Annotated in this window: 195 protein-coding genes, 1 pseudogene and 2 riboswitches (1 of these 198 cut by a window edge); of the genes and pseudogenes, 29 read left to right on the forward strand and 167 right to left on the reverse strand. The window is 54.8% G+C overall.

Annotated features, from left to right (window positions below; genetic code table 11):
- Window positions 1–385 precede the first annotated feature (385 nt).
- From ACFFT4_RS06145 to rfbC, 8 genes are all read right to left on the reverse strand, one after another.
- Window positions 386–736, reverse strand: a complete 351-nt coding sequence (locus ACFFT4_RS06145; protein ID WP_378045958.1) for an MmcQ/YjbR family DNA-binding protein — start codon at window positions 734–736, stop codon at window positions 386–388.
- Complete coding sequence (locus ACFFT4_RS06150; protein ID WP_378045960.1) at window positions 733–5,139, reverse strand: Ig-like domain-containing protein; 4,407 nt, start codon at window positions 5,137–5,139, stop codon at window positions 733–735. Before ACFFT4_RS06150 ends, ACFFT4_RS06145 begins: the two co-directional genes overlap by 4 nt.
- Before the next feature lie 151 nt (window positions 5,140–5,290).
- On the reverse strand, window positions 5,291–5,872 hold the full coding sequence (locus ACFFT4_RS06155) for a hypothetical protein (RefSeq protein WP_378045962.1): 582 nt from the start codon (window positions 5,870–5,872) through the stop codon (window positions 5,291–5,293).
- A gap of 114 nt (window positions 5,873–5,986) precedes the next feature.
- Complete coding sequence (gene metK / locus ACFFT4_RS06160) at window positions 5,987–7,189, reverse strand: methionine adenosyltransferase (protein WP_378045963.1); 1,203 nt, start codon at window positions 7,187–7,189, stop codon at window positions 5,987–5,989.
- A gap of 143 nt (window positions 7,190–7,332) precedes the next feature.
- Window positions 7,333–7,599, reverse strand: coding sequence for an alpha/beta-type small acid-soluble spore protein (locus tag ACFFT4_RS06165; RefSeq protein WP_378045964.1), 267 nt, complete (start codon window positions 7,597–7,599; stop codon window positions 7,333–7,335).
- Window positions 7,600–7,667: 68 nt separating this feature from the next.
- Window positions 7,668–8,552: a dTDP-4-dehydrorhamnose reductase gene (gene rfbD / locus ACFFT4_RS06170; protein WP_378045966.1), complete on the reverse strand. Its 885-nt coding sequence runs from the start codon at window positions 8,550–8,552 to the stop codon at window positions 7,668–7,670.
- A complete protein-coding gene (gene rfbB / locus ACFFT4_RS06175) occupies window positions 8,549–9,529 on the reverse strand; it encodes a dTDP-glucose 4,6-dehydratase (protein ID WP_378045968.1) in 981 nt (326 codons plus the stop codon). Before rfbB ends, rfbD begins: the two co-directional genes overlap by 4 nt.
- Before the next feature lie 12 nt (window positions 9,530–9,541).
- Window positions 9,542–10,084, reverse strand: coding sequence for a dTDP-4-dehydrorhamnose 3,5-epimerase (gene rfbC, locus ACFFT4_RS06180; protein WP_378046430.1), 543 nt, complete (start codon window positions 10,082–10,084; stop codon window positions 9,542–9,544).
- Between the two features lie 280 nt (window positions 10,085–10,364).
- Between rfbC and ACFFT4_RS06185 the strand changes: the two genes are divergently transcribed.
- A complete protein-coding gene (locus tag ACFFT4_RS06185) occupies window positions 10,365–10,805 on the forward strand; it encodes a hypothetical protein (RefSeq protein ID WP_378045970.1) in 441 nt (146 codons plus the stop codon).
- A 64-nt stretch (window positions 10,806–10,869) separates the two neighbouring features.
- Here the strand turns inward: ACFFT4_RS06185 and ACFFT4_RS06190 are convergent, their stop codons facing one another.
- The 77 genes and pseudogenes from ACFFT4_RS06190 to ACFFT4_RS06570 all read right to left on the reverse strand — a co-directional run.
- A complete protein-coding gene (locus ACFFT4_RS06190) occupies window positions 10,870–11,364 on the reverse strand; it encodes a hypothetical protein (protein WP_378045971.1) in 495 nt (164 codons plus the stop codon).
- Window positions 11,365–11,438: 74 nt separating this feature from the next.
- The gene (locus tag ACFFT4_RS06195; RefSeq protein ID WP_378045973.1) at window positions 11,439–12,590 is read right to left on the reverse strand and encodes a DegT/DnrJ/EryC1/StrS family aminotransferase; all 1,152 of its coding nucleotides are present in this window, start codon (window positions 12,588–12,590) and stop codon (window positions 11,439–11,441) included.
- Window positions 12,591–12,613: 23 nt separating this feature from the next.
- Entirely contained in the window at window positions 12,614–13,246 is a 633-nt protein-coding gene (locus ACFFT4_RS06200) for an acetyltransferase (protein WP_378045975.1), read from the reverse strand.
- Window positions 13,237–14,037 carry an SDR family NAD(P)-dependent oxidoreductase gene (locus tag ACFFT4_RS06205; protein WP_378045977.1) on the reverse strand — a complete coding sequence of 267 codons (801 nt, stop codon included), beginning with the start codon at window positions 14,035–14,037 and terminating at the stop codon, window positions 13,237–13,239. The genes ACFFT4_RS06200 and ACFFT4_RS06205 overlap by 10 nt, the downstream gene beginning before the upstream one ends.
- Before the next feature lie 725 nt (window positions 14,038–14,762).
- Entirely contained in the window at window positions 14,763–14,999 is a 237-nt protein-coding gene (locus ACFFT4_RS06210; protein ID WP_378045979.1) for an acyl carrier protein, read from the reverse strand.
- A gap of 19 nt (window positions 15,000–15,018) precedes the next feature.
- Window positions 15,019–16,011, reverse strand: a complete 993-nt coding sequence (locus tag ACFFT4_RS06215; RefSeq protein WP_378045980.1) for a 3-oxoacyl-ACP synthase III family protein — start codon at window positions 16,009–16,011, stop codon at window positions 15,019–15,021.
- Between the two features lie 28 nt (window positions 16,012–16,039).
- Window positions 16,040–16,624 carry a sugar transferase gene (locus tag ACFFT4_RS06220; protein ID WP_378045982.1) on the reverse strand — a complete coding sequence of 195 codons (585 nt, stop codon included), beginning with the start codon at window positions 16,622–16,624 and terminating at the stop codon, window positions 16,040–16,042.
- A 20-nt stretch (window positions 16,625–16,644) separates the two neighbouring features.
- Window positions 16,645–17,355 carry a DapH/DapD/GlmU-related protein gene (locus ACFFT4_RS06225; protein ID WP_378045983.1) on the reverse strand — a complete coding sequence of 237 codons (711 nt, stop codon included), beginning with the start codon at window positions 17,353–17,355 and terminating at the stop codon, window positions 16,645–16,647.
- Window positions 17,356–17,360: 5 nt separating this feature from the next.
- Entirely contained in the window at window positions 17,361–18,266 is a 906-nt protein-coding gene (locus ACFFT4_RS06230; protein ID WP_378045985.1) for a hypothetical protein, read from the reverse strand.
- Window positions 18,256–19,047, reverse strand: a complete 792-nt coding sequence (locus ACFFT4_RS06235) for a polysaccharide deacetylase family protein (RefSeq protein ID WP_378045987.1) — start codon at window positions 19,045–19,047, stop codon at window positions 18,256–18,258. The genes ACFFT4_RS06230 and ACFFT4_RS06235 overlap by 11 nt, the downstream gene beginning before the upstream one ends.
- Before the next feature lie 22 nt (window positions 19,048–19,069).
- Window positions 19,070–20,179 (reverse strand): DegT/DnrJ/EryC1/StrS family aminotransferase, encoded by a 1,110-nt coding sequence (locus ACFFT4_RS06240; RefSeq protein ID WP_378045988.1) that lies wholly within the window; start codon window positions 20,177–20,179, stop codon window positions 19,070–19,072.
- A gap of 39 nt (window positions 20,180–20,218) precedes the next feature.
- Window positions 20,219–21,178 carry a Gfo/Idh/MocA family protein gene (locus tag ACFFT4_RS06245; protein ID WP_378045990.1) on the reverse strand — a complete coding sequence of 320 codons (960 nt, stop codon included), beginning with the start codon at window positions 21,176–21,178 and terminating at the stop codon, window positions 20,219–20,221.
- A gap of 27 nt (window positions 21,179–21,205) precedes the next feature.
- Window positions 21,206–22,522: a nucleotide sugar dehydrogenase gene (locus tag ACFFT4_RS06250; RefSeq protein WP_378045992.1), complete on the reverse strand. Its 1,317-nt coding sequence runs from the start codon at window positions 22,520–22,522 to the stop codon at window positions 21,206–21,208.
- Window positions 22,523–22,533: 11 nt separating this feature from the next.
- Window positions 22,534–23,775: a glycosyltransferase family 4 protein gene (locus ACFFT4_RS06255; protein WP_378045993.1), complete on the reverse strand. Its 1,242-nt coding sequence runs from the start codon at window positions 23,773–23,775 to the stop codon at window positions 22,534–22,536.
- Window positions 23,772–24,896 carry a glycosyltransferase family 4 protein gene (locus ACFFT4_RS06260; protein ID WP_378045995.1) on the reverse strand — a complete coding sequence of 375 codons (1,125 nt, stop codon included), beginning with the start codon at window positions 24,894–24,896 and terminating at the stop codon, window positions 23,772–23,774. Before ACFFT4_RS06260 ends, ACFFT4_RS06255 begins: the two co-directional genes overlap by 4 nt.
- The gene (asnB, locus tag ACFFT4_RS06265; protein WP_378045997.1) at window positions 24,886–26,685 is read right to left on the reverse strand and encodes an asparagine synthase (glutamine-hydrolyzing); all 1,800 of its coding nucleotides are present in this window, start codon (window positions 26,683–26,685) and stop codon (window positions 24,886–24,888) included. Before asnB ends, ACFFT4_RS06260 begins: the two co-directional genes overlap by 11 nt.
- A 3-nt stretch (window positions 26,686–26,688) precedes the next feature.
- Window positions 26,689–27,906, reverse strand: coding sequence for a glycosyltransferase (locus ACFFT4_RS06270; protein WP_378045999.1), 1,218 nt, complete (start codon window positions 27,904–27,906; stop codon window positions 26,689–26,691).
- Between the two features lie 19 nt (window positions 27,907–27,925).
- Window positions 27,926–29,101, reverse strand: coding sequence for an O-antigen ligase family protein (locus tag ACFFT4_RS06275; RefSeq protein ID WP_378046001.1), 1,176 nt, complete (start codon window positions 29,099–29,101; stop codon window positions 27,926–27,928).
- Window positions 29,102–29,232: 131 nt separating this feature from the next.
- Window positions 29,233–29,976 (reverse strand): class I SAM-dependent methyltransferase, encoded by a 744-nt coding sequence (locus tag ACFFT4_RS06280; RefSeq protein WP_378046002.1) that lies wholly within the window; start codon window positions 29,974–29,976, stop codon window positions 29,233–29,235.
- Entirely contained in the window at window positions 29,969–31,264 is a 1,296-nt protein-coding gene (locus ACFFT4_RS06285; RefSeq protein WP_378046004.1) for an oligosaccharide flippase family protein, read from the reverse strand. The genes ACFFT4_RS06280 and ACFFT4_RS06285 overlap by 8 nt, the downstream gene beginning before the upstream one ends.
- Window positions 31,265–31,292: 28 nt before the next feature.
- On the reverse strand, window positions 31,293–33,704 hold the full coding sequence (locus tag ACFFT4_RS06290) for an O-antigen ligase family protein (protein WP_378046006.1): 2,412 nt from the start codon (window positions 33,702–33,704) through the stop codon (window positions 31,293–31,295).
- Complete coding sequence (locus ACFFT4_RS06295; RefSeq protein ID WP_378046007.1) at window positions 33,701–35,629, reverse strand: polysaccharide biosynthesis protein; 1,929 nt, start codon at window positions 35,627–35,629, stop codon at window positions 33,701–33,703. Before ACFFT4_RS06295 ends, ACFFT4_RS06290 begins: the two co-directional genes overlap by 4 nt.
- A gap of 14 nt (window positions 35,630–35,643) precedes the next feature.
- Complete coding sequence (locus ACFFT4_RS06300; RefSeq protein WP_378046008.1) at window positions 35,644–36,651, reverse strand: Wzz/FepE/Etk N-terminal domain-containing protein; 1,008 nt, start codon at window positions 36,649–36,651, stop codon at window positions 35,644–35,646.
- Window positions 36,652–36,849: 198 nt separating this feature from the next.
- On the reverse strand, window positions 36,850–39,000 hold the full coding sequence (locus tag ACFFT4_RS06305; RefSeq protein WP_378046009.1) for a hypothetical protein: 2,151 nt from the start codon (window positions 38,998–39,000) through the stop codon (window positions 36,850–36,852).
- A gap of 560 nt (window positions 39,001–39,560) precedes the next feature.
- Window positions 39,561–42,581 carry an S-layer homology domain-containing protein gene (locus ACFFT4_RS06310; protein ID WP_378046011.1) on the reverse strand — a complete coding sequence of 1,007 codons (3,021 nt, stop codon included), beginning with the start codon at window positions 42,579–42,581 and terminating at the stop codon, window positions 39,561–39,563.
- Between the two features lie 472 nt (window positions 42,582–43,053).
- Complete coding sequence (locus ACFFT4_RS06315) at window positions 43,054–46,941, reverse strand: S-layer homology domain-containing protein (protein WP_378046012.1); 3,888 nt, start codon at window positions 46,939–46,941, stop codon at window positions 43,054–43,056.
- A gap of 293 nt (window positions 46,942–47,234) precedes the next feature.
- Complete coding sequence (locus tag ACFFT4_RS06320; RefSeq protein WP_378046432.1) at window positions 47,235–48,362, reverse strand: glycosyltransferase family 4 protein; 1,128 nt, start codon at window positions 48,360–48,362, stop codon at window positions 47,235–47,237.
- 137 nt (window positions 48,363–48,499) lie between these two features.
- Window positions 48,500–49,261, reverse strand: coding sequence for a WecB/TagA/CpsF family glycosyltransferase (locus tag ACFFT4_RS06325; protein WP_378046434.1), 762 nt, complete (start codon window positions 49,259–49,261; stop codon window positions 48,500–48,502).
- Window positions 49,262–49,346: 85 nt separating this feature from the next.
- Window positions 49,347–50,411 carry a polysaccharide pyruvyl transferase CsaB gene (csaB, locus tag ACFFT4_RS06330; protein WP_378046014.1) on the reverse strand — a complete coding sequence of 355 codons (1,065 nt, stop codon included), beginning with the start codon at window positions 50,409–50,411 and terminating at the stop codon, window positions 49,347–49,349.
- Window positions 50,412–50,773: 362 nt separating this feature from the next.
- Window positions 50,774–50,992, reverse strand: coding sequence for a hypothetical protein (locus tag ACFFT4_RS06335; protein WP_378046016.1), 219 nt, complete (start codon window positions 50,990–50,992; stop codon window positions 50,774–50,776).
- Window positions 50,993–51,006: 14 nt separating this feature from the next.
- The gene (locus ACFFT4_RS06340; RefSeq protein WP_378046018.1) at window positions 51,007–51,486 is read right to left on the reverse strand and encodes a hypothetical protein; all 480 of its coding nucleotides are present in this window, start codon (window positions 51,484–51,486) and stop codon (window positions 51,007–51,009) included.
- A 109-nt stretch (window positions 51,487–51,595) separates the two neighbouring features.
- Entirely contained in the window at window positions 51,596–53,665 is a 2,070-nt protein-coding gene (locus tag ACFFT4_RS06345) for a DUF5693 family protein (protein WP_378046020.1), read from the reverse strand.
- Window positions 53,666–53,678: 13 nt separating this feature from the next.
- Window positions 53,679–55,385, reverse strand: coding sequence for a phospho-sugar mutase (locus ACFFT4_RS06350; protein WP_378046022.1), 1,707 nt, complete (start codon window positions 55,383–55,385; stop codon window positions 53,679–53,681).
- A gap of 30 nt (window positions 55,386–55,415) precedes the next feature.
- A complete protein-coding gene (fabZ, locus tag ACFFT4_RS06355; RefSeq protein ID WP_116060684.1) occupies window positions 55,416–55,853 on the reverse strand; it encodes a 3-hydroxyacyl-ACP dehydratase FabZ in 438 nt (145 codons plus the stop codon).
- Window positions 55,854–56,021: 168 nt separating this feature from the next.
- Window positions 56,022–56,537, reverse strand: coding sequence for a CDP-alcohol phosphatidyltransferase family protein (locus tag ACFFT4_RS06360; RefSeq protein WP_378046024.1), 516 nt, complete (start codon window positions 56,535–56,537; stop codon window positions 56,022–56,024).
- Window positions 56,538–56,657: 120 nt separating this feature from the next.
- Window positions 56,658–56,891 (reverse strand): DNA-directed RNA polymerase subunit beta, encoded by a 234-nt coding sequence (locus ACFFT4_RS06365; protein WP_378046026.1) that lies wholly within the window; start codon window positions 56,889–56,891, stop codon window positions 56,658–56,660.
- Between the two features lie 64 nt (window positions 56,892–56,955).
- A complete protein-coding gene (locus ACFFT4_RS06370) occupies window positions 56,956–57,774 on the reverse strand; it encodes a flagellar hook-basal body protein (protein ID WP_378046028.1) in 819 nt (272 codons plus the stop codon).
- Between the two features lie 14 nt (window positions 57,775–57,788).
- Window positions 57,789–58,652, reverse strand: a complete 864-nt coding sequence (locus tag ACFFT4_RS06375; RefSeq protein ID WP_378046029.1) for a flagellar hook-basal body protein — start codon at window positions 58,650–58,652, stop codon at window positions 57,789–57,791.
- 45 nt (window positions 58,653–58,697) lie between these two features.
- On the reverse strand, window positions 58,698–59,696 hold the full coding sequence (gene mreB, locus ACFFT4_RS06380; RefSeq protein WP_378046031.1) for a rod shape-determining protein MreB: 999 nt from the start codon (window positions 59,694–59,696) through the stop codon (window positions 58,698–58,700).
- Window positions 59,697–59,895: 199 nt separating this feature from the next.
- The gene (gene spoIIID, locus ACFFT4_RS06385) at window positions 59,896–60,183 is read right to left on the reverse strand and encodes a sporulation transcriptional regulator SpoIIID (RefSeq protein ID WP_094047597.1); all 288 of its coding nucleotides are present in this window, start codon (window positions 60,181–60,183) and stop codon (window positions 59,896–59,898) included.
- 398 nt (window positions 60,184–60,581) lie between these two features.
- A complete protein-coding gene (locus ACFFT4_RS06390) occupies window positions 60,582–61,712 on the reverse strand; it encodes an HD-GYP domain-containing protein (RefSeq protein WP_378046032.1) in 1,131 nt (376 codons plus the stop codon).
- A 591-nt stretch (window positions 61,713–62,303) separates the two neighbouring features.
- Window positions 62,304–63,041 (reverse strand): peptidoglycan DD-metalloendopeptidase family protein, encoded by a 738-nt coding sequence (locus ACFFT4_RS06395; protein WP_378046033.1) that lies wholly within the window; start codon window positions 63,039–63,041, stop codon window positions 62,304–62,306.
- Window positions 63,042–63,135: 94 nt separating this feature from the next.
- Window positions 63,136–64,332: a stage II sporulation protein D gene (spoIID, locus tag ACFFT4_RS06400; protein ID WP_378046034.1), complete on the reverse strand. Its 1,197-nt coding sequence runs from the start codon at window positions 64,330–64,332 to the stop codon at window positions 63,136–63,138.
- Window positions 64,333–65,058: 726 nt separating this feature from the next.
- Window positions 65,059–66,444, reverse strand: a complete 1,386-nt coding sequence (gene murA / locus ACFFT4_RS06405; RefSeq protein ID WP_378046036.1) for a UDP-N-acetylglucosamine 1-carboxyvinyltransferase — start codon at window positions 66,442–66,444, stop codon at window positions 65,059–65,061.
- Between the two features lie 230 nt (window positions 66,445–66,674).
- The gene (locus ACFFT4_RS06410; RefSeq protein ID WP_378046038.1) at window positions 66,675–66,938 is read right to left on the reverse strand and encodes a DUF1146 domain-containing protein; all 264 of its coding nucleotides are present in this window, start codon (window positions 66,936–66,938) and stop codon (window positions 66,675–66,677) included.
- 54 nt (window positions 66,939–66,992) lie between these two features.
- Window positions 66,993–69,116 (reverse strand): S8 family serine peptidase, encoded by a 2,124-nt coding sequence (locus ACFFT4_RS06415; RefSeq protein ID WP_378046040.1) that lies wholly within the window; start codon window positions 69,114–69,116, stop codon window positions 66,993–66,995.
- A 280-nt stretch (window positions 69,117–69,396) separates the two neighbouring features.
- Window positions 69,397–70,926 (reverse strand): NADH-quinone oxidoreductase subunit N, encoded by a 1,530-nt coding sequence (locus ACFFT4_RS06420; protein WP_378046042.1) that lies wholly within the window; start codon window positions 70,924–70,926, stop codon window positions 69,397–69,399.
- A 1-nt stretch (window position 70,927) separates the two neighbouring features.
- On the reverse strand, window positions 70,928–72,529 hold the full coding sequence (locus ACFFT4_RS06425) for a complex I subunit 4 family protein (RefSeq protein WP_378046043.1): 1,602 nt from the start codon (window positions 72,527–72,529) through the stop codon (window positions 70,928–70,930).
- Window positions 72,529–74,397 carry an NADH-quinone oxidoreductase subunit L gene (gene nuoL / locus ACFFT4_RS06430; RefSeq protein WP_378046045.1) on the reverse strand — a complete coding sequence of 623 codons (1,869 nt, stop codon included), beginning with the start codon at window positions 74,395–74,397 and terminating at the stop codon, window positions 72,529–72,531. The genes ACFFT4_RS06425 and nuoL overlap by 1 nt, the downstream gene beginning before the upstream one ends.
- A 4-nt stretch (window positions 74,398–74,401) precedes the next feature.
- Window positions 74,402–74,710 (reverse strand): NADH-quinone oxidoreductase subunit NuoK, encoded by a 309-nt coding sequence (gene nuoK / locus ACFFT4_RS06435; protein ID WP_378046047.1) that lies wholly within the window; start codon window positions 74,708–74,710, stop codon window positions 74,402–74,404.
- Window positions 74,707–75,231, reverse strand: a complete 525-nt coding sequence (locus ACFFT4_RS06440; RefSeq protein WP_378046049.1) for an NADH-quinone oxidoreductase subunit J — start codon at window positions 75,229–75,231, stop codon at window positions 74,707–74,709. The genes nuoK and ACFFT4_RS06440 overlap by 4 nt, the downstream gene beginning before the upstream one ends.
- 3 nt (window positions 75,232–75,234) lie before the next feature.
- The gene (gene nuoI, locus ACFFT4_RS06445) at window positions 75,235–75,681 is read right to left on the reverse strand and encodes an NADH-quinone oxidoreductase subunit NuoI (RefSeq protein ID WP_378046051.1); all 447 of its coding nucleotides are present in this window, start codon (window positions 75,679–75,681) and stop codon (window positions 75,235–75,237) included.
- A 13-nt stretch (window positions 75,682–75,694) separates the two neighbouring features.
- Complete coding sequence (gene nuoH / locus ACFFT4_RS06450) at window positions 75,695–76,702, reverse strand: NADH-quinone oxidoreductase subunit NuoH (protein ID WP_378046053.1); 1,008 nt, start codon at window positions 76,700–76,702, stop codon at window positions 75,695–75,697.
- Window positions 76,702–77,802: an NADH-quinone oxidoreductase subunit D gene (locus ACFFT4_RS06455; RefSeq protein ID WP_378046054.1), complete on the reverse strand. Its 1,101-nt coding sequence runs from the start codon at window positions 77,800–77,802 to the stop codon at window positions 76,702–76,704. The genes nuoH and ACFFT4_RS06455 overlap by 1 nt, the downstream gene beginning before the upstream one ends.
- Before the next feature lie 6 nt (window positions 77,803–77,808).
- Window positions 77,809–79,176, reverse strand: a complete 1,368-nt coding sequence (locus tag ACFFT4_RS06460; RefSeq protein ID WP_378046055.1) for an NADH-quinone oxidoreductase subunit C — start codon at window positions 79,174–79,176, stop codon at window positions 77,809–77,811.
- Window positions 79,173–79,691, reverse strand: coding sequence for a NuoB/complex I 20 kDa subunit family protein (locus ACFFT4_RS06465; RefSeq protein ID WP_378046057.1), 519 nt, complete (start codon window positions 79,689–79,691; stop codon window positions 79,173–79,175). The genes ACFFT4_RS06460 and ACFFT4_RS06465 overlap by 4 nt, the downstream gene beginning before the upstream one ends.
- Window positions 79,676–80,047 carry an NADH-quinone oxidoreductase subunit A gene (locus tag ACFFT4_RS06470; protein ID WP_378046059.1) on the reverse strand — a complete coding sequence of 124 codons (372 nt, stop codon included), beginning with the start codon at window positions 80,045–80,047 and terminating at the stop codon, window positions 79,676–79,678. The genes ACFFT4_RS06465 and ACFFT4_RS06470 overlap by 16 nt, the downstream gene beginning before the upstream one ends.
- A 186-nt stretch (window positions 80,048–80,233) precedes the next feature.
- Entirely contained in the window at window positions 80,234–80,668 is a 435-nt protein-coding gene (locus ACFFT4_RS06475; RefSeq protein ID WP_378046060.1) for a Dps family protein, read from the reverse strand.
- A gap of 1,465 nt (window positions 80,669–82,133) precedes the next feature.
- Window positions 82,134–82,538 (reverse strand): F0F1 ATP synthase subunit epsilon, encoded by a 405-nt coding sequence (locus ACFFT4_RS06480; protein ID WP_378046062.1) that lies wholly within the window; start codon window positions 82,536–82,538, stop codon window positions 82,134–82,136.
- Window positions 82,539–82,565: 27 nt separating this feature from the next.
- Window positions 82,566–83,978, reverse strand: a complete 1,413-nt coding sequence (atpD, locus tag ACFFT4_RS06485; RefSeq protein WP_378046063.1) for a F0F1 ATP synthase subunit beta — start codon at window positions 83,976–83,978, stop codon at window positions 82,566–82,568.
- 117 nt (window positions 83,979–84,095) lie between these two features.
- Window positions 84,096–84,956: an ATP synthase F1 subunit gamma gene (gene atpG / locus ACFFT4_RS06490; protein ID WP_378046065.1), complete on the reverse strand. Its 861-nt coding sequence runs from the start codon at window positions 84,954–84,956 to the stop codon at window positions 84,096–84,098.
- Between the two features lie 90 nt (window positions 84,957–85,046).
- Window positions 85,047–86,561 (reverse strand): F0F1 ATP synthase subunit alpha, encoded by a 1,515-nt coding sequence (gene atpA / locus ACFFT4_RS06495; protein ID WP_378046066.1) that lies wholly within the window; start codon window positions 86,559–86,561, stop codon window positions 85,047–85,049.
- 54 nt (window positions 86,562–86,615) lie between these two features.
- Window positions 86,616–87,164 carry a F0F1 ATP synthase subunit delta gene (locus ACFFT4_RS06500; protein WP_378046067.1) on the reverse strand — a complete coding sequence of 183 codons (549 nt, stop codon included), beginning with the start codon at window positions 87,162–87,164 and terminating at the stop codon, window positions 86,616–86,618.
- On the reverse strand, window positions 87,161–87,646 hold the full coding sequence (gene atpF, locus ACFFT4_RS06505; protein ID WP_378046069.1) for a F0F1 ATP synthase subunit B: 486 nt from the start codon (window positions 87,644–87,646) through the stop codon (window positions 87,161–87,163). The genes ACFFT4_RS06500 and atpF overlap by 4 nt, the downstream gene beginning before the upstream one ends.
- A 96-nt stretch (window positions 87,647–87,742) precedes the next feature.
- On the reverse strand, window positions 87,743–87,961 hold the full coding sequence (gene atpE / locus ACFFT4_RS06510) for a F0F1 ATP synthase subunit C (RefSeq protein ID WP_144705559.1): 219 nt from the start codon (window positions 87,959–87,961) through the stop codon (window positions 87,743–87,745).
- 86 nt (window positions 87,962–88,047) lie between these two features.
- Window positions 88,048–88,815, reverse strand: a complete 768-nt coding sequence (gene atpB, locus ACFFT4_RS06515; protein ID WP_378046071.1) for a F0F1 ATP synthase subunit A — start codon at window positions 88,813–88,815, stop codon at window positions 88,048–88,050.
- A 24-nt stretch (window positions 88,816–88,839) separates the two neighbouring features.
- Window positions 88,840–89,214, reverse strand: coding sequence for an ATP synthase subunit I (locus tag ACFFT4_RS06520; protein ID WP_378046072.1), 375 nt, complete (start codon window positions 89,212–89,214; stop codon window positions 88,840–88,842).
- Window positions 89,207–89,434 carry a hypothetical protein gene (locus tag ACFFT4_RS06525; RefSeq protein WP_378046074.1) on the reverse strand — a complete coding sequence of 76 codons (228 nt, stop codon included), beginning with the start codon at window positions 89,432–89,434 and terminating at the stop codon, window positions 89,207–89,209. Before ACFFT4_RS06525 ends, ACFFT4_RS06520 begins: the two co-directional genes overlap by 8 nt.
- A gap of 176 nt (window positions 89,435–89,610) precedes the next feature.
- A complete protein-coding gene (gene wecB / locus ACFFT4_RS06530) occupies window positions 89,611–90,759 on the reverse strand; it encodes a non-hydrolyzing UDP-N-acetylglucosamine 2-epimerase (RefSeq protein ID WP_378046075.1) in 1,149 nt (382 codons plus the stop codon).
- Window positions 90,760–90,792: 33 nt separating this feature from the next.
- Window positions 90,793–91,422: a uracil phosphoribosyltransferase gene (gene upp, locus ACFFT4_RS06535; RefSeq protein WP_378046077.1), complete on the reverse strand. Its 630-nt coding sequence runs from the start codon at window positions 91,420–91,422 to the stop codon at window positions 90,793–90,795.
- A 232-nt stretch (window positions 91,423–91,654) separates the two neighbouring features.
- Window positions 91,655–92,905, reverse strand: a complete 1,251-nt coding sequence (glyA, locus tag ACFFT4_RS06540) for a serine hydroxymethyltransferase (RefSeq protein WP_378046078.1) — start codon at window positions 92,903–92,905, stop codon at window positions 91,655–91,657.
- A 40-nt stretch (window positions 92,906–92,945) separates the two neighbouring features.
- Complete coding sequence (locus ACFFT4_RS06545; protein ID WP_378046080.1) at window positions 92,946–93,557, reverse strand: TIGR01440 family protein; 612 nt, start codon at window positions 93,555–93,557, stop codon at window positions 92,946–92,948.
- A gap of 183 nt (window positions 93,558–93,740) precedes the next feature.
- A riboswitch (ZMP/ZTP riboswitch) is annotated at window positions 93,741–93,823 on the reverse strand.
- Window positions 93,824–93,863: 40 nt separating this feature from the next.
- Window positions 93,864–94,469: a low molecular weight protein arginine phosphatase gene (locus ACFFT4_RS06550; RefSeq protein WP_378046082.1), complete on the reverse strand. Its 606-nt coding sequence runs from the start codon at window positions 94,467–94,469 to the stop codon at window positions 93,864–93,866.
- Window positions 94,470–94,505: 36 nt separating this feature from the next.
- Window positions 94,506–95,066 carry a manganese efflux pump MntP gene (locus ACFFT4_RS06555; RefSeq protein WP_378046084.1) on the reverse strand — a complete coding sequence of 187 codons (561 nt, stop codon included), beginning with the start codon at window positions 95,064–95,066 and terminating at the stop codon, window positions 94,506–94,508.
- A 126-nt stretch (window positions 95,067–95,192) separates the two neighbouring features.
- Window positions 95,193–96,398: an L-threonylcarbamoyladenylate synthase gene (locus tag ACFFT4_RS06560; RefSeq protein ID WP_378046086.1), complete on the reverse strand. Its 1,206-nt coding sequence runs from the start codon at window positions 96,396–96,398 to the stop codon at window positions 95,193–95,195.
- A 62-nt stretch (window positions 96,399–96,460) separates the two neighbouring features.
- On the reverse strand, window positions 96,461–97,045 hold the full coding sequence (locus ACFFT4_RS06565) for a stage II sporulation protein R (protein WP_378046087.1): 585 nt from the start codon (window positions 97,043–97,045) through the stop codon (window positions 96,461–96,463).
- A gap of 278 nt (window positions 97,046–97,323) precedes the next feature.
- Window positions 97,324–97,515, reverse strand: a pseudogene (locus ACFFT4_RS06570) (threonine synthase); the annotation flags it as partial.
- Window positions 97,516–97,710: 195 nt separating this feature from the next.
- Between ACFFT4_RS06570 and ACFFT4_RS06575 the strand changes: the two are divergent.
- Together ACFFT4_RS06575 and ACFFT4_RS06580 are read left to right on the forward strand one after the other, a co-directional pair.
- Window positions 97,711–98,337, forward strand: coding sequence for a hypothetical protein (locus ACFFT4_RS06575; RefSeq protein WP_378046089.1), 627 nt, complete (start codon window positions 97,711–97,713; stop codon window positions 98,335–98,337).
- 86 nt (window positions 98,338–98,423) lie between these two features.
- Window positions 98,424–98,648 carry a hypothetical protein gene (locus tag ACFFT4_RS06580; protein ID WP_378046091.1) on the forward strand — a complete coding sequence of 75 codons (225 nt, stop codon included), beginning with the start codon at window positions 98,424–98,426 and terminating at the stop codon, window positions 98,646–98,648.
- A gap of 45 nt (window positions 98,649–98,693) precedes the next feature.
- On the opposite strand, the gene ACFFT4_RS06585 is transcribed toward ACFFT4_RS06580, so the two are convergent.
- Window positions 98,694–99,713, reverse strand: a complete 1,020-nt coding sequence (locus ACFFT4_RS06585) for a N5-glutamine methyltransferase family protein (RefSeq protein ID WP_378046093.1) — start codon at window positions 99,711–99,713, stop codon at window positions 98,694–98,696.
- Window positions 99,714–99,727: 14 nt separating this feature from the next.
- Window positions 99,728–100,804 carry a peptide chain release factor 1 gene (prfA, locus tag ACFFT4_RS06590; protein ID WP_378046436.1) on the reverse strand — a complete coding sequence of 359 codons (1,077 nt, stop codon included), beginning with the start codon at window positions 100,802–100,804 and terminating at the stop codon, window positions 99,728–99,730.
- A 214-nt stretch (window positions 100,805–101,018) separates the two neighbouring features.
- On the opposite strand from prfA, the gene ACFFT4_RS06595 reads away from it, so the two are divergent.
- The gene (locus ACFFT4_RS06595) at window positions 101,019–101,555 is read left to right on the forward strand and encodes an RNA polymerase sigma factor (RefSeq protein ID WP_378046094.1); all 537 of its coding nucleotides are present in this window, start codon (window positions 101,019–101,021) and stop codon (window positions 101,553–101,555) included.
- A complete protein-coding gene (locus tag ACFFT4_RS06600) occupies window positions 101,552–102,415 on the forward strand; it encodes a hypothetical protein (RefSeq protein ID WP_378046095.1) in 864 nt (287 codons plus the stop codon). The genes ACFFT4_RS06595 and ACFFT4_RS06600 overlap by 4 nt, the downstream gene beginning before the upstream one ends.
- Before the next feature lie 33 nt (window positions 102,416–102,448).
- Here ACFFT4_RS06600 and ACFFT4_RS06605 read toward each other — a convergent pair whose 3' ends face one another.
- The 10 genes from ACFFT4_RS06605 to ACFFT4_RS06650 form a co-directional block, all read right to left on the reverse strand.
- Window positions 102,449–103,255 carry a hypothetical protein gene (locus tag ACFFT4_RS06605; RefSeq protein ID WP_378046096.1) on the reverse strand — a complete coding sequence of 269 codons (807 nt, stop codon included), beginning with the start codon at window positions 103,253–103,255 and terminating at the stop codon, window positions 102,449–102,451.
- A 316-nt stretch (window positions 103,256–103,571) separates the two neighbouring features.
- Window positions 103,572–104,699 carry a stalk domain-containing protein gene (locus tag ACFFT4_RS06610; protein ID WP_378046097.1) on the reverse strand — a complete coding sequence of 376 codons (1,128 nt, stop codon included), beginning with the start codon at window positions 104,697–104,699 and terminating at the stop codon, window positions 103,572–103,574.
- A 570-nt stretch (window positions 104,700–105,269) separates the two neighbouring features.
- On the reverse strand, window positions 105,270–106,376 hold the full coding sequence (gene gutB, locus ACFFT4_RS06615) for a sorbitol/xylitol/iditol dehydrogenase GutB (RefSeq protein ID WP_378046098.1): 1,107 nt from the start codon (window positions 106,374–106,376) through the stop codon (window positions 105,270–105,272).
- 403 nt (window positions 106,377–106,779) lie between these two features.
- The gene (locus ACFFT4_RS06620; protein ID WP_378046100.1) at window positions 106,780–107,736 is read right to left on the reverse strand and encodes a D-2-hydroxyacid dehydrogenase; all 957 of its coding nucleotides are present in this window, start codon (window positions 107,734–107,736) and stop codon (window positions 106,780–106,782) included.
- Window positions 107,737–107,821: 85 nt separating this feature from the next.
- Complete coding sequence (locus tag ACFFT4_RS06625) at window positions 107,822–108,751, reverse strand: sugar phosphate isomerase/epimerase family protein (RefSeq protein ID WP_378046102.1); 930 nt, start codon at window positions 108,749–108,751, stop codon at window positions 107,822–107,824.
- A gap of 39 nt (window positions 108,752–108,790) precedes the next feature.
- On the reverse strand, window positions 108,791–109,648 hold the full coding sequence (locus tag ACFFT4_RS06630; RefSeq protein ID WP_378046103.1) for a carbohydrate ABC transporter permease: 858 nt from the start codon (window positions 109,646–109,648) through the stop codon (window positions 108,791–108,793).
- A complete protein-coding gene (locus ACFFT4_RS06635) occupies window positions 109,638–110,534 on the reverse strand; it encodes a carbohydrate ABC transporter permease (RefSeq protein WP_378046105.1) in 897 nt (298 codons plus the stop codon). The genes ACFFT4_RS06630 and ACFFT4_RS06635 overlap by 11 nt, the downstream gene beginning before the upstream one ends.
- A gap of 36 nt (window positions 110,535–110,570) precedes the next feature.
- On the reverse strand, window positions 110,571–111,911 hold the full coding sequence (locus ACFFT4_RS06640; protein ID WP_378046106.1) for an ABC transporter substrate-binding protein: 1,341 nt from the start codon (window positions 111,909–111,911) through the stop codon (window positions 110,571–110,573).
- 226 nt (window positions 111,912–112,137) lie between these two features.
- Window positions 112,138–113,673: a response regulator gene (locus tag ACFFT4_RS06645; protein WP_378046107.1), complete on the reverse strand. Its 1,536-nt coding sequence runs from the start codon at window positions 113,671–113,673 to the stop codon at window positions 112,138–112,140.
- 17 nt (window positions 113,674–113,690) lie between these two features.
- Window positions 113,691–115,475 (reverse strand): sensor histidine kinase, encoded by a 1,785-nt coding sequence (locus tag ACFFT4_RS06650; protein ID WP_378046109.1) that lies wholly within the window; start codon window positions 115,473–115,475, stop codon window positions 113,691–113,693.
- Between the two features lie 274 nt (window positions 115,476–115,749).
- On the opposite strand from ACFFT4_RS06650, the gene ACFFT4_RS06655 reads away from it, so the two are divergent.
- Both ACFFT4_RS06655 and ACFFT4_RS06660 read left to right on the forward strand, forming a co-directional pair.
- On the forward strand, window positions 115,750–117,864 hold the full coding sequence (locus ACFFT4_RS06655) for a beta-galactosidase (RefSeq protein WP_378046111.1): 2,115 nt from the start codon (window positions 115,750–115,752) through the stop codon (window positions 117,862–117,864).
- 994 nt (window positions 117,865–118,858) lie between these two features.
- The gene (locus ACFFT4_RS06660) at window positions 118,859–119,149 is read left to right on the forward strand and encodes a hypothetical protein (RefSeq protein WP_378046112.1); all 291 of its coding nucleotides are present in this window, start codon (window positions 118,859–118,861) and stop codon (window positions 119,147–119,149) included.
- A gap of 265 nt (window positions 119,150–119,414) precedes the next feature.
- Here ACFFT4_RS06660 and ACFFT4_RS06665 read toward each other — a convergent pair whose 3' ends face one another.
- The 14 genes from ACFFT4_RS06665 to ACFFT4_RS06730 form a co-directional block, all read right to left on the reverse strand.
- Window positions 119,415–119,741: a 4Fe-4S binding protein gene (locus ACFFT4_RS06665; RefSeq protein WP_378046113.1), complete on the reverse strand. Its 327-nt coding sequence runs from the start codon at window positions 119,739–119,741 to the stop codon at window positions 119,415–119,417.
- The gene (locus tag ACFFT4_RS06670; protein ID WP_378046115.1) at window positions 119,734–121,302 is read right to left on the reverse strand and encodes an FAD-dependent oxidoreductase; all 1,569 of its coding nucleotides are present in this window, start codon (window positions 121,300–121,302) and stop codon (window positions 119,734–119,736) included. The genes ACFFT4_RS06665 and ACFFT4_RS06670 overlap by 8 nt, the downstream gene beginning before the upstream one ends.
- Before the next feature lie 35 nt (window positions 121,303–121,337).
- Entirely contained in the window at window positions 121,338–122,162 is an 825-nt protein-coding gene (locus ACFFT4_RS06675) for an ABC transporter permease (protein WP_378046116.1), read from the reverse strand.
- Window positions 122,163–122,184: 22 nt separating this feature from the next.
- Window positions 122,185–122,958, reverse strand: a complete 774-nt coding sequence (locus ACFFT4_RS06680; RefSeq protein WP_378046118.1) for an ABC transporter ATP-binding protein — start codon at window positions 122,956–122,958, stop codon at window positions 122,185–122,187.
- Between the two features lie 29 nt (window positions 122,959–122,987).
- Window positions 122,988–124,037 carry an ABC transporter substrate-binding protein gene (locus ACFFT4_RS06685; RefSeq protein WP_378046119.1) on the reverse strand — a complete coding sequence of 350 codons (1,050 nt, stop codon included), beginning with the start codon at window positions 124,035–124,037 and terminating at the stop codon, window positions 122,988–122,990.
- 51 nt (window positions 124,038–124,088) lie between these two features.
- Complete coding sequence (locus tag ACFFT4_RS06690) at window positions 124,089–124,985, reverse strand: ABC transporter permease (protein ID WP_378046121.1); 897 nt, start codon at window positions 124,983–124,985, stop codon at window positions 124,089–124,091.
- A gap of 106 nt (window positions 124,986–125,091) precedes the next feature.
- Window positions 125,092–125,751 carry an S-layer homology domain-containing protein gene (locus ACFFT4_RS06695; protein ID WP_378046123.1) on the reverse strand — a complete coding sequence of 220 codons (660 nt, stop codon included), beginning with the start codon at window positions 125,749–125,751 and terminating at the stop codon, window positions 125,092–125,094.
- A gap of 312 nt (window positions 125,752–126,063) precedes the next feature.
- Complete coding sequence (locus ACFFT4_RS06700; RefSeq protein ID WP_378046124.1) at window positions 126,064–127,719, reverse strand: type 2 periplasmic-binding domain-containing protein; 1,656 nt, start codon at window positions 127,717–127,719, stop codon at window positions 126,064–126,066.
- A 51-nt stretch (window positions 127,720–127,770) separates the two neighbouring features.
- Complete coding sequence (locus tag ACFFT4_RS06705) at window positions 127,771–128,703, reverse strand: carbohydrate ABC transporter permease (RefSeq protein WP_378046126.1); 933 nt, start codon at window positions 128,701–128,703, stop codon at window positions 127,771–127,773.
- Entirely contained in the window at window positions 128,704–129,615 is a 912-nt protein-coding gene (locus ACFFT4_RS06710; RefSeq protein ID WP_378046127.1) for an ABC transporter permease, read from the reverse strand. It abuts the gene before it with no gap.
- 188 nt (window positions 129,616–129,803) lie between these two features.
- A complete protein-coding gene (locus ACFFT4_RS06715; protein WP_378046129.1) occupies window positions 129,804–131,219 on the reverse strand; it encodes a response regulator transcription factor in 1,416 nt (471 codons plus the stop codon).
- Window positions 131,194–133,002: a sensor histidine kinase gene (locus tag ACFFT4_RS06720; protein WP_378046131.1), complete on the reverse strand. Its 1,809-nt coding sequence runs from the start codon at window positions 133,000–133,002 to the stop codon at window positions 131,194–131,196. The genes ACFFT4_RS06715 and ACFFT4_RS06720 overlap by 26 nt, the downstream gene beginning before the upstream one ends.
- A 239-nt stretch (window positions 133,003–133,241) precedes the next feature.
- Entirely contained in the window at window positions 133,242–134,342 is a 1,101-nt protein-coding gene (ychF, locus tag ACFFT4_RS06725; RefSeq protein ID WP_378046134.1) for a redox-regulated ATPase YchF, read from the reverse strand.
- A gap of 132 nt (window positions 134,343–134,474) precedes the next feature.
- Window positions 134,475–135,371 (reverse strand): DUF6612 family protein, encoded by an 897-nt coding sequence (locus ACFFT4_RS06730; protein ID WP_378046135.1) that lies wholly within the window; start codon window positions 135,369–135,371, stop codon window positions 134,475–134,477.
- Window positions 135,372–135,448: 77 nt separating this feature from the next.
- Here ACFFT4_RS06730 and ACFFT4_RS06735 point away from each other — a divergent pair, with 77 nt between their 5' ends.
- Window positions 135,449–135,592, forward strand: a complete 144-nt coding sequence (locus ACFFT4_RS06735; RefSeq protein WP_378046137.1) for a hypothetical protein — start codon at window positions 135,449–135,451, stop codon at window positions 135,590–135,592.
- 144 nt (window positions 135,593–135,736) lie between these two features.
- On the opposite strand, the gene ACFFT4_RS06740 is transcribed toward ACFFT4_RS06735, so the two are convergent.
- Window positions 135,737–136,999, reverse strand: coding sequence for a molybdopterin-dependent oxidoreductase (locus ACFFT4_RS06740; RefSeq protein ID WP_378046138.1), 1,263 nt, complete (start codon window positions 136,997–136,999; stop codon window positions 135,737–135,739).
- Window positions 137,000–137,171: 172 nt separating this feature from the next.
- Between ACFFT4_RS06740 and ACFFT4_RS06745 the strand changes: the two genes are divergently transcribed.
- Window positions 137,172–137,885: a hypothetical protein gene (locus ACFFT4_RS06745; protein WP_378046140.1), complete on the forward strand. Its 714-nt coding sequence runs from the start codon at window positions 137,172–137,174 to the stop codon at window positions 137,883–137,885.
- 116 nt (window positions 137,886–138,001) lie between these two features.
- On the opposite strand, the gene ACFFT4_RS06750 is transcribed toward ACFFT4_RS06745, so the two are convergent.
- The 10 genes from ACFFT4_RS06750 to ACFFT4_RS06795 form a co-directional block, all read right to left on the reverse strand.
- On the reverse strand, window positions 138,002–139,456 hold the full coding sequence (locus tag ACFFT4_RS06750) for a hypothetical protein (RefSeq protein WP_378046141.1): 1,455 nt from the start codon (window positions 139,454–139,456) through the stop codon (window positions 138,002–138,004).
- A gap of 61 nt (window positions 139,457–139,517) precedes the next feature.
- Entirely contained in the window at window positions 139,518–141,905 is a 2,388-nt protein-coding gene (locus ACFFT4_RS06755; RefSeq protein WP_378046143.1) for a discoidin domain-containing protein, read from the reverse strand.
- Between the two features lie 45 nt (window positions 141,906–141,950).
- Window positions 141,951–142,793: a carbohydrate ABC transporter permease gene (locus ACFFT4_RS06760; protein ID WP_378046145.1), complete on the reverse strand. Its 843-nt coding sequence runs from the start codon at window positions 142,791–142,793 to the stop codon at window positions 141,951–141,953.
- Between the two features lie 4 nt (window positions 142,794–142,797).
- Window positions 142,798–143,679: a carbohydrate ABC transporter permease gene (locus ACFFT4_RS06765; protein ID WP_378046147.1), complete on the reverse strand. Its 882-nt coding sequence runs from the start codon at window positions 143,677–143,679 to the stop codon at window positions 142,798–142,800.
- Between the two features lie 110 nt (window positions 143,680–143,789).
- A complete protein-coding gene (locus tag ACFFT4_RS06770; protein WP_378046148.1) occupies window positions 143,790–145,124 on the reverse strand; it encodes an ABC transporter substrate-binding protein in 1,335 nt (444 codons plus the stop codon).
- 120 nt (window positions 145,125–145,244) lie between these two features.
- The gene (locus ACFFT4_RS06775; protein ID WP_378046150.1) at window positions 145,245–146,738 is read right to left on the reverse strand and encodes a response regulator; all 1,494 of its coding nucleotides are present in this window, start codon (window positions 146,736–146,738) and stop codon (window positions 145,245–145,247) included.
- Between the two features lie 12 nt (window positions 146,739–146,750).
- Window positions 146,751–148,559: a cache domain-containing sensor histidine kinase gene (locus ACFFT4_RS06780; RefSeq protein WP_378046152.1), complete on the reverse strand. Its 1,809-nt coding sequence runs from the start codon at window positions 148,557–148,559 to the stop codon at window positions 146,751–146,753.
- Window positions 148,560–148,774: 215 nt separating this feature from the next.
- The gene (gene trxA / locus ACFFT4_RS06785) at window positions 148,775–149,086 is read right to left on the reverse strand and encodes a thioredoxin (RefSeq protein WP_378046153.1); all 312 of its coding nucleotides are present in this window, start codon (window positions 149,084–149,086) and stop codon (window positions 148,775–148,777) included.
- A gap of 96 nt (window positions 149,087–149,182) precedes the next feature.
- Entirely contained in the window at window positions 149,183–149,608 is a 426-nt protein-coding gene (locus ACFFT4_RS06790; protein ID WP_378046154.1) for an RrF2 family transcriptional regulator, read from the reverse strand.
- Between the two features lie 127 nt (window positions 149,609–149,735).
- Entirely contained in the window at window positions 149,736–150,563 is an 828-nt protein-coding gene (locus tag ACFFT4_RS06795; protein ID WP_378046155.1) for an aldo/keto reductase, read from the reverse strand.
- 203 nt (window positions 150,564–150,766) lie between these two features.
- Here ACFFT4_RS06795 and ACFFT4_RS06800 point away from each other — a divergent pair, with 203 nt between their 5' ends.
- A complete protein-coding gene (locus ACFFT4_RS06800) occupies window positions 150,767–151,402 on the forward strand; it encodes a DsbA family oxidoreductase (protein ID WP_378046156.1) in 636 nt (211 codons plus the stop codon).
- A 55-nt stretch (window positions 151,403–151,457) separates the two neighbouring features.
- Here ACFFT4_RS06800 and ACFFT4_RS06805 read toward each other — a convergent pair whose 3' ends face one another.
- The gene (locus ACFFT4_RS06805) at window positions 151,458–152,369 is read right to left on the reverse strand and encodes a LysR family transcriptional regulator (protein ID WP_378046157.1); all 912 of its coding nucleotides are present in this window, start codon (window positions 152,367–152,369) and stop codon (window positions 151,458–151,460) included.
- Window positions 152,370–152,486: 117 nt separating this feature from the next.
- On the opposite strand from ACFFT4_RS06805, the gene ACFFT4_RS06810 reads away from it, so the two are divergent.
- On the forward strand, window positions 152,487–153,533 hold the full coding sequence (locus tag ACFFT4_RS06810; protein WP_378046158.1) for a YeiH family protein: 1,047 nt from the start codon (window positions 152,487–152,489) through the stop codon (window positions 153,531–153,533).
- A 301-nt stretch (window positions 153,534–153,834) separates the two neighbouring features.
- Here ACFFT4_RS06810 and ACFFT4_RS06815 read toward each other — a convergent pair whose 3' ends face one another.
- Window positions 153,835–155,268: an NAD(P)/FAD-dependent oxidoreductase gene (locus ACFFT4_RS06815; protein ID WP_378046160.1), complete on the reverse strand. Its 1,434-nt coding sequence runs from the start codon at window positions 155,266–155,268 to the stop codon at window positions 153,835–153,837.
- 75 nt (window positions 155,269–155,343) lie between these two features.
- Window positions 155,344–155,443: riboswitch (purine riboswitch) on the reverse strand.
- Window positions 155,444–156,167: 724 nt separating this feature from the next.
- Between ACFFT4_RS06815 and ACFFT4_RS06820 the strand changes: the two genes are divergently transcribed.
- A complete protein-coding gene (locus tag ACFFT4_RS06820) occupies window positions 156,168–156,836 on the forward strand; it encodes a DNA-binding response regulator (RefSeq protein ID WP_378046162.1) in 669 nt (222 codons plus the stop codon).
- Between the two features lie 504 nt (window positions 156,837–157,340).
- Here the strand turns inward: ACFFT4_RS06820 and ACFFT4_RS06825 are convergent.
- The 3 genes from ACFFT4_RS06825 to ACFFT4_RS06835 are packed head-to-tail and all read right to left on the reverse strand — an operon-like array spanning window position 157,341 to window position 160,636.
- Window positions 157,341–158,207, reverse strand: coding sequence for a transglutaminase family protein (locus ACFFT4_RS06825; RefSeq protein ID WP_378046163.1), 867 nt, complete (start codon window positions 158,205–158,207; stop codon window positions 157,341–157,343).
- Window positions 158,204–159,157: an alpha-E domain-containing protein gene (locus ACFFT4_RS06830; RefSeq protein ID WP_378046165.1), complete on the reverse strand. Its 954-nt coding sequence runs from the start codon at window positions 159,155–159,157 to the stop codon at window positions 158,204–158,206. Before ACFFT4_RS06830 ends, ACFFT4_RS06825 begins: the two co-directional genes overlap by 4 nt.
- A gap of 24 nt (window positions 159,158–159,181) precedes the next feature.
- On the reverse strand, window positions 159,182–160,636 hold the full coding sequence (locus ACFFT4_RS06835; protein ID WP_378046167.1) for a circularly permuted type 2 ATP-grasp protein: 1,455 nt from the start codon (window positions 160,634–160,636) through the stop codon (window positions 159,182–159,184).
- A gap of 363 nt (window positions 160,637–160,999) precedes the next feature.
- On the opposite strand from ACFFT4_RS06835, the gene ACFFT4_RS06840 reads away from it, so the two are divergent.
- A complete protein-coding gene (locus ACFFT4_RS06840; protein WP_378046169.1) occupies window positions 161,000–161,905 on the forward strand; it encodes a cation diffusion facilitator family transporter in 906 nt (301 codons plus the stop codon).
- Window positions 161,906–162,102: 197 nt separating this feature from the next.
- Window positions 162,103–162,582, forward strand: a complete 480-nt coding sequence (locus ACFFT4_RS06845; RefSeq protein WP_378046170.1) for a hypothetical protein — start codon at window positions 162,103–162,105, stop codon at window positions 162,580–162,582.
- 42 nt (window positions 162,583–162,624) lie between these two features.
- On the opposite strand, the gene ACFFT4_RS06850 is transcribed toward ACFFT4_RS06845, so the two are convergent.
- The 13 genes from ACFFT4_RS06850 to ACFFT4_RS06910 form a co-directional block, all read right to left on the reverse strand.
- Window positions 162,625–166,101, reverse strand: coding sequence for a hypothetical protein (locus ACFFT4_RS06850; protein WP_378046172.1), 3,477 nt, complete (start codon window positions 166,099–166,101; stop codon window positions 162,625–162,627).
- Between the two features lie 84 nt (window positions 166,102–166,185).
- Window positions 166,186–167,727 carry an extracellular solute-binding protein gene (locus ACFFT4_RS06855; RefSeq protein ID WP_378046174.1) on the reverse strand — a complete coding sequence of 514 codons (1,542 nt, stop codon included), beginning with the start codon at window positions 167,725–167,727 and terminating at the stop codon, window positions 166,186–166,188.
- Window positions 167,728–167,780: 53 nt separating this feature from the next.
- Window positions 167,781–168,659, reverse strand: coding sequence for a carbohydrate ABC transporter permease (locus ACFFT4_RS06860; protein ID WP_378046175.1), 879 nt, complete (start codon window positions 168,657–168,659; stop codon window positions 167,781–167,783).
- Window positions 168,660–168,672: 13 nt separating this feature from the next.
- A complete protein-coding gene (locus ACFFT4_RS06865; RefSeq protein ID WP_378046438.1) occupies window positions 168,673–169,530 on the reverse strand; it encodes an ABC transporter permease in 858 nt (285 codons plus the stop codon).
- A 405-nt stretch (window positions 169,531–169,935) separates the two neighbouring features.
- Window positions 169,936–172,224, reverse strand: coding sequence for a helix-turn-helix domain-containing protein (locus ACFFT4_RS06870; RefSeq protein WP_378046177.1), 2,289 nt, complete (start codon window positions 172,222–172,224; stop codon window positions 169,936–169,938).
- Between the two features lie 43 nt (window positions 172,225–172,267).
- Entirely contained in the window at window positions 172,268–173,146 is an 879-nt protein-coding gene (locus tag ACFFT4_RS06875) for a sugar phosphate isomerase/epimerase family protein (protein ID WP_378046179.1), read from the reverse strand.
- Window positions 173,139–174,164 carry a Gfo/Idh/MocA family protein gene (locus ACFFT4_RS06880; protein ID WP_378046181.1) on the reverse strand — a complete coding sequence of 342 codons (1,026 nt, stop codon included), beginning with the start codon at window positions 174,162–174,164 and terminating at the stop codon, window positions 173,139–173,141. Before ACFFT4_RS06880 ends, ACFFT4_RS06875 begins: the two co-directional genes overlap by 8 nt.
- A 283-nt stretch (window positions 174,165–174,447) precedes the next feature.
- Window positions 174,448–174,801 carry a cytochrome o ubiquinol oxidase subunit IV gene (cyoD, locus tag ACFFT4_RS06885; RefSeq protein WP_378046182.1) on the reverse strand — a complete coding sequence of 118 codons (354 nt, stop codon included), beginning with the start codon at window positions 174,799–174,801 and terminating at the stop codon, window positions 174,448–174,450.
- A 1-nt stretch (window position 174,802) separates the two neighbouring features.
- Window positions 174,803–175,432 (reverse strand): cytochrome o ubiquinol oxidase subunit III, encoded by a 630-nt coding sequence (cyoC, locus tag ACFFT4_RS06890; RefSeq protein ID WP_378046184.1) that lies wholly within the window; start codon window positions 175,430–175,432, stop codon window positions 174,803–174,805.
- The gene (locus ACFFT4_RS06895; protein WP_378046186.1) at window positions 175,432–177,402 is read right to left on the reverse strand and encodes a cbb3-type cytochrome c oxidase subunit I; all 1,971 of its coding nucleotides are present in this window, start codon (window positions 177,400–177,402) and stop codon (window positions 175,432–175,434) included. Before ACFFT4_RS06895 ends, cyoC begins: the two co-directional genes overlap by 1 nt.
- 69 nt (window positions 177,403–177,471) lie before the next feature.
- The gene (gene cyoA, locus ACFFT4_RS06900) at window positions 177,472–178,356 is read right to left on the reverse strand and encodes a ubiquinol oxidase subunit II (RefSeq protein WP_378046440.1); all 885 of its coding nucleotides are present in this window, start codon (window positions 178,354–178,356) and stop codon (window positions 177,472–177,474) included.
- Between the two features lie 817 nt (window positions 178,357–179,173).
- Window positions 179,174–179,419 carry a hypothetical protein gene (locus tag ACFFT4_RS06905; RefSeq protein WP_378046187.1) on the reverse strand — a complete coding sequence of 82 codons (246 nt, stop codon included), beginning with the start codon at window positions 179,417–179,419 and terminating at the stop codon, window positions 179,174–179,176.
- Window positions 179,420–179,623: 204 nt separating this feature from the next.
- The gene (locus tag ACFFT4_RS06910; RefSeq protein ID WP_378046189.1) at window positions 179,624–181,120 is read right to left on the reverse strand and encodes an ABC transporter substrate-binding protein; all 1,497 of its coding nucleotides are present in this window, start codon (window positions 181,118–181,120) and stop codon (window positions 179,624–179,626) included.
- 278 nt (window positions 181,121–181,398) lie between these two features.
- Between ACFFT4_RS06910 and ACFFT4_RS06915 the strand changes: the two genes are divergently transcribed.
- The 3 genes from ACFFT4_RS06915 to ACFFT4_RS06925 all read left to right on the forward strand — a co-directional run bounded on the left by ACFFT4_RS06915 (window position 181,399) and on the right by ACFFT4_RS06925 (window position 185,333).
- Window positions 181,399–182,013, forward strand: coding sequence for a DUF1700 domain-containing protein (locus tag ACFFT4_RS06915; RefSeq protein ID WP_378046191.1), 615 nt, complete (start codon window positions 181,399–181,401; stop codon window positions 182,011–182,013).
- Window positions 182,014–182,019: 6 nt separating this feature from the next.
- The gene (locus ACFFT4_RS06920) at window positions 182,020–182,889 is read left to right on the forward strand and encodes a DUF4097 family beta strand repeat-containing protein (protein WP_378046193.1); all 870 of its coding nucleotides are present in this window, start codon (window positions 182,020–182,022) and stop codon (window positions 182,887–182,889) included.
- 374 nt (window positions 182,890–183,263) lie between these two features.
- On the forward strand, window positions 183,264–185,333 hold the full coding sequence (locus ACFFT4_RS06925; RefSeq protein WP_378046195.1) for a multicopper oxidase family protein: 2,070 nt from the start codon (window positions 183,264–183,266) through the stop codon (window positions 185,331–185,333).
- A 5-nt stretch (window positions 185,334–185,338) separates the two neighbouring features.
- On the opposite strand, the gene ACFFT4_RS06930 is transcribed toward ACFFT4_RS06925, so the two are convergent.
- Window positions 185,339–186,208: an SDR family oxidoreductase gene (locus ACFFT4_RS06930; RefSeq protein WP_378046196.1), complete on the reverse strand. Its 870-nt coding sequence runs from the start codon at window positions 186,206–186,208 to the stop codon at window positions 185,339–185,341.
- 129 nt (window positions 186,209–186,337) lie between these two features.
- On the opposite strand from ACFFT4_RS06930, the gene ACFFT4_RS06935 reads away from it, so the two are divergent.
- Window positions 186,338–187,303, forward strand: a complete 966-nt coding sequence (locus ACFFT4_RS06935; RefSeq protein WP_378046198.1) for a helix-turn-helix transcriptional regulator — start codon at window positions 186,338–186,340, stop codon at window positions 187,301–187,303.
- Between the two features lie 25 nt (window positions 187,304–187,328).
- Here the strand turns inward: ACFFT4_RS06935 and ACFFT4_RS06940 are convergent, their stop codons facing one another.
- Both ACFFT4_RS06940 and ACFFT4_RS06945 read right to left on the reverse strand, forming a co-directional pair.
- Entirely contained in the window at window positions 187,329–190,370 is a 3,042-nt protein-coding gene (locus ACFFT4_RS06940) for an EAL domain-containing protein (protein ID WP_378046200.1), read from the reverse strand.
- 112 nt (window positions 190,371–190,482) lie between these two features.
- A complete protein-coding gene (locus tag ACFFT4_RS06945) occupies window positions 190,483–191,079 on the reverse strand; it encodes an ATP-binding protein (protein WP_378046441.1) in 597 nt (198 codons plus the stop codon).
- A 142-nt stretch (window positions 191,080–191,221) separates the two neighbouring features.
- Between ACFFT4_RS06945 and ACFFT4_RS06950 the strand changes: the two genes are divergently transcribed.
- Entirely contained in the window at window positions 191,222–192,322 is a 1,101-nt protein-coding gene (locus ACFFT4_RS06950) for a PRK06851 family protein (protein WP_378046202.1), read from the forward strand.
- A gap of 132 nt (window positions 192,323–192,454) precedes the next feature.
- On the opposite strand, the gene ACFFT4_RS06955 is transcribed toward ACFFT4_RS06950, so the two are convergent.
- The 10 genes from ACFFT4_RS06955 to ACFFT4_RS07000 all read right to left on the reverse strand — a co-directional run bounded on the left by ACFFT4_RS06955 (window position 192,455) and on the right by ACFFT4_RS07000 (window position 206,960).
- Window positions 192,455–192,634, reverse strand: a complete 180-nt coding sequence (locus tag ACFFT4_RS06955; protein WP_378046204.1) for a hypothetical protein — start codon at window positions 192,632–192,634, stop codon at window positions 192,455–192,457.
- Window positions 192,635–192,845: 211 nt separating this feature from the next.
- Complete coding sequence (locus ACFFT4_RS06960) at window positions 192,846–197,153, reverse strand: immunoglobulin-like domain-containing protein (protein WP_378046206.1); 4,308 nt, start codon at window positions 197,151–197,153, stop codon at window positions 192,846–192,848.
- Window positions 197,154–197,463: 310 nt separating this feature from the next.
- Window positions 197,464–198,288: a hypothetical protein gene (locus tag ACFFT4_RS06965; RefSeq protein WP_378046208.1), complete on the reverse strand. Its 825-nt coding sequence runs from the start codon at window positions 198,286–198,288 to the stop codon at window positions 197,464–197,466.
- 387 nt (window positions 198,289–198,675) lie between these two features.
- Entirely contained in the window at window positions 198,676–199,089 is a 414-nt protein-coding gene (locus ACFFT4_RS06970) for a type II toxin-antitoxin system PemK/MazF family toxin (RefSeq protein WP_378046209.1), read from the reverse strand.
- Window positions 199,090–199,111: 22 nt separating this feature from the next.
- Entirely contained in the window at window positions 199,112–199,378 is a 267-nt protein-coding gene (locus ACFFT4_RS06975) for an AbrB/MazE/SpoVT family DNA-binding domain-containing protein (protein WP_378046210.1), read from the reverse strand.
- Between the two features lie 189 nt (window positions 199,379–199,567).
- Complete coding sequence (locus ACFFT4_RS06980; protein ID WP_378046212.1) at window positions 199,568–201,229, reverse strand: glycerol-3-phosphate dehydrogenase/oxidase; 1,662 nt, start codon at window positions 201,227–201,229, stop codon at window positions 199,568–199,570.
- 134 nt (window positions 201,230–201,363) lie between these two features.
- Window positions 201,364–202,854, reverse strand: a complete 1,491-nt coding sequence (gene glpK / locus ACFFT4_RS06985; protein ID WP_378046214.1) for a glycerol kinase GlpK — start codon at window positions 202,852–202,854, stop codon at window positions 201,364–201,366.
- 32 nt (window positions 202,855–202,886) lie between these two features.
- Complete coding sequence (locus ACFFT4_RS06990) at window positions 202,887–203,435, reverse strand: glycerol-3-phosphate responsive antiterminator (protein ID WP_378046216.1); 549 nt, start codon at window positions 203,433–203,435, stop codon at window positions 202,887–202,889.
- A 309-nt stretch (window positions 203,436–203,744) separates the two neighbouring features.
- Complete coding sequence (locus ACFFT4_RS06995; protein WP_378046218.1) at window positions 203,745–204,509, reverse strand: DUF3800 domain-containing protein; 765 nt, start codon at window positions 204,507–204,509, stop codon at window positions 203,745–203,747.
- Between the two features lie 150 nt (window positions 204,510–204,659).
- Window positions 204,660–206,960, reverse strand: a complete 2,301-nt coding sequence (locus ACFFT4_RS07000) for an alpha/beta hydrolase (protein WP_378046220.1) — start codon at window positions 206,958–206,960, stop codon at window positions 204,660–204,662.
- A gap of 171 nt (window positions 206,961–207,131) precedes the next feature.
- On the opposite strand from ACFFT4_RS07000, the gene ACFFT4_RS07005 reads away from it, so the two are divergent.
- Entirely contained in the window at window positions 207,132–207,497 is a 366-nt protein-coding gene (locus tag ACFFT4_RS07005; protein ID WP_378046222.1) for a hypothetical protein, read from the forward strand.
- Window positions 207,498–207,554: 57 nt separating this feature from the next.
- Here the strand turns inward: ACFFT4_RS07005 and ACFFT4_RS07010 are convergent, their stop codons facing one another.
- Complete coding sequence (locus ACFFT4_RS07010; RefSeq protein WP_378046223.1) at window positions 207,555–208,721, reverse strand: DUF3900 domain-containing protein; 1,167 nt, start codon at window positions 208,719–208,721, stop codon at window positions 207,555–207,557.
- A gap of 600 nt (window positions 208,722–209,321) precedes the next feature.
- Here ACFFT4_RS07010 and ACFFT4_RS07015 point away from each other — a divergent pair.
- The 5 genes from ACFFT4_RS07015 to ACFFT4_RS07035 all read left to right on the forward strand — a co-directional run bounded on the left by ACFFT4_RS07015 (window position 209,322) and on the right by ACFFT4_RS07035 (window position 212,813).
- Window positions 209,322–211,295 carry a dihydroorotate dehydrogenase gene (locus tag ACFFT4_RS07015; protein ID WP_378046225.1) on the forward strand — a complete coding sequence of 658 codons (1,974 nt, stop codon included), beginning with the start codon at window positions 209,322–209,324 and terminating at the stop codon, window positions 211,293–211,295.
- Between the two features lie 138 nt (window positions 211,296–211,433).
- Window positions 211,434–212,090 (forward strand): hypothetical protein, encoded by a 657-nt coding sequence (locus ACFFT4_RS07020; protein ID WP_378046227.1) that lies wholly within the window; start codon window positions 211,434–211,436, stop codon window positions 212,088–212,090.
- A 99-nt stretch (window positions 212,091–212,189) separates the two neighbouring features.
- Window positions 212,190–212,333, forward strand: coding sequence for a DUF4023 family protein (locus tag ACFFT4_RS07025; RefSeq protein WP_378046229.1), 144 nt, complete (start codon window positions 212,190–212,192; stop codon window positions 212,331–212,333).
- Window positions 212,334–212,472: 139 nt separating this feature from the next.
- Entirely contained in the window at window positions 212,473–212,640 is a 168-nt protein-coding gene (locus ACFFT4_RS07030; RefSeq protein WP_378046231.1) for a hypothetical protein, read from the forward strand.
- Between the two features lie 17 nt (window positions 212,641–212,657).
- Window positions 212,658–212,813: a hypothetical protein gene (locus tag ACFFT4_RS07035; protein ID WP_378046233.1), complete on the forward strand. Its 156-nt coding sequence runs from the start codon at window positions 212,658–212,660 to the stop codon at window positions 212,811–212,813.
- Between the two features lie 58 nt (window positions 212,814–212,871).
- Here the strand turns inward: ACFFT4_RS07035 and ACFFT4_RS07040 are convergent, their stop codons facing one another.
- The 6 genes from ACFFT4_RS07040 to ACFFT4_RS07065 form a co-directional block, all read right to left on the reverse strand.
- Entirely contained in the window at window positions 212,872–213,705 is an 834-nt protein-coding gene (locus ACFFT4_RS07040) for a DUF4362 domain-containing protein (RefSeq protein ID WP_378046235.1), read from the reverse strand.
- Window positions 213,706–213,837: 132 nt separating this feature from the next.
- Complete coding sequence (locus tag ACFFT4_RS07045) at window positions 213,838–214,188, reverse strand: DUF3243 domain-containing protein (protein WP_378046237.1); 351 nt, start codon at window positions 214,186–214,188, stop codon at window positions 213,838–213,840.
- 24 nt (window positions 214,189–214,212) lie between these two features.
- Complete coding sequence (locus ACFFT4_RS07050) at window positions 214,213–215,418, reverse strand: MFS transporter (protein WP_378046239.1); 1,206 nt, start codon at window positions 215,416–215,418, stop codon at window positions 214,213–214,215.
- Between the two features lie 243 nt (window positions 215,419–215,661).
- Entirely contained in the window at window positions 215,662–216,180 is a 519-nt protein-coding gene (gene def / locus ACFFT4_RS07055) for a peptide deformylase (RefSeq protein WP_378046241.1), read from the reverse strand.
- A gap of 6 nt (window positions 216,181–216,186) precedes the next feature.
- Window positions 216,187–216,429 (reverse strand): helix-turn-helix domain-containing protein, encoded by a 243-nt coding sequence (locus ACFFT4_RS07060; RefSeq protein ID WP_378046242.1) that lies wholly within the window; start codon window positions 216,427–216,429, stop codon window positions 216,187–216,189.
- Between the two features lie 670 nt (window positions 216,430–217,099).
- The gene (locus ACFFT4_RS07065) at window positions 217,100–219,385 is read right to left on the reverse strand and encodes an ATP-dependent DNA helicase (RefSeq protein ID WP_378046244.1); all 2,286 of its coding nucleotides are present in this window, start codon (window positions 219,383–219,385) and stop codon (window positions 217,100–217,102) included.
- A gap of 183 nt (window positions 219,386–219,568) precedes the next feature.
- Here ACFFT4_RS07065 and ACFFT4_RS07070 point away from each other — a divergent pair, with 183 nt between their 5' ends.
- Window positions 219,569–220,732, forward strand: a complete 1,164-nt coding sequence (locus ACFFT4_RS07070; protein WP_378046246.1) for a hypothetical protein — start codon at window positions 219,569–219,571, stop codon at window positions 220,730–220,732.
- 136 nt (window positions 220,733–220,868) lie between these two features.
- On the opposite strand, the gene ACFFT4_RS07075 is transcribed toward ACFFT4_RS07070, so the two are convergent.
- The 3 genes from ACFFT4_RS07075 to ACFFT4_RS07085 form a co-directional block, all read right to left on the reverse strand.
- Complete coding sequence (locus ACFFT4_RS07075; protein WP_378046247.1) at window positions 220,869–222,176, reverse strand: 6-phospho-beta-glucosidase; 1,308 nt, start codon at window positions 222,174–222,176, stop codon at window positions 220,869–220,871.
- 601 nt (window positions 222,177–222,777) lie between these two features.
- Window positions 222,778–223,752, reverse strand: coding sequence for an N-acetylglucosamine kinase (locus ACFFT4_RS07080; protein WP_378046248.1), 975 nt, complete (start codon window positions 223,750–223,752; stop codon window positions 222,778–222,780).
- 24 nt (window positions 223,753–223,776) lie between these two features.
- Window positions 223,777–224,769, reverse strand: coding sequence for a LacI family DNA-binding transcriptional regulator (locus ACFFT4_RS07085; protein WP_378046249.1), 993 nt, complete (start codon window positions 224,767–224,769; stop codon window positions 223,777–223,779).
- 287 nt (window positions 224,770–225,056) lie between these two features.
- Here ACFFT4_RS07085 and ACFFT4_RS07090 point away from each other — a divergent pair, with 287 nt between their 5' ends.
- From ACFFT4_RS07090 to ACFFT4_RS07100, 3 genes are all read left to right on the forward strand, one after another.
- Window positions 225,057–225,836, forward strand: a complete 780-nt coding sequence (locus tag ACFFT4_RS07090; RefSeq protein WP_378046250.1) for a DeoR/GlpR family DNA-binding transcription regulator — start codon at window positions 225,057–225,059, stop codon at window positions 225,834–225,836.
- Between the two features lie 120 nt (window positions 225,837–225,956).
- Window positions 225,957–226,760, forward strand: coding sequence for an HAD-IIA family hydrolase (locus ACFFT4_RS07095; protein ID WP_378046252.1), 804 nt, complete (start codon window positions 225,957–225,959; stop codon window positions 226,758–226,760).
- Window positions 226,761–226,762: 2 nt separating this feature from the next.
- On the forward strand, window positions 226,763–227,863 hold the full coding sequence (locus ACFFT4_RS07100) for a sn-glycerol-1-phosphate dehydrogenase (protein ID WP_378046253.1): 1,101 nt from the start codon (window positions 226,763–226,765) through the stop codon (window positions 227,861–227,863).
- A gap of 64 nt (window positions 227,864–227,927) precedes the next feature.
- Here ACFFT4_RS07100 and htpX read toward each other — a convergent pair whose 3' ends face one another.
- The 4 genes from htpX to ACFFT4_RS07120 form a co-directional block, all read right to left on the reverse strand.
- Window positions 227,928–228,806: a protease HtpX gene (gene htpX, locus ACFFT4_RS07105; protein ID WP_378046255.1), complete on the reverse strand. Its 879-nt coding sequence runs from the start codon at window positions 228,804–228,806 to the stop codon at window positions 227,928–227,930.
- A 136-nt stretch (window positions 228,807–228,942) separates the two neighbouring features.
- A complete protein-coding gene (locus ACFFT4_RS07110; protein ID WP_378046256.1) occupies window positions 228,943–229,539 on the reverse strand; it encodes a Uma2 family endonuclease in 597 nt (198 codons plus the stop codon).
- A 57-nt stretch (window positions 229,540–229,596) separates the two neighbouring features.
- A complete protein-coding gene (locus ACFFT4_RS07115; protein ID WP_378046257.1) occupies window positions 229,597–230,193 on the reverse strand; it encodes a Uma2 family endonuclease in 597 nt (198 codons plus the stop codon).
- A 125-nt stretch (window positions 230,194–230,318) separates the two neighbouring features.
- A protein-coding gene (locus ACFFT4_RS07120; RefSeq protein ID WP_378046259.1) for a hypothetical protein crosses the window boundary here: on the reverse strand, window positions 230,319–230,686 show its 3' portion. It continues 130 nt past the right edge of the window; only the last 368 of its 498 coding nucleotides appear in the window; its start codon lies off the right edge, out of view; it ends in the stop codon at window positions 230,319–230,321.

Raw genomic sequence — 230,686 nt, forward strand, 5'->3', positions numbered from 1 at the left:
CCTCTGCTGACTTCTCATGGTAAATCTTGTTTCAACCGTGATTCGAAGCGCATCTCCTCACGTCCATGAGACCTCCCACGGTAAGACGATTCACTTTCCTCCCACGTACCCGCAACATTTACATGAATGCGTCCGTGTAGTTAATTGGATTTCGTTTTGTCTAGCAAACTCGTCCCGCATTTCATGCCTGATGATGTTCGTGTTCCTCGGGTCGGGATTTTGCCTCCAGCTTCCTTCAGATTCCACCTCGCGATGGGCACCCTTACTCTTGGCTAGTGGTTGGCAACTACAAGCCCCCACAGCGGACTTTCACCGCCTAGTTAATCGCCATGCGTGGCACACTAGAAAAAAAGAACGACGATCGCTCGCCGTTCTTTTCTCTCTACTACAGCTCGTCCCGCTCCCGCTTGGGCAGCTTGCTTCGGACCAGCAGATAAGACTGCTCCAGCATCGCCATCACCTCGTCGTCCGGCACCTTGCCGTCCAGGACGACCGTGTTCCAATGCTTCTTGTTCATATGGTACCCCGGCAGTACGGAGTCGGCATATTGCTGCCGCAACAGCCACGCCTCCTCGGGGTCCGCCTTCAGGTTGACGCTCTCCCGCTCTCCCGTATGCCCGAGAAGCGCGAACAGCTTGCTTCCGACGAACAGCACGGGCAGATCGGGATCGAAAGGATAGCGCAGGGCGGTTCCGGGCTTGGCCAGCCCTGCTTCTATCAATCGAGCATGGTTCACATGAACTCCACATACTCGAGGAACCGCTTGAGCATAATCGCGGCTTCCGCTCGAGTCGCATTGCTTTGCGGATTGATCATTTTGATGTTGGTTCCCTGAATCAATCCTGCGGTGACGCAAATTTCCATGCCCGTTTTCGCCCAGCCGCTTACCTTCGTCCGATCCTTAAAAGCGTTCAGAGCCGTGCTGGACGCCGGGGTCTGCACGCCCACATAGTTCATTGCCCGCACAAGCATCGTTGCCATCTCTTCCCGAGTAATGGCCGCGCTCGGACGGAATTTGCCATCCGTTCCGCCTTCCACGATGCCCGCTTTACTAACCGCACCGATAAATGCGGCCGAACTGTTCGTTACCGTAATATCGGAGAAACGCGTAGCCGCATTGCGATCGCCGTCCAAGCCGATTCCACGAGCGACGAACTCCGCAAAGTCCGCGCGCGTAATATTTTTCCCCGGAGCATACAGCTTGTTGGATTCCCCGGTTACGATGAATTTCGAAGCCAGTAGCGTAACATCATTTCGCGCCCAGTGGCTTGTCATGTCCGTGAAGGAAGCGGTTCTGCTTGCGACGGTATACACGCTATTCCCTTTGCGCTTGAAGCTCGCTCTGGTTGCGCCTCCGACATTATCGAACTGTGTAGGCACGTAAGTCGTTTGGTTCGCCTCCGGATCGAAACGAACCACCGCCGTGTTGCTTGCGGAACCGGTAAAGCCGGGCAGCAGGAATGACCTCGTGACGTATTGCTCATAATTATCTATCGCCCTGTAATTCGATCCGGTAAGAATTCCGGCGGAGAAATCCGCCGGGGTCGCTACCGACTGCGCTCCGAAAATATTCAGGGTGGAAATTACCGGCGCTCCCGGCACTTTCTCGATAATGAACTGCAGGTAGGAGGACGTCGTATTGCCCCCGGCCAAATAAATCTCCTTACTGTAGTTCACCGCCAGCAGCGGCAGCTCAAACTGATACTCTCCATACTCCACTCTGAACGAAGTGTTCGAAGCTCTTGCCGACGCGTCCATGATCGCGCCGATCGGAACCGCCACGATAGCTCCCAGCTCGGTTGAAGGGACCTTGAACGTCAATCGCGGCACCGTTACCCCGCTGTTCGTTCTGATCGAATCGTACGCGCCAAGGAACTTCGTTCCGTCAAGCGTATAACGAGGCATCGTTTTGCCGGAAGGCGTCGAGCCAAGAGAAGTCGATGAAGCTTTCTCCGTGAGGAACTGAACACCGCCGCTGCCGTCCCCTTCCATATAGTCCGGCAGATTGGCGATCGTTCCTCCGCCCCCTCCGGTAGATGAAGATTGATTCGTCACCGACGTGTCGGTAAAGCCCGCAACCGGCTGATTCGTCAAATCCTTCAGCGCATTTCCGGCGGTCATGTAGCTCAACGTGGCAGTCGATCCCAAACCCACCGGTACGGACAAAGTCAATCTGACCTGCGAGCCGCTCACATTCACATTAGTAATACTTGAAAAAACACCGTTCACCTTCAAATAGTACTGCGATGCATAAGGCACCGAGGCCGTGCTCAGCGGAGCGCTATAGGTTAACGTAAGCTCGCTCTGATACACCGTCGCGGACAAAAGCGTCGCTGTAGTCGCCGCCGTTCCCGTCACTTGATAGCTGTTAATGGCTGGAGCGAGATTGCCGGCCAAATCTTTAATGCCCTGGCTTGTCGGAATATAAGAGACGTACACGACAGCATTCGTTGCAATCGTCTGCGCCATCGTTAGCTCAACGATATTGTTCGTAATCGCTATCGACGAGAGGGTTGCCGCAGACCCTGCCACGATAACCGAGAAATTCGATTTTTGCGGAATTGACGACGGGCTTAGTCCCTCGTTATAGATTAGCGTAATCTTCGTTCCGCTTGCCGTTGCTCCGCTTAGCACAGGAGGCACTGTATCGTTAACATTCTGGATATAGAAATCGTTAAAGCCTACGACGGCATTCCCGCTTGTGTCCCGTAACGGGTACGAGCCTTGTACATAAGTCACAGATGCCGTTTGCGTATTGTTGACACTGCTGGATAGCGTCAACGTGACCGTCGATCCGCTGGAAGCAATAGAACTGATTCCGTAAGAAGATCCATTGATCTTGACTGTAAACTGCGATCTGGCATTACTATTGACTGCGGCAAGAGACTTGTTGAAATGGAGCGTCAAGGTCGATCCATTCAGCACTCCGCTTACCGGCCTGGGAAGCGTTGTATCCGTCGTATTCGTCACGTCTCGATTGGTGAACGCAGCCGCCTTGTTTCCCGAAAGATCTTGAAGCTGTTTAGCCGTATTGACGTCTCGGGTATACGATACTTTGACCGTTTGTCCGACCGCAACGCCGGATTGCAGCGTCAACCGTACCGTATTGCCGTTGATCGTGACCGCATTGACTTGTCTCGGATTCTCGTTAACGGTGACATAGTAATTGGCCGGATAAGGGACAACCGTCGAATCCAATTCCTCGTTATACGTCAGGACGATAACTCCTCCGTCCATTGCGGCGTTTTGAATGGCCGGAGCGGTTTTATCCGAGCCGAGGGTCTGGAAGGTCCAGCGGTAATCGTTCAGAATGCCGGGGAAGGTATTCCCTGCCAAATCCGCTATCGCATTATCCGGAATACTGACAATATAGGAAGATGTTCCTTGCAGCAATGTCGTCGGTGTCATCAGGATCTTCTTCGAATCCGTTCCATCCATAGCCAGCGCAGCCGAGATCGGATCCCGGGTCGTTCCGGAAACGACCCGATACAAGGTGGCAGTAGCTCCGGGAGTAACTTGTACCGGTTTATCGAAGATCATGGAAAATACGGCGTCCAATTTCACGCTATTGGACCCGACAACCGGCGATGTGCTAACCAACTCAGGCTTCACGGTATCCGTCGCCACACTGAATCTCCAGGTCGTGAAATCCGTCGTTCCGATTCCAGCGTAGGCGTTACCCGCCAGATCGGTGATAGCCAGACTTCCGATTTGCACGGCATAAGTCGTATTCTTCACAAACGAGCCGCAGGAAGAATAAGCAGAAGGCGTAATGGAAATCTTATTCGTCCCGCCCCCTGTGACTGCCCCGTGAGTAACCGGAATCGAGCAAACAACCGCTTGGTTCGCCACATTGCGAAGGACGATCGTACCGCTTCCGGGCTTGACCACTTCGTTGAACTCTAGGCTTATTGTACCGTTGACTGCCGTGATAGATCCTCCGGAAGCCGGAATAAACTTGTTTACGAGCGGCCTGACATTGTCTACGCCCGCTTGTGTCGTAAAGCTCCAGGTCACCGCATCGACAATACCTTCATAGATATTTCCGCCTGTGTCCCTCAGAACGCCAGGGTCTATCATAATATAATATTCGGTACTCGCAACCAATGGCTGCGCAAAGGCTATATTAATGGTCGCGGTACCGCTGCCGGTAACCCGATTGCGATCCGAAACATTTGCCATATTAATCGTGCTCACAGTTTCGTTCGTCTGTACCTTTTTTAGATAAATGAATCCGGATGTTCCAGTTACAATCGGCGTTGCAAACGTCATCTTCGCCGTAAAAGCGCCAATGGCCACATTTGTGGCATTATCCGTCGGCAACTTTTGGGTCGGCGCTAAGGACGAGGCTGTCGTATTAAACGTCCAATTCATCGTGTTCGAGGAATTTCCCACCACATCGACGAAAGCCCCTGCCGGGACAATAACCCGATAACTCTTGCCCGAGACCAGACGAATCGACGGTTGAATCGATATCGTTGTTTTGCCGCTGCCATCTGTAACGCCGCTTCCGGTTACTTCTGGCGAGAGTACCGATATAACCTGCGTATCGTTCGTATCCAGCCGAATAACTTGAATGTTGCCGACAGCTGCAAATACCTTCTCGTTAAAAACAAGCTGGATCACGCCTGTAGCCGCTATGGTACCGCCACTCGAGGGAATTGGAGTTGCAGAAGGCGCCGTCGTATCGCTGGCAATTACGCCAAAGTTCCAAGTGGTTGCGTTATTAATACCTGCAAACCCTGCTCCGGCCGCATTCGTGAATGCATTAGGACTGATTTCGACATAATAGCTCTGACCGGCAACGAGAGAACCGTTGGGCTCGATAAGGATCGTGTCCGCGCTGGCAGGATCCACTCTGACATAGCTATTATGAGCCGAATTGGCCATATCGTAACTTGCAACAGTTGCGTTAGTGTTCGAGTTTTTAATAGAAACAGTCCCGCCGCTGCCGCGGTAAACATTCTCGTCAAACTTAATCTTCAGTTTCGCATTGGCCGGCACGGTCGACTCGTAGCTCGCAGGATATGTAGCCACCATAATTGGACCGCTTGGTGCTGCAAAGGAAGCTCCCGCTATCCACAATTGAGCCACAAGTGTCATAATCAGCGTAAGGAATAGAGTTCGTTTAAGCCGCAAAAGATTACCTCCCGATGAACACACATAGTATCTTTTATTTCGGCATTTTGTCCCTGTAAAGTTAGGGTCGGAGGGCTTATTTTCCAATTGCAATTAAAAAGCCAGTCACTCCGACAGAGTCGGCTCTGGCTTTGCCGTAACTGTAGAAATCCTAATACTTGCTCCTAATTGAGACAATAACATCCGTTTCATTTTGAAGTTTGGATTGAATATTTTTCAGCCGTTCTTTCGTCGTTTCTGTGCTGGAAATAATTCCCGAAATTCGCGCCTCGGCAACTTGTTTCTGGTTTTTATCTACAGCTGCTCCCAATTCTCCAGTGGCAATTTTTAAATCGGAATCCAATCCCGTCAAGATCCGTTCTTGTTCTTTAATCTGTTCAGTTATTATTCTAATTTGATCTTCCGATTTCCTTAATTTCACCAGATCATCTGATGAAATCAGATTAATTGCCGACAAATTAACGCCAATGCTTCCTGGTTTTTTATTAAAAACAACTTCCTTGTTGGAAAATGCAATGTCATATCCAATCGCATCGGCTAATACCCGGTTTGGGGTATAGGTTTGATTATCAACTGCCAACGCTTTAGTGTTTAATACTTTGCCATCTACCTTAACATTATATTCCGCTTGTACCTTTTTCCCAATTTTTGAAACCGATTCAGCCACAGCTTGCCCGGAATACATCAAAACTGCTCCAACGATCAATCCAATTGCGTATTTTCTTACTTCCATTTTCTGCACCCTTTCCTTTTTTAGTAGATTGTACCACAGCAGTTCTTATGTAGAACAGTTAAAGAAAAGGACCTCCGAAATTAATCGGAAGTCCATGATATCAAGATACCTTTATTAAGCCAAAGCCCCCTGCTTCAGAGCCTCTGCACGATCCAGACGCTCCCAAGGCAGATCCACGTCCGTACGGCCGAAGTGACCGTATGCCGCCGTCTGGCGGTAGATTGGACGACGCAGATCGAGCATTTTGATGATGCCGGCAGGACGAAGATCGAAGTTGTTCTTGATCAACTCGACCAGCTTCTCTTCGGATACTTTGCCCGTACCGTAAGTATCGACGTTAATCGATACCGGGCTGGCTACGCCGATCGCATAGGCAAGCTGGATCTCGCACTTGTCGGCCAACCCGGCAGCAACGATGTTCTTGGCCACATAACGGGCCGCGTAAGCCGCCGAACGGTCGACCTTGGTAGGATCCTTGCCGGAGAACGCGCCGCCGCCATGGCGAGCGTAGCCGCCGTACGTATCGACAATAATTTTGCGGCCCGTCAAACCTGCATCCCCTTGAGGTCCTCCGATAACGAAACGGCCTGTCGGGTTGATGAAAAATTTCGTTTCGTCATCCAGCCACTCCGCCGGAACCTCCGGGTAGATCACGTGTTCACGAATATCTTTCTGGATCTGCTCCAGCGTAATGTCATCCGAGTGCTGCGTGGATACGACAATCGTGTCGACCCGCACCGGTTTGCCGTCGTCGTATTGCACCGTCACTTGCGTTTTACCGTCAGGGCGCAGATAAGGGAGCGTGCCGTTCTTGCGAACCTCCGACAAACGGCGGGACAAACGGTGAGCCAGAGCGATTGGCAGAGGCATCAACTCGGGCGTCTCGTTCGTTGCAAAACCGAACATCAAGCCTTGGTCGCCGGCGCCAATATCTTCGCTTTCCTGCTGCATATCTTTGCCGTCGCGGGATTCAAGCGCAGCATTTACCCCTTGCGCGATATCCGCGGATTGTTCGTTCAGGGAAGTAAGAACCGCACAAGTGCTGGCGTCGAAGCCGTATTTCGCGCGCGTATAGCCGATGTCTTTGATGGTGCGGCGCGCAATGGCGGAAATATCGATAAAATCGGCCCTGCTGCTGATTTCGCCGATAACGAGTACAAGTCCGGTAGCTACGGAAACTTCGCACGCTACGCGCGCATAAGGGTCCGCTTCCAGGAATGCGTCCAATACGGCATCGGAAATTTGATCGCAAATTTTGTCCGGATGGCCTTCCGTGACCGATTCGGACGTGAAGAGATGCCGGCCTTTAATCGACAAAGTCTTCAACCTCCATATATAAAAATCAACCTTTCCCAATTGGAAAAGGCTGTTAAAAATAAACCTTCGATAAATAATGATACCGGAATTGTCGAGGGGTGTCAATGGACAGCCGCCCGAGTTCCACCAGCTTTCCGCATGGCTTATAGAAGCGTTTGTTGAGCTTGCTGAACCAGACGCTTCGTAATTCCGCCGCCCAGGGAGCCCGCTTCTCTCGAGGTTAATTCGCCAAGATAAGCTTGCCCGAATCCCCCCGCTCCCATGCTTCCCAGCTCTCCGGCAAATTCCGTGTCGAATCCTTCCGCATACTGTCCGATGGATACTCCCAGTTCAGAAGCGATTTCGTACTTCATTTGGTTGATCGCATTTTGACACTCCGGTACGACAAGTCTGTTGCTTCTTCTCGCCATAAGCCATTCCTCCCTTGAAGGTGATGGATTTATTATGGCTCCCTGGCTCTCATTCAAGGCGTATTACATTATGGATTACCGGGGAAAATGTAGGAGTCGAAACGCTGCGACAAGTATTCGCGCAAGGCTTCTCTCCAAGGTCTTAACGGGGTAAAACCAGCTCCGACTAACGCGGATTGACCAAACACGGAATACGATGGGCGAGGCGCAGGGCGCGGATATTGTTCCGTCGAACAGGGCCGCACGGCAATGGACTTCATCCCCGCTTCCTCAAAAATGGCTTTGGCAAACTCATACCATGAGCAGCTTCCGCTGTTCGAAGCGTGGTACACACCATATTTATCCGTTCGAACAAGCTCGACAATCAACGAGGCCAAGTCGAACGTATAGGTCGGAGAACCAATCTGGTCGTTTACGACAGTTATTTCCTTCTTGCTCTGCGCCATTTGGAGCATCGTATTTACGAAATTGCCGCCATATTTTCCATACACCCAGGATGTCCGTATTATAAAACATTTCGAGGAAAACTCGCTCGCTTTCCGTTCACCTTCCAGCTTCGTGGCTCCATAGACGGATTGAGGGGAGGTTGGATGGTTTTCCGGGTACGGCGTCGTTCCCCTTCCATCGAATACATAATCCGTGCTGATATAGCAGAACTTAGCTCCAACGGCTTCTGCTGCTTTTGCCATATTGCGCGTTCCTTCCACATTAACCGTCCAGGCCGCTTCCGGTTCGGATTCCGCCTTGTCGACGGCCGTATACGCCGCTGCGTGAACGACGATATCCGGTTTTAGAGACACACATGCCCTTTCGCAGCTTCCAAAGTCCGTAATATCCAGCTCGGATCGATTTTTCCCGATGATTTTGAGACCGTCCACATTCATACGAACGAGCTCTTGCCCTAATTGACCGCCTGCACCGGTGACCAGGATAACTGTATTTTGTCCGCTCATTGTCGATAAGCTCCGGATGCGATTCTTTCCAGCCACTCTCCATGCTGCAAGTACCATTCGATCGTCTTTTGGATTCCGGATTCATAATCGAACTGTGGCTGCCATCCGAGTTCATGACGAATTCTGGAGGCATCTATCGCGTATCTCCTGTCGTGTCCAAGCCGGTCTTCGACGAATTGAATGAGCTCCTCCGGCTTCCCCAACTCCTTCAAGATCGTGGTCACAACCTGAAGATTCGTCCTCTCGTTATTACCGCCAATATTGTATACTTCACCCTTTTTCCCGTTGTGCAGAACCAGGTCGATTGCCCGGCAATGGTCCTCTACATATAACCAGTCCCTTACATTCAAACCGTCTCCGTATACGGGCAGCGGCTGATTCTGCAGGGCTTTGGTGATCATCAGCGGAATCAGCTTTTCCGGGAATTGATACGGCCCGTAATTGTTGGAGCAGCGTGTAATATTAACGTGCATCCCGTAGGTTTCGTGATAGGCCCGCACTAGCAGATCCGCTCCCGCCTTGCTCGCCGAATAAGGACTGTTGGGAGCAAGAGGCGTCCTTTCGGAAAATAATCCGACGTCTCCAAGCGTGCCGTAGACTTCATCCGTCGAAATTTGCACGAACCTCGGTACATTGTATTTTCTGGCAAGATCGAGCAGCACTTGGGTTCCCATTACATTCGTTCTCACAAACAAGCCCGGATCGGCAATGCTGCGATCCACATGCGATTCCGCCGCAAAGTTAACGATGGCGTCGAAGCCTTCGCCTACAATCGTCTCCATCTTCGCATGGTCCGATAGGTCCGCTCGAACAAAACGATAGTTCGGCCATTCCGTTATCCCTTGTAAATTATCGAGATTTCCTGCATAGGTGAGCAGGTCCACGTTTACCAACTGATAATTCTCATGTCGACTTCGCATATAGTGAACAAAGTTGCTGCCGATAAACCCGGCTCCGCCCGTAACAAGAACTCTCATGCTGACCACCCTCTAATACTTAAAGTTATGCTCCGCGAGCGCCAGAACCGGGTGCCTGGCATCCTTCTCCGACAGAATAGGCTGCGTTGTCGGCCATACGATCCCAATCGCAGGGTCGTTCCAGAGAATGCCTCTGTCATGCTCCTTGGAATACAGGCGATCCACCTTGTACTGCACCTCTGTATTTGAAACCAACGTGCAGAAGCCATGGGCGAACCCTGCCGGGACAAATAATTGCAGTTTATTCTCCGCCGACAGCTCGAAGCCTTCCCATTGACCCAAAGTCGGAGATCCTGTGCGAATATCCACTACAACGTCATAAATAGCCCCCGCTGTCACGCGAACCAGCTTACTCTGCGCCTGTGGATGAAGCTGATAATGCAGCCCGCGAATCACCCCAGCTTCCTTCGACAACGAATGGTTGTCTTGAACGAACGCCTTCGGAAGCCCGTTCTTCGCATAACGCTCCGCCTGATAGCTCTCCATAAAATATCCTCGCGCATCCTCGAACACGGTCGGTTCGATCAACTTAATACCGGCAAGCTTTCCCTCCATGACCTTCACTTGATCACCCGTATCGGATAGTTACCGTAATTCGGCATTCTATAGGGTATTCACTTCGACATTCGTGGTCATGGGCTGGAGAGATAAAAAAATCAACAGCGCTTATCATCATTTCGTCATGAATCTACAGTTAACAGCATGATATACCACATTTCAACATTTCAGAAATGGGAATTGGACCCAAAGGACCATTTACTATTTATGGAAGAATAGTTAGGATGAAGGTGACTGGCCAGTCAAAAAATTCAAGGAAGACAGGGAGGAATTTTTAATGAACAAGATCGGAAGGAAATTGCTGGCTTCGCTTAGCGCGTTCGCTCTCTTGGCAGTCCTGCTTATCCCGGCGAGCGCCAGTGCTGCCGTCTACGTTCCGCCGCATGAACCGGATAGCCCAAGCAACCCGATCGTGCTTAGCGCCGGCGACTGGTCTTATCCTACTCTGACGCCCGGCGATGTTGATTACTTCAGATTTGTTAATACGTTCTCCTACACGAGAACATACACCTTGATCGTGGAAAGTCCGGATGGAGCAAGCTATATCCCGTCGTCCATCAGCGGTTCCGGTATTGTGTTGGTAAATCCGGTACGTATGGAAGCCGGATATTTTCAGTTCGATATCGTCGTTAATCCGGGAGCGGTAGTTAACATTGAAGTTTCTGGTGCAGGAACGCCGTTTTACTCTCCCAATCCGTACTTTGTTCTTTTGCTGTAAATAGTCATAGAGAAGGGAATCTTCCTTATAGGGGAGATTCCCTTCTCTTCTTGTGCTGCTCCATTTATTGTTGTAGTGTATATTTGCCTCTGACAAGCACAATAAGCCCATTGGCTTGCTTCGGATCAGCCTCTATACCCCTGTCGCCTCTAGGGTTAAGAATGAGGTGATTGTTTCCGACTGGCTTACCCGGCTTAATATCTATACCGTCAGTCAAATCCGATAAACCGTCGGCCTCTGCACTGTAAGCGATCGCCTTCCCTGAGCGTACGATCATCTCACCGCCTTCTGCCACGATAAGCTTCGATCCCCAAGGCACGGTAACAACTTCAATCGCAGCAGATCCCCCACCGCCGACCGATCCGCCCTTCTCAAGCTCCTGCTTCACCAGTTTCTCAACTGCAGCATCCACATATGCCTTCGTGACCAGCGGATCATCCACAGAACCAGGAGTAGAGCCGCCGTCTGCTTCGACTTTCGACATAATACTAATCGTCCCAATTATTATCGCCAGTAACGCCGTTGCTCCCCAGATCGTCCATTTCTTTGACTTTGTCAAGTTTCATCTCTCCCCGTTCGACAAGTTCTACCAATTTGTACGCGTTCTAGTTCGGGAAAGTTGCGAGATACATTCTATTTACCTTGCAATAGCTCCTCGATAGAATCTATCACAAAATCCTGTTCCTCTTCGCTCATATTCGATCCGGAAGGCAAGCACAAACCGTATTTAAACAACTTATCGGAAATGCTTTCTTCTTCGGAATGCGAATAATAAGGAACTCCATCAAATAACGGCTGCAAGTGCAGGGGTTTCCAAACCGGCCGGGATTCGATATTTCTTTCGGCTAAATATTCGATGATCTGCAACGAAGTTACGCCTGATTTAGTTGGATCAACGGTCAACGCAGTCAACCACCGCGTTGATCTGCCGTAGGAAGCTTCCGGCATAAAATCTATGCCCTTATATTTGGATAGCCGATCATAATAACGTTCAAAGACCTTGCGTCTAGCCGCCACTCGTTCATTTAGAACACGCAATTGTCCTCTCCCTACTCCCGCCAGGATGTTGCTCAATCGGTAGTTATACCCTACTTCGCTATGCTGGTAATGAAGCGCAGGGTCCCGTGCCTGCGTAGCCCAATGGCGGGCTTTGGCGATGGACTCCGCCTCATTGGAAATAAGCATCCCACCACCAGAAGTGGTAATGATCTTATTGCCGTTAAAGGAATAGATTCCGAACCGGCCGAACGTTCCGCTCGCCTTGTTACGGTATGTAGCTCCTAATGACTCCGCTGCATCCTCGATTACCGGTATGCTGTAACGGTTGCAAATTTCAAGGACTAGATCCATATCTGCGCTTTGTCCGTACAGATTAACAACGATAGCCGCTTTGGGACGCTTGCCTTGCTTCTCTAGCTCTCTACAGGCCCGTTCCAGAGCCTCAGGCGACATATTCCATGTTTCTCTATTTGAATCAATAAAGACTGGCTGCGCCCCTTGATAGAGAATCGGATTGGCCGTGGCCACAAATGTAAGTGACGAACAAAGCACGTTGTCCCCCGTCCCCACATTTAACAAACGAAGAGCCAGATGAATGCCGGCTGTTCCCGATGACAACGCTGCAGCTTCCCGAATCCCGACCAAATCAGCAAGTTCGTTCTCGAAAGCATTAACATGGGGACCAAGGGGAGCAATCCAATTCGTTGAAAAAGCTTCTGAAACATAACCTTGTTCATACTCTCCCATGTGGGGAGATGAGAGATAGATTCTTTTATTATTGCTCATACAGGAACATCTCGCTTCCAGACCTAGTTAAGGTACCTTGCCGGTACACCAAATACCGTTTTATGAGCTTTAACGTGTTTTAACACTACACAACCTGCTCCAATTACAGAAAATTGCTCTGCACGCGCACTAGGCAACAATCTAGCTCCGCTCCCTAAAAAGACTCCTTTTTCTAGTTGAACAAAACCGGTTATATCACAATGGGCACTTAAGGTCACTCCGTCTTCTATTACGACATCATGACCTATTGAAGAATGTAGGTTAACAATGACATGATTCCCAATGGTTACATTAGTCGTAATTACAGAGTACGGGCACAGGATATTTCCTGTTCCTATTTGATTGTTTCCACCGATCACGCTTGTAGGATGGATAATATTAACAAATTCGGCCCCTTTATTCTCTAAGTCAGCCGTAATTTTTAGTCGGATATCAGGCTTAGCAATCGCACAAACAAATACTTCGTTGAGATCTGGTTGGTACCCAGTAATCCTAGACACAACAGGAACATCAATGTTATAAGCATTCAACGAGTTTAAATTATCGTCAATGAAGCCTTTTACTTTCCATTTATTTTGATGGATATCTCTTGCCCAACAAAGAACTTCTCGCCCAAAACTTCCGGCACCAACAATAATAAGCTCTTTTAGTGACATGTATATCCTCCATCTACCACCAATGCAGTTCCAGTTACCCATTTTGCCGCATCCGATAGTAAATAGATAACGGAATGCGCCACATCTTCAGGTTCCCCGAAGCCCAGAGGATGATACGATTGCATTTTCTCGAATTGATCCTCAGGCATATTCCTAACTAAGTCATCAAACATATTCGTATGTACCATGCCTGGCACGACCGCATTTACTCGTATTTTACTTTTAGCCAATTCTAACGCAGAAGACTTGACAGTAGCTATAACGGCGCCTTTACTTGCCGAATAGGTAACAACACCCGCCTGTCCCACTTGTCCCATTACGGATGAAGTAAGTACAATCGAGCCCCCGGACATAAATACGTTTTTGTTCGTACATGCTTTTAACAAAGCCAACGCAGAATATAGATTTACATTCATTACCGCATCCATACTTTTTCTTTGTATAACTCTAAGAGGGACAGTTTCATGGATTCCTGCAAAGTGTGCTAATCCATTGATTTGAATACCTAAATTCTTTGTGATGCTTTTTAACCAATCCGGGATAGCATCGATTTCATTCAGATCGAACTCTTCTATACCATGCCTCGAACGATTCTCCATCTCGTCCAAAGTCTGCAATAGGCTTTTTTTATGCCGGCCGACTAAGATCACATTTGCACCTTGTAAACTGGCAATCCTCGCCGTAGCCCGCCCGATCCCAGAAGATGCCCCAGTTATAAGAATCGTCTTATTCTCGAGAGTGTATGGGTCGCACACCGGAATCAACTCCCCTAGATAATCAGTATCGGACATTACCTAATTCTGTCGCCTCTCTTGCTCACAAGTATTCAACGATTTGTCACTCAACTTACTTTGCGGCGCATCACCAAACATAAGATGAATGGGTACGGAAGCTTATATTTCCGAATCGCTCAGTATTTACGGGCACATTTCCACTACCCTCATATGGAGAGAAGTAATCGATCATATACTTAATGGCTTAGATGTATGACAAAAGGATTAAAATCAGTGAATTCCCTTCCAGCCATGATTAGCAAGAGTATCTACTAGTAGTGTCTGAACTTTTTTTAGCGTGACATTAGATATTCTCGATCCACTCAATAAGATGGTCTTCTCTTGCTTCCTGCATCCCCGCAATAAAAGATCTTTGAAAAGCATTGGGAGATCACATCAATCGCGTTTGTCGATCCCTCATCCGAACAACAAAGCTACTAAACGATCCGCCGGAGATATCTACCTTGTTAACCTAATCTTGTCGCTAACAAATAGAAACATTTGCTTGCAAGTACTTGCTGACATAATTGAGAAGCTGTCATAAGCCCGTTGATATATCCCGACTACCTGGGGAAATATCGAGAGGGCTAGACAGCTTTCGGAGAGACAACTAATCTATGCTGAATAACAGCTGAAGTTATCGACAGATTATGATCTAGCGATTGCGTTACAAAAATGATCCACGATGGAACCAAGCAGGTTATCCCCTTGATCCCAATATTATCGACTCTTGGAGATGCCATCTATGTCTCCAAGTTGTCTCTGACTAATGCCACCAAATCTCCAACAGTGTTGCAGGTAGATAATTGCTCTGTATTTAACCGCAGGTTCAAATTCTCGTCGACTAAAGCCAGCACAGCAACAGTTGCCATAGAATCCCACTCATCAAGTTCATTCAATCGAGTATCAAGGGTAAGCGAGCCCTGTTGTACAAACACAACGTCCTCTTCAAACTTAGAAATAAATTCCGATATCGTCATAACGCATCCTCCAATTACTTTAGTTTTGCCATACCACATTACAAGTTGCCCATGAATAGCCCACACCAAATCCAACTAGCATTAGTAGATTTCCCTCGTTAATCTGTTTATTATCCAGCAAATTTTTTAGTACGATCGGTATCGTTGAAGAAACTGTGTTTCCGTAATTCTGCATATCTATCGGGAACTTGCTCCCCTCTATTTTAAGCTTTTTCTGCAAATGTTCCAACATGTATTTGTTCGCTTGATGAAAAATTAAGAAGTCGTAATCTTCCATAGCCCTACAGGATTTCTCCATTTGTGTTTGCACTGCAGATGGTATTTCCTTTAATGTGAAATTAAATATCTCCGGACCATTCATATATAAATTCATTCTAGATCTCACGTTTCCAAATCTATCGGCCGCCTCCAAAAATGACGCTTCAGAGATGGGTTCTTTTACTCCTCCTGCAGGAATTATCAAATTCTTTGCACCAGCCCCATCCGTACCAAACGTGAATGGTCCTATGAGATCCCTATTGGATTCTATAGCGGAAATCAGAGTTGCTGAACCGGCATCTCCAAATATTACTTTAACGCTTCTATCCTTCTTGTTGATATATTTACTATAAGTATCGCCTGTCAGAAGGAGTACATTTTGGGCGGAACCTGATTCAATTAACCCTTTAGCTAGTGATAATCCATATACATAACCGGAACATCCTAAATTGACATCCAGTGCACCGCATGTTGTTGACAAGCCCAATTTTGATTGAATAATGCATGCTGAAGTAGGCAGAATATAATCAGGCGATTGCGTACAATAGATTAGGAAGTCTACACTTTTATAATCAATTTCTTCCTTTTCGAATAATTTTGTAGCTGCAGCAATCGCTAAATCAGAGGCACTTTCGTTCAGTTTTGCTATATGTCTAGAATATATTCCGATCTTCTCCGTTGTCTTATCTTCGCGTGAATTGTATTCTTCAAATTCTGGGAGATAATACTCCAAGGAATGAATGTAGCCTTTCATATAGCACCTCTTTCTTCAGTTGCAAACGTTATCCACGAAATTCTTCCATTGAAACATGATTCTCTTGGGAAATCCCCTCGGATCGCACTACCTTTTTCAGTGTTAACCAAATTATCTTAAAATCTAACCAAATGCTGTGATTATCTACATACCATATGTCCAACTTAAACTTTTCTTCCCAAGATATCGCATTACGCCCATTCACTTGTGCCCAACCAGTTATTCCTGGCCTAACTTCATGCCGTCGAGCCTGCTCAGGAGTATAACGATCGAGATAGTCCATTAGAAGTGGTCTGGGGCCTACAAAACTCAGTTCGCCCTTTAAAACATTCCAAAGTTGCGGAATTTCGTCAATACTATATTTCCGTAAAATACGACCTAAAGAAGTCATTCTCTGTTCATCCGAAAGTAATAGACCCAATTCATCACGTTTGCCACTCATGGTGCGAAATTTGAAAATCGTAAACGGTCTGCCCTTTAATCCAGGCCGCTGCTGTTGAAAAAATATTGGTTTACCAATAGTGATAGTAATTAGAACCGATACAACCACAATTACTGGAAAAACTATGATAGAAAGAATGATAGCGCCCGCAAAATCGATAAGCCTCTTCATCCCCCTCTCCCTTTCCCCAATTATTGATTTCGAAGCAACTGATTAACTGGAACATCTTTTATCTTTCGTGCAGGGGATCCCAATACTAACTCTTCTCTACGAACATCCTTTGTTACCACACTTCCGGCCCCTACCGTTCCATCTTCTTCTATAATTCTACCCGGTAATATTGTTGAATTTGCTCCAATTCTTCCCCCGTTTTTCACTGTAATTCCTTTGAAGTGTTCAAACCTCTCCCTTGTTCTCGCAAGGTAGTTATCATTCGTCGTTACAACACAAGGTGCAATGAATACATAATCACCAAGAATTGAATATGCTGTGATGTAACAATTTGTTTCAAGTTTGCATTTTTTCCCTATCACGCACTCATTTTCTATTGCAACTCCCCTACCAACAATTGTTCCAGCCCCGACTCTTACTTTTTCTCGTATACTAACTAAATCAGCCACAAAAACTTCATCCTCCAACACCACACCAGCATAGATGATGGAAGAAGTACCTAGAATACAATCATTTCCGATAACGGTCGAGACTAGGTCTTCCGATCGTTGTAAAGCAGAATTTTTTGCTCTGGTTGGACGTTTATTAATTACTACATTATCCTGAATAATTACTCTTTCACCGATATGCGTCCCATTATAAATAATCACATTGTTTCCTATGATGACGCCATCACTAAAGGTTACATTATCTTCTATAATTACATTTTGGCCTACTTTAGCGGGTTTCATAATAATCATCCTTTGTCTGAGGTTACATCTCTATCTTTAATTTTTCTGGCTGGAAATCCGGCTACCACAACATCTGAATCAACGGATTTTATCACAACCGAACCAATTCCTATAAAAGAGTTGTCTCCAATATCGACTTTATTGATGATGGTTGATTGTGGAGCTATCCAAACATTCTTTCCTATTGTTACACTTCCACTTATCTCTGTACCTGCTATGATAACGGTATTTTCACCAACCTTAACATTATGGGCTATAAATACATGATCATCTGTCTTGACTTTATCTGAAAGTATTGTATCATCCAAAGTGCCACGTGCTATAACGTTCAATGCGCCAACTTCAACTTCATCCCCTATTCTAACGCTACCTAAATGGGGAATCCTTATAGGGGCCCCATTTTCATCAAATTCAAAGCCGAAGCCTTCTTCTCCGATTACTGTATTTGATTTAATGATACATTGATTACCGATCGCACAATTATCTTTAATTACGACGTGATCCCGTATTTCTGTACAATTCCCTATTACTACTCCATCTCCGATTATAGAATAATGACCTATATAGCTACCCATGCCAATACTTGCCGTTTTCGATACAATTGCCGTACTTTCTATTCCCACTTTTCTATCCTTCTCAAAAAAATTCTTCAGAATTCTAGCAAAATCAAGCCTAGGATTGAGTGAAATAATATGAGGATTGCGTAATAATCCATCATATTCTCTGCACACTATCGCTAGTAGATCATTCCGATTATTTAGTAAATGTACAATATCTTCAGATAACTGTTTGGCATAAACAACACTATTAGAATACATGGAATCTAGAGAACTTACTTTAATGAGAGAGATGTCTTTACCATGTAATTCAGCATTCAAGAAAGATGCTATGTGCGACGCCTTAATCCCCATATTTCTCCCTCCCAGAAGACTCAATTGCCTCGTAGAAAAATGATTTTAGTTCTTCCGGAAAATCCCTTATATTTCTTGAAAATTTATGAAACATATTTCTTTTATAGTCTCTGGTAAAATGGATAAAGGAATCATGAAAGGTGGTCTCTTCTTCCCCCCACCAAATCGGATGAATTAACAATTGAATTTTCGAATACTGATCTTCGTTAATCACTTCATCTATCGACTTCTCTATCCATGTCTTTCTAGAATCGGAAATATACTTAATTTCATTGAAAAACACATGATTATAAGCATTAACCATGGGATTTAAGTTTAAATTTTGTTCAAGTATTTCTCTAGAAGGACGATGAAAGGAGACTGCTGTAATATCGGTGTTCACTATACTTTCTAATAGAGCAGCTTCTCTAAAAATAAGGCTACGCATCTCATCCAGATCTTGATATTTATATGCTGTATTGTCAAAATGCAACCCGATCTCATGTCCCATTGCAACAATTTCTGTTAAAATATCTTTTGAGGAAGGACTTGAAACATTATAAAATTCCGATGAGACCATAATGAAATATATAGACTTAATATTGAGATACGCTTCTAGCTTAGCCATTCTATGGGCTTTTTCCAACGAAATATCAATATCATGTCTCAATATTATCTTCTTTTCATATATCTTCTGATTCTCTACCATTTCTCGAAAGCTTACGAACTTATATCTTTTCTGCAAAGCGTTCTGTAGTACATGTATATAATTGGTATAGGTAAAGGGATAAGCTTTAATCATTTAAGATTCACCTTTCAGTTGATTAAGAGTTCCGGTAGAAACCCAGAATACATGAAGCTACGTATTCTTGTTGACTCTCAGAGATTTCTGGATACATTGGTAATGAAAGAACTTCCCTGCAAGCAATCTCTGTATTTGGTAAATCGCCTTCCTGATATCCCAAATAATCGAAAACAGGTTGCAAATGTAATGGTTTTGGGTAATACACGACTGTCTCAATATTTTGACTTTTAAGATATTCTTGTAGTTCATCTCTCTGCTGAGCTTTAATAGTATACTGATGAAATACATGGTTGCATTCCGAATGAACTTGTGGGAGAATTACTTGTCTTAATTCGCCAAGTAAATGGTTATAAAAACTCGCTTTCTCTTGACGAAGGGCAATCCATCTTTCCATATATGGAAATTTTACATTTAATATAGCGGCTTGAAGTTCATCAAGTCTGCTGTTGTATCCTAAAACGTGATGGTAGTACTTCGGTTTGCTACCATGAACCCGAAGAACACCTATCTTATCTGCTAATTGGGGGTCATTGGTTACAATCATCCCCCCGTCTCCATAGGCGCCTAAGTTTTTTGTTGGGAAAAAGCTAAAACATGCTGTCGTCCCCAGTTCTCCGGCCCTTTTCCCCTTATAAGTTGCTCCAATGGCCTGAGCAGCATCCTCGATAACCACAAGATTATACTGACTTGCCAAATCCAATATCGGATCCATTTCAGTGCATTGGCCATACAAGTGTACTGGAATAATTGCCTTGGTACGCGACGTTATTTTATTTTCTATCTGTTGTACATCCATATTAAAAGTATCTGGATTAATATCGACAAACACGGGCTTCGCACCAACCCTAGCAATAGCCCCAGCTGTTGCAAAAAAAGTAAATGCAGTTGTAATAACTTCGTCTCCCGCTTTGACATCACATGCTAGTAAGGATAAGTGCAAAGCATCACTTCCATTTCCCACTCCGATCCCGAATTCTGAGCCACTAAAGCGAGAGATGTCTCTTTCGAGCCTCTTTACGTTTTCTCCTAGTATGAAGCGGGAATTGGACATCACCTCTGATAATGACCGATGAATGTCTCTTTCTAGAAATCGATACTGTTCGCTAAGATCCAGAATTGGAACTTTCAAGTCAATCCTCCTCAATTCCCACAAATAATTAATATGTCCTTAATTCGTATCCTTCAATAAAGCTGAAGCTTCCTCAAGAATACGGATAACCTCTACTCCATTTGATCCATCTGAAATAGGGACTGTTCTGTTGTTAATGCAATCAAGAAAATGTACGCATTCTAATCTTAATGGCTGCTCTTCCGCTTGATATAGAATTATTTGGCCTTCATCGTAGTTTGAAAGATCATCCATGATACTCTTTTTATGCAATACGAGCGATTGGTTTTCCTCGTTGTATGTTAGCATTCCTTTAGTGCCGATTACCGTAAGTTGTCGTCTTTGTTCCGGCCATAACCACGATGTATGCAAATGTGCCGTTACATTTTTATTGAATTGCATATGCATGTAAACATCATCTTCTATCTCCGTCTGCAAGATGCGATGACCACTTATTTGAAAATTTATTGGAGAGGACCCCACTAAAAACAAGATAACGGCTATATCATGAACTCCGAAGCTCCATAATACATTCTCAATAGAACGTACCCGTCCCAATTTTAAACGCTCTTGATGAATGGCGTGTAAATTCCCTATAACACCCTCTCTAATAAATTCTTTTAGTTTTTGAATTGCAGGTTGATAGAGCAATAGATGACCCACCATAAGTATATTTTTACCTTGCAACGCTAATTGCGATAATCGTTGTGCATCCGAAGTTGATAGAGTAAAGGGCTTTTCAACAAAGACGTCTTTATTCATCAGCAACGCTTGTTCTGCCAATTGGAAATGCGTTGATGCTGGTGTTGCTATGGCAACAGCTTGATGCTCGATTGTTTTACACTCGCAATAACTTTCATAAATTGGAATATCAGGAAAATCATTAGAAATAGCATCTCTCAGAACAGAACTCGCCTCAACAACAGCTATCAACGAATTTAATTCAAAAAAGGTTCTCACTAAATTCTTGCCCCAATTTCCTGCCCCAATGACAATGACTTTTCTGATCAATTCAGGCACCCACACTCATCTTTTTTATTTTTTAATTTATAATCTGTAGTACTTCCCTGTAACAGGACACCCCTTCATACTATTCCTTGTATCGAAGATTATCTGAGCCTTATTGCCAACAAGAGTATAATCAAATGCACTATGATCAGTAGTTATCAGAATCAAATCTGAGCCGATTATAGTTTTTTCTGTTAGTGAGACAGTCTCAACCACCTTTCCGTTCCAGTTAAACTGCTCTACATGAGGATCTGTCACCTGCCATATAGCACCACACTCTTCAAGTTGATTAATAATCGGAATTACAGGCGACTCTCTATAGTCGTCTATGTCTCTTTTATAAGCAATCCCCATAATAAGTACTCTCGATCCATTTAGAGGTTTTTTTTCAGAATTGAGTATCTGCATGCATCTATCGATTACAAAATCTGGCATGCTGTTGTTTATTTCGCCTGCAACCTCTATAAGTCTTGTATGATAATTAAACTCCCTAGCCTTCCAGGTAAGATAATACGGATCAATCGGAATGCAATGTCCTCCTAAACCAGGCCCCGGATAAAAGGGCATAAAGCCATATGGCTTTGATGCAGCAGCGTCAATTACTTCCCAAACGTCGATTCCCATTTTATTACACAGGATCGCCATCTCATTTGCTAGCGCTATATTAATATTCCGAAAAGTGTTTTCAAGAATTTTCTCCATTTCTGCTACTGCTGGGCTTGAAACTTCATGCACCTCTCCATCTAGTACATTTCTATACATTGTGGATGCTACCAAGGTACACGAAGGTGTAATTCCCCCTATAACCTTTGGGGTATTTTTAGTTTTAAAAAATTTATTTCCTGGATCTACTCTCTCTGGAGAATAGGCTAAGAAAAAATCAACACCACAGATTAATCCTGTTTCCTCTAGTATAGGCTTTACAACTTCCGCTGTCGTTCCTGGATAAGTTGTACTTTCAAGAACAACTAGCATTCCTTTATGAAGATACTTCGCTATTTCACGAGCAGAACTTTCAACATAGGATGTATCCGGTTGTTGGTACGTGTCCAAAGGGGTTGGCACACAGATTGTAACTGCATTTACTTCACTTATTCGCGAGTAATCAGTAGTAGCTACCAATCCTCCAGATGATACTATAATCTCCAACTCTTCACTGACTACATCGCCTATGTAGTTTACCCCCTTGTTAACCATGTTAGTTCTTTTCTCTTGTACATCAAACCCTATTACTTTATAGCCAGCTTTCACTTTTTCAACTGCAAGAGGAAGACCAACGTAGCCTAATCCCACAACGCCAATTACTGCATTTTTAGTGTTAAATAAATCAATTAATTGATCAGCATTTAATGTCATGTCGTTCCTCCTTAATCTTTAACATCTTCTTGCATGATTAAGCTAAGTTTTTGTGATAAATTCCTCCATGAATTATAGTTTTCTACATATTTTCTAGCTGAAGTCCCCATATTCTCTCTAAGTACTGTATTCCCCTTGAGTAGAGCTATTGCATCAGCCATCGAATTAATGGTTGAAGCATTGATTCCAATCGAATATCTTTCAATGGGAGTATTATCTAAATTGGATAGCAATGCTATCGGAAGACCCGCTGCCATATAGTCATACAATTTGTTAGGACTAAATCCCCATTGATATAACGGAAGATCCTGTAGTGACAATAATCCTACATGAGCTTGTTTGAGAATGGAGGGAATCATCTCTTTAGAAACAGAAGAATAGAATGTTACATTATTCAAATTTTCGTCTTGCTTTCTTTGAACTAGCCTTTTTTTCTCAACACCCTCTCCTATAAATAAAAATTTTATTTCATCTGTCTGGTCTTTTAGAATCGCAGCAACATCTAGTATTGGATCCAGATGGTTTGGCACACCATGTGCACCAATGTAGATAGCAATAAAGCCTTCTCTATTCTGATAAAAAAAATCGGAAATTTTTTCATCCGCTATCACTTGATGAATTGATTGATCAAAACGTTCCAAATCTACTCCATTAGGCAAGTATACCACTTTATCAGCTTCGATTCCCCTAGTTCGAATGTACCTCTCAGCATTCTCAAATAGAACAATTATTCTATCTGCTTTTTTATATAGAAATAGTTCGAGACTACTAAGCATACGCGTTATCGGATGTTTACTAGAGATTTTCCCAAGATCAATTAATGTCTGCGGCCATAAATCCCTCTCCTCGAAATAGAACTTAGCACCAAATCTTTTGGCAATCAAATATCCAATAACTGCTGCCATAGGATGCATTAAAGAACCTATCACAATGTCGGGTTTCTCATCCATCTTTTTAGACGCTCGATATGATCGCAATGTATATGTGACCATATTCATAACTCTTCTCAAATTATTCTTCTGATACGATGTCGTCCTGATCCATAAGAACTCTACCCCTTGGATTTCTTCAATTACTTGCGTTTTGCTCTTTCTCTTAAATACTTTTTCAGTTTTAGAATAATGATCAAATGAGGACGCAAATATTGTAACCTTATAATTATCTTTGATAAGTTGCTTTGCTAAATCGAAATGGCGTGTGCCTCCACCTGATCCAGAGGCAATTGCATAATGATTCAAAATCCAGATTCTCATTTTAAACTCTCTCTTTTATCAAATAGAATTTTTTTGTACAATTGATCTAACTTTTCACTTTCAATCAACCAATTATATTTGTTTTCTATTGCCTTCTTCCCATTTTTGCCCATAATTTCAGATTCATCTAGATTATTCATAATAAAATTAATTGCCTCTCGTATTTCTTCGGTATCCAATGGATTTACACAAATCCCACATTCATTTCCTTCCACAATTTCTTTCAGTATTGGAAAGTCGGAAGATATTACCGGAAGCCCACAGGCCATGTATTCAAACATTTTAGTAGGCAAAGCATCAATATAATTTAGAGTAGGATGTGAAACGATGATTCCAGCTCTCGTTTTAGAAAGGGTATAAGCAACCTGCTCCCTGGATAGGAACCCCAGTAGATCGACACTTTTTATTTCGTTCATTGATAAAATCTCTTCTTCTTCTTTTACAGATTGAAATTTCCCTCCCACTACTAATCTATAATTCGTTCTACCTATTGCTTCCACCATATGTTTAATCCCACGAATTTTCGTGATCATACCGATGTAGGCTACTGTATTCTCTTTTTCTTCAATGCTATGTGAATTAGTTAATTCATTAAGAATTGGATAATTATTTACGTTAACAGAATTGGCATTCAGTTTTTCAAATCTCCTGTTAATAAAATGAGTAGCGGTAACAATTGCTGAAAAACGCTTTGCCGAGAAGTTTTCTATTTTCTCGAAAAAGAATGAAATAATTAGACGTAACGATTTTGGTATCCAATGCTTTGACAATATCTGTCGGGGTACATCTTCGTGAACATCATAAATAACAATTTTCCCCTTAAGCCGGAGCATTAGACCAACTGTTATCAATTCAGGGTCATGAAAGTGATATAAATCAGCATTAATTTCTAACGCTTCCTTGTATACCTCCCGAACTGTAACTGTCATTCTTTTTAGCCGATTACCGCTATTAATTTTTATTTTATGAAGAAATACTCCATTTATTTTTTGATCAAAGTCTCCAGGAGCAATCAAATGAACTTCATACCCCATATCCGACAGAGATTTACACTCCTTCCGAAATATTCTCGGATCATCATAACGATGAACGGAAGTCATGTGACATATTTTAGCGGACATGATATTGATCCTCCCAAACAGCGATATTGTATAATCTCCAAGCGATATTCAATGGAAGTTTACTTAATGATGGTATTGCCACACATAATTTCTTAACTAAATCTGAGTGATTGACTTTATTCTGCATAACAATCATATGGTTATTGAGCCATAGTTTATCGGGGGCTTCAAATCCGAACTTGTTTTTTCTCCATGCTATCTCACTTGGAAGTATCTTATTCGCTAACTGTCTTAATACATATTTTGTGAATCCACTATTTATCTTGTAGTTTGGATTAAGAGAAATCGCAGCTTCAATTGTATTCTTTTCCACAAAAGGGACCCTTGCTTCGATTGAATGAGCCATGGAATTTTTGTCTTCATGCAACAGCAAGCGAGGAAGATTTGTCTTCTGTACCTCCATTAATTGCATTTCAAATAGATTTTTATTCCCTTTGTTCACTTGATTTAATACATTCAATCCCTTGCTGATATACTCTTTTTTCACAAATTCCATCCTTCTAGCCAATCTGCGTTTTCTAATAGGAAGCATTGAGAAATAAACAATATATGCAGCTAGTTGTTTCTGTGACAGTTTAGAATTTCTTGATGCCAGATAAATTTCTCGAAGCAATGTTTTAAATTTCCAGCTTTTGAAAAGTTCCTTAAAAAAAGTTGCATAATATCTCTCATACCCTAAAAACAGTTCATCCCCACCTTGACCATCCAACAAAACCTTTATACCAACTTCTTTTGCTTTTTTCATAACCCAATACTGCATAAAGATTGATGGTCCACCAACTGGTTCTTCGTGTATCCTTAAGCAATCTTCTATATATGCTGCAAAATCTTCGTAAGTTGGTTTTGTGATATGCCAGTTCAGATTGTATTGATTTACAACCATTTCTGCAAATCCACTTTCATCATTTTTCTTCATTTCTGATTGGGCCGTTATAGCGATAAAACGGTCACTTGATGATTCTGAATTAATTTCTGCTCCCATCGAGGCAATAATGGAGGAATCAAGACCACCTGAAAGACAAGTACCAACTAATACATCGCTTCTCATATGCAAACGTATGGAAGCTTTCAGAGCGTCTATACTGTGAGCTGCCGTTACATTCTTAATCTGCCGATTCCTCAAGCAGTAATAAGACGTAATCTCCAACTCATTCGTTTCCATGTAATATAACGCATTATATCCAGGAGACAGCTGAAAAACTCCATTATAAAATGTCTGATTATCATAGTTAGCATAACCAGAAATTAGATACGTGGAGATGACATCCATATTAGTTTGCGCAGCCATGCCTGTTTTTAAAAGTCCTTTTATTTCTGAGGCAAACATAAATCTATCTTTGCTATTAACATAGTAAAACGGCTTTATTCCGAACCGGTCACGAGAACAAAACATTACTCTCTTTTCCTCGTCATAAATACAAAAAGCCCACATTCCATTGAAGTGCTCTAGACATCCCGCTCCCCACTCTTCATAAGCATGTAGAATAACTTCAGTGTCTGTAGCAGTCATAAATATATGGCCTTTATCGATGAGTGTATCTCTTACTTCGAGATAGTTGTATATTTCACCATTGAAAACAATCATGTACTGCTTATATCTCATAGGCTGATGCCCTAATTCGCTAATATCAATTATAGAGAGTCTTCTATGCCCAAGACCAACATTGTTATTTATGAATATTCCTTCATCGTCAGGTCCTCTATGTTTCATAGTCTCCAATACATCATTCATTAACATCGGGTCAATCCTTTTGCCCGTTTTCTCAACAATTCCACTTATCCCACACATAACTTATAATTCCCCTATGACTTGTTTATATAATTCATCAAGTTGGTCGATAACTGCCCTTTTAGAGAACTTACTCATAAACTGATTTCTGATTATTGGTGAACTGTATTGATTGAAATTAAGAAACATATGGTTGAGAGCCTCTGAAATCCCCTTTACATCATCTATCTCAGTTAGCAAACCATTTTGTGGTGTTACTATTACTTCTGGCCCTCCGCATTTTGTAGCAATAATAGGTTTACCACAAGCAATGGCTTCAGCATACACAACCCCAAAGCTCTCATGCTTACTAGTTAATACGAAGCAATCACAATTTTGAAATTCTCCTTTGACTTCTTCTCTATTGATTAAGCCCATCCATCTTACAAATTCACTTAGCCCTAAAGTATTAGCAAGTATTTTATACTCAGAAAAGTATTTACCATCTCCTCCAATTAGGAATTCTACGTTTCTTTTATCCTCATCGCTTAGATTGATTAAAAACATTTTTATAGCATGCAATAAAGTTGGAATTCCTTTTTGCGGCATCATATTTCCAAGAGTAAAAAATGTGAACTTTTTCTTTTTCTCCATGAGGACTGGTTCGAAAAAATCTTCATCCACTAGATTTGGAATATAAACTGGATCAGACACTTCGTATCTCCTGATTTGTTGTACTAGAGCTGGGCTAACCGCAATTACTCTATTTGCTTTTTGCAATGGTTTTCTTACACTATTGTTTAGTGTTCCATCACGAGTCAGATATGAAGGAAATGGAAATGGGCTCATATGCTCCGTTATTACAAACGGAATGTTAAATTCCTCACTTAACTTCATTGCGACCCACCCTGCCGGAAAACTTATATGAGCATGTATGATATTAATTTTGCCCGACTGCATAATAGCATTCTGCAAATTTATTCTGCTGGCATGTAACATTTGTCTAACATTTCCCTGCAAAAATCTCCTACTCCAAGTTAAGGCAGGATAAACGTATTCCACTATATTGTCTGATAGTTTATTCTTTGATTTTTTTTCATTGGACAGTGTTGTTCTTAGAATTTTCAGCCAATTTGACGGCTGCTTTATTAAAAAAGTGGTTTCTCCCTGGTTCCAAAGGCTAATGGACACATTCCAGCTCGGCCTTAATTCAGCCAATGCTAGAGCCTGCTCCTTAAAAAACACTCCTGAAACAGGACTAATCGAACTCGGGTAATTCGAAGGAACCACAAAAACATGCATTGATTTTCCTCACTTTCTATTACGTTTCATTCTTTTTATAACTTTTATTTTCTAAGCGAATCGTAATTGAATATGAATTTATCGTATTTCTCAAATAATTTAAGAAGCCTATTGCAAAAGCGAATAACAACCACTGAAACGCCACTCCAATTAATGAACTAGGACTTATACTGGATATAGAAAAAGAAACTAAACCTCCAATCAAACCTTCACAGAATCTTTTATCAATTTTATTTAGTAACTTAGAATATATTTTTGTTAAATTGAATATAAGAGACAAATAGACTGTCAAATAACCAAAAAAAATCAACAACCCATAGTTCACTGCAATTTCAACCCACCAATTATGAACATTAACGATTCCATAAGTATTATATATAGAATGCTTAGCCATATAATATTCAGCATTACCTGCTCCGACACCAAATCCAAAAGATTCACGAATGAAATAAATGGAATTTTTTAATAAATTTAATCTGACACTAACGGAAGAATCATTTACCTGTTCAGATGAGATTACACTCGTTACTCCTAAAATATAGACATCCGCAAGTTCTTTTATTGTATCAAAAAATGAAATGATCAGTAACGCCCCACCAAATAATAACAAACTTATAATTTTAACTTTTTCTCTTAATTTAGCTAGCATAAAGAATAAATAACCGAATCCTAATACTAGTGCAAAGTAATTTGCTCTAGAGAAAGTAACAATCATTAAATAAATTGATAGAAGTAACAATACGCCCCCAAATATTCGATATACATTTTTGTTTGTTGTTTTTACAAAAGAGACAATAAAAAACATAAAACAACTAAGAAAAGTTGAAAATACATTTTCATCAGTAAATACAGCTCTTGGTCGGTAGTAATTTGTCAGATTCAACTCCCGGTCACCAGGAAGATGATTACCGGTAACATTTTCCCACAAACCTATTACTATCATTATGAATAAAATAAGCAGCAGCACTTTCGATACATGATTTAATATTTCTCTGTGTGAAAGAAAACGTATTGAAAATAGAATCAATGAAATCGCAGTAAATAAATATAAAATATCTTTTATACCATCCTCTAGTGATGCACTCCAAAGAAGTGAAATCACGGCGTAAATGAACCAAAGCATAAAAAAAACAATGTATATCTTAACCTTAATACGTTCGGTATTTAATTTCTTATTTTTTATTAACACCTGCATTAATAACAGCATCCATAATATAATAATGAAAATACGCATAGGAAACAGGGAGATAAACCCGATATTGATTTGAAATATTATTGGTCCAATAATCGAAAATATTACTAATAGATAAAACAATCTGCGTCCACTCACTTACTCCCACTACTTTCGTTTCTCATTTTCCTACAACTTGCAATAATACACCATCCATCTCGCTGACCTCTCATAATCAATCTCAATACTATTCCAACAGCATTTAATAACATATATTTAAAAGATCTTTGTACCCATATTAATGGTAGATATCCTCCTGGCTGAAAGAAGATATCTTCAAGATTCTCCTTTCGAAGAATCACTTCTAATTCCCACTTTGTAATCGGGGCGATATGTCCATAGCTTAAATCTTTATCGTGAAACTGATGAAATTGCCCACTAAGTAAAAAAATTAATCTCGAGAGCCAAGATGTAATATTGGGAGTTGTGACAATAATTGTCCCACCTGGTCTAACCATTTTTTTTAATAAACGAATATATTCCCAAGGATTTTCTACATGTTCTATTACTTCAATACCTAATACCACATCAAAATAATCAGTGTACTGCGTAGTAAATTGCAAAATTTCTTCAGTATTATTGAAGTCGATTTTATGAAAATATGCATTCTCACACTTATAATTACTTTCATCCATATCAGCTGCAATTACAGAATAACCTAAGTCATGAAGTCTTTGTGATAAGGCTCCTTCTCCCGCACCCAAATCAAGAATTTTAGGCTGATGAGTTGGTGGTTCTCTCCTTATGACTTCCCTTGCTATCTGTTCGTGCAAGCCTAGATCGGCCTTCATTAAAATTCCTTTATAGTATTGAGCTTTTTTTCCACCAATTTTAATCATTTAAACCTCCATATGGTCCTTTTATTTTCACTGTACTTATGCGCTTAATTTTAAGTAATACTACTAGATTATAAATAATAATTTGAATTACCTCGAAGATTACTAACAAATATAATCCCTCAATCAAGCTATTATTTATAAAGCCAATATACAACGTTAAGGGTCTCATTAAAAAAACAGCTAATCCAAAGAATAAGTTGATATGTTGAGCATTGAGCGCAATAAAAGTTGAACTTGTTGGAGAACTGATAAACATTGCGTACAACATAGGAGAGATAATGGAAGCAATTTTTCCTGCTTCTACCCACGAGTCTCCGAATAAAAACCCAAACAGATGACCTCCATAAAGCAAAACAACGAACATTGGCAATAATCCTATTAAAGCTAATCTGAACCAAGTACTAAACAATAGAGATCTGTAATCAGCATTCTCATTCAACCTTTTTACAAATTCGGGATAAAACACCTGACCTACCGCCATCCCCAGTAGACTTGATGGAATACTTAACATTCTGACAGCAAGTGAGTAAAAACCTGCTATTTGATATGAGAACAGAGAACTAAGAATAAACAAAGGCATATTATTCGAGAACATATCTAACACTGATGTGGGCATTGAGTATATAGGGAATTTTTTGTATTTCCTAAGGTTTTCAATAACGCTTCTTAAAGAAATCTTTTTTAGCTTCTCCCTGTCTTCTCTATAAACATAGAATAAATAGAGAATAAATGATATTAGTTGCCCCACAAATAATCCAATAATTAACCCATATGATAATGTAAAGATAAGGCCACAACTTATTTGAATACATGACATTACAATTGAGTTTATAACTTTGTTTACTGCTATTCGTTTATACTTATTTTTTCTATTTGACCAATACATTAATGTCTGAGTTAGACTCAGAAATAAAACACTCAGTGGAACCAAATAAATGAACTGAGAGACTGGATATTCTCCAATAACAGGCGAAATATAAATTGTTATCACAAAAGAGAGAATCATAGTTAAGAAAGATGAAATTGTGCAAAGCAAAACTAGACTAGTAGCATCACGCTCATCTTGGGGCAAAATTATTGACATTTCGTATCGCCCCGTAGCCAGTACTGTGATTATTGAACCAATCGATATATAAATTGCGAGAACTCCAAAATCATCTGGGCTATACATTCTAGTTAAAATAGGGGAACAAATCATCAAAATTAGCTGACTTATTGCTGTACCTGTTGTTAATTTAATAACATTTCGAAAAAAAATGTTATTCTTTATATTTCTAATTGCTAACAAAAGCCCTCCCCCTTGCCGATCTAAACAGTTACATTTTATTTTCCATTAATAATTTTATTTTGTTTTCTTCTTCAGGCTCAAATTCTACTAAGCGATTATATAATTCCGTGTAATTTAAGTTTACTTTACGTGATGCAGCTAGATACCATCTTGCAATTTCTCGATTTAACGGAATATCTAAATCAAACGAAACCCCTCGAGCCAGTATTCTCGTAGCATCACTATAGTTCTCCTTCCTATATTCAATTTTGCCTATATTCAGAATAATCCCCGGTGAAATTCGAAAATTATTTATACTTTCATTTTTCTGATTCAACTGAAGATTGGAGAATCCCTTTATTGTATCCTCCATTTCCATGTACAAGGAAGTTGCCTTATTCCATTGATCATCAATCAGTTCATTGTTGCCTTGCAATCTTTCTCTCTCCCCCAACTCATAATAGATCTCAATTGCTTTTTCATACAATCGAGTGTTCCAGGGCCTCTCTTTTAGCTTTGCTTCTGTATAACTTGCAGCCTCTTCATGCTTACCCTTTTTCATTAGTAAATTTATTTTTGTTTCAATAAACGCAAAATTATGTTCATTGTAGCTTTCTGACTTGCTCACCAATTTCCAAGCTTCATTTAAATACGCTTCATTTCCAGATTGTTGGAACAATTGCTGCAACATACTTACTTTCACATTAGTGTAATCCATGTGACTTGGAACCAAGTCAATAGCATTGTCCAGATGACTAATCAGTTCATTGTAGCTACCTGTTTTATTTGCGATTACAATTGATTTTTTGAAATTAGCATCTGCTTTAAGATAAATACTAGAGAATACAACTAAAACAATAGCAGTAGATATTGGAATAAATGAATATACCTTCATCCACTTCTGCAGATGTAATTTTTCAGTAACCCGCTGAAAAACCTTAATGCCTGTTTGTTTCGAGCCTGAGGCTATTCCTAGACACAGAAAGACAATTGCTGCAAGATAAACAAAGCTCATATCAAAATCTATAAAACTATGACATAGGATTATAAAAACAACTAGCGGAAAAATTAAATACTCTTCTTTCCACTTACCTTTTTTCTGCAAACCCTTCATTTTGTTATAAAAGGCGACGAACGAATAAACAAGAATTGCAACAAGAATTAGCAACCCCACAAATCCAGACTCCATAAGATACTGTAAGAAAAAATTATGAACCTGACTACTTGTATATGGATAACTCCTATAGGAGTCATATAGTACTGACCAAGCACCACCTCCCGCCCCGAAAACTGGATAATCTCCAACTATTCTAAAAGCATCATTGTAGAAAGTACTTCTAGAAAACACACTGCTATCGTAAAGGTTAAAACCTATGAGGCGTTCAATTAGTCCATTAGGAAATATTTTAATTAAGAAGGTTCCACTTAACACCAGAATGTATAATATAATGAATATTGTTACAGTTAATATTGGAATCAATAAATTAGAAAATGAATAATTTTTATTCTGTTCGAATTTATCATACTTCTTATACAAGTGTCTATCTATTAAATAGTTAATCATCATAACAATAAATGATGAAATTACAATCATTGCCCATCCCTTTAAAGAAACACTTATCAAAAATTCATTATTAAGGTTTTCACGAATATTATTAAGTGGTTTAAAAAGAAATAGAGATATTATTCCGGATATCAGCAGGTAAAACAATGTTATTAGTTGCTTAATTCTCGGAATAAATATCAAATAAAAGATCAATGCAATGGGAAGAACCAAAAGCGCTCCTCTAGAAAGGGTCAATAAGATTGAAGCAACCAGAGGAATCAAAAAGAAGCTTGCTGTATAATACATAAATTTATTTTTTGTAGTATTTAAAATTACTATAGTTATTATTAAAATCGCGAGCAGATAAGCTGCATATGCATTAGGATATTGAAAAACGTTTGATAGGCGTTTCCCCTGCAAAATAGCATCTTGATATGTAACATTTCCAAACCACTGTAATAAACCGTAAATTGCTATCAAATACCCTGAACCAGCCAGGGCATATTTCATAATCCTCTGAGCTTGATCTGACTGCACAAAGTATGCTCCAATGAGAAAAAAGACAACCCAGATCACACGAATGTAGAAGTCAATTAATGCCAAATGCAAAGATACTGCATTTAATAGTGTGAACGAATAACTCAAAGGGATCAGCCAGACTAAAATTGAAAGTAGATCACGGTGACTTTCAAGGCGAAATGAGCGGTATAAATGTAACCCAATTAGGAACAATACTAGTGAAGATACTAGAACTGTCAAGAGAATCGGTTTTTCAAAGCTATATATATATCCATTGAATAGAGCCTTATCATAAGGAGCTACAAGTAAAAATAAAACCACAAAAAGTAAGACTCCAAATCCCATTTTGGATCTTTTGGTAGTTGGCATCGCTTTTGTACGATTACTTTTTTTCATTTACCTTCTCCTTGATTCCTTTGGAGTTCTAGAGTTGCAACCATCTCTAACGAAGCATTCATTAACTCTCGTGCTTCTTTCTGGTCTTGTTGCGCGCCTTCCTTAACCCACCGATAATTAGGAACTAGTAAACTAAGATTGACTCGTACTTCGTGTCCAGTCTTTGCATGTCTTAACAACTCAATCGAAGCAGCCAGTTTATCTTCGTTAATTTCTATCGGAACTCCGATATAAATCCGATCATGTTTAGTCGCAGATGCCCCCTCTTCATGACTTAATATCTCTTCAAAAAGCTTCTCTCCAGGTCGAATTCCTGTATAGACAATTTTTATATCCTTTTCAGGCTCCAACCCAGACAAGCGAACTAAATCCTTGGCCAAATCAGCTATCTTTACTGGGTTCCCCATGTCCAAAATAAAAGTTTCTCCCCCTCTGGCAATAGCCCCCGCTTGTATGACCAATTGTACAGCTTCCGGTATTGTCATAAAGTAGCGCACCATTTCTGGATGTGTCACCGTGACTGGTCCTCCAGCCAGAATTTGTTTTTTGAAGAGAGGGATCACACTTCCTCTACTTCCTAAGACATTACCGAATCTAACTGCAGAAAATAATGTATCGCTTCTTTTGTCCAAATCCTGTACGATCATCTCAGCAATTCTCTTTGTGGCCCCCATGACACTGGTAGGGTTAACAGCTTTATCCGTTGAGATTAGAACAAATTTCTTGACTCCGTATTGATGAGCATTCTCCGCCAAATTTTTAGTTCCAATTACATTGTTCTGTACTGCCTCTAACGGATTGGCCTCCATTAATGGTACGTGCTTATGCGCGGCGGCGTGGAAAATGACCCGTGGGCGAGCTTGACGGATAACCTGTTCAATTCGATTCCGATTCTTAACATCAGCAATAACAGGCGTCAAGTTAAGATCCGGATATTTACTTCTGAGTTCTATTTCGATATCATAGATATTATTCTCGCTATGATCCAGGATGACAAGATTTCGAGGGTTCGTTGCAGCTACCTGTCTCGTAATTTCAGAGCCGATTGAACCACCTGCTCCAGAGATCAGTACTACTTGATCTGTCAAATAACCTGTAATCTCCTCCATATCTACTTGAATAGGATCCCTTCCCAGTAGATCCTCAACTTCCACTTCTCTTATCATATTGATTGTAATTTTACCGTTGATCAGATCATTGACTCTGGGCACGATTTTAATTTGACAGCCTGTATTTTTGCTAATATTCACAATTTCAGAAATGACTGATCTTGTTGCTGTTGGAAGAGCAACAATCACATCAACAATTTTATACTGTTTCACTACATTCACGATATCATTTCTTCCGCCAAAGACTGGTATTCCCATAATCTCTTTGTGCCATTTTGAGGGATCATCGTCGATAAAAGCGACAGGATACATTTCAGATTGCCTGTTATGCTTCAACTCTCTCACAACCATGATACCGGCTTCTCCAGCGCCGACAATCAGAGCTCTACGATGATAAGGTTGCATTTTAATATAGTTATCTCTAAATAATCTCCAGATAAATCTGGAACTACCCACCAACAGAAAGGAAATCATAATCGTTAACGGGTAAATGCTTCTTGGCACTACAACATGAGAGTAGTAATAATTATTTAACTGGTGAAATACGAAGAATATTGTCGTGCCCGTGACGACACCTTTAATAATAGCTATTATGTCTCCGACACTTGCGTATTGCCAGACTCTTTTATAGATTTTAAAATTATAAAAACTGGCCACCAGAAATATACTGCTCGATATCATTACATATGGCAGTGTATTAAGAAAATAGGGTCTGATGGAAAAGTCAAATCTCAGCAAATACGACAAATAAACTGAGATGCAAATAAGCAGTGCATCGCAAATAAGAAGTGAAACTAGCCGTGTTTTTTGAAACAACTACTCTCTCCCCCTTATTTGTCAAGCGATTTCAAAGCTTGCCTTATGTAATGTCTGAAAAATACAATCGTAGTACTTATAATTATAGAAATAATTGTCGCAATAATTACGTTCATTAGTTTGTTAGGGCCGACAGGTATTGTCGACATCAATGCTGGGGAAACAAAGATTGCTTGTTCTCCATCAAGCAACCGATCCGATGTTTTCCCGGCTAGCTTCTCTGGATCAATCTGATTGCCTTGTAAATTGATTCTATCTGTATTTTCCTGAATCCTAGCTTTAATACTAGCCTCTTCCGCTAACAACTTTGTAAGGGCTATCGAGAACGTTGCAATTTGTGTCTGTACTGCGGTATATGCAGGATTGACAACCTCACTCTGTAATTGAAGTCCGAGAACGTCTGAGGCTGAACCCGTAGCCTCCTGAGCTATAGCTGTTAACAGTGGGCTCTCCCCAACGACCTGTATTGTCGATTGTTTTTCCGGAATAGCCGCTAGCTGCTTATTAGCCTCATTCAGCTGACTCTTAGTACTTTCAATTTCATCGGACAAGTTCATCAGCTTACTTTGATCCTCAACAATGCTACGGGAGCGAGCTGTACTATCTATGCGGTTCCCAAGCTCATAAGCTAGAAAATTGGCGATATTCGTATTTACCCGTGAATCCGGGCCTGTTACTTTTATTTTCATGACATTAATCTCTTTAATGGCTTCCGTATGAATCTGACCTTTAACACTATTAATGGTATGAACGGTTGGATCTAAATCAAGCTTCTCAATTAATCTATTAATTGCTGTATCGCTTTTAATAGATTCCACGAAACTATTCATCTCAAGGGGTTTAGTTCCCTCTTGGCTTGAATCTGCAATCCTTACCATTGAATTCGATTCATATACTGGAGAGAGCACAAAGAAACTTATAATTCCCGTCAATAATACAGCAACTACCGTAACAATAATGATTATCCATTTCCCTTTTAAGATAATGTCGATTATTTCACGCAAACTAATTTCCTGATCCATTATTTCTACACCCCATAATAGCAATTTTCGTTCACGCTATGATTATGTATTTTCCCTACTTAAGTATACAGTTTAGGGATTTTTATAACAAGACAATATGGCTGGTAACATATTTATTTGGGCTAATGACTACACAAGTACTTGGGAGCAAACTCAAATGAATGAGGTTTGCCCCGGTCAAGGACAAACCTCATCATTTTACTCTTCAGCAATCGCCGTTTCTACAAACCAATGGATTTTCTGTGTAGCAATCAATTTTTTGTAGCCGGGCTGTATCTGATGATAGATATTAAGATCATATTCTCTAAGCTTTTGGATTATACTCGCAAACTTCTCATCCGTCCATGTGAATTCTAGAGAATGTTCTCCTACTGTCAATACTGTCCCATCATTACCTGTATTGTCATTTCCTATTGGCAGAGAAAGCTCTTTAGTAAATCCATTTTCATAAGAAGGATCCTTTATTTCAACAACAAATTTATCATTCTTTAAATCAGTTTTATATAACAGGTCCTGCAACAACTCATAATCAAACTTCAGTGTAACAATACCATTCTGATAATCCAACTTAGTATCAACTTTTTCGATTGAAAATGTGAAAGGCAATAGCTTTATGTCTCGAAGGCCAGGTTGCGTTGCAAACTCGATAGGCAAGTTAAATTTATAGGGTGATGTATACCCGACTAATACATCATTGGGTGTGTCATTTTGGTTAATAGTTGAAGATGACTTTTCAGTTACTGCCTTGCCAACAATTAGTTTAATATCCTCTATCTCTTCGCTTTTTGGTATAGACGACCACGCTGTCACAATTGCCGTACCTCCGGGAGATAGCTTCTCTGTTATATTTTTGAATTCCGCTGGATAGACAGTTCCATCTGGCTTCTCAAAATAGCCAGCAAGCTTTTGAATTTCTGATAGACGCTTCTCCTGATTTTCAACAGTAAGTTGTACAGCAAGAATATTGGCCGTGGCACCACTATATAACATTTTATTTAATACTTTCACTTCTGACCTGTATCCCACATCAGGGTTTTTGTATCCTACCGACCATAACACACTTGGAACCTCATCAAATACTCCTTTATTGGTAAACTCCACTAAGTCTATAACTTGACCTTCATCACTTCCGTTTGTTTCCTTTTGTTGCAAAGTGAGTTGAAGCTTTGATATGTCGAATGTATAAGGAACTTTACTCACCAATTGCATATTAACAACTGAATTACCTTTAATAGAAATAATTTTGTTATTATTGGCTACTGAAGCATTTTGCTTTATAGACTCGTTAAAAGTGAACTTTCCAGAGAATGTCGGTAGCGGTAGTGTTGACGAGCCTTTATTAGCTACAGTCACATTTGCAATAATTAGATCCTCATCTTCTATTGGCAATCTGTTTAATGAATCAAGTTTCACATAGTATGTACCTTGTGAATTATTAAAAGTATAATACTTTCCAAGTTCTTCTGCCATATCGATACTAGTTTTAGGTAGATCAAATACCCCTAATGGAAAAGAAACTTTGCCTTCTTCAATAGGATACATAACTACCAGTTGCCAACCTTCATTTTTGACGGCAATTGGGATTGAAGCATTAAGTGAAAATTCTTTCTCGGTGACCGGATTAAGAACAGTATCTTTTATACCACTAACTGTAACTGGATACATCAGATTATCTTTATTCATTATAAACAGTTGATAGTCGGGGAGATTTATCGCACGTTTACCATCATTCTTGATTATTAACTTAATTTCGGGCCGATAGAAGCTTTCACTCTGTCCCATAACCACTTGACTCACCCTGAAGGTCGCGCTGACTTCATTTGAGGTTAGCACTCTGCCATTGTTAGTTGGAGTAGCAGGGCTATAACGCTCAGGTACAGTTACCTGTCCCAATACCTTTGTATAGGAGGAAACTGAAAAGTCCCACTCAATAACCCGAATAATAAGATCGCTTGCTTTGACTTCATTTCCAGCATTAGAATAGAAGTCTATGTTGACAGTTGTTTTGGCTGGTATCTTTACTGCATCTTTATTTATAGTTTGTACATTTAGTTTCGTTCCCTTTTTTGTTGTAATAGTTAGCCAATAATCGAGAAAGTTGATTTGTGAATTACTATTATTTTCAATTGATAATGTCACGCCAATTATTTGTGCATTGCCTGATGGCAGCACCATTAAATTTTTAATATGTGCAATAACATTCTCCTTTAATTTTATCTTACCTAAAGATACAGCTTCCAAAGTTTTTGCTTCCGTTTTTGTATCTGCTGCATATGCAGGTGCTTTCATCCCAATAAAGACTAAACAAATTGAAAATAAAACTATCAGTACATTACCAAATTTTTTCATCATACTTTCCTCCTGCACATTGTTTATCTATGTATTTAAACGTTGTACAGCCTAAGGAAGTTGCGGTTATACAAAAGTTTAAGCACCCTTGTATTGACTAATAGAGATATTCCCGATGTTGGGGAGGCTTTGTAGGACACGAGCCGCGAGGCAAGTGAAAATAAATCCTTTTAGATCACGGGTATAACGGATATCGTGGCGGAATGGGGGGCAAGACGCGGTAAGAGATAACGTTGTGTACGACTTCAAGAGACACGGTGTCAGGCGTATGCCCGGAAACGGGAAAGAGCGGGAGATTTACAACGGAGATTTTAAAAAGTAACCGCAATACGATCAAAAAGCTATGTGCTCCACGAAGCTGATGAGGACCATGTGTGCTCATGCAACAAAATGCCCAGTAGCACAAACACTCACGGCCACTGTCAGGGGTCCTCGAATCGATACACCGATCGACCCGATCCCCCTAAGCCATCGACCAAAAAAACATCGCAGATAGCCCTAATAAAGAAGAAGAAGACAAGGTTAAACCTTGTCTTCTTCTTCTCAGTAGGTGTCAACTATTATGCAGTTGTAACAGCAATGCTTGCTACAACTTCACCATCAGCAGATACCACATTCAGAGTAAAGCCTGCAGTGTTGTTGTAGACAATTGTATTGGTAGCAAAGTCGATATATGCCCCTGCTGGATTAGTATCGTTCGACACAATATCCGTGATCGAGAAGCTGATACCAATAACCTTGGAGTAATTGCTAAGCAACTCTGTTCCACCAGTGTACTTGTTACCATATTGGTCTTTTACAAACAGACCAGCATCGTCAAGAAGGTCTGCAAGTGCATAGTTGTTAGTAATTGCAACTTCATCAGTCGTGTCAGGTACAATTTCCTTAACAACAATTGCATCATTCTTAACCGTACCGCTTACCAACAGAGTTCTTGTAACTCCATCTACACCGTATACGGATGCCGTAACGCTTGCGGTGCCAGTTTTTCCACCAAGGACGTCAATACCATCTACAGAAAGAACGCCCGGATTGGAAGAAGAAACGTACTTGATCAGGTTAGTAGGTACAGCAACCTTGTTACCGGCGCCATCTTTGACAGTCAGAGAAATAGTTCTCTTCAAGGCATCATTGATAGACGGCTTAATAGCGCTACCGACGAACAAGTCATATCCTGCCGGAGCATCTTGCGTTGCATACAATGTGTTCAGCGCATCAAGCGAATAAACCAATTGAGTTTTAGGATCAATCGTTTCGAGCGATGCATAGTTTGTAGCGATAGTGTTATCAGTGGTTGTAGCTGTCGTTGTAGCGATCAGTCGAGCTTCAAAGCGAGCAGTACCACGATCAGCTGCAAAAGTATTGAATGTGTAAGTCGTGTTGAATGCAGCAAGGTTATCAACCGTTCCAACCGGAGTCCAAGCACCTGCCGAAGAATGAGCATACGTAGCAGGGCCAGTTACAGTCGTGTTCAACGTGTTGCTTCCCAGCTTGCTGTTAGTCAGACGTACTTCGACTTTATACGTCTTACCATTAGCGTTTGCCGAATTCGGAGCAGTGATAGTATCTCCGTATTGGTCTTTAACAGTAAGTTTGAAGCTCGATGGAGCGCCAAGTACTGCCTTGGTTGCATCAACATCAGTCAATGCGATCGAATCTGGAACACGAGGAGCTTCGATCTTGAAAGATTTGCTATCGTAGCTGCTAGTGTTAATCGTTGCGATAGAAGCCGTTACGAATACATAACCGTTTGGCGTGTTAGGAACATCAGTAATTTTAATTTTACCTTTGTTCTTGCCTGTACGAACAATCTTACCGTCCGAAGTAGCACCGCCAATAGTGATGTTAATTCTAGCTGCATTATCAACGATCTCTTGGTTTGTCAAAGCATTGCCATCAGCGTCATAAACATTCAGAGATACATACTTGCTAACGCCCGTATCGCCTGCAGCGAGCAAATCAGCATCGCCTACTTTAACCGACATCGCCAGTTTAGAAGGACCGACTTTGATTGTCTTAGTTTGGGAAGAACCGCCAGCATGCACAGTCAGCGTGTAATCAGCAGCCTTCTCAATCTTTTTCGTTGCATCGTTTGTTGCGTTGATCGACACCTTAACTTTGTAAGAATCGTCGGCAGTATCAGTTTTGTCAATATTCAAAGCGTCCGTATAAGGAGTAACGAATGCATTGAGATTAACTTCAACTTGTTGTTCAGGAGTGATCGGGTTGCCATATTGGTCATAGATGTTCAGACCAACCGTAGCAACTTCACCTGGTTGAGACAACAACTCACCTTTGTTGGAGTATACCGGATCGGAAAGCTCCAATTTAGTTGCGAATGGTTGAGTACCCAGTTTGAACGTTTTATTTGCAGTCACACGGTTGTTGTCATAGGATACATAAACCGGAATCAAGCTAACGCCTGGAATCAAGCTGTTTGTGTTATCAACCTTTGTGTTCAGTGTAACAATCAGGTAACCCTCAGCATCTTTTCTGATAGTTGGCGAGAGGTTAATCGCGCTAACATTGTAAGAAGATGCATTGAAGGAAGCAAGTTTGCCATATTGGTTGTCAGCTCTCAGCTTCACTTTTGCTTTTTCAGAAGAGGCAATCTCTTCGCTAGCAGTTACGAAGGAGATCGACTTAACGGTCTCATTCTCACCAGTGAAATCTGCGCTAGCAACATCAACATCAGCAGCATCCAGACCACTCAAAGTAGCCGTGTAAGAACCGTCGCCGATTCTGCCGCTACCCGTAAGAGTCAAAGTAGCAGTCTTGCCATCTTCAGACCATTTCGTTTCAGTAGCTACAGCAGCAGCGCCCTTTTTCAAGGAAACTTTTGCTTTCTCAGTGTCAACCGCTTTGTTCAGAACAACTTCAACTTCGTTGTAGTTGCTTGCTTTAGCGGAAGATACGGATACTTTAGCCGGAACCGTAGGGTTCAGAGCCTCGTAAACCGAGTAGCCAACCAGGATCGTTTGACCGCGAGTAGCGTCGGCTTTGTAGTCAAGGCCTTCAGCGATCAAGCCAGCGTTCAGAGCAGCTTGGATGTAAGGAGCAGCCCATGCGGAAGCACCTTCAACTTCAGCAGCATCTTCGTCAATTTCTACGCCAGCAGCTTGAACAGCAACTTTGATCACTTGCTCGATTGTTACGTTGGAGCGAGGATCGAATTTGCCGCCGCCTACGCCATCAACCAAACCTGCTTTAGCAGCAGCTTCGATTGCGCCGTACCACCATTGCTTGGAGGTAACGTCAGAGAAAGTTGCCGTAGCAGGCTTCTCTTCGGCCAGACCAGCGATAGCAATAGCGATCGTAGCATACTCAGCGCGGTTCAGGTTGTTGTCCAGACGAGCATCGCCGTCAGGGTTACCTTTCAGAACGCCTTTATCAACAAGTGCTTGGTATTTCTGTGCAACCGTCAATTCGTTGTCGGCTGCGGATGCCAAGGATGCGAACAAGCCGAATACCAAGGCGAAGGAAAGCAGAATAGATAAACTTTTCTTCATAACCTTTTTTTCTCCTCCTCGAGAAAATATCTGTTGTGTTTGTGTGTGAAAATTATAGCTCGAATCTCTCATCGGCGTTTTCACCCCCTTCCTTGAGAAGAGCATTGTCTATAATTGATGTCTGACGGCATGTCTAGTAAGTAGATACATGTCGCAGAAACTTGAAAACTAGCGAATGAAATACCGAACAAGCAAAAATCTGGCAGGGTAAATTATGCCACTTTCCTCATTATACATGAGACGCTTGCCCAGCGTAAAGCATAAATTCGTAGAACACCACGCGAGTTTAGTTCCAGAGTCCCTCTTGTGCTGACCCACATCTTTAAACGCATGGAATCATGAAAAGTTGCGGCCGAACTCAAATTACTTGAAGATTTTTCGTCTTTGTCTGCGCGAATAAACCATTTCGTTATGTAAGCCTAATCGCTACTCTAGTATAGCTTGGACATTCCTTTAAATCATTGTCAAATCTTTTCCTATAAAACCAAGATAGAGAAAGACAGAAGGGAGAGCGCGAGGCTTTCCCTTCTGCTGGCTTATACGGTTAACTCAAGTTTTTAGGGAAGATGCTCGTGCTCTTCTGCAGGAGCGCCACCGCAATCTTGCCGGCCTCCGCGCGAGTCATATATCCCCGAGGGTTAAAGCTGTATACCGGCTTCTTTTCTCCAGGCAAGGTTGACGGAGAACCAGACATAATCTTGGCTTTGTTAACGGCGTCTATCGCCGGTCGAGCATAATATTGGATGAGCCCGGAGTCCACGAAAGACTTCGCAAGATTGGCTTCGAGCTTGGAATTGTTAACCGCCAGCTTCAGCTTCAAAGCCCTTGCGATCATGACCGCGGCCTCTTGACGGGATATCGGCATTCCCGGGCCGAAGAATCCTTCGTCCAGTCCCGTTACAATGCCGGCTCTGGCCGCCGTCTCGATATATTCGTAGCTCCACGTATCGGTTTTCGTTCCCGGTCCGACATCGAAGAAGGTTTGAGCTCCTTCGGCGTTGAGCGGCAGGCTCAGGCCTTTGACCAGCAAGGTTGCAAACTCGCCGCGATTGGTCGTATCGTTGGCGCCGAACTCGTCGGATCGGATATTATTCATGATGCCTTTCGCATACAGAGCATTCAGAATGTTGCGGGCCCAGGAATGGTTTGTAATATCCGTAAATCCTTTGCGCAGCTTCACGACGCGATAATAGCCAAAGTCGTCGAATGGGACCGTAATCGTATGCTGCTTCGCGTTGACTTCGCCGCCGATATTCTCCCAGTTGCCGCTATCCGTGTAACGGAATACGGATACGGTGTACGCCGCCTCGTCCACTACGTTTTCATCAAACTTCAACGTCAGGTTGCCCCGGTTGGACGGAACGACTTTGCGCTCCAGCGGATACTCCGTAAATCTCCCTTCGACAGAGTATGGCGCCAAGCCGCCTATAGCCGGTTTGTATCCGACTTCACCGCGATTGCCCAATTCGCCGACCCCGCCGCTGATCCAATAGGTCGGAGAAATCGGAGTGAAGTTGAACGTGTTGCTGTTGTTGCTGAACCGAACGACCAGATAGCTCGGAATAAAAATCGGACTCAAGCCTTGGAACGTTCTTTCATCGTTGTTGATGTTGATAATATTGCCGTAATCGTTTTTGCGCTCGACCACTCCGTCGGCTGGATCCGCAATGCCGAACAAAACATTCGTATCGTTGTATAGCTTCGTGATTCCCGTCGAATTTGGCTTGGCGGCTTTCAGTACTGTTCCTTTCGGGAACGAGAGCTGCAAACCCTTGTTGAAGACATCAAACTTCGTCGACATCTTCTGCATGTACTGCGTATCGACCTGAACCGTACTGGAGTAGTACACCTGAACCGTATAATTGAGCGTCGTATCCGCGCGTTTGATCTGAATTTTGATCGGAGTCACCTTGTCCGGCTTCAACCCGACAAAATCGTAAACAAAACGGTTGGTCAAATCCTCGCGTTTAACCGCATTTGCCTTCTCGATAATTACTTCGGTCGCGCCTTCCGCCTCGATATCGAAATGAACAAAGTTCTTGTTGACGATAATTTGTTCGCCCACGGTCGGTCTTGGAGAGAGAATCCGGAACGGCGACAATTCGCGTGTAACCTCTAGAACTTGGGTGGAACGCGCTCCCGTCTCGTTGATCAGCTCGAGCGTATACACATGAGAACCCGGCGCCTCGAAAACCATGTCCCTGAGCCGGAGAATGAAGTCCTTCTCCTCGCCCGCGAAGTCGAATTTGAAGGCCCCCGGATTACCTGTCTCCAGATCCGGATAGTCCGCGTCTACCGTGCTCGTTCCCGCGGCGGTTACAGGGATATTATGCGTGAAAATCAGCTTGGATCCCCGCTTGATATTCAGGATCGACGCGCCGCTGCCCCGTAATACCAGATCATATTTCGTCTCGCTGGTTACATATTTGCCGTCCTGCAGCGCAAACTCTGGGGGAACCGTGAAAATATTCGCCAGTTCTTGTTCCAGATAGTCCTCCACCTTAGGATATTGGAAGGCTTCGCGTGTATTCGTGCTAAGATTCGGCGTAAAATTCTTGATCGTGGAGATGTTCTCGTCGATCAGATAAATTCGCATTTCCTTAATGATCTCTTGCGAAATTCCGGCATTCTGATTAACGGCCTTGATCAGAATCTTGTTTTCTCCGAACACGAGCGGTCCAGCCCCGCCTACACTCAAAGTGAGCGTAAAGTCCGGCAGCGTTCCTGTCGGAGTCACTACTGTACCATTCACGAAAAACTGCTCGGCCACGATGGATTGGAATCCCATGAATTTTCCGTTAACCGTAATGGTGTTGGTGTTTTTCGAGTTGAACGTATAGGTCTGTCCGTCATACAGGTTAGCCACGTAGATATAGCTTTTGGACGCGTAGGATACGTCCGCGATATAAGTCGACGCGGAGCCTGGATATTTGAACTGAACTTTCTGCTGGCCGACCGCGAAGTTCGTTACTTGATAAACAATTTGTGTCGGGGACAAGCCCGTCGGCTGCGGCGCTGTAGTAATTGTAGGCCCGGCTGTATTGAGAGGCAAATAGGTTGCCTCCAACAATCCCGATGGCGCACTGCCCGTTTCGACCAGGATGTAGAAAGAAGTATCCTCTACTTGAGCCCCGTTCAGCGGTTCCTTGTCCGCATCGTCGATATCGGTAATCGCGGCAGGATCATAATTCGGCAAGTACTGAATATTCTTGATGACCGTATCGTTCGGAACAAATCTGAACCGGCCTTCGAACGAAGTGCTGAACGACTTATATGTCACATTTAATCTGACGTTCTGGATCTGATTGTACGATGTTACCGCCGTATCGGTTTCGAATGCGAACGGAGCCGATGCCGGTGTCCTGAACGTCACCAATCGATACTGCGGCGTAAACCCGTCGCTCCCCGGAATGATGATCTCGGTTCCGATGATGTCCCCGGTCGGGATCGTGGCCGACGTACTGTTATTCAACGTGAACGTAGCGTTTCCGCCGAAAGCATCGGCATGATACGGCACGAGCATCGTAACTTCCAGAGTTCCTTCTTCTCCGGGAACGGTTGCCGGATTGCCGGTTATGGCCGTCGATACTTGAGGCGTTTCATTTAAGATTGGATATTTCGCGCTGCCGTGAACCAATTGCACATCGGTAAACGGGCTATTGGCATCGAAGAAAAACAACTCTCTCGTGATGTTCACCGTATTGGCGCCGTTCGTGATCGACAGTTTAATTATATTTAATCCCGATTTGAGCGTAAGCGCCGGAGTGAACAATGTCCCTTCCTCGTACACGTAAGACACGATAGGGTTGCCGCCATTCAGGCTGATAGACGCTTGCGTAGCGTTGCGCACGACGCCCTGAATGGTAATCATCTGTACCGGCACTACCGCTCTGGCTCCTTCGTTAAGGTTAAACGAAGTGGAGCCGCTGTTCACCTTAAGGCTTTCCACGTATGGAATTTGGTCATATAACACATAAAAAGTGTCGGAACGTTGAATCGTCCCCTGAGTTCCCGAAAACGTAATTCGGTTCATCCCGGGAAACAGCGTCAGGTTCGACGCTCGGAACTTATTGACGCTATTCGGCTCTTCTTGCACGGAGCCTGTCGTGAACCGGGTGCTGTCCGGGGTCCATGTATTATTCGACTGCAAATTCAGTTGCTCGATTTTGACACTCATCGATGCCGCCGCGACATAGGAGAACGTTCCTGTAATCGTCAGCGTTCCGTTCGTCGTCGTATAGGCGTTATCTCTGGTCAACTGATTGGTATTTGACGGTTCGTTGATGACTCGCAAAGCGGTTCCCCGAATCACCGTATTATCCGGTATAAAATACGTCGCCGGATCCGCCGCGCTAGCCTGCTTGATCAGCCCCGCCGGTACCAAAGTCACGGCGAGTACGAGCGCCAGTAGTGCCGATAATATTTTCCTCACGTATGCTCCTCCTTATGTATCGCTAGAACCGAAACGGCTCCGAATTAAAAAATAACTGATCTCCTCCGGATCTCCTCTTGTACAAATTGAAAATTGCGCCCCTCCCCCTCTGGCGGCATTCGCCTAAAACGGCACGTTCTTCCATTAGACGCCAGGCTTCCGCAAAAGTTCCGTATCTTTGTTATCGGGCAGCCCGGCGGAATATTTTAGACATGACGGCAAAAAAGACCCGACTGTATTCCCCTTGTTTTCAAGGAACATACAGTCGGGTCTTTATCGTTCAGGGAAGGCGCCTATTTCCGAGAATCCGTCTGAGGCTTCATCCGAAGCCGGGCCAGAAAGTCCAGGACCGGGCGGCGCGTCTTGTCGACGATGCCGATAAGCTCGGCGCCGATCTGGAGCAGAAATACGAGCGCGCAGATGACGATGAACGTGATCCAGTTGCCCAGTCCCGTGTTCGTGACCGCCGACTGGACAACCGCGCAAGTGCCGAAGAATGCCGCAATCGCGTAGATGATCAGCACCGTTTTGCGGTGGCTGAAGCCGAGCTGCTGCAGACAGTGATGCAGATGGCCTTTGTCCGCTTCGAAGATCGGTTTGCCCTTCTTCCAGCGGCGGACGATGGCGAAGAACGTATCGGACAGCGGTACGCCGATAATGAGCAGCGGCGTCACGAACGACACGACCGTAATCTGCTTAAATCCGAGCATCGACAGCGTCGCCAGCGCGAAGCCGAGGAACAGCGCCCCGGAGTCGCCCATGAAAATTTTCGCCGGGTGGAAGTTAAAGAACAGGAAGCCCCCGATGCTGCCAAGCAGCAGAGCCGCCAGCAAAATAACCGCCTCGTTGCTCATGATAATGCCCATCACGAGAATGGTGGCGATGGCGATCCCCGACACGCCGGCGGCCAGGCCGTCCAGCCCGTCGATCAGGTTGATCGCGTTCGTCACGCCGACGATCCACACGATCGTGATCGCGACGCTGACCCATTCGCCAAGAGGCTGCATCGCCGAGCCGAACGGAATGTTCAGCAGGTCGATCTTGACTCCGAAACCGAAGACGACGATGCAGGCCGCGCCGATCTGCACGAGCAGCTTCAGCTTGGCGTTCAAATCGTATTTATCGTCAAGCGCGCCCAGCAGCACGATCACGGTGCCGCCGACAAGCAGCGCGCTAATGAGGTTGCGGTCGTAAGCGCTCAAGTAGCCTTCCGGTACGAAAGGCATGATGCACAGCAAGCCAATGGTGAACGCCGCATAAATTCCGACGCCCCCCAGACGAGGCATCGTCCTCGTGTGGACCTTGCGGTGATTCGGCACGTCGATCGCGCCGACGCGGTAAGCGAGCTTCTTGACGAGCGGCGTCAGAACAAGCGCTAAAACCAATGCCGCAATGAATGAAATAAGTGCAATTCCTAGCATCCAACCGGACAACATTCACAACTCCCCTTTTTTCTGTACCGGAATGAATTATACTCCCGCTACAAGAAATTCAACAAGGTGTTCAAATCGTCGTTTTCAGCCGTTTTTCATGAATTAAACGATTTTCACGAGCTCTTTCATGACGGATTGCCCGCTTTCAGGACTTTATCTCCGTCTTTAATCACTTTAAGCGCGAAACGGGGCAATACCAGCATCCTCACGAACCGCGACGGCTCCTGCAGCAGGCGATACAACCATTCCATCCCCGCTTTGCGGAAAAGGACCGGCGCCCGCTTGAGCTTGCCCGACACCACGTCGAAGCTGCCCCCTACTCCCATCACCACAGGTACTCCCAGCCGAGCCTGATACTTCTCGATCCACGGCTCCTGATTCATCGTGGACCGGGCGACGAACAGCATGTCCGGATTCGCCTCGCGAATCGCGGCCACGACCTCTTCATCCTCGCTATCCTTAAAATAACCGTCTCTGCAGCCGACAAAACGAACCTTGGGAAACTGAGCGCTCAATTTCTCCTTGGCCGCTTCGATGACCTCCGAAGTCGCGCCGAGCAGATAGACGCTCCAGCCCCGAACGTTCCCTTCCTTCAGCAGCTCGTGCATCAGGTCGAAGCCCGCCACCCGTTCCTTCACCGGCTGATTCAGTCGGCGCGCCGCCCAGACCACGCCGGAGCCGTCGGGAACGACGAGATCCGCGGTGGCGAGCGCGCGATGGAAGATCGGATTCTCCAGCCCGACCATCAGCATGATCGGATTGCCGGTAATGACCCGGTGCGGCGTTCTTTCCTCGATCGCCTTCGTCAAATAATCGACTGTTTCCTGCATATCCATCTTCGAAAACGGTACACCATACAAGGAAACCGTAGGAAACGGCTTCGTCATCGCATCCACTGAAAGGTCAACTCCAACTTATCGGACATTTCGTCTCATCTACCGGGATTCCCCTGAATCGACGTTAGCCTACATATTAAATACGTATGAACGACATAATTTGTTGCGAAGGTTTGGCAGCTTCTTCCTTAAGCCTGCGAATCGTGTCCTGCTTCTCGCCCAGCCATTGGCCGGGGTCGCGCAAAATTTCCGCCGCTCTCGCCGCCGCAGCCTCGGCGTCGAGCGCTTCGGTCGACCCGATCGCCTGCTCGCCGAGACGCTGCAGGAACTGGTCGATCTTCGGATCGTACGAGATGCCGAGCAGCGGCACCTCCCGATTCGCCGCATAGATCAGCGAATGCAGCCGCATCCCGATGAGCAGCGCGCATCGGCCCACCTCCCGCAACATCCGCTGCGGGTCGTCGTGCGCCGGGGCCAACTCGAGCTCCCGCTCGGAGAATGCCCCCGCGCGCGCCAGCCGTTCCATCACGTAGCGTGACGCATCCTCGTCCGCGCCGCGATGGAACGGCAGGAAGCGCAGCCGCGCCCGCACGCCCCGCGCGGCCAGCGCTTCAAGCGCCGCAGCCGCGCGGTCCAGGTCCGCGCGGTCGCTGCGCCAAAACCTCACGGACACGCCCACCACAGGCAGCGTGTCCCCTCCATCGGCGCCGCCCTCATCGTCGGCGCCATTCCCTCCCGGCGGCAAACCCATCACCGGGTCGGGCACAACCTCCACGCGGGACGCGGACACGCCATAGCCGCGCAGCAGCGCCGCCGACTCCTCGTCCCGCACCGACACGTACCGCGCGCGCTTGAACGCTCGCGCGATCAGCGGCTTGAACATCGCCCGATTCACGGGCCCGATGCCCTGCGCATACACAAACGTCGGCTTCCCGCACCAGCGGGCCAGCTCCATAATCCCTAAATAATACGGAATGGAGCCCAAGCCCGTTGCATCCTGCAGCAAACTGCCCCCGCCGCTGATCAGCCCGTCGCTCGCCTTCAGCGCCCTCCGGACCTCCGCCAGCTTCATGCGCGGCACCGCCTCGACGCCGTACTGCCGGGCCGTCCATTCCGGATCTCCCGACAGCACGATCGGCTCAACCTTCGCTCCCGCAGCGTCCGCCGCCTCTTCCAGCGCGGCCAGGATGCTTTTCAGCACCGCTTCGTCCCCGCTGTTCTTAAAACCGTAATACCCCGACAGCACGAGACGATAAGTCCGTTTCCCGGCATCTGCTCCGGTTTCCCGTCCTTTCTCTCCCTGAACTGCGCGCGTTTCTTCATTCGCTTGCCCTTTTCCTTCCCGCTGTCCGATTATCCTCCGCTCCCGTCGTTGCCTTATCTCTATAGATAGTTGTAGGATGCTCCAATCCGCCCTGTCCTACATCACATCGTTCCGTTTTAATCCGCCGCGCACAGCTGCCCAAACTTTCCCTACAACTAATAGTAACGTTACACCATACCGGCGGTCCATTTCCATAAAAATATTTTCATTTTCTCTTTCGCCTAAATAAAGGAGCCCGATTAGATCCGGACTCCTCTTTTCGTGCTTTCGATATGTTGTTGTGTCATCTGTACTGACTCGTTTATTGCTGAAGTTCCATAACGTTCAATCATGCGTTTACGACCTTCCCTCATGACCGAAGCAATCTGGTCTTGAGATAGGCTGGACGGCTGAACAATCAGCCCTTGAACGGCAGAAACATTGCGGATGATCCGGGCATACCCTCGAGGCTTACGCATATGATCATCTCCTTCTAATACAAGTATAACCTAATCAACCGGGATGTAACAGGGGTGTCAATCGCATAAATGCCAAGATTCAACGGGTATGCATAATATTTGCGTTCGTAATGTTCCCGTAACCCCGTCTTTGGAATCAACCCAATAAAACCGTCATTATAGCGGTCAATTCCCCAATAAGCGGCAAACGCAATCATAACGTCGCAAAGATTCACATAACGTCTTTGATGATTTGGCATTCGCCGACTATGCGGAGCAATTTCAAGCGAATCAATGAAGACGCCATCTCTGTAAGTAATAGAGATAATACCCAGTATATCGGCGTAACCAACTCGTTGCAGCTTGTAAACATGCATATGAGCCTTATCTTTGTGAGCCATATAGTTGGCCCACTTAAACCATCCTCTGCCAAGCTTTTTGGCTTCAGATTGCGTAAGCACGGAAAATTCGCCACGAAACTCATTCTTGAGAGAATCTATTAGTCTCCATGACAATACGCTCGCCTCCAAGAGATAAGCAAGCTATCCGAAAGCGGCCAATCAAAATAAGTAACTGATCAACCGCTTTTCGGAATCGTTCGGACTTACACTCCGCGAGTACGAATTACCCCGCATCCTCCAATACCCGCTTACCCCAGCGTACCCACAGACGCTCCAGCACCTGCCAGACGCCGATTGCGACCAGCCCGATGATCAAGCCGAGGCCCAGGCCGAGCAGCACGCGAATGAACGACAGCAGCAGCGGCGTATGAATATGCGCGAACGTATCCACCATCGACAGCTGCGCGATCGTGCCCAGCACCAGCAGCACCATGCCCCACCGATAGCGAAGCGCCACGAAAATGCCGGCGAAGAACAACGGATGCCCCAGCAAAAATTCCTTCGTCCGCGGACGGACTCCGAACGCATTCTCCATCAGCGAGCGGAACTTCAGCTCGATTCCCGTCACCTGGCCGCTGTTGCCCGTTCTGGACAGGTAATAGAGCCCCGCCGCGGCGATAATCCCGATGCCCACGATCCACAGAACCGTCAAAGGCATGGACAGAATCTTCCTGGCGTTGCCGACAACCGTATTGCCGGAGCCGTACAAGAAGACGTACAGCGCGACCAGCGCAATCGGCAGCAAGTGCAAAATGCTGACGCCGCGGAACTGCTGCAGCACCAAGCTGTACGAGATATGGTTGAGCAGCGCCACGACGAGCGGCACGGCGGCCAGAGACAGAATCGTCGTCCGGACGAACAGCAGCAGCGCGCCGCCCAGCCTGTGAAGCGGCGACATCGCCGGCTCGCCGGAGCTGTCCCGCAAAGTCCGGATTCGCTTGACGAGCAGCACGACGGCCGCCGTCGGAGCGGCGATCGCCGCGAACAACGCCAGCGCCTGCACCATCAGCGTCGGGCTCAGCACGTACAGCCCCGCTCCTCCGATCGCTCCCACGACCAGGGACAGCAGCCGCAGCGACGGCAGGAACAGACCGATCGTCAGCGCCACCAGCGCAATCGCGCCCAGCATCGCGATTCCCCGCAGCACTTTTTCCACCGGGGCGTGCTCGACCTGGAACGCCTTCGGAGAGCCGATCTCGAAGCCGAAGTCGCGCAGCTGCTGGACGACGCCAACGCTGACCGTGTTTCCGTCCTCGTCCTTTTCGCCCTTCAGCACATCTGCGATATTTTGCAGCGGATGCGTCACTTGCCCTTTTGTCGCATCGCGTACGGTAGTTGCGTTCAAATACAGGAAACGAATATTGCGGTCCTTCACGGCCAGCACGAGCCGATCCTCCAGCACCGGCTTCTTGACGGCCGACATCTCCGCCTCGCTGACGGAATGCGCCCGAATCGCGTTGTAGCGCAGCAGATTGGCCAGCTTGGACATGCCCTTCTGCGGGATGCGCAAGTTTTCGAAGATCGCCACTCCGATGCCGTGCTCCTTCAGCTCGCCGGCAAAACGCGTGATCCCCTTATTCTTCTTGTCGTCGTCCGCATAACCCGTCACCGCCTCGCCGTCGAATACGACGCGGTCGATTCCGAGCTGTTGGTACGAATCCAGCCATTTCGCCACTTCCGTCTGATCGAACGGATCGAACCGGTCCGAAAGCCGCGGAAACACGAGAAACCCCGCATCCCGGAGCGATTGGATCGCGATCGGGTTCGGCTGCATCGGACGCAGCAGCGCATCGTCGTAGCCCATGCCAAGGCGCAAGCCCCCATGGCCCCCGAACGACCAGCTCGCCACTTCCGCCCCATGATGCCGGAACGCCCACTCGATAATCGGACGCAGCGTCGCTTCGCTTTCCGGATGATTGAATATCACGTAAGTGCCGTTGTCCTCCGGAGGAGAGACGCGGCCTTCGAGCAGCGCGGCTTGCGTAGCGTTGTACACGTTCACTTCGCCCGCCCAGCCCAGCTCCTCCAGTGTGCTCTCGAACACGACCATGCCGTTCACTCCGGCATCCTTCAGCAGCTCAATCTGCTCCTGTACGAAACGCCGCGGATCGACCTGCGTATTCGACACCTGCAGCAAGTCCCGGTAATCCATTACGATCGCGACTTGGTCCGCCGACGTCTCCGTCTGCTCCCTCGCGTAGACGACCGGCAAAGCCGCCACGACGCCGAGCAGCACGACCCACCAGAGCCATTTCGCCATTTTTGCGTTCCACGTATTCAGCCACTGAGGCACAACAGTCACTCCTTTAATCCTGCGAATCCACGCGAGCCATCACGACCGCCACAAGCTTCTCCAGCGAAGCGGAAGCCTCGTCCAACCCTTGACCGCGCACGGCAAAATAAACCTTGATTTTCGGCTCCGTTCCCGAAGGACGCAAGCAGAACCACGAATTGTCGTCCAGCAGGAACTTCAGCACGTTTTCGGCCGGAAGCCCGTCCAGCCCTTTGGAGTAGTCCAGCACCTTCGACACGCGCACGCCCGCGATTTCCTGCGGCGGAGCCTCGCGCCAGTCGTTCATGATCGCGCCGATTTTCTCCACGCCGTCCTTGCCCTTGAGCGTACGGGATTCAAGCTTCTCCAGATACGTTCCGTACCGGGCGTACAGCTCGAGCAGCACGTCGTACAGCGTTTTGCCTTGAGACTTGTAATAAGCGGCCGCTTCGCAGATGAGCAGGGAAGCGACGACCGCGTCCTTGTCCCGCGCATACGTTCCCGTCAAATACCCATAGCTTTCCTCATAACCGAAAAGAAACTCATGAGAGCCGTCCTTCTCGAACTTCGTCATCAGCTCTCCGATATACTTGAAGCCCGTCAACGTGCTGAACACTTTACAGCCATAGGAAGCGGCGATGTCCGCCCCCATCTCGCTCGTTACGATCGTTTTGACGACCGCGCCGTTCTCGGGCAGCTTGCCCTGAGCTTGCAAATTGGACAATACATAATGGACCATCAGAGCGCCCGATTGGTTGCCCGTCAGCACGACGAATTCGCCTTTGTCGTTCTTCACGACCGCGCCCATCCGGTCGCAGTCCGGGTCCGTGCCGATAATCAGGTCGGCTCCGACCTCGCCTGCCAGCTTGATCGCCAGCGTGAACGCTTCCTGCTCCTCCGGGTTCGGAGACTTGACCGTCGGGAACATGCCGTCCGGCCGCTCCTGCTCGCTCACGACGCTCACCTTCGTGAAGCCCGCCTGTCCCAGCACGCGTTGGATCGGCACATTGCCGGCCCCGTGCAGCGGCGTAAACACGATGCCCAGCTCCGCTCCGGCTCCGCCGCGGATCAGCTCCGGCTGCACGACCTGCGCCGCCACCGCGTCCACGAAGCGCTGATCGGCGTCCTCGCCAAGCCAGACGATCAGCCCTTGCGCCTCCGCCTCTTCGCGCGACAATCTCTTGACCTGATCGAAGGAAGAGATCGCGCGAATTTCCTGGATGACCTGCTCGGCCTGGTCCGGAACAAGCTGGCCGCCATCCGCTCCGTATACTTTATAACCGTTATATTCCGGCGGGTTATGGCTCGCCGTTACGACCACGCCCCCCGTAGCGCCGAGATCGCGAACCGCGAACGACAGCTGCGGAGTCGGACGCAAGGACGGGAACAAATAAGTTCGAATGCCGTTGGCCGCCAGTACGCATGCCGCCTCCAACGAGAAGACGTCGGAGTTGCCGCGGGAATCGTGCGCGATGACGACCGAAGGAGACGAAGCCTGGCCGCGCAGGAAATTCGCGAAGCCCTGCGTCGCCTTGCCGATGACGTAGCGGTTCATCCGGTTCGTGCCGGCTCCCATGACGCCTCGCAGCCCCCCCGTTCCGAACTCCAGCTCCCGGTAGAAGCGGTCCTCGATCTCGGCGGTTTGTCCGGCGATGCCTCGGAGCTCCTCCTTCGTTCTCTCATCTATGTTGACGTCGCTTAACCATCCTTCGTATACTTCCTGCGGATTAACTGCTGACATCATTTCACTCCCTTTCTTTTCGGCGGTCGATTAACCTTTCGACGGGTCGGACAGCGCGAACATCAATTCGCCCTCGGCCACGACCTTGTCGCCCACGCGGGCGACGCCCCGGCCTTTGCCGATCGGCCCCTTGAGGCGCGTCACTTCCAGCTCGAGCGTCAGCGTGTCGCCGGGCTTGACCTGCTCGCGGAAGCGGAAGCCGTCGATACCGGCGAAGAAGCCGAGCTTGCCCCGGTTTTCCTCCAGCGCCAGCATCGCTACCGTGCCCACCTGGGCCAGCGCCTCGACGATCAGCACCCCCGGCATCACCGGATACCCCGGAAAATGCCCGACGAAATACGGCTCGTTCATCGTCACGTTTTTAAGCCCGACCGCCCGTTTGCCCGGTTCAAGCTCCAGAATGCGGTCCACGAGCAGAAACGGCGGACGATGCGGAATCAATTCCTGAATTTGTACAATATCGAGCATAAGTTATTCCTCCCGTGAAGTGAGTCGGCCGCGCATAAGCCGGAAGCGCGCGGCGAATAATACAGGTATTCCTCGGACGAGCTGCAGCAGCCGAGGTTGATATAAGGCACCTGCCGCCGCCCGGCCTGTCGGAGCGGCGGCAGGCTCTTATTGCTCCCTATTAACCCTTTACCCTCGAGAAACCTCGTTTAACTTTTTAAATTTCATGAAGTAGATGAACGAAGCCAGGAAGGACAGGACGATCCCGGCCCACAGCACGGGCACGCCTCCTGGCAACTCCAGGAACAGCAGCGTGATCGCCAGATAGTAGATGATCGTCGTCGCCTTGCCTACCCCGTTGGCCGGCACCGTCTTGAATCCGCGGAAATAAAAAATAGCCGAGCCGACGATCATCCCCAATTCCCGGAAAGCCATCGCGACGAAAGCGCCCAGAGGAAGCACGCTCTTGATCAGCAGGGCGAGAATAACGGACAGCATCGTCAGCTTATCGGCAAGGGGGTCCAGCATGCTGCCCGTGACGGTAACTTGTCCGCTCCGCCGGGCGATGTAGCCGTCTAGAAAATCGGTAAACCCGGCCAGCAGCAGCGTGAGCAGCGCGGCGATCGTATGGTCTTTGAAATACAGCACCAAAAACACGGGAATCAGCACGAAGCGGGACATCGTCAGCAGATTTGGCACGTTCATTCCCGCGTTCCCCCCGTTTTTCTCAAGTTCCCCATCATTATAACGCTCACCTCGACAAATGAAAACTCCCCGAGCAGGAGCCGGGGAGTCGCGGTCCCGGTTGCAAGGCGCCGTCGCGCGCTAAGCGCCCTCCGCGAACACGAGATCATACATATGCTTCCATGTCTTCATATCGAATACCTCCGCCATGGGCTTGTCCCCCAGCACGGAAAATCCGATCGCGAGTCCTACGATTAACGCTGCCACGCATAGAACGGGAATAATCAATAATTTAACGCTCATCCAAACGACCCGGGCGATCACCTTGCCGAAGGAAGGTTTGCTCTTGCCGTTCGGACGGGAAGATGCTTTCATGAAAATTTCGTCTCCTTCGACGAGCAACGGCGCGGATAGAGAACCTGTTCCGTTCCGCTTCGCGTTAACCGCGCAGGCTGTTGGCCATCCCCATCATCTGTTCGCTGGAGGACAGCGCCCTGGCGCTTAATTGATACGCGCGTTGCACCATCATCAAATCGCTCATTTCGTCCGCCATGTTCACGTTGGACTGCTCTACGAAGCCTTGGCGAACCGCTATGCCGGCCGCGCCCGCGTCGGCAAGCTCCCGAACGGCGCTGTTGGGATCTATGCCGGCCGGAACGCCGTACAGATTATCCGCAAGCGTCTGCAGCAGCTCGGCATTATTCACCTCGACCAGCTTAAGCCGTCCCAGGTCGATGGTCTCGATGCCGTCGCCGGCCACGCCTGTCAGCGTGCCGTCTTCCGCGATCCGCAGCTCGTAGCTGTTCGGGACGCGAACCGGCTCGTCGCCGACTCCGATGACCTGCTGGCCGGTATTCGTAACCAGCACCCGATTGTCGGCTCCGTCGGGAAGCAGCTGGAACGGGCCGTGCCGCGTGAACGCGCGCGCGCCGTCAACCGTGCGGACCTCGAACAAGCCGTTGCCTTCGATCGCCAGATCCGTCATAATGCCGGTCTCTTGAAGCTGGCCTTGGGTCATATCCGTATGGATCGAGATCAACCGGGTTCCCCAGCCGCCGACAAGCCCGAGCGGCGTCTTTCGTCCCGGCTGATCGAAGTCGTTCAACTGCTTGTTGACGCTCGTCAAAATATCCTCGAACTCGGCCGTCTTGCGCTTATAACCAACCGTATTCACGTTGGCGAAGTTATCGGCGAGCATGTCCAGCTTCTGCTGAAGCGCGCCCATGGAGACGGAAGCGGTAATCATGGAACCGTTCATTTAATATCCCCCTCTTACACTCTGCCTATATCGTTGACGGCCTTGTCCAGGCTGCGATCGTAAGTCTGGATAACCTTCTGATTCGCCTCGTACGCTCTGAGGGCGGCCATTAGATCGATAGCGGCCTGGGTCGTATCCACGTTGGAGCGCTCCAGGAAGCCTTGATGCACCTCGACCCTGTCCCCGGCCTCGATCTGCCGGATTCCACCGGCCTCGCCCGCGTAGCGGAAACGTCCGTCTCCTTCGCGAACGAGCAGGTTCGGGTTGTCCACGCGCATGATGCGAAGCTGCGGAGCTCCGGGCAGCGGTTCTCTCGTCTCGCTGACGACCAGTTGGCCGTTCGCCGTTACGGCAATCTCCTCCCACGGCCGATCGACGACGATCGGCAGTCCGTCCGCGCCCGCGACCGGGTATCCGTCGGCCGTCACAAGCGTGCCGTCCGGCGCGGTCTTGAAGCTGCCGTCCCGCGTATAGCGTTCCTGACCCGCCACGTCCACGGCAAAGAAGGCTTGCGGCTGGTACGTGACCTGGCCGTTCTCGTCCACGAACTTGCCGGAGGCGTCGAAGGCGATCCCGTCCACGAAAATATCCGATGAGAGCGCCAGATCCTGGCTGCGGTAGGTTTCCTTAAAATCGCCCTGCATCATGCTGAGCAGGTTCTCCTCCGAGAACACGCCGGTGCTGAGCTTGCCGATCTTGCCCTCCGACGGGTTCGGTCCGCCCATCGCATAGACGAGCGTCTCGGGAAACGTCCGGTTGACCGCGTTGCCGCTCTTAAAGCCCACCGTATTGATATTCGCGATATTGTTCGTGATCACGTCGTGCCGCCGCTGCTGGGCGATCATTCCGGATGCGGCGGTATACAGCCCTCTTAGCATGAAGCCTGTCCTCCTTGCATGAGCTTGGTCTCGAATGGTTCAAGCTTATCCCAGCTTGCGAGTCATCTTGTCCAGATGATCGAGCATAATTCCCGTGCCTTTAACGACGCAGTGCTTCGGATCCTCCGCGATCAGCACCGGAACCTTGATCTCGTCGGCGAGCAGCGCGTCGAGCCCGTCGAGCAGCGCTCCGCCTCCGGTCAGAATGACGCCCCGGTCGATAATGTCTGCGGACAGCTCCGGCGGCGTGCGCTCCAGGACGGACTTCGCGGAAGCGATGATCGACATGATCGGCTCCCACAGCGCTTCCCGCACTTCGTCCGAATGAATCGTGACCGTGAGCGGCAGGCCGGTCACCATGTCCCGGCCCCGAATATCGATCTCCTCCCGGCGTCCGCCCAAATAGACGGTGCCGATCTTGATCTTGATATCCTCGCTCGTCCGCTCGCCGATCAATAATTTATATTTGTTCTTTATGTATCTCATGATCGCGGCGTCGAACTTGTCCCCCGCGACTTTAAGAGAAGAGGCGGTTACGACGTCGCCCATGGATATAACGGCGACATCCGTCGTACCTCCGCCTATGTCGACTACCATATTGCCGCTGGGCTGGAAAATATCCATCCCGGCTCCGATCGCGGCCGCTTTCGCTTCGTCTTCAAGGAACACGTCCTTGGCGCCGCTTCTCTCCGCAGCCTCTCGAATCGCCTTCTGCTCCACCGACGTAATGTTCGTGGGGGCGCAGATAAGAATCCGGGGTCTGCTGTACCAGCTCTTGCCTCCGACGCGCTGGATAAAAGCCTTCAGCATCATATCCGTCACTTCGAAGTCGGCAATCACGCCGTCCCTGAGCGGACGGGTAACGATAATATTGCCCGGCGTACGTCCAACCATCCGATGGGCCTCTTCGCCCACCGCCAGCACTTTGCGAGAATCGCTTTCAATCGCAACTACGGAAGGCTCGTCGAGCACGACTCCCCTGCCTTTTACATGAATGGATACGTTCGCCGTACCCAGATCGATGCCGATATCTTTGCTAAACATGCGTCTATTATCCCTCGCCAAAATGGAGTGTCTGATCTTGTAATAGTATAATATTCGATGCATGCGCGGCAAATCCTTCTTTTCCAGCGATCTGGAGAGGAGAAAATTCGACAGCTTTCCCGAATCGTCTCCGCCAAGCGGCTTTAACGCCCATCCGAACGCCGCGAGCGCCTGGACCCGCTCGACATTCGTCGGCCGGTCAGGCTTTGCCGGCTGTCATAACCTCCCGTTTCTTGACCGTAGTCTTCTTGTACTTGATTTTCGTGGCCTCTCCTCCTCTAAGATGTCGGATCGACTTATGGTACTCAAGAATGTGTTTGACCTGGTCGGCCAGATCCGGATTGATCTCCGGCAGCCGTTCCGTCAGGTCTTTATGCACCGTGCTCTTGGAGACGCCGAATTCCTTGGCGATCGTACGAACCGTATTGCGCGTCTCCACGATGCAGCGGCCAATCTTGATCGTGCGTTCCTTGATATAATCGTGCACGCTCCCGCCTCCCTGCTGAAATAGATTGGTACAGTATATGAGGGGCGCGGTCACTTATTCTAGATTGCCAAGCCTGACAAGCTAGGAAAGTCCCTTTTTTGACGGAAAACTTGGGACTGACGCCTTTCGGGGTGCATCTTAAGCCCTATAAAAAAAGAGCTGCCCCATAAGTCATTAATGGACAACCACTGAAACAATCGACTTATAATTTTGGGGGATATATCTCCTTCCGCTGCTGATTCGGTCATGAAATTTGGATTTGATTAACCCGTGACAGGGTAATTTCATGACCGTATGAGGCAGGCGCTTCGCTCTACAGGAGATATATCCCCCAACTTGTTATCGATCATTTTGTTGCCCTGACTTATGGGACAGCCCTTAATTTCCAGCTTGCTAGGTCAGTCGGCCTTGCCGACGATCACAACGTTCATATGGGATTGCAATTCCATTGTGTACGGAACGATAACGTCGGTTCCGTCCGCTTCGCGGAATATCTGAACGAGCGGCCGTTGGATCGGGCGGTTCGCCGTCTCCATGACCGTCGCCAATTGCCCGCTGCTCAGCTTGATCCTCGTCGACACCGGATAGATCACGACGTGGTTCAGGAACGAGCGGGTCAGCTCCCAGTCGAAATCGTAGTTGCCCGCCGCCGACAAATATTCAATCGCCTCCGACGGCGCATAGGCATTCCGATGATGGCGGGGAGAGCCGAGAGCGTTATAGACGTCCGCGATCGCGACGATCTGGGCGTACTCCGGAATTTTGTCGTTGGTCATGCCGAGCGGATAACCCGAGCCCCGATAGCGCTCGTGGTGCAGCAGGGCGCACTGTGCGGCCAGCGGCGGCACCTCCTTCATCGCTTTCAGCACCCGGTAGCCTTCGCTCGTATGCTGGCGCAAAATCTCCAGCTCCGGTCCGTTCAATTTCCGGTTCACCTTCGTGAGATCAACGGGCAGCCTCGTCATGCCGACATCGCAGAACATCGCTCCGAGCGCCAGCTCGTACATCTGCGACTTGTCCAGTCCGCGCGACGCTCCCATAATGCTCGAGCACAGCGTGACGTTCAAGGCATGCTCGAACAGCATTCGATCCGTCTGCAGCATCACCCCGAGCTCCTCGGCGAGCGCCTGCTGGCGGGAGATGTCCATGACCAGGTCGCGGAACGTCTGGCGGAAATTCGCTTCCGGGAACGGGAGGACGAGCTGCTCCAGGAGCGCCTCCCGGCTCGCGAACTCGGCGATCAGCTTCCCCGCTTCCTTGCGGGGCTTGTCGTCGTTCTTCATCGCCGCGATGTCGGGCCGTTCCCAAGCCATCGCGGCCCCTCCGCGCCCTTTTCTTTCGAACTTGTCGTCGGAATGGCCGCTCCGGCTGGCCAGATGCACGTATTGGATTCTGAGAGTCTTTAATCTCTGAATATAGTGCTCCGTGAGAATGGTGCCCGCCTCCAGCATCACAATGCCTTTTTGGTTCAGCACCGCCTTCTCCAGCACGTCCCCGGGCTTCAGTTCCGCGGTTCCCACGATCCTCATCCCTGTCCTCCCTTTCGCACGATCGGATCTAGTCGTCTCGCTATTGCAAAATTATGACATATCCTCCCGTTTCCTGTCGAGAAACTTTCTCTTTTTTCCAACTTCCCTGTCCGAAAAACGCAAAAAAACACTATGACCGACCCATTCACATACATGAACTCGCAGAAGTCGCGCCCCCCTACCAACCTACCCTCTTTACGGCCCTGCCCGGCCAATTCGGGCAGCTGTCCACTTTTAGCGGTCTGACAGACCGTTACGCTAGCTCATTCAGGCAGCTGCCCGCTTTTAGCGGTCTGACAGGCCGTTACGCAAGCCCGTTCAGGCAGGTGCCCGCTTTTAGCGGTCTGACAGACCGTTACGCAAGCCCATTCAGGCAGCTGCCCGCTTTTAGCGGTCTGACAGACCGTTACGCTTGCCCATTCAGGCAGCTGCCCGCATTTAACGGTCTGGGCGACCGTTACGCTAGCCCATTCGGACAGTTGCCCGCTTTTAGCGGTCTGTACGTCAATGGGTCGACAGTAGAAAAAAAACAAAGGACCGAAGCAGGCCGACTGGCCGCTCCGATCCTTTGTTTTCCCTGCCGCTTCCCGCTTATTCTTCCGACTTGATCAGCTTGCTCGGGTTGACGGACTCGCCGTTCTCCCGCACCTCGAAGTGAACGTGAACACCCTCGTCCGGCTCAAGCTCGCTTTGGCCCGCCGACGCAATCGCGTCGCCTTGCTCTACTTCGTCGCCAACTTGCACCTTCACATCCGTGAGACTTTGATAGACCGTCACCATGCCGTTCGGGTGCTCGATTTGCACCTCGTAGCCGTTGGTCGGCGTCTGGCCGGCGACTTTGACCGTACCGCTCAGCGCGGCGAGAACCTCGAACGACTCTCCGTCCTTGCGAGCCAGATCGGTCGCCATATGCGGCGTGAACGTGTTCTCGAACACGACCATGGCGGCTTCGCGCTCTTCGGCGGACGCTGCGGCATCGTAGAAAGGCATCAGCGTCGTCATGTCCTCGAACTTCTCTACCGGCCAGCGAAGCGATTCTCCGTTCGCAATGACGGCCGACGCTTCCGGACTTTCCTGTCCGTTCGCGCTTGGGGCGGCTTCACTCTCGACCCCTGCTTGACCGGGGATAGCGGGATCCTGCGGATCCTTGCCCGTGTTCAGCCAGAGAATCGTTACGATAATTGCTGCCGCGGCCATGTACGCTGCAGGAAATACCCAGCGCTTGGAGAGAAACTTCTTCCATCCGGTAGGCCTGACAGCGGGAGACGTGCCTGCAATCGACTTTTGGGATTCATCGATTTTGCGTGGCGTTTTGTTTCCTTCATTCATGATTTTCATCACCTCAGTAAGCCATTGTTACCAGGTGATGAGGTTTTATACCTGAATTTGCTGGAAGATTACAATTTTTATAGCTCTACCTTGCCTATAGTCGATTTTCGGACGCATTCGCAAGCTTAGAAACTTGCTCCAGCCGCGCTCCCTTATAGTAGTGTGCCAGAATTCGCGACGCATTATTCCCTTCCCGCGCCATGCCTTCCGCCCCCCATTGGCTCATGCCTACGCCGTGTCCGTAGCCTCGCACGGTCAGCACCGCCTTGCCTCCGGCAATCTTCCAATCAAAGGCAGCCGAGCGCAGTCCCAGAAGCCGCCGGACCTCCGTCCCGTCGAGGCGCCGGTCCCCCGCCAGCATCGTTTTCACCCTGTGTCCCTCCGTCCGCTCCAGCACCCGCACGCGCTCCGCCGCAGCCGCGTTCCCTCCGGCCGCGACCGTCTCGATCCCCAACCGTTCGTAGAACTCCGACAGCTCCATCTCTATCGTTTCCTCGGCCCTGTCGGAGATCGCCCGGTCCCACGGACTCTCCACGGAACGCAAATAGGGGCGCTTGACCGAAAATACTTCCTCCGAATTTTCCGTATAACCGTTGCTGGTGGAAAAAAAGAGCGCCTCGATCGGCTCGTCCCCGTATACGAGAATTTGCCCCATCGTCGCGGCGGCCGCATCGCGGACTTTCTCCCAGCCGGCTCTATCGTCCGTCTTTAACCGCTTCATCTCCGCGACGGACAGATAGGCTTGGTGCTCCTGCGTATCCGTCACGTCCGCTCCTTGCGCCTCCGGTCCCGTCCGCTCGCCCAGCCGCAGCCTGCGAACCGCGTACGTTCGGGCCGCAACCGCCTGCGCCTCCAGCGCCGCGGGGCGGAACTCCAGCGGCATCTCCGCCGCCACCACGCCCTGAACGTACGTCTCGAGCGGTACCGTCTCTACCTTTCCCGTCTTTGACAAGTATACGGAGATGCGAGGCTGCTCATAGGCAGAAGGCTCGTTCCCTTCGTCCGCTCGCCCTTTGCCGCCTTCCCGGCCGCCCGTTATCTCCGTTTCGTCCGGGTCGCTTTTGCCGGCGGAGATTGAAGGTCGCGCCGTCGAACTCGCCCCTTTTTCCCGGATTGCATCCTCTCGCGGCAGAGCCTGTCCCGCCGCATCTCCCGCCGCTCCGCCGTGCAGCGCCGCCCACAGGCAGAGGGCAATCGCGGCCCCCGCTCCGTACCCTATCCCGATTACCGCCCAGGAGACTCCTCCCCTTTTTCGTCCCAGGACCGGCCAGTCGTATCTCCTTTTTCTCACCTTTCCACCCCGCTTGGTCTCGTCTCGCAACCGGCCGGCTCTACCGCCTCTGTCATAGCCGACCGATGCTTCCAAAATATGCGAGAGTGCGAAAAGGTAGAACAGCGGTTGCCCCGACGTTCTGCCATCTTAATCGAGGGACTGACTACTTTTAACGGTCCGACAGACCGTTACGCAGGCCAATCCGAACGGCCGACTGCTTTTAACGGTCCGATAGACCGTTACGCAGGCCAATTCGAGCGGCCGACTGCCTTTAACGGTCCGACAGACCGCTACGTAAGCCAATCCGAGCGGCCGACTGCCTTTAACGGTCCGACAGACCGTTACGCAGGCCAATTCGAGCGACCGACTGCTTTTAACGGTCCGACAGACCGTTACGCAGGCCAATTCGAGCGACCGACTGCTTTAACGGTCCGACAGACCCTTATGCAAGCCAATTCGAGCGGCCGACTGCTTTTAACGGTCCGACAGACCGCTACGCAAGCCAATCCAAGCGGCCGACTGCTTTTAACGGTCCGACAGACCGCTACGTAAGCCAGTCCGAACGGCCGGCTGCCTCTAACGGTCCGACAGACCGTTGCGCAAGCCAATTCGAGCGGAGCGCGAAAAATTAATCTACTCCGCACATAAAAAAAAGCCCGGACCGCGAGGCCCGGGGCGTTACCTTCTTGATGGCGACTAAGTATGAGAACGCGTTAATCCTTATGCTTGGTGAAGCTCGACGCGTTACGCCAGCGTCGGTTGTATGTTGCGGATCACGACTTCCGCCGAGGCCGCGGCGCGCTGCTCGAACTGCTTCATCAGCTTGTCGGGCTGCAGAGCCGCCTTCTCGGATTCCTCCAGCACTTCCTCCGGCGACGGCGCGCGGTAGATGTCCGCTCCCAAATCCGCCAGCTTGTTGACGATGCTCACATAGCCGCGTTCGATATGGTGGATGCCGCCGATTTCCGTGCTGCCGTCCGCCGCCAGAGCCGCGCAGATCAGCGCCGCGCCTGCGCGCAGGTCCGTTGCGGCCACGCTTGCTCCGGAGAGCTTAACGCCGCCCGTGACGATCGCCGTGCGTCCATCCACTTTAATCTCCGCGCCCATCTTGATCAGCTCGTCGACATGCATGAAGCGGTTCTCGAACACCGTTTCCGTAATAATGCTCGTTCCGTCCGCGACCAGCAGCAGCGTCATCATCTGCGCCTGCATGTCGGTCGGGAAGCCCGGGTAAGGCAATGTTTTCACATCGACGGCCCGAAGCGGCTTCAACGCGCATACGCGGATGCCGTTCTCGTCGCAGTCGACCTGCACGCCCATCTCTTCCAGCTTGGCGATGATCGGACCGAGATGGTCGCGAATCGCGCCTTCGACATAGACGTCTCCGCCCGTAATCGCGGCGGCCACCATATAGGTTCCGGCCTCGACCCGATCGGGAATGACCTGGTGCTCGGCCGCGCACAGCCGCTCCACGCCCTCGATGCGAATGACTCCGGTGCCCGCGCCGCGGACTCTGGCTCCCATCGCGTTCAGGTAGTTGGCCAGATCCACGATCTCCGGCTCCTTGGCCGCGTTCTCGATCACGGTCGTGCCGACCGCGGTCGTCGCCGCCATCATGATGTTCTCCGTGGCGCCTACGCTTGCGATATCCAGATAAATTCTGGCCCCGCGCAATTTTCCGTTCACTTTCGCTTCGATGGAGCCCTGCCCGAATCCGATCTCCGCGCCCATCGCCTCGAAGCCCTTCAGATGCTGGTCGATCGGACGAGTGCCGATGGCGCAGCCTCCGGGCAGCGAAATTCGCACCTTGCCCAGGCGCGCCAACAGCGGACCCATGACGAGGAACGAAGCACGCATTTTTCTGACCAGCTCGTAGGGCGCTTCATATGCGGTCAACGACTCTGCGTTCAGTCGTACGCTATCGTCTTGATGCTTCGCGTAAACCCCCAAAGCCGCGAGCACTTGAAGGATATTTTTAACATCGTCCAGGGCGGGAACGTCATGAATGACGCTTGATCCTTGCTCCGCCAGTAAAGAAGCGGCCAGGATCGGAAGGACGGAATTTTTAGCGCCGTGCACGCGGACTGTTCCCGTTAGGGTACGTCCGCCGCGGACGATGATTTTGCTCATGGGTGTTCCCTCCGCGCGTAATAGATTCATTCCGAAGCGCTGGCAAATATACCCGTCTCCGAAAAACCCAAATTTTATCATACCACTTCCAACAACATTGGCACAAGCGGCATTTTTTGGGACGACTGCCGTCGGTCGACTTCGTTCGGGTCCCGGCGAACGGAAGCCTGGGTTTGTAATATTATTACCCAATATCGCGAAATATCACGGGATACGGGGTGGAAAAGAAATTAACCGCCGCCGAACAGCCATTTCAGCGTGCCGACCCAATTCCAGTAGTCGAGCACGAACCGGGAGACGAGATGTCCCAATCCGATGGCGGTTAGCAATTGCAGCGCGCGAATCTTCGGCCCCCGCGGATCGCCGCGGACGAATTTCTCCCACTTGATCTCCTGCAGGGAGATCCAGGCGATAACGACGCAGCCTAATGTGACGAATATGGAAAATAACCCGTTCCATCCCGCCAGCTCGAACAATCCCGATTCGTTCCCCATTTACGACTCCTTCCGTCCGGTTGGCGGCGGCCGCGCCCGGACCGGTCTCGACGGCTAACCGCCGACGGCTTGCAGCTTTAATCCGTAATATCGATTGCGTTCGTACCCGTCCGCGGTCACCAGAACATAATATGTGCCGGGGGCCAGCATTATTTCTCCGCCCGCCGTCTTCTGGTCTTTCCCGTTGTTCCATTTCTCTAGCGTTTGCAGCTTTTTATCCCGCAATTCAACGTTAAGCTTCATCTGCGGCGGAATATTCGCGACATCGAGCTTTACTTTTGTTTTTTTCGTCAGCGTAAAACGATACCAGTCCCGGTCCCCGGACGTTTGGATCAGACCGTTGTAGGTCTTGCCGAACGCAAGGGGCGTGGACGCGAGCGCGCTGTCGTTGGGTTCGTATAAATCTTCCTTCTCGGTAATGTATTCCATCAGCACGGTATACGTCCCGACGACCTGCTCCGGATTGGACGACACCGCATTGGAGATGCGGAAATAATACTTGCCCGCCTTGGCCCCGGCAATCGTACCGTACTCGATTCCGCCGTCGCCGCGCTCATCGACGAGGATCATATTGCCTCCGGCCGGATAGATGCGCAGCTCCGGATCGATTCGCGTCGTATCCGGCGTCACCGTCAGCTTAAGGCTGCCGGGCTTGGGCAGCGTGACGGAAAACCAATCGACGTCTCCCCGCTTATGGAACGTTCCGGTCCATTTCTGAGTGCGGGCGGGCAGCGTGGCGGCCGCGGCGGACGTGTCGTTCGGCTCGCTGGCATCGGGATTCATCTCGAAGCCGGACACGAGGCGATAAGGCAGGGAAGCCGCCTTCGAGCTCTCGGGCATTTGCGTCAGCAGCCAATTGCGGCCTTTCTTCACCGGCCACTGCATCAGCATGCCTTGCGCAGTCGACTCGGCCGGCTTCGGCGGGATCAGCTTGCCGTTGCCGTCGTACAGCGCGAAGCGGCCCTGATCGCCCGACAAGCCGTATACTCCGTCGTACTTCGCCTCGAAGACGAACCAGTCCGCATCCGACTTTCCGTCCCAGATGCCCGCGGCTTCCTGGCCGACCGGCCATTCGGCGGCTCTCGCCCGCGAATTGTTGGGCTCCCGCCAATCCCGCGCATCGTCGGCCTGCAGCGCCTTCTTCGCCGACACGAGCCCGTAGCCGGAATTCGGCGTCCACGGCTTCAGCACGTTCAGCGGAGTCGCCGTCCGGCGAAGCGTCTCGCGAATGCGCAGCGGCTCCCAATCCGGATGGAGGGCCTGCAGCATCGCCGCGACCATCGCCGCTTGCGGCGCACCCATCGAGGTGCCCTCCATCTCGATGCCTCCGCCGCCGATCGCCAGCGTCTGCACCTGCCAGGACGCTCCGATATCGTTCTCCGGTCCTGCGGTCGACGACGCGACCGGCCGATTGTCCTCGATGCCGACGACGGAGAGGACGCTCGGATAGGCGGCCGGATACTGCACGGCGGCCGTCTCTCCGAATACCGCCGCGTCGTTGCCGCTGGCGGCGACGAGCAGCACGCCGCGGCTCTCCGCGTAATCGACCGCTTCGCGCAGGCTTTGCGCGTCGCGCCTCAGCCCCAGGGACATGACGATAATATCGGCGCCCTGGTTGACCGCTTGGCGGATGCCCTGCGTAAGCTTCTCCTCGTTGCCCGCCCCGAACTCGTCAAGCGCCTTGACCGGCAGCAGCTTGCCCTTCCATCGGCCTTGTCCCGGCGACGTCTCCCCGGCCATGGCCGCGGACAGAATCACTCCCGCGACCGCCGTCCCGTGACCGTTGTCGTCCTGAGCAGGTTTTCGAGCGTTAACAAGATTGATGCCCGGCAGCAGGTAGGGCTTTAGCTCCGGGTGATTGTAATCGATCCCCGTATCGATGACGGCAATCGTTGCCGTCACGTCCTTGTCCAGCAATGCCCAAGCTTCGTCGAATTCCAGCGTCTTGACGAATTCCGGCAGCGGCGGCGCCAGCCCCGGGGCATTGCGTATCATATCCGTTCCGATGGCTTGGGTGCGAACGATCGCCTCCGACTTGGGGGGAGCGGGCTCGGCCGGTCCCGGCACCGCGACCGCCACGGTGCCGATCAAGACGACGGACAGCGCGGCGAGCGCGCTCCGCTTCAGGGCGAACCCGGAGCGCTTTGGCTCGCGGAAACCGTTATCGTTCCTGCTCATCCCGCTTCCACCGCCTTTTTTCCCGCCATCGCAGGCAGCTCCTTCCTATTGTAACCGCGCGGTCTGATCAATTTCTGAATCGCCGCCGCAGAAAACTCTCTTTTCCTTGCATTTCCTTGCATTCCATAGCGCATTACAATAAATTTCGATTTTCGAGGGCCGATTCCCTGCTAGCTGCCGAAAAATAGGGACTAAGGTCGCAAATTGTCACGATAACGACAAAACCGCCGGAACGTTTTCGTTCCGGCGGAGTCATTCAGCCTCGAAATATTAGTTCGCCTCACCGTACCAGAAAATCCATTTGAATGGACAGGAAGCCGTCGATCCAATCCAGAATCGGCACCGGCAGGAAGCCGAGCGCCAGAGTCGCGAGCGCGCACAGCCAGATCGTGATCGCCGCCGGGCCGGTGAGCTTCAGCTTCGAATCCGTCGAACCGCTTCTCATGTACATTTGCCGGATGATCGTAAAATAAACCGCATAGGACACGACCGTCGTCACCAGCAAAATCGCCGCCAGCCAGTACGTCTTCGACTGGATCGTGCCGAACAGAATAAACAGCTTTCCGAAGAACCCGCCGGTCACCGGCAGTCCGGCCAGCGAGCAGAGCAGGATCGTCATCGCGACCGCCGTCCACGGCGCGCGATGGTACAGACCGGCAAAGCCGGATACCGTCTCGCTGCCGGAATCCTTGGCGAGAATCAGCAGCACCGAGAACGCGCCGATATTCATGAACGCGTAAGCGGCCAAGTAGTAAATGAACTCCGATAACATCGAAGTATGAAGTCCCCAGAATCCGAGGGCAAGCGGGATCAGCAGAATGCCCGCGTTGGCGACGCCGGACAGCGCGAGCAGCCGTTTGACGTTGCGCTGGCGAAGGGCTCCCGCCGTGCCGACGATCATCGCGGCCCCGGCCAGGACGCTCAGCCCCAGGAACACATCGTGCTGCAGGAAAGATTCATTGGCCGGGACGTAATGCGCCGAATTGACGAACAGGCGGTACAGCATCGCGAACGCCGCTCCTTTGGCCACCACCGCCAGGAACGACGTGACGGGCGTTGGCGCGCCCTGGTAGACGTCGGGCGACCAGGCGTGAAACGGCGCCAGCGCCAGCTTCGCCGCGAAGCCGGCGATCATCAGGAAAAAGCTGACGTAGAGCAGCCCTTCGGCATTCTCGATCGCCGAACCGAGTCCGCTGCGGATCGACGCGAGGTCCGTTGAACCCGTAATCCCGTACAGAAAGGACATCCCGTACAAAATAAAAGCCGAAGCCGTTCCGCCCGTGACGAAATACTTAAACGCCGCTTCGCCGGACAGCTTGTTGTTCTTCCGCACGGCTACCAGAATATAGGAAGAGATGCTGAGAAGCTCGAGCCCGACGAACAGCGTAATCAAGTCTCCCGAGGAGGACATGACCATCGCGCCCAATACGGCCGGAAGCACGAGCGAATACATCTCGCTCTTGATCGGAACGTCGTCGTCCCGGACCGCTCCAAGCGAAGAGAAGACGATAAACGCCGTCGCCCCGAGGAAAACAAGCTTTAACACGTTGCCGAAATCGTCTACGCGATAGCTTCCCGCCAACAGCTCGACCGCTCCCGCGTCGCCGCCCGTCAGATCGCTCATCAGCAGGACGACGAACGCCGCCGAGACGAGCAGACCGACAAGAGTCAGCCATCCGATCGCTCTCTCGCTTGCTTTGCGGGGGAGGATCAAGTCGAGCAAAGTCAGCACTACGGCGAACCCGGTAAGAATAAGTTCGGGGGTCACGTACCACAAATCGCTCCACGCTAAAGCGAGCTTCGTCTCCATGTTAACCCCCCACCCTCGTCTGTAATTGTTCCAGCAGTCCGCCGAAGCCGTTCTGCATCAGATCCGTCAACAGGGAAGGATATACGCCGAGCAGCACGATCAGCGCGGACAGCGCGATCATCGGCAGAGCCTCGATAAATCTGGCGTCCTTTACCTCCGCGTGCTTCTCCGGCAATTCCCCGTAGGTGATGGCAAGCACGCTGCGCAGCACGTAGACGGCGGCGAGAAGAACGCCCAGCACCCCGATCGCCGTCAGCACCTTCATCGAACCGAACAGCCCGAGGAACGAGAGGAACTCCCCGACGAAGCCCGACAGACCGGGCAGGCCGAGAGAGGCGAGTCCCCCGAGCAGCAGAATGCCCGCCGTGAACGGCATCGCCTTGGCCAGGCCGCCCAGCTCGCCCAGCTGCGTCGTGCCCGTACGCTCGTACAGGCTGCCAACGATCAGGAACAGCAGGGCGGAGATCAGGCCGTGGGATACCGATTGGAAGATCGCGCCCTGCAGGCCGACCTCTTCGAGGGAGGCGATGCCCAGCAGCACGATGCCCATATGGCTGATGCTGGAGTAGGCCAGCACAAGCTTGAAATCTCTCTGCACGCAGGCAAGCACCGCCCCGTACACGATATTGATCACCCCGAGCACGGCCAGCGCCGTCGCCCAAGAGCCCGCCTGCTCCGGGAACAAGCCTACCGCGAAGCGAATCAACCCGTAGACGCCCATTTTCAGCAAAATGCCCGAATGGATCATCACGACCGCCGGAGGCGCCTCGGTGTGAACCTTGAGCATCCACGTATGGAACGGGAAAATCGGCACCTTGATGCCGAAAGCGACGAGCAGCAGCACGAACGCCGCCCAACGCATATTGTCCGACAGGAACCACAGCGAATCCATGGTGTTATTGGCGTAAGCGCCGGGATCGCCCAGATTGCCGAGCAGGACGTCGTAGCTTCCGGAGAATACCCAGTTCGCGTTGTCCGAAGAGCCGAAGCCCAGCGTCGCGATCAGAATCAGGAAGGCGAACAGCATTGCCGCCGAACCCAATCCGTTGTAGACGAGGAAGCGAGTCGCCGCCTTCTCCCGCCCGTAATACCCCCAGATGCCGATCAGGAAAAACATCGGGATCAGCGTCACTTCGAAGAAAATGAAAAACAAGACCAGGTCCCGCGCCAGGAACACGCCGTATATTCCCGTCAGCAGCAGGAGAAACAAAGTATAGTACGTCTTATGGCGTTTGCGGATGTGCACCGAAGCGAGCGCCGCCATCGTTGAGACAACGCTTGTCAGCAGCAGCAGCGGCAGCGAGATGCCGTCGACCGCCAGATGATACTCGAAGCTGAGCTTCAGGGAATCGATCCCCTGCCCCAGCGCTTCGATGCTCAGCGGAATCGCCAGCCACTGCGCCTGCTCCGTATAGGCCGCCCCTCCCGCGGAAGGCTGATACGAGGCAAACAGCCATAAAGTCAGAACGAGCGGGATCAGCGTGAAGACGATCGCGGTTCCGCGAATCCAGTGGGCTTTGGCCCCGGGCATCAGGAGCGCGACGAGTGCGCCGAGCAGCGGCGCGAACGTAATCAGGGATAGAACCGGCAGGTCCTCCAGCATTACCAGAACCTCCTTCCGGCAATCGCGAGCATCAGAATCACGATGCCGACGACGGCGGTCAGCGCGTAAGCTTGAACCTGCCCGCTCTGCAGCCTGGAATTCAACCGGCCGACCGCGCCGACCGTCAGGCCGGACAGCCGGACGAGGCCGTCGACCACATAATCGTCGAACAGCTCGAGCAGCTTGCCCAAGCCTTGAAGCGGCTTGACGAAGACGACCTGGTAGAACTCGTCGATATAATATTTTCTCTCGAGCACCTTAACCAGCCCCGGAACGCGGGAAGAGACGACGTCCCTGCGGATCGTGCCCTTCGCGTACATCAACCAGCCGATATAGATGCCCAGCAGTCCGACGGCCGCCGACACAATCATCACCAGACCGCTGACGTGATGCTCCGCTTCCTCTCCAAGCAGCCAGCCGCCCAGCCAGCCGTTAAACGGCGTCTCCACGAAGCCGGAGACGACCGCCAGCACAGCGAGCACGATCAGCGGAATCGTCATGACGGACGATGACTCCTTGGCCTCCTGCCCTTCCCTCGGCTTGCCCGCGAAGACGAGGAAGAACAGCCGCGCCATATACAGAGCGGTGAAGAACGCCGCGACCAGACCGACGACGAACAGAATCGGCTGCTCCTTCAAGGCGACGGTCAGAATCGCGTCCTTGGACCAGAAGCCGGACAACGGCGGAATGCCCGACAGGGCTAGCGCCCCGATGCCGAACGTCCACGCCGTGATCTTCATCTTGCCGCCAAGGCCGCCCATCTCGCGAATATCCTGCGTATGTACGCTGTGGATGACGCTGCCCGCTCCGAGGAACAGCAGCGCTTTGAAGAACGCATGCGTGAACAGATGAAACATCGCTCCCGTAACGGAGCCGACGCCCAGCGCAAGCATCATGTAGCCGAGCTGGCTGACCGTCGAGAAAGCGAGAATCCGCTTGATATCGTTCTGCGCCAAGCCGATCGTCGCGGCGAAGATTGCCGTGAACGCGCCGACAATCGCTACCGTTGTCATGGCGACCTGGGACGCTTCGAAAATATCGAACGTGCGCGCCACGAGGAACACCCCGGCCGCGACCATCGTCGCCGCGTGAATCAAGGCGCTGATCGGCGTCGGCCCCTCCATCGCGTCCGGCAGCCAGACGTGCAGCGGGAATTGACCCGACTTGCCCACCGCTCCGAGGAAGATCAGCAGGGCGATCAACGTCGTGATGCCCGTGGAGATGATGCCTCCTTGCGTGTCGAACACGTTATGCAGCGCCGTGAAATCGAGCGCATTGCCCGGCATGTACCAGAACAGCAGCAGAATCGCGATCAGCAGCCCGAGATCCCCGATCCGCGTCACGATGAACGCTTTTTTGGCCGCCGCCTTCGCTTCCGGCTTGCGATACCAGAACCCGATGAGCAGGAACGAGCAGACGCCGACCAATTCCCAGAAAATATAGAAGGTCAACAGATTGTCGGCCAGCACCAGGCCCAGCATCGAGCTCGTAAACAAAGCCACGTAAGCGTAGAAAGTCGAGATTCTCTCGTCCTTCTTCATATATCCCTGCGAATACAGGTTGACCAGGAACGCGACCAGCGTAACGACGACCAGCATCAGCGCGGACAGATTCGTTACCTCGAACCCGGCCATCAGCTTCAGCTTGCCGATCGAGATCCACTCGAACTGCTTGCTGTACTCCGGCGCGTTGCTCGACGCTCTCTCCGCGGCTATGCCTACGGCCAGCGCCAGCGAGACGAACGAAGCGAGCGTGGCGATCCACGACCCCGCCCGCCTGAGCGACTTGCCGGTCGCCGTCAGCACGACGAACGCGACAAACGGGAACAGCGGAATCAGCCAGGCGTATTCGGTAAAGAAGGTGCTCATGAAGTTACCCCCTCAACTCGTCGAATTCGTCCACGTTCACCGTAACGCGGCTGCGATAGAAAACGATCAATATCGCGATGCCGACCGCGGCTTCCGCCGCCGCGACCGAGATGGTGAACAAGGAGAAGATTTGACCCGTCAACGACGGGAGCGCTCCGTATTTGGAGAAAGCGATCAGGTTGAGGTTCGCCGCGTTGAGCATCAGTTCGATCGACAGCAGCACGATGATCGCGTTGCGCTTCGTAAGCACCCCGTACAAGCCGATGCAGAACAAGACCGCCGCCAGCGTCAAGTAGGAGGACAGCATGCTCATTCCTCCCCCTCCTCTCTCTTCGCCAGCGCGATCGCCCCGATGAAGGCGACCGTCAACAGCACGGAAGTCAGCTCGAACGGAATCGCGTACCGGGTAAACATCAGCATGCCGATCTCCCGCGTATTATCTTCCGCCAAGGCGACCTCCGCGGCCGGGAAATCCGCATTGCGGATGGCGAAGAACAGAATGCCGAACAAACAGATGCAGCCGATTGCCGCCAACGTCTCCAGCAGCGATCTCGCCGGTTCGTTCCCTTCCCCGTCGTGCTTGGTCATCATAATGCCGAAAATCATCAGAATGGTAATGGCGCCCACGTAGAGCAGCACCTGCACGAAAGCGAGGAATTCCGCCTCCAGCACGACGTACAGCCCGGCCAGGGCGATAAAGGTGAACGCAATCGAGAGAGCCGTATGCACGACCTTCGTAAAATTGATCGCCAGCACCGCGCCGACGATCGCGCAGACCGACAGCAGGAAGAAAGCGACGAATTCTCCCGTGAATTCAATGTTAAAGTTGAACACCGCTTATTTGGCGCCCCCTTTCGGAGAGCCGATGTTGTTGTTGTCCAGGCGAATGTTCGTGTCGTTGTCGAACAGCCACTCCCTGTCCTTGAACAGCTCGTCGCGGCTGTAGGCCGCCAGCTCGAAGTTGTTCGTCATAACGATCGCCTCGGTCGGACAGACCTCCGTGCACAAGTCGCATAGAATGCAGATTTCGAAATTGACGTCGAACGTATCGATGACCTTGCCCTTCTTTTCCGGATCCGGATTCGGCTTGCCCGTCAACGTAATGCAATCGGTCGGGCAGATGCGCGCGCATTGATTGCACACGATGCATTTCTCCGGGTCGAAATACTGAATTCCCCGGAACCTCTCCGGCATCTGGATCGGGACGTCCGGATACTCGTACGTCACCTTCTTGGTTCCCATCGTTTTCAACGTTACGCCTAATCCTTTGAGCATGCCTTTCATATCGGCCGCCTCCCTATCCCATCAATTCTATGCCAATTGCCGTCAAGAAAATATTGAGAATCGCCAGCGGCAGCAATACCTTCCATGCCATTCCCATCAGTTGATCGACGCGCAGCCGCGGGAACGTCGCCCGCAGCCAGAACAGGAAGAAGACGATACAGGCAAACTTCAGGAAAAACCAGATCAGTCCCGGGATAAAATCCAGCTGCGGCAGCGGAGCGTTCCAGCCGCCGAGGAACAAAATCGTGGTCAGGCAGGCGATCGCGTAAACGTAGACGTACTCCGACAGCATGAAGAACGCGAAGCGGAAGCCGCTGTATTCGACGTGGTAGCCGGCGACCAGCTCGGATTCCGCCTCCGGCAAGTCGAACGGCGTGCGATTCAGCTCGGACACCGCCGCGATGAGGAAGATGCCGAAGCCGAGAATCTGCGGCAGGAAGTTCCAGTGCCAGAAGTAGCCGCTCTGGGCCAGTACGATCTCCCGCAAGTTGAGGCTTCCGGTCATCATGACGACGCCAACGACCGACATAACGAGCGGCACCTCGTAGCTGATCATCTGCGCCGCCGAGCGCATGCCTCCGAGCAAAGAATATTTGTTGTTGGCGGCCCAACCGGCGATGACGATCGCGATCGTCGTAATCCCGGAGAGCGCGATATAGTAGAGAAAGCCGACATTCAGGTCCGCGAACTGCAGATTCATCGAATACGGGATGAAGGCCAGCACCAGGAACGAAGGCACGAACGCCATCACCGGAGCCAAAATAAACAATCCCCGGTCCGCCTTGCGCGGGATCGTATCTTCCTTCAGCAGCAGCTTGGCGACGTCGGCCACCGTCTGCAGCAGGCCGAACGGTCCCGTGCGGTTCGGTCCTTTGCGGTACTGCATCCAGCCGATAACCTTGCGCTCGAAATAGATCGCGTAAGTAACGAACACGATCACGACCGCCAGCACCGCGATTCCCCCCGCGACGAAGATCGCCGCGTTGCCCCAGCTCAGGGGCTGATCCAAGAAGCGTTGCATCAGCAGTCAACCTCCCCCAGCACGATATCGATGCCGCCGAGAATCGTCACGAGGTTCGTCATGCTTTCGCCGACGAGCAGCTTCGGCAATATTTGCAGGTTCACGAACGACGGCCTGCGGAACTTGAGCCGATAGGGCTCTGCTTTGCCCTTGGACACGATGTGGCAGCCGATCTCGCCCCGCGGCGATTCGATGCGGACGTAGATTTCTCCGGCCGGCGGCCGAATGGCGCGCGGCACCTTCCCCATCGTATCCCCCTCGCCCGGGAACTGCTCCAGCGCCTGCTCCAGAATGCGCAGACTCTGCTCGAGCTCCGCGACGCGGACCAGATAACGGTCGTAGCAGTCCCCGTTCTTGCCGACCGGCACGTCGAACTCGAAGCGGTCGTACAAGCTGTAAGGCTCCGCCTTGCGCAGATCCCACTGCACGCCCGTGCATCTCAGGTTCGCCCCGGATAGCCCATAGTCGATCGCCGTCTCCGCGTCGTACTTGCCGACCCCCTTGACCCGGGACAGGAAAATCTCGTTGCCGCTGACGAGATTGTGATACTCGTCGAGCCGGAAATGCATGTCTTTGACGAACGTCTTCACCCGGTCGATCCAGCCCTCCGGCGCGTCCCATTTGACGCCGCCGACACGCATGTAATTGTACGTCAGCCTGGCGCCGCACAATTCATTGAACAGCCCCAGTACGCGTTCCCGGTCGCTGAAAGCGTACAAGAACGGACTAAGGGCTCCGATGTCCAGCAAATAGGTTCCCCACCAGACGAGGTGGCTGGCGATGCGCTGCAGCTCCATAACGATCAGACGCAGAAACTCGGCCCGTTCGGGAATTTCCAGTCCCATCATCTTCTCTACCGCATGGCAGAGCACGTAGTTGTTCGTCATCGCGGAGACGTAATCCATCCGGTCCGTATAAGGAATGATCTGCGTAAAATTCAAATTTTCCGCCAGCTTCTCCGTTCCCCGATGCAGATAACCCATCACGGGGGTTGCTTCCGTGATGATTTCCCCGTCCAGCTTGACGATGATCCGAAACACGCCGTGCGTGCTCGGGTGCTGCGGACCGACGTTGAGCAGCAGCTCTTCTGTACGAATCACGTGATCTTACACCTCCGGGTCCAGCGGAACGTAGTCTTTGCGTAGCGGATGGCCGACCCAATCGTCGGGCATCATGATGCGTCTCAAATCCGGATGCCCCGGAAAATCGACGCCCAGCAGATCGTAAATCTCTCTCTCGTTCCAGTTCGCCGTCTCCCAGACCGGAGTCGCGGAAGCGACGGACGGGCTCTCCCGGTCCGTGCGCACCTTTACACAGTAACCTTCGCGCGCGTTCATATTCCAGGGATAATAGACGACTTCCATATAAGTCTCGTAATCTACGCCGGACACGTTGCGCAAATACGCGCAGGCCAGCTCCGCATGGTCGCGGAACAGCCTCGACGCCTGCCCCCACCGCTCGTTCTTGACGACCAGCGTCGGCAGGTGATCGTTCGCTTCGTTGATATACGCCTCTTCCACCGCATCCTCCGCAACCAGCTCGCGCAGCATCGACGCGACGCGGTCCAGGCGCGGCTGGCTCGGCGACGGCGGCTTCGGCGGCGGCGCCTCGGCTCCGCCATCTCCGCTCGCGGCCTGCGCCGGGGCTCCTCCCTGCGCGGCCTGCGCCGCCGCTTGGGCTGCCGCCGCCTTTGCCGCCTCGCGCGCCTCCAGCGCCGCTTTCCGCCGCGCCGCCTTCTCCTCGTCCGTCTCCTTGCGACGTTCCGGTGCCGGTGCGGCCTCTCCTTCGCCCACCGTCGGGGCAGCCGCGGCGGCCGGAGCCGCTGCCGCTTCCTGCGCTCCATCTCCCGCAGACTGTGCTCCCGCCGCACTCGCCGCCCCTGCCGATGCGCCGCCCTTCGCGGCCTCAGCTGCCGCCTGTGCCGCCGCTGCCTTCGCCGCCTCGCGCGCCTCCAGCGTCGCTTTCCGCCGCGCCGCCTTCTCCTCGTCCGTCTCCTTGCGACGTTCAGGAGCCGGCGCCGCCTCTCCCTCGCCCGCCGTCGAAGCGGCCACGGCTGGAGCCTCCGCTGTCGCCGGCTCCGCTTGCCCTGCCTCTGCCGCCGGCTGCGCCGCTTCTTCCACAGCTTCCGCCTGCGCACTCTCCACCGCAGGCTCCGGCGTGGCTTGCCCTGCCTCTGCCGTCGGCTGCGCCGCTTCTTCCACAGCTTCCGCTTGCGAACCCTCCACCGCAGGCTCCGGCGCTACTTGCCCTGCCTCTGCCGCCGGTTGCGCTGCTTCTTCCACAACTTCCGCTTGCGCATTCTCCGTTTCAGGCTGCGCCACTGCTTGCTCCGGTTGTTTCTCCTCGCTCGATTGTTCCGTTACCGCTTCCGACGTTGGACGCTCAGCGGCTTCCGCAGTAGCTTCTGCTGGCGGCTCCGTTGTCGGAGATTTATTTTCATCAGGATTCTCGTCCCGTTTGCTCTCTTCGCTCATCGGCTAGTCACCTGCTTCCCGGTTTTCGCCTCGTAGCGGATTTTCGCCTGCAATTTATTAATTCCGTAGATCAAAGCCGCAGGATTCGGGGGGCAGCCCGGGATGTACACGTCCACGGGTACGATCTGGTCGACTCCCTTCACGACGGAATAGGACTTCACGTACGGCCCTCCCGCCGTTGCGCAGGACCCCATCGCGATCACCCATTTCGGCTCCGGCATCTGATCGTACAGTCTCCTCAGTAACGGTGCCATTTTTTTCGTCACCGTACCGGAGACGATCATCACGTCGGCTTGCCGGGGAGACGTCCGAAACATTACCCCAAAACGGTCCAAATCATAATGAGCGCCCCCCGCAGCCATCATTTCGATAGCGCAGCATGCCAAACCGAAGGTCAGCGGCCACAGCGAGTTGCTCCGCGCCCACCCCTTCAATTGTTCAATGGTGCCAAAGAAAACGTTGCGCTCCACTTCCTTCCGGTCCTCCGGGGATACGTTCGCTAAATCGAGTTCCATTTGAACACCTTCTTTCTCCATGCGTACACCAGGCCGACGAGCAGCAAGCCCGCGAAGATCAACATCTCAACCAACGCAAATAGACCCAGCTGATTGTAAGCTACGGCCCAAGGGTACAGAAATACGGTTTCCACATCGAAAACTACGAACATAAGCGCATACAAATAGTACCGGACGTTAAAGCGGATCTGGCTGCCTCCTACAGGCTCGTTCCCGCTCTCGTAAGTGGTCATCTTCTCTTCGGTAGGCTTTCGGGGCCGAAGGATAGAGCCGAGCCACAAGACGAAAATCGGAAAAGCGATTCCCAGCACCAGGAAGACGGTAACAATGACGTATGAGTTGACGTAGTTCTCCACTGCAACGCCTCCGCAAATAGGTAAATTTACCCCACAATTATAACAAATGCCCCCAATCAAGTCCATGAAAAAAGCGTTTTCATTGGAAATGATTCAGACCAATCCTTTATTCGGCCCCTCTTCGTCTTGGAACGCGCAAGAACCGCCGAGCATTCGCTGCAGCGGTTCTAGCTGTTCCCGTACCTTTTATGCCAACGTCGACTTCAGCATCCAGACCTGCTTTTGCAGCTCTTCCACTTGTCCGATCAGAATATCCGAAGTCGCCGTATCTCCAGCTTCCTCAGCCGAAGCAGCAGAATCCTTCAGCCCCTGGATCAGTTCCTTCAAGTCGGCTATCGTTGCCGTCAGCATATCGTTCTCGCTCTTGGCTTTATCCGCTTCCTTGATCGTGGCGTGCTCAAGAAACTCCTTCATCGTCGAAAACGGCTTTCCCTCAATCGCGAGAATCCGCTCCGCCAACTCGTCCAACTTCAACGCCGCCATCTCGTACAGCTCCTCGAACTTCGCATGCAGTACTGGAAAATGCGGCCCCTTCACATACCAGTGATAATGGTGAAGTTTAATGTACAACACCGTCCAGTTGGACAATTGAACGTTAAGAGCATCCGTTAGCTTATTCATCGCGACTCCTCCTCGTCTAACTTTACCTTGCTTACTATAATGTACCCCGTCCGGCGGAAAAGAATCAGTGACAACCATCACGCCCTCACTTTTTCGCCGCCCCTTATGCCAATCTCACCGTCTCACCGTCTTGTCTACCCGCCTCCCCTTGCCGCCCCTTTGTCACGTTATCTCTTCATCTAAATTACCTTATCCTCCTATCCCTTTGTCTCATCATACTCTCCGCCACTCCATCTCCTCTTGCCTATTCTCGGCCCTTTTGCCGTTATCCCTTTGACTCAGCCTCCGTCTCATTTTTCGATGCAACTCCATCTACCCACACTGTTTTCGACGCTTTTGCCACTATCCCCTTAACTCAGCCTCTGTTCTCATTTTCGCACCCCAACTCCACCTACCCGCGCCGTTCTCGACGCTTTGGCCACTATCCCCTTAACTCAGTCTGTTTCATTTTCTCTCCGCAACTCCATCTACCCACTCCATTCTCGGTGCTTTTGCCACTATCCCCTTAACTCAGCCCTCTCTACCTTGTTTTGGCACTCCCCCTCAACTTTAGGTATAGGCATTGTCCCGTTCACTCAGGCTCGTTCCCTCCTACTTCGTCCAGAATAGGAAGATTTCCCGTATTCTGATCGAAAAGGGATACCGGCAAATGGGATGAAAATCGTTACTTCACTGATCGACGGGGATACCGGCAAATGGAGCGAAAATCGCTACTTCCCTGATCGGCGGGGAAAGCGGCAAATAGAGCGAATATCGATACTTCACTGATCGGCGGGGATATCGGCAAATGGAGCGAATATCGCTACTTCACTGATCGAGGGGGATACCCACAAATGGAGCCAATATCGCTACTCACTGATCGAGGGGGATACCGGCAAATAGAGCGAATATCGATACTCACTGATCGACGGGGATAGCGGCAAATGTTTCGAATATCGCCACTTCACTGATCGACGGGGATACCGGCAAATAGAGCGAATATCGCTACTTCACTGATCAAGGGGGATACCGGCAAATGGAGCGAAATCGCTACTCACTAATCCACGGGGATAGCGGCAAATGGAGCGGAAATCGCTACTCACTGATCGACGGGGATACCGGCAAATGGAGCGGAAACCGCTACTCACTGATCGACGGGGATACCGGCAAATGGAGCGGAAATCGCTACTTCACTGATCAAAGGGGATATCGGCAAATGGAGCGAATATCGCTACTCACTGATCGACGGGGATACCCACAAATGGAGCGAAATCGATACTTCACTGATCGACGGGGATAGCGGCAAATGGAGAGAATATCGCGACGATACTTCGAGAAAAAACATAATGATCGAATTCGCCCGAACGCCAAACAAAACAAAAAAACCGCCAGCAAGAGAATCGATCCCGATCCTTCTGCCGGCGGTTAGCCGAATATCGCATTTATTTTGCTTATTGCACAAGCCAGCGTACCGGCCTCTGTTTGACTACTCTTGCTTCTCGACCGTTTCCAGACGAGCAATCGCGCGCTGCAGCGCCAGTTCGGCGCGTATCGCGCTGATCTCCGCTTGCCTCTGAGCCAGACGGCGTTCCGCGCGCTCCTTCGCGAGACGGGCGCGGGAAACGTCGATATCCGCGCCGAGCTCGGCGGCATCGGCCAGAATCACGACTTTGTCTTTACGCACTTCCATGAAGCCGCCATGAACGGCAATACTCTCGTGCGTATTGCCGATCTTGACTTTCACCGGAGCCACTTTCAGCGGCGTAACCAGAGGAATATGATCGGGCAGAATGCCGAGCTCGCCGGATATGCCTTTGACGACGACCATATTCACGTCTTTCTCGTAAACCTTATGCTCCGGAGTGACGATCTCCAACCGTAAGGTACTCATATCGATCCCTCCAAACCGGCCGCCGGATTAAACCTCAGCAGCGAGCTTCTTCGCTTTCTCGACCGCTTCCTCGATAACGCCGACATTGTGGAAAGCCGGTTCCGGAAGATCGTCGTGCTTGCCTTCGAGGATTTCCTTAAAGCTGCGGATCGTTTCTTTGATCGGAGCATAGACGCCCGGGATGCCGTTGAACGCCTCTGCGACGTGCAGCGGTTGGGACAGGAACAGTTGAATGCGACGAGCGCGTTGAACGACCTGTTTGTCTTCATCGGACAACTCGTCCATCCCGAGGATGGCAATGATGTCTTGAAGCTCTTTGTAACGCTGCAGCAATTTCTTAACGCCTTGCGCTACGTTGTAGTGCTCTTCGCCGACGATTTCCGGAGCGAGAATCCGGGAGGAGGAAGCCAGCGGGTCAACCGCCGGGAAAATCCCCATCGCAGCGATGTTACGCTCCAGGTTGGTCGTTGCGTCCAAGTGGGCGAACGCCGTAGCCGGAGCCGGGTCGGTATAGTCATCCGCAGGAACGTAGATCGCCTGGATCGACGTTACGGAACCTTTTTTCGTAGAGGTGATGCGCTCTTGAAGCTGACCCATCTCGGTAGCCAGCGTCGGCTGGTAACCAACCGCGGAAGGCATACGGCCGAGAAGAGCCGATACTTCGGAGCCCGCTTGGGTAAAGCGGAAAATATTGTCGACGAACAGAAGAACGTCGCGGCCCTCTTGATCGCGGAAATACTCCGCCATCGTCAGACCCGTCAGAGCAACGCGCATACGCGCGCCCGGAGGCTCGTTCATCTGGCCGAACACCATCGCCAGCTTCGCGATAACGCCGGAATCCGTCATCTCGTGGTAGAGGTCGTTACCTTCACGGGTACGCTCCCCTACGCCGGCAAATACCGAAATACCGCCGTGCTCGGATGCGATGTTGTGGATAAGCTCTTGCATCAGAACTGTTTTGCCTACGCCCGCGCCGCCGAACAGACCGATTTTGCCGCCCTTGGTGTAAGGAGCGAGCAGGTCGACGACTTTAATGCCCGTCTCGAGCATTTCCGTCTGGGTCGTCAGCTCTTCGAACGACGGAGCCTGACGGTGGATCGGGTTCGTGTGCGTGCGATCGACTTCGCCCTTGCCGTCGATGGAATCGCCCAGCACGTTGAATACCCGTCCGAGTGTAGCGGGACCGACCGGAATCGTAATTGGAACGCCCAGATCCACGCCTTCCATCCCTCTGACCAGACCGTCCGTCGAGGACATGGCGACCGCGCGGACAAGGTTGTCGCCGAGGTGCGTCGCGACTTCTACCGTCAGGTTGATGGCGACGCCGCTATCGGTTGTTGCTTCGATTTTAATCGCATTGAGAATGTCCGGCAGGTGACCGTGGTCGAACTCGATGTCGACAACCGGCCCCAGGACCTGGACAACGCGCCCTTTGCTCATGGATTTACCTCCTAAAATGGTGCGATCAATTCATTATGCGCCTTCGCGTCTACGGTTGATCGTCACGGTGCAATTGCATTCTTGCCCCGACGGGCACGAAGGCAATCGCCACGATTGTTATTGCTGTGCGTTGGCTCCGGCGACGATCTCGGAGATCTCCTGCGTAATGGCCGCTTGACGTGCACGGTTGTAGTGCAGCGTCAGCTCGGCGATCATCTTCGTCGCGTTCTTCGTCGCGTTGCCCATCGCCGTCATCCGCGCTCCGAATTCGCTGGCTTTGCCCTCCAGCACTGCGCTGAAGACAAGCGTTTCCGCGTATTTCGGCAGCAGGACGTTAAGCACTTCTTCCGCGGACGGCTCGTACTCGTAATCGCCCTTGCCCACGCCCGACTCCATGTCGCCAAGAGGCAGCAGTCGCTTCAAGGTCGGCACTTGCACGATCGCGTTGCGGAATTCGTTGTAGGCCAGGTACAGCTCGTCGTACGATCCGGCTTCGAAGCCTCCGACCGCTTTGGCCGCGATTTCTTTGATGTCGTGGAATTTCGGCGAATCGGCCACTCCCGTTACTTCGTCCACCAACGGTATGCCGCGGCGCGTGAAGAAATCGCGACCTTTGCGACCGATGGCGAAGACTGCATACTCCTCCGGAGACTTGTGGTTCTCCTTGATCGTCTGCAGCACTTTGCGCAAAATGTTGGAGTTATACCCGCCGGCCAGTCCGCGGTCGGACGTGATGACCAAATACGCGGTCCGCTTGATCGGACGGCTCTGGAGCATCGGGTGTTTGCTGCCGCCCGAACCGGAAGCGATGCCGGAGACGACTTCCTTCAATTTATCCGTGTACGGACGAGCGGAGACGGCCGCCTCTTGGGCTCTTCTAAGCTTGGAGGCCGCAACCATCTCCATCGCCTTCGTAATTTGTTTCATGTTCTGCTTGCTTCGAATCGAGCGCTTGATTTCGCGCATCCCTTTAGCCAATCGTTTCACCACCTTATTGCCGGGACCGACTCGGGTCGGTCCGGCTCAAGCTTAATGTTGCGTTCCTTACCGGGCTATCGGCTCGGCGGCTTAGGCCGATACGTTAAAGCCTTTTTTGAATGCCGCGATCGTGTCGATCAGAGCTTGATCGGTTTCCGCCGTCAAGTCGTTCGTTTCACGGATCGACTGGAAGATTTCCGGACGGTTCGCATCCACGTACGTCAGGAATTCCGCTTCGAAACGACGAACGTCCTGTACCGGAATCGAGTCCAGATGGCCTTTGGTTACGATATAGAGAGAAACGACTTGGCGCTCGACCGGAAGCGGTTGGTTAACGCCTTGCTTCAAAATTTCCAGCGTGCGGATACCGCGGTCCAGACGCGACTTCGTCACTTTGTCGAGGTCGGAGCCGAACTGCGCGAACGCCGCCAATTCGCGGTATTGGGCAAGGTCGGTCTTGAGCGTGCCCGCAACCTTCTTCATCGCTTTGATCTGCGCGGAGCTGCCTACCCGGGATACGGAAATACCGACGTTAACCGCCGGACGTTGACCGGAGTAGAACAGATCCGATTCCAGGAAGATCTGACCGTCCGTAATCGAGATTACGTTGGTCGGGATATAGGCGGAGACGTCTCCTGCTTGCGTCTCGATGAACGGCAATGCGGTAATCGAGCCGCCGCCCTTCTCGTCGCTCAGCTTGGCTGCGCGCTCAAGAAGACGGGAGTGCAGATAGAAGACGTCGCCCGGATAAGCTTCCCGGCCCGGAGGACGGCGAAGCAAGAGGGAAAGTTCGCGGTATGCCGCGGCTTGCTTGGTCAAGTCGTCATAGACGATCAGAACGTGCTTGCCGTTGTACATAAACTCCTCGGCCATCGATACGCCGGTATAAGGAGCAAGATAGAGCAGCGGTGCAGGCTCGGAAGCGTTCGCCGTAACGACGATCGTGTAGTCGAGCGCGCCGTGCTTGCGAAGCGTTTCGACCAAGCCGCGCACGGTCGATTGCTTCTGGCCGATCGCAACGTAGATACAGATAACTCCGTTGCCTTTTTGGTTCACGATCGTATCGACGGCGATCGTCGTTTTACCGGTTTGGCGGTCGCCGATGATCAGTTCCCGCTGGCCGCGGCCGATCGGGATCATCGCGTCGATTGCTTTGATACCGGTCTGCATCGGCTCGTGAACGGATTTACGGTCCATAACGCCCGGAGCCGGGGATTCGATCGGACGGGTTTTCGTCGTGTTCACGGGACCGTTGCCGTCAACCGGCTGGCCCAGCGAGTTAACGACGCGGCCGAGCAGCTGCTCGCCGACCGGCACTTGCATGATGCGGCCGGTTCTCTTCACTTGGTCGCCTTCGCGGATCGTCGTGTAAGGACCCATGATGACGACGCCGACATTGTCTTCCTCCAGGTTAAGAGCCATGCCGACAACGCCGCCCTCGAACTCGAGCAGTTCCCCTGCCATACACTTCTCCAATCCGTGTACGCGAGCGATTCCGTCACCGACTTGGATAACGGTGCCGACGTCGACGACTTGAATATCGGATTGGTACTGCTCGATTTGTTGCTTGATCAGACTGCTGATTTCCTCGGGCCTAATACTCAATTCGTTCACCCCTGTCTCCATTGCTTGCAAATGGTAAATGGTATGGTTTATTCGTTAGATCACTGCCGATTGCAGCGTTTTGTCCAGACGTTCGAGTTTGCCCTTGAGGCTTCCGTCGTACAGCGTGTCGCCGATGCGAACGGTCAGTCCTCCGAGCAGTTCGGGGTTCACGCTGTTCGTGACCCGTACCTTCTTGCCGAGCAGCGCTCCGAACTTGTCGGCGAGCTTGGCCTGCTCTTCGTCGCTGAGCGGAGCCGGCGACGCGACATGCGCGTCCGCGCGGCCGAGCGCTTCGCCGGCCACCTGCAAATAGGCAGCCAGAACGGAGGCGAGTTCGCCTTCGCGGCCGCGTTCGATCAGCAGGCTGATCGTATTGAGGACAAGCGGCGACGCTTCCGCGCCGAAGGCTTGGAAAAGCGTCTGCTTCTTCGTCTCAAGCGTAATGTTGGGAGCGACGAGGAATGCGCGAAACTCGGGGTTGATCTGCAGGACGTCGACGATCAGCTGCAGCTGCGTCTCCGTCTCGGCTACGAGCCCTTTTTGCTGGGCGGCGGAAAACAGCGCTTTCGCGTACCGCTTAGCCACTACCGTGCCGCGGCTCATGATTTATTCCCTACATTCTGCAAATATTGATCGACCAGTTCCTTCTGGGATTGCTCGTCGACTTGTTTCTCGATAATTTTGGATGCGATCAGGACGGACAAACCGCTGACTTGCGCCTTAAGCGCGGCAACCGCCTTGTTCTTCTCCGTTTCGATTTCTTGAAGCGCGTCTTCTTTGATTCGGGTAGACTCGTTGCGAGCCGTCTGAACGATATCGTCCGCTTGCTTGGAGCTCGTCACTCTAGCCTGTTCAATAATATCGTAGGCTTCTTTGCGAGCCTGCTGCAACGCTTGCTTCTGCTCTTCTATGAATTGATCGGCTTCCGCGCGGTTTTTCTCGGCGCTGTTCAACTGCTCCTGAATCATCTCGCGACGCTTCTCCATGATGCCGAACAACGGACCGAATGCGTACCTGTTGAGAAGCCAGTACAAAATGCCGAACGCGACGATCGCGAATACGAACGATTCCCATCTAAAATCCATGGTTGCACTCCTTTCCGTAATCTGTCCCTATCTGATTAAAAAACGATGGCGTGGAGGGCTTTGGCCTTCCCCGCCATATTCCGTTTTGCTATGCAATTAGCTGAAGAATGCCAAGAAGCCGATAACGACGCCGATGATCGGAACGACCTCGACGATACCGACGCCGATAAACATCGTCGTCTGCAGCTTGCTTGCGGCTTCCGGCTGACGAGCGATACCTTCAACCGTCTTGCTTACGATCAGACCGTTACCTACGCCTGCGCCGATAGCGCCCAAGCCTACTGCGATTGCTGCTGCCAATACGTTGTAATCCATACTGTGTAAATCCTCCTCGAAAATTGGGTTTTAATTTCATTATCCTGTCATCCGCGCGCGCCTTCTACCGAAGCCGGAGAGCGAAGTCAGTGAGCATGCTCGTGTTCGTCGTGAATTGCCGCTTGCGAGATATAAACCATCGTAAGGATCGTGAACAGGAACGCTTGGATCGCTCCGACGAAAATACTGAAGCCCTGCCAGACGATCATGAACGGCGTTCCGATGGCTCCCAGCATGAGAATCGTCGAGATGAGCACCTCGCCCGCGAAAATATTCGCGTAAAGCCGCAATGCCAGCGTAACCGGCTTCGCGATGGTCTCGATCAGATTCAGCGGGAAGAAGACCCCGTACGGCTGGAAATAGTGTTTGAGATAATGCTTGCGGTTCATCTTAAGCCCCAGGAAATGAACCAGTACGAATACGACTGCGGCCAGGCCGGCCGTCACGTTAAGATCCGCCGTCGGCGACTTCCACCAGGCCAGCTCGACATGGCCGCCATGCTCGTCCAGCATCTCTTTGGTTATGCCCAGCGTCTCGTTGACGTGATGAGTCTCGGTTACGATCCCGAAAGGCAGTCCAAGGAGATTGGAAATAAAGATGAACATGATTAAAGTCATGCCTAGCGCCACGAAAGGCTTGATCCGCCGAAGCGGCATCGTGCTGGCAATCGTGGACTGGACGAACTCGACGACCCACTCCAGAAAGTTCTGCAGCTTGGACGGGTTCTCTACGGACAGGTTGCGCACCGCCAGCTTCGCCAGCACGAAAGTAATAATAGCGGAGACGATAATCGCCAGAAAGGTCGAAATATCGATATGCAATCCTCCGACCTCTAGCACGGGAAATTCATGCATGCTGTTATGTCCCCCTCCTTTCCGTCAGGATGAACGTCTGTTGTTAAGAAAAGCAAAGAACAACGAAACGACAGGCATAAAGAAACAAGAGTACAAGACAGAAGGCAGATGAAAACGATCGGGGAAACGATACGCCAGCATAGTCGCCAGCAGCACCATAGCCAGACGGCTTGCCAGCCCCAAGCCGACCTTGCGCGGAGGGTTGGGGTTGTCCTTGTATAAGGTACCGATCCATGCGACTCTCTTCCGCAACAAAAAAGCGTTTACCAAGCTGGCCGACACGCCGAGGGCAACGCCTGCGGAATAGATCCGCCATTCCGGCAAGACCGCCCAACACATCAGGCAGATCGCAAGGAACCAACACGCCGTTCGAGTCGATCTCGTTAATATTTCATCCATCTTTGTTCTCCAGAGCCCGCTTGACGTGCAGAATCGCAATCAAGAGCCCGATGCCCAGACCCATGAAAACGCCCGCCATCTTCCATCCGGAAGAGGTCGGGCCGATCCAACCGCCAATCAAGTAACCCGCTACCGTGCACGCGCCCACCTCGAAGCCAAGGGCTCCGACCAAGCCTAACGCACGCCATGGATTGTCCTCATTGTCCTTCTTTATCATCATGTGTACCTCTGTCGACCTTCATACATTTTATCGAAGTCCAAGAAGGTTTGTCAATTCGAAGAAATTCAAAATTTGTGTGAACATCATTCAGGAAAACCTTATAACCATGCGGTTTTCTGCCAGACCTAACCATACAGTTGAACTGTACACTGTACAGAAGGGGGCCAAAAAATTTGTCATATCCCCGTTCGGAACGGCTCCGGACGTTCGCCATGGCCGAAATGATGGAGTATCGCTTCGACAATTCTCTTGGATGCTCGCCCGTCTCCGTAAGGATTGGAAGCTTCGCTCATCCGCTTGTACAGCTCCGCGTCGCTCAGCAGCGCCCTCGTCCGTTCAAATACCCGTTCCTCGTCCGTTCCGACAAGCTCCAGCGTGCCCGCTTCGATGCCTTCCGGCCGTTCCGTCGTATCCCGCAGCACCAACGTCGGCACTCCGAACGAAGGCGCCTCCTCCTGGATTCCGCCGGAATCGGTCAGGATCAGATGCGCATGCGGATAGAAATTGTTCATTTCGACGACGTCCAGCGGCTCGATCAGCCGAATCCGGGGATGATCCCCCAGAATTTCCCGGGCCGGCTCGATGACGGCCGGGTTCAGATGCACCGGATAGACGATCGCGACGTCTTCGAACTCGTCCGCGATCCGCTTCACCGCGCGGAAAATTTGCCGATGGGGTTCGCCCAGGGATTCGCGGCGATGCGCCGTCATCAGAATCATTCTCTTGCCTGCGGCCCAGTCCAGAACGGGATGGGTATAATCCGGTTTGACCGTATATTGGAAAACGTCTGTCACCGTATTGCCGGTGACGTAGATCGTATCCCGGTTCTTATTCTCCTTGATCAGATTGTCCGCCGACCAGGAGGTAGGGGAGAAATGCAAGTCGGCCAGCACGCCGGTGAGCTGCCGGTTCATCTCCTCCGGATACGGGGACAGCTTGTTCCATGTCCGCAACCCGGCCTCGACGTGACCCACCTTGATCTGCTGCAGGAAGGCCGCGTAGCTGGCCAGGAACGACGTCAGCGTGTCGCCGTGGACGAGCACGATATCCGGTTTCGCTTCCTTCAGCACGGGCTCCAAGCCTTGCAGGACGCGAATCGTGATCTCGTTCAGCGTCTGGCTCGCCTGCATGATGTCCAGATCGTAATCGGGCCGGATGCCGAACACCTCGAGCACCTGGTCAAGCATCTGGCGATGCTGCGCGGTGACGCATACGACGGACTCGATCCGCTCCGGGTATTTCTCCAGCTCCAGAATAAGCGGCGCCATCTTGATCGCTTCCGGCCGCACTCCGAATATGGTCATCACTTTAATCCTATTGCTCATGTCTCTCTTCTCTCCCTCTCCGCGCCGAGAGCTTTATTTCGTGCCGTACAAGCGGTCTCCCGCGTCGCCCAGCCCCGGAACGATATAGCCGTGCTCGTTCAGCTTCTCGTCCAGCGCGGCCAAATAAATATCGATGTCCGGATGCTTCTCCTGCACCGCCTTCACGCCTTCCGGCGCCGCGATCAGGCACATCAGCTTCGTCGGCCGGCAATCGCGGGCCTTCAGCATATCGATGGCCGCGTTCGCGGAGCCTCCCGTCGCCAGCATCGGATCGATGACGAGCAGTTCGCGCTCCTTCACGTCGGACGGCAGGCTGCAGTAATATTCCACCGGCTGCAGCGTCTCGTGGTCGCGATACAGGCCGATATGGCCGACCTTGGCGGACGGAATGATTTTCAGCACGCCGTCGACCATGCCGAGACCCGCGCGCAGAATCGGAATCAGCCCCATCATGCGCCCGGCGATCACTTTCCCTTCGGCGGACTGGACCGGCGTATCGACCCGCACGGTGGACAGCGGAAAGTCCCGCGTCAGCTCGTAAGCCATCAGCATGGCCACTTCGTCGACCAGTTCCCGGAATTGCTTCGTATTTGTCATTTTGTCACGAATAAACGTGATTTTGTGCTGGATCAGCGGATGATCGCAAATGACGAGTCGTCCCATTATGTTCTACCCTTTCTTAGACGGCCCCCGCAAGCGCGCTCGGCGCTCCCGGCCGTGCTCCTATGTAGCTTGCCCCGTACATTATATCATTGTCTCCGAACGGGTGCATAACATCCTTCGCGGGCAGCGCGGATTTCGTCGAAAAAACTTCGGCTCCGCATGAAAATCGCGCTTCCCGAATGCAAAAGAGCCTCTCCGGTCGGAGAGGTTCTTGCGTGCGCGTTGCCGCGAATCAATAGGCCAGATCAGGGTACAACGGATATTTCGCGGTCAGATCGGCGACCATCTTGCGGGCCTGATCCAGAGTCGCCTCGTCCTTCGTGTTTCTCAGCGTCAAGGCGATCACCTTGGCAATCGTCTTCATCGCTTCGACGTCCATGCCGCGCGTCGTGACGGCCGGCGTGCCGAGGCGAATGCCGCTCGTGATGAACGGGCTCGTCGGATCAAACGGAATCGCGTTCTTGTTGACCGTGATCGCGACGGAATCGAGCACGTGCTCGGCTTCTTTGCCCGTAATGTTCAGGTTGCGGGTGTCGATCAGCATCAAATGGTTGTCCGTGCCGCCGGAAACGATGTTCAGCCCTTCCGCGACGAGCGCTTCGGCCAGAGCCTTAGCGTTGACGACAACGTTGCGCGCGTATTCCTTGAACGAAGGCTGCAGCGCTTCGCCGAGCGCCACCGCTTTGGCCGCGATAATGTGCATCAGCGGACCGCCTTGCGTGCCCGGGAACACCGCTTTGTCGATCGCGGCCGCCCAAGCTTTGCGGCAGAGGATCAAGCCGCCGCGAGGACCGCGGAGCGTCTTGTGCGTCGTCGTCGTGACGAAGTGCGCGTACGGAACCGGATTCTGGTGCTCGTCGCCGGCCACGAGGCCCGCGATGTGCGCCATGTCGACCATGAACAGCGCGCCTACGTCATTGGCGATCTGGCCGATTTTCTCGAAATCGATCGCGCGCGGATAAGCGGAAGCGCCCGCCACGATCAGGCGAGGACGGTGCTTAAACGCCGCTTTGCGCAGCTCTTCGTAATCGATCGTGAACGTCTGGTCGTTAACGCCGTAAGCGACGAAGTTGTACAGCAATCCCGACGCGTTAGCCGGATTTCCGTGCGTCAAGTGGCCGCCGTGCGCCAGGTTCATGCCCAGCACCGTGTCGCCCGGCTTCAGAACGGCCAGATAGACGGCCAGGTTCGCCTGGGCGCCGGAGTGAGGCTGCACGTTCGCGTGCTCGGCTCCGAACAATTCCTTGGCGCGCTCGCGGGCGATCTGCTCCGGAATGTCGACGTATTCGCAGCCGCCGTAGTAACGCTTGCCCGGATAGCCTTCCGCGTATTTGTTCGTCAGCACCGTCCCCATCGTTTCGAGAACCGCTTGGCTGACGATATTTTCGGAAGCGATCAGTTCGATGTTGTCGCGTTGACGCTTCAGCTCCAAATTCAAAGCGTCGACGATTTCCGGATCTTGCTTGCGCAGGTTTTCCAACATAATAATTATTCCTCCCGTTGATTGTCTTGTTTGCCGCTCGTTAATCGCAAGCGTTCGAAGCGCCGCTGCCGCCGAGGCTGCCGTCAACGTTCGCTCGCCCTTCCCATTCGTACACGGCTCTTGCGCCCCCGATCAGCTTCGGCCGGGTCGCGGCCATGTTCACTCTCGCCTGCCCGACCTCGCGAATGGACGGCCTCAGCGGAACGGCGACCGGACGCAGATGCATCCCGATCAGCGTCTCGCCAATATCGATGCCCGCGTGAACCTGCACCGCCTCGACAAGGCAGGGCTCCTCCATCCGGCGGTAGGCCCAGGCGGCCATCGATCCGCCCGCTTTCGGGACGGGGACCGCCGCCACCTCGGTCCAGCCTTGGTCGTCGGCCAGCCGCCGCTCGGCGACGAGCGCCCGGTTCAGGTGCTCGCAGCATTGCCAGACGACGTGCACGCCGGCGCGCTCCCTCGCTCGCTCAACGCCCTCATAGATTTCGCTCGCGACCTCTTCCGCCCCGGACGTCCCGATGCGCTGCCCTCTCACTTCGCTCGTACTGACTCCCAGCACGACGATCTGGCCCGGACGGACGTTGCCCGTCTTCACCAATTCGTCCATCAACGCTTCCACCTGGCCGGCTATCGAACGAGTCTCCGCAGCCATCCCCCGCAACCTCCTCACCGCTCTGTCGTTTCCACAGAAGATAATAAAGGTATTATACCTGAATCCAACCGGCTCAACACGGGCGGGTGTCGAACCGTGCCGCGGAACGCCGTCTCATGGCGCCCCCCGGCCAGCTTCAAGCGGAAAAAAGACAAAAAAGAGCTAGCGCGCATTCCGCACGCTGCTCTTCGCCCAGGCGACCGGCCGTCATTCCGATGCTCCACCGTGGTATGCTCCACTTGTCGTCGCCAGTTACATCGGAACCTTGAAGTTATACGAACATCATACCGAAGCTCGGCGGAAAAATCAATCTCCGTTCTTGCGATCTCCGCTCCGATTTTCATCCCATTTGTCGATCAGTGTCAGCAAAACATCCTCGATCTCGTCGGCCGTCTGCTCGTAGAGCGCCAGCGGGCCGCCGAACGGATCGGCGATATCGAAGTCCGGAATCCTCCGCTGCAGCTCGAACAGACGCGACTTCTCCTCGTCCGACATCGGCTCTCCGAGCAGCTGCTTGACCTGCCATTCCGAATACAGCCGCTCCGCCTCCGCCACGTCGTCCATGACCGGGTCGCCGCGCAGGGCGTATTCTTTCAGCGTATAGGTTTTGGACAGCGCTTCGGGATATCGTTCCAGAATCGCCCTCTTATGCCCCGCCGTCATCGTAAGAATAAGGTTGGCCCACAGCACCTCTTCCGAGGTCAGCAAAGTCGAAGGTCCGGGCAGCTCCAGCTTGCGTTTCCTCAAGGCTTCGGCCGCGTTCGGCGAAATCGGCGAACCGCTCGGGGCGGATATTCCTGCGGAGCGGATCTCGAGCGGCTTGCCGCTGCGCGCCGCCAAATCCTTGAAGATCGCTTCGGCCATCGGACTGCGGCAAGTGTTGCCCGTGCATACGATCAAAACCCGATTCATGGTCTCCCCCTGCTTGCATAGTTGATGTAGAAGTTCTTATATAAGAAATAATAGACCAAATCCGAATAAAATAACACCGCCGAGCGCCTCGCCGTATCCTCCCAGGCTCCGGCTGACCCTTCTTCCCAGCATGAGGCCCATCACGCTCATCAAGCCTCCGAACAGGCCGAACAGCAGCACGGTCAGCCACACGTGAGCCGAGAACATGCCCAAGGATACGCCTACGGAAAAGGAATCGATGCTCACGCTGAACGCGAATACGAGCATCCCCCACAACGTGCGGTGATTGATCGAATCGATCGCTTCACCGCGCAGGGAGCTGTACACCATATGTCCGCCCAGCAAGAGCAGCAGCGCGCCGGCCGCGGTAGTCGCGACTCCGCCCAGAATCTCGCTTACGTATTGCCCCGTATACATGCCGCCGAGCGGCATCAGCACGTGAAATATGCCGATCAGCGTGCTCAGCTTCATAACGTCGTACAAGCGCACGCCCTTCAACCCGATTCCGATTCCGAGCGAGAACGCGTCCATGCCCAAAGCGACCGCCATTACCAGAACGGTCAGCGCCTGACCGGTGGCCGCAGACACGTCATACATGCTTGTCCCCCCTTGCATTCCGGCCGGCGCGACGAACGAACGTATCGCAGGCTTGCCGCCTTGTCCTTCTCCACAACATATGCGGACAGGGCGTCGATCATGCAAGGGTTGCGGCGGGGAAGCGCGTCAGGGGACGAAAATTTCCCGTCCGCCCGCGGCTTTGCGCAGACGATTCATCAGCGCGGCGCCGATTCCGTCCTCCGAATAGCCTTCGGCGACGATATAATCGACGCCCTTCTCGTCGCATTCGCGAAGCGCCGCATACAGCGTTTGCGCCGCCTTCTCCGGCTCTCCGCGGGGACCGCAGTCGAACACGGCGTCCGCCGTGTAGCCGGCGGCATGCTCGGAGCAGCTCAGCACGGCCACCCGCCGCCCCGCGTCCGCAGCTTGACTCGCCAGCTTCCGGACGGCCTCCCGGAGCGGATCGCCTTCGCCGTTAACGAGCAGCATCTCTCCTCGCGGCGCGTAATGCGTATACTTAACCCCCGGCGAGCGCGGCGCTTCGGTTCCCACTGGATAGGCTGCGTTCGCCTCGGTTCCCGCTGGGCGGACTGCATTCGCTTCGGTCCCCGTTAGGCGGGCCGCGTTTGCTCCGATGCTCAGGGAGCCGGGCGCCCCAGCTCCAATTCGCACTCCCGCATCCGCAGCTCCGGTCCGGCGGTCCCCCTCCTTCGTCTCTTCCGCCACGACCGCCAGCCCGCCAACCGCCTCGCGCAGCTTCTCCCGCGTCACGCCGCCCGGCCGCAAAATATAAATCGTGCCGTCCACGACCCGCACGACCGTCGATTCCAGCCCGACCCCAGTCGCTCCGCCGTCCAGCACGCCGTCGATTCTCCCGTCCAAATCCTCCAGCACGTGCCGCGCCCGCGTCGGGCTCGGACGGCCGGAGCGATTGGCGCTCGGCGCCGCAACGGGGCAGCCCGCCCGCTCGATCAATTCCCGGGCCAGTTCGTGCGCCGGAACCCGCACCGCGACCGTGTCCAACCCCGCGGTCACGAGCGGCGACACCGCCCCCTCCCGCACCGGCAGCACCAGCGTGAGCGGCCCCGGCCAGAACGCCTCCATCAGCGCCGCTTCGACGGCGCCCACCTCCTTGGCCAGGCCGGCCACACTTGCGCCGCGCGCCAGATGCACGATCAGCGGATTGTCGGACGGGCGGCCCTTGGCCGCGAATATCCTCCCTACCGCTTCCGTGCTCCTTGCGTCCCCGCCGAGCCCATACACGGTCTCGGTCGGGAACGCGACAACGCCGCCGGCGGCGATCGCCGCGGCGGCTTCCTCGATGCCGGCCCGCGACAGCTCCGCGGGCCAGTATTTCGTCTCTATGGTCATGATGCCGATCATCCTTGTCTCACCCATTTTCCCGCTATTATAGCACACCGCGCCGGGTAGGGTTAGCCGAACAAGGAACCGAGGAACGCGAACAGCTTCTCCAGCAGCTCCCACAGAAAAAACTTCGCTTTGGGCTCCCCGTCCCCGTCGTCCGACGCCGCGGACGAGCCTCCGGCGGACGATACCGTCCGGACTTCCGAGGCGGCGCCCGCATCGTCCTTCGCGGTAGCCGCGGTCAGGCAGAGCGGCGGAAACAGCACGCACCACCAATTCGCTCCGTCCCCCTTGCCCAGCGTAATCCGCAGCGCTTCGTATGTCCCCGCCTCGTAGGACTCCCCGCCGAACGTTTTCTCGGGAAACGGCACCTCCCCCAGCTCCGCGATGCCCTTATAGGAAACGCCGAGCTCGACCAGCTTGTCGTCCACGATCTCCTGAATACCGGCAAGATGGCTTTTAATGAGCGCATAAGCCTCGTCATGATTGTCGGGCATGCCGCCCCACGCTGCGATATATGTCGCGACCTCGTCACGCACTTTATTTTTGACGGATTGGTCCGTCTTCTTGTCGGAATTGGCGATAATGCGAATGCGGATGGCGTCCTCGGGGATCGATCCCTCCGCGTTCGCGACGGCAAAGCGTCCAACCAAGCCAAGCAACCCGAAACTTACAGCGACAAACAACAGAACGACTCTCATTACCGACCGAACAGAAAAAATATGATGGCTAATACGCATAGTTCCCGCTCCTTGTCGCACCCGTCGGTGCAGCGCTATGCGTTCCGGAACGTCTTAGCCATCAGTATGTCCGGAATTGAAATCTATAAACCTAGCAATCCGGCTTTTCATTGAAATCTATTTTATTGCACCGGCTTCGCCCACCGCTTCATAGATTCGAGCGTCAGCTCCCCCGCAATCGTCCGGTTCATCCCGTTTGCGACCAGCTTCCGTAAGCCCGCGACCGTCGCCGCCGACGCCGGCTCACAGCCGATGCCGCTCCGGTCGATCAGCCGCTTTGCCTCCAAAATCTCGCCGTCCGTCACCGAACAGGTCGTCCCTCTCCCGCCTGCGAGCAAATCGCGCGCCTTTTTCCAGCTTGGAGGAGGCCCGATATTCATCGCCTCAGGCTGGCCAACCCGATCAGCCTGTATACAAGAAAAGAACCTTTGTCCGCTCTCGCGGCAAGGTTCCTGGAATCGCTGTCTATCGAGCATCGCTAAGACTCATGTCCTCATCTTATATGGATGATCGCATTGACTTCTAATTGATGTTTTTGGGACAATTAGAAATATCTTCTGCAGGGAGGGACTAGTCATTTGGCGTCTTTCGAAATCCAGCTAATGGACGAAAAAATCCTCTTTGACGACATTATAGACCTAACGCCTAAACAAATCGCACTAATCTTAAAAGAATCTCCGAAAAAGACACAAAAGCAATGGTTTTCCGAAGATTCGAAAGGCATCAAAATCCCATTATCAGATAAGCAAAGAACGGACGTCTTGAATCATCGTAAAAAACTCGTTTCCGGACAAACCAAGGAGCAGTTGGTTGCAAACAAACGAGTTCGGCTAACGGAGCATTTTATCAGACGAGTAGCCCTCCGAATTGACGGCAGCAAAGCGTTTCCTTCGAAAGAATCATTGTATGGAATGATCGAGATTGCAATCAACTCGAAAAAGTTGGCCAAAAACGCTGAATGGAAGGGATATGGCGGTTTGAGCTATAACTTTAAGGGTGCACACAGGGGCGAAGAATGTACGGTGTCCGTGACTTTCGAGAATCAAATGATACTTATCACAGTCTTCACAAAGGAACCTACGCCTCAAACAACTCAACTAGGCAACCATATTTCAGCCGAGAAGCTTGCGCAAATTCGCGCAATTGCCACCCAACACCGCAAACTCCTCGGCAACGGAAAGAGCAAAAATAAGCCACAACCCTAAAGATATTAAAAGGATCAGGTGGCAATCTAAAAATTAGCAATGTATAATATCAAGACAAGATGCAATAAACTGGGGAGGTAGGGCTTATGAAGGCAATGATCGAAAGGGCGATAGCCGTGGAAACCGAAATGATTCGCGATGTTCAATTCGGTCCGTTTCATATTCTAGGCGTCCCTCACATTGAATTAACCAAACCGACTCCAACAGGCGAGTTCTACATCCGCGAAGCGCATGTCGATCTTAAACTAGCCGAAATTTGCGAATATCTCGAAGCAGCCAATAAACGCATCGCGCAATACGATGAATTTTAAGCCGCCAATTGGCGGCTTTTTATTTCCACTCGTATGTCTAAAAGCTCACCGAACCGCCACAACGTGCCGCTCGATGCCGGCGTAATCCGTGACGAAGCGGATCTCGGCCCAATCTGCCGCCGCGCTCAGCAGCTCGGCGACCTCCCGGGCTTGGCCTGCTCCGACTTCCCAGGCGACGATCCGCGGAAGCTTGGGCAGCTCCTTAAGCTGACGCGCCATCGTCCGGTACGGATTCAGCCCGTCTTCGCCGCCGTCCAGCGCCAAGCGCGGCTCGTGGTCGCGCACCTCGCGCTGCAGCCCGGGAATGTCCAACGACGGAATATACGGCGGATTGGACACGAGGATATCGACTTGAAGCCCGCCGTCGGCAGCGGACCGCACGAACGGCTGCAGCAAATCCCCCTGGACGAACGAGATCCTCCCGTCCGCTCCATGCTTGCGCGCGTTGCCGCGGGCCACCTGCAGCGCCGCCTCCGACAAGTCGGACGCCGTCACCCGCCAGAGCGGCCGCTCCGCCGCCAGCGTGACCGCCAGCGCCCCGCTTCCCGTGCCGACGTCCAGCACAACCGGGGCAAATGGAGAGGCTTCCCGTCCGCCAACTTGCCCCTCCGTGGCGGTACCTGCCTCATGCCCTTCCACTCCGGAGATTGCCGACTGCCCCTTCGCAGCCGATCCGGCCCCGCGGCCGCTCTCCGGCGGCCAGATCCGGTCCCCGGCCTGCAGCACGGCTTCGGCCAACAGCTCCGTCTCCGGGCGCGGAATAAGCACCGCCGACGTCACCTCGAATGCCCGCCCGTAAAAAAACTGCTCCCCGACCGCATACTGAACCGGAACCCCCGTCGCCCGTCGCTCCAGCAGCTCCAGCCAAGCTTTATTTTTCCCCTCCGGAAAAGGCTCCCGCAAATCCCGCAGAAGCTCCGCCTTCCCAATGCCCAGCGCATAAAGAAGAAGAAGCTCCGCGTCCGCGTTCGCTTCCTCGACCCCCGCTTGCTCCAGTCGATCCGCGCCCGCTCGCCAGGCTTCTCCCAACGTCGGCGGGCGGCCAGAATTCCGTTCCAAGCTCACGCCCAGCCCTCCATTTATTGCCTCATCTGCTCGCGCTCGAGAATTTCGGCCTGCTCGGCCAGCGTCAGCGCCTGGACAATCTCGTCCATGTCGCCGTTCAGCACGTACTCCAGACGGTGCATGGTCAAGCCGATGCGGTGATCCGTCACCCGGCTCTGCGGAAAATTGTACGTCCGAATCCGCTCGCTGCGGTCGCCCGTTCCGATCTTCTCCCGGCGTTCTCCGGAATATTTGGCCTCTTCTTCCTGGCGCCTGACGTCCATGATCCGCGTCCGCAGCACCTGCAGCGCCTTGTCCTTGTTGTCGTTCTGCGATTTGCCGTCCTGACAGGTCGCCACGATGCCCGTAGGCATATGGGTCACGCGCACGGCCGATTTCGTCGTGTTGACGGATTGGCCGCCCGCCCCGCTGGAACAGAACGTATCGACGCGAATGTCTTTGTCGTGAATGACGATATCCAGCTCTTCGGCCTCGGGCATGACGACGACCGTGGAAGTGGACGTATGAATGCGTCCGCCCGATTCCGTCTCCGGAACCCGCTGCACGCGGTGCGCTCCGCTCTCGTATTTCATCTTGCGGTAGGCCGCCGGTCCGCTGACCGAGAAAATAACTTCCTTGAAACCGCCAAGATCGCTTACGCTTGCTTCCAATACTTCCGTGCGCCAGCCTTGGCTGTCCGCGTATTTCGCGTACATGCGATACAGCTCCGCGGCGAACAGGTTCGCCTCTTCCCCTCCGGCGGCGCCGCGAATTTCCACGATGATGTCCTTGCCGTCGTTCGGGTCCTTCGGCAGCAGCAGGAAGCGGATGCTCTCTTCCAATTGGCTGCGGCGTTCGTCCAGCTCTTCGATCTCCAGCTTGACCATTTCGCGAAGCTCGTCGTCCAATTTATCTTCCAGCATCGCCTTCGCGTCCTGAAGCTGCGTCAGCACCTGCTTGTATTCTTCGTAAGCGCGATACGCTTCCTCGAGCCCGGCTTGCTCCTTGGCGTAAGTTCTTAGCCGCGCCGAGTCGTTAACCACATCCGGGTCGCTCAACAGTTCGTTCAGCTTCTCGTATCGGTCCGCCAAAACTTGCAGACGGTCTAGCACTATCCTCATCCTCCGCTCGCTTGCAGTGTTTACGTCACCCCTTATTATAGCACATGAACGCAATGGCGTGCGGGAATGGATCAACCGCTATTAATGACATAGCTTTAAAGAAACAAAACTCTTTGGAGCTATATTTAAATTTAATTTTTTTGTTTTACAATGGGAACTTTGAAGTGCATTTGTTGTCTGTTTGTATGAGGGGAGGGAAATGAAGTTGGATGATAGTTATCTCGTTAATGCAATTCAAATTGAATTACCCGATATGGACGATATTGTTCGTTCATATTGGAAAGATATATGGAATTATGCCTTTTTCTTAACAAAGAAATACGATGCGGCAGATGATATCGCTCAAGAAACTTTTATTTCGGCATTTCGTTCAATTGATCATTTTCGAGGACAGTGCACGCTCAAAACCTGGTTACTTAAAATCTGTCAAAATCGAGCGATGAATTATCGAAGATCTGCCTTCTTTCGGAAAATCGTGCCCGTCCCGTTGGTTCGGAAGACAGGGCAGCAGGTTTCGGCAGAAACGGATTATTTTGCAGGATTAAAATTAGAAAATGCCCTACAGTATCTTCTCTCCCTGCCTCTCAAGTACAGGGAAATATTGTTGCTGGAGATTCGTCACGAACTGTCGATGGAGGAAATATCCAACCTCCTCGGTATCCCTCAAGGAACCGTAAAATCACGTTTACACAGAGCCAGGCAGCTTATGCAAAAAAAGGTAGAGGAGGACGCTACGCTATGACACGAAATTGGGCGGGTTGGGAGTTAAGCCTAAAAAAATCCTTCGAGGAAATTGCCGCAGCCCCTACTCCAGATCAGTTGAATCACATTAAACAAAAGGTATCCCAATCCCGACAGCGCAGAAAAAAAACGAAAATACTTGCAGCTTCGACTGCAGCGCTTCTCATGGCCTTGTTAGTTATAGGCGTTCAATTGTTCAATCAGCAAAATGAACGAGGTCTCAACGTACCCGATGGACAACGACTTGCACTGCCACAAACACAGGAGACCCGTGGGCCATCCGATTGTACTTTTCTGGATAAGCCTTCTTCGGTGAATACCCCGCTGTCGGATCAACAACTGCTCGCCCAACTTCATACGCTGGGCATCGCCGAGTCTTCCTCTGACTGTGTTTTGTATCAGCAAAAATGGGGAGAAGACGGAATACTTGTGTTCTCCAGCACACTGAATGAAGACCACAAAGGGATGGTTTGGAAGGCGAATTTTCTCAGCAGAATAGAAGACGAATGGACGCGGATTAGCGGAGGTACTTTAGACATTGACTTTCCATCGAAAGACGAAGTAAAACGCGGGGTAGCCACTGCTATGATGTTCGTGCCGTCCCAAGAGAACTTTTCCCCTGCCCTTATTTATGGGAATACATTGAATCCATGGGTGTCTAGTATCGTGATTACCGATCAAAATGGTCTAGAACAATCCGCAACCTATTTTAGAGGAATATGGGGTGGCCATTCTTTATGGTTTGCCATTCCTTCCAATTTATCCAGCCCAGAATATATGATACAGGAATTGGACAGCAACGGACATACAATTGAAACTTATTCATTTTCGGAAAATAAAACGGCTCATGGCCAGAAATAGCCATGAGCCTATCTCGCCTTATTTTAATAGAACTTAATAGTAAACATAATATGTTCCTGTTAGCCACGAATAATTTTGATTCTCTACTTTTACCGAGTGATATCCATTACACGAAAAAGAAGTGTTATCTGGGTTAAAGGCATCTAGAAAATCATAATCTACAAATACTGAGTTTGAGGGATCTTCATCAAATAGTTGGACATAGAGATAGTTATTTTCATCATCATCTTCAGTATTCGATCCTGGGTAGGTATATACATCAAGCGATCCCGAAGAATAAATATCTGTTGATTGCTGATTAAAGCTATATGAGAGGCTCCCCAGTAAAGATACTTTATGACTCTTTTCAGTTTTTACAACATAATAACCTTCGTTTTCTCCAACAAGCTCTTGCTGATTAAAATAATTCAAGAGTTGGTGTTTCTCAAGTATTGTTTTCGCCCTTAAAACTTCTTTAGGATAAATAACTACAGAAGTATTATCAAATTTCCATTCCCCATCTTCTAGTACGACGTCATAGGGAATCCGAGGATACTCTATGCCGGAAACTATTTGATCGATAAGAACTTCATACTTTTTAGTATTTATTTTGTTGACTTCTATTACTTTATAGTCGATATCCATCTTTTTATTTTCTTGTTGAAAGAAATCTCTATTTTTTTTCTCGGATTCAATAATTGAATTCAAATAGAGATCGCTATTGTTATTTTTCAAACTTTGGAAAAAATCATGAGTAACTCTTTCAACTTGTGCAATCTCATTATTTATTTCTTTTGGGTACGAAAAACCGGAAAGTATTACGAATGCACACAAAGAAAAGATGATGGTTTTTATTTTCATAATAATATATCGCTCCTTTGTTGTCTATTAATGGATGGCCATCCACTTTCATCTTAATATTTAAAATAATACAAATAAATACTTAATAACCAAATTAATTATAAATATCCAAAAATAAGAGCAAATTATGTATGTAGCTTCTTAATCAGGCACCTTCTTTCACACACTTCTAAAACGGAAAACAATACAACAAAAAAACGCAAGTTCTGAGAGAAATCCCCCTCAAACTTGCGCTTTTCGTCAAAAAAACATACTTTTGTTGTCCGATTGTAGAAAAATTACTTTGGGACAGCTCGTACTGCTACAACTTCCCCAATTACTTCCGCGGAAGAACTCCAAGGAACATTTTCGACTCCGGATCGAAAATCATCGAGATCGGACCGATAAGAGCGTTCTGATCCGTGTCGTACACGACGGAGATCAGCTTGCCGTTTGCGGCCTGGATTTCTTCCAGCCGTTTCTTCTGCGCGTCCGTCGCCAGCATTACGCTGATGTTCCCGGAATCGACTTCCTCGACTAGGGCGTCTTCCTTCTTCGTCGTCAGGTGCGACTTTTGATCCTCCGGCATGTTTTTCCAGCTAAGCTCTTGATATTCCTTGATCGTCGCCGGAGCCAGCTGAGCGACGTCGGACATCACGACAAGATAGTGCAGCGGGCTTATCGGAGGCAGGCTCTTCGTCATGATCGGGCCGTAGTAGGCGCGAACCTTGTCTCCTGCTTTCAGATTGGCGAACGGAACGTCGATGCCTTCCGACGTAATGACGCCCGTTTCCTTGCCTGCGTTCAGAATAATCGAAGTCGTCGTTTGTCCGTCCTTCGTCTCGCCGAACTTCACCTGCCAGCCGTCATCCGTTTTCTCGACCGATTGGATGACGTCTTCCTTGACGAGCGATTCTCCGTTAACGACGATTTTATGCGCCTGAGACTGACCCAGATAACTCAACGCTATGACCGGACCGAACTCCGCCATGATTCGCGTTCCCGCCTTCAAGTCGGCAACGTTGATCGCTTTGCCGTTTTCGTCCGCCAGCTCGGTATCCTTGTCGATGTTGAGAATCATCCAGCGCTGGTCTCCATGTCCGAGCAGCTCGACCCGATACTGCCCTTCCCTGTCGGTCGGCGAAATATCGACGATCACGCCCAGCATTCTTAAGTATTCCACCGCTTGCTCTTCCTTCGAGTTGATTTGGATTTCCTTCGTCTTCGAATTCCAGTTCAGGACGTAGCCGAGCTCGGTCGCCGTTTCTCGCGCCGGTAGATACGCTTTGCCGTTGATGTAAACCGGATTCAGCGAAGTTTTGTCCCCGTTGACGGAAACGACGATATCTTTATGGAAGATCCCGGTGACTTTACCGACCAGTCCGCTCGCTCCTGCGGCCGCAGCGGCGCTTGTGCCCAGCAGTCCGACAGCGGTCAATACGACTAACAGTTTTTTCTTTTGCATCATGAATTCTCCTTTCGGAAATCGGTTGAAGCTTATTGACGGCACGCGGCCATCCTTGCTTCAAACTCACAGACGCGCTTGCATTCTCAAATGTTTCATTAGAAAAATTAACTTATTGACTTGGCCCGGGAACTTTAGCTTGTCTCTGTTGTCTGTTTGTATGATGGGAGGAGGAAAGCGGAAGTAGATAATGGTTATCTGGTTCATGCGGTGAGAATCAAATTTTCTTCTTCACCAGTCCCCCCCTGTCGCCATCCTGCGCGCCCAATCTTCTATTCTCTCCCGGTTTACCCGCCGTAGCTCCGTCCTACGTGCTTATTCCCGAATTTCCCACTTCTCCCACGCTCATAGAACCATCCCACGTGCTTATTTCCCATTTTTTCGCTCCTCCAACACTCATAAGACCGTCCGGCGTGCTTATCCGATGGCAGCCCTCCGACGTCAAACAGACCGGCCGGAGCTTCCGCTCCAAAACCGGTCTGTACGTGTCTAGGATTGAACTGGGGTCTCGTATCAACAGGTTACGTTGGATGATGCCTTCCCCGGGAGAGCCTATAGACAGACGCCCTCTCAGGCCTCGCCGTTCGGGTACACGATTACCTTCAGGCTTTCCGCCTTGTTCCGCATCGCCCTTTCCATCGCTTCCTGCGTTTGCTCCAGCGGATAGCGGTCCGTAATCAGGCTTTGCACGTCGACCGATCCCGAGGCGAGGAAAGCGATCCCCTGCGGGTACGTGTTCGCATAGCGGAAAATACCGTAGACGTCGATCTCGTTGTCGCAGAGGAACGGCACGTTAAAGCCGATTTCCGCCTGCTGCGGCAGGCCGACGATGGAGAGCTTGCCGCCTCTGCGCAGACTGGCGGTCGCCGTCTTCAGCGCGACCGGGTGACCGGCCGTCTCCAGCGCAACGTGAACGCCCTGCCCTTCCGTCAGCCTTCTGATCTCCCCCGCCGCGTCGCCGGCGCGTCCGTCGACGATGTCGGTCGCGCCAAGCTGCAGCGCCGCCCGCAGGCGGTTCTCCTCCAGATCGCTGGCGAAGATGCGCCGTGCCCCGAACGCCCGGGCGGCCGCGACCGCCATCAGACCGACCGGCCCCAAGCCGATCACAGCGACGTCCCATCCCGGCTTCATGCCGGCGCGATTCAGCGCGTGAATGCCTACGGAGAACGGCTCGTTCATCGCCGCCTCCTCGAAGGACAGATGATCCGGGATCGGGAACAGGAAGTCCTCCCGGTGTTTGATATACTGCACGAACGCGCCGTCGACCGGCGGTGTCGCCAGAAACTGGACCTCGGGGCACAGGTTGTAGCGTCCTTCCTTGCACGCCTCGCATCGTCCGCACGTAATGCCCGGCTCTATCGCGACCCGGTCTCCCGGAGAGAAGCGGTTCGCTTCGCTTCCGCAGGCGACGACGATCCCCGCGCATTCGTGGCCGAGAATAATCGGCTTCTTGACGACGTAAGGGCCGATGCGTCCGTGCTCGAAATAGTGAACGTCCGAGCCGCAGACGCCGACCGCCATCACCTTGACGAGCACCTCGTCCGGACCGACGTCCGGCACGGGAATCTCTTCGATCTCAATATGCAGAGGCGATTTCATAATCGCCGCCCGCATCGTCGCGGGCAGCTCCGGAAGCCGGCGCGCTCCGTGCGACGGCATTTCTTCGCTTTTCGTCATCCCTTATTCCTCCCCATTATCGCGGATAACCCCGGAAGAGGCTTTCCCATAAATCTTTGGAGGGGCACCCAGTAAAATGATCGATTTATTCCATGGGGGATATATCTCCTTCCGCTGCTGATACGACCATGAAATTAGGAATGGATTAACCCATAACAAGGTAATTTCATGGCCGTATGAGGCAGGCGCTTCGCTCTACAGGAGACATATCCCCATTCTTTTTGCAATCATTTTAGTTGCCCTGGTTTGCTTATGGGCCAGCCTAATTCCCACCTTCGTCATCCCTCACTCCTTCTATTTTTACGGCTAGCTGCAAGCCTGTCAATGAAGAAACGACGTTAGCTGGTTTCCCGTCCAAGAAAGCCGCAAGATTGCCGATTACGGCCCAAAGCCCATCTACCGCTCAAGAAACGACATTGGCCGGTTTCCCGTCCAAGAAAGCCGCAAGGTTGTCGGTTACGGTTTGCAGCAGCCGGGTTCTGGCCTCGTGCGTGGCCCAGGCCAGGTGGGGCGTAACGATGCAGTTCGCCGCGGTCAGCAGCGGGTTGTCCGACGCCGGGGGTTCGGAGGAGAGCACGTCCACCGCCGCTCCCGCGATGCCTCCCGCGTTCAGGCAGTCGGCCAGCGCCCGCTCGTCGACCAGCCCGCCCCTGGCCGTATTGATCAGGAAGGCGGATTTCTTCATCCGGGCGAGGCTCGACCGATTGACCAGGCCGGCCGTCTCCGAAGTCAGCGGACAGTGCAGGCTGACGACGTCCGACGTCTCCCACAGCTCGTCGAGCCCGACCCAGGAGAAGCGGTCGAACGGCGGCTCTCCGCCCGGAGAACGCCGGTAAGCCGCCACCTTCAGGCCGAACGCATGGGCGATCCGGCCCACCTGCTCTCCGATGCTTCCGTAGCCCACGATGCCGATCGTTTTGCCGTGCAGCTCCACGAGCGGCTTGTTCCAATAGCACCAATCGGCGCTCCGGCTCCAGTCCCCGTCCTTAACCGAACGGTCGTGCAGCCCCGCGTGCTGGCACAGCTCCAGCAGCAGCGCGAACACCAGTTGGGCGACCGATTGCGTCCCGTAGCCCGGAACGTTGGCGACGACGATGCCCCTCTCCCGCGCGGCCGCGATGTCTATGACATCGTACCCGGTTGCCAGCACCCCGATATATTTCAGCTTGGGAAGCTGCCGCAGCGCGTCGGCCGGCAGACGGGTCTTGTTCGTCAGCACGGCATCCGCATCCGCGGCGCGCTCCGCCACCCGCTCCGGCGGGGTCCGGTCGTACACCGTCACCTCGCCGAGGCGTTCCAATCCGGACCAGCTCAAATCTCCGGGATTTAACGCATGGCCGTCCAATACTACGATTTTCATCGGTCTTCAGCCTCCTTTAACGCTGCGATTTTCAAAGTCTCTCAGGCTCCCTCAACACTACGATTCCCATAGGTCTTCAGCCTCCTCAGCTGGCCGAAATGTTCGCCAACCGCCACGCTTCGAGCAGCGTCCTCTTGGACTGCGCCAGCACGACCTCCGGCTCCTCTCCCGGCAGCGGCTTCACCTCGAAAGCAACGATATTGGCGCCTCCCTCGTAAATGTAGCCGATCTCGAACAGCTCGCGCAAATATTCGGCCAGCTCCGGCGCGCCGTTCTCCCCGCCCGGATAAGCGAACCGGGGGTGCAGATCCCCGTATGCGATATCGCTCTCGTCCTTCATGTAGCAGTTGCCCATATGCGCGTGGGTGATCGCTTCCCGCGTCAAGCGCACCGCATCGCGAGTCGACTCGTGCTGCAGCGGAAAATGGCTCAAATCGACCATCAGCCCGAAGGAAGGATCGATTTCGCGCACGCGCCGGGCGACTTCAAGGCACAGGGCGTTCGGCCCCAGCAGGCGGCGTTTGTCCACGTCGAAGTCGAACGTCTCCAGCACGATTTGCAGATTTCCTCCGGCCCGCGCGTACGCGCACAGCTCGATCAGCGATTCGACCGCCTTGTCGACCGCCCGCGCTCTCAGCGCTTCCCCCGGGTCGGGGCCGCTGACGACGGCCAGCCGGATCGCGCCCAGCTCGTACGCCTCGTCGACCGCCTGCCGCAGCAGCTTCAAGGCGAACTCCCGGTCCTCTTCGTTCAGCGCGTTCAAATTCGCCTGCCGCCCCAATATTAACGGCTGCGCGGCATAGCAGACGACCAGCCCGCTGCTGTCCAGCAGCTGCTTGACCCGGCCTCTCTCCTCCCCGTCCGGAATGCCGGTAATTTCCACCGAGCCGAAGAACGCGTCTTTGGCTACCGTAAGCAGCGTATTGTAAATTTCCCCTTTCTCCCCGATCGCCCGGGGGAAAGCCATCGGATGCACGAGACCGACCGTCATGTAACGATGAAGCTCGGAATGCATACGGCGTTCCTCCTCTCGAAATCTTTCCCTTGGATTGCGTTATCCTTTCACCGCGCCGGCGGCAATGCCTTCGACGATATTTTTCTGCAGGAAGAAATAGGCCGCGACAAGAGGCAGCATCGACAGCAGATAGGACGCGAACGCCAGATTCCACTGCGTGCCGTAAGAGCCGTAGAAGACATATTGCGCCAGCGGGATCGTTCTCTTGTCGGGCAGATGCAGCGTAAGCAGCGGGAACAGAAAATCGTTCCAGATCCACAGCGCGTTCAGAATGATCGAAGTGGATGTAATGTGCTTGAGCATCGGAAAATAAATCGACCAGTACAGCCGGTTCGGCGAGCACCCGTCCATAACCGCCGATTCGGCGATCTCCCCGGGAATGTTGCGGATAAAGCCCACGTACAGAAATACGGTAAACGGAATGCCCCTGCCGACATAAGCCAGAGCCAGGCCGGTCAGGTTGTCCATCAGGTTCAAATCCTTCATCAGCTTGATCAGCGGACTAAGCGTCATGTAGAACGGAATAAGCAGACCGCAGACGATCGCGTAGTATAAAATGCCGTAGCCCCTCGTATTCCTTCGCGCGATCGCGAAGGAGCACATGCCCGACACGATGGCGATTCCGACTACGCTGAGGAAGGTCAAATAGAACGTATTCCAGAGCACTTTATCGAATTTCATCAAGTTCCAGACTTGAACGATGTTGTCCCAGTACAAGGTAGACGGCAGCCGGAGCGGATAGTGCAGCGTCTCGGGCGCCGTCTTGAACGCCTGGGTGATCATAATATAGAACGGGAACAGATAGACCAGAATCAGCAGGAACAGCCCGATCTCGAAGCCGGCCAGCCGGAATTTCCGGAAGCTGAACGAACGGGTCCGTATGCTCTTAGCGCGCATTGTCCTCCCCCTTCCTCAGCAATCTCAGCTGCACGAGCGTAATCGCCACGATGATCAGGAACAGGACGACGCCGAGCGTCGCGCCGTAGCCGGCCCGCAAATATTCGAACGTCTCGTGGTAGATCGTCAGGGACAGAATTTCGCTGGAATTGCCCGGTCCTCCGGTCGTCAGGGAAAACAGCAGATCGAACTCCTTGAAGCCCCGTTCCATCGTAATGACGATGTTCACGGTGAAGGCCGGAATAATCATCGGGCACGTCACGTACAGAAATTTTCTCCATCCCACCGCTCCGTCCATGTCGGCCGCCTCGTACAGCTCCCGCGAGACGCCCTGCAGAGCCGCGATATAAATGACCATCGTCCAGCCCACCATGCGCCACGCGTTGACGAAGATCGCCGCGTAGAGAGACGTTTTCGGATTGCCCAGAAAATTGTTGGCCATCGTCTCGAGATGGAGCCAGCGCCCCAGCTCGGCGATCGGATCGGTGAACAGATAGTTCCACAAGTATCCGACCATCAGCGGGCTGAGCAGGACGGGGATGAACAGCATCGTCCGCATCATATTCTTCGTGCGGAGCCGGCCGTGCAGAAGCACGGCCAGCAGCAGCGAAGCGACGTTCTGGACGATGGTGAGCAGGATGGCGAACACGAACGAGTTCCGCAGCGGAACAAGGACGGCAAAATCGTGCAAAAACGTCTTGTAGTTGTCCAGGCCGATAAAGTTATAGTGCGGCGACGAGCCGTTCCAGTCCGTCAAGCTGTAATAGACGCCGCCGAACACGGGATACACCATGAAGACGGCAAACAGCGCGACGGCCGGCACGGTCATGCCCAAATATTGAAACGACTCTTTTCTGTCTTTCTTCTTCATCCGCGTCTGGCTCATCTTTCACCTCGCCGTTTGTGACTTGTGCGCGCTTCGTTATTGCGAGTTGAACTGTTCCAGATAGTCCGTCTTGAAGTCCGGCGACGCCTTCAGCAGCCGCTGATGCTCCGCCTCCAGCGAGTCGAGCGTCGTGCGGATGTCCGTGCCGCCCATCCACTGCTGGGTCGCCTTCTTCATCAGCTCTTTAATGCCGGGAATCCACTCGCGCTCGGAGAAGCCGACGTATTTTCCGCTGTTCAGCAGCGGCATTTGATTTTCCAGAATCGGGTCGCCGCTCACTTGCGTGTCCTTGACCGCGGAAATCGTGCTCATATTTTGGGCGAACAGCTCTCCGCTCTCGACCGTGAACATCTCGTCCAGGAAAGCGAGCGCCGCTTCCGGGTATTTGGATTTGCTGGAGATCGAGATGCCGGTGTCGAAGTCGGCGATCGTCTTGTAGTCGCTCTCGTCCGACAGGAACGGATCGGGAATGATCATGAAGTTCAAGTCCGGGTTGAGCTGGCGCAGGGCGACGCTTTCCGCCGTTCCGCCCATATAGAAGACGGCCTCCTCTTTGACGAAACGCCTTCTCGCTCCGTCCGGGTCGAGTCCGAGCAAATCTTTGTTGGCGTAATTCAGCACCTGCGAATAGGCGTTGAACAAGCCTTCGAATTCCGGACCGTTCCAATGCCGCGTGCCTTCGACCGTCTCCCTGTAGAAATCGGGGTTTTGGCCGGCGACGATCAGGTGGAGATAACCGAAGTTAAAGGCGGTCGCGCCGCTTCCGTCCTTGCCCGGAATGACTACCGGAGCTTCCAGTCCGTTCTTCCTCAGCGTCTCGCATGCGGCGAGGAACTGCTCGAACGTCTTCGGATACTTGGTCACGCCGTACTTGGCGGCGACGTCGGTGTTGAAGTACATGCCGAAGATCGCCTGCGAGATCGGATACGCGTACGTCTTTCCTTTGTACACGTTGATATTTTTCGGAATCGGCTTGAACCGCTCCCCGAGTCCCGAATCCGACAGGTCGAGCAGGTTGCCTCCCTTGGCGTACAGTTGAATCTGCGTGCCCCATTGGTAGATCATCAGGTCAGGCGGGTCTCCGGCCGCCAGCTTGGCCGCCATCGCGGCGTTAAACTCGGCCACTCCCGGAATGACGGTCACGTCGACCGCGTAGCCGGGATTTTTCTGCGAGAAGCTTTCGGCATAGGCGTTCAAGGTATCCACGCTCTCCGCCTGCAGCGTCATCAGCTGCAGCCGCTTGACCGGACCGGACGAAGCCGCGCCCTCGCCTCCCGTCTCCGAACTGCCGCTCTCGTTGCCGCTCTTGGAGCAGGCCGTCGCCGCGGTCAAAACCAGGATCAGCGCGAGCGCCAGCAACATCATTTTTTTGCTCATCTGTTGTCCCTTCCCCTCAGTGTTGAAATTGATAACGGTTTCATTGTAAGGGCTTTCTCCGCTTGAAAACAGATAAGCGCTCTTGCGAAAAACGCTACCGAAACTTTGGGTTCCGTCCTCCGAATCGCCGATCCGCTTCCCAAAAGTTCAATCTTTTTGGCCCTTCCGCAACAAACAAAAATGTCCGGACGAATGAGCCGGACACGACGGAAGGAACGAGGGCGGATCAGGAATGGAACGCTTTGACGAATTCTTTGGGCGTGACTCCCTTGGCTTTCTTGAACACGGTGCTGAAATAGTGCGGATTTTTGAAGCCGGTCATCCGCGCGATATCCTTGACCTTGTGCTTGCCGGAGAGCAGCATGCTCTGGGCGTTGTCCATCCGTACCTTCAGCAGGTAGTCCTGAAAATTAATATTCATCACTTCCTTGAAAACGATGCTGAGATAGCTGGCGTTGTAGTGCTGGATTTCCGCGATATCCTCCAGCTTGACGTCCTCCGCGTAGTGGGTGTCGATATAAGCCTTCAGGCTCTGGATCACCTTTTCCTTGGAATGGCGGCTGCTGTTGGAGATGTTGATGATCGTCGTGAACAGCTCCTGCAGCCAGTCGAACATATCTCTCAGCGAGTGAAAATAGTAGACCTCCTGGCGAAACGGCTGAAAATGGACGCTCGGATCGATGTTGAAGTCCTCCAGCGCGGTCGTCAGAAAATGGTTGTACAGGTTTTGCGCGCAATGATAGGCGGGGAGCGCTTCGGAGACCTCGGTGCGCATCTCGTTCAGGACCGCGACAACGCTGCGCAAATCGTTGGATTCGGTGTAATGCTTAAGCGTCATGAACTTGTGCAGCGGAATTTTGTACAGCTGCTTGTATGGCTCGGCATCCATGGGAGCGATGCGATGATTGTCCTCGATAAACAGACGGTGCTTCATGCAGTGCACCGCTTCCCGGTAGCTGTCGGCCAGCCGCTCGTGCATCCCGCTGGTGCCGATCGTGAACTGAAAATGATTGCGCCGCAGCAGCTCGTCCTGCAGGCGGGCCAGCGCCCGGTCCACCGCCTCGGCGAACGGTTCCCTGCCGGACGGCTCGGCCAGGCAGAAGAACAGGGCGAACTCGCTCGGACTCGCTTCGAACAGCGCCAGATTGTCGCCGTAGCTCCACTCCCCGTCCCGGGTGAGCGCCTCTCCCAGCATATCGGCGTCCCAGGCTCGCGCCTGGGGGTCCGCCAGCAAATAAGCGGCCTGGAACAGCGAATCCGGCCGACCGGCCCGGAAAATCTCCGCGGGGTCGCAATCCTCGAATTCGATTCGCGCCAGCTTGCTTCTGAGCTCCCTGGCGCTTTCCTGCATGGACCATTGCTCCAGACTCCGCTGCTCCTGCTCCTCCTTCTCGATCATTTCGAAGCAGCGCGCGAGCGCCTGGTACAGCGTCGACTTGTCGATCGGCTTCAGCAAATAATCGACGACGCCCAGCTTGAGCGCGCGCGAAGCGTATTCGAATTCGCTGTATCCGCTGATGATGATCATCTTCGTCCGCGGATATTTTCGCGACAGCGTGCGGATCATCTCCAGCCCGTCCATCTCCTCCATGCGAATGTCGCACAGCACGATATGCGGACGAAGCTCCTCCATCCGTTTAAGCCCCTGCTCGGCGCTGGCCGCTTCTTCGATCCGCGACCAGGCGAAGCCGCCTTTTTTCAGCTTGCTGATCAAGCCCTCCCGGATAATTTCCTCATCATCGACAACCAAAATGTTGTACATGCTCCCACCCCGTTGTCTCAAATTTCGGCGATCGGCTGCGTCAGAACGACGACCGTTCCCTTGTTCCCGGCGCTGTCGATCCGGAGACCGCATGGTGCGCCGTAATAGTTGACCAGACGCTTGTGCACGTTGAAAATGCCGACCCATTCGTTCGTCGCTCCGCCGCCGCGGTTTGCGCTGATTTCCCGCAGCTTGGCGTTCAAATAATGCAGCTTGCCCGCTTCGATGCCGACTCCATTGTCGGCGACCCGGATTTCCAGGAACCCGTCCTTCTCCTCCGCTTCGATCGTGATGACGCCGGCCCGTCCCAGATTGCGGAAGCCGTGCAGCACGCAGTTTTCCACAATCGGCTGCAAAATGAATTTGAGCACTCTGCACTTCTCCAGAAGCTCCGGCTCCACCCGGAACGAGTAATCCAGCTTGTCCCGGAAACGGATTTTCTCGATCTCGAAATACGTCCCGACATGGTCCAGCTCCTCCCGGAACGTCACGATATGGTTGCCCCGGATGTTGTACTGGAACAGCCTGCCGAGCGATTGCGCGATCGTCTGGATTTCCGGCACGTCCCGCACCTCGCCCAGCGCCTCCATCGTTTGCAGCGTATTGTACAGGAAATGCGGATTGATCTGGAATTGCAGCGCGTCCATCTGCGCCGACTTGAGCACGATCTGGTCATTGTAGATTTTCTGAATCAGCTTCTTGATTTCCGATACCATCATATTGAATCCGCCGTATAGCTGCTTGACCTCGTAGTCCAATCCTTCCTCGCTCAGCTCGATGTCGAAATTGCCCTTGCGGACGATCCGCATCGATTGGATCATTTTCCGAATCGGCCGCAGCACGTGCGAGGACAGCAGTACGACGAGCAGCAAGGAGCCGACCAGCACAAGCGAGGTCAGCAGCAGCAGATGGTTGCGCAGACTGCGCGCGTCCAGCAGCGCGTTCTTGAAATTGCCCCGCACGGTGATGACTGTCGTCCAGTCCGTCACGTCGGAGCGGTGGGTGATCACCTGCGCGGGCGACTCGGCCAGCTCGTACGTCCGCCCCTCCGTCTCTCCGTTGGAATCGAGCAGCACAGTGCCGTCCGGCCCCACGATCTCGATCTGCATTTCGTCCTTGGAGAACAGCCTGTTTTCATCCAGAATATTCTGTAAAATTTGCGTGTCCGACGTAATCGTAATGTATCCGACCGGAATATTGTCGTCGATCGGAATGAGGCTTCGAATGACTCCGAACAACTGCACCGGCAGCCCGCGATCGATGCGGTTGGGCGGCACAATGTACAGATCGCGCGCGTCGATGCTGCCGCGGTTTTCTCGAATCCACGGATTGTCCCGCAGCTTCACGCTGCTCTCGAAGTTGAGAAAGCGATGCGGACCGGAGAAAAAGAACTCCATATCACGGTCGTAGAAATTGATGATCATGTTATCCCGAACCGAGGTGAAGCTGATCACCAGGCTGGTCATTTCGTTATAGTCGTTCAGTCTCTGCAGCGGACTGTAGTCGGGAGACTGGCTCTCCTCGATGTACCGCTGAACGTCGGCGTTGCCCAGCAGAATTTTGCTGATCCGGTTCATCTCTTCCACGTAGCGGTTCATCTCATTGCTGACGTTCGTCGCCACGTTGCCGGCGTACTGCACGTTCTGCCGGTCGATATAGCTCTTGCTTTGATAGTACGAGATCATCCCCATGGCGATCATCGCCGCGGTAATGATGACCAGGAAGGTGACGATCACCTTCATCGTCAAGGACAGCGTGCGAGGAGCGCCTTTTAATGCGGCAAACGCTTTGTTGAGCGGCATAGGTCCTCCTTTAAGCCCGTCTTATGCTGTTTTGTAAGCGCACACATTCATCTTAGTTTAGCCCTCCCGTTTTGTCCACGACTCCAAGGCAATTGGACAAATTTGCCCATAATCGCAAACCCGTCTCCGCTGAGGGCGCCGCGAGAGCGTCAAACCTAAGCCAATGAAACCGTTTTTGCCAAAAAAGACGATGTTTGTTTCCCGTTATAATGAGTGCGAACAGGCCCGTTCCCCGGAACTCGGCCCACCTCATCAGCCAAAGGAGATTTGCCCAATGGAGAAGCAAGCCCCGCTCGCGGACCAACCGCGCAGCGAACGTCAGGTGCATTTCGGAGCCGTGTATTTCAGGAAAACAAATCCGCCCCGGCAGGATTGGGAGCGCGATTACGGCGTAGCCGCCGAGGACGGCCATACGATGTTCCGGCAGTGGTTTCCGTGGGGAGCCATCGAGATCGCTCCTGGCGTCTACGATTGGGAAGATTATGATATCCATCTGGATCTCGCCGCCAAGAACGGCATCGACACGATCATCGCCGAGATGATCACGGACGTTCCCGAGTGGCTCTACCACCGCTACCCGCACGCCCGGCGCGAGATGATGGACGGACGCCGCCGCACCAGCGAGATGCATGTGAGCTGCGTGACGGGCGGACACCATGCGATGTGCCTCGACAATCCGGAGGTTTCGGAGCCGGCGGGGCGATTCCTGCAGGAGCTCGCCCAACGCTATCGCAATCATCCCGGGCTGTACGGCTACGACATTTGGAACGAGTGCTCGAACTACCACCCCGATCTCAACTGCTACTGCCCGGCCACGCAGGCCCGCTTCCGCGAATGGCTGAAGCAGAAGTACGGGGATCTCGCCTCGCTGGCGAAAGCTTGGCTGCGCTACAGCTTCACCTCGTGGGAGGAGGTCGAGCTGCCGCGGAAGGTCGGACCTTATCCGGACGTTATCGACGCTATCGCTTTCCAGAATGACAACGCTTTCTATTGGATGAAGTGGCGGGCGGACATTTTGCGCGGAGCGGACCCGGCGCACCCGGTCGTCGCCCACGGCAACGCCAAGAGCTTCTGCGACATCGCCCCGGCCAGCGGCGACGATTGGCGGGCGGGCGAGCTTGTCGATATTTTCGGCTATACGTATTGGTACGCCAACGAATGCCACTCGCTGCTGGCCGGCGACATGATCCGTTCGGCTTCCGGGGACAAGGAGTTCTGGAGAGCCGAAGCGATCGGCGATTCCGATTGGGAGGACCGCCGGGCCGAGCGTTCGCCGGAGACGCACAAGGACGAGATGGCCGATCCGCTGAACATCCGTCTGGACTGCATGCTTTCGCTGACGGCGGGCGCGCGCGGCTTCATCAATCCACGCTGGCGGCCGCTGCTGGACGGCCCGCTGTACGGCGCTTACGGCTGGTACGGCATGGACGGACGGCGGACGGAGCGCTCGGACATGGTCGCCTCGCTCGCGACATGGGCGAACCGTCCGGTCAACGAAGCGCTGTGGAAGTCCCGGCCCGTCCGGGGAGAGGCGGCCGTGCTGCTGCTCGAGGAAGCGCAGGCCTACTGCTATGCGCGCTACGGCAACACGGACTACTACTCGCTCTCGATTCAAGGGGCGTACGAGGCGTTCCTGCACGCCAACGTCCAATGCGACATGATCAAGCTTGAGCAGATTCACGACTACTCTTTCGTCTATGTCGTCTATCCGGTCGCCTTGAAGGATTCGACCGTCTCTACTTTGCTGCAATGGGTGAACAACGGAGGAACGCTCGTCGGCGAAGCCGGCTTCGGCTACTTCACCGAGCATGCGCACGCGCTGCCCGAGCAGCCTAGCCGCGGACTGGAAGCGCTGTTCGGCTGCCGGGAGAAGCGCGTATCATTCGGCGCGGACCGCTGGAACGAGCTGGCCGTGCAAATTCCGGGCGGCCGGCTGGCCGGCGGACTGTACCGCCAAGCCTACGAGCTGGCCGGCGGCGAAGCGGCCGGCTGGTTCGACGACGGCGAGATCGCGATCGTCGATCACCGCTACGGGCAAGGGCGCGCGCGGCTCATCGGCACCATGCTCGGCTACGGCTACAAGCGGCGGCCGGAACCGGCGGCGAGCAGCTGGTTCGCGGCCCTGCTGGGCCTCGGCGGGCAGCAGCCCGGAGTCCGCGTCGACAAGCCGGACATCGTCGCGCGGCTGTCCCGGCTCGACGACCGCTATTTCCTGTGGGTCGTCAACCAGGGCGAGGACGCCAAGCAGGTCGCCGTATCCATCGACGACGGCATCGTCACGATCGGCGAAGCGACCGCGCTTAGAGGCTCCGCCGCCCAGCGGCGGTCGCCCAACACCCTTGTCGTCGACGTCGCTGGCCGGGACGCGAGCATTTTCAGCTTGAACTGACGCGGCCAATCGTCGCTGGCAGCCGTCGACCGCTGCCAGCGGCAAAGCGCCGCAAAGGGGATGCCCCGGAAGGTCTGAAACAAGACCTTCCGGGGCATCCCCTTTTTACGGTCTCGCGGACCGTTAGACCGGCGGTTCCGCCGACGGTCGGCCCGTTAACGGTCCCGCAGAACGTTAGACGGCGGTTCCGCCGACATTCGGCCCGTTAACGGTCCCGCAGAACGTTAGACCGGCGCTTCCGCCGACGTTCGGCCCTTTAACGGTCCCGCAGAACGTTAGACCGGCGTTTCCGCAACAATCGATTGGACCATAAATGGGCGGCTCCGACCGATTTTGGCACTCGAAAAGCGAGGATATGAGAATGACACTTGTTAGACCGGGCAAGTCGGATCCTTACAAAGTGTTTTATCGTTATAGCCAGGATGTGCTCGAAATTTTCTTGATTCGCCATTCTTATCACAAGTCATTGCTGTAAACCGACGGGCAAGTGCTGAGAGTTCCCCACTCAGCACTTGCCCGTTTTTCAATTGATCACTTCCTCCGAGCTGGCATATGCTCCACCGGACTATACTTCCGATGCTGCTCCTTCACCTCATTGCTGAAAGGTCGCACATACATCTGCACCGAATCCAGCGAGGAGTGGCCAAGTATTTGCTGCAATGAAAACGGGCCGCTTCCATTTCGGATATTTGTTTCCGGCCGTTCCCGACCCATACCGTTTCCAATTCGAACTTGGCCGGGAAATTGCCGGATTTGCTCCGCTTGCGCCGGAAAGGCGCTCCATCCGCTGGCAACAGGACGGATTTGAGTTTGCCGTTCGCGGCGATGCGCCGCTTACCGATTTGGAAGCTGTCGCCGAAGGCTTGATGGGCGGATCGCTCGATATTCCGTCGCATGAAGACGTTTCGGACGGAGTTCCGCAAATCGAAGTGCCGTCGTACGATATCGCTGTGGAACGTAACGACCAGCAGAGCGTCGATGCCGGAAGTTCGCCGTGGGACTCGATCCGGTATTCACGGCTCATGTGTTCGCCAGCCTATTGATGTCTCCGGAAGGCATTGTCGGGGAGGGATCGCTCGGCATCGGCAAACTGGAACTTGTCCATAAAAACGGTACGACGGCGATGATCGACGTTCACGACGACAGCGCTCCGGTTGCCCAAGTTTATTTGGAACGTCTCGTCCGGCAAAACGATACGGGCATATGGACGGTCGTCGGTTACGATCCGAATACGTTAGAGAAGAGTTGTCGGACGAACTCCGTGCAGTATGCCGGGGCTATATGATATCTAAATCTTTCTCAGACGGTCCAATGGACCGTCTGAGTTGTCGTTTCCTCAATTTGTGCGATCCCAAACGGCCGATTTGATCATCTCGCGCCATCTGCCTGGAAGGGTGAATCCAGCATGATTCATATTTTGTCTGATGAGCAACAGGCAGTTATGGCATCCGGCTCATTTTCCGCCTTTGTTTTCTAGTTTATCATTTTTTCGACGGACGGGCCGAATCCGCAAGCCGAACCGTATATTTCCTTCCTGACGAATTACAAATTCACCCCTGCCGATTCAATTCGTAAATTTGCTGCGATGCGGAGATCGGAGTCCGGCCGCGTCCCCAGCCAACCGTTTCCCTGTAACTCCCGAGAAGCCCTTCTTTCTCGAGCTCTTCCTCCTTCAACGACATGGGCCGGTCCGGCTGAACCGCTACGTACAACGCGTCTACAGGACAATACAACTCGCACATAAAGCAAGTTTGACAATCTTGCTGCCGGGCGATCACCGGCACGCCGTCGTCCCCTTTGTCGAATACGTTGGTCGGGCATACGGCTACGCACTGGTTGCAGCCAATGCATCTGGTCGCACTGACGATTTCAATCATCGACCTTTCCCCCGTCCTTAAGCGGCTTTGCCCATATGCGATCGAGACCGCCGCTGACAATGCGATGCTGGTACCGGGCATCGGTCGCCGGATAGTCCTCCCGCCGGTGCATGCCTCTGGATTCGGTACGCAGCAGCGCGGAAGCATACATCCATCGGGCCGTCGCGCTCATGGCTTCGGCTTGCCTCATCTGCATGCTGAACTCGTCTTCCGCCGACACTTGCCGCCACGTGCGATGCAGAATATCCAGGGAACGTTTCAACTTGTCACCGGACCGAAACAAATTCAACTCGTAGGGAGCGACCTGTTGCTGGACGGCGTTGACATGATCGCGCCAGCGTTGGTTTACTCCCTGCTTATCCACGCTCATCGCTCTGTCAGTTCTCGCGCTGTTCGCTCCCCGCAGTACGCGCAAGTGTTTGCGTTGCCCCAGTCCCATGCCGTATGATGCCGCCGCTTTGCCTGCAAATACGCCGGACGACATCGCCCATGCGGAGTTATGGCTGCCCCCGCCGGTCGCCGCGCCGCAGAACAGTTCGCGCGTCGCCGCGTCGCCGGCGGCATACAATCCCGGAACCCGGGTCTCGCAGCGCTCATTCAGAATGTCCAGGCCGCCGGTTCCCCGCACGGTCCCCTCGAAGCGCAAAGTAATCGGGAACAATTCGGTGAACGGATCGATGCCCATTCTTTCGAAAGGCAGGAAAAAGATGCTTTGCGAATAGCGAAGCAACGGTTTTAAATGCTCGGGCGCCCGGTCAAGTCTGCAATAAACGGGCTCTTGCAGCAACGTCCTGGCGATTATGCTCTTGCCTCTCATCGCGTCGGCCCCTTCGATCGGCGTCCCGTCGCCCCGGTAAAAAGTCGCATAACGATAAAAAGCGCCCTTCGTCACCGAAGAGAACGTAGGGCAGATGTAGTAGGCGTTGGAAAATTCCATTCCCGACATGTCCGCGCCGGCTTCGGCGCCAAGCAAATAGCCGTCGCCGGTCAATACGTTGCTGCCAAGCGCATTGCTTAGAAACGCGCAACCGCCGGTCGCTATAACTACCGCCCCGGCTTCGACCCGCCAATCGTCTCCTTCCTGCAGACGCACGCCGGCGGCGCCGCCGACTCCCTCTTCGTCGACCAGCAACTCCAGCGCCGGACTATGATCGAGAATGCGAACGCCGGCTTTTTTGACTCTTTTTCTCATCAGACGCATGTATTCCGGACCTTGCAAGCTTTTCAAATAAGGAAGCTGCCCGTCGCCAACCGGACAAGGGTACCCCCACTCTACCAACTGATGCATGTTATCGTGCGTCTGTTCCAGCACGCGCATGGAAAGTTCGGGATCGGACAAACCGCCGCCAAGCGTATAACGGCTTTGTATCGCCTGGCTTCGCGTCTCCGGATCGGGTTTCGTGTAGATGATTCCCGAACCGGAAGCCGCAGCCGCGCCGCTCGATCCGCAATACCCCTTGTCGGCCAGCGCTACGCTCGCTCCCGCCGCAGCCGCCGTTATCGCCGCCCAAGCGCCCGCAGGTCCGCCGCCGATTACCAGCACATCGCTTTTCAATATCATGTCGGTCCCCTTCTCTCCGTTATCGCAATGTGAGTTTATCCTTTATAACTGTCGCGCCATCGAAGCAGCGTTCGTTCCAGAAGTTGGACCAAAGCATCGGTAATTACGCCGATCAGGGCGAAGACGGCGACGCCGGCAAACAGGCCGGGCGCGTCCGAAATTTGCTGCGCATGCAAAATAATGAATCCCAGTCCGGAGTTGGAGCCGATCAGTTCGGCGATAAGAACGCAAATCCACGCCAAGCCGAAAGCGACTCGGACGCCGAGCAAAATATTCGGCAGCGCCGAGGGCAGCACAAGCCGCACCGCCTGCTGAAAACGGCTGAATTCCAACGCCCTGGCAACCTCGAACAGTTGCCGGTCCGCGCTGCGAATACCCAGGTACGTATTAATGTACAGCGGAAAAAAAGTACCTTTGGCGATAATCAGAATTTTCGATGTCTCCGTAAAACCGAACCACAAAATAATAAGCGGCGCGATAGCCAAATGGGGAATCATGCGAATCATCTGCACGGTCGGATCGACCGCTTGCTCCACTTTCCGGAACATGCCCACCGCCACTCCGAATGCCAACCCGAGACTGCCGCCAAGCGCAAATCCGATCAACACCCGGTTGAAGCTGACCCGCATGTCCGTATAAAACCCGCCCGAAAAGATCAGTTCCGCGAACGACCCGATGATCGTCAGCGGCGAAGGCAGGAAATCGTCGGACACCCATCGCAACTGGACGACCAACTGCCACAGCAGCAGGGCGGCTACGGGAATAACAGCCGCCTGCGCCACCGTGCGCCAGCCGCGATTCGAACCCGTCTTCTGTCGGCCGCTTACCGTTCGTACTCCCGTTTCTGCACGGCTGTTCAACTTTACTCCCCCTTCCGTCGAATTAAATGCCCGCTCCCTGTATTTGCTCCAATTGCTCGATTTGTTCAAATTCGCTCAAAATAGTCGAACGCAATTGTTGAAATTCGGGACTGGACTTCTTGAGCGGAAAAGGAAGCGGGACAGGAACGATCTTATGGATGCTGCCCGGACGCGGACGAAGAATAACGACCCGGTGGGCCAGAAAAACCGCTTCGTCTATATCGTGCGTCACGAAAATCATCGGCGTCCGGTTGCCGTTCAATATATCCAGCAGCGATTCCTGCATATGCGCGCGCGTAAAGGCGTCAAGCGCGCCGAACGGCTCGTCGAGCAGCAATATGCGCGGATCGCGAAGCAATGCGCGGGCAATCGCGACGCGCTGCGCCATGCCTCCCGACAATTCCTTCGGATAAGCGGCGGCAAACCCGCGCAGACGCACAAGTTCGATCAGAGTATCCACTCGCTTGCGCACCTGCGGATTGCGAAGGGAGAGATTCGCGGCAATGTTCTTCTCTACCGTCAGCCACGGGAACAGGCGCGGCTCCTGGAAGATCACGCCCTTGTCTATTCCCGGCTTCAATACGGGACTGCCGCCGAGTTCCACGCTGCCGGTGTGATCGGTATCCAGACCGGCAACGATTTTTAACAAAGTGCTTTTGCCGCATCCGCTCGGACCGATAACCGTTACGAACTCTCCTTCCCGAACGCTCAGGTGAATATTCTGCAACGCCGTAATCGGCCCTTTTGCCGAGTGGAAGGTTTTGCTTACGTCCGCAATGGATAACCAACTGGTCACGTTATCGCTTCCTTTCGAAAGTACCGCGCTTATCGCGCTATCCAATCTTCGACGGAGAAATTGTCGGTAATCAGTTGCTCGTCAAGCAGAAATTGCTTGACTTCTTCCAGTTGCTGCAAGCTTAGTTCGGTGAAAGCCGATTCGGAGATGTTTTCAATCGGGTCCGTTTTCTTCACGATCTCCAACGGCTGTCCCGTCAGATCGGACAAATATTGATAATACTCCTCGGGTTTGGTTTTCAGATCCGCCAACGACGCTTCCCGTAATTCGTTCCAGATGCGCGGCAATTCCGGGAACTTCTTCAGATAGGATTCCGTCACGACCGTTGCCAGCGAACCGGACAGCGAAGGAGAATCCGAGGATTTGGCCAGAAGCGGATACCCTTTGTCCAGCACGGCCAATGCCGTCCCGCCGTTCAAGGAACCCGCCGCGATATCGCCGCGCGCAAGCGCCGCTTCGACGTCGCTGGCGTTCAGTTGAATCAGATTGGCCGACTCGGCTACCCCTTCCTGTTTCAGAATGCCTGCCGTAAACCGGTGCAGCACCGATCCTTTTTGCGTCGCGACCTGTTGATCCTTCAGATCGGCAACCGTTTGCGGTCCGTCTTTTTTACCGATCAAATAAATGATAATGCTGCTGGAAGGCTGTCCAATCAGCTTGGTCGGCGCGCCTTTCGCATGCGACGTGATGGCCGGCGTATCGCCGTATATGCCGACGTCCACCCTGCCCGCGATCAACGATTCGTTCAGATCCGGTCCGCCGGTAAATCCGACAAACGTAATTTCTTCCACGCCGAGTTCCTTGAACGCTTCCGTTATTTGTCCTTTATAGAACCCCCAGCCTTCCGCCCCGCCGGGAAAATTAAGCTTGTTGTTGCCGATGTAGCCGACCCGCAGCGCGGACGGAGCTTTTACTTGCGGAGATTCGGCCTGTTCGCTGCCTTCCGGAGCCGACGACGAGGCGGGAGCCGACGATGAAGCAGGCGCGGAATTGTTGCCGCCGCAGGCTTGCAGGACAAGCACCAACAGAAGCGCAAATACCGTAATCAGAAAACTTTTCTTAGAGTTTGTTCGTGTCATGTTGTTTCTCTCCTCATGGATAAAATATCTTTTGCTGCCGGATCGCCGTGTTTAACCTTGATAGTTGTCGCGCCATTTCAACGTTTTTCTTTCCAGCCAGCGAACGAGCGAATCCGTCATTTTGCCCACCAGAGCAAAGACGATAATGCCGACGAAAACGATCGGCGTATCCGAAAACAACCGCGCATCCATCATCAAATAGCCGATGCCCGACGTGGGGCCGATCAGTTCCGCCACAATCAGCGACAACCACGACACGCCGAGAGAGAGCCGCAAGCCCATCAGAATATGGGGAGAAGCGGCCGGCAAAATCACCGTGAACACACGCTGCAGCCAACTGTATTCAAGTACGCGCGACACTTCGAACAACCGGTTATCCAGGCTTCGCACGCCCAGAAACACATTCAGATATAAAGGAAAAAACGCGCTGGTCGCAATCAGCAAAATTTTGGCCGTCTCTTCGAAACCGAACCATAAAACAAATAGCGGGGTTATCGCCAGCGTCGGAATCATTCTCAACATTTGCAGCGTCGGGTTCAATGTTTTCTCCGTCTGCCGAAACAAACCTACCAGCAACCCGGTCGCTATCCCGAGACTTCCCCCCAGCAGAAAACCAAGCACGCAGCGGGTCACGCTAATTTGCAAATGCGGCAGCAACACTCCGTTCGCGATCAACTTCGCTCCCACTTCCACTATGTCCAGCGGGGGCGGGAACAACAAAACCGAAATAACGCCATATTGACTCAACAATTGCCATGCCGCAAGAATACAAAGCGGGAACGCGGCGGCAATCCCGAACTGCCGGATCGAGCGAAGAAAAGCGGTTTTGAATAAAGTAAACTTGTAGGATTTATCGGATTTATAGGCATCCGACCGCACAGGCAGACCCCCTCTCTCGTATTCCGGCGCACAAAAAGAGACTGCACCGGTTATTGATGCAGTCTCCATTGTAATGGTCGACTAAGTTCGAAAATACGCCCATCATCCATCCGTGATCGGATATAAATGCTACGGTTCGACAATTTTCGATATATTCCTCGCTTAGTTTCCCATTCTAATTCACAGTAAACATATGTGTCAAGTATATTATTCTGCGGCTCCAGGAGGCCATATCCTGCGCATCCGCGAACCGACCGGCTTTATCTTCGCTCGACGTGTCCAGCTTCATCAATCGGGCGATCACGACGGCAGCCTCCTCGCGCGTTATGGACGCTTCCGGATGAAACAGACCGCTGCCGTCCCCTTGCATATACCCTGCCGCTTGCGCCTTCGCGACGTCCGCGGCATACCACTTCGCGGCAGTCACATCGGCGAAAACGGCGGCCTTCCCGGACGGAGCTTGGACCGGATTCGACGGGGATGCACCGCCCGCCGCTTCCTGCGTATCCCGGAAGGCCCGGTTGATCATCGCGGCGAACTGCGCGCGGACGACTTGATCGTTCGGATGGAAGCTCCCGTCGGGAAACCCGCTCACCACGCCCTCCTGCAGATCGGCCCTGATCGCGGCTTCCGCCCAGTGGCCGTCGATGTCCGACTTCGCGGCCGACGGACCTGCCGCCGAATTCGCTGCCGCCGCGAGGATATCCGCCATTTCCAACGCGGCGGCCGACGCTCCGCGCGGCTGCCCCGGAGTCGGGACAAGCTGGACAACCATCGCCAAAACAAACAGACAGACGATAAATCGCCGTCCCCGTATTTTCAATGCCTTTTTCATTAATCCGCCGCCTCTCGCTTGCATGCTCGCTGCCGCTCCCGCACGAAATTCCGTTCAACCGGCTCCCCCCTGGAAACGACACGTTTTTCTTCAGCATACAAGCATGCGGTAAAATATCGGTAAAATGACTGGCGTTTATTACAAAAAAGTCGATTTCTTTGTATCGCAATATCTTCGCCGAGACATCCTCCGGCGATGGACGAAACAGTCGGCGCCCCCAAACGCTCGCAGAAGGCATCCCCATCCCCCCTGCGCCTGCACACACAAAAAATAGCGGTGCGGGGAGAGCCTCCCGCACACCGCTATTGCGGCTTACTTATTAAACTTGGCCATTTCGGCGGTCACTTCTTCGATCGCCTGGTTCAATCCCTTGCTTTCGTAGCCCTTCAGCACGGTTTTCCACATCTCGACCGGATCGTCGTTGCCGAGGATGACCCGCGTGAAGTCGTCGTCGAAGTTGATCGTCGACAGCTTGTCCTTGGCCGGCGTGCTCATCGTGTAAATTTCGAAGGCGGTCGGGATCGGCTGCGTGTTGTCCTCCATCCATTTCAGCTCGTTCTTGACGAACTCCACCGAATCGTCGCCGAACGCCGCGCGGTTTGCCTCGTTGTCTTCCAGAATGGCGGCGTTCCGCCATGCCGCCAGCTGCGAGATGATGTCCATCGAAGGATAGTATTTTTTCAGATCGATGAACTGGTCGCCGTCCATCGGACGGGTAATCGTATACGTGCCGTCGGCGTTCTTCGTGTAATCCTTGCCCTCGATGCCGTAATCGAACAATTCCTTCCCTTCGGAAGACAGCAGCCAATCGTAGATGCGCAAAATGCGATCCAGCTTCTTGTCGTCGACCTCGGCGTTGATCATGCTCTCCGACCACCACGGGCTGTTGACGTTGCGATATTTGACGCCGTTCTCGTCGGCCCACGGGTGCAAAATTTTAACGTGATCGTAGAAGTTCAGGCCCGGGTTGTTTTTCTCCCACTCCGCCTTGACGCCGCTGGCGCCGAATACGCCGTTGGTCGTCAGCGCGAGCGCGCCGGCCTTGTTCTGGTAGAACTGCTGGTTCCGTTCGCCGGCTTTGGCCACCGCGAAGTCCGGGTCCAGCGCCTTCTCCTTGTACAGCGCGCGAGCCTGGCGCAGCACCTCGTCCATCTTGGAGGAAGCGTAGAACGGAATCCACTTGCCGTCCTCCTTCAGCCAGCCCTTGTTGCCGAATTCCGGGAACGTGGCCGAGAAGACGTTTTTGAAATAGCCGAACGTATTCATGACGATGCCCTGCGTGTCGTTCTTGCTGTTGCCGTCCGGGTCCTGCTCGACGAACGCCTTCAGCATCGCCTTGAACTCGTCGAAGCTTTGCGGGTCCTCGATGCCGAGCTTCTCCATCCAGTCCTTGCGGACGTAGACGGCTCCGTCGACCGCCCACACCGCCCACATCCGGTCGGTCGGGAATGTCATGCGGGGAATCGCGTACAGCTTGCCGTCGCGCCGAATGCTCTCGACGCCTTCGATCTCGAACACCTTGCTCAGATTCGGATAGGCGCTCATATCGTCCGGAAGCGCGTGGATCAGCTGCTGGCTGACCCACTCGTTGTAGATCGCCGGAGTGTCGCTGGTGATGCTGTGCGTAATAATATCGGGCAGTTGGCCCGCCGCCGCCCATACCTGCGACTTCTCCTTGTAGTTGTCCCAACCGATGTCGACCGGCTTGAACGTCACGTTGAAATCGTTCTCAAGCTTCTGCAGCACTTCGTCGCGAGGCTCGAAGCCGACCCCGATTCCCCACCAGGAGACCGAGATGTCCATATGCTCCGCCAGCGGATCGGCCGGGCCGGAAGCGGACGACCCCGCCGCGGACGGAGAGGAGGCCGCGTTCCCTCCCGATTTCGCGCCGCCCGAACAGCCCGATAGAATAGACAGGAAGAGAGCCGCGGACAAGCCGATTAATGCGAGAAACTTCGTTCTTTTCATTTCTCATATCCCCTTAGTCTTGAAGTATATAATAAAAGCGGGTTGCTTCTATTATCCCTTAATCGAACCGATCATAACGCCCTTGGAAAAATACTTCTGCATGAACGGGTAGAGCAGCACGATCGGCAGCACGCTGACAATGAGCACGGCCATCTTGAGCATCTCCGGATGCAGGCCGGTGTTCTGCACGATAACGCTCGCGGCGATGCTGGACAGCACCTGCTGATAGTTGGTCAGCAGCTCTCGCAGAAGCGCCTGCAGCGGCAGCAGATTGACGTTCGTCATGAACAGCACCCCGTGCCACCATTCGTTCCACCTGTCGACCGCGTAGAACAGGGCGATCGTCGCCAGCATCGGCTTGGAGACGGGCAGCACGATTTTGTACAAAATCTGAATCTCGTTGGCGCCGTCGATTTTGGCCGATTCCTCGAGCCCCGCCGGCAAAGTGCGGAAGAAGGAAAGACAGATGATCATATAAAACGTATTGATCGCCACCGGCAAAATCATGACGAGCAGATTGTTGATCAAGCCCAGGTTTTTCATCGTCAGATAGAACGGAATGAGTCCGCCGTTGAAGAACATCGTGAAGATGATTCCCGACATGACGAGCCTGCGGCCCGGAAACCCGCTCTTGGACAGCACGTACGCCCCGGTCAGCGTGCCCAGCAGGTTCAGCGACGTCCCGGCGACCGTCACGAACGCGGTGACGAGGAACGCCTTCAGGAAGCGCGGCTCGTGAAGGATGTAGCTGTAGGCCGAGAAGTCGAATACGGTAGGAACCAAATAGACGGCCTGCTTGGCGATCGCCGCCGAATTGCTGAACGACATCAGGAGCACGTTGTAAAAAGGAAACACGGTGCACACGGTCAGGAAAATCAGCACGGCGTGGATGAGCATGTCGGCGATGCTCCATTTTCTCCTCCGGACGAAGGAAGGCAGCGAAGCTTCCGCCTCCTTGCGAACGGTCGCGTTCGTCGTTGTCATCTATACCAGCCCCTCTCCGCCCAGTCTTCTAACGATAAAGTTCGCGAAATACAGCAGCGCGAAGTTCAGCACCGCCTTGAACAGGCCGACGGCGGTCGTGACGCCGAAGCTCGTTCCGTCGGCGAACGCCGAGCGGTAGACGTACGTATCGATAATGTCCCCGGTGCTGTACACGCCCGCGTTGTACAGGTTGAAAATTTGGTCGAACCCGCCGTTCATCGTATTGCCGACCGCCAGAATGAGCAGAATCGCCGCCGTCCCGCGAATGGACGGCCAAGTGATCGCGCGAAGCTGCTGGAAGCGATTGGCTCCGTCCACGTGCGCGGCTTCGTACAGCTCCGGGTTGATGCCGGCGATCGCCGCCAAATAAATGATCGCGCTCCAGCCGACCTCCTTCCAGATGTTCGACAGGAAGACAATCGGCCGAAACAGGTCCGGATTCGTCAGGAACGCCTGCTTCTCGTAGCCGATAAAGGACAGAATCTGATTAAACACGCCGTCGCTGCCCAGGAAGTTGAACATAATGCCGCTAACGATGACCCACGAGATAAAATGCGGAAACGTGTAGACGGTCTGGTACAGCCGTTTCAGCTTCTGGCGGGCGACTTCGTTGATCAGCAGCGCCAGCACGATCGCGGCCGGAAACTCCAGCGCGATGCGCCCAACGCTGATGATGAGCGTATTGCGGACGGCCCTCCAGAAATCGCTCTGGGCGACCAGGTCCTCGAAATTGCGCCAGCCGACCCAAGGACTGCCCAGGATTCCTTCCCGAATATGAAACTCCTTAAAGGCCAGCACGATGCCGTACATCGGCAAATACTGAAAGATCGCAAAGTACAGCACCGTCGGCAGGAGCAAAACGTATAAGTATTTGTTTTTGTAGATTTCCTTGCCCAGCTTTCCAAACGTCATTCTCGTCCAACCCCCTGCTACACCCAAGCTGCCGTTCTTACGGATCATTATCCTCGCAATCCGCCGGGCGAGGTATACACGCGTTTTATAGAAAATCATTGAATCCTGCAAGCAGGCGCAAAAAAAAGAAACCTTCTGCGAAGGTTTCCTAAAAATCGTCCATATTCCTCTAAAAATAAACCCTCGACTTAAGGGCGAAGTTCGCGGTATTGCGTCGGGGTCAGGCCGGTCAGCTTCTTGAACAGTCTCGTGAAATAAAAGTAATCCCGGTAGCCGACCTTCTCGGCGATTTCCTGAATCGTGTCGTCCCCGCGCTCCAGCAGCTCCCGAGCCTGGGAGACGCGGAGCCGGGCCACGTAACCCGTGAACGTCTCGCCGACCTCCTTCTTGAACAGCTGGCTGATATAGCTCGGATTCATGTAGAACTGCTCCGACAGCTCCTGCAGCGACAGATCGCGGCGGAAATTGTCGGTGACGAAATGCAGGATCGCGTTAAACGTCTGGTTGCGGGTTTCCGGAGCGATGGAGGCCGCTTGTCTGAGATGGCGATCGGCCGCCGTCTTCAGCTCCGCGATCATCCCTGCCGCGTCCTCGAACGAGCGGACGAGCTGCTCGTAGCTGTACAGCATCGTCTCCCTTCGCTCCAGGCCGTACAGCCAGGAAATCGTCATCGTGTACACCTGGAAGGCGTGCCGGATCGTCAGCTCGCCCGCCGCGAACAGCGCCCCGATGCGGTCTAGCGTCTCCGCGACGGCCGGGCCGTTGCGGTCGGCGATGTCCGCCCGCGCCTTGACCATCAGCTCGTCCAGCGCGGGGACGCTCTCCTCCCGAAGCCCGAATACGCCCGGCGCTCCCGCGACGAAAAACTGATACGCCGCCGAATCCGCCTGCTCGAGCGCCTCCCGCAGCTCCTGCCAGTCGTTCGCCCTGGCTCCGACACCGATTCCGGACAAGCCCGGCGGCATCGCGACGAGCCAGCTCTCCAGCGCCGCCGGCACGAGCGATTCGGCCAGCAAATACGCCGTCTTGGCGGCGCCCGTCTTCAGCCTGATCTCCCGGCCCCCCGGGCGGGGCAAGTCGGCCGTCCCGACGGCGACGACCGGCACGATCCCCTGCCGAATCCAGTCGAGCGCGCCCCGCTTGCGCAGCGCCTCCAGCCATCGCTCCCGATCGGACGCCTCCGGATCGTCCAGCAGCCGCAGCAGCAGCTCGGCGTCCGTCCCCCGCTCGTTGTCCAACTCGTCCTTCAGCTTCGCCAGCACGCCCTGGATTTCCATTTCGTCGAAGGGCTTCAGGCAATAGGCCGAAGCGCCGTACAGCAGCGCCCGCTGCGCGTAGGCGAATTCCGCATAGCCGCTTACGACGACGAAGCGCATGTCCTCATACAGCGGCTTGCCGCGGCGAATCAGCTCCAGGCCGTTGATCTCGGGCATGCGGATGTCCGTGAACACGACGTCCGGCCGCTTCTCCCGCATCGCTTCCAGCGCCTCGACGCCGCCGGCGGCCAGGCCGACGACCTCGAAGCCGTATCGCTCCCACTCCACCAAATCCTTCAGGCTTTCCGCCACCCAGCTCTCGTCATCGACGATCAGCGCCTTGTACATCTCCTCCGTCCCTCCTTTGCCCGATTCTCAACCGAATGTGCGTACCCTGCCCGACGGCGCTGTCGATCCGAACGCCGTATTCGTCTCCGAACATCAGGCGGATACGGTTGTTCACGTTGACCAGCCCGATACTCTCCCAGCCGGCCGGACCGGCGTCGCCGACCGCGGGCTTGTCCAGCATGTTCCGCAGCTCGTCCAGCCGCGCGGGCTCGATGCCGATCCCGTCGTCCCGCACCTCGACGATCAGAGCGCCCTCCTCGTCGATCCGTCCGCCGATCTCCAAGCGGCAGCGTCTGAGCGTCGTTTCAATGCCGTGATGCACCGCGTTCTCTACCAGCGGCTGCAAAATCATTTTCGGCACGAGCCGGGCCAGCGCTTCGTCGGTAAAATCGTAATGGACGGTGAAGCGGTCGGTAAAGCGGATTTGCTGGATCTGCACGTACGACTGAATCATGCGGACCTCCTCGCCGAGCTCGACCTCGTCCGTCCCCTTAATGCTGTAGCGGAAAATGCTCGACAGCGAGCGCGCCATCCGCTTGACCCGCGCCTGTCCTTCGACGGCGGCGATGCCGGAGATCGCTTCAAGCGTGTTGTACAGAAAATGGGGATTGATCTGGCTGCGCAGGAACGCCAGCTCCGACTTCTTGCGTTCGAGCTCGGTTCCGTACAGTCTGGCGTTCGTCTCCAGCAGCTTCTGGGTCAGCCGCTCGATCTCGTCCAGCGTCGCGTTGAACTCGGAAGCCATAATGCTGATTTCCATATAGCCCTTAAGCGAAATTCTTTTGCCGAACCGCAGATCGTCCCCGCGCTGCAGCGACGTCATGAAGAAGATCATTTTCTTGATCGGGCGCAAAATGTTGTTGATGATGAAAATAAACGGAATGGCCAGAATCAGCAGGCCGATGCCCAGAATCACGAGCTCCTGCCGGCGAATGACGAGCAGTTCCTTGAGCAGCGCGTCCTTCGGCGCGGCGCTGAGAATGCCGCCGTCGATGGCGGGCAGATTTTCCGTCTGCACGACGAACGGCCGGTCCTGCCACTGCACCGTCTGATGATCGGCAGGAGAGCTTCCGGAATCGAAATCGGGAAGCCGGCTGCCGGTCTGCAGCGACGTATTGCTCGTTATGACGCGGCGGTCGCGGTCCAGCAAATAAATCTGCGTATTGGTCTGCTCCTCGTCGTACTCCTTCTCGCCGACAAGCGCCTTCGGATCGAGAATAAAAAACAGCGTGCCCAGCTTTTCGTTAAAGCGCTCACCCTGCTGCACGTGCGAGATCGTCGACGCGAACACGATTCCGGTAGCGGAGCCGTACAACGTGCCGAACTGCTCCATGCCGACGTAATAGGCGTTCACCTTGCCGGGAAGGCGATCCTTCAGCCGATCGGCGTAGCGGGCGCCCCCGTTGATATCCACCGAATAGCCGTTGTCGCCGGAGACGACAATATCCAGAATGCCGTCCTTCAGTTCCCGCTGGCTGGACAGCAGAACGTTAAGCTTCTTGAACCGCTCGAAGCGCGCGATCGCGTTCTGCTCGACCAGGTAGCTCTGCACCTCGTCGTCGTACGAGATCGTCTGCATCAGCCGGAACAGCACGTCCTTGTTCGAAGTCACGTTCCGCTTGATCTCCGCGATCGTCTGCTGAACGTATTCCTCGTGGCTGCGGGTCACCATCCCGGACACCGTAGAGTAGGTGTGATAGATCAGCACAAGGATGACGGCGATCGTCGAGACGGCCAATATGAGCAATTGCGAACGAATGGACAGCCTTCTTAGAAAAGCCATGGTCCCATCTCCAATGATCTCCCGACCTTAGCTCCATGTTAAGGATCGCCCGCCGCACTGTCAACGCGGCCCCGTCCGTTCTATTTCTTGCGGTATGCTCGCGTTTCGGCGGGCGGCGGCACGCCAACAAGACGCATGCCTCTCCCCGTGGAGACGTCATGCGCCCTGCCGCTTCCTTGCTATTCGGGTCGTTCGCCGGCCCCGGTTGCCGGTCGGATTCGCTCCGCCGCGCAGCCGATTTACACGTTAAACAAGAAATGCATCACGTCGCCGTCGGCGACGACGTACTCCTTGCCTTCCAGCCGCACGAGTCCCTTCTCCTTGGCCGCCTTCATCGAGCCGTTGGAGACCAGGTCCCCGTACGAGACAACCTCGGCGCGGATGAAGCCCCGCTCGAAATCGGTATGGATGACGCCCGCCGCCTGCGGCGCCTTCGTTCCTTGGCGAATCGTCCACGCCCGCACTTCCTGAACGCCCGCCGTAAAATACGTATACAGGCCGAGCAGCTTGTACGAAGCGCGAATGAGGCGGTTCAACCCCGACTCGGTCAGGCCGAGCTCCTCCAGGAACATCTCCTTGTCCTCGCCCTCGAGCTCGGCGATCTCCGACTCCACCTTCGCGCTGATATGCACGACCTCGGAGCCTTCCGCCGCCGCGTATTCGCGCACTCTCTGCACGTACTCGTTGCCGTCGGCGTTGGCCGCGTCGCTCTCGCTTACGTTCGTCGCGTACAGCACCGGCTTCATCGTGAGCAGATGAAGATCGCGAACGAGACGCGCTTCTTCCGCCGTCAGCTCCAGGCTTCTCGCCGGCTTCTCGGCCGTCAGCGTCGCGTGCATGCGCTCGAGCACCGCGAGCTCCTCGGCGACCTTCTTGTCGCCGCTCTTCAAGCCTTTGCGCGTGCGCTCCATCCGCTTCTCCACCGACTCGATATCCGTCAGAATCAACTCCAGGTTGATGACCTCGATATCGTTGAGCGGATCGATCTTGCCGGAGACGTGGGTGATGTTCTCGTCCTGGAAGCAGCGGACGACGTGAACGATCGCGTCCACCTCGCGAATGTTGGCCAGAAACTTGTTGCCCAGCCCTTCTCCGCGGCTCGCGCCCTTGACCAGGCCGGCGATATCGACGAATTCGAACGCGGTCGGCACGATCCGGTTCGGATTCACGATCTCCGCCAGCTTCTGCATCCGCTCGTCCGGCACTTCCACGACGCCGACGTTCGGATCGATCGTACAGAACGGATAGTTCGCCATCTCCGCCCCGGCCTGGGTAATTGCATTAAACAAGGTCGACTTTCCTACGTTCGGAAGGCCGACGATTCCGCACGACAATGCCATTTTATCCTAACACTCCTGACTTCTCGCGACCGCTTGCGCCGCTTGGCCGCAAACGCGTCGTCAAGCTGTTCAATTCTCACGCCATTATAACGGAACTGGGCGGCAACGTCTACTGTCCGCCCCGTTCCGCCCTCACGTCCCGAAATCGAGCAAATCCTCAAGCTCGGCCGGATCGGGAGCCTCCAGCGCTTCGGGCGGGACGACGATCGCCGCGGTCGCGTTCGGCTTGCTGTAGGTGCCGGCAAGCGTCATGGTGACCGGCGTTTTTTGCCCCGGCTCAAGCTCGACGGTCAGCTCCGTCTCGATCCGGTAGGACAGCGGCCAATGCTGCTCGTTGTCTACATAATAGGCGACCTTTAACCTCGATACCGCCAGTTCCTCCGCGATGACCTCTTCGGAATCGGTCAGCCCCAGCGTGCTTTTCATCAGCCCCGCCATAAACGTCTTCGCCTCCGGGCCGGCGCCTTCGTAGCGGACGGCCGTCGAATTTCCGCTTCGTTCGGCGCTTAATCCCTCCCCCAGCTGCCGGAAGCGCTCGATCGCCCGTTCCGGATTGATCTGGAAATCCGACAGCGTCTCCGCGTTCTCCTCGGCCACTTCCTTGGACAACCGGCTCCATTCCTCGTACTCGGGCAAATACATGAAGTATCCCTCCGGCGTCACGATCGAACGCAGCGTGGACGCTTCGCCGTCGATGACGCTCGTAATCGTCTGGTCCAGCTTCAGCGGCTCGCGCTCCGCCTTCCCCTGCATGTCGACGCGAACGTCGGAACGCTTCGAATCCCCGGCCGGGCCGAGCTCCTGGGTCATCTGCAATTCGAAGGCGTATTTCTTCATCGTTGCGGCGGCGGAGGCTGCCCGTTCCAGCCACTGCTCGGCGGGTGTAATCTTCCTTGCGGCCGTGGGGGGCGGCGTCTGCTCGGCTTCCTTTTTCCCTGCGCACGAGACGAGCAGCAGCGCCCCGACCGCACATGCCGCGCACAGGACAGCCGCCTTGCGCCGCATGCCCGGCTGCGAACTATTCCTCATGATTTTGCCAACCTCCCGATACGGATAACGCTCTGGCGGAATGCGCACAATGACCTCGAAGAGAGGAGGGAGCGCCCATGGAAAACCGGACGCATAAAGGAAACGATAAAGGAACGACGCATATGAAAGCGGAAAATCAGGATATGGCCTTCGTCAACGACACCTTGGAGAATACGAAATCCGTCGCCCCCGTGCCTAAAGCGAAGAAAAAAACCGATTGACCCGCAGCATCGTTTCCCGATTCGTCCCGAAGCCTACAGCCCGGACATCGGCATTCCGCCGCAAGGCGGCCGCCGGATGTCCGGGCTGTTGCGCATCCTTCTTCCCTTAGCTTATCCAGCGAAGCCGCAATCAACGCATAAGGCTTACCCCTTCACCCAAGCGTTCGTGTCGTAGCCGCGCTCCTCCCAATAGCCGATATGCTCCGAATCGATCAGCTCGATGGCGGAAAGCCATTTGACGGATTTATAAGCGTACATCTTGGGAACGATCAGACGAACCGGCCCGCCGTAATCGCGATGAATCGGCTTGCCGTCATGCATCAGGGCGAGCAGAATGTCGTCCATTCTCGCCTGCTCCAGCGTCAGCGCGTCGGTATACGTCCCGTCTCCCGAATAAAACTTTACGTATTTGGCGCTCGGCTTCACTCCGGCGGCCTCCAGCACGGCGGCTAGCGGAACGCCCTCCCATGTGTTGCCGTATACCGACCATCCCGTCACGCAGTGAAAGTCGCTGACCTGCACGGTGCGGGCCAACGCGAGAAACTGCCCCCAATTCCACTCGGCCGGCCGGTCCACAAGCCCGAAAATGCGGAAGCTCCACGTATCGGAGTCGAAGGTCGGAAGCCGCGTAACCGTATACATGCGAAAATGGCCTTGCGCCCCTCCCCCGATCACGTTAGCCGAATCGGGCAGCGGTGTCGGAGGCGGCAGCATCCGATTGGCGTCGGCACCGGGCGAGCCCGCCATCCCCTCCACGCCGGGCAACCCCATTCCGCCTCCCCCGGAGCTGGCCAGCCAGCGGACGAAGGAAGGCAGCGCAACCGCGGCGATAGCGGCCCCCGCCGTCCATTTCAGAAATTGCCGGCGATGGATGAGCGGCACCGGCTCGCCATACGGACTTCTCCCTCCGCCCGAGCCGGCCTCTTCCGTCTCCTCTTCGACCCGAATCGCCCGGCGCTCCGGCCGCCTCATCCATTTCAGGCGGGCGATGGAATGATAGACCAGATACGGTCCGCCGATCCATGTGAACAGGTCGTGCACGAGAAGAGCCCCGTTCGCCCAGGCCGGCGGAAAACTGCGAATTTGCCACAGGACGATTCCCGAGATCAGCCAGCCGGCAAGCAGCGCCAGAACGAAGATCAAATTCGCCTTCTGCTTCGGACGCCGCCGAATCTGCTTGAGATGCTTCGGCAGAAGCGGCAGATAGAACGCCAAGAGAATGCCGGACATGATCCCGAGCACGATGTGCAGCTGCTTGACCGGATTGCGAAAATAACCTTGAAGCCAGCCGCGCACAGGCTCCCATGCCAGCAGCAGCCCCGTTGCGGCCAGAACGACGACGATCCACCCGTTCCATCGATGAAGCTCGGTCAAGCGTTTGCCGATTCCCCGCTTGCGAACGTTCATTTTCACGCCTCCAGTCGGTTGCCAGAGTTTGGTTATTCCATTATAACAGGTCCGCGAGCGCTTCCGAACCTTCGTGCCCGGGGAAGAAAAATTCCCTATCCGCATTTTCCACCGGAACATCTCGGCGTTTTCTGCGTCTAAATAAATACTTGACTGCAAGGAGGAATAGACTATGCGAAGCAAGCCTCCGCTTCTGGCCGCGGTTCTTCTCGCTGTCCTATTGGCTGGCTGCGGAGCCGACAATAAGAACGGAGCAACCGATGCTCCGATTACATTTCCGCCCACATCATCCCTCGGGAGCGGGCCTGAAGCCAGCTCAAGCGGCGTGCCGTCCGCCGAGCCGAGCAACAACGCGCCGAACCCGTCCACCGATAAGGAACAGCCCTCCGACGCCCGGGTTAAGGAGCTTGCGCTCGAAACCGTCGGTTATTTAAGAGAGAGGGATCTCGGTTCCCTGGTCACCTTGATCGACCCGGAGCAAGGCTTGCGCTTCTCCCCGTACCCTTTCGTCAATGTAGATACCGATCTCTCGTTCAAGCCGGATGCTTTTCCAACCTTCAAGGACGAGAATAAGCTGAAGTGGGGCGAAGCCGACGGCAGCGGCGAGCCGATCGAGCTGACGTTCCGAGACTACTACGAGCAATTCGTGTATACGAAGGATTTCGCGGACGCTCCTCAGGTGAGCGTGAACAAGATCGTCGGCACGGGCAACGCGATATTCAACGTACCGGAAGTCTACCCCGGCGCCTCCTACGTGGAGTTTTATTTCCCGGGCTTCGACGAGGAACTGAACGGCATGGACTGGCAAAGCCTTGTGCTCGTATTCGCGCCCGGCGGAGACGACTGGCAGCTCGCCGGCATCGTTCACGGGCAGTGGACGATCTAAATTTATAAAGCTTGACCGCAGACAACATCAAAACAGGGTCCGGTATCTCCTTCAGCTTTCCTGAAGATACCGGACCCTGTCTTCGTTTACTGCCCACTCCGGCCAAACCCGGCTACCTAAGCAAAATGAACTTCCTTCGCCAAAGCTACTTTTCTGATGATTTCCTCGGCGCTCTCATAAGGGTTCCACATGCTCTCCGCGCATAACGCCGCTGGGAACCACATATACCGCTCCCATAGTCCATGCTCGACCAACGCCTCGGCGGCAATCCGTTTCGGGTTTTGCTCCACAATGACCTTCAGCGTATCCAACAGATTGTGCAGGTTTTTCATCCAGTAGGCTTGCTGATGTCTCCACTGCTTATAAGGTCGGGCTTTCTGACCGGACAGGCTGTCAATTAACGCTTCACCGGCTTGGCCGAGCACGATGACGCCTTTCTGATGCTCGAAAGCAAACCAGTTCAGGAACGTTCCACCCTTGATGACTAAGCCGAAATCCTCCTGCTCGCCTCGCAGCCCGCTGATGTTGGCCGTATACTGCATCGTTTCGGCTATCGACTGGTTATCGTTCGCATCGTAGCTGTACGGGAACGCCCCGGCGTCTTCCCAGGTCATGTTTACCCTTGGGTCCAGCTTCGCGAGCAGCGGATAATTCTCTTCGATCGACGTCGCATGGATGCCGAACTTGAGCCATAGCTCAGGGTGTCTCTCCAACAGCTTCCCGGCGATGTGGTTCACCCAGTCCACCACGACCTCCGCAATCAGCTTGCCGCCGATATGCTTATCCTTCGTTTCCGTGAACGTCTGAAAATAAATGCCGTCGCCGCCCAGATGAGCGTACTGCGTCTCGTAAGTGTCGAGCACGCGCTCCGTCCATTTGTTCAGCTCTTCCGGGTCGTTCGGATCGCAATCCTCGCCCCAGCTCCAGGAGAACGACCAGATGACTTTAATGCCCCGGGAATGCGCGTAATCGGTCACTTCCTTGGCGTTGATGGGAGCGAAATCGTTCCAGATCGTAATGAAATTCAACTTCCACTTGGCCATGTGGTCAATGTATTTGCGATAGTCGTAGATGACGTGCCCCCATGTCCAGAAGCCTCTCTCGGCAATGGCCGGAGCGCTGGAAGCTTCGTATTCCGGCATCGGTTCGGTAAAATTCTTTTTCTTCTCGTATAGATCGTCCTCGTTCGGGTCCAAATAATAGTGCTCGAAATCGTTCACGCCGTACAACGTCCCATTCCCGTCCGCGCCGGCGATCACGATCATCTGCCGCTCCGGGTTGAGCGGGCTGGCGAACACTTTAATGGCATACCCTTCCGCTTTCGGATTCGGCTGGATGTGACCTTGCTCCGCCAACTCCGCGATCCATGGATTGGAGCGGACGGTGCCCAGCACAATCAGGTTGTAGTCGCTCAAACTTTGCTTGTCCGTCGCATGCGAGTGCAGCGTCATCAAATACGGCACATGCGGCTGCACGATATTGTACAGCACGTCGAGCGCATGACGCTCCACTCCCTCATATTCTCCGTGAACGATCGTCCAACGGTTTCCTTCGTGTTTAACGTAATCCAAGTAAGGCTCCTCCTTGCTTCTGCTTAAATTACCGCTTCATTTGCTGCTTGAATCGACCGTTCTAGCTGGCTTGAATTTCGTTCACAACAAAATGGTTCCACAGCAGGTTTGCGCTGTTGATTTTAATGCGGATCGCCTGGATCCCGGTCACCGGAGCGAAGGTCACCGTCTTCGTCTCGATGGCGGCGCTATTGCTCGTATAGCTTAGCGTGCCGGAGGACCCTACCGTGCTCCAACTCGTGCCGTCCGTGGATACCTCCACGTCAAAGCTCGTAATGCCTTGCCCCTGACAAAAATCGCAGGTTATGCTCAGCTGCTGATAAGACTGCGGCTGGCTGTTGGTCAAGGTCAAATATTGCGGAAAAGTTGGATTATCCGCGCTGACGTAAGCCGTGCCTTGATCTCCGTCGATGGCACGCGAGGCCGGGAACGATCCGTTAACGCTTGTTGCGCTGGCGGTCGCCGTATTCGGAAAGCCGGCGCTATACGACGGGGTCATCTCATTCACCGCAAAATGATCCCACTGTATATTCGCGCTGTTGATTTGGATGCGAATGCCTGTAATTCCCGTTACTGCCGTGAAGTCCACGACGCTCGTCTCAATGGCCGCGCTATTGCCCGCATAGCTTACCGTGCCTGAGGACCCTACCGTGCTCCAATTCGCACCATCCGTTGTCACCTGTACGTCGTAGCTCGTAACGCCCTGCCCTTGGCAGAAATCGCAGGACACACTGAGTCGGTTAAACGTCTGCGGCTGATTGTAATAGAGGGTCAAATACTCCGGGAAAGCCTGAGAATCCGCGCTCACATAGGCCGTACCCTGGCTGCCGTCGATCGCGTTGGAGGCCGGGAACAGATTGTTGGCGTTCGTCGCCGCGGCGAATTTCTCCGCCGGAGACAGCTCGATTCTGACCGCCTGCTGCGAGGAATACGGAATCTTCCACGTTCCGTTGCCGTTATCCACGACAGCTATATTGCCTTGGCTAACCCAGTTACCGCTGCTGTCCATATAGCCGTAAGTGGCCGAAGCCGGATTTTCCTTGGTCGTAAAATAAACATTCGCGGAATTGGCCGTATCCGATACCGCATAGAAATAGCTTCCGTTATTGACGACCATGCCCACGGAACTGTCCGTCGAATAGAAGGCCATATCCTTGCCGGCTACCGACTTGAACGCATTGTAGGATGAGGTCGGATTGTCGCTCTCGATGTTGTAGCCCGCCATTCTCGACGGGTGCGCAGCCGCGATCAGGGAGCCGACTTTATTCATCGCATTGTTCAGATTTTTCATATCGGTCGCTTGCGCCGTAAACGGCGGCAGCGTCCCGAGCGTCCACGTATTGTACAGGGTCGCTCCCAACATCCCTTGGTTGGAGAAAGTCCACGAGTCGTTAAGCTGGTACACTTCGTAAAATCCGCCGTTTACGAGCGCCGTCAAGGTCAGCGAAGACGAGTTGCCGAAGTCGCCCGCATTCTCGGGAATGTAGGTCAAGCTGGAATTGCCGTGGTCGTTGATCGCGTTCATCACCGCAGTTACGTTCGACGAATAGAGATCGGGACCGTTAAAGTCGATGTGCGGGCTGCTGTTTTTAATATCCGGATCGCCGGTCGTATAGCCGGCCAGATTCACTCTCGTAGCCACAACGTAATCGGACAGCTTGACCTGCTCCGCCAGACTGTTCAGGACGCTGAGCCACTCCGTCTTGTTGGCCTCGTAATGGGCGGCCAGATTCGGCTCGTTGTTCACTTGGAAGAGAACCACTCTATGATTGGTGTCGTATACGGCCAAGTGATCGAACAATGCTCTGATCGCCTGTCTCTCCCAAGCGAACAGGTTGGCGGCATCCGTGCCTTGCGAAGGAAGGTGAGGCGTGTTGGCGCCTGAACCGACTCCGTCGCCGTTATTCCAATATTTGTTGTGATTCTGCAAATAAGGAGGCACATTCGTGTTCCAGCCGTAAGGGTATCCCGATAGCACGCCGCCTCCACCCACATTAGTGCCAAACCAGACAATGTCGATATACAGATCGTACTCGTTCGCCCAATCAACGTACTGATCGATGATCGTCCAGTCGTACACGCCCGGCGTATTCGTCAGCTCCAGATCGGACCAAGTCAACTGCTGTTGAACGACCTTGTAGCCGAGCGCCTGCGTTTTCTCATAGGCGTTCTCCAGCCAACTCAGCGGCATAGGCGTCGGGTACGGCGCGTAAGGAGGATTGTCGTTGGCGTACCTGCCTTTTAATTGGGTTGTGCCGGTATTTTGAATGCCGAGGTACAGAAACGGGCTGCCGTCTTTTTGCAAATAATACTTGCCTTCCGGGCTTTGCACGACTTGCGACACGATCGTTTGCGCAGAAGCTCTGGAAGAGCAGATCACGGCAATCACAAGTGCGAGCAAAGCCAAACCGGCATATTGAACCGTTCTTTTGAGCGTAAAACTGTACATTTTCAAATCACCTCTCAAGTGAATTGGACATGCCTCCGTTGCGGGTTATCCTTTTACCCCGGAGCTTGCTACGCTTTCTACGAACTGACGTTGAAAAATAAAGAACAGCAGCATAACCGGCGTCATCGCGATCACGCTGGCGGGAATCAGCGCGGAAATTTTGACCGAGTTGTCGGACGATTTCGCCAGGAAAGTAAGCGAGATCGGCAGCGTCCGCATCTGGTCGGAGAGAACCACAATGTTCGCCCAGGCATATTCATTCCAAATGAACGAGAACGCCATAATGCCCAGCGCGGCGATCGCGGATTTGAGCAGCGGCAGCGCGATCCGGAAGAAAATGCGGTACTCCGAGCAGCCGTCGATTCTGGCCGATTCGAGAATTTCATCCGGGATGGCGCGGGCGAATTGCATCATCAGAAAGACGCCGAAGCCGCTGTAGAAGAACGGAATCGCCAAGCCCAGATGGCTGTCTACCAGCCCGAACGACTTTACGAGATTGTAAACCGGCAGAAAAGTAATCTCCTGCGGCAGCATCAGCGTCGCCAGCACGAACACGATCATAAGGCTCTTAAATCTGAAGGAATACTTCACGATCACATATCCGCTGAACGCATTAAGGAACAGGTGGAACACAAGCATCAGCACGGATACGGACACGGAATTCCACAGCGCGCTCCCGACCTGTCCGACTTCCCAGGCGTTTTTGTAGTTGTCCAAAGAAATGTGCTGCGGAATCCACCGGAACGGAACCTTGAAAATTTCCCCGGGCCCCTGGAACGAAGCGGACACGAGCCAAATGACAGGGGACAGGAGTACAAAGGCGACCGCCGCCATCCCCAGCAAATAAACAAAGTCCAGCCAGCTTCTGCTCGCCTTCTGCGTATTCACGTCTTCATCCCCCCTGCTCGGAGAAAAATTTGGTCAATTTCAACTGCAGCAGGGATATGAACATCGTAATCAAGAAAATGACAATCCCCAACACCGAGGCGTAGCCTACGTTCCTCGATACAAACCCCTGATCGAACATATACATCAGAATCGTCTCCGTCGAGCGGTAGGGGCCGCCGTTCGTCAGAATGACGACCGAGGGATACGTCTTCAAGTAGATCGACACGGCGATAATCGAGGAGAAGATCATGACCGGCTTTAATTGCGGCAGCGTAATCCGGAAAAACAACTGCCGTTTGTTCGCCCCGTCCATCATGCCGGCTTCCAATTGCTGCGTGTCGATGCCGGAAATTCCCGCCAGGAAAATGACCATAAAATAGCCCATCAGCAGCCACACGCTCAGCATAATAATCGCAACCATCGCCCAGAACGGGTCGGTGAGCCAAGCTACCTTTTTCAGCCCAAGGCCGGTCAAAATGCTGTTCACGTAGCCGAGCTCGTCGTTGAACCACACCTTGAACGTGATAGCGGCCACAATCGTCGAGACGATGTAGGTGGAGAAGATCGCTCCCCGGATGACGGCCTTGCCCAGCTTCAAGTAAAACACGGCCATGGCCAGCGCCAAGGAGACGCCCAGCGTCAGCGGCGTGCTGACCAGTGTAATCACAAAGGTATTTTTGAGCGCTTTCCAGGCATACGGGTCATCGAAGAAATGCGCGATGTTTTTCAAACCGACAAATTTCGCACTATTCAGAAAATTATAGTCCGTGAACATCCAGACGACGTTCGTAAAGAACGGATAGTAGAAAAACAGCGCAAAGTACAAAACGGTCGGCGTCAGCACGGCATAGACGATTCCTTGCTTCGACAGCTTGCGTTTTCTCATCTTCGGCGCATTTGCTATAGCTGCTATACTTCTCACTCCCAAGCGCATCGGCCCGATCCGGCCTATCGCGACCGGGCCGATGTGTTCTATGTTCGGATATCGGGCTTACGTTAGGAATTCGACGCCTCTGCTATCCCTTTGTTGATTTGCTCGGCCGCTTCTTTCATCGTAGCCGTCACATCCGCTCCGCCGATCAAGATTTTTTCAAGCGCGGCGTTGTAGATTTTGGATGCGTCCGGGAACAGGAAAGGCGCTTCCAGGAAGTTATATTTCGTGTTTTGCAGCTGCACCTTCTCCGCCATGCGGCCTTCAAAGGTGCCGTCGGCCTTCCAGGTCGCCTGAAGCTCAGGATCGTCGTATAGCGCCAGGTCGGTGGTCAGCCCTTGCGTTTGCAACTGGAATTCCTTGGATACGAGAATTTCGATAAAATCGAGCGCTTCCTTCTTACGCTTCGACTGCTTGAATACCGCCCACTCCACGCCGCCGACGCTGGTTGTGTTTAGACCGGATGAGCCTTGCGGCATCGGCGCGTAGCCGGCGTTGATGTTCGCGTTGATCGTTGCAGGGATGTCCCAGTCGCCGCAAAACCATACCGCGACTTGACCGTTGAGCCAGAGCTGGTCGTAGCTTCCGTCGATTTTCGGCGCCCACCCGTTATTCACGAAGTCCTGCATAAATTGGTAGGCTTGGATCGATTCCGGCGAGTCGATCAGCGTCTTCGAATAGTCGTCCGTCATTTGCTTGCCGCCGTTGGCCCACAGCCAGTAATCGGTCGCCCAGTTGCCGCCCTCGAAGCTGGTCGCGTAGATCGGCTTGCCGTCCGCCGTCTGCAGGTTCGCTTCCTTGATTTTCTTGGCGATCGCTGCGAGGTCGTCGAGCGTTTTCGGCGCTTCGTTAAAGCCCGCTTGGGCTAAAATGTCTTTGTTATAGAACATGTAGACGGTGTTGCTGCTGAAGGTGACGCCGTACACTTTGCCATCCAGCGTCATTCTGTCCTTCTGCCCGTCGCTCAGGCGGTCGTAGACCTCCCAGCTTTTCACCGCGTCCGTAATCTCGTCGATGACGCCGGAGCGAAAAAACTCCTTGCCCCAGATCATTTTGCCGACGTCGGCCGACTCTCCGCCGCTTAGCAGAATCAGCTGCTTGTTGCGCAGATCCTGTCCGCCGCTGCCCCAGCCCCCCGTAACGACCTGCACTTCGGCGTTCGGATATTTCTGCTTGAACATTTCCGTCGCTACGTCCAGCCCGTCGCCCTTCAGGTCGGAAGCAACCACTTTCAACGTGAATTTATCGTTCGTGGAGTCCGACGGACTCGATTCCGCGCTGGCAGAGGAGCCGGATGGCGCCGGCGTTCCCGTTGAATCGCCATTATTACTGCTGCCGCATGCCGTCGTGATGCCGGCCAGCAAAATAGCCGAAGCCGCAATGCCGAACAACTTTTTCATTTGCTATGTCCCCCTCGTGGATGTGCAGTCGCAATGGCAGCGCTACCATGCATGTACCTAAATTCTACGTTGCGAGGGAGACGTCCTCAATAACGAGAAATACCGATTCATGTTCTAAAATCATGGATTTGCGTATCGCCGCTGTCGATACTCGGCTGGAGTGACGCCTACGGTCTGCTTAAACACTTTGCCGAAATGGCTCGTATTTTTGTAGCCGACCTCCTCCGCGATCTGATGCACCCCTTTTTCCGTCCTTTCCAGCCGGAGCTTGGCTTGCTCCATGCGAACATTCGTCAAATATTCGAGAAAGTTAACGCCCGTTTTCTGCTTGAATACGGCGCTAATATAGTTTTTGCTCAAATAAAGCCGTTCGGCCAGCAGATGCAGAGAAATGTCCTGCGCGTAGTTCTCCCGAATGTAGGCTTTGATTTTATGCACGACCCGCTCCGCATCCTCTACCTTTGCCGCCGGAGCGAGCGCGGCGAACAGCCGCTCGAAGAATGCGTCGATTTCGGACAGCGTTGAATAAGCCGCCAGCTCCGCAAGCCCCAGCTCCGCAAGCTGTTTCTTCACCGGCTCCGGCGCTTCCAGGCGCGGCAAATTGTGCTTGATCGCAGTCGCGAATTGATAATACTGCCGGTATACGGCATCCAGGTCCTCATCCTTGCGCCGCTCCAGCGTTTCCGTAAAGCCGCGGATCATCGTCCAGGCTTCGTCCAGCAAGCCCAGCTCCAGCTTCTCCGACAGCCGCTCAAATCCGCGCCGCTCCGTCAACGCATCCGGCTCGTCCCCTGCCGACGTCTTCCGCTCCGCAAATCGGTAATTAGGCGGCTTACCTGCTGCATCCCGGTAAAATAGAGCGGCCTTAGCTTGCCGGTAGGCAAGACGGATGTTCTCTTCTCCAGCAAACGGCGCGCTTATCCCGCATGGATGCTCTGCCGCTCCATCCTTCGTTAAGCGGGCCGCAAGCTCTTCGTCCGTCAGTTCCCGAGCAGTCCGATAGAGGAGAATCAGCTCGCCTTTGTAGGCAATGACAGCCGGGTCGCCGCTGCCTCCGATTCGCGAATCGACGCCGTCAGACGGCCTGACGACGACCAATCGCCCGCAGCCGTCCGAGAAATCCGGCATCCCTTCCGGACGCTCCGCGAACGCCGTCTCCTCTCCTGCAAGCAGACGCTCCAAGTAGCCCGTTTTTCGCAGCTCCGCCAATTGCCGCTTCGCAGTCTCCGCCTGCCGCTCCTCATCGATTTTCCGCCCGGCCTTGATCGTCATCTCGACCAGCTTTTTCTCGTCGATCGGCTTGACCAGATAGCCGAATGCCCCGTATTCGATCGCCCTCGCCGCATAATCGAAATCGCGATAGGCGGTCAGAATAATCGTCATTACCGCCAAATTCCTCTCTTGCAATCGCTGCAGCAAATCAAAACCGTTCATCAGCGGCATCCGAACGTCGAGGAACAAAATGTCCGCCCGCGTCCGTTCCAGCTCGCTCAGCGCCTCGATGCCGTTGCCGGCCTCTCCGACGACAACGACCTCCAGCTCGTTGCGGATCAACAGCTTTTTGAGCGCCTGTCGGATCAGAGGTTCATCGTCGATAATGAGTACTCGTTTCATGATTACCACCCGCTATTTTAGAATGGGGATGACCAGCTCGACCTTCGTCCCCTTCCGATATACGGAATGAAAATTCATCCCGTATTGGGGGCCGTATTCGATCTTGATCCGCTGCTGGACATTCGAAAGGCCGATGCTCCTCTCGGATGCCGCCTCATTATTATCCAGTCGGGCGACGACGGCTTGCAGCTCCCGCTCCGTCATGCCGATGCCGTTATCCTCGACCGTAAAATGAATTTGACCGTCTGCGGCAAAGCCCCTGATTCGCAATATTTTCTCGTCCGCCACCTTGTCCAATCCGTGGAACACCGCATTCTCCACGATCGGCTGCAGCAGAAGCTTGGAAATATAGCACAGCTTGACCTGCTCCTCCACCTCGATGTCGACCTGAATCGCGTGATCGTAGCGAATGTTCTGTATTTTCAAGTAGTCCTCGATATAGTTAAGCTCCTTGAAAATCAGCACCCGCTTCTCCTTCTCGTAGAGGGAATATTCCAGCAGATTACCGAGCGCGGTGACGACCTGCTCAATATCCCGGCTCCGCTCCAAAACGGCGAGCGAATGGATCACCTGCAGCGTATTGTTCAGAAAATGCGGGTGGATGTTCGATTCCAGCGCTTTGAACTCCGCTTCTCTTTGCTTGATTTTCCCCGCATACACCTCGTCGAACAGTACATTGATTTTATTGGTCATCAGGTTAAAGCCGCTGCTTAAAATTTTGAACTCCAGATGCTTGTCGTCTTCGGGAATGCGGATCGAGAAGTTGCCTCGTCCTACCTCTCGCATATGGTTCATCAGTTCCATCATCGGCTTCGCGTTTTTGCGCGAGATCACGACCGAGAGCAGAATGCTGAAGACGATGACCCCCAGCAGCAGATAAGAGGTAATGACGTAGGTTTGGTTGACGTTCTTTTGAATTTCCGCCGTTTTGCTTAAATATACGAGCTTCCAGCCCGTCACTTGCGAGGTGGAATAGGTGACCAGCAGCTTCTCCTCTTGAAACTCGGTGCTGTAGTAACCGCCCCCGCTCTGGAAAATCGGCCCGACGTCCAAACCCTCCGTGATGTCGCTGCCGGCTTGAAAGCCCGTGTCGGTTGAATAGATCACACTCCCGGAATCCGTCAGCAGAATGATGCGGTCGCTTTGTCCCAGCTTGGAATGCTCGATAATCTGCGTGATTTTCTCGAAGTTGAAATCGATAAAGCAAATCGCGAGATTTTCCGTCCCATAGTGCATAATGTCCCGGATCGGATAGCTCATGCTGACCACTTTATGATTCGTGAATGCCGAATTGTAATAGTCCGGCACGTGCGTGGAGTAGAAGATCGGCTTCATATGCGGCGGAGCCTGCTCGGCTTCCTTCCAGACGTTCTTCAGAAACGGGGAATTGACGTTAACGGACTTCGTAATCGTCGGCTTGATAAAAAAATCCGGTCGGAAAATAAAAATCTCGCTAATGTCCGGCTTTAGCGATTTGATGTTTTGCAGCATTTGGATGATCTGCTGGGCATTCGTATAGTTCGTGTAGCTGGAATTCGTATCGTAATCGGACAGGCTCGACAGGACAAACGGATGCGTCGCGACCATCTCGAGCGAGGTGACGATCTCGTTAAAATAATTGTCCAGGCTCATATTCGTCTGATTGGAAATTTTCTGCGCATGGGTCAGCATGTCCGACTTCATCGTTCTGGAGAACAACGAGAACATAATGCCGCCGAACAGCGCAAAAGGAAACAACGTAATCAACGAGTAATAGAGCACCATCTTGGCAAATAACGACTCGATGGGCTTCCACCATTTTCGAACCTTGAGTCCTGGCATGCGCCCGCTCCACTCTCCGATTAGAATGCATTTCGGCTTGCTGCAAATTTCCACAAAATCGGCGTTATTTTGTGTCTGATACTAAAGGACGCCGTGCGGGAAGTCAATCCTCGCTATTGACGACCGGATCGCGCTTCCGGGGGAATGGCAATCGCCAAGCAAAAACGCCGTTAGCGTCCCTGTACAGGGACGCTAACGGCGCTCTTCATTCCGCATTACAGCTGGTTTTGGATTCTCGCTTTCAGCGCTTCCTTGCTTTGCAGGCCGACCAGCTTGTCGACCGGTTGTCCGTCCTTGAACAGAATCAGCGTCGGAATGCTCATCACGCCGAATTGGCTGGCCAGCTCGGGCTCTTCGTCCACGTTGACCTTGGCGATCGTCGCCGTTCCTTTCAATTCCTCGGACAGCTCCTCCACGATCGGAAGCTGCATTTTGCAAGGTCCGCACCACGGCGCCCAGAAATCAAGCAAGGATACGCCTTGCGCTACGTTCTCGCTGAAGTTGTCTTTCGTAATCGCAACTGTCATAAGACATCTCTCCTATCCTCAATGTATAAAGTGGAAAATACACCTATGATGATCGGGCCTCTGAATGACCCGCTCCATCCTCGTCGAACCGTCGGACTAAGCCTTCGCCATCGCAGTCAGCCTGGACAGCATTTGTCCGATCGTAATCGATTCCAGATACCTTTCGAGCTGCTGATCCGCGCCGCAGAACACCTCGTTCATCACCTCGCCCATATTCGATCCGACCATGCAGTCGGACTCCGGGTCCCCGCTGCACCATTTCGGCGCCAGAGAACCCGCGGCAAGGGCGCGATACACATCGGCCAGCGTCATGTCTCCCGGATCCCGCGACAGCCTGTAACCGCCGCCCGAGCCTTCCCGGGTATCCACAAAGCCGTTCTTGCGCAAACAGCTCATCACCTTGCGAACGCGCACCGGATTGGTGCAGACGTTGGTCGCGATCTCTTCGCTGGACGCCATCCCGTCGGGTCGATGCGCCAAGAGGACCAAGCTGTGGACAGCTATGATAAACTCACTGTTCATTCGTTCAGCCTCCCCGGTGATTACTGTAATAATAACAGTTACAGTTGAGGCTGTCAATAGCCGGTCACTCTCGGTATTATCTCCCGCAGCATCGTGCTTCTATGCTGGAAGCGCGTGTTCGCGGCGCCTAGAAGTCGACATGGTCCGGGTCCTTGCCGAAGCGGCGGTTCTCGTTCAGCCCGTCGATGGCCACGATGTCTTCCGGCTCCAGCTCGAAGTCGAACACGTCGGCATTTTCGCGGATGCGCTCCGCTCTCGACGACTTGGGAATCGTGACGACTCCCAGCTGAAGCTGCCAGCGAATGAGAATTTGCGCCGGCGTTTTGCCGTATTTCCCGGCAAGTCCGGCGATCAGCGGCTGATCCAGCCGCCCCTGCATGAGCGGCCTCCACGATTCCAACTGAATGCCCTCCTTGCGGCAAAAGGCGAACAGCCTTTTCTGCGTGAGCAGCGGGTGCATCTCCACCTGGTTCACCATCGGCTTGACACGGCAGCTTCCCATCAGGTCCTCCAGGTGGGAAATATTGAAATTGCTGACCCCGATCGCCCGGACGAGCCCTTGCTCGTACAGATCCTCCAGCGCGCGATAGGTTTCTTTATATTTTCCGACGACAGGCCAATGAACGAGGTACAGATCGGCGTAATCCGTATCCAGCCTCTCCAGACTCCTCTTGAACGCGGCAATCGTGCTATCGTAGCCCTGCTCGTCGTTCCACACCTTGGTCGTGACGAACACTTTTTCCCGGGGAACGCCCGAAGCCCGAATCGCGCGCCCGACGCTTGACTCGTTCCCGTACAGCGACGCCGTATCGACGCTGCGGTAGCCCGCCTGCAGCGCGGCCAGCACCGCGTTTTCCGTTTCCTCGCCGTCCTGCGTCCTCCAGACGCCCAGCCCGAGCCGCGGCATCTCCGTTCCGTTCAACAGCTCGACCGTCGAATCGATCGTCAGTTTCATTCCTCGTCCTCCTTGTTGCGCCGGCCCGCCCGTCATCGCAACTTAAGTTCGGTCAAGCGGGAACCGTTAGTCCGATCACGAGGGAACCGTTGCTGTCTTTTTCTATATTATCATGTTACCTTTCGAACCGTACATTGAATCCGGCCGTACCGTCTGCCATACTAGGGGAAACAGACTCATTCCAATCCGAAGAGGTGGCCGCGATGAAAATAGACGTATATTCCGACATGGTATGTCCGTGGTGCAGAATCGGCAAGAAGAACATGAACGATGCGATCGACGCCTGGCAGGAGCAGACGGGACAGGGGGTCGAGGTCAGCTATCACGCCTACCAGCTCGATCCGTCGGTGCCGGCAGAGGGACTGCCCTTCGACAGCGTTATGGAGAAAAAGATGGGCGGAGCCGACCGGCTGGGTCCGATGCTGCAGCGTGTGACGGAGGCCGGGGCCAACGTAGGCGTAACCTTCCGCTTCGACAAGGTGGAGCGGATGCCGAATACGGTGCTGGCGCACCGGATCACCGCCCTGCTCCCCCAAGAGGACGAGCCGACCTGGATCGAAGCGGTCATGAAGGCCTATTTCGAGGACGGCCGGGACATCGCCAAGCTGGACGTTCTGCTCGCCGTCGCCTCCGAGCTCGGCCTCGACGCCGAGGAAGCCCGGCGCTTGCTCGATAACGGGGAAGGTCAAGCGGACGTCGAGCAGGATATGGCCGCCGCGCAGGCGATCGGCATCTCCGGCGTGCCCTTCTTTATTATCGACAACAAATACGCCCTGTCCGGCGCCTACCCTTCGGCCCAGTTCCTGGAGGCGTTCAAGAAAATTTCCGAAGCCGTCTGACCGGTTGATTGCCGCGATTGCCGGTCTCCAGCATCAATAGGGCATCTGCGGACCGTTAGCGATTGCGGGCGTCCTCGGCCGGCATTTCGTCGGTTACACCGCGAAGCGTCTCCAGGAACGCTTCCACCGTTCTCGTCCGCAGGTCGCCCCGGCGATACAAAATATGAAAGCTTCGCCTGAAGGGAAGCCCTTCGGCGCGAAGATTCTTCAAGGAGCCGAGCCCGAGCTCTTTGCGCAGCGCCCAGCGCGACAGCAGAGAGATGCCGAGCCCGGCTTCTACCGTCTCTTTGATCGATTGCGTGCTGCCGAGCTCGATCATCCGCGCAGGATGAATGCCCAGAGATGCAAACAATTTGTCCGCGGCAGCCCGTGTGCCCGAGCCCTGTTCCCGGACAAGCCAGGTTTGCCGCTCCAACTGCGCGGGGTCGACTCGTGTAGAATCGACAAGCGGATGGTTCGCGGCAGCCGCGATATACATCTCGTCCTCCGCCAGCCGCTCCGCTTCCAATCCCGAACCGATATCCTCGCCTTCCACGATGCCGACGTCCAGAACGCGGGTCCGCACCTTCTCCGCAATATCCGCCGTATTTCCGATCGTTACGCTTGGCCGGATATCGGGATATTTTTCATGCAGCTTCGCCAGCGCTCGCGGAAGCACGTATTCCCCGAACGTGTAGCTGGCACCCGCCGATAGCGGCCCCGCCGCGCGTCCGGTCAGTTCGCCGACCATCTCCTCCATCCGGCGATGCAGCTCTCCAATTTCCCGGGCGTGGTGGAGCACGATTTCTCCGGCTTTCGTCAGAGAAACCGATTTGTTGCTGCGAACGAGCAGACGCGCGTTCAAGCGCTCCTCCAGCGCCCGGATGTGCTGGCTTACCGCCGGCTGGGTCATGTGCAGCCGCTCCGCCGCCCGAGAGAAGTTCCGCGCTTCGGCCACTGCGATGAACACCGTCAAGGATTGCTCCATCTTCAACCCCCTTTCATAAGTCTAATCTTATAATAAAATAATAATAATTAATTTTCCTTATTATAAATTCAAGCGTATGCTGATGGCAACAGAATCGACAACGGAGGTTCAGCCATCATGATCGTCAACCCCATCCGCCCCATCGCCGCCTTGCCGTCGAATCATCCGCGTCTGGCCGGTGTTCTGCTTACGCTGTCGCTTGCGCTGATCGGGTGGGCCATCTCGCTCATTCCCGGCCCGGCCAAGCTCGGCCCGCTCGCCTGCACGCTGCTGCTCGCGGCCGCTTACCGTCATCGCTTCGGCTATCCGCACGCACTGGGCGCGGGAATCCGCTTCTCCTCCGGAACGCTGCTGCGCGCCGCCATCGTCCTGTTCGGCCTGAAGCTCGACATCGTCGAGGTGCTGCGGCAGGGCCTGCCACTGCTGCTTAGAAGCGGCGGAACGGTCGTCTTCTCGCTGGCCGCCGTGTTCGCGATCGGCCGCCTGCTCCGCGCCGACCGCAAGCTGATCGCCTTGCTGGCGATCGGCACCGCGATTTGCGGAGCGGCGGCGATTGCGGCCGCAGCGCCGCTGCTCCGCTCCAAAGACGAAGACACGGCCATCAGCGCGGGGCTGATAGCCGTGATCGGCACCGTATTCGCGACATTTTATACGCTCATGCTGCCTTGGCTGCCGCTCTCCCCGGAGAGCTACGGCATCTGGTCCGGCCTGACGCTCCATGAGGTCGCGCATGTCGCCATGGCCGCCGCCCCGGGCGGGCCGGACGCGTTGGCGGACGGCCTGCTCGCCAAGCTGAGCCGCGTCGCCTTGCTCGCGCCGCTGTGCCTGGTCATCGCGGGAGCCTCCAAGCTCCACGGTCGCCGGGGCGGGGAAGACGACGAGGTCCAAACCGCCGAAAGCACCGGCTTTAAGTTCCCCTGGTTCCTCGTCGGCTTCATCGCCGTGAGCCTGTTCGGCAGCTATGCCTTACCGACCCTGCTGCCCAACCCCGAGCCTTTGCTGCACGAGCTGTCCTATGCGACAACTTTGCTCCTTGGAATGGCCATGGCCGGACTGGGCCTGAACGTCGGCCTGCGCGACCTGCGCAGCCGCGCCCTTCGGCCGCTTACAGCCATGTTCGTCGCTTCCATGCTTCTATCCGCGCTCACTTACTGGTCGCTGTAACGGTTGTGACAGCGAGAGGTGCGCCGGTCGACCGACCGCCGTCATGCAGCGTACACCGCGCGCAAGGAGCCGCGCGGTGCGAAATCCGGACGTGGCGCGGCTGCGTCGGGCATCTCCGAGAGTTCCGAGGCTCCGGGATTCGAGGCACTTTCTTGGCCTCGCCCCCGCCGTCTACTCCCCGTCACCGTTCCCCGGGGCACTCTCTTGGCCTTGGACTCGCCGCTCGCTCCCCGTCACCATTCCCCGAGGCACTTTCTTGGCCTTGGAGCCAGACACCAACCCCCGAGCCCCTCGCCTGCCGCTACTGCGCCAAACGCTCCGAAATCGCGCGCGCGATCCAGACACCCGCCGCTCCCGCTTGAGCCAGACCGCGCGTCACGCCCGCGCCGTCGCCGCCACAGTAAAGGCCGGCGATCTCCGTCTCGAGCGTATCGCTCAGCCTCGGGCGCGCCGAGTAGAACTTCGCCTCCACGCCGTAGAACAGCGTGTGCTCGGACGCGATGCCCGGCGTCACTTTGTCCAGCGCCTCCACCATCTCGATCAGGGATTTCATCGTATTATACGGAAGCACGAGTCCCAAGTCGCCCGGCACCGCCTCGTGCAAGGTCGGCTCGATAAAACCTTCCTTGATCCGGCTCCCCGTCGACCGCCGTCCGCGCCTGATGTCGCCGAACTTCTGCACGATAACTCCGCCGCTCGACAGATCATTGGCCCGTTTGCAGATTTCCCGCGCGTATTCGTTCGGCTTGTCGAACGGCTCGGTGAACTTATGCGAGACGAGCAGCGCGAAGTTCGTATTCGCCGAGCCGAGCGCCGGGTCCTTGAACGCGTGGCCGTTGGCCGCCATGACGCCGCTGTGGTTTTCCACGACGACGTGTCCCGAAGGGTTGCTGCAGAACGTCCTCACTCGCGTGCCCACGGACGTATTAAACACAAATTTCCCCTCGTACAAATGCTCGTTGATTTCCCGCATCACCACATCCGACGTTTCCACGCGCACGCCGACGTCCACCTGGTTGTTGACCATCCCCAGGCGCCGTCTCTTCATTACCTCGGCCAGCCAGCCCGATCCGTCCCTTCCCGGAGCAATGACGACCGTTCCCGCCTCGATCTCTTCCCCGTTCTTCAGCACAATGCCCCGCGCGCGGTGCTTGCCGTCCTCCTTCTCCGTCAGAATATCGGCGACCTCCGTCTTGAACCTCATCTCGATCCGACTGTCCAAATAATCGTAGATCGATTTCAGAATCTCCAGGTTCTGCTCCGTTCCCAGATGGCGCACTTGCGCCCGCAGCAGCTTCAGACCGGCGGCGTACCCTCTGCGCTCGATATCCCGGACCGTTTCCGTCGTCGGATCGGTCACATTGGTCGTCGCCCCATGCTCCAGATTGATCTCGTCCACGTAGCGGATCAGGTCCAGCACCCGCGAATGCGGCAAATAATCGGTCAGCCAACCCCCGAATTCCGTCGTAATGTTGAACTTGCCGTCGCTGTATGCGCCAGCTCCTCCGAATCCGGCCGTAATCGAACAGGCGGGCAGGCAGCCCGCGTATTCTTTTTTCCCGGCGGGAGGCGGGCACAGCTCGATTTTATTTTCCAGAATCGGACAGTGGCGGCGTTTAATTTCGTGTCCTTTGTCCACCAAAAGCACCTTAAGATGCGGAGCGGTTCTCGTCAATTCGTAACATGCGAAAATTCCCGTCGGACCGGCGCCTACCACAATGACGTCGTAACCCATTCGCAGCCTTCTCCTTCCGGTTTGTCCCTTGCGGCCGTCCGGACGGCATAAAAAAATCCCGACCGCCGAAAGGTGTGGGTATCCCACATCCTTCGTAGTCAGGAATTTAAGGCTCCTGGTAGAGACCCTCGGCCCGTATCGCCAAGGATATACGAATGGACGAACAGTTCATGCCTTGTTCTGTTTCCATTACGTAGATTACCCGATCGATCCGTACAAGTCAAGTCGGTTTTCGCCCAATTATTCGCCAATGGATCATATTATCCTCGTTATTCGGACGAGATCCACTCTTTAGCGGATATTTTCCGAACATTCATCCTATAAAAACGATGGAATAACGGTCTTCTGGACCGTTATTTGTGCGGATTCCACCTGGGCACTTTGATTAACGGTCCAACAGGCCGCTAAATGCGCGAAATCCACCCAGTACTTTGATTAACGGTCCAACAGGCCGCTAAATGCGCGAAATCCACCCAGTACTTTGATTAACGGTCCAGCAGGCCGCTAAATGCGCGAAACCCACCCAGTACTTTGATTAACGGTCCAACAGGCCGCTAAATGCGCGAAATCCGCCCAGTACTTTGATTAACGGTCCAGCAGGCCGCTAAATGCGCGAAATCCACCCAGTACCTTGATTAACGGTCCAGCAGGCCGTTAAATGTGTGAAATGCCCCTAGGCACTTTGATTAACGGTCCGTTAGACCATTAAAGTAAGAAGGAGCGGGAATCCGTAACGGATTAGTTGTAGGCGGTTGATCAATTCGAGACTGAAATTGGATAAAAGCATTATATTTTTAACCATTTATGGTATAATGTTTGAAAAAGCGTGTGAAGCACACCGCTCTGGTTCCCGATCCGGGACTAGGGCGGTTATTTTTTCATAAGGAGAGTGTGGAGGTATGGAGAATCAATTTGAAACGGAGTATCACACGTGGCTGAACCGGCATATTAGCGAAAGTCGCGGGGAACGCCGTCGTAGAATTAAGAAGCGTCATGGATTCGGGGAAAGAGTTTTTCTGGAGCATACTTGGTGGCCGGTTGTAGGCAATTTCGATCATCTATATCCTGAGTATGAATTTATTGATGCCGGAGGTAAGCGCTGCTATATGGACTACGGCTATATTCGGTTTCCGGAACCGACTTGTATAGAGTGCGACGGGTTCGGTTCTCATGCGCGCGATATAGATCGCTACACATTCACGCGCGGTTTGGACAGGCAGAATGAAATTGTCCTTGCGAATTGGAACATTCTACGGTTCTCTGTTGACAAGTTAAAAGAGAATCCGATCGATTGTCAGAAGTATATCCGAAGAATGATGGAAGAGTGGTACGGGGAAACGCGACATGAGCTGCTTGAGCTTCCGATCTATCAGAGGGAGATCGTTCGTCTCGCAATTCGCTCGTTGGGCACGTTCACTATCGAAATGGCTTGCGTCTGCTTAGGGAGAAAGGAAAAGTTCGTAAGAAGCGAACTGAGACAACTTATAGAAAAACGGATTTTGGAAAGCGCATCCGGAACGATGCGGATCCATTCCTACCGATTGGCCAATCGGAGCTTCATGCACTAATTTGGGATAGCGTGGATGCGGTCAGGCAGACGGTTAAACGGTCAGGCTTCACCCAGGAACTCGGATAACAGTTTGCCAGACTGTTAAATGGCGAAAATCGCCCAAGCGATCCAAGGAGCGGTCCGTGAGACCGTTCCCGGGCGGATCGACGTCAAAAGCGGCTGGCTAACGGTGCGTCAGACCGTTAACCCCACGCTCCTGCCCAATCCCCACCATTTAACGGTCCATCGCACCGTTAACCTCACACTCCAGACCAACCCCACCATTTAACGGTCTACCGCACCGTTAATCCCACGCTCCAGCCCATCACCCTCCGTTTAACGGACTACCGCACCGTTAATCCCACGCTCCAGGCCAACCTCCATCGTTTAACGGTCCATCGCACCGTTAATCCCGCGTTCCAGACCAACCCCACCATTTAACGGCCTACCGCACCGTTAACCTCACGCTCCAGACAAACTTCCACCGTTTAACGGTCTACCGCACCGTTAATCCCACTCCATCTCACCCCGTCTCCGCCAACTGAACGTCCACCGTGACGTGCAGCGACTGGCCGGACGTGCCTCTGTAGATTCCTTTGACCGGGACAATGTCGGGGTAATCGCGGCCATGCCCCAGCTTGACGTAGCGCCAGTCGACCAGATTGTCGTTCGTCGGATCGATGCCCTGCCAGCCGACGCCGGGCACGTACGCTTCGACCCAGGCATGCGAAGCCTGCTCGAAATCCGCGTCCCGTCCCTGCAAATCCCCGACAAAATGGTACCCGCTCACATAGCGCGCCGGCACTCCCCTCAGACGGCACACCGCAATCAGCAAATGCGCGAAATCCTGACAGACGCCGGACCCGATCTCAAGCAGTTCCTCCGCCTTCGTGTGCACCCCGGTCGACTGCGGCTTGTACTGAAAATCGCCGTAAACCGCGTGAGCCGCGCGGCGCACGAAGCCGAAGACTCCCTCGTCTTCTCCCCCGATCCCGGCGGCATACGCCTCCACCGAAGGATGGAACGACGCATACGCCGTCGGCAGCAAATATTCCGCGTTCGCATCGATAAACTCCAGGCTTCTCACCCTGTGCCACGACTCCTCCGGCCCCCAGGCGGCCTTCCACAGCACGTCGCGATCCCGCGTCACCACCGTCGAATGGGCCGTGATGACCAGCTCCGAATGGGGTGCGTTAGCCGTAAACGAGTGAACCCGATTGCCGAAGAAATCCTCGTAAGACTGCAGCTGCACGTTAGGCTCGACCACAAGCCTGTGCTGATAGCATGCCTGGCGCTCGTCGGTCCGGGGGGTCAGGCGGATTTCATTGACACTGTCCGTCACCGGCAAATCGTAGCGGTATTTCGTGACGTGGCAAATCTCGAGCCTCATGCCGTAACCTCCCGTTCCGGGGAAAAAAAGGTGCCCGCGACCGCCTCGCCCAACTGGCGATTCGTCTCCAGCAGCTGCTGCAGCACGGAGTTCAGCGTATCGAAGGTAATGTCGTCCCGGTCGAGCCAGCCGAGCTCCGACCGTGCCTTGCCCGCAAGCCGGATCGTCCGATCAAGAGCGGGGACCGATTTGCCGGATTCCCGTCTCATGTCCTTCAGATGACGTTCGAACGCGGCCAGCGAGAAATGCGCCGTCCGCGGAAAAGCCTCTTGCAGCACAAGGAATCTCGACACCCCCTCCAGCGTAAGATCGTCCTGCCCCAGACGGCGGAACGCCTCGTAGCCTCCGACCGACTTGAGCAGCGCGACCGTATAGCCGTAAGCGCCCTTCCGCCGCTCCGGCGCAATTCTCCCGACGGATCGGAGCAGTCGAACGACATTTTCCGACCGCTCCAGATAACGCCCGCTTTCGAGCATATGCCACGACTCGTCTCTCAGCGCGATGGACACGGCCATCCCCTGGAACGCCGCCAACCGCTCCTTCAACCCCTGAAAAAAGCCGTGCGGCGACATCTGCGAGATCTCCTCCGTACGCACGCCCTTCAACCACAAATAGAAGCCGTTCAGCAAATTCCACAGCTCGGCCGGAAGCTGCTCCCTGATCTTCTTCAGGTTGTTGCGCGCCTGCTCCACGCAGGACAGAATCGAATTCGGCTGCGTCCAATCCAGCGTCAGGAAGAACAGGACGTCGTTCTCCCGGTACGCCTCGTACCGTTCCTCGTACAAGGCACAATCGCCGATCGCCTCGGCGATTCTTCTCCACGTCGCCTCGGCCTCCTCGCCGTCCTCTTCGCGCAAGTGATAGTAGACGTCGAGCAGCCTGGCGTGATTTTCCGCCCGTTCGGTGTATCTCCCGATCCAGAACAGGCATTCCGCGATCCGATCCAACATAGAGACCCTCTCCTTAAGGACGAATTATCGAGACAGCACCCAGGTGTCCTTGACGCCTCCGCCCTGGGACGAATTGACGACGAGCGAGCCTTCTTTCATCGCCACTCTCGTCAGTCCTCCGGGCAGCACATGGGTGTCCGCTCCGTTCGCGACGGCGAACACCCGCAGATCGATGTGACGATGCGCGAGATTGCCCTCCAGATTGATCGGCGAGGTGGACAGCTTAATCGTCGGCTGGGCGATGTAGTTGTCGGGATTTTCCCGGATTTTCGCGGCGAACAGCTCCCGCTCCCTCTCCGTCGAAGCGGGACCGACCAGCATGCCGTATCCGCCCGACAGCGAGGTTTCCTTGACAACCATTTCCTCCAGGCGGCCGAGCACGTGCTCCCTTTCCTCCGGGCGGCTCATCAGATACGTCGGCACATTGTTCAGGATCGGACGCTCGTTCAGGTAATAGCGGATCATCTCCGGCACGAACGTATAGATGGCTTTGTCGTCTGCGACGCCCGTCCCCGGAGCGTTGGCGATCGTAATATTGCCGTAGCGGTAAGCGTTCATCAGCCCGGCCACGCCGAGCAGAGAATCCGGACGGAACGCGAGCGGGTCGAGGTAATCGTCGTCGAGGCGCCGGTACAGCACATCGACCTGCTTCAGCCCCGAAAGACCGCGAATGTAGATTTTATGGTCCTTGCAGACGAGGTCCCCGCTTTCGACCAGCTCGATTCCCATCTGCTGCGCCAGAAAGACGTGCTCGAAATACGCGGAATTGAAGCTTCCCGGAGTCAGCAGAGCGACGACCGGCTCGGCTTTGTCGACAGGAGAAAGCGCGCGCAAGGACGATCTGAAATGCTGCAGAAAACGATCGATGTCTCTGACGGGATGAGAGAACATCAGCTCGGGAAAATCGTGCGTCATAATCGAGCGGCTCTTGAACACGTAGGAGAAGCCCGAGGGGGAACGAAGATTGTCCTCGAGAACGTAGTAATCCCCCTTCTCGTCGCGGATGAGATCGATGCCCGACGCGGTAACATAGGTGCCTCCGGGCACTGCAAGACGCATCATCTCGGTGCGGAAATAACGGTTGCCCACCACCATCCGCCGCGGCACGAGTCCATCCTTCAGAATGCATTGTTCATGGTAGATGTCCGCCAGAAAAGCATTCAGCGCCCTTACCCGCTGCTTCGTTCCCCGTTCGATCGTCTCCCACTCCTCCGGCGGAATAATGCGGGGGATCAGATCGAACGGGATCGTCCGTTCCAGAGCGTCCGACTGCCCCGCCCCGGACAGCGTAAACGTAATGCCTTCCTCGAGCAGCCTTCCGTTCATCTTCGTCTGCCTGGCGGCGCGTTCATGGGGCGTCATTCGCGCGAGCGACTCGTGGACCTTGCCGTAATGCGCCCGAACCTGCGAGCCGTCGTACATCTCGTTGTAAAACAGGGAAGAAAGCAAAGATACCGGCGTTCTGTTCGTTGTTCCCATGGTCAACGGCTCCTTCTCCCCGCTGGGTTTTACAGTAATCATATTCCTCCGGTATATTTATGTCAATAATAGTTACATTAAAGATTTAATCCTTATCAATAACTAACATATATATTACATAAAATGAAAACAAAACGTCATTGCCTCGGGGATTTTTATCGTTCGCATAAGCAAGGAGAATATGATAGAATAGAATGGTTATTCGATTAAAATCCGTCTCGGCATTGAGGAGAGGACGGTTTTACTTATGCAGCCTTATCGCCCGCCGATTTATCCATATTCCGAAACAAGCTTCCAGCCCTCGTGCCGGAAGCTTGTTTTTATTTTTGCGCGGAGCAAACAATCTTAGAAGGGGCAATCTTTGTGGCAAGAGGGCATCATTCCGGCTTATTGGCCATCTGGATCAGTCTGATCAGCAACGTCGTCCTGACCGTCCTGAAGGTGGCGGCGGGTCTTCTCCTGTCCAGTCCCGTGCTGCTCGCGGACGGCGTGCATAACGCCGGCGACATCATCGCGACGATCGCGGCGCTTACCTCCTCCATGATCTCGAACAAGCCGGCCGACGAGGACCACCCTTACGGCCACGGCAAAGCCGAAGTCGTCGCCTCGGCTTTCGTCGCCGTCATTATGGCGCTTGCGGCCCTGTGGATCGGCTATCAGTCGATCGGCGCCCTGTTCCGGCCGGCGGGCGGAGAGAACTGGCTCGCTCTTGGCGCGGCCTTCCTGTCCCTCGTATGGAAGCAGGGACTGTACCTCTACACCGTTCGCGTGGGCAAAGCGACGAACAGCAAAAGCGTGCTCGCCACCGCCTACGATCATCTTGCGGACGTATACGCCTCGCTTGCCGCCGTCGTCGGCATCGGCCTGGGGCTGCTGGGAGAAAAATTTCATTGGGGATGGGCCGCCTACGGCGACCCGCTTGCCGGGATTATCGTCTCCTTGCTCGTCCTTAAGCTCGCGGTCGAGATGGGGCGCGAATCCGTGGACATTCTGATGGAGCATAACGTCAGTCCGGAGAAGCTGGCGCATTATGAAGCGCTGCTTAGAACCGACGATCACGTGAAGCGGATCGACCGGGTCCGGGCGCGCGAGCACGGCCATTACATTATCGTGGACGTCCGCGTCGGCATCCCGCACGACTACACGATCCAGCAAGGACACGACATCAGCCGCAAGCTGAAACGGCTCATTATGGAGTTCGATCCCGACGTCATCGAGGTCATGATCCATTTGAATCCTTGGGAGGCGGGCGAACCCGTCGCGAATTAGCCCCCTCCCCTTCGCAGTCCAGCCAGAGCGATCCATAGCTCGGCGATACGTAAAGACGCCACAGCCTTCCGTTCGCCGCTATTGCTCCTCCCCGACACGACGGACCAGTCTCGCGGAAATTTCTCCGTTACGGTCGGACAGCCACCCTCGCGCCTTGCCTCCTTGTCTCATACGATGAGGAGGGGAGGGATGCCGATATGCCAAGCGCTGCGACCGCTCATCGCGTAAGCCAGCTTACCTCGTTCATCAACTATGCGGAGGGGCTGTGGTTTTCCGTCCGGGATTCCGCTTCCGACGGTCAGTCGTTCAGCTTTAACGGAGACGAATACCGCTGTCTGCCCGACCGCTTCGGAAGCCGCGAGAAGATCGAAGCTTACTTCGGCCGCTGCTGGAGCAAGGAGCTCAGCCGAATCATGCTCTGCAATCTCGATCCGATCAATTATCAGGGCAAGCGCTACGTGCTCGCCGACGCTCCCGGACCCGCTCCCCGCAAAGTGGAGAGCCTGCGCATTGTGAGCCGGAACGCGTCCCGCATCCGCGTCAGCGCCGTCCTCTCCGGCGGCGGAGGCGGCAACAAAACGATCCGGTATACGCTGGCCAGGACGGGAGAACGGCTGACCATCATCGCCCGCACGGACCGCTCGAACGACTATCGCTATGCCCGGTGCACCTCATGACGAAAAGCCGCCTCCCGATTCTTCCGGGACAGCGGCTTTTCGTCATGCGCGCTTTTCCAGCGCCTCGACCAGCCGATGGCCGGCGTAATCGAAGCGCCGCCCCTCCAGCATACCCGACAGCACGGTCGTTCTGCGGATTTCCAGGGCATTGCGCCCCTCCTGAAGAATGGAGGTTTTGCCGTTCCATACGTAGGGCTTCCAGCAGCGCGTCCCGAGCGAATGTCCGTTGACGAACACTTCCGCGCAATCGCTAAAATCCGGATCGAGACCCGCGAAAGAAAGCTCGAAAGCCGCTTCCTCCGGCAGCTTCGTTACGGTCAACTCCCCTTCATAGACGAGTTCGCCCGCATAGTTTTCATAGCCCTCGGGAATGCCGCTTTCGAAGACGGCTGTGCCGTTGTGCCGCCTCAGCACCAACTCGCCGCCGTCGATCCCGATCGCGAAAGAGCCGGACACGTACAGCGCATCGGTCAGCCCGTCCCAATCCCGCCTCGCCGTCAACGCGACGGCAACGACATTTCTCCCCGGGCGAATCAGATGCTTCACGGAGCAGGCCAGATTGCCGCAATCGTATCCGCGCGTTGGCTGCAGTTCGTCCCTGGGGATCGGCCGACCGTTCAGATACAGGCGATACTCTCCGGAGATCGCCCGCTCGTCCAGCAGCAGTTCGCACTCCTCCGGCACATCGTCGACCCGGAAGGATGCCGTATATATGCACTCCATCGGATACTTCAGCCGATAACGCATCGGCATGCCAAATCTTTGATCGAACTTCAGCGGGAACGTCTCGTCCGCGGACAAGCCGGAGAGTTGATCGATGATCGTCCTCACCTCGACGGTCTCTCCCTCGCCGCTCTCCTCCGCCGCAGCGCCGCTCAGCAGCTTGTCGCGAAGTTCGCCGGACGGCTCGAGCGTCAGCCGGAACTTGTCCAGGCGCAGCGCATTCGGCTGAAGAGCCCGCACCGCGAAGCGTTGTCCGGCGTCCGCCTGCAGCTTGCCCGGAGCAGGCAGGTCCACGGCCACCGCAGCGGAATCCGCGCTCTCCTCGCGGAAGTACAGCAGCGCCGATTCGTACGGGCCCAGCCGCTGCTCGAGTCGGCCATACCGACGGCGTCGAACCGCCGCGTTCGCCGATCCCATACCCGTTGCATCCGCATCCGCTGTGCCCGTATCCGACGCACCCGTGTCGATCGCACTCGCATTTACCGCATCTGTGCCCGCCACAACCGCACCCGGCTCACCTATCCCCACATCCGCACCGGCCGCTTCCCGCGCCTCCGTCAATTCGAGCGCCACAGGAAGCGCCTCGCCGGTTTCCAGGCTGACGCGCTCCACAGCCCAAGGCGCACCGGATGGCGACAGCGCCAGCGATAGCTGCAGCTCGACCTCTTCCCCCTCCTGATTCGAGACGAAAACCGCATAACCGCCCCCGGACAGCCTCCTGCCCTGCATGAGCAGCGCCTCCCGCTTCCCGTGAATGACCTGAAGCCGAAGCGCGGAAGGAGCGGCGGCGGCAATGCGCCCGAACAATCGCCCGTTCGTACCGGAGCGCTCCAGACTGCCGACGCTTGGAATGAAGTACGCCTCATACCGCCCCTTGAACACCCCCTCGGACAACTTCCCGGACCGTTCTTCGGCCCCCGAAGAAACGCCGACGTCCCTCCAGTAATTCGACCGGGGCGATTCGGCCGCGCCGAACCAGTCCAGCATCTCCGCTTCGATCTCCGGGTGCCCGTCGATATCCTCATAGGGAAGCAGCCCGTTCGCCACGACCGTTCCTCCCGCCTGCAGGAACGCTTGCAGCTTCCGCCATGCCGCATGCTCCAGATTGCACATCGGAGGCAGCGCGACGACGGCATAGGAGGCCCGCCCGATGACCAGCCGCCCGTTTCGCACCTCCGCTTCCGCCAGCAGCTCGGGGTCGAGATGGTCGTAATCGATCTGCTCCTTCAGCAGCCCGTTGCACAGATGCGCCCAGTCCTTCTTCAGCCGCTCCATTCTGGCCGCTTCCCGTTCCTCGACGCCGCCGTAGGCGAACCGATGCAGCGGGTTGGCCATATGCGTCCACAGGCTGGTCGTCGGGTCGAGCACCGCCACTTGAATGTCGGCTTCCCCCTGACTCATCAGATAGCCGATACGGCCGGCGTAATCCGCCAACTGCCGGAAGTGCCGCCAGTACGGATTCTGATAAAACTGCGACGGAGGCGCGTCGTGCTTGTTCAGCCCGCCGATCGTGTAGAAGAAGGCATGGAAATTGAACATGTTGATGCCCAGGGCGGCCAATCGGTCGAGCATCCATTTCGCGTCCTGCAGCGTCATCGACCAGCCGACGCTGTGGAAGCACTCGTTCAGCGCCCGCTCCCGGCCAAGCTGCCTGGACAGCGAACTGGTCATCTTGGGATTGTTGCGGAACGAGCTGAAGTAGGTGTCGAGAATCCAGGAAAGAGAACGCCCCAGCTTCTCATGGGCGGAATCGCCGCCCGGAATATGGCTGTAGCGCAGCGTGCTCATCCTGACGGCAGGCACTTCGACCGTATACGCCAGCCCGCGCTCGTCGCACCATTCGTAGACGCGCTCGTGATACGCGCTCCGCAGCTTCAGATGCAGCGCCTGATAATAGCTGTAGCGAATACGCGGGGCGTCCGGCAATTCGGCGTAGAACAGCTCCGGCAGCCGCTCCGTCAACTCCGCGCCCGCCAGCTCCGCGAACGTCTCCGCGATCCGCGGCGACCAAGGCAGCGGACTGACAAAACCGATCTCGTCGGTGAACATGCCCGGAACGGCCGCTCCCAGCAGATCGCCCAATTCGTCCGCATACCGCCGGTGAGTCAGGTCGATGAACGTTTTCATCGCCTCGTCGTGGCAAGGGTCCACGAACGTGCCGTAATATTTAAAATCGTCCAATTGCTCTTCTATCACGACAATAATGTCCCAAGCGCCTTCCGGAGCGTCCCAGACCAACTGCTTCCGGGGGCCGTAAGTGAAATACCGCTGAGGATTGTACGGAGTCAATCCCGTCTTCTGGTAGACGTTCTCCGTCTGGAGACTGCCGATCGCATCGCGAAGATCAAGCCCGCCCGACCATTCTCTCGCCTCTTCGATCACCGGGACGGCTTTGGCGGTCAGCACGCTCCCCCAAGGCAGCTCCAACTCGATCCTTCGCCCTCCCGATACCCGCTCGGCATGGTGGCTGAGCTTGCGCTGCACCGCTTCTGGATGACGCAGCATCACTTCCCCGCCGGCCATGCCGCTGGGATACGGATATTCGTCGTACAGCCACGCCTGCAGCCCCAAGTCCCGCGCCCTCGTCACCGCGAATCTCACGAGTTCGAACCACCGCGCGGACAAATAAGGGACGGTCATGCCCTGCCGGGCGCACAGGAAGAACCCGCCCAAGCCTTTCTCCGCCATCTCCGCAAGCTGCCATTCGATCTCTTCTTCCGTCAAATCCCCGTTCCAGAACCAGAAAGGCAGCACCCGATAGGCCGCCGGAGGATTGAAGAACATTTGCTTATCCATGCCTGTCACCTCGCAGCAAGAAGGCCGAAAGCCGCCGAGCCCGCTCCCCTCGCGGAACTCGCAGCCTCCGGCTTCTCCAAGTTGTTATTGCAGCTTCTGATATTCCTCCGAGAACTCCTGCATCACCTGATCTCCGCCCTGCGCCTTCCATTGCTCGATCGCCGCCTGCCAGCCCGCCAGATCGTTCTCGCCGAAAATATATTTGATTTCCGCGTCGTTAATGATTTTCTTCAAATCGTTGCCCTTCTCCGCGAACGTGTTGGACGTTAACGGCAGCGAGTCGTCGGACACGATAATCTGCTCGTTGGCCGCATAGGAATCGGCCAGCTTCTGACCCTCGGGCGTACCTTCCCCGACGATCGAGCCGTCGTACGTCTTCATCTGTTTGATCGGGTTAACCTCCTGCGTGAACAGTTCGGCGTCGATCAACTCGGGTTTGCCGTCGACCATTTGATGGTGCCGGCCTTCGATCCCCCAATCCAGCAGGAAATTCATCTCGTCGCTCGAGATTTTATCGAAATAGTCCAGAATCGCCAGCAATTCCTCTTCCGTCTTCACGCTCGATCTCGGGAACATGAATACGCCGTGATACCCCGGCCCGGAAGCCGCCCGTTCTCCCTTCGGCCCTTCCAACGTACGGACAAAGTCCAGCTTCACGTTCGGGTCCGCCTGCATCAGCGCCGTAAACGAACCGTCCAGCGTATTGCCCATGGAAGTGATCAAAGCGCCGGTGTTTCCTTTGTTGAGCAGATCCTTCTGATACTGGGTTACCGGGAAATCCGTATTGATCAGCTTCTCGTCGTACAGCTTCTTCATGAAATTCATCGCGTCCATATATTCCGGAGCCATGAAATCGGGCGTCATGACCCCATCTTTCATCTCCCAGCCGTTAGGCGCGCCGAACCATGCTTTCAAGTCCTTGCTTACGATATCGTAGGTTTTGTCCACGCCCAGTCCGATCGTATCGGGCTTGCCGTTGCCGTCCGGGTCCTGCGTCACGAACGCTTTGAGCATTTCGTAGAAGTCGTCGATCGTCTTCGGCTCTTGCAGCCCCAGCTTGTCCAGCCAGTCCTTGCGGAACACGATGCCGTTGCGGGACAGGACGCGGCCGCGGAAGATGCCGTATACTTTGCCGTCGATCGACATGTTCGTCTCCGCTACCGCGCTTTTTTGGCTCAAGTTCGGATAGTTGCCGAGATAGGGACCGACCTCCCAGAACATGCCCGAACGCACGGCCGAGACGAAGGACGGCGTTTTGATATCCATATTGTTGACCATGATGACCTGCGGCAGCGTGCCGGAGGCCAGCGTCACGTTCGTCTTCTCCGTATAGGCAGTTCCGGGAACCCATGTGATGTTGAGCTTCGTTCCGGTATATTCCTCCATCGCCTTCAAGGCCGCATTGTCTTCGCGCGGCGGTTCGGTCGTAAAGTAGACGTTCATAAGCGACAATTCCTTCAATTCGACGGCCGCCGCTTCCTCCGGGCTCCCTCCCTGCGAATCTCCGGACGATGCTGCCGGCGTACCGGCGTTATTGCCTCCCGAGCATCCGGCCAGGAGCGACGCGAGCAATAGAATGGACAGATAAGGCCCTGCCCTTCGCTTTTTTTCTCTTGTTCCGATCATCTTGATTGCCTCCCTGATTTTTTTATTTATGATGAATCTCCCAACGGGAGCCGTCACCCTTTCACCGAGCCCAGCAGCACGCCCTTGGCGAAATGCTTTTGCAGAAACGGATACACGATCAGAATCGGTACGGTAGCCACGACGATAACCGCCATCTTGATCGTCTGCGCCGGAGGAACGACGTTATCCGCGAATTCGGCGGAATCGCCTATGCCTCCCTGCGACATGATAATGACCTGTCTGAGCAAAATCTGAATCGGCCATTTGGCGGAATCGTTAATATAGAGAATGGCGTTGAAAAACGTGTTCCAATGCCCGACCGAATAAAACAGCGCAAAGGTCGCCATCGCGGGCAGCGAGAGCGGAAGCACAATCCGGAACAAAATGCCGAAGTCGTTGCACCCGTCGATTTTGGCCGCTTCCTCCAGCCCTTCGGGCAGCTGCTGGAAGAAGTTTTTAAGAATGATCAGGTTAAAGGCGCTGATCGCGGTCGGAATAAACAGCGCGCTGTAGCTGTCCAGCAGCCCCAATTCCTTCACGACCAGATAGGTCGGGATGATCCCGCCGTTAAACAGCATCGAGAAAATGATCATCAGCATAATCGGACGGCGCCCGTAGACGTCCTTGCGAGCTAGAGCGTAAGCCGTCAACGAGGTAAAAAACAGATTGATCAACGTGCCGACCACCGTAATGTACACCGTCACGAGCAAGCTCCGCACAAGCGTATCCGTAGAGAAAATATACCGGTACGCCTCCATGGAGAAGCGGGTGGGGAACAAAACGAAGCCCTTCCGCAGCAGCTCGTCCGGCGTTGTAAAAGATCCGGCGATAATATAGATAAACGGGATAATCGTGATGGCCGCGATCAGCAGCAAAGCGCCCGCATTGAGCCCATCGAATAGCCGACTCCCTATCGTTCTGTCGTTCCGCATGCCGGTCCCCCCTTCAGTAAATGCCTTCTTCGCCGAATTTCCTGGCCAGACGATTGGCTCCGACAACAAGCGCCAGCCCGATGACGGACTTGAACATGCCGACGGCGGCCGTATAGCTGAATTGCCCCTGCAGAATGCCGGCGGTATACACATAAGTGTCGAACACTTCGCCGATCTGCCGGTTCATCGGATTCAGCATCAGGAAGATCTGCTCGAACCCCGTATCCAGAAAATGTCCCAATCTTAAAATGAACAGAATAACGATCGTGCTACGAATCGCCGGAAGCGTAATGTGCCACAGCTGGCGCAGGCGTCCCGCTCCGTCGATGCGCGCCGCTTCGTACTGCTGCGGATCGACTCCGGCCAGAGCGGCCAGGAAGATGATCGTCCCCCAGCCCGTCTCCTTCCAGATCACCTCCAGGACGACAAGCGGACGAAACCATTCCTTGCTGAGCAGGAAATTGATCGGGTCCCCACCCAGGCCGACCAGCAGTTCATTAACGACTCCGCCTTCCGTCGAGAGAAAAATATAAGCGATCCCGACGATCACGACCCATGACAGGAAGTGGGGAACGTAGATCAGCGATTGAATCCAGCCCTTCAAGTATCTTTGCCTCACCTCGTTGAGCATAAGCGCAACGATAATCGGCGCCGGAAAGAAAAAGAACAAATTGTACAAAGCGAGAACGGACGTATTCCGAAACAACATCCAGAAGTCGGGGTGATTAAAGAAATTCGCGAAATGTTTAAACCCGACCCATGAGCTTCCCCCGATGCCCAGGAAAGGACGATAATCCTGAAAGGCGATCACCAGCCCCGACATCGGCAAATACTTGAATACGATGAAATACAGTACGCCGGGCAACAGCATCAAATAGATCAACCGATTCTTCTGCCAGTTGCGCCGGACGGATAACGAGGTTATCTGCACTTGAAGTCGCTCCTTTATGCTTTCGCTGTTCGCCAGCCAGCCTGCTTGCTCTGGTCCCAGTATAGGAACTCCGCGGGATTCCCGTATATACTCCAAGGGGAACCGAGTTCCGCTCAGCCGCGGGCAGGAAGCCTTCTTCTCTCGCAATGCTCCGCGCGGAACCGCGCATAATCTTATAGGAACCTCCCGTGCATCGAGCAAAAACGCCTGTAGCGCCCACAGGACGATGAACGCGTTTTTGTCGGATACGATGCAGATCGGATTTGCGTATTTTACACTTGCCGAAACGTTAAAAAAACGCCGTCCCGGTTGGTCGTCGACCCGGACAGCGTTCGCGCGGAGAGCTCAGTTCATGTTCGATTCCCGGTATTGCCCCGGGGTCTTGCCCTCTACCCGCCGGAAGAAGCGGATGAAATTTTGCGGGCTTTTATAGCCGACTTTGTCGGCGATTTCGGACACCTTCATATTCGTCTCCACGAGCCATTTCTTCGCGACGGAGATGCGGTGCTGCATGACGTAATCGCTGAAATTCGTTCCCGTCGTATAGCGGAACACCCGCTTCAAGTAGTTCGGGTGATAGTTCATCATCGCGGAACAAGTGTCCAGAGTCAGCTCGGTATGATAATTGTCATGAATGATCGCGAGCATCTGGTCGCTTATTCTCTGATATTGCGAGCCTTGCTTCCTCTCCAGCTGCTGCATAACGGGCACAATGACGCCCTCTCTGAACCAGCGCTCGATTTCGTTCGCCGTTTTCAGCTCCAACAGTTGACTCAGCAGTGGCAATCGCTCGCCATTCTCCGTCTGCAAGGATACGCCCGACGCTTCGACCATTCGTTCCAGATCGACGAGCAGCCGAACGAGCGCCATCTGATAGACGTTAAAATCCATATCCGAACGCTGCATCGTCTGCAGCAGCGCTTTCAGGTGTTTATCCGCTTCTTCGCCGTCCAGGCGCTTGATCGCGTCGATCAAATCGGTTGCCTGTTGTTCGGGGTACTTCACGGCCGTTCGATCGGCAGGCTGAATTTCCTCCATCAGCACGATCGACTCGGGCCCCAGCTTCAGCCTGTATTTCAGCGCGTCGATGCTCTCCCGGTAGGCGGTCGGCGTCTCGCGAACATCCTCGAAGCAATTGCTCACGCCTACGCTGACCGCAAGCCCGAGCAGACGCTTGACCGTACTCTGAATTTCTTCGGCGATTTCGAACAGAGCGGCTTTGATCTCCGCTTCGCGATCATGCAGGGCTCCGACCAACGAGACTTGATGATCGTCCAGCACGATGGAGCTCAGACGCCAATCCCCCGGGATCAATTCGGAGACGATATTGTTGACGGCGTACAGAAGAAGCTCGTTATCCTGCTGTCGGTAAGTCGTATCCTTGAAATTGTCGATCTGTACGGACAGGACGTTGTATCTCTTCCAGTGATCGCTATAGCCGTACTGGGCCAGCTTCTCCCGAATGGCGCTCGGCCTGATTCTGCCTTGGAACAGCTTCAGCATGAACAGCTCGCGAAGCACGGGCAGCTGCCTGTGGAGCTCGTTCTCCAGACTCAGGCGGGTGTCGTGCAGAGAAAGAATCCGTCCTCCGATAAACTGAAACTCGTCCGCTTCCGCGACGCCGCTCGCGATGTGCGGAATTTCCCCCAGAGAGTTCACCAATTGTTTGATCGGACGATACATTCTGCGGGCCGTGACCAACGAGGCGATCAGAAGCAAGAGGACGATCGCCACGGACAACGAGAAAGTCGCCCATCCGATCGCCGTCGATTCCCTCGTCATCTCGTTCATCGGCACGGCCGACAGATAGACCCAATCATTGTAAGGCGAACGGCGGTAAGCAACGCCGCTGTCTATCCCGGAAAACGACGCTTCGAAAAAAACCGCTTCTTCCCCGCCCGGTCCGACCGTAAAATCTCCAAAGGAAGACAGCGGCCGGCCCACGTCGGATTCGTTGACGCTGGCAATGACGTAACCGTCGCTATCCATAATTATCGTGCTGCCCGGACTTTGGCCGCGGGACAAAATTTGATTCAGTTCGATGCTCGGTATCTTCACAATAAACAGGCCGTAAGGGGAGTTGGAGTATACCGGGAGCTTCTTGATCAGGTTGATGCCCTCCGTAGCCGCCATGCCCGACGGAACGCGATCGGCCGGCACTTCCCTCTGCCAGAAGGAACTGCTCGGATGACGCAGGTAAGAATCGATCGTCTCCTGATTGTTTGCATCCGACAGAGAGGACATCGTCCTGTTGTTCACAAGCCAATCCTGATTCAAATTGATGAACGTCGCGTCCTGAATTCCCGTATCGTACGCTTGCATCTGATGCATCTGGGACAGCAAGCCGTTGAACAACTCGAAATGAACGGTCGCGAGCGGCTTGTCCCGAATGTTGTGAACCGCCGAAGACGTCAGCAGCAGCGTCGCCGAATTGTCGATCGTCTTCAGCTTCTGCTCCACCATCATCTCGGTCTGGTGCAGCAAATTCATATTTCCGTCGGTCACCTTGTCCCGAGCAATGCTCGCCGACTTCCAGTATGCATAGATTCCGAGCAATACGACGGGCAGAATGCCGAGAATAAGAAAAAAAGCGATTAACCGAACGCGATAAGTTGGCCTACGAATATGCTCCACGGCATTTCCCTCCGGATTTCATTGTCCGGCCGGCCTAGACCTGCTATTGGCCCGCGGCATCCCGACTCTTCATTGCCCCGACAATTTTTACGATATAATCGTAATCTCTCTTGTAATCATGGTGATCGTCGTAACGCTGAGAGTCCGCGCCATGAGACGGGTTGATGCAGATCACCGGGCTGCTTCCGTCCCGGATGACCTCCCGCGTCATCTCCTCGACCGGCCACGAAGCTTCCTCCAGTCGGGATTTCCACTCGAGAAGCCGCGTAGCCGGATTCATTATGCCGCCTTTCACATGAAAATATCCGATCACCGGCCTTAGGCGGCGGTATACGTCAAGCGTCGGGCAGACGCCCATCTGCCACAAATTTTGCGCGTCATAGGTGAAATAGGCTTTGCCGGTACGGTCCAACGCCCGAAAGAATCGAACGATTTCCGCCGGGCTCGACAGCACCGTTCGCTCCGGTTCATTCTCAATCATGACCTTGTACCCTTCATTATACAGGGTATCTACCATCTTCCGCAGCATCCCCATAAACCACGGGTACTGCCGCTCCATCTGCTCCACTCCGGCGCCGGGAGCCGACAGGTGCGGAGCCAACACCCGGATCGTCTTCGGCCGAAGCCGGGCGGCAGCCTCCAAAACCCGCTCGACCGCCCGCAACTGGACGTCCCCGTACGCGGCTTCTCCCTGTTCGAGATTCCCTTTGAAAATCCCGGTCGTCAGACAATACGTGCGCAGCCCGTGATCGTCGATCATCCGCGCCGCGGACGAACTCTCCTCCGGGGTCAATTCTTCGACCTGCTTGCCGAAAATATGATCCTTCAAATCCAGCGAACGGATTCCCCATTGCCGCTGCAAGGCCAGAGACTCCCCGAAATCCCGGGAAGCCATCGCGTTCAACACGGTAACCTCAGCCATGGACGAACGCCCCATCCGCCAGAATGCGCCTCTCCTCGTTGGACGACCGATACGCCATCTCCAGCGTCCGCATGGAGCGAATGCATTCTTCCAGCGTGTACATCGGAACCGTAAGATCGTTCACGTAGTCGATAAAGTGATCGATCGCGGCATAATTCGATTGATTAAACCAGTCCGGCTGCACGAGCAGCGTTTCCGCTCGTCCTTGTTTCTTCAGCTGCAGGCAATTCGCTTTATTCTCATCCTGATAGATGAACAAGGAGCCTTGCGTGCTGTGAAACTCCTTCTCCCACGTCCATTGATCGGTCGTCCAGCAGCCGACCAGATTGACTACGACGCCGGATTTGAACTCCATCACGACCGTCGCGTTATCGTCGCCCTTGTCCGGGTCGTTGGCCGCAAGCTGTCTCGTTACCGCCGTGATCGCGTGCAGATCTCCGAAAAAGTAATGGATCAGGTCCAGAACGTGAGAGCCCGAGGAAAACAGGCAGCCGCCCCCGCACAGCGCGGGATTGCCTCGCCAATGCTTCGCGTTCAGCATGGACGGCAGATGGTTGCCGTACAGCGTCACGAGCGCCATGATCGGGTTCGGGAATTGTCCCTGCTCCATCATCTGCTTGGCCCGCTGATGAACCGGATCGAATCTCTGATGATACTTCACGAACAGCTTCGAGCCGGTGTCGGCGGAAGCCTGCGCCATTTCCTCGCATTCGGCCGTATTGAGCGCCATCGGCTTTTCGCACAGTACCGCTTTGCCCGCCTGCATCGAACGAATCGACATCGGCTTGTGCAAGTAGTTGGGCGCCGTAATATCGACGATCGCCACCCGATCGTCCTGCAAAGCCTGCTCGTAGTCGGCTGTCACGTTGGGAACTCCATACTCCGCCGCATATTTGCGCGCCGCTTCCAGATTCGGATCGCAAATCCACGCCACTTCCGCGTGCGGATTCCGGCGATAGGCTTCCAGATGGATTTTGGCGAATTCTCCCGCGCCCACAAGCGCTACTTTCAAGGTCATGACTAGGTTCCTCCTTTGATTGCCGAGCAATGGTACCCATTATAAGAGAGCGGCAAAATTACCGTCCATGCTCCGCTTGGAACTTCATCGCCAAACCCGCCTTGCCAGCCGCGGCCATACGCGTTTTTCCCGGCTATGCTCCCAACGGACACCTGCCGGCACCTCCGCGCAATGCGAAACGCGGGAAATTCCGGCGGCGCGCCCGCAGTCGAAACGATAAAGAAGCAGTTCGCCACGGTCGCCCGCGGCAAACTGCTTCCAATAGCCTCAAGATCGCGCCTGTTTACGCCACCTTGTTATAAGTCATAATCCAGATCGAGCCCGCCACGATCGTAAGCACGATGATCAGACCGAGGATGAGCACCATGAAGTTCCAGCGCGGCTTGCCCTCTTCCTTCAGATGCATGAAGTAGACCAGCTGCACGACGAACTGAAGGATTGCCGCCCCCAGCAGCACAACCTTGGCCGCCGTTCCTTCCAGCATGCCGTTCAGCACAATAATCAGCGGAATGGCCGTCAGAATCAGCGACAGGACAAAGCCGATGACGTAAGACTTAAGCGAGCCGTGAGACTCGTGCGCCCCGTGCTCGTCATGGGCGCCGTGAGCGTGAGGGTTGTGATCTGTATGCTGCGCCATCTTACATCACCTCCAGCAGGTAGACGATCGTGAAGACGAAAATCCAGACAACGTCGAGAAAGTGCCAATACAGGCTGATGACGTTGACCTTGCGGCGCGTGACGGAGTTGATGCCGTGCCGCCCGAGCTGGATCATGATCGCGATCATCCAGACGAGACCGAGCGAGACGTGCAGTCCGTGCGTGCCGACCAGCGTATAGAAACCCGACCAGTGAGCGCTCGTGGAAATCTTCGCGCCTTCGTGCACCAGGGTGACAAACTCCGTCAATTCCAGCGTAATGAACGCCGCGCCGAGCACGACCGTGACCGCGAGCCAGGAGATCAGCCCTTTGCGGTCTCCCCGGTTCATCGCCAACACCGCCAGACCGCTCGTAAAGCTGCTCGTGAGCAGAATGAACGTCTCGGCGATGACCCCGGGCATTTCGAACAGTTCGGCTCCGGTCGGTCCTCCGGCCGTATTGCCGCTGAGGACGACGTAGGTCGCGAACAGCGTGCCGAACAGAATGCAGTCCGTGATCAGGAAGATCCAGAATCCCATCAAGCGCATGCCTTCAAGGTCGTGATGCCCCTCGTGGGCATGCCCGCCGCCGTGCGGCGGGGCAGAGACGATACGGTTATCCGACTTGGCCATTACACAGCCCTCCCCGCCGCAGCTTCCGTGCGTTTGATTTCCTCAACCGGGATATAATAGTCCGTATTATAGTTAAAAGAATGAACGAGCATGCACGCCGCCACTCCGACAAGTCCCGGAATGATCATCCACAGCCAATCCCAGACGAATCCGAATCCGGCTACGAAGAAGCAGAACGACATAATGATCGGAATGCCCGAGTTTCGCGGCATATGGATCGGCTCCAGCGGCGGCTTGGGCCGCGGGGCTTCGCCTGCGGCAATGCGCAGCTTCTCCTCCCAGTAATCGTCCTTCTCCCGCACCGTCGGCAGCGTAGCGAAGTTGTACGCCGGAGCCGGCGAAGGAATCGTCCATTCGAGCGTCCGTCCGTCCCACGGGTCTCCCGTCGTATCCTTTTCCATAAACTTGATGCTGTGCAAAATTTGCCACACCTGGAACAGGAAGCCGATGCCCATCAGGAAGCCGCCGATCGTCGACGTCAGGTTCAGCTCGTACCAGCCTCTGTCCCAGCCGTAGCTGCTGACGCGCCGCGTCATGCCCATCAGGCCGAGCACGTACTGCGGCATGAAGCAGACATAGAAGCCGATATTCCAGAGCCAGAACGCCCATTTGCCGATTTTCTCGTTCAGCTTGAAGCCGAACACTTTAGGCCACCAGTAATACAGTCCGGCGAAGTATCCGAACGCGACGCCCCCGATCAGCACCTGGTGGAAGTGAGCGATCAGGAAGTAGCTGTTGTGGAACTGGAAGTCCGCCGGCGCGACGGAGAGCAGCACCCCGGTCATCCCGCCGACGACGAAGCACGGGATAAAGCCGAGCATCCACATCATCGGCGTCGGGAACGACAGGCGTCCCCGGTACATCGTGAACAGCCAGTTGAACACCTTGACCCCGGTCGGTATCGCGATGATCATCGTCGTGACCGCGAAGAACGCGTTGACGTTGGCCCCCGAGCCCATCGTGAAGAAGTGGTGGGCCCAGGTGAAGAACGAAGCGATGCTGATGCTCATCAACGCGAACACCATCGATTTGTAGCCGAACAGCCTTTTCTTGGAGAAGGTTGCGACCACCTCGGAGAAAATGCCGAAGGCCGGCAGGACGACGATGTAAACCTCGGGGTGTCCCCACATCCAGATCAGGTTGATGTACATCATCGGGTTGCCCCCGCCGTCCAGCGTGAAGAAGTGCGCGCCGAGGTAGCGGTCAATGAACAGCAGGAACAGCGTCACCGTCAAAATCGGGAAAGCGAGAATGATCGTCAGACAGCTGGACAGCACCGACCACGAGAACATCGGCATCTTCATCAGCTTCATGCCCGGCGCCCGCATTTTCAGAATCGTGACGATAAAGTTGATCCCGGTCATCAAGCTGCCGATCCCGGAAATCTGAATGCCCCATATATAGAAATCCTGGCCCACTCCGGGACTGAATTGCGTTCCCGACAGAGGCGGATATGCGAGCCACCCCGCATCCGGCGAACCGCCGATGACGAACGACACGTTGAACAGCATCGCGCCGAAGAAGAACAGCCAGAAGCTCAGCGAGTTCAGGAACGGATACGCGACGTCCCGCGCTCCGATCTGAAGCGGCACGACCAGGTTGAACAACCCGAACATGAGCGGCATCGCCATGAACAGAATCATGATGACCCCGTGGGTCGTGAATATCGCGTTATAGTGCTCCGCGTTCAGAAACTCCATCTCCGGCACCGCCAGCTGCGTGCGCATCAGCAGCGCGTCGATGCCCCCGCGGAACAGCATGAGCAGCGATGCGATGACGTACATGATGCCGATTCTTTTATGATCGACGGTCGTCAGCCATTCCTTCCACAGCCACGTCCATTTCTTGAAATAAGTGAGCGCGGACACGATCGCGACCATCGTGAGCACGATGGCGACGTCCGCTCCGTAAATCAACGGATCGCCCGTGACGAAAAACTCGGAGGCGAATTCCTTGATCCTATCCCACATGTCGGCACCTTCTCTCTCCTGATTCTTAGCTTGCCAATAGTATGTTGGGCGGCCGCGAAGCGAAAGTCGTTATTCGCTCCCGGCTGTTTCCGATCCGTGGTTATGTCCGCTGCTGTACTTGGTTACGATTTTCTGGAACAAGCCATCCGGAATCGCGGAGAAAGTCCGTATATCCGACACGCCCGGCTTGGCCAGCTGCAAGTAGCCGTCCGTCGTCAGCTCCGGGGACGATTGCTTCACTTGCTCGACCCAGGCATCGAATTCGTCCTCCGAGCTCGCCTTGGCCGTGAAGCTCATCTTGCCGAAATCCTTGCCGCTGAAGTTGGCGCCCATTCCCAAGTAGTCGCCCGGCTCTTCCGCGATCAGATGCAGCTTCATCGCCATTCCGGACATCGTATAGATCTGCCCGCCCAACTGCGGGATCCAGAAAGAGTTCATCGGCGCGTCCGAGGTCAGCTCGAAGCGGACCGGCACGTTCTCCGGGAACTGAATGTAATTCACGGAAGCGATGCCCTGCTCCGGATACATGAACAGCCATTTCCAGTCGAGCGAGGTCACCTGGATCACGACCGGCTTGGCTTCGTGTTCGAGCGGCTTGGACGGCTCGAGAATATGCGTATATTTAACGGTAATCGTTCCGAGGATGGCGACGATGATGATCGGAATCCCCCACCAGATCGCTTCCAGCTTCGTGCTGTGCTCCCAGGTCGGATCGTACTTCGCCTTCCGCTCCGGCTTATGGCGATACTTCCACGCCAAGTAGAACGTCAAGATCAGCACCGGCACGATGACGATCAAACAGAGCGCCGTAGACAAAATAATCAGGTCCAATTGCTGCTGCCCGATCTCGCCCTTCGGGTTCAGCACGACCACCTTATCGGCGCACCCGCCGAGCAAGACCGCCGTCGCCGCCAGCGACAGCGCGGCCGTCAGCCTCCGCAGCCCTTTCCACATTTCCATCTCCCCCATCCTCTTGCTGCTACCGCGTCATTCGTTTCAAGCAGTCGATTGTTCGCCGCTGACATCAACATATCAGAAAGCTCAGCGACTTTCCTCACAGTTAACAAAGGCGACAATGAAACGTTGAAATTTTGCAATAGTTTGTTCACCGGATCGACATAATGTGAATTTTGTTACATGGTTGGCACCCCCAGAACCCCCCGGGCCTTCCTCCATAATTCCTGGCCGATCGAAGCGGTGCGCCCCCAATTGTTCTACAGAATCGAGTACCCTCCCACAACCTCACTCAAACGTCACACAACTCCATTTCCGCTCCATCGACGCCCCAATGTTCTAGAAAATCGGGTATCTCACCTTAATTCCGCTCCATCGACGCCCCAATGTTCTAGAAAATCGGGTATCTCACCTTAATTCCGCTCCATCGACGCCCCTATGTTCTAAGAAATCGAGTACCTCACCCCAATTCCGCTCCATCGACGCCCCAATGTTCTAGAAAATCGAGTATCTCATCCTAATTCCGCTCCATCGACGCCCCAATGTTCTAGAAATCGAGTATCTCACCTTAATTCCGTTCCAACGCCGCCCCAATGTTCTAGTAAATCGAGTAGCTCACCTTAATTCCGCTCCATCGGCGCCCCAATGTTCTAAGAAATCGCCCATTAGCGCACGAATGAAGCCACGACAAAAAAAGCTCCAAGGACCCCGCAGCCTGAAGCAAGTCAATTGATCCGCAGCACAAAAAAACGCAAGCATCAAAAGGGACATGCCCTCTGAGCTTGCGTTTTATCGCTGCTATCGTCTGATTTGAGCCTTAAGCGAGCTCTTCCGAACCGGATTGCGATGCGGAGGCCGGCGATTCCTGGTTCTTCTGCATCAACGGAGCGACAACGCCGAACAGCATAATCTGCGCGCCGCCGATCAGGAAACCGATGCCGATCATCAGGCCGAGGTTCTGATCGTTGAATTGCGCGATATTCAGTACGCAGCAGACGATGCCTACCGCGATCACGACCATCGCCACCCACTTCAACATGCGGGCCATCTCTTTATTTTTCATGAGGGTCCAACCTCCTTGTGAAAACGCTATATGTGAATATTTTATCACAAAGCTGTGACGATTCAAAGACAAAATTCACAAGTTGGACAAAAACGGGCTCCCCCATAAACATTACGTTGATGACGAAGGCATACGAACCTTCTCTGCTCCGGCAAGCTGCTCAACCGCTCAACCGTCCTCCGCTCGCCGGAGCCTCGCATAGGCTTACTCCGCCGGAACCGCCGAGGACGCGCCCTCCGTCACGATCGTCACCGTCTCGCCCGAGCTCGAGACCGAACCCGACGCCGCGCCCGAACCCGAGGACGACTCCGAGGACGAACCCGGCTCGGCCGTCGCGGCTTTCTCGCTTTCCTCGGTCAACATCTTCTGTCCTTTGGCCTGGAGACTGTCCAGCGCTTCCGCAATCGTCGCGCTGCCATCCTTCACGCCCTGGAATTCCTGCTGCGTCAACGCGTCGAACTTCATGTAGAAATCGCGCGGCAGCTTGTCGAAGTCCTTGTACGTATCGTTGGTACGCGGCTTTAAACTGTAGAACGCCGCCATATTGCGGCCCTCTTCGTTGTCGATGTATTTCGTCCGCGCCGGGAAGCCGCCGTTGCGAAGCTTGGAGGTTACCCGCGCGAAGTCGTCGCCGTTAATGTAGCTCAGAAACTTCCACGCGCCCTCCGGGTTGGCCGAATTCGCGTCGATCGCGAAGATCTGCCCGATCGACATCGCCGTGCTTTCGTCGGGAGTTTGCGGATTCACCGGCACTGTCACGATATCCCAGTTTTTCACGCCTTTGTCCTTCAGTCGGGTCTGCGCTTCCTTGATTTGATCCATCATATAATTGCCTTCGAGCACCATCGCGACTCTCTCTCCGATGAACGCGTCTCTTAACAAATAATCTTCGTACGACCCGGAGAATCCGCCGCCGTTCATATCTTCAACGTACAGTGCGCCCGATTTGAGCGCCTTATCCGCCGTTTCGAACGCCCTTTTCCACGAATCCGAATTGATCGTCAGCTGGCTGGTCGTCGGGTTGACGTAGCTTAGCCCCAGCGAAGAGCCGACCATCATGCCGAATTGGTAGAGGTCCGATTGATAGCCCACCTTCAAACCGTAGACGCGGTCTTCGGCGCTGCCGTCCGTCGGAAACCTGGCCGCGAGCTGCAGCAATTCTTCCCAGCTCATGCGGTCCGTAGGAGGCGTAACCCCGTATTGCGTGAACATGTCTTTGTTATAAAAGATCGCCTGGCTGTAAAAATCGGGAGCCAGACCGTACAGAATGCCGTCGCTCTGCTGCTTGATGTACTCCACGATTCCCGGAGCGATCCCTTCCAGGTCGAACTTGTCCTTCTGAATGAAGGTATCGAGATTGTACAGCTTGCCTTCGCCGGCCATGCGCGAGTATTCGCTCGCGCTGAGCATCAGCACGTCCGGTTTCTGTTCGGCGATGAACTCCTCCATCGCCTTCTGCATGTCCTTGCCTTCCTCGTATGCGACGCTCGACGTCGACACCACCTCGATCTCGACGTCCGGATACAGCGCGGAAAACAGCATTCCGTATTGCTGATAGAAGCTGCGCTCGTCATAATGCATGATCTTGATCGCCGTTTTCTCGCCGTCCCCCGTATCGTTGCCGCCCCCGCTGCATCCTGCCGCGATTCCCGCGACCAGCGCTCCGCACAGCGCCGCCGCCACCTTTTTACCGTATTGCATTTCCACACTTCCTTCTATAAATGGTATATCCCTGTCCAACGTCGGAGCTCGCTTCGGATTTCTCCTCCTCTGCCGTCCGATTTACATATTGTACCATACACTTAGAGGCGGCTCGGGGATTTATGGTGGAATTGGGAGTTAGGTCCTATGATGTGCAATCGTTCCACGCTGCCGTCATCCCCAACTTAAGTCGGGGTCGATCGTCACCTCTCGTCTGATGACAGCGGGGCGAACGATAAGCTATGATGGGGGCAGTCAACCGAAAGGAAGTCTCTGACATGAATAAATCGGCATTTATGGATAAAATGTTTTACGATCTCGCGCCGCTGCCGGAGAACGAGCGGAACGAGCTGCTCGCCCGCTGCGAGGAGTGCTTCCGCATCGGTCTGGAGCAGGGCAAGACGGAGGAGGAGATCGTCGCCGAGCTGGGCTATCCTTCGCAGCCGCCGTCGGAACCGCCGTTCGAGCCGCTCCGCCCCGAAGCCCCTTACGGCCAGGCTTCATACTCCGACCGCGTTCCGCCGCCGGAAGCTTGGGGCTTCCCTCCGCCGGGACGTCCGGATCGAGCGGGGCGCGACGTTCCCCGTTTTATCGGCGTAGGGGCGCTGCTGCTCTTTCTTAATCTGCTCGTTATGATTCCCGTATTCGCTTCGCTGTTCGCGGCATTCGTCTCCGTCTGCGTCGCCTCGCTCGCGACCTTGCTGGCGCCGCTGGCGCTCGTCGCCGAGACGTCGCTGTACGGGGAATTCACGAACGCCAAGCTCATGATGAGCTTGGGGATGACCGGCATCGGAATGATTCTGGCCGACCTGGCCCTCCTGTTCGGCAGAGGACTGTTCCGCGCGGCGAAAGCCTATGCGGGGTGGAATTACAGAACGTTGAAAGGAAGATAAACGGCGATGAGGAAATTTTGGTATTTTACGGCGTTCTGCCTGATCGTAATCGGTATCGCGGGTGCGGCGAACCACGATTGGACGGCCGGGGACAAAGAACTGCAGGATTTCGAGAAAAAGTGGACCTTCTCCGCGGAGGAGCTTCGCGATCTGAGCATCAAGAGCGAATATAACGTCAGCTTGACGTTCGTCAAAAGCACCGACGGCACCAATACGATCGAACTCAAAGGCCGCGGAACGGAAAAGATGGTCGAGAAAGTCCAAGCGACGGAAATCTCCGACCGCGCGCTGGAGTTGGAACTCGTTCGTCTGCCCCGGAGATATATGAACCTGTTCAACTTTAGCCTCAACCCTCCTACCGAGCAGTTCGTCGTATCCGTTACGGACGAAGCGCTTCTGGATCGCTTGAAGGTGAAGCTCGACTCCGGCAATCTCGATTTGAACAATACCGCGGCGATCCGCATCAACAGCGCCGTGCTGGATTCCGATTCCGGCAATCTGTCCTTGGGCGAGTTTGCCGGCGAGACGCTGGAGATCGACGTCGATTCCGGGAACGTCAAGGCGCAGCGCGTCACCGCCGACCTGACCGCGTCTATCGATTCGGGCAACATCACGATCGAGAATATGACCGGCAAGGCCAATCTGTCGGCCGATTCCGGCAACGTCAAGCTGTATAAGCTGGACAGCTCCGATACGAACGTCTCGGTCGATTCGGGCAACGTGTACATTAGCGTCCCGGCGGGCTTCCCCGGCGCGTACGACCTGAAGGCGGATTCCGGCAGAGTCCGCGCCCCCGAATCCAGACGCGAGACGAACGAGACGATCAAAGTAAGAACCGACAGCGGGAACATTACGATCGAGGAAGCTTCCCGGTAACGTCCTTCCGGCTTCCCGGTCTCCGAGGGGCTGTCTCCTAAGTACAAAGAGTCGTACAGAACGATGATCAATGGAATGATGTAAGTCGCATCTATCTCCTTCCGAGGCTATACGATCCAGGAGATAGATGCTTCTTCTTTTTCATCGATCCTCTTGTACGACCTAACTTAGGAGACAGCCCCTTCATGCTGCGAGTCCGGCCGTTATACCCGGCTCCTCGGCGTCTTGACACCCGCTGCAAGACGGAGAAATAGCTCCAACCTAAGTCGGGGACGCATTCCAAACCCCGGACGGTTACGCCGATGCGCATGCGGAAGGTAGGATAGATACAGTAACCGAAATCGCGCGGAACCGACCGACGAGGAGGCCGTCCTGTGTTTACTATCCTGACCGGCATCGCATATGCCAGCGTATTCTTCCTGCTCATTCTCTCCTGGATCGCCGGAAGCAAAGCTTCCAAACTGTTGTACGGCGGATCGACCGAAAGACTGCACCGCAAAACCCGCAAGCAGATCGTCTGGGCCGCCTATCTGACCGTGCCCGCGCTCGGAATCGCCGCGGCTGCTCTGACGATGGCCGCGACGATGAACTCCGTCTTCTGGGAAGACCGGGTACTGCTTCATCTTCCGCTCGCGCTGATTCCTCTGCTGTCCGTATGGCTGCTTGCCGTACCGCGCCTGACGAAGCTCTGGAGAGCGACGCGCAGCGTGTCCGCGGCTCCGCTGCCCGCGGAATTCCGCAGGATGGCCGCCCATCCGCTGGCTGTCCTGCCTTACCGGATATCGGCGATCGGGGCCGGAACGATCTTGTACTTCATGTTCGTGCCCCCGGTGCCGTTCCGGCTCGGTCCCATACTCGTTCCGATTTTGCTGGCCGCGGCGGCCGTAGCGGCTCTGGGATACGCGCAGGAGCGGCGGTACAGCGCCGCCGGCGGGCGGGACGCCCCCGCTTCGCCGCTGCGGCGCGCGAGATGGCTGCGCGCCGCCGGCATCTCCTGCGTCGTGATCGGCGCGGCCGCCCTGATCTTTATCGTCGGCAGCCGCGGCAGCCGGCTTCCGGCCGAGATGAGCATGGCCGACGGCCCGATGGACTTCGGGGGCGGAACGGAGCTTGTCCACGACCCCCGGACCGACATGTCGCTGGCCATGCTGACCGGCCCGAGAGACCGGGAGCCGGACCGCAAGTTCACGCTGACCGCGGAGAAAAAAACGGTCGAGCTGAGTCCGGGAAAACCGTTCGAAGCCTGGACCTTCAACGGCCAGCTTCCCGGACCCGAGCTTCGAGTGAAGCAGGGCGAGCTCGTAGAGGTCACGCTCGTCAACCGCGACATCGAGGAAGGCGCGACGGTGCATTGGCACGGGCTCGACGTGCCGAACGCGGAGGACGGCGTGGCCGGAGCGACGCAGGAAGCCGTCATGCCGGGCCAGAAGCACGTCTATCGCTTCGTCGCCGAGCAAACGGGGACGTTCTGGTATCATTCGCACCAGCATTCCCAGGAAGCGGTGAAGAAGGGCTTGTTCGGCAGCCTGGTCGTGGAGCCCGAGAACGCCGAAGGAAGCGGCGCGGGGGAAGACGATCTGATCGTCATGACCCATGTCTGGGACGGCGTCGGACTGGCGATCGGCGACCGCAGCGGCATCCAGCGCAAGAAAGTCGTTCCGGGAACGCCGGTGCGGCTGCGGCTGATCAACACCCAGGATTGGCTCCGGCAGGATTACACGCTGACGGGAACGCCGTTCCGCGTCGCCGCCATAGACGGAACCGAGCTGAACGAGCCCCGGGAGCTGGAGGACGTGCGGATCGAGCTGACGACAGGCGGCCGCATGGATTTGACCTTCCTGATGCCGGACGCCCCCGTCTTCCTCAGCGTCGGCCGCTCCGGCAAGCTGGGCGTGCTTCTGAGCCGGGACGGCGCCGGAAGCGTTCCCGACCTCCCGGCTAAGACGACGGCGTTTAACCCGATCGATTACGGCGAACCCGCCGATACCGCCATTACGGCAAGCAGCGATTTCGACCGCGAGTTCGAGATGGTTCTCGACAACAAGCTGGCATTTTACAACGGAGAATTCGGGTCCTTGTATACGATTAATGGGGAAGTGTTCCCGAATACCCCGATGTTCATGGTGCAGGAAGGCGATCTGGTCAAAACGACGATCATCAACCGCGGAGCCGTCGATCATCCGATGCATCTGCACGGCCACCACATGCTCGTGCTCTCCCGCAACGGCGAGCCCTCGACCGGCAGCCCCTGGTATTCCGACACGCTGGACGTCCAGCCGGGAGAAGTCTACGAGGTCGGCTTCGTCGCCGACAACCCGGGATTATGGATGGATCACTGCCACAATCTGACGCACGCGGCCGTCGGCATGTCGATGCATCTCATGTACGAAGGCATTACGACGCCGTACAAAATCGGCAGCGAAACCGGCAACCACCCGGAATAGCCTCGTCAGAATCCTTGCTCCGCGGCATAATTGCCCCAGTGAGGATGCCTTCCGTCCACGTCTTCGATGCCGTATTCGTCCGACAACCCCCATGAGGTGTACGCCTTGCCCGACTTGCTCGGCAGATCCGGATCGGCGGCGAGCGCGACCAGTCCGCGCGCGAGGAAAAACGGCGTCTCCGATTGCAGAAAATGAGGATCCTTGGCCGCCGCGTCGCGCCAATTGTCCTCGGTAACGCCGAAGTAATCCAGCATTTCCTCCGACCGCAGAAATCCCGGCGTGACGGACACCGCCGCTATGCCGTGCGGGCGCAGCTCGGAGGCAAGCGCCTCCGCCAGATGGATGACCGATACTTTGGCCAGGCTGTAGGGCAGATTGCCGCGGTAACGGTAATCGAATCCGTCCGTTACCTCCACGATCAGTCCTTCGCCTCTCTTGACGAGCAGGGGCGCGCCGTAATAGCTGGTGATCATATGGGAGTGAACCGCTCTGCGCTGCATCAGCAGCGCCTTGTCCAACGAGCCCTCCCAGTAGGGCGTGCCCCACTCCGTCAGCTTCTCCCCTCCCCATATATCGTTGACCAGAATGTCCAATCTTCCCGCCTGTTCATCGGCGATTCGTGCGAACAACGCCTTGACCTGCTCCGCTTCCGTATGGTCGACGCGCACGGGAATCCCCCGGCCGCCCCGGGCGGACACCAGCTCGGCCGTCTCCTCGATCGTCTCCGGCCTTGCCAGATCGGAGGGCGCTCCCCTGACGCTTCTTCCCGTGACGTACACGATCGCTCCCGCCTCGCCGAGCGCAATCGCGATCGCCCGGCCCGCTCCTCTGGTCGCCCCGGCGACGACGGCCACTTTTCCTTCCAACGGTTTCATCTTTTCGTTTCCTCCTCTTATGCGCAAATGATTTTATCGCTCAGTTCAAGAATACCCTCCGAAATAAGACATCCGTTGTCCTATAAATCGGATATACTGGGATTATTCCAATCGAACGGAGGACACGCGATGAGAGCCGATCGTTTGCTTGCGCTGCTCTCGCTGCTGCAATCCCGCGGGCGCATGACGGTCCGGGAGATCGCGCGCGAGCTTGAAGTTTCCGAGCGAACCGTTCAGCGCGACATGGAGGCGCTGGCCGTAGCCGGCATTCCCGTCTATGCGGAGCGGGGCGCCAAGGGAGGCTGGGCATTATCGGAAGGGTACCGCAACCGGGTTACGGGAATGACGACCGACGAGATTCGTTCCCTGCTGCTGCTCCACTCCTCCAGCATCGTCGCCGACTTGGGTCTGAACGAGCCTTCGGGAACCGCGTTGCGCAAGCTGCTGTCGGCGCTGCCGGAGACGGTGCGCCGGGACGCGGAGTACGCACGGGAGCGCATCCATATCGACGGCGCGGGCTGGCACTCCGCCCCTTCGCGCCTCTCCCACCTGCCGACCGTTCAGCAGGCGGTCTGGGAGCAGCGCAAGCTGCGCATCGGGTATGGCGGCCGGGACGCGGACGCGACGGAACGCGTCGTTGCGCCGCTCGGTCTGGTCGCCAAGTCGAGCGTCTGGTATTTGGTCGCCATGGAGGAGAGGGAGGAGGATCCGTTCCGCACGTTCCGGCTGTCCCGCCTGCGCGACGCCGCGATGCTTGAAGAAACCTTCGTCAGGCCGGAAGGCTTCGATCTGGCCGCCCATTGGGAGCGTTCCATGGAACGGTTCAAGGCCGCACTCCCCCGCTATGCTGCGCGGGTTCGCGTGTCTTCGGCAAGGCGCGAAGCCTTTTCCGGGGAAAAATTCGTCAAGACGATCTCGTGGGAGGAAGTGCGGGAAGGGGAAGCGGCGGAAATGAGCGTCGAGTTCAACACGCTGGAATCCGCGCGCGACATCGTCATGAAATACGGCCGCGATGCGGAGGCGTTGGCTCCCGGGGAGCTTCGCGACGCCGTGCGCGCAGAATGTCTGGCCGCGGCCGCGCTGTATGAGGAATAAGGCTCGCGCGGCCGCCTCCCGGCAATCACCAGTTGGCGATTTCCAGGAAATAAGCGACAAACTGCTCCGAAGTCATCGGCCGCCCCGTGAAGAAGCCCTGGATCCGGTCGCACTGAAGCTGCTGCAGACGTTGGAGCTGGCTCTCCGTCTCGACGCCCTCGGCGGTAACGGAGAGACCCAGGCTGTGCGACATTTCGATCACCGCCTTAGCGATCGCGTCGTCGTCCGAATCCTCCATCAGATTCCGGATAAACGACGGATCGATCTTCACGATGTGCACGGGCAGCTTCTTCAGCCAGTAGAGCGACGACTGGCCCATCCCGAAATCGTCGATCGCGATTTTGACGCCGATCTCCACCAGCTGTCCCAGCATCCGGATGCTGTGCTCCATATCCTGCACGGCCGTATGCTCGGTGATCTCCAGGCACAGATTGTGCGGCGCGATCCCGGTATCCTTAAGCACCTTGCGGACGATGTCCGGAAAATTATCCTGCTGGAACTGCAGCGCCGAGATGTTGACCGAGATGACGAGCGAAGGCATTCCCGCATGAATCCAGCGGCGGCAAGCCCTGCACGCCTGCTCCAGCACCCATTGGCCGATCGGAATGATCAGCCCCGTCTCCTCGGCCAGAGGAATAAACTCGCCGGGCTGGATCGTTTTGCCGTCGGACGAGCTCCAGCGAATGAGCGTCTCCGCTCCGTACACCTTGCCCGAGGCCAGGGAGACCTGCGGCTGAAAGTTGAGCGCCAGCTCGCCCCGTTCCATCGCGTACCTGAGACCCGTTTCCATATTAAACCTCTCAACCCTCTTCGAGCTTAATGCCGGCGTGTACACCTTAAGCCGGTTGCCGCCGTTTTCCTTCGAATAGTACATGGCCAGGTCGGAATACCGGATCAGCGAATCGACGTCCGGCGCGTCGCAGGGATACAGGCACGCCCCGATGCTCGCGGACAGGTAGAATTCCTGCCCTTCCAGCACGAACGGCTTGGTCAGCATGTCCAGCATCCGGTCGGCGACCCGGTTGATCTCCTCCGCGCCTTCGATTCTGGACAGCAGAACGATGAATTCGTCCCCGGCGAACCGGGCGACGATGCCCAGCGCCCCGACGCATTCCTGGAGCTTGGCCGCGGCAAGCTGCAGCAGCAGATCGCCCGTCTGGTGGCCGAGCGTATCGTTCACGATCTTGAAGCGGTCCAGATCGATCATCATGACGGCCAGCTTCAGACCGTCCTTGTTGCGCTCCTCCATCGCTTCCTTGAGCTGTTCCTTGAACAGCAACCGGTTCGGCAGGCCGGTCAAGGAGTCCCAATAGGCCAGCTGCGTGATTTTCGCTTCGTTGATTTTCTTCTCCGTAATGTCGGTGATCGATCCGATGACGCGGTCCGCGGCACCGGAGGTTCCCCGAATGAGATCGCCCGCCAGATGCACCCAGATCGGATGCTCCCGCTTCTCCTCTCCTTCAGCAATCCGCAGCTCGAGCCGAATCGGCTGCCGATCGACCCCGGAACGCGCGCGCTCGAACGCTTCCCACATCGTCCGGCGATCCTCCGGGTGCACCAGCTTCACAACGGAGCGGGGATCGCTGGTCAGCTTGGCTGCCGAAGGGCTCAAGATTTTGTGGGCGCGAATGTTCCAGTCGATTCTCCCCGTCTCCAGGTTCCAGTCCCAAATGCCGTCGTTCGTCGTGTTCGAGACGATCTCCAGCTTCTCGGCGATCGAGCGGACGCGGTTGAACAGCAGCTCGCGTTCCAACGCGACGGCCAAAATCGTGAAGCTGTGCCGGTACAGATCGTTGGCCGCCAAGTGATTCGAGCCGAGCGGGCCGACGAGGGCGACGTAACCCCAGTTCTGCAGCTCCGAATGGATCGGGTGAATGACGACGACGTCTTCTCCTCCCGGCAGCGTCCCCGGCGGAAGCGTCTCCAGCGGCGGAAAATATTCGAACGAACAGGAGGTGCCGACAGCCGGCACCGGGTCTCCGCGTTTGGTGAACGATTGGCGCACGACCAACTGCCGGTTTCCGTCCTCGTCCGTCTCCCAGAGCGCGAGGCAGCCCCAATGCGCCAAGTTCCAGAACAGCTTGGAGAAGTCGACTCTCTCGTCCCTCGTCGCGTTGATCAGCCCTTTGGTCATTCGATGACTGTTGTATGTAATCGCATGAATCGAACGCCGCATCTGCGACAGGCCGACCAGGTAGCGGTCGAATTCGTCCGCCGTCCGGAACAGGGACCTCTCCGAGCAGGAGCACGACGACCTCACGACCAGCGAGGTCGGAACGTACGTCGTCTCTCCCGGCGCCGGACGTCCCGACAGCATCTCGAAGGTCCGGCTCACCGCTTCTCTCGCCAGCGCTTCAAGCGGCTGACGGACCGTCGTGAGCGAAGGATAGTTCATCGCGGACTGTCCGATATCGTCGAAGCCCGTGACCGCGTAATCCCGGGGCACCCGGTACCCCCGGGCTTGCAGACCGTCGATGGCGCCAAGCGCGTTGAAGTCCGTTGCCGCCGCAATCGCGGTAAAATCCGCCCCCCGGTCCAACAGCTCCAGCGCCGCCTTCTCCCCGCCGCTCATCAGATTGTCTTCGGTCTGGACGACCAACCGTTCGTCGAACGGCAGCCCGTGCTCGGCGAGCGCCTGCATATAGCCTTCGTAGCGCTCATGCAGATCGTATTGCCCCGGGTTGCCCATGAACGCGATCCGCTTGTGCCCGTGCTCGATCAGATGCTCTACCGCCGCGCGCATGCCCGAACGGTTCTCGACCAGCACGGAGTGGCCCGCAGGAATCGGCGACGGAAACCCGATGGAGACGAACGGCTTGCCGCCGGCATCCAGAGTCTCGAAAACCGCGGAGCTGGCGGACGGCAGGACGACGATCCATGCGTCGATAAGCCCGACGGCGATCGGCTCCTCCAACGAATCGATACCCAAATAGTCGTCCGCAACCTGTACGGCGAACAGCCGGGACCGCCTCTCCCGTATCGCTTGTTGAATATAAGGCAGCAGTCTCCCGTAATATTCTCCGTCCAGATACGGCGCGATCACGCCGATCCGGTACTCCTGCATCATGATGCCCCCTGCCTTCTCTGCTTACGTCGAGTAAAGAACCATTATGTCAATTTTCAACATTTTCCTTCAAAATCCTTTTTAATTCCGCCGCAATAAGCGAAAAAACGTCGTCTCAAAACCGAATATGCCGAATTTGCGTCCGAATGCGGTCGTAAACCTTGCGGACGGCGCTCCGTCCGTCCGGCTGCAGCGACACCCCCGCCAGCTCGGCAATCCGTTCCGCGTTGTCCGCAATCGAACACCCCTCCGTATCGAGATGGTGCTTAAATCTCTCGTCGGAGAGAGCCGATATGCAGCGGTCGATCTGCGCGGCCGCCCAGGATTCTCTGCCCTCTCCCCGGCCTTTGAGCCGCCGCAGCAGCGTCTCCTTCCCGGCGCAAAGCGCAAAATGATGCACCTCCGCTCCGTCCTCCCGCAGCCTCCCGACGATTTCGTCGAAATATGGCGGACGGACGAGCGTCATCGGCGCGATCACGATACCGTCGTATTCCCGATCCAGATGCTTAAGCATCCCGTAGTTCGCGTCCCGCCACATCGGATAATCCTGAAAATCGCCGAGCGCGATTTTCCCGGGAACATTTTTGCGAATAAAATAACCGACATTTTCCGGATCATAGACGTAGGAACCCGGCAGTCTTCTATGCAGCTCGTAGGCGGTCTGCGTCTTGCCCGCGCCGAACGCGCCGTTAATCCAGATGATCATGCGCATCACTTCCATTTGCATTCTGTTTCCTTAAGGTTCCTTTCGCCGCCGCGTCCGGTCTATCCTTCTTTTGCGGCCGCACCAAATCGAGAGCGCTGAAATACGATAGATATAGACCATGACATCAGCCCAGGAAGGTGAGACGAAGATGAACGGCACCGTTTACGATTTTTATGCGGGCGGCAACACGGCGAAAGGTTATACGAGTCTGCTTCTCTCCTCGCTGCCGGGAGTGGAACGGCTTTACGTACTGAAGGGCGGCGCGGGGCTCGGCAAAATCTGCGGCCTCCGTTCGATCGGCGACCGGCTGGCGGCGGCCGGGCATGAAGTCTGGCGCATCGCCTGCGCCTCCGATCCGGACGCTCTGGACGGATGGATCGTTCCCGCGCTGAAGCTCGGGGCAATCGACGCCACCACGCCGAACGCCCTCGTTCCGGAAGCCTCGGAAGCGGCGATCGTGGAAATCGATTTAGACGAAGCCTGCGACCGGCGGGCGCTCGCGGCTCGCGAGACGGAAATCGCGGAGTTGGACCGCGAAATAGCGGGCAAGTTCGAGCAGGCTTATGCGGGATTCGCCGAGGCGCTTCGCGTTCATGACGATTGGGAGAAGGTCTACATCGGGAAAATGGATTTTCGGGCGGCCGACGAGCTGACCGGCGAATGGATCTCTCGTCTGTTCGGGGACCGACAGCGGGAAGGTACGGCCCGGGAGGCTCACCGTTTCCTGGGAGCGGCGACTCCGCAAGGGGCGGTCGATTTCGTTCCCGGCCTGACGGACGGGCTGAAACGGTATTTGCTTAAAGGGCGGCCCGGATCGGGGAAATCGACGATGCTGAAGAAGCTGGCTGCCGCGGCCGTGGAGCGCGGCTTCGACGCCGAAATCTATCATTGCGGCTTCGATCCGAACAGCCTGGATATGGTCGTCGTGCGGGAGCTCGGCTTCGCGATCTTCGACAGTACCGCTCCGCACGAATATTTTCCCGACCGGCCTTCCGACGAGATTGTCGATATGTACGAACGCTGCATCGCTCCGGGCACGGACGAAACCTATGCCGAAGAGCTTGCTCCGATCAAGCAGCAATACTCCGCCAACATGAAGCGCTCGATCGGACTGCTGACAGAGGCTCGGACCTTGCTGGACCGGCTGGAGCAATTGTATGTCGAAGTTGCGGACCGCTCGGCCCTGGACTCCGCCGCCGAACAGTTCAGGCAGGAGATTCTGGGGGTTGCGGCCGTCAGAGGTCAATGATTGGGTTTTGGCTGGCCGGACAGCGCGCGCCCCGATGACGATGCGGCCTCTTCCGGGCGCGTGCGCTAAAGCGAAATTCGCTGCGTCCCGCCCGGCTCTTCGCTGCGGAAGATAGGCCCGGATCGCGGGAATTCACGCATGGCGGGCAGTATCCACGATATCAACCGATTTGATTCCGATTTTTTTGAGCTTTTCAATGTAACTGCTCGTCAGCCTCTGACCGGAAGCGAGTATAAGACTGCCATTCCCCAATCTAACGTCGGTGGCCAGAACGTCACCCGGTTCGGCATATTGAATTCCAATTTTCGACATATGAACCCCCCTCCATATATGCTTTTACTGACTGATCGAATGCAAGCCCGATTATAATCGCCGTAATTATAAAAAAAGCAGAGAAAACAAAAAACACCCCCCTGTATAGAGAGGAGGGCGATTTCGCGAGGAGCTCCGACCAAAGCCTGCTGCGCCGGAAATTGGCGCAGCAGGCTTGCTTTTTTCAACTTATTCTTCCGCTCGGATCCATTCAGCGGTTCACAAAACCGAGATGCTGCAGCAGCCGATTCAGGATGACCGCGCTCTGGGCGCGCGAAGCGCCCTCTCGCGGCGCAAACTCCGTTGCCGTCAGCCCCTGGATAATTCCCGTTCCGGTCAGCAGCTCGACCGACTTCTTGGCCCATTCCGCGATCTCCGCTTCGTCTGCGAAGGCTCCCGGAACGGCCTCGTCCGCTTGCGCCGCCTGTCCCGCATAGGCCAATGCCCGATCGATCATCACCGCCATCTGCTCGCGCGTGATCCGCTCCTGCGGGCGGAACGAGCCGTCTTCGTATCCGCCGATCAGCCCCGCCTCGCTCGCCGTGCCCACCGCCGAGGCGTACCACCCCGTCTCCGGCACATCCGCGAACGACCGGCCTTCCCTCTCGGGCAATCCGAGCGCGCGTACGAGCAGCGCCGCGAATTCTGCACGCGTCACCGGATCGGACGGCGCGAACTCGCCCGCCTCCCGCCCTTCGACGATCCGTTTGTTCGCCATTCGCTCGATGTCCGCCTTCGCCCAATGCTCCGCTATGTCGACAAACGTCCGCTCCGAGCGGATGACGGCGTACAATCCGTCCTGCCGCGACGGCATCGTCACGGTCCGGCCGCCGTTCGCAAACACCGACGGGACGAAATGAATCCGATAACGCTCGTCGATCCATACCGCCGTCGCTTGCAGCGGATCGGCAGCCGCGTCAAGCGTCATTGTCCGCTCTTGATAAGCGCCGTTCCAGCCTTTCAGCGCCCGACCGTCCGCTTCCGCCTTGTAGACGATCGGCCGCTCCGTCAGTTCCTTCGCTCCCAGGCCGTCGATCGCCCCGCGAACCGCTTCGCTGTCCGCCGCCGACGCCCGGCCGACGGTCAACGCGATCGTCGCATTCGCCGCCGCATCCGCTACGGCTTGCAGCGGCAGGCGCATGCCGTTGCCATCCACGATTACTTGCAGAGCGGCCTCCGGCCGCGCCCGCCACACCTCGCGAAGCGCCGCTGCCGGCAGTTCGAAGGCGACGATATCGCCAATGCCGGACACCTCGATCACCGCAGCGTCCTTGACGGCGCCCAGCCCGACCTCCTGTCGCTGTACGCGCGCTTCAGGGAGCGCGCCTGCCGGATGTCCAAGGATAAACACTTCGCCGGTTCCGGACATAGCGGCGGTTGTATCCGGCGAAGACGCAAACAATTCGCCCATTTGCTCCGCCGTCAGCCGCAGTCGGGCCAGCGTTCGCCCGTCGTCGGTCGTTTCGAGGGTTGCGTCCGCTTGAACGGCCAGGCCGTTCAGGATAAGATTCACGGCGTTGGGGGTTGCCGGACCGCTTTCCCCGTCCTGACGGTCTTGGCTCTCTCCGCCGCCTCCGCCTCCGGAGCCGCTCGACGGATTCGCAGGGGGACGCGCGACCGTTACGGTCCGGACCGCTTCCGCCGATTGACCGATCGGGTTCTCCACCGCATACCGCAGCGTGTAGACCCCCGGCGTCCGCGAATCAACGGTGCCGCTCACCGTCATCAGCTCGTTCAAGTCGCCGTAATACGCATCCGTCGCCGTGGCGCCCGGATCGCTCCATGCGCTGCCTTGCCTGATCGCAACCTCGGCCAAGCCGTTCAGCGCAACGACCGGCGGCGCAATCACATGCACGGTGCGTCTTGCTTCCGGCGCCGCATTGCCCGCGCTGTCCGTCACCCGGTAAATCAACTCATACGTTCCCACCGTGTCGGTGTATACGGCTCCCGTGACCGTGATGGCAGAGGTTATCACGCCGTCCTGGGCGTCCTCCGCGATCGCTCCCGGGTCATCAAACTCGCTTCCCACCCCGATCACCAGAGGCTCTTCGCCGAGCAAACGAATAACGGGGCTATCTCCGTCGTACACATATACGCTGCGAGTCGCTGACGCGCCATTCCCCGCCCGGTCGCTCGTCGCATACCTGACCTCATAAACTCCCAGGCGATTCGTGTCCACGTCTCCGGTGATCTCGATCTCGTCGGCGCTCAGCGATCCGTCGTTATTGTCCGTCGCCTCGGCCCCCGGTTCGACATACGTCTGTCCGGCCGGAATATAATAAGGATTCTCGCCGTTCAGGACGATAATCGGCGGGGTGTTGTCCAACGTATAAGGCCCGAAAGATGCGAAAATATCGTTCCCGGCTTTATCCGCCGCATAAACATGCACATACCAATCTCCTTCGCCGCCGATTTGCGCGAGCTCGGCGCCGCTGGCGAAGGGCCGCCATTCCGGTCCTCCCAACGGAGGAGCCGTCTCGCCGGACGTCCAGGCATAGACCAGTTCGGCCAATCCTCCGGCATCCGTCACCGTCGCGACCGGTTCGGCGCGCCGCGCCGGGGCCGCGCTGCCCGCAGGATCAACCTCGACGAGCGGCGCGGTCGTGTCATACGTCAGAGTCAGCGTTGACGTACCGGCATTCGCGTTCCCGGCCGCATCCGCCGCTGCCCCCGGCTCCACCTCTACCGTTACCGGTCCGTCGGCCGTCGGCTTCACGTCGAATGTATACAACTTTCCATTGTCCGCACTCGCGCTAAAGTCGTCGATATCCCCATTTGTCACCCTGATATCGTCTTCGGCAAAGCCGGTTACTTCCTCGCTGAACGTTGCCGTTACCGTAAACGCGCTGTTCGTCGCTTCGCCCGCGAGCGTACTCAACTCCAACGTCGGCGCCGTCCCGTCATACGTCAAGGTGAGCGCCGCAGCGTTGCCGCTCCCCGCCGCATCCATCGCTACCGCGGGCGACACTTCCACGGTAACGGGACCATCGGCCGTCGGGGTCACGTCGAACGTGTACACCTTTCCATTTTCTGCGCTCGCGCTAAAGCTGCCGACTTCTCCATTGGTCATATTAATATCGGCTTGGGTAAAGTCGGCCACATCCTCATTAAACGTTGCCGTCACCGTAAATACGCCGTTCGTCGGATCGCTCGCGGTCGAGCTCAGCAACACCCGGATCTCTTGCCACCGCGCGTACAACGTCCTCCCGTCGTCAAGCGGATCTGTCTCAGTGAACTTCGTTCCTCCGTCAAGCTCCGTGTACCAGCCTTCAAATCGATGCGCTGCGCGAGTCGGTTCCGGCAAGGCCGCACCGGCGTCCTGCAGCGTCAAATCGTTCACGCTCAAGGGCGCGTACACGGTCATGGGCAGGCTCGATCCGGAACCGTCGTTCAAATCAAGATGGAGCGTAAATTTATTGCCGCTCACGTTCGGGCCATCTACCTCAACCGCGATGAACCCGTCGGCGTTGTCGATTGCCCCCTCGCCGGTAATCCTCCCTTCGCCATTGATGGTTCCGGCATTCGTCACGGTCGCGCTCGCCGGAACAATTAACTGCTGACCCTTTGGTATCGTGATCGTACCCGTTCCCGTATTATCCAAAACATACGAGACATCCAAAGTGCAGCAGCCTGCACCGATGACAGAAATATCCGCACGCCCGGAGGATGGAATAACGCTGCCGCCCGTAATGATGATCGAGCCTGCAGACCTATTAATTCCGCTGCCGATTCCCGGCGCTCCCAAGCCACCTTGCGCCCTCACCGTTCCGCCCGTGATTGTGACCTCGTCGATGCGCCCTCCGGATCCGCCGCCGATTCCCGATGCCTGAGAGCCACCCTGCGCCGTTACGATTCCGCCCGTGATCGTGACTTTGCCAAAGAGACCATAGCTTCCGCCGCCGATTCCTGCTCCCCAATCCCCGCCGGTCGCCGTGATCTCTCCGCCCGCGATCGTGATCGTACCGTTGTAATCTGAACTAGCGCTGCCGCCGATTCCCGCGCTGTCCCAGCCGCCCGTCGCTGTCACTTTTCCGCCAGCGATCGTAATCTTGCCCACGGTACCGTTCTTAACACCGCCCCCGGATCCCTGATAACCGCCCCCGATTCCCGGTCTGTTGCTGCTTCTCACCGTTAGCTTCCCGGTTTCCTCGTCGCTCAGGTCCTCAATTATGAGACTTGTTTCTCCTCCTTCCACTTTGATGGCGGGATCATTTGTAGCCGTAATCGACAGCTCTTTGCCCGCAAGATCCAAGGTGAGTTCCTTCCCGATCGGGACCACGAGTGAGCCGTTCGGCTGGGTAATATTTTCGCTCAATCGAATGATCGTACCGTTCGCGCTGTCGGCAAACGCCGCAACCAGCTCTTCCCAATCGCTAACCTCATCTTCCGCATCCGCCGCCTGTGCCGGCCGTTCCCCTGCCGCGAACAACATTCCCCATATCAACACCGGGATCAGCGAGATGCGTCCTTTCTTGCTCCATCGTTCCCTTGCGGTCGAATGCCCGATCCTTCTCTCCACCCTGATTCCTCCCGCTGAATCCGATCTGTCCCTGGCGCGCAGCCACCTCTATCAGCTGCCAGTTCTCCCGGTTTTCGCTCAAAATCGTTACCTTCAGCCTACCGATGAATCTCTCTCGATATAATGATTTTCTTTATTGACCTAAGAAGAACCCTATTTAACCACATTTATTATAAAAAAAGCGAAGAAAACAAAAAACACCCCCCCTGTATAGATAGGGGTGCCTTGTGAGAAAAATCCGGGTGTGTCAGAAATCGGCGCAAAAATTGAATTGTGAGGCGTTCTTCCCGAACAGCGGATCGATCCGTTTTCACCTATAAGTGCTTAAATCAACCTTAAAGTCTCCCCCTTCAACCCTTTCGATCATCACTCTGTTTCTAATGCCATTTGACTCATACTCCAAATACCAAATCCCTTGGGACCCTACCAAAGCCAGCTGTGGATAGGGTTCAACCAACTTATATTCCTTCAGCCCGCGCGTAAAATAACCGGTAAGAACCGGTTCCTCTCCCCAATATCCTTTAACGATAATCGTCTTAGGCACCTTTGTTACTGTGCTTATCCGACTTGGGACGCTCAGGTAATTATGCGATAAGCGGCTTATAAATGGTCTCGCTGCGCTAGCTTCCAAAACGTAAGGAGCGGTATTATAGTGTTCTAAATATTTTTCAGGGTCAATTCTTATCTTTAGTTCCAGCACTTTTTCTTCCTTGTCATATCTCGTAAAGGGTAATGACGTATCGATATCGAAAGGTCCGCCGAGCTGTTCCGTCTGAATATAAGATTTAATAAGCTCATCGGTTGGGGAAGACGTATATATTTTGAATTGATGGCCGATAAAAGGGAACACGAATAGGAACATGCTCGGAAGCAAAAAAAGAAGGGCGCCCACCCTCTGTCTGGAAATCCATGTTTCACCATCCAAGAACAAAAGAATTGAAAATATAATGGAAAACGGAATAAACGCCAGATACAACCAGAAAATTGGAAACAAAACGATCATCAAGATTCCACCGCTAAGATATTGCAGCAGAAGGAGGACTATCCAAGCCATATAGATAAGATAGAATACCTTTTCGGTCTTGGGAATGTTCCTTAGCATGGTTTGTACCTCATCTCCAGCGCAAGCTTCCATTTATTCCTATAATCTCCTCCATTCTATCGGCAGCAGAAAGAAGATTTATGAATGGCAAGGTCCCAAAAAAAATCTTAAATACGAGGGATGTTGTCAGGTTAACTTGGCGGAACTGAGGTTGGGGCACGAAGGCCAAAAAAGTGCCGCGACGGAACCAAGGTTGGGGCACGAAGACCAAAAAAGTGCCTCGATGGAACCGAGGTCGGGACACGAAGGTCACAAAAGTGCCTCGATGGAACCGAGGTCGAGGTCGAGGCCGCGCATAATCCGCTTAATCTGACAACATTGCCCCCCTTTGGGTTCCGGCGATAAATACCCACAGCTGCATATCGAAAAAACGGCCGCCCGGTGCGAAATTCCCCACATCGGTCGACCGCCTGCCGCAGCTTATTCTATGTTTATATTTAACTCCTCGTCCTCTTCAGGGTATGCGACGATGCCCATAACGTTATCGATAATCTCTTCGAAAAAAGCGGACTTCGGGTCGATCTTGCCGATTACCACTGCGTTTCTTGCCTCCAGATCAATCGATCTCAGGTTATTAATCAGAACTACGCCCTCCAGCTCCGGAAAGTGGAGAGTTGATGGCAATAAGATTGCATCGGGCGTTTGGATTCCCGCGGGAACGGGAATTTCAAAGCTATGCCCCGTCGAACGCGTCGTGACCGGAACGGTCAGCGCCATTTTGTTCAATGAAGGATCAATGAAACCATCCGATATTACGATTGAGGCACGGTAGCCGTTTTGCTCGTAACCCTTGGCAGGGTGAAGTTGGCACCACACAATGCGGCCTCGCTCCACGTCCCCTCTAATTTGTCATTTCTCAAAATTCATCCCCTATGGAATCGTCGATCAGTTCGCCTGGAGACATCTGCGGCGTGTTTTTTCCACGCTTGGACAAATACAACTGGCGCAGCTCCCGATTGGATTTACGCCTATTCTTCTCGGCCGATTTTAATAGAATGCCTTGATCGGCGACCAGATGAACCTCCACTTTCGAACCCAGCGCCAGATTGGCATGTTCCAGAATCTCCTGAGGAATGCGGACGCCCATGCTGTTTCCCCATTTTCCAATCGTTGTCGTCGCCATGTATACCCCGCCTTTCTTTCGCCTTTGGGTCAATTTTAGCACCCCCTTCCAGGTTCGACCATCCAAAGTATATCCATCATCGAAAAAGACGCCAAAAATAGGCAAGCTCCTTTCCTGCCAGGATCTTGCCTATTCTTCAGTAAAGCCATCTCTTCTTTTAATCCGCCCCTGTTTTACCGCGAATAGCGCTTACTGCAAATCCCGGGGGACGACGGCGTCCCGAAGCGCGTCGTCCAGCTCCGCCGTATAGCGCGCAGCCAGCTCGTCGCTCCAGCCGAGAAGCTCCTGCATCAACGCGATAACGCCTGCCTTGTAGCGTCGCACCGTCTCGATCTCGAAGAACAGCGCCCCCGTGCGGCGAATGAAGAAATCGACCGGTTTGGCGGCCATCTCCTCCTCTACTGCGTACTTCGCCCGCATGTAGAGGTCCAGCGGAAGCCCGAACCGTTCCGCCTCCGCGGCATTCCCATAGCGGTACACTCGCTCCGCATTGGAGCCGTAGAAGCGCGCGATCCGCAGGCTCGCCTCGGCGGACAAGCCGGCGGCCGTCCCCTGCTTCGCGGCCTGCGAAGCATAAGCCTCCAGTCCGGCCGAGCCGCCCAGCTCTCCTCCGGAGATGGCGATGCTCTTCGTCCGGCAGGCTGTCGTCTGCACGCGGCCCTGCAGTCTGCGCGCGACCAGATCGACCGTATCCTCGGCCATCTTGCGGTAGCCGGTCAGCTTGCCTCCGGCAATCGTGATCAGGCCGGACTTCGACTCCCAAATTTCGTCCTTGCGCGAGATTTCCGACGGATTTTTCCCTTCCTCGTAGATCAGCGGCCGAACGCCCGCCCAGCTCGACTCGACGTCCTTCTCCGTAAGCCGCGTTTCCGGGAACATGAAGTTGATCGCGTCGAGAACGTACTTGCGATCCGCTTCCGTCATCGTCGGATGCGCCTTGTCCCCATCGTAGAACGTATCCGTCGTGCCGACGTACGCCTTGCCGTCGCGCGGGATCGCGAACACCATCCGCTTGTCGTCGGTATCGAAGTACACCGCCTGCCGCAGCGGAAACCGGCTCTGATCGATCACCAGATGAATGCCCTTGGACAGTCGTAGCTTCTTGCCGTGGTTGGAGCGGTCCATCTCCCGCAGCGTATCGACCCACGGCCCCGTCGCGTTCACGACCGTCTTGGCGCGTATCTCTCCGCTCGCTCCCGTCAACAGATCGGTCACTTTGGCTCCGCTGACGCCCCCGCCGTCCGCGTACACGAGCTGCTCCACCTTCGCGTAATTCAAGGCCGTCGCCCCGAACTCCACCGCGCGCTTCATGACCTCCATCGTCAGCCTGGCGTCGTCCGTCCGGTACTCCACGTAATATCCGCCCCCGAGCAGGCCGTTTCTTTTCAGCAGCGGCTCCTTCTGCAGCGTCGCTCCGGCCTTCAGCATTTTCCGCCGCTCGCTCCGCTTGACCCCGGCCAAATAATCGTATACCCGCAGCCCGATCGACGTGGACACCGATCCGAACGTTCCTCCCTTGTAGATCGGCAGCAGCATCCATTCCGGAGTTGTCACGTGCGGTCCGTTCTCGTATACGATCGCCCGCTCCTTGCCGACCTCCGCGACCATTTTCACTTCAAACTGCTTCAAATAACGCAGCCCGCCATGTACAAGCTTCGTCGACCGGCTGGACGTGCCCGCCGCGAAATCCTGCATCTCGACAACCGCCGCGCGCAGGCCGCGGCTGGCCGCATCCAGCGCGATTCCCGCTCCCGTAATGCCTCCCCCGATCACCAGCAGATCGTACTCTTCCTTCTGCATCCTCTCGAATATCGCCGATCGTCCATGACCTGCAAAAACGCGTTCCCCCATGTCGAACCCCTCTTTTCGCCAGTATGGAAAAAGAGACCGCAAACACATTATGCGCCGTAACGCATAACGTGAAGCGGTCTCTCCTCTTCTCTGACCCGATGTATTTACTTACCTCTACTTTACCACGCCGGCGTTCATTTGAAAACCATCGCCGCTTTCACCGCTTTGCCCCAGCCTTCGTACAGACGCGCGGACTCAACGGGATCCATCGCGGGCGCGAAGGAACGGTCCGTGCTCCACTGCCGCGCGATTTCCTCCGGACTTTCCCAGAAGCCGACGGCCAGTCCGGCCAGATAAGCCGCCCCGAGCGCCGTCGTCTCGTTGATGACGGGACGCTCCACCGCCGCTCCGAGCACATCGCTCTGGAACTGCATCAGGAAGTCGTTTTTCACCGCTCCGCCGTCTACGCGCAGCGTTTTCAGGGTAATCCCCGAATCCGCCTCCATCGCCGCCAGCACGTCCTTCGTCTGATAAGCGAGCGATTCCAGCGTGGCCCGGACAAAATGCTCCTTCGTTGTGCCGCGCGTCAGTCCGAACACGGCGCCGCGAACGTCGCTGTCCCAGTACGGCGTCCCCAGCCCGACGAAAGCGGGCACGACGTAGACGCCCTCCGTCGACTCGACTCTGGCCGCGTAGCGTTCGCTATCCCTGGCGTCGGCGAACATGCGCAGACCGTCGCGCAGCCACTGGATCGCCGAACCGGCGACGAAAATGCTGCCCTCCAGCGCGTAAGTCACTTTGCCGCCGATTCCCCAAGCGATCGTGGTCAGCAGCCCGTGATCGGACGCGACCGCCTTGTCGCCCGTATTCATCAGCATAAAGCAGCCGGTTCCGTACGTGTTTTTCGCCATCCCTTTGTCATAGCAGGCCTGACCGAACAGCGCCGCTTGCTGGTCCCCTGCGATGCCGGCAATCGGAATTTCGCACCCGAAGAAGTGATGCGTATCCGTCAGTGCGTACACTTCGGACGAAGGCTTCACCTCGGGCAGCATCGACTCGGGCACCGTCAAAATTCGGAGCAACTCCGGGTCCCAGCACAGCTCGTGGATGTTGTACATCAGCGTACGGGACGCGTTGGAATAGTCGGTCACATGCACGCGCCACCCGGACAAGCGCCAGATCAGCCACGTATCGATCGTGCCGAACAGAAGCTTGCCTTGCTCCGCCTGCTCGCGGGCCCCTTCCACATGATCGAGAATCCACTTGACCTTCGTTCCGGAAAAATAAGGATCGATCAGCAGACCCGTGCGGCTCCTGATTGACTCGTTCAGGCCCGCGCTCTTCAGCTCTTCGCAAATGTCCGCCGTCTGCCGCGACTGCCAGACGATCGCGTTGTACACGGGAACTCCCGTCTCCTTGTCCCATACGACCGCCGTCTCCCGCTGGTTCGTAATGCCGATGCCGGCGATCTGCTCGGGCTTAACGCCCGATTCGGACAGCACCGTCGCGATGACCGCGAGGACGGAGCCCCAGATTTCGTTCGCATTATGCTCCACCCAGCCCGGCTTCGGAAAATATTGCTTGAACTCCTGCTGGGCCGCGTGCGCGATCCGCCCGGCATGATCGAACAAAATCGCCCGCGAGCTGGTCGTGCCTTGATCCAATGACAGAATGTATTTTTCCAACCCGTTTCCTCCTTGCGCCCTCTCGGTCGTGCTTATTTCCACATACTTGCATGACTCGTCGACACCGCGATCGCCCCGGCCTCGAACAGCGGCGGCAAATCCTCCGGTCCGTCGATAAATCCGCCCAGTATAATATCGATGCCGGTCTCGCGCTGAATGATCCCGATCTTCGGATGGGAATAGCTGGGCAGGATTTCGATGTAATCCGGCTTGACGTGCGACGCCGAATTGATAATCGTCTTGACCGAATGGGAATCGATCAGAAAGCCCCGCTGAATCGCCATCAGTCCGTATTTCTTCGCATGGATGAGACTCGAAGTGCGGGTGCTGATCACGCCGTCGATCTTGAGCGCCTTGGACAGAAAATGAATCGAAGCCTCGTCGTCCTTGATCCCCTTCACCATATCGAGATGGAGGAACATCTTCTTCCCCGCCTGCTTGGCGCTCGAGACGAGGCCTTGAAGGTGAATCAGCTCCCCCTCCAGCAAGAAAATCACTTCCTGAGAGGATGCAAGCGCTTGCTCGAATTCCTTCATATTGCGAACGGCCGGAATGACCGAATGCTTCCTCAACAGCCCCATCTGACGCCCCCTTCCTCGGCTGAACGCCGAAAAATGCAAAAAACAGCTGCCGAATCGGACACGGACTCGGGGAGTTCGCACCTGCCTGGCAGCTGTTCTCTTCATCTCACAGCATTCGAATTTACTTGTAGGTTTTATTATAGTTCATTTTGCAGTTTATTAAAACAGTGACTACTCCAAATGCCCTTGATTGGTTTTGTCTTTTGACATTCAATACTTATTAAAGTACAATTAAGTTGGAACTGAACCCAAGCCAGTCTTGGCAGTAGGCTCCCACCGGCCCATTTGGGCCTTTTATTTTGTCTTATATTATATATAAACAATTCCATATGGATCTGTTCTAGAAGCAACTTTACATAACGCATTATTATACCTTTTAAAGTAATTATGTGCCTTTTTTGAACGAATATAGGCATTTGGCTGATGCATTTGATACAGAAAGTAAGCGTTAACATCGACCAATTGATGCAAAAATGATCCGGCAGAATCCTTATAGTAGGGATCTTCAACAATTAGGTTAGTTTGCAGCATCCTATAACCTGGAGCACCTAAATTGGGTACCGGATTATACCGCCTCATTTTCCTAACCAAACTTGTTAACTTCTTATTATCAGTTTGATCCGGGACTATAATGGCTTTGTCGATGCCTCTGCCACGACCATTGGGGAAATTGTCGTATTGTATAGTATTATCTATTCTTTGAATCAGTCGATTCCAAGCTATTTCAAAAACATCAAATGGATGCGCCTTGTCCTGTTTTTTGACAACTACATTAACGAGACTGATATACCCAAGATTTTCTTGGAAGTCAATAGCTCTCTTGCAAATTTGAAGTCTCTCATGCTTGGGTATCCTCGCTAGTTTACCAGGCTTGGAAAAGAAGTGTGCCGCATGCATTTCCTCCCTTAATTTAAGCCCGTAAAAACTCCTCATATTAGTGCGGAACTGTATTACGTCATCCAAGAGTCTTCTCCACTGTGATTCATGTACTACTAATGCGCTTAGAGCAAAATATTGGGTTGGTGACGCCTGTAATCCAATATCTCCACTTTCATCAACATAAACTAAGTACATAATATCGGCTCCTGTCAATCATTCTGCACTCCACCTCCTGTAATTATAGGATTTTAACAATAAATACTCAACCAATCCAAATTTTTGATAATTATTTTCAATATAAAAAGTCTGTTTGTTCAACAACTAACTGCCCGTTACGTTAGGAATTCACCCCGCCATCAAACCTACGCTGTCCAGCATCACCTTGCCCGGGCCTTCGTTGAAGTGGAACGTAATCCGCTGCCACTCGGACAGGTCGAAGTCGGGGTTCTCCTCCACGAATTCCTTGAGCGGAAGCTCATACGTCTGATAAACCGGCTCTTCCGTATCTTTGAATTTTCCGTTGGCCAGAACCGGCTCGAGCGCAGGCAGCCAGGTGAACTCGGGCTCCGCCGGCGGCTCGGCCTCCATGAACAGATCGAGCGGAAGCCGGGCGGAGTTCCCCGAGCTGTCCTCCAGCTCGATGTCGATCGACAAGCTCGTCCCCAGCGCTTCCTCGAGCGCTGCGAGCTCCTCCGCGTCTTCCTCCTGATAATCCGCTTCGAGCGCCCGGCTCGTGTTCGCCAAAGAAAACATAAGATGATCTTCCTCTTCGGGTCCCTCTTGCAAAACCGGGCCAAGCACGATCGAATACGAGCCTTCCTCCTGCCAGCCCAGCTCGACCCCTTTTTCCGCCTTGTCCTCTCCTTGACGATCGATCGTATCCGCATGCTGCCACTCGGTCAACCCGGATGCCTCGGCCGTCGCCCCGGTCGAAGGCCTCTCGGGGTCCTCTCCGGAAAAATCGATCAACTGCCGGAAATCGCCGTTCTCAAACTGGTTGAAGTAACGGGTATCCGGAAGATAGAGCGAGCCTGCCCGATAGTCGCGGAACAGAGCATTGTACTCCTCCGAACCGTGAAACACCGCTTCCGCGAACGCGGATACGTATGTCTTGGCGATCCGGCGCTGATCCTCGGCAGGGAGCAAGCTTTTCGGCCTAATGAACAGCCCGGCCGGCATCGCGTTGTCCGAGCGGCCCCAGGTCGTGTTGAACTGGCTGTGGTTTGCGTCCTCGATATAGAGCGAAGCCTTGAAAGCGGCGTTGACTCCGGAGAAATCCGCGCGCCCGTACTGACGATCCCCGTAGAAGCTGACCAGATCGGTATCCTTGGCGCCTTGCAGCGTAAGGTAGGAAATATCCTGCAGCCGCGGCCGTTCCCCGTCAACCTCCGTATCCGTAGGCGCCAGCGCTATGACGGCCTCGATCTCGTAGGAACCGCGCTCGGGCAAGGAAGGATCGTCCGCGAACCAACGGCTCGCATCCGCGGCCATGGCCGCGGCCTGGCCTCCCCGGGAATGCCCGAGCAAGGCGATCCGATTGAAGTCGATCCGGCCGTAAAAGGGGGTGTCCTGCCGCTCCGAATACGATTGAAGCTGCCGGATATGCTGCAGCAGCAGCCACGCCCGCAGCTTCATGTCCTGTTCCGGAATGCCCGACCAGACGGAGTAATTGAAGAAATTTTCGTCCACGGACACGGCCGCGATCCCCCTGCTCGCCAACAGCTCGCCCAGGTATCCGTACCCCTCGTCGGAAAAATCCTCCATCAAATGATTGCCGTGCACCATCAACACGATCGGATACGGTCCGTCGCCTTCGGGAAGCCACACTCTGCCGTTCAACGGCAACGCGGTCTCGTCGAAGCCCCAAAATTGCCGGCGCAGCCACGGCCAGCTGTCGATATAAGCGGAGGCGTCGACGGAAGAGGACAGCAGCTCCGCCTCCTTGCCGAACTCCGCGCGATGCTTATCCTCGCCGCTTGCATAGGTGAATTGACGATAGGCGTAGCTGCCCGGCTGCGACGGATCGGAGGGAAGCATGGCGGAAGCTCGCACTTCAAGAGCGCCGGAATCGCCCGCATCCGCAGCTGCATCCGCGTCGTCAGCGGAACCGCCGCCCGCCAGGCGCGACGAAACTTCCGGCAGGAAGGCTAAGGCGGTTGCGACGGCAAGCGCGCCCAGCGCGATTCGCCTGACGCGGGCGCCCTTCCCGACGACGAATCCGGCAAGAAGTCCGATGCCCGCCGCAACCGACGTCACGATCAGTGCGAACACCAAAGACGCCTTCCAGCCCAACTCGGAAAAATACAGCACGAAATACGCGAGCACACTCGTATAGACCGCTGCCCCCGACGTCAACCGCGGCATCCTGTCGGCTCTCGCGAGCGCCAGAAGAACGGCGACGATCCAGGCCGCCAGCGCCATTCCCGCCGCGTTCAGCACGAGCGCCGCCGCGATGTCGAACGTCCTGCCCAGCCCCGTCGGCATCCCGAGCGCGGAGACGGAGACTGCCGCGCTGTCGAGCGCCCACATTGCGGCCAGCGCGTACTTCCAGACGCCGCGATCGCGAGCCCGATGGCTGGCCGGCCTAAGCTTTTCTCCGACGGCTATTCTTTTGTTCGCGTTTATTTCGGTATATTCCAGATTCATAGTGGATCTCGCCTCGAATGTACGGATCGTATATTTCCACTTATGGTATAATTAACTTCCCAAAAAGAAGGACGCGCAATATCGGCTGCTGCCAGGGCCTGCAAAGGTGACCGGTTAGCCTTTTGAAGGAACGGAAGAACGGTTCAAGCCTTAAGAAAGGACGATACTGACATGAGGGACATATCCAATCAGGATAAAACGGAATCGATAGCCTCTTTGCAATCTACAATCAATAAACTGGAAAATGCCTTGTCGCAGATGACACGTAATGGCGCCAATACTACTCTGGTGAAGAAACGACTCAAAGCTGTCCATATCGGCCTGACCCTGTTGGAACACGTTTGGAATCAAAGGCCCCATCCTCATACTCAGGAAGATTTGGCGGAAGCTCGCATTGTGATTACCGGGCTATTTCCATCCATAGAAAATAGTTATGCCAAGTCCAAGACGGGCAGTCCCCAAAGAACGCTTTTAGAAAGAAGAAGGAAAGCTTTGGAGCTGGCTGTTCAAGCCATTGACGAGTTTGCGCCCCAATAAATATTCCAGTTACGGTGGGCGTCTTCGGACTCTCTCGCTCTCTGACCTTCGTACTCCCTAATCCAAAGACGGTGCTTCGTCGCTCGCCCTTCTGCGCACGCCGTTGCCGACGCGATGCAGCACTTCCTGCATCTCCTCCGGATGAAGGAGCTCGATCGGCGACACGCCTTTCTCGAACTGGAACGCATCCCCTTCGATCAGGACGACGAACCTTCCGTTCATTTTGGCGATGTGGATGTTGCTGCCGTAGTCTTCCATATGCCCCTTGATCAAAATATCGTCCAGCTTAAAGCGAAGCTCCAGATCCGGCTGCAGCTCCACGAGCTGCTTGGTCGCCTCCATGACGTGATCGTGGCTCCATTTCTCCTGAAGCTCCCGCTTCTCGCCCGCCGCCCAGACATCGAACTGCTGCTTCTCCTGCCTCAGAGCCGCCACTTCTTCCGTCACCGGAACGTCCGCCGCTTCCTCCCCTTCCTCCGGACCTGCGTCGTAGTAAGGGATATCCGCCGCCTGCCATTTCGTCTCCATGTACTGATGAACCATTTCCATCACCTGGTCCGAGACGATCTCCGGCTTCGACTTCTCATAGCTGACGTATTTCAGAAAATCCTCGAAATACCGCGCATGCGAAGCCTGGTGAATTTTAAGCTCCCACTCCTCGATCATTCCCTCTTCCGGCATGTGCGGGTACTGGATCGCTTTGATGTTTTTGGCGTTGATCGCCATTTCGACCTGCGTGATCAGGCTGCGTTCGTCGGATACGCGGGCGATTTTCGACTCGAAGTCGCATTTGAACAGGAACAGGAACGGATCGTCGTACAGCTCGTTCAGCTTCGCCGTCGCCAGGACGAACGCGCCCCCGCGCACCGAGTTGGTGTCCATGTACAGACGCAGCACGTCATCGCTGAAATTGTGGAACTCAACCTTGTCGACCGCCATTCTCAGCCGCTGAAAAAGATTGTAATTCGGGTTGCTCGTCAAGTCGTGCCCCGGTTCCACGATAAACCGGCCGATCTTCGTCGGCACGTTCTCGGACGGCGCGTTGATCTCGGCCTTCCGTTTGGCGATGCGTTTGAACTCTCCGTCGAGGAACGCCTTCAGCTCGCTGTCCTGGTACTCCTCATGCGTCAGCGTCTGGTAGTGCTTATATTTCTTGGGCCCGTCCGGGTCGGAGCCCTCATTGTGAATGACGAAGAACGATAAAAATTGCACGGAGAATTTCATGTCGGACGCCGATCTCCCATCGCTCGAATAGATTGTTGTTAGCCTATACGAATCTTATCAGGTTCAATATCTTACGACAACCTTGCGGGAAAATGGGCGTTCCTCACGTTCAGCCTCCTTTTCGCTTACGTTACTCGATTCCTTAGAACATCTCGCCCTCTTACTCGCCTTTTCGCCCTCCGTTACCCGATTTCTTAGAACATCGTCTCCCGCCAACCGCCTTTTCGCCTCACGTTACTCGATTCCTTAGAACATCTCGCCCTCTTACTCGCCTTTTCGCCCTCCGTTACCCGATTTCTTAGAACATCGCCTCCCGCCAACCACCTTTTCGCCTCACGTTACTCGATTCCTTAGAACATCCCACCCCGCCAACCGCCTTTTCACCCCACGTTACTCGATTCCTTAGAACATCCAATCCCGCCAACCGCCTTTTCGCCTCACATTGCTCGATTCCTTAGAACATCCCGTCCTGCCCCCAGCCTTTCGCCACCTCCTTCTACGCTGCCCGGCCGCCCGCATTTCTGCGACCAAGCCGCATCGCCCCCTCATCCTGCCGGATATGGTATACTTTTGCTGACCTTGTTACTGGGAGTGGATAGCGTGCCGGATTGGTCCTACCAAACTTTGTTTAAGCCCGTTCTGTCCCGGCTGCCGTCCAGAGCCGCGCGGGGGTTCACGCTTGGCGCGATGGGGCGAATCAGCCGGATTCCCGGCGGGACGCTGCTGATCAAGACGCTCGGCCATATGGAGCCTTCCCCCCTGCTGCGGGACCGGATTGCGGCGCTGCCCGTTTCGACGCCCCTGGGGCTGTCCGGCAGCGTCGATCCTGCAGGCGTTGCCCACCGGGCGCTCGCGCAATTCGGCTTCGGATTCGTCGAAGTCGGTCCGGTAACGGTGCGCCCGATCGACAGCGGCGAGCCCATCCTGTACGAACGGACATCGGGGACGATTGTCTATCCGCACGAATACGAGAATTCCGGCCTGATCCGTTCGCTCCGCATGCTGGACGAGACCGGGGACGCCCTGCCGCGATTCGTTCGTCTGTCGCCGGAGCCGGGCTCCTCACCCGACCAAAGCTTCGAACAGCTGCGGCTTCTCGCGGAAGCCTTCTCTCTGACGAGAGCCGCCGGCTTTTATATCGAAATATGGTCTGCGGACCGCGGCCTGGAAGACAACCTCGCGCAGCTCGAGCGATTCTCGGCCTTCGTTCGCGGCGGTCTGTCCCGCCCTGCGCCGCAGCTGTTTTTTCTCTATCTCCCTCTGGATTTCCCGGATGCGCAGCTCACGGAATTGCTGCCCGCAATCGACCGCGGGCTGTGGAGCGGTTGCGTCATTGGCGGAGCTTTGCGAGAGCGCGGAGAAGCCGTTCGTTACGGAACGGATGGCCAAGACGCGGCGCTGCCAAAAATCAAGCGGATTCGAGAGCGGTTCCCCCAAGGAAGCTGGCTGATCCAATCGGCCGCCGGCATCCACGAGCCGCAGGACGCCGTCGACGCGCTCCGCGCCGGGGCGGATCAGCTGCTGCTCAACAGCGGACTCGTCCAATCCGGCCCGGGGCTGCCGAAAAGAATCAACGAAGCGATCATCCACGAGCGTCTGTCCGGTCAGCCGATACCCGAGTCCCCTTCCTTCTGGAAGCATTGGGGATGGATGTGCCTGCTCGGACTGGGGATGATCGTCGGCGGCATCGTCGCGTGGCTCATCGCCGAGTCTTCGGTGCTGCTCCCTTACGACGAGGATTATTTGGGCATGACGCGCGACGAGGTCGGGAGGATTAACGAGCATCTGCTGCATTTCATGTCCCATGACCGCATCACGTTGGCGGGAACGATGATTTCCATCGGCGTTCTCTATTACAGATTGGGAAAATACGGAATGCAAAATGGCCGGCACTGGGCGAGAACGGCCGTACTGACCTCCGGCGTTGTCGGCTTCCCCAGCTTCTTTCTCTATTTGGGATACGGCTTCTTCGACCCGCTGCACGCCGCCGCGGCGGCAATCCTGCTGCCGATGTTCCTGCTCGCCATGCGCCGCAATCCCGATCGTCCGCTGCGCGAGCCGGTCAATCTGCGCAACAGCCGCCAATGGCGGCTCGGCTTATGGGGCCAGCTTTGCTTTGTCGCTCTTGGAGTCGCTCTCTGCGCGGGCGGGCTTGTCATCGCCGGAGTCGGCGTCACCCACGTATTCGTCCCGCAGGACCTGGCTTTCATGGGAGCGACCCCGGAGCAGCTGGAAGCGGCCAACCCGCGCCTGATCCCCCTGATCGCCCACGATCGCGCGGGATTCGGCGGAGCTCTGTTCTCCGACGCCGTCATGCTGCTTATTCTCGCGCTGTGGGGAATCCAGCAGGGCCAGCGCTGGCTCTGGTGGACGCTGCTCGCGGGCGGATCGCCGGCGTTCGTCGCCGGTCTGAGCGTGCATTTCAGCATCGGCTATCGGGATTTCATCCATCTGCTGCCGGCTTACTTCGCCGCGGCGCTGTATGTGGCCGGACTAATCCTGCTCTATCCTTATTTAATGAGAGATGTCCATCTCCCGAACGAAGCGACGGAAAAATCCATGACCGTAACGTGACCAAAACCATGACGGCGGTAACTTACTCCGATTGCGGACGGCGTCCTATAATGTTCTTCGACGGATCCGATCGAAGCTCGCGGCAGGCAGTACGCGGCTGAAGCTTTCCGAATCAATGATATCCAAAGGAGAATCCCGATGAACAAAACCGCCCGTTTCATGACCGCCGCCGCGCTCGCATGCGCTCTGACGGTCCCTGCACTCGCTTATGCCTCCGAAGGCGAAGCCGCCCCGGCATCGAGCGCCCTGAAAGCCTCCATACAGACGGAAGGCGATTACGCCGCCGTCCAGATCGAGAAGCAGGTTTACGTCTACGACAAGAACGGCCCGCTGTACCAGACGAAGGGCAAGGATCGCATCGGGGATTTGCAGGACCTGTTCGTGCTCCCGTACGGCCCGATGCAAGTTCCGATGATTTTGATCAAAAACGATAAAAACGGCTACATGGTATTCAGCGACCTCTGGCCGGAATTCGCCAAGGGCAAAGAGCAGGACGCGGTCGACGCTTATTTTAGCGGACGCGTGCACGCCGCCCCGCGCGACAAAATCGTCAGCAGAACCGGACACCATTACGCCGAGAAGATCGGCGACGAGGTCGTCGCCTACACCGCCAACGATTTTTCCGACCTGAACAAAGGCTTCCACGAATCGATCCGGGTCAAAGGAGAGCTAAGAGGCCTGATTCTGTTCGACTGCTGCCCTTATCTTGTCGTAGACGACGGCCGGGACGCGCTGTCCGTCTACCATGCGGGAGAGAACGGCCCGGAGCTGGCAAGCTCCATCGAGTTTAAGTAGTATCGAAGACGGGATGCCGGCTGTTATTTCAGTATCCCTCACGCGCTCGTTGGGCACCGTATAACGGAGATCCGTAAAACAAGGAGGCTTCCGTTTCGCATGGACAATACGGGCGAATTCGTCGACAAGCTGCACGATACCCAGGACAAGGACCGCAGAAACCGCAAGCGCCGCACCCAAGGCAGCGGAGGAGAGAACAGCGGCAAGCATCTCCCCGGCAAGCAGCACAGCACGAACAAGTAACGCCGCCCGCTGCGCCGGTATCGCAAATAAGCCCCTCGCTTCCTCTCAAGCGAAGGGGCTTATTCGGTTACGCACCCGCCGCGACGGCTTGGCCACGCGCCGCATACGATGCGGTATCCGCCAAGCGAGGAGGCCGAACGTGAACCACACCCGAGTCAAATCCTATCGTTACCGCGTCGGCAAAAATCAGTACATCGTCATTCAAATCTACCAGCACGCCGACGCTTTTGCCGCCCAGGGCAACGCGCTCGCCAGCAACGCCTTGAATATTCGAATTTCGAAGCAAGCCCAGCGCCGCCGCAAATAAGAGAGGAGTGATCCGCAATGTCGCGTAAAACCGCAAAAAACGTCAAGAAGTGGAACAATGGCAAAACCCGCATCGACGTCGGTCAGAAGGCCGGCGCGTCCAACAATCAGGGTGGCAACTCCATCGCCATCAACGCGGTCGAGATCGGCGTCGTCCGCATTCGTCCGCAGTAAAACAGCCGTGTTCTATGGAAAGAGCCGCACGCCTGAAACAGCGAGCGGCTCTCCCATTTTAGTCGCCGGCCTGCGCATCCAGCACGACCCAGGACTCGTCCCCGTCGCATTTGGACAAGGTGTAACGCTCCCCGTCCTGCTCCAGGCTTTTGCAGAAGCTGATCCTTCTCTCCGGAGTGCCGAAGCCGTCCATCGAGTTGTCGTACGTATACTGGATCGCCTGTCCGTCAAAAAGCAAATCCCGGAAGATCGGGTCCCCCTCGATCGTGTAGTCGACGAGATGCACTTCGCCCGGGATCCCCTCGTTAACCTGTTCGACGAAGGCCTCCCACTTGTCCAGATGGGTCAGCCTGCCGTACAGATTGACGATTTCGCCGTTGGCGACGGCCTGATCCGGCGTATAGTCCAGCGAGCGAATCAAATCCCTTAACCGATTGGTGTCCTCTTCCGACAACGTGTATCCCGTGCCCGTATCCGCTACATAGGTGTACAAGCCCTTCGTCCCCGTTGTCCGTCCCAGCCAGAGATGAAAATCCGCCTGGCCGTCCTCGCCGACGAACGAAACGTCGTACTCCGGCTTGGCGATGTCCAGTTGGCCTTCCATTTTCTTCGCGGCGCGGAAGGCTTTGACGAACGTCTCCAGCTCCTCCCCCTCCGGGAACGCGCCAAGCTCGGCCGAATGAACGCTTCCGAACCGCTGCGAACGGCTGACGACCGCCTTCAGAAACTTGGCGTCCTGCCATTGAACAAGCGCGACCTCCGGCTTCCGCTCCCCGGACGGGTCCCGATTCTCCTGCGTGCTCGGCATCGGCCCTCCCGCCGGTCCGGAAGCTCCGCAGCCCGTCAAAAGCAGCAGAGCGGCAAGGGCCGCAGTCCAGTACCTTCTGTTCATCTGCACGATCACCTCGCTATTCAGACGCAGCGGCCGGCAGATAGGTTTCAGCTTGCGAAGGCAGCACCCGCCACAGGTCGAGAAGGCGCTGCTCCGACCACCGGAAGGAGGACGCGCCTCTTCTCTGTCGCTTTAGTGCGTTCGAGATTCCTGGGCCAGCCTCACCAGCATGTGGGCAAGCGCATGCCGCTGCTCTTCCGTCCCGGCTTTCCACAGCTCCTGCAGCAGCAGTTCTTCGCTATTGCGGGGCTCCTCGTGGCTTGCCAAATAGCCGGCGACCTCCTGAGCGATGATCGCCATCTGCTCCTCGTTCATGCCGATGCTCTCGGCCATGCGGATCCGTTTGTGAAGATAACCTTTGAACCGTTCGAAATTGCTCAGAATGCGATCCCGTTCCGCGGGCTCGATTCTGGCGATGGCGTCCCCTACCTGATCCGGCGCGATATCTCCGTCCTTGTCGACCACGTGGTTATGTTCGGACATCTCAATCCTCCTTGCGCTGATTGGTTATGCCCCCATATTGTTCCCTTCCGCACGCCGATCGAACCTTCTTTGGGAAACCATCCTCAGCATGACGCAAAAAGCGATCGTACCCACTAATGTGATTCCCGAGCTGATTCTGTACATCGTCTGCGGGCCCAGCTCCTGGAACATCCAGCCCCCGGCGGTTCCCGCTATAATTCCCGATACCCCGCCCCACGTCAGACCGTAGATCGCTTGTCCGGAGGAACGATACGCCGCAGGCACGAGCAGCGACGTCAGTTGGGTTCCGACGTAGTAGTAAACGCCGAAGGTCGCGCAGTGCATCAACTGAATGGCCACGATCTGCATCGACGTATCCGCCACGCCCATCAGCGCCCAGCGAACCGTATAGAGCAGACTGGCCACGACCAGCCAGGCGACCATCGGCTTGACGGTTCTTTTCATATACTTGTCCATCAGCAGAAACACCGGCGCTTCGAGAAAAGCCGTCGCAAACATGGACCAGCCGACCACGGACGTCGAGCCGCCCAACTGATCGATATATAACGCGACAAACGTTACGTTAATCGAATTGGGCACGGATACGAGCACTCCGACGATAAGCAGCGCCAGAAACGGTCCGTTGGCGAAAATTTGAACGTACGACGCTTTGTTCGAGGCACCCGCGTTCGGCATTTCGCTGCCGCGCGGCAGCAGAAAAGCAACGGCAATCGCCACAAGCATCGCGGCATCGAAAACGACCCAGAGCTTGGAGATGCCCAGATAACCGATCAGCGGGCCGACCGCCGCGGCCGTGATGGCCCAGCCCAGCGATCCCCACATCCGAAAAGCTCCGAACTTGTACCGCGTGCCCTCGATCGTATTTAGAATAAGGCTGTTGCTCTGCGTAAATAACGGACTCTGAAAAATGAAATACACGAAGATCGCCCCGTAGATCAGCGGCTCGTGGTCTGTGAAGAACACTCCCTGCATAGTGGCGAACGCGCCTATTAAAGCTAGAATCAGCACGATGCGATTGTTGCGCATCCGATCCGCCCAATAGGCCCACAGCGGATTGGCCACCAGGGCCACGATCGGTCCTCCCGCGAGCAAAGCGCCAATCTTGATCGGGGAGACGCCGATGTCTTTCAGATACAGGGAGAAAAAAGCACCGTATACGGCGAGAGAGCCGTACATGACGAAATTGAATACTCTCAGAATGTGCAATTGAAGCGGCTGTCGTTTCGTCATTGCGCTCCGTTCCTTTCAGGACTGAATAACGGCTCATGATTGTTATTATGCAGGCATATGTCGAGCTCGTCCACATCATCCCGCTCCGGCAGCTTCCGAAAGTACGCGTATGAAGAAAAAATTCCGCGCCGTGCGCCGCGCGTACGGCTATAATTTGCAGGGGATTTCTCAGCAGCACGGGAAGAACCGCCGGGGAAAATTTGTCCCTGACGGTCCTTTGGTTTCATGCTTCTGCATGTCTTCCTACAGCCCCTGATTGGTCAGCTTGATGACGTCCAGCAGCGGGATTTTGTCCTGCGTTTGGTCCGCGAACAGCCAAGGTCCCTGAGCGTGGTCGACGAACAGTACTCCGTCCAGATGATCGATCTCGTGCTGGATGCACCGGGCCAGAAAACCTTCCCCCTCCAGCTCGATCGTCTCCCCCTGCCGGTTCATCGTCGTGATTTTGACGTAGTTCGCCCTTTTCACGAAGCCGTGGTAACCGGGGTAGGAGAGGCAGGCCTCCGCTCCCTCCTGCTCGCCGCTCGTCTCGATAATCTCGGGATTGATCAATTCGATCAAGCCATCGCCGCAGTCCATAACAATCACCCGCCGCAAAATGCCGACCTGAGGCGAGGCCAGCCCCGCGCGCCCTTCCGCCGCATACAGCGTCTCCGCCATATCGTCGAGCAGCTTGGCGATTTTCGGCGTTACCGTCTCTACGGGCTTAGCCTTCTTCCGTAAAATGGATTCCCCGAAAGGAACGATAGGCAATACGGACACTTTTGTTTAAGCTCCTTTCGTCTGATCGGGAGAGGTGTGGATCCACAGGTCTCCGGGCGAGCATTCCAATGCCGTGCACAGGGCGTCCAGCGTCTCGCATTTCACCTGCTTGGGCTGTTCGTTGATCAGCGCGCTGACGGACGGCGCGGACAGCCGGTAACCTGCTTTATCCTGCAGCAGCCGCAGCAGCTGCGCGCCCGACCATACGCCTCTCTCCAGCATGACTCTGCGAAGCACCCACTCCAGCATCCCGCGATCTCCTCTCCGCCTAACCTATAATTATTTAACCAGCGCCTTAAAATATTAGGTGACACCTAATATATCATAATGCTCAGGCGCTCACAAGATCCCTTTTGGGTTCCGCCGGAACGTTATTCGCCTCGCGTAGGGCGGTCGGCCCCAGTTAGCGGTCTGCCGGACCGTTATTCGCCTCGTGTGGGGCGTCCGGGCCCAGTTAACGGTCCGCCGGAACGTTATTCGCCTCGCGTGGGGCGTCCGGGCCCGGTTAGCGGTCCGCCGGGCCGTTATTCGCCCCGCGTGGGGCGTCCGGGCCCGGTTAGCGGTCTGCCGGACCGTTATTCACCTCGTGTGGGGCGTCCGGGCCCAGTTAACGGTCCGCCGGACCGTTATTCGCCTCGCGTTGGGCGGTCGGGCCCGGTTAACGGTCCGCCGGACCGTTATTCGCCTCGTGGGGGGCGTCCGGGCCCAGTTAACGGTCCAAAGGGCCGCTATTGGTCTCGCATGGGGCGTCCGGGCCCGGTTAGCGGTCCGCCGGACCGTTATTCGCCTCGTGTGGGGCGTCCGGCACCGGTTAGCGGTCCGCCGGACCGTTAATCGTCTCGCGTCGGGCGGTCGGCCCGGTTAGCGGTCCGCCGGAACGTTATTCGCCTTGCCGGGCCGCTATCCCGCACCTGCGCGATCATTCCCGCCATTCCTCCGGGAGCAGGCGGGCGTACTTCGGCTGCAAGTAGCGGTCGTCGACAAGCAGCAGCAGCCCCCGGTCGCGCTCGGTGCGGATGAGCCGGCCTCCGGCTTGCAGCACCTTGTTGATGCCGGGGTACACATACGCGTAATCGAAGCCGCTCACCCCCAACTCGTCGAAGTGGCTGCGAATCAAGTTGCGCTCGAGCCCGAGCTGCGGCATGCCCACGCCGACGACGGCGACTCCGTTCAGCCTGTCGCCGGTCAGGTCGATCCCCTCCGAGAAAATGCCTCCCATGACCGCAAAACCGACCAAAGTCCCCTCGTTCGCCTCGTCAAACCGAGCCAGAAACCGCTCGCGCTCCTCCTCCGCCATCTCGGGCGTCTGGAGCAGCGTTTGCCAGCCTTCTTCCCCCGACCGCGCCGCAAACTCCTCATAAATAACGTTCATATACGCATACGAGGGGAAGAACGTGAGATAGTTGCCCCGCCTCCGTCCCGCAAAATCCAGCAAAGCCGCAGTCAGCTGCTCTTTCGTCCGCTCCCGGTCCGCATATCTCGTCGAGAGGGGAACGACTTCCGCCTCCCACTGCTCCTTGTCGAAGGGAGAGCCGAGCGTCACCGAATAATCCTCCTCCTCGGCCCCGAGCATCTCCATGTAATAGCCCAACGGAGACAGCGTCGCCGAGAAAAAAACGTGCGCCTGAAACCCTTTGCCCATCTGAGCGAGCAGATGCGACGGGTCCATACAGAACATTTTCAGCCGGACCTCGTTCCGCTCGAACTCCGCATACGCGACGTAGCGCTCATCGTACAGCTTGCCTGTCCGAAGCCATGCCGCCGCGGCGAAGTAAGCGTTCAGCAGCCGCTCGCTTCCCGCGCCCGGGCCGCCGCCGGCCAGCTCCCGGTCCGCTTGCGCCGCGAACTCCTCGATCGGCTCCGCGAGTCCCTCCGGAACCTGCTTCGAGACGAGCGTGTCTCCGCCGGTTTGCTTCCGCAGCGCGACAAACCACTTGTTGACCGCCTTGGCCGCCGCGTGCAGCGAGGGCCGAACTCCCTTGAATTCCCGCTCCAGCTCCAGGAACTCCCGCTTCTCCAGCACGGCCGAATACATCTCCCGCGCGCGGTCGACCAGATTGTGCGCCTCGTCCACAAGCAGGACGGTCCGTTTCTTCCGCTCTCCCGTCAGTCTCTTCAAGGAAATTCTCGGGTCGAAAATATAGTTGTAATCGCCGATCACCGCATCTGCCCCATAGGCCGCGTCGAGCGACATTTCGAACGGGCATACGACGTGCTTGCGCGCATACTTCTCGATCGTCTCGCGCCGGATCAGCGTCTCACTGCCCAGCAGATCGAGGATCGCCTCGTTGATCCGGTCGTAATAGCCGTTTGCATAAGGACAGTGTTCGGGACGGCAATCGACCTGATCCTGAAAACAAACCTTCTCCTTCGCCGTAATCGTCACGGACCGCAAGACGAGCCCCCGCTCCGCCATGAGAGCCAGCGTATCCTCCGCGGCCGTTCTCGTAATCGTCCTTGCCGTAAGGTAGAACAGCTGCTCCAGCTTGCCGGCCCCGATGGCTTTGATCGCGGGGAACAGCGTCGACACCGTCTTCCCGGTGCCGGTCGGAGCGCGGGCGAACAGCTTGCACCCTTCACCGATCGCCTTGTAGACGGCTCCTGCCAGCTTCCTCTGCCCTTCGCGGTAAGCCTCGAACGGAAATTCCAGTTCCGCTATGCCGGCGTCTCTGAGCCGCCTGTTCTTGACCAGCATGCGCGCATAAGGAGCATACGCCTCTGCAGCTTCCCGAACGTACGCCTCCAGCTCGGCCAGAGTCTTCTCCCGTTCAAAACTTCTGACTGCCTCCGTATCCACATGAACGTATGTCAATCGGACCCGCAGCCGGCCAACGCCGCTCTCCGCCGCGTACATGTAAGCGTAAAAACACGCCTGCGCCCAATGCATTTCCGGCGTCTCGTGCTCCGCCATCGCTCCGATGTCCCGGACCGTCGATTTGATCTCCTCGATCGTCGTCTCGTCGTTTTCCCCGACCAGCAGGCCGTCGCATCGCCCTTCCACCGCGAACAGAAGATCCCCGCAGGTGATCTCCGCGCTCAGATACACTTCCTTGCGATCCCGCTCGCCGTATTTCGCTTGCAGCCTCTGATGCGCCTTGGTTCCCTCGGTCAACGCGCTTGCCGCCCGGAAGCCGGAGTCGAGACTGCCGCTGCGAAACACATGCTCTACGAGTCCCCTGACGGACAGGGATAGGGTATCGGTCATAACGCGCTCTCCCCGCAACAGAACATTTGTTCCATTGTACCATAAAGCCGATCAAGCCGCGCTTCACCGTCGAACTCGTCCTATTTTTCGAGAAAAGTGCGCCCTGACTTTCTTTTTAATGATAGAATAGAAAAAAATGGATGAATCCAATCGATATCCCTTAAGCCAAGCGGAGGTTCGCATATGCCCAAGCATGCCAAAAGCAAGCCTGCTTTCTCGGTCGGCAAGAAACAAACCGCTTCCGCTCCGTCGAATACGAACGCCTCCGGTTACGTTCCCGGCACGATGCCGTCGTTCCCTTTTCTCGGGTCGATCGGCAACGGCGCCGCGCTGCAGCTGATGGGCCAAGCCGATTCGGACATCGACGAGGACGAATGGAGCGAGGACGAGTCGGACGGAGAGGCTGCGGAGCTTGACGACGAAGGGTCGGACGGCGAAGAAGCCATAGAGCTTGACGACGAGGAGGCGGAAGACGACAACGCGGAATGGGAGGACCAGTTCGCCGAGGAGCAGTACGAGGAGTATATGGGGAGAAAAGAGGACGGCGAAGCGCGGGATTACGTGCAGGAGACGCTGGACTACGATTCATCGGACAATGAGAGCGAGATGGAAGAGGGGACTTTCCTCGGGGCGATGGAGCAGATTTTCTCGGTTATGAATCCTTACCCGGACGTGGACGAGCTGAAGACGTTGTCCGACCGCGTCGCGGAGGACAAGGAAGACGGCGACGATATCGGAAGGGAGACGTTCGAGGACGTCGGCAAGCTTCACGACAATCGCGACGGGGTCGTCAGCGTGCGGGACAATCCCGTCCTGTTCGCGGCGCACCGCGACATTATTCCGATCAAATCCGCGCGCAAGGCCAAGAGTCACCGAATTCCGCTCAAGTATCCCGACTATCGCAAAAAGTTCAATAAATCGGTGCCGAAAGCCGCCAAGTATCTCATGAAACGCAACAACTTCCGCAAGAAAATATTGGCCAAGAAAATGCAGGCGAAGCACGCCAAAGCCTTCGAGGAAATGCTGTCGTCCGGCTCGCTCGATCTGCGGAACGCCAACGACAAGCCGCCGGCGCTGGAGCACAAAATCAACAAAGCGGGCAAGCAAGGCTTCCCGATCGGCCAGGTTCGTTCGCGCAATCTCGTGCTCGTGAACGACGACCGCAAATACGACGAAGGCCCCCACCCGATGATGCACAGCATCAAAGCGGCGGAAGGCAGCGACAAAACCAACTACTCGAAGCTCGACGACGACGCGGGCGGAGCGATCGCCTTCGGCATCCGCAGAGGCATCGAAAGAAGACGACTGGAAAAGGAAGAAGAACAGGAAGAAAAATCGGATTTCTGATAAAAAAAGGCCGCGTTCCCGAGGGCGAACAGGCCGCCTGCACAAGCAAAAACGCCTGCAGGTTAAGAAAGAGGCGCATGCGCTCCCCAGCCGCAGCAACGGCGAAAGGAACGTCATGCGCCTCCGGTTTTGTCGATTACCGGAAAAAACGAGGCAAATACGGCTTGTTCTGCTCCAGCATTTCGTTCAGCAGGATTTTGGCGATCTTGACGGACGGCACGAGAGGATGGGCGGCCATCGCTTGCAGCGCGATTTCGCGGTCTCCGGAGATCGCCGCCTCGATCGTCAGCCGCTCGTACGATTTGACCGCGCGGATCAGACCCTTCGCTTGCTCCGGCACCTTCGTAACGGGGAGCGGGATCGGGCCCATGCCGGTCACAACGCAGTTGACCTCGATGGCGGCATCCTCGGGCAGGAAGTCAAGCGTCCTGCCGTTTTTCACGTTCAGCGTCTGAATGTCCCGCTTGTCGTTGTGGAGCGAGACCATCAAATTGACCGCCGCTTCGGAGTAATACGCACCGCCGCGCTGCTCCAGCTGCTTCGGTTTCTCTTGCAGGTTCGGGTCCTTGTACAGCTCGAACAGCTCGTCTTCGACGCGCTTTACGACTTCCGCGCGCGTCCCTTTGGTCTTCAGCGATTCAAGCTGCTCCTCCAGCATGACGTCGGTCAGGTAAAAATACTTCAAATAATACGAAGGGAACCCGCCCAAGCCGCGCAGAAAATCGAGATCCCACTCCGTCGCGGGCACGTTCTTGCCGGAATACTCCTCGCGCTTGTCGAGCAGCTCCGCCAGCTTGTCTTCGCCGTTCACTTCGATCCGTGTCACCCAGTGCAGATGATTGAGGCCGACGAATTCGGTGTACAGCCGGTCCGGCGTCGTGCCGTACTTCTTGCTCAGCCACTTGTGCAGGCCGATCGGCGCGTTGCAGAGTCCGACGCTCTGCACCTTGGAATAACGGGGGATCGCCTCGGTGACCATGCCGGCCGGATTCGTAAAATTCAGCAGCCAGGCGTTCGGGGCCAGCTCCTCGATATCCCGGCAGATGTCGAGCAGCACCGGAATTGTCCGGAGCGCCTTCATCATGCCCCCGGGACCGGTCGTCTCCTGTCCGATGACGCCGTGCTTGTTCGGAATATGTTCGTCCCACTTCCGCGCTTCGAGCAGCCCGACGCGCATCTGCGTCGAGACGAAGTCCGCCCCGGCGATCGCTTGCCGGCGATCGAGCGTCAGGTGAACTTCGATCGGCAGGCCGGACTTGGCCACCATCCGCTTCGCCAGCTCGCCGACGATCTCCAGCTTGCGGCGGCCTTCCTCGATATCGACCAGCCACAGCTCCCGAATCGGCAGCCGCTCGTAATGATTAATGAAACCTTCCACGATCTCCGGCGTATACGAGGAGCCCCCGCCGATGACTGCGATCTTCAAACCTTGTTTGTTCGCCATGTCGCTTCCCTCTCCTTGTTAAATAGTCGCGATGCGATTTTCCCGGGCCAGGCGAGCCTCCACTCAAGCGATATGGCAGACCGCCTTCGAACTGGCGGATTACCCGATTAACGGTCTACCGGACCGTTAAATGGCTGTGGTGCGGTAGCGGTACCCGATTAACGGTCTCCCGGACCGTTAAATCGCCGTGGTACGCTGGCGGTACCCGATTAACGGTCTCCCGGACCGTTAAATGACCGTGGTGCGCTGACGGTACCTGATTAACGGTCTCCCGGACCGTTAAATGGCCGTGGCGCGCTGGCGGTACCCGATTAACGGTCTCCCGGACCGTTAAATCGCCGTGGCGTGCTGGCGGTACCCGATTAACGGTCTGCCGGACCGTTAAATCGCCGTGGTGCAATAGCGGTACCCGATTAACGGTCTCCCGGACCGTTAAATCGCCGTGGCGTGCTGGCGGTACCCGATTAACGGTCTCCCGGACCGTTAAATCGCCGTGGCGTGCTGGCGGTACCTGATTAACGGTCTCCCGGACCGTTAAATCGCCGTGGTGCGCTGGCGGTACCCGATTAACGGTCCGTCAACCCGTCCGCTCGCCGTCTTCCTATGCGAGGCTGAATTCCGCCATGCCGCGAAGACGCTCGTAAATGGCCGAAGGCAGCTCAATGCCCGTCGCCTCCACGGCCATCCAGACCGCCCCGACGACCGGCTCGACCTCCAGCGTAACGACGCGGGCGGCGGGCGCAGCCGCCTTGACGGCTTCGCGGATCGGCTGGTGAACGAAATCCCCTTCGCCCCGGGTGACGATGCTGCCCGCAAGAACGACGTCGAACGTCAGAGTCTCCATCGCCAGCCGCCGGATTACCGCCTGAGCCGACTTGCCGAGCTCGATTCCCTGGCCGCGCAAAATATCCGCAGCCGCCTCGTCCCCTTCCTTCGCCGCCGTAAACAGCAGCTTGGCGAGCCGAAGCGGAGGCACCTTGTTATGGTCCAAATAATCGTCGAACATCTCCTGCACGCTGCCGTAGCCGAGCTCGTCCAGCACCAGCCGCGTCAGCAGCGTGGGGCGCTCGCGGCCGTCCCAGGCGCGAATGACGGTGCGAAACGCCTCAATGCACAGCGAGCCTCCTCCCCCGAAGTCGCCGAACGGATACGTAAAGCCCCCGCATTGGAAAAAGCGCCCTTCCGGGTTAACCCCCGCGCTGTTGGAGCCGGTGCCGCAGATCAGCACGACGCCGTAAGGCCGGTCCGTCCCCGCGCGAAGCGCGATCATCGTATCGCAATTGATCTCGTATCTCGGAAACCCGAGCTCGGCGATCATCGGCCGCAAAATCCGGTAATCGGCTTCTCTGTCCGCACCGGCCAAGCCGAAGTAGGCGAATTCGATTTGCTCCCGGGTCAGTCCCGCCTGGGCCAAAGCCATCTCGACCGACTCGCGGATGTTCGCCTTCGCCTCCGCGTAATCGATCTGGTGGTTGCCGTTGCCGCTGTGCCCCTTGCCCGCAACGGAGCCCTGCTCGTCGACGATCAGCGTATACGTCTTGCTCCCTCCGCCGTCCACGCCCAAATAATACTTCATAATCCGCAGTCTCCTCCTTGCTCGTTATCGTTTCCTTGCCGTCGATTCCCGAACGATCAGCGTCGGCTCGACGGTTACGGTCGCCGGGCGTTTCGCGGGATCGCTCATCGCCGCCAGCAGCAGTTCCACGCCGGCCGCGCCGATCTTGTCCGCCGGCTGCCGGACCGTCGTCAGCCTCGGCCGGAACTCCGACGCGAATTTCTGATCGTCGAACCCGACGACGGACAGCTCCTCCGGAATCCGAATTCCGCGATTCAGACAGGCGTCGACGACGCCCAGCGCGATATAATCGTCCGCGGCGAACAGCGCCGACGGAAGATCACCCGCATCGATCCATCGCGTCGCGATCCCGTAGCCCGACGCCATGTCGAACGTCCCTTTCTCCAGGCGATCGGGTTTCAGCCCCGCCTCCTCCAGCGCCGCCAGGAACCCCCGTTCCCGCTCGCGGCTGCTGAGGAACGGGTCGGGTCCTACGATATGGGCGATCCGGGTATGGCCCAGCTCGATCAAATGCTTCGCCGCCTCGTAGCCCCCCTTGAAGTTGTCCACGATCACCGAGGAAGCGGAAGGGTGATCTCGCGAATTGTCGATGAGCACGAACGGAATTTTCCTGCTTTGCAGCTCCGCAACCAGTTCGTCCTCGTCCGTAGGGGATAGCAGAATAACCCCGTCCACCCGATCCTCCTGAAACAGAGAACGCCGGAACCCGTCCCCGAAGCTCTGCGCAACCGACAGCGCCAGCAAGTAGCCGTGCTCGACCAGCCGATCGTTCGCCTCCTTCACGACCGTGTCGAAGAACGAATCGTCCAGCGTGGTCAGCATCAGCCCGATGATTCCCGTCCGGCCGCGGGCCAGACTGCGGGCCGAGGCGTTCGGGTGATAGTTGAGCTCCTTCATCGCCTGCAGTACCTTTTCTTTGTTCTTCGGACGAACGGAGCTCGAGTTGTTCAGCACCCTCGATACGGTTACGACCGACAATCCCGATTTTCTGGCAACGTCCAAAATGTTAATCTTCATCCTCCGACTCTCCTGTGCGATGAAAATGTCCTGCGAATGCCTCCGCCCCGAAAGTTAATGCGCTTTAACTTTTGGGGCATGGAACGACGATACCGACCGGACGGTACCGTATTCGCTAAATTTATAATAATCCCAAAAGTTAAAGCGGTTAAACTTTTATCCCTATTTATTATAGACTCCAAAAGCGTAAAAAAACAAGCGGATTCCCATCCCGTTCCGCCTTCGTTTGTTGTTGTTTGCATTCGTTTCTTCTAAAATGAACATAAACGCAAGGGAGGAACGCGATCATGTTCGCTTCGCATAGAAGAGACCGGATTCTGGAGCTGCTGCAGCGGGACAAGCAGGTGCTCGTCAAGGATCTGGCGCGCATGTTTCAGGTATCGGAAGGCACGCTGCGGATCGATCTCCGCATTTTGGAGGATGAGGGGCTGCTGGAGAGAACCCACGGGGGAGCGATTCCGCTCAAGCAGCAGCCGGCTTTCGCGGGGGATTCGCGGGACCCGTCCCGCAGCCAGCTTAATTCCGAGGAGAAGCAGGCCATCGGCAGGAAGGCCGCCGAGCTCGTCCACGACGGCCAGTGCATTTTGCTGGATGCCAGCTCTACCGTTCTGGAGCTGGCCAAGGGCTTGACCGGGCATAACTATTTGACGGTCGTAACGAACGGTCTGGAAGCGGCGACGACGCTGAACCGGAATCCGCGCAACAATGTCATTCTCATCGGAGGCGTGCTGCGGGTCGGCTCCAGGACGGTGGAAGGCGTGCTGGGGAAAGATATTTTGAGCGGCATCCACGCCGATCTGTTCTTCACTTCGGCGGAGGGGCTCAGCGTCCAGGAAGGGATGACGGACTTCAGCCTGCACGAGGCCGAGCTCAAGAAGCTGATGGCGGCCAACGCCAGCCGAACGGTCGCCCTGGTCGACCATACGAAGCTCGGGAGAAGATCGATCGCCTCCTCGATCGCTTTCGGCGAAATTCATGCGCTCGTCACGGACGACAAGGCCGATCCCGGCTTCCTGAAACAATGCAAAAGCACGGAAGTGCTCATAGCCGATTGCAAACGGCGCTAAACGAATGTTCGTATGCAAGCGAATGCGAACGCCGCCAAACGCACTCAATCGTTGACATTCGTCGGCAAACGAAAGGACAATAAGGAAGAGAGAACTCGCGATTTAGGGGGATACCGCAGCATGAAGCTGGACGCAATCGACGGACTGATTATCGACCTGGACGGCACGATCTACCTCGGCTCGCAGGCGATTGAAGGCGCCAAGGAAACGATGGCGCATATTCGCGCCGCCGGCAAAAAAGTCGTATTCCTGAGCAACCGCGGCAACTACTCCCGAAGAATGTGCCGGGAGAAGCTGGCGGCGATGGGCATTCCGGCAGCGGCGGAGGAGATCATTCTGACCTCTACCGTCACCGCCTCTTATTTGCTGGACAACGAACCGGACAGCAAAGCCTGGCTGTTCGGAGACGAAGGGCTGCACGAAGAGCTGAAGAGCCATGGAGTCCAGCTGGCTTTCAAGCCCGAGGAGGCGGATTGGCTCGTTATTACGCTGCACGAATCGCTGACCTACGCGGAGCTGAACTCCGCTTTCCGGGCGGCGCGCAACGGCGCCAGGCTGATTGTCACCAACGAGGACAAGACGTTCCCCGGAGACGGAGGCGAGTGCATCGACGTAGGCGCCACGATCGCCGCGATCGTCCATACAACGGGAGCGGAAGTGTCCGTCGTCGTCGGCAAGCCTTCGGCGTATATGGCCAATGCGGCGCTTCGCTCCCTGGGGCTGCCGCCGGAACGCTGTCTCGTCATCGGGGACAGCCTTCATTCCGACATCGCCTTGGGCAAGCGGGCCGGCATTCGCACCGCGCTCGTGCTCAGCGGGTCGACGACGCGCGAACGCGCGGAAGCAGCGGAGGAACGACCGGACTACATCTGGGAATCGATCTCGGACATTCGGCCGATGCTTGAATCGGCAAGGGGGGAATAGCTATGGCCTTTAACGGTCCCGTAATGATTGAATCCGGCGCGCTGGGCAAAGTCGCTCCTTATCTGAAGGAGCAGGGCTATCGGCAGGTCGCCGTCGCGGCCGACGAGACAACGTATAAAGTGGCGGGGGAGCGGCTGGAGCAGGAGCTCAAGCGCGCAGGAATCGGAGCTCGGACCACGCGGATTGAACCGGATCGCCAAGGCGACGTGATCGCCGACGAGGCTTCCATCGTTCAGCTGATTTTGGCGCTGCGCCAGGAGGCCGCGGAAGCCGTCGTCGCCGTCGGCTCGGGGACGCTGCACGATATTTCGCGTTTTGCGGCTTACGCCGTCGGCATCCCTTTCGTATCCGTGCCGACCGCTCCTTCCGTCGACGGCTTCAACTCCGTCGGAGCGCCGCTCATTCTGCGCGGCGAGAAGAAAACGATCGGCGCGATCGGCCCTTCCGCCCTATTCGCCGATCTGGACATCCTGACGCAGGCCCCCGACGCGATGATCGCCGCGGGCTTCGGCGATATGCTGGGCAAATATACGTCGTTGTTCGATTGGACGTTCGGCCATCTGGCGGGCGGGGAGCCGTTCTCGCGCGAGGTGTACGACCGGACGGAGCGCGCGCTGCTGTCGTGCGTCGCGCATAGCGAGGAGATCGGCCGCCGCACGCCGCCAGGCGTCGAGACGCTGATGCGGGCGCTCGTCGAATCCGGCTTCGCCATGCTGCAATTCGGCCAGTCCCACTCGGCCTCCGGCGCCGAGCATCATCTCTCCCATTACTGGGAGATGGAGCTGCTGCGCCTCGGACGCAAGCAGGTGCTGCACGGCGCGAAGGTAGGCATCGCCTGCGCGATAATCTCCGACCTGTACCGCAGGCTTGCCGGGGAGCGGCCGGAATTGTTCCCCGAGGCGCATCGGGCGGCACTGACGGAGGCGATCTCCCGCATGCCAAGCGGCGAGGACATTCGCCGCTTGCTTAAGCAGGCGGGCGGGCCGACCGCTCCGGAGGAGCTCGGCATTGGCCGGGAGCTGCTGGAGCGCAGCCTGCGCGAGGCCCACCTTATTCGCCCCAACCGCCATACCTTGCTTAGAGCGTACAACGAATCGGACTAACGACGCAGAAGGCCGCTCCGCATGCCCCGATTGGCTGCGGAACGGCCTTTATTTTCCCCGGCTATCAGCCTGCCTGCAGACGACGGATTCTCTCCTCGAGATCCGGGTGGGTCGAGAACAACGCGCTTCTCTTCTTGCCGCTGATCTGCAGCGTGGAGAACGCGGTTTGCTGGCTGTCCTGCATGCGGTCCTGGTAGGTTTTGAGCCCGCGCAGCGCGTGGATCATTTTGTCGCGGCCCGCCAGATGGGCGCCGCCCGCATCCGCATGGAACTCGCGGTGTCTGGAATAGGCCAGAACGACGAGGCTGCCCAGAATGGAGAAGGCGATCTGGAACACGAGGACAGCGATAAAATGCACGATTCCGGCCAATTCTTCCTTCACGAGGCGGGATACGGCCCAGGCGGCGATGCGCGACAGGAAGACGACAAACGTGTTGACAACCCCTTGGAGCAGCGTCATCGTCACCATGTCTCCGTTGGCGACGTGCGCGACCTCGTGGGCGATGATCGCCTCCACCGCGTCCTCGTCCAGCTCGTTCAGCAGGCCGGTCGATACGGCGACGAGCGAGCGTTTCTTCGAAGGGCCGGTGGCGAACGCGTTCACTTCGTCCGCTTCGTAGATGCCGACCTCCGGCATATGCGCCAGGCCCGCGGCACGGGACAGCCGGTGGACCATATCGACGACCTGTCGCTCCCCGTAGCTCAGGTTGTCCTCGGGCTTGAGCACGCGGACTCTCATCATCATTTTGGCCATCCAGCGGGACATCGCCAGCGAGATGAACGCTCCGGTGAAGCCGACGATGGCGCTGAACACGAGCAGCGAGCCGAAGTCGATGCCGCCCGACTCGTTCAAGTACGAGCCGACGCCGAATACAGACAGGATGATGCCAATCGTCACCATGACAAGCAAGTTGGTTAAAATAAACAGCAGAATGCGCTTCATAGGCTCCTCCTCGATCCCCATTCCACTCCTGCGGAATAAGAGGTTGTTAATCATTATGTACGGATGAACGCCCCAATGCGTTTCACCGTTGTCCCCTAATTCTCCTAGGGCGTGTATGCATACACCCTATGACACCTCAATCCAGCAAATCCGGATGAACAGGCAGGCTCCACACAAGCTCGTTCATGCTGAACGAAGCGCAGGCGACTATCTGGGAACGGATCGTCTCATCCTCCGCGTATACTTCGGCCAATTCATACCGCTCCCCCTCCAGCACATGCTGCTCCAATGTAAAATTAGTGAGGTCGATGATCCAGTATTCCGGCACGCCGTATTTGGCATATGCAATTCGTTTCTGCACCTTGTCCCGTCTGCGCGAATGCTTGGAGGAAATTTCGACGACCAAATCCGGAGCGCCGTTGATGCCTCTTTTCTCAATAATATCCATTCTGCTGCGATGGATCATGATGAGATCCGGCTGCCGGACTTCCGTATCTGACAAAATGACGTCGATTGGCGCAGAGTAGATGATGTATTCGTTGCGGCAGCTGGCGTTGAGCTTGTACTGCAGTTCGTAAACAAACGACTGATGCGTAGGCGTCGGGGCCGGACTCATCAGCTCCAGCACCCCGTCGGAAATCTCGTAACGGTTGCCGTCGTCGACCATCTCGGCGTACATCTCGTAAGTAACAGGCGACTCCTTGATTAACTCTTCGTACGTTTTCTTTTTCATGTCCATGCCGCCTCCCTCCTCTTCAAAAAGAAGTCCCCCACAGACAATCGCCGCAAGCTATTTCAACCTATCCGGAAGCACAGGCAGACCCTGCGCAAGCTCGTTCATGCTGAACGAAGCGCAGGCGACTGCTTGGGAACGAATTGTCTCATCCTCCGCGTATACTTCGGCCAATTCATATCGCTCCCCCTCCAGCACATACTGCTCCAACGTAAAACTGGAGAGGTCGATGATCCAATATTCCGGCACGCCGTATTTGGCATACGCAATCCGCTTCTGCACCTTGTCCCGTCTGCGCGAATGCTTGGAGGAAATTTCGACGACCAAATCCGGAGCGCCGTTGATGCCTCTTTCCTCAATAATGTCCATTCTGCTGCGATGGATCAGGATGAGATCCGGCTGCCGGACCTCCGTAGCGGACAAGATAACGTCGACCGGCGCGGAGTAGATGATGTATTCGTTGCGGCAGCTTGTGTTAAGCGAAAATAGCAATTCGTGACTGACCGACTGATGAGTTGTCGTCGGAGCCGGGCTCATCAGTTCCAGCACCCCGTCGGAAATCTCGTAACGGTTGCCGTCGTCCACCATCTCGGCGTACATCTCGTAAGTAACGGGCGACTCTTTAATCAGCTCTTCATACGTTTTCTTTTTCATATTCATTCCGACTCCTTTCGCTTCAACAAAAATAGCACCCCGGCAAAGAAACACGTCTGTGTTTATCTTTGTGAGGTGCTTCCTCGACCTATTTCTTTCATTATGGCGCATGTCGCGGCAAGTTGTCAATTTTTTGCAGGCACGAACCCTTCGTCCGCCAGGTACTCCTCGGCTTCCTCGCGCGTCTCGAACGCCATCTCCAGATTCAGTCCGGAGAACAGGTACCACGTGTCGTCTTCAAACTGCAGCGACAGTTCGTTGCCCTCCCCGTCCCGCCATCTCTCCTCGTTCGCCTCGGTCGCCGCATTCGCCGCCGCTTCCGCAGCCGGCGTCCCGGACGCGGCGGCTCCGCCAAGCAGCCGAATCGAGCGGGCGACAAGTTCCTTTAGCCCCTGCTCGTCGTAATCGCGAACGTTCACGAAGCCTTTCCCGTCCGTCTCCGCTCCGTCCAGCCCGGCCGCATACACGTAACCGTTGCCGTTCGGGTGAAAAT

Origin of the sequence: Cohnella cellulosilytica (assembly GCF_042431195.1) — a bacterium.
Taxonomy (GTDB): domain Bacteria; phylum Bacillota; class Bacilli; order Paenibacillales; family Paenibacillaceae; genus Cohnella; species Cohnella cellulosilytica.

Coding starts and splice junctions, on each gene's coding strand:
- ACFFT4_RS06155 (WP_378045962.1), bottom strand. CDS start 5,872: ATGGAAGTAAGAAAATACGCAATTGGATTGATCGTTGGAGCAGTTTTG.
- ACFFT4_RS06165 (WP_378045964.1), bottom strand. CDS start 7,599: ATGGCGAGAAGAAGCAACAGACTTGTCGTACCGGAGTGTCAAAATGCG.
- rfbD (WP_378045966.1), bottom strand. CDS start 8,552: ATGAGCGGACAAAATACAGTTATCCTGGTCACCGGTGCAGGCGGTCAA.
- rfbB (WP_378045968.1), bottom strand. CDS start 9,529: ATGAGAGTTCTTGTTACGGGCGGAGCCGGGTTTATCGGCAGCAACTTT.
- rfbC (WP_378046430.1), bottom strand. CDS start 10,084: ATGGAGGGAAAGCTTGCCGGTATTAAGTTGATCGAACCGACCGTGTTC.
- ACFFT4_RS06185 (WP_378045970.1), top strand. CDS start 10,365: ATGAACAAGATCGGAAGGAAATTGCTGGCTTCGCTTAGCGCGTTCGCT.
- ACFFT4_RS06195 (WP_378045973.1), bottom strand. CDS start 12,590: ATGAGCAATAATAAAAGAATCTATCTCTCATCTCCCCACATGGGAGAG.
- ACFFT4_RS06200 (WP_378045975.1), bottom strand. CDS start 13,246: ATGTCACTAAAAGAGCTTATTATTGTTGGTGCCGGAAGTTTTGGGCGA.
- ACFFT4_RS06205 (WP_378045977.1), bottom strand. CDS start 14,037: ATGTCCGATACTGATTATCTAGGGGAGTTGATTCCGGTGTGCGACCCA.
- ACFFT4_RS06210 (WP_378045979.1), bottom strand. CDS start 14,999: ATGACGATATCGGAATTTATTTCTAAGTTTGAAGAGGACGTTGTGTTT.
- ACFFT4_RS06215 (WP_378045980.1), bottom strand. CDS start 16,011: ATGAAAGGCTACATTCATTCCTTGGAGTATTATCTCCCAGAATTTGAA.
- ACFFT4_RS06220 (WP_378045982.1), bottom strand. CDS start 16,624: ATGAAGAGGCTTATCGATTTTGCGGGCGCTATCATTCTTTCTATCATA.
- ACFFT4_RS06225 (WP_378045983.1), bottom strand. CDS start 17,355: ATGAAACCCGCTAAAGTAGGCCAAAATGTAATTATAGAAGATAATGTA.
- ACFFT4_RS06230 (WP_378045985.1), bottom strand. CDS start 18,266: ATGGGGATTAAGGCGTCGCACATAGCATCTTTCTTGAATGCTGAATTA.
- ACFFT4_RS06235 (WP_378045987.1), bottom strand. CDS start 19,047: ATGATTAAAGCTTATCCCTTTACCTATACCAATTATATACATGTACTA.
- ACFFT4_RS06250 (WP_378045992.1), bottom strand. CDS start 22,522: ATGACATTAAATGCTGATCAATTAATTGATTTATTTAACACTAAAAAT.
- ACFFT4_RS06255 (WP_378045993.1), bottom strand. CDS start 23,775: ATGAGAATCTGGATTTTGAATCATTATGCAATTGCCTCTGGATCAGGT.
- ACFFT4_RS06260 (WP_378045995.1), bottom strand. CDS start 24,896: ATGTCCGCTAAAATATGTCACATGACTTCCGTTCATCGTTATGATGAT.
- asnB (WP_378045997.1), bottom strand. CDS start 26,685: ATGTGTGGGATAAGTGGAATTGTTGAGAAAACGGGCAAAAGGATTGAC.
- ACFFT4_RS06270 (WP_378045999.1), bottom strand. CDS start 27,906: ATGCATGTTTTTGTGGTTCCTTCGAATTACCCGAGTTCGATTAGTCCT.
- ACFFT4_RS06275 (WP_378046001.1), bottom strand. CDS start 29,101: ATGCAGGTGTTAATAAAAAATAAGAAATTAAATACCGAACGTATTAAG.
- ACFFT4_RS06280 (WP_378046002.1), bottom strand. CDS start 29,976: ATGATTAAAATTGGTGGAAAAAAAGCTCAATACTATAAAGGAATTTTA.
- ACFFT4_RS06290 (WP_378046006.1), bottom strand. CDS start 33,704: ATGAAAAAAAGTAATCGTACAAAAGCGATGCCAACTACCAAAAGATCC.
- ACFFT4_RS06300 (WP_378046008.1), bottom strand. CDS start 36,651: ATGGATCAGGAAATTAGTTTGCGTGAAATAATCGACATTATCTTAAAA.
- ACFFT4_RS06305 (WP_378046009.1), bottom strand. CDS start 39,000: ATGAAAAAATTTGGTAATGTACTGATAGTTTTATTTTCAATTTGTTTA.
- ACFFT4_RS06310 (WP_378046011.1), bottom strand. CDS start 42,581: ATGAGAGATTCGAGCTATAATTTTCACACACAAACACAACAGATATTT.
- ACFFT4_RS06320 (WP_378046432.1), bottom strand. CDS start 48,362: ATGCTAGGAATTGCACTTATTTCATTCATTGCGGCATTGGTTTTAGCG.
- ACFFT4_RS06325 (WP_378046434.1), bottom strand. CDS start 49,261: ATGACGAAGCCGTTTCCTACGGTTTCCTTGTATGGTGTACCGTTTTCG.
- ACFFT4_RS06335 (WP_378046016.1), bottom strand. CDS start 50,992: ATGCGTAAGCCTCGAGGGTATGCCCGGATCATCCGCAATGTTTCTGCC.
- ACFFT4_RS06350 (WP_378046022.1), bottom strand. CDS start 55,385: ATGTCAGCAGTTAATCCGCAGGAAGTATACGAAGGATGGTTAAGCGAC.
- fabZ (WP_116060684.1), bottom strand. CDS start 55,853: ATGCTCGATATTGTACAAATTCAGGAATTGATTCCGCATCGTCCGCCG.
- ACFFT4_RS06360 (WP_378046024.1), bottom strand. CDS start 56,537: ATGAACGTGCCAAATCTGCTGACGATGTCCCGCTTCGTGCTGATTCCC.
- ACFFT4_RS06365 (WP_378046026.1), bottom strand. CDS start 56,891: ATGAAAGCATCTTCCCGTCCGAACGGCAAGAGCAAACCTTCCTTCGGC.
- ACFFT4_RS06370 (WP_378046028.1), bottom strand. CDS start 57,774: ATGAACGGTTCCATGATTACCGCTTCCGTCTCCATGGGCGCGCTTCAG.
- ACFFT4_RS06375 (WP_378046029.1), bottom strand. CDS start 58,652: ATGCTAAGAGGGCTGTATACCGCCGCATCCGGAATGATCGCCCAGCAG.
- mreB (WP_378046031.1), bottom strand. CDS start 59,696: ATGTTTAGCAAAGATATCGGCATCGATCTGGGTACGGCGAACGTATCC.
- ACFFT4_RS06390 (WP_378046032.1), bottom strand. CDS start 61,712: ATGAGGATCGTGGGAACCGCGGAACTGAAGCCCGGGGACGTGCTGGAG.
- ACFFT4_RS06395 (WP_378046033.1), bottom strand. CDS start 63,041: ATGAATGAAGGAAACAAAACGCCACGCAAAATCGATGAATCCCAAAAG.
- murA (WP_378046036.1), bottom strand. CDS start 66,444: ATGAGCAAAATCATCGTCCGCGGCGGACGTACCCTAACGGGAACAGTC.
- ACFFT4_RS06410 (WP_378046038.1), bottom strand. CDS start 66,938: ATGGGGAACGAATCGGGATTGTTCGAGCTGGCGGGATGGAACGGGTTA.
- ACFFT4_RS06415 (WP_378046040.1), bottom strand. CDS start 69,116: ATGAGCAGGAACGATAACGGTTTCCGCGAGCCAAAGCGCTCCGGGTTC.
- ACFFT4_RS06420 (WP_378046042.1), bottom strand. CDS start 70,926: ATGGAGACGAAGCTCGCTTTAGCGTGGAGCGATTTGTGGTACGTGACC.
- ACFFT4_RS06425 (WP_378046043.1), bottom strand. CDS start 72,529: ATGCTGGAGGACCTGCCGGTTCTATCCCTGATTACGTTCGCGCCGCTG.
- nuoL (WP_378046045.1), bottom strand. CDS start 74,397: ATGAGCACCTTCTTTACCGAATACGCCTGGCTGATTCCGCTGTTCCCG.
- nuoK (WP_378046047.1), bottom strand. CDS start 74,710: ATGAGCATGCTGTCCTCCTACTTGACGCTGGCGGCGGTCTTGTTCTGC.
- nuoI (WP_378046051.1), bottom strand. CDS start 75,681: ATGAAAGGCATGCTCAAAGGATTAGGCGTAACGTTGAAAACGATGGGA.
- nuoH (WP_378046053.1), bottom strand. CDS start 76,702: ATGCAACGCTTCTTGGATCAGCCCCTGAGCTGGGGCAACGCGGCGATC.
- ACFFT4_RS06460 (WP_378046055.1), bottom strand. CDS start 79,176: ATGAGCGAAGAGAGCAAACGGGACGAGAATCCTGATGAAAATAAATCT.
- ACFFT4_RS06465 (WP_378046057.1), bottom strand. CDS start 79,691: ATGGAACTCGATTTAGCGAACGTATCCCCGGAGGACCGGAAGGAAGTG.
- ACFFT4_RS06475 (WP_378046060.1), bottom strand. CDS start 80,668: ATGAATAAGCTAACGGATGCTCTTAACGTTCAATTGTCCAACTGGACG.
- ACFFT4_RS06480 (WP_378046062.1), bottom strand. CDS start 82,538: ATGAGTACCTTACGGTTGGAGATCGTCACTCCGGAGCATAAGGTTTAC.
- atpD (WP_378046063.1), bottom strand. CDS start 83,978: ATGAGCAAAGGGCGCGTTGTCCAGGTCCTGGGGCCGGTTGTCGACATC.
- ACFFT4_RS06500 (WP_378046067.1), bottom strand. CDS start 87,164: ATGAGCCGCGGCACGGTAGTGGCTAAGCGGTACGCGAAAGCGCTGTTT.
- atpF (WP_378046069.1), bottom strand. CDS start 87,646: ATGGATTTTAGATGGGAATCGTTCGTATTCGCGATCGTCGCGTTCGGC.
- atpE (WP_144705559.1), bottom strand. CDS start 87,961: ATGGATTACAACGTATTGGCAGCAGCAATCGCAGTAGGCTTGGGCGCT.
- atpB (WP_378046071.1), bottom strand. CDS start 88,815: ATGCATGAATTTCCCGTGCTAGAGGTCGGAGGATTGCATATCGATATT.
- ACFFT4_RS06520 (WP_378046072.1), bottom strand. CDS start 89,214: ATGGATGAAATATTAACGAGATCGACTCGAACGGCGTGTTGGTTCCTT.
- ACFFT4_RS06525 (WP_378046074.1), bottom strand. CDS start 89,434: ATGATGATAAAGAAGGACAATGAGGACAATCCATGGCGTGCGTTAGGC.
- wecB (WP_378046075.1), bottom strand. CDS start 90,759: ATGAGCAATAGGATTAAAGTGATGACCATATTCGGAGTGCGGCCGGAA.
- upp (WP_378046077.1), bottom strand. CDS start 91,422: ATGGGACGACTCGTCATTTGCGATCATCCGCTGATCCAGCACAAAATC.
- glyA (WP_378046078.1), bottom strand. CDS start 92,905: ATGTTGGAAAACCTGCGCAAGCAAGATCCGGAAATCGTCGACGCTTTG.
- ACFFT4_RS06545 (WP_378046080.1), bottom strand. CDS start 93,557: ATGGCTGCGGAGACTCGTTCGATAGCCGGCCAGGTGGAAGCGTTGATG.
- ACFFT4_RS06550 (WP_378046082.1), bottom strand. CDS start 94,469: ATGAATCGGGTTTTGATCGTATGCACGGGCAACACTTGCCGCAGTCCG.
- ACFFT4_RS06555 (WP_378046084.1), bottom strand. CDS start 95,066: ATGTATGACGTGTCTGCGGCCACCGGTCAGGCGCTGACCGTTCTGGTA.
- ACFFT4_RS06560 (WP_378046086.1), bottom strand. CDS start 96,398: ATGACCATAGAGACGAAATACTGGCCCGCGGAGCTGTCGCGGGCCGGC.
- ACFFT4_RS06580 (WP_378046091.1), top strand. CDS start 98,424: ATGAAGGCAATGATCGAAAGGGCGATAGCCGTGGAAACCGAAATGATT.
- ACFFT4_RS06600 (WP_378046095.1), top strand. CDS start 101,552: ATGACACGAAATTGGGCGGGTTGGGAGTTAAGCCTAAAAAAATCCTTC.
- ACFFT4_RS06605 (WP_378046096.1), bottom strand. CDS start 103,255: ATGAAAATAAAAACCATCATCTTTTCTTTGTGTGCATTCGTAATACTT.
- ACFFT4_RS06610 (WP_378046097.1), bottom strand. CDS start 104,699: ATGCAAAAGAAAAAACTGTTAGTCGTATTGACCGCTGTCGGACTGCTG.
- gutB (WP_378046098.1), bottom strand. CDS start 106,376: ATGACGAAAAGCGAAGAAATGCCGTCGCACGGAGCGCGCCGGCTTCCG.
- ACFFT4_RS06620 (WP_378046100.1), bottom strand. CDS start 107,736: ATGAAAATCGTAGTATTGGACGGCCATGCGTTAAATCCCGGAGATTTG.
- ACFFT4_RS06625 (WP_378046102.1), bottom strand. CDS start 108,751: ATGCATTCCGAGCTTCATCGTTACATGACGGTCGGTCTCGTGCATCCG.
- ACFFT4_RS06630 (WP_378046103.1), bottom strand. CDS start 109,648: ATGCGCGCTAAGAGCATACGGACCCGTTCGTTCAGCTTCCGGAAATTC.
- ACFFT4_RS06635 (WP_378046105.1), bottom strand. CDS start 110,534: ATGAGCCAGACGCGGATGAAGAAGAAAGACAGAAAAGAGTCGTTTCAA.
- ACFFT4_RS06640 (WP_378046106.1), bottom strand. CDS start 111,911: ATGAGCAAAAAAATGATGTTGCTGGCGCTCGCGCTGATCCTGGTTTTG.
- ACFFT4_RS06645 (WP_378046107.1), bottom strand. CDS start 113,673: ATGTACAACATTTTGGTTGTCGATGATGAGGAAATTATCCGGGAGGGC.
- ACFFT4_RS06650 (WP_378046109.1), bottom strand. CDS start 115,475: ATGCCGCTCAACAAAGCGTTTGCCGCATTAAAAGGCGCTCCTCGCACG.
- ACFFT4_RS06655 (WP_378046111.1), top strand. CDS start 115,750: ATGGAGAAGCAAGCCCCGCTCGCGGACCAACCGCGCAGCGAACGTCAG.
- ACFFT4_RS06665 (WP_378046113.1), bottom strand. CDS start 119,741: ATGATTGAAATCGTCAGTGCGACCAGATGCATTGGCTGCAACCAGTGC.
- ACFFT4_RS06670 (WP_378046115.1), bottom strand. CDS start 121,302: ATGATATTGAAAAGCGATGTGCTGGTAATCGGCGGCGGACCTGCGGGC.
- ACFFT4_RS06685 (WP_378046119.1), bottom strand. CDS start 124,037: ATGACACGAACAAACTCTAAGAAAAGTTTTCTGATTACGGTATTTGCG.
- ACFFT4_RS06690 (WP_378046121.1), bottom strand. CDS start 124,985: ATGGAGACTGCATCAATAACCGGTGCAGTCTCTTTTTGTGCGCCGGAA.
- ACFFT4_RS06695 (WP_378046123.1), bottom strand. CDS start 125,751: ATGAAAAAGGCATTGAAAATACGGGGACGGCGATTTATCGTCTGTCTG.
- ACFFT4_RS06700 (WP_378046124.1), bottom strand. CDS start 127,719: ATGAAAAGAACGAAGTTTCTCGCATTAATCGGCTTGTCCGCGGCTCTC.
- ACFFT4_RS06705 (WP_378046126.1), bottom strand. CDS start 128,703: ATGACAACGACGAACGCGACCGTTCGCAAGGAGGCGGAAGCTTCGCTG.
- ACFFT4_RS06710 (WP_378046127.1), bottom strand. CDS start 129,615: ATGACGTTTGGAAAGCTGGGCAAGGAAATCTACAAAAACAAATACTTA.
- ACFFT4_RS06715 (WP_378046129.1), bottom strand. CDS start 131,219: ATGTACAAGGCGCTGATCGTCGATGACGAGAGCTGGGTGGCGGAAAGC.
- ACFFT4_RS06720 (WP_378046131.1), bottom strand. CDS start 133,002: ATGGCTTTTCTAAGAAGGCTGTCCATTCGTTCGCAATTGCTCATATTG.
- ychF (WP_378046134.1), bottom strand. CDS start 134,342: ATGGCATTGTCGTGCGGAATCGTCGGCCTTCCGAACGTAGGAAAGTCG.
- ACFFT4_RS06730 (WP_378046135.1), bottom strand. CDS start 135,371: ATGAGGAATAGTTCGCAGCCGGGCATGCGGCGCAAGGCGGCTGTCCTG.
- ACFFT4_RS06735 (WP_378046137.1), top strand. CDS start 135,449: ATGGAAAACCGGACGCATAAAGGAAACGATAAAGGAACGACGCATATG.
- ACFFT4_RS06740 (WP_378046138.1), bottom strand. CDS start 136,999: ATGAACGTTCGCAAGCGGGGAATCGGCAAACGCTTGACCGAGCTTCAT.
- ACFFT4_RS06745 (WP_378046140.1), top strand. CDS start 137,172: ATGCGAAGCAAGCCTCCGCTTCTGGCCGCGGTTCTTCTCGCTGTCCTA.
- ACFFT4_RS06755 (WP_378046143.1), bottom strand. CDS start 141,905: ATGTACAGTTTTACGCTCAAAAGAACGGTTCAATATGCCGGTTTGGCT.
- ACFFT4_RS06765 (WP_378046147.1), bottom strand. CDS start 143,679: ATGAGAAAACGCAAGCTGTCGAAGCAAGGAATCGTCTATGCCGTGCTG.
- ACFFT4_RS06770 (WP_378046148.1), bottom strand. CDS start 145,124: ATGAAAAAGTTGTTCGGCATTGCGGCTTCGGCTATTTTGCTGGCCGGC.
- ACFFT4_RS06775 (WP_378046150.1), bottom strand. CDS start 146,738: ATGAAACGAGTACTCATTATCGACGATGAACCTCTGATCCGACAGGCG.
- ACFFT4_RS06780 (WP_378046152.1), bottom strand. CDS start 148,559: ATGCCAGGACTCAAGGTTCGAAAATGGTGGAAGCCCATCGAGTCGTTA.
- trxA (WP_378046153.1), bottom strand. CDS start 149,086: ATGACAGTTGCGATTACGAAAGACAACTTCAGCGAGAACGTAGCGCAA.
- ACFFT4_RS06790 (WP_378046154.1), bottom strand. CDS start 149,608: ATGAACAGTGAGTTTATCATAGCTGTCCACAGCTTGGTCCTCTTGGCG.
- ACFFT4_RS06795 (WP_378046155.1), bottom strand. CDS start 150,563: ATGAAACTGACGATCGATTCGACGGTCGAGCTGTTGAACGGAACGGAG.
- ACFFT4_RS06800 (WP_378046156.1), top strand. CDS start 150,767: ATGAAAATAGACGTATATTCCGACATGGTATGTCCGTGGTGCAGAATC.
- ACFFT4_RS06805 (WP_378046157.1), bottom strand. CDS start 152,369: ATGGAGCAATCCTTGACGGTGTTCATCGCAGTGGCCGAAGCGCGGAAC.
- ACFFT4_RS06810 (WP_378046158.1), top strand. CDS start 152,487: ATGATCGTCAACCCCATCCGCCCCATCGCCGCCTTGCCGTCGAATCAT.
- ACFFT4_RS06815 (WP_378046160.1), bottom strand. CDS start 155,268: ATGGGTTACGACGTCATTGTGGTAGGCGCCGGTCCGACGGGAATTTTC.
- ACFFT4_RS06820 (WP_378046162.1), top strand. CDS start 156,168: ATGGAGAATCAATTTGAAACGGAGTATCACACGTGGCTGAACCGGCAT.
- ACFFT4_RS06825 (WP_378046163.1), bottom strand. CDS start 158,207: ATGAGGCTCGAGATTTGCCACGTCACGAAATACCGCTACGATTTGCCG.
- ACFFT4_RS06830 (WP_378046165.1), bottom strand. CDS start 159,157: ATGTTGGATCGGATCGCGGAATGCCTGTTCTGGATCGGGAGATACACC.
- ACFFT4_RS06835 (WP_378046167.1), bottom strand. CDS start 160,636: ATGGGAACAACGAACAGAACGCCGGTATCTTTGCTTTCTTCCCTGTTT.
- ACFFT4_RS06845 (WP_378046170.1), top strand. CDS start 162,103: ATGCCAAGCGCTGCGACCGCTCATCGCGTAAGCCAGCTTACCTCGTTC.
- ACFFT4_RS06850 (WP_378046172.1), bottom strand. CDS start 166,101: ATGGATAAGCAAATGTTCTTCAATCCTCCGGCGGCCTATCGGGTGCTG.
- ACFFT4_RS06855 (WP_378046174.1), bottom strand. CDS start 167,727: ATGATCGGAACAAGAGAAAAAAAGCGAAGGGCAGGGCCTTATCTGTCC.
- ACFFT4_RS06860 (WP_378046175.1), bottom strand. CDS start 168,659: ATGCGGAACGACAGAACGATAGGGAGTCGGCTATTCGATGGGCTCAAT.
- ACFFT4_RS06865 (WP_378046438.1), bottom strand. CDS start 169,530: ATGCTGTTGCCCGGCGTACTGTATTTCATCGTATTCAAGTATTTGCCG.
- ACFFT4_RS06875 (WP_378046179.1), bottom strand. CDS start 173,146: ATGGCTGAGGTTACCGTGTTGAACGCGATGGCTTCCCGGGATTTCGGG.
- ACFFT4_RS06880 (WP_378046181.1), bottom strand. CDS start 174,164: ATGACCTTGAAAGTAGCGCTTGTGGGCGCGGGAGAATTCGCCAAAATC.
- cyoD (WP_378046182.1), bottom strand. CDS start 174,801: ATGGCGCAGCATACAGATCACAACCCTCACGCTCACGGCGCCCATGAC.
- cyoC (WP_378046184.1), bottom strand. CDS start 175,432: ATGGCCAAGTCGGATAACCGTATCGTCTCTGCCCCGCCGCACGGCGGC.
- ACFFT4_RS06895 (WP_378046186.1), bottom strand. CDS start 177,402: ATGTGGGATAGGATCAAGGAATTCGCCTCCGAGTTTTTCGTCACGGGC.
- cyoA (WP_378046440.1), bottom strand. CDS start 178,356: ATGTGGAAAGGGCTGCGGAGGCTGACGGCCGCGCTGTCGCTGGCGGCG.
- ACFFT4_RS06905 (WP_378046187.1), bottom strand. CDS start 179,419: ATGAAAAATAAAGAGATGGCCCGCATGTTGAAGTGGGTGGCGATGGTC.
- ACFFT4_RS06910 (WP_378046189.1), bottom strand. CDS start 181,120: ATGCAATACGGTAAAAAGGTGGCGGCGGCGCTGTGCGGAGCGCTGGTC.
- ACFFT4_RS06915 (WP_378046191.1), top strand. CDS start 181,399: ATGAATAAATCGGCATTTATGGATAAAATGTTTTACGATCTCGCGCCG.
- ACFFT4_RS06920 (WP_378046193.1), top strand. CDS start 182,020: ATGAGGAAATTTTGGTATTTTACGGCGTTCTGCCTGATCGTAATCGGT.
- ACFFT4_RS06930 (WP_378046196.1), bottom strand. CDS start 186,208: ATGAAACCGTTGGAAGGAAAAGTGGCCGTCGTCGCCGGGGCGACCAGA.
- ACFFT4_RS06935 (WP_378046198.1), top strand. CDS start 186,338: ATGAGAGCCGATCGTTTGCTTGCGCTGCTCTCGCTGCTGCAATCCCGC.
- ACFFT4_RS06940 (WP_378046200.1), bottom strand. CDS start 190,370: ATGATGCAGGAGTACCGGATCGGCGTGATCGCGCCGTATCTGGACGGA.
- ACFFT4_RS06945 (WP_378046441.1), bottom strand. CDS start 191,079: ATGCGCATGATCATCTGGATTAACGGCGCGTTCGGCGCGGGCAAGACG.
- ACFFT4_RS06950 (WP_378046202.1), top strand. CDS start 191,222: ATGAACGGCACCGTTTACGATTTTTATGCGGGCGGCAACACGGCGAAA.
- ACFFT4_RS06955 (WP_378046204.1), bottom strand. CDS start 192,634: ATGTCGAAAATTGGAATTCAATATGCCGAACCGGGTGACGTTCTGGCC.
- ACFFT4_RS06965 (WP_378046208.1), bottom strand. CDS start 198,288: ATGGAAGCTTGCGCTGGAGATGAGGTACAAACCATGCTAAGGAACATT.
- ACFFT4_RS06975 (WP_378046210.1), bottom strand. CDS start 199,378: ATGGCGACGACAACGATTGGAAAATGGGGAAACAGCATGGGCGTCCGC.
- ACFFT4_RS06980 (WP_378046212.1), bottom strand. CDS start 201,229: ATGGGGGAACGCGTTTTTGCAGGTCATGGACGATCGGCGATATTCGAG.
- ACFFT4_RS06990 (WP_378046216.1), bottom strand. CDS start 203,435: ATGGGGCTGTTGAGGAAGCATTCGGTCATTCCGGCCGTTCGCAATATG.
- ACFFT4_RS06995 (WP_378046218.1), bottom strand. CDS start 204,509: ATGTACTTAGTTTATGTTGATGAAAGTGGAGATATTGGATTACAGGCG.
- ACFFT4_RS07000 (WP_378046220.1), bottom strand. CDS start 206,960: ATGAATCTGGAATATACCGAAATAAACGCGAACAAAAGAATAGCCGTC.
- ACFFT4_RS07005 (WP_378046222.1), top strand. CDS start 207,132: ATGAGGGACATATCCAATCAGGATAAAACGGAATCGATAGCCTCTTTG.
- ACFFT4_RS07010 (WP_378046223.1), bottom strand. CDS start 208,721: ATGAAATTCTCCGTGCAATTTTTATCGTTCTTCGTCATTCACAATGAG.
- ACFFT4_RS07020 (WP_378046227.1), top strand. CDS start 211,434: ATGAACAAAACCGCCCGTTTCATGACCGCCGCCGCGCTCGCATGCGCT.
- ACFFT4_RS07025 (WP_378046229.1), top strand. CDS start 212,190: ATGGACAATACGGGCGAATTCGTCGACAAGCTGCACGATACCCAGGAC.
- ACFFT4_RS07035 (WP_378046233.1), top strand. CDS start 212,658: ATGTCGCGTAAAACCGCAAAAAACGTCAAGAAGTGGAACAATGGCAAA.
- ACFFT4_RS07040 (WP_378046235.1), bottom strand. CDS start 213,705: ATGAACAGAAGGTACTGGACTGCGGCCCTTGCCGCTCTGCTGCTTTTG.
- ACFFT4_RS07045 (WP_378046237.1), bottom strand. CDS start 214,188: ATGTCCGAACATAACCACGTGGTCGACAAGGACGGAGATATCGCGCCG.
- ACFFT4_RS07050 (WP_378046239.1), bottom strand. CDS start 215,418: ATGACGAAACGACAGCCGCTTCAATTGCACATTCTGAGAGTATTCAAT.
- ACFFT4_RS07060 (WP_378046242.1), bottom strand. CDS start 216,429: ATGCTGGAGTGGGTGCTTCGCAGAGTCATGCTGGAGAGAGGCGTATGG.
- ACFFT4_RS07065 (WP_378046244.1), bottom strand. CDS start 219,385: ATGACCGATACCCTATCCCTGTCCGTCAGGGGACTCGTAGAGCATGTG.
- ACFFT4_RS07070 (WP_378046246.1), top strand. CDS start 219,569: ATGCCCAAGCATGCCAAAAGCAAGCCTGCTTTCTCGGTCGGCAAGAAA.
- ACFFT4_RS07075 (WP_378046247.1), bottom strand. CDS start 222,176: ATGGCGAACAAACAAGGTTTGAAGATCGCAGTCATCGGCGGGGGCTCC.
- ACFFT4_RS07080 (WP_378046248.1), bottom strand. CDS start 223,752: ATGAAGTATTATTTGGGCGTGGACGGCGGAGGGAGCAAGACGTATACG.
- ACFFT4_RS07085 (WP_378046249.1), bottom strand. CDS start 224,769: ATGAAGATTAACATTTTGGACGTTGCCAGAAAATCGGGATTGTCGGTC.
- ACFFT4_RS07090 (WP_378046250.1), top strand. CDS start 225,057: ATGTTCGCTTCGCATAGAAGAGACCGGATTCTGGAGCTGCTGCAGCGG.
- ACFFT4_RS07095 (WP_378046252.1), top strand. CDS start 225,957: ATGAAGCTGGACGCAATCGACGGACTGATTATCGACCTGGACGGCACG.
- ACFFT4_RS07100 (WP_378046253.1), top strand. CDS start 226,763: ATGGCCTTTAACGGTCCCGTAATGATTGAATCCGGCGCGCTGGGCAAA.
- htpX (WP_378046255.1), bottom strand. CDS start 228,806: ATGAAGCGCATTCTGCTGTTTATTTTAACCAACTTGCTTGTCATGGTG.
- ACFFT4_RS07110 (WP_378046256.1), bottom strand. CDS start 229,539: ATGAAAAAGAAAACGTACGAAGAGTTAATCAAGGAGTCGCCTGTTACT.
- ACFFT4_RS07115 (WP_378046257.1), bottom strand. CDS start 230,193: ATGAAAAAGAAAACGTATGAAGAGCTGATTAAAGAGTCGCCCGTTACT.